184 protein-coding genes, 2 tRNA genes, 1 other RNA gene, 1 pseudogene, 1 riboswitch and 1 other annotated feature (1 of these 190 cut by a window edge) are annotated in these 194736 nt (G+C 61.8%); of the genes and pseudogenes, 110 read left to right on the top strand and 78 right to left on the bottom strand.

The window, feature by feature from the left end; translation table 11 throughout:
- Positions 1 to 1599, top strand: partial view of a vWA domain-containing protein gene (locus NA8A_RS24360; RefSeq protein ID WP_009450713.1) — the 3' portion only. The gene continues 801 nt to the left of window position 1, outside the view; the window shows 1599 of its 2400 coding nt (coding positions 802-2400); its start codon lies off the left edge, out of view; the stop codon is at positions 1597 to 1599.
- A 26-nt stretch (positions 1600 to 1625) separates the two neighbouring features.
- On the opposite strand, the gene NA8A_RS12725 is transcribed toward NA8A_RS24360, so the two are convergent.
- On the bottom strand, positions 1626 to 2855 hold the full coding sequence (locus NA8A_RS12725; protein ID WP_240532785.1) for a sugar transferase: 1230 nt from the start codon (positions 2853 to 2855) through the stop codon (positions 1626 to 1628).
- 441 nt (positions 2856 to 3296) lie between these two features.
- Between NA8A_RS12725 and NA8A_RS12730 the strand changes: the two genes are divergently transcribed.
- Positions 3297 to 4220, top strand: coding sequence for a DMT family transporter (locus NA8A_RS12730; protein ID WP_009450715.1), 924 nt, complete (start codon positions 3297 to 3299; stop codon positions 4218 to 4220).
- A 144-nt stretch (positions 4221 to 4364) separates the two neighbouring features.
- Here NA8A_RS12730 and serA read toward each other — a convergent pair whose 3' ends face one another.
- Positions 4365 to 5960, bottom strand: a complete 1596-nt coding sequence (serA, locus tag NA8A_RS12735; RefSeq protein WP_009450716.1) for a phosphoglycerate dehydrogenase — start codon at positions 5958 to 5960, stop codon at positions 4365 to 4367.
- 120 nt (positions 5961 to 6080) lie between these two features.
- Positions 6081 to 7256, bottom strand: a complete 1176-nt coding sequence (locus NA8A_RS12740; protein WP_009450717.1) for a phosphoserine transaminase — start codon at positions 7254 to 7256, stop codon at positions 6081 to 6083.
- A 237-nt stretch (positions 7257 to 7493) separates the two neighbouring features.
- On the opposite strand from NA8A_RS12740, the gene NA8A_RS12745 reads away from it, so the two are divergent.
- On the top strand, positions 7494 to 8792 hold the full coding sequence (locus NA8A_RS12745) for an adenylosuccinate synthase (RefSeq protein ID WP_009450718.1): 1299 nt from the start codon (positions 7494 to 7496) through the stop codon (positions 8790 to 8792).
- A 67-nt stretch (positions 8793 to 8859) separates the two neighbouring features.
- Positions 8860 to 10380, top strand: coding sequence for a hypothetical protein (locus NA8A_RS12750; RefSeq protein WP_009450719.1), 1521 nt, complete (start codon positions 8860 to 8862; stop codon positions 10378 to 10380).
- 215 nt (positions 10381 to 10595) lie between these two features.
- Here NA8A_RS12750 and rpoH read toward each other — a convergent pair whose 3' ends face one another.
- Positions 10596 to 11522 (bottom strand): RNA polymerase sigma factor RpoH, encoded by a 927-nt coding sequence (gene rpoH, locus NA8A_RS12755; RefSeq protein ID WP_009450720.1) that lies wholly within the window; start codon positions 11520 to 11522, stop codon positions 10596 to 10598.
- Positions 11523 to 11818: 296 nt separating this feature from the next.
- Entirely contained in the window at positions 11819 to 12868 is a 1050-nt protein-coding gene (locus tag NA8A_RS12760) for an RluA family pseudouridine synthase (protein ID WP_009450721.1), read from the bottom strand.
- A 26-nt stretch (positions 12869 to 12894) separates the two neighbouring features.
- Between NA8A_RS12760 and NA8A_RS12765 the strand changes: the two genes are divergently transcribed.
- Both NA8A_RS12765 and NA8A_RS12770 read left to right on the top strand, forming a co-directional pair.
- Positions 12895 to 13272: a hypothetical protein gene (locus tag NA8A_RS12765; RefSeq protein WP_009450722.1), complete on the top strand. Its 378-nt coding sequence runs from the start codon at positions 12895 to 12897 to the stop codon at positions 13270 to 13272.
- Positions 13273 to 13373: 101 nt separating this feature from the next.
- A tRNA-Glu gene (locus tag NA8A_RS12770) sits at positions 13374 to 13449 on the top strand.
- A gap of 111 nt (positions 13450 to 13560) precedes the next feature.
- Here NA8A_RS12770 and NA8A_RS12775 read toward each other — a convergent pair.
- Complete coding sequence (locus NA8A_RS12775; protein ID WP_009450723.1) at positions 13561 to 14748, bottom strand: cytochrome c3 family protein; 1188 nt, start codon at positions 14746 to 14748, stop codon at positions 13561 to 13563.
- Between the two features lie 114 nt (positions 14749 to 14862).
- Between NA8A_RS12775 and NA8A_RS12780 the strand changes: the two genes are divergently transcribed.
- From NA8A_RS12780 to NA8A_RS12855, 18 genes and pseudogenes are all read left to right on the top strand, one after another.
- Positions 14863 to 16137: a Na+-translocating NADH-quinone reductase subunit A gene (locus NA8A_RS12780; protein WP_009450724.1), complete on the top strand. Its 1275-nt coding sequence runs from the start codon at positions 14863 to 14865 to the stop codon at positions 16135 to 16137.
- A complete protein-coding gene (locus tag NA8A_RS12785) occupies positions 16137 to 16913 on the top strand; it encodes an RnfABCDGE type electron transport complex subunit D (protein WP_009450725.1) in 777 nt (258 codons plus the stop codon). Before NA8A_RS12780 ends, NA8A_RS12785 begins: the two co-directional genes overlap by 1 nt.
- Positions 16906 to 17703 carry an FMN-binding protein gene (locus NA8A_RS12790; protein WP_009450726.1) on the top strand — a complete coding sequence of 266 codons (798 nt, stop codon included), beginning with the start codon at positions 16906 to 16908 and terminating at the stop codon, positions 17701 to 17703. The genes NA8A_RS12785 and NA8A_RS12790 overlap by 8 nt, the downstream gene beginning before the upstream one ends.
- Positions 17704 to 17706: 3 nt before the next feature.
- Positions 17707 to 18372 carry an NADH:ubiquinone reductase (Na(+)-transporting) subunit D gene (locus tag NA8A_RS12795; RefSeq protein WP_009450727.1) on the top strand — a complete coding sequence of 222 codons (666 nt, stop codon included), beginning with the start codon at positions 17707 to 17709 and terminating at the stop codon, positions 18370 to 18372.
- A complete protein-coding gene (nqrE, locus tag NA8A_RS12800) occupies positions 18369 to 18980 on the top strand; it encodes an NADH:ubiquinone reductase (Na(+)-transporting) subunit E (RefSeq protein ID WP_009450728.1) in 612 nt (203 codons plus the stop codon). Before NA8A_RS12795 ends, nqrE begins: the two co-directional genes overlap by 4 nt.
- On the top strand, positions 18977 to 20206 hold the full coding sequence (gene nqrF, locus NA8A_RS12805) for an NADH:ubiquinone reductase (Na(+)-transporting) subunit F (RefSeq protein WP_009450729.1): 1230 nt from the start codon (positions 18977 to 18979) through the stop codon (positions 20204 to 20206). Before nqrE ends, nqrF begins: the two co-directional genes overlap by 4 nt.
- A 3-nt stretch (positions 20207 to 20209) precedes the next feature.
- A complete protein-coding gene (locus tag NA8A_RS12810) occupies positions 20210 to 21193 on the top strand; it encodes an FAD:protein FMN transferase (RefSeq protein ID WP_009450730.1) in 984 nt (327 codons plus the stop codon).
- Between the two features lie 34 nt (positions 21194 to 21227).
- Complete coding sequence (locus NA8A_RS25275; protein WP_009450731.1) at positions 21228 to 21404, top strand: hypothetical protein; 177 nt, start codon at positions 21228 to 21230, stop codon at positions 21402 to 21404.
- Positions 21401 to 21796 carry a CBS domain-containing protein gene (locus NA8A_RS12815; protein ID WP_009450732.1) on the top strand — a complete coding sequence of 132 codons (396 nt, stop codon included), beginning with the start codon at positions 21401 to 21403 and terminating at the stop codon, positions 21794 to 21796. Before NA8A_RS25275 ends, NA8A_RS12815 begins: the two co-directional genes overlap by 4 nt.
- Before the next feature lie 24 nt (positions 21797 to 21820).
- Positions 21821 to 22033, top strand: a pseudogene (locus tag NA8A_RS25710) (universal stress protein); the annotation flags it as partial.
- Positions 22034 to 22044: 11 nt separating this feature from the next.
- Positions 22045 to 22251, top strand: coding sequence for a universal stress protein (locus NA8A_RS25715; protein ID WP_086006166.1), 207 nt, complete (start codon positions 22045 to 22047; stop codon positions 22249 to 22251).
- A gap of 244 nt (positions 22252 to 22495) precedes the next feature.
- Positions 22496 to 23392, top strand: coding sequence for a branched-chain amino acid ABC transporter permease (locus NA8A_RS12825; protein WP_240532786.1), 897 nt, complete (start codon positions 22496 to 22498; stop codon positions 23390 to 23392).
- Between the two features lie 20 nt (positions 23393 to 23412).
- Positions 23413 to 24294 (top strand): branched-chain amino acid ABC transporter permease, encoded by an 882-nt coding sequence (locus tag NA8A_RS12830; RefSeq protein WP_009450735.1) that lies wholly within the window; start codon positions 23413 to 23415, stop codon positions 24292 to 24294.
- 4 nt (positions 24295 to 24298) lie between these two features.
- On the top strand, positions 24299 to 25006 hold the full coding sequence (locus NA8A_RS12835) for an ABC transporter ATP-binding protein (protein WP_009450736.1): 708 nt from the start codon (positions 24299 to 24301) through the stop codon (positions 25004 to 25006).
- Between the two features lie 2 nt (positions 25007 to 25008).
- Entirely contained in the window at positions 25009 to 25752 is a 744-nt protein-coding gene (locus NA8A_RS12840) for an ABC transporter ATP-binding protein (protein ID WP_009450737.1), read from the top strand.
- Positions 25753 to 25784: 32 nt separating this feature from the next.
- Positions 25785 to 27017 carry an amino acid ABC transporter substrate-binding protein gene (locus NA8A_RS12845; RefSeq protein ID WP_009450738.1) on the top strand — a complete coding sequence of 411 codons (1233 nt, stop codon included), beginning with the start codon at positions 25785 to 25787 and terminating at the stop codon, positions 27015 to 27017.
- A gap of 63 nt (positions 27018 to 27080) precedes the next feature.
- Positions 27081 to 28481, top strand: a complete 1401-nt coding sequence (locus tag NA8A_RS12850; RefSeq protein ID WP_009450739.1) for an amidase — start codon at positions 27081 to 27083, stop codon at positions 28479 to 28481.
- A 30-nt stretch (positions 28482 to 28511) separates the two neighbouring features.
- Entirely contained in the window at positions 28512 to 29957 is a 1446-nt protein-coding gene (locus tag NA8A_RS12855; RefSeq protein WP_009450740.1) for an N-acyl-D-amino-acid deacylase family protein, read from the top strand.
- A gap of 172 nt (positions 29958 to 30129) precedes the next feature.
- Here NA8A_RS12855 and NA8A_RS12860 read toward each other — a convergent pair whose 3' ends face one another.
- Positions 30130 to 31023 (bottom strand): LysR family transcriptional regulator, encoded by an 894-nt coding sequence (locus NA8A_RS12860; protein ID WP_009450741.1) that lies wholly within the window; start codon positions 31021 to 31023, stop codon positions 30130 to 30132.
- 290 nt (positions 31024 to 31313) lie between these two features.
- On the opposite strand from NA8A_RS12860, the gene NA8A_RS12865 reads away from it, so the two are divergent.
- From NA8A_RS12865 to phoB, 6 genes are all read left to right on the top strand, one after another.
- Positions 31314 to 32357 carry a substrate-binding domain-containing protein gene (locus tag NA8A_RS12865; protein ID WP_009450742.1) on the top strand — a complete coding sequence of 348 codons (1044 nt, stop codon included), beginning with the start codon at positions 31314 to 31316 and terminating at the stop codon, positions 32355 to 32357.
- A gap of 68 nt (positions 32358 to 32425) precedes the next feature.
- Positions 32426 to 33886: a phosphate ABC transporter permease subunit PstC gene (pstC, locus tag NA8A_RS12870; protein WP_009450743.1), complete on the top strand. Its 1461-nt coding sequence runs from the start codon at positions 32426 to 32428 to the stop codon at positions 33884 to 33886.
- Between the two features lie 14 nt (positions 33887 to 33900).
- The gene (pstA, locus tag NA8A_RS12875; protein ID WP_420864578.1) at positions 33901 to 35235 is read left to right on the top strand and encodes a phosphate ABC transporter permease PstA; all 1335 of its coding nucleotides are present in this window, start codon (positions 33901 to 33903) and stop codon (positions 35233 to 35235) included.
- Positions 35236 to 35249: 14 nt separating this feature from the next.
- The gene (gene pstB, locus NA8A_RS12880) at positions 35250 to 36065 is read left to right on the top strand and encodes a phosphate ABC transporter ATP-binding protein PstB (RefSeq protein ID WP_009450745.1); all 816 of its coding nucleotides are present in this window, start codon (positions 35250 to 35252) and stop codon (positions 36063 to 36065) included.
- 31 nt (positions 36066 to 36096) lie between these two features.
- The gene (phoU, locus tag NA8A_RS12885; protein WP_009450746.1) at positions 36097 to 36807 is read left to right on the top strand and encodes a phosphate signaling complex protein PhoU; all 711 of its coding nucleotides are present in this window, start codon (positions 36097 to 36099) and stop codon (positions 36805 to 36807) included.
- A gap of 196 nt (positions 36808 to 37003) precedes the next feature.
- The gene (gene phoB / locus NA8A_RS12890) at positions 37004 to 37690 is read left to right on the top strand and encodes a phosphate regulon transcriptional regulator PhoB (protein ID WP_177203388.1); all 687 of its coding nucleotides are present in this window, start codon (positions 37004 to 37006) and stop codon (positions 37688 to 37690) included.
- Positions 37691 to 37779: 89 nt separating this feature from the next.
- On the opposite strand, the gene NA8A_RS12895 is transcribed toward phoB, so the two are convergent.
- The 3 genes from NA8A_RS12895 to NA8A_RS12905 all read right to left on the bottom strand — a co-directional run bounded on the left by NA8A_RS12895 (position 37780) and on the right by NA8A_RS12905 (position 39280).
- Entirely contained in the window at positions 37780 to 38097 is a 318-nt protein-coding gene (locus tag NA8A_RS12895; RefSeq protein WP_009450748.1) for a hypothetical protein, read from the bottom strand.
- Positions 38098 to 38188: 91 nt separating this feature from the next.
- Positions 38189 to 38356: a DUF1328 domain-containing protein gene (locus NA8A_RS24690; protein ID WP_009450749.1), complete on the bottom strand. Its 168-nt coding sequence runs from the start codon at positions 38354 to 38356 to the stop codon at positions 38189 to 38191.
- A 129-nt stretch (positions 38357 to 38485) separates the two neighbouring features.
- Positions 38486 to 39280, bottom strand: coding sequence for a response regulator (locus NA8A_RS12905; protein ID WP_009450750.1), 795 nt, complete (start codon positions 39278 to 39280; stop codon positions 38486 to 38488).
- Between the two features lie 217 nt (positions 39281 to 39497).
- Between NA8A_RS12905 and NA8A_RS12910 the strand changes: the two genes are divergently transcribed.
- Together NA8A_RS12910 and NA8A_RS12915 are read left to right on the top strand one after the other, a co-directional pair.
- Positions 39498 to 39704, top strand: a complete 207-nt coding sequence (locus NA8A_RS12910) for a NepR family anti-sigma factor (RefSeq protein WP_009450751.1) — start codon at positions 39498 to 39500, stop codon at positions 39702 to 39704.
- Positions 39705 to 39709: 5 nt separating this feature from the next.
- Positions 39710 to 40261: a sigma-70 family RNA polymerase sigma factor gene (locus NA8A_RS12915; RefSeq protein ID WP_009450752.1), complete on the top strand. Its 552-nt coding sequence runs from the start codon at positions 39710 to 39712 to the stop codon at positions 40259 to 40261.
- A gap of 49 nt (positions 40262 to 40310) precedes the next feature.
- Here NA8A_RS12915 and NA8A_RS12920 read toward each other — a convergent pair whose 3' ends face one another.
- Positions 40311 to 40718: a response regulator gene (locus tag NA8A_RS12920; protein ID WP_009450753.1), complete on the bottom strand. Its 408-nt coding sequence runs from the start codon at positions 40716 to 40718 to the stop codon at positions 40311 to 40313.
- 147 nt (positions 40719 to 40865) lie between these two features.
- On the opposite strand from NA8A_RS12920, the gene NA8A_RS12925 reads away from it, so the two are divergent.
- The gene (locus NA8A_RS12925) at positions 40866 to 41615 is read left to right on the top strand and encodes a Crp/Fnr family transcriptional regulator (RefSeq protein ID WP_009450754.1); all 750 of its coding nucleotides are present in this window, start codon (positions 40866 to 40868) and stop codon (positions 41613 to 41615) included.
- On the opposite strand, the gene NA8A_RS12930 is transcribed toward NA8A_RS12925, so the two are convergent.
- Positions 41542 to 42723 carry an AI-2E family transporter gene (locus NA8A_RS12930; protein WP_009450755.1) on the bottom strand — a complete coding sequence of 394 codons (1182 nt, stop codon included), beginning with the start codon at positions 42721 to 42723 and terminating at the stop codon, positions 41542 to 41544. The two genes, NA8A_RS12925 and NA8A_RS12930, sit on opposite strands and share 74 nt — an antisense overlap.
- A gap of 131 nt (positions 42724 to 42854) precedes the next feature.
- Between NA8A_RS12930 and NA8A_RS12935 the strand changes: the two genes are divergently transcribed.
- From NA8A_RS12935 to NA8A_RS12955, 5 genes are all read left to right on the top strand, one after another.
- Complete coding sequence (locus tag NA8A_RS12935; RefSeq protein ID WP_009450756.1) at positions 42855 to 43181, top strand: ElaB/YgaM/YqjD family protein; 327 nt, start codon at positions 42855 to 42857, stop codon at positions 43179 to 43181.
- Positions 43182 to 43190: 9 nt separating this feature from the next.
- Positions 43191 to 43649, top strand: a complete 459-nt coding sequence (locus tag NA8A_RS12940) for a hypothetical protein (RefSeq protein WP_009450757.1) — start codon at positions 43191 to 43193, stop codon at positions 43647 to 43649.
- Positions 43650 to 43789: 140 nt separating this feature from the next.
- Positions 43790 to 43975, top strand: a complete 186-nt coding sequence (locus tag NA8A_RS12945; protein WP_009450759.1) for a hypothetical protein — start codon at positions 43790 to 43792, stop codon at positions 43973 to 43975.
- Between the two features lie 46 nt (positions 43976 to 44021).
- Positions 44022 to 44531, top strand: coding sequence for a Dps family protein (locus tag NA8A_RS12950; protein ID WP_009450760.1), 510 nt, complete (start codon positions 44022 to 44024; stop codon positions 44529 to 44531).
- Positions 44532 to 44704: 173 nt separating this feature from the next.
- On the top strand, positions 44705 to 45658 hold the full coding sequence (locus tag NA8A_RS12955; RefSeq protein WP_009450761.1) for an alpha/beta hydrolase: 954 nt from the start codon (positions 44705 to 44707) through the stop codon (positions 45656 to 45658).
- Positions 45659 to 45693: 35 nt separating this feature from the next.
- Here the strand turns inward: NA8A_RS12955 and NA8A_RS12960 are convergent, their stop codons facing one another.
- Positions 45694 to 46599 carry a diacylglycerol/lipid kinase family protein gene (locus NA8A_RS12960; protein WP_009450762.1) on the bottom strand — a complete coding sequence of 302 codons (906 nt, stop codon included), beginning with the start codon at positions 46597 to 46599 and terminating at the stop codon, positions 45694 to 45696.
- A 213-nt stretch (positions 46600 to 46812) separates the two neighbouring features.
- Between NA8A_RS12960 and NA8A_RS12965 the strand changes: the two genes are divergently transcribed.
- The 4 genes from NA8A_RS12965 (at position 46813) to NA8A_RS12980 (ending at position 49921) form a co-directional block, all read left to right on the top strand.
- Positions 46813 to 47877, top strand: coding sequence for a PRC-barrel domain-containing protein (locus NA8A_RS12965; RefSeq protein WP_009450763.1), 1065 nt, complete (start codon positions 46813 to 46815; stop codon positions 47875 to 47877).
- Between the two features lie 180 nt (positions 47878 to 48057).
- Entirely contained in the window at positions 48058 to 48990 is a 933-nt protein-coding gene (locus tag NA8A_RS12970; protein ID WP_009450764.1) for a VOC family protein, read from the top strand.
- Between the two features lie 5 nt (positions 48991 to 48995).
- Positions 48996 to 49628 carry an alpha/beta hydrolase gene (locus NA8A_RS12975; protein ID WP_009450765.1) on the top strand — a complete coding sequence of 211 codons (633 nt, stop codon included), beginning with the start codon at positions 48996 to 48998 and terminating at the stop codon, positions 49626 to 49628.
- On the top strand, positions 49625 to 49921 hold the full coding sequence (locus NA8A_RS12980; RefSeq protein ID WP_009450766.1) for a GNAT family N-acetyltransferase: 297 nt from the start codon (positions 49625 to 49627) through the stop codon (positions 49919 to 49921). The genes NA8A_RS12975 and NA8A_RS12980 overlap by 4 nt, the downstream gene beginning before the upstream one ends.
- Before the next feature lie 106 nt (positions 49922 to 50027).
- On the opposite strand, the gene NA8A_RS12985 is transcribed toward NA8A_RS12980, so the two are convergent.
- The 5 genes from NA8A_RS12985 to ectA form a co-directional block, all read right to left on the bottom strand.
- Complete coding sequence (locus NA8A_RS12985; protein ID WP_143087983.1) at positions 50028 to 51515, bottom strand: aspartate kinase; 1488 nt, start codon at positions 51513 to 51515, stop codon at positions 50028 to 50030.
- 68 nt (positions 51516 to 51583) lie between these two features.
- Positions 51584 to 52516 (bottom strand): ectoine hydroxylase, encoded by a 933-nt coding sequence (gene thpD / locus NA8A_RS12990; RefSeq protein WP_009450768.1) that lies wholly within the window; start codon positions 52514 to 52516, stop codon positions 51584 to 51586.
- 156 nt (positions 52517 to 52672) lie between these two features.
- Positions 52673 to 53065, bottom strand: coding sequence for an ectoine synthase (locus NA8A_RS12995; protein ID WP_009450769.1), 393 nt, complete (start codon positions 53063 to 53065; stop codon positions 52673 to 52675).
- Positions 53066 to 53070: 5 nt separating this feature from the next.
- Complete coding sequence (gene ectB, locus NA8A_RS13000; protein ID WP_009450770.1) at positions 53071 to 54360, bottom strand: diaminobutyrate--2-oxoglutarate transaminase; 1290 nt, start codon at positions 54358 to 54360, stop codon at positions 53071 to 53073.
- A gap of 27 nt (positions 54361 to 54387) precedes the next feature.
- Positions 54388 to 55005: a diaminobutyrate acetyltransferase gene (ectA, locus tag NA8A_RS13005; RefSeq protein WP_009450771.1), complete on the bottom strand. Its 618-nt coding sequence runs from the start codon at positions 55003 to 55005 to the stop codon at positions 54388 to 54390.
- A gap of 213 nt (positions 55006 to 55218) precedes the next feature.
- Here ectA and NA8A_RS13010 point away from each other — a divergent pair, with 213 nt between their 5' ends.
- On the top strand, positions 55219 to 55695 hold the full coding sequence (locus NA8A_RS13010) for a MarR family winged helix-turn-helix transcriptional regulator (RefSeq protein WP_009450772.1): 477 nt from the start codon (positions 55219 to 55221) through the stop codon (positions 55693 to 55695).
- Positions 55696 to 55700: 5 nt separating this feature from the next.
- Here the strand turns inward: NA8A_RS13010 and NA8A_RS13015 are convergent, their stop codons facing one another.
- The 8 genes from NA8A_RS13015 to NA8A_RS13050 form a co-directional block, all read right to left on the bottom strand.
- Entirely contained in the window at positions 55701 to 56630 is a 930-nt protein-coding gene (locus NA8A_RS13015) for a LysR family transcriptional regulator (protein WP_143087982.1), read from the bottom strand.
- An 80-nt stretch (positions 56631 to 56710) separates the two neighbouring features.
- Positions 56711 to 57979, bottom strand: a complete 1269-nt coding sequence (locus NA8A_RS13020; RefSeq protein WP_009450774.1) for an NAD(P)/FAD-dependent oxidoreductase — start codon at positions 57977 to 57979, stop codon at positions 56711 to 56713.
- A gap of 58 nt (positions 57980 to 58037) precedes the next feature.
- Positions 58038 to 58814, bottom strand: a complete 777-nt coding sequence (locus NA8A_RS13025; protein ID WP_009450775.1) for an ABC transporter ATP-binding protein — start codon at positions 58812 to 58814, stop codon at positions 58038 to 58040.
- Positions 58811 to 59530 carry an ABC transporter permease gene (locus NA8A_RS13030; protein ID WP_009450776.1) on the bottom strand — a complete coding sequence of 240 codons (720 nt, stop codon included), beginning with the start codon at positions 59528 to 59530 and terminating at the stop codon, positions 58811 to 58813. Before NA8A_RS13030 ends, NA8A_RS13025 begins: the two co-directional genes overlap by 4 nt.
- Entirely contained in the window at positions 59527 to 60240 is a 714-nt protein-coding gene (locus NA8A_RS13035; RefSeq protein WP_009450777.1) for an ABC transporter permease, read from the bottom strand. Before NA8A_RS13035 ends, NA8A_RS13030 begins: the two co-directional genes overlap by 4 nt.
- A gap of 57 nt (positions 60241 to 60297) precedes the next feature.
- The gene (locus tag NA8A_RS13040; RefSeq protein WP_009450778.1) at positions 60298 to 61089 is read right to left on the bottom strand and encodes a transporter substrate-binding domain-containing protein; all 792 of its coding nucleotides are present in this window, start codon (positions 61087 to 61089) and stop codon (positions 60298 to 60300) included.
- Between the two features lie 155 nt (positions 61090 to 61244).
- A tRNA-Arg gene (locus tag NA8A_RS13045) sits at positions 61245 to 61321 on the bottom strand.
- A 70-nt stretch (positions 61322 to 61391) separates the two neighbouring features.
- Positions 61392 to 62555, bottom strand: a complete 1164-nt coding sequence (locus tag NA8A_RS13050; RefSeq protein ID WP_009450779.1) for a M20 aminoacylase family protein — start codon at positions 62553 to 62555, stop codon at positions 61392 to 61394.
- Between the two features lie 450 nt (positions 62556 to 63005).
- Between NA8A_RS13050 and NA8A_RS13055 the strand changes: the two genes are divergently transcribed.
- Entirely contained in the window at positions 63006 to 64121 is a 1116-nt protein-coding gene (locus tag NA8A_RS13055) for a D-alanyl-D-alanine carboxypeptidase family protein (RefSeq protein ID WP_009450780.1), read from the top strand.
- A gap of 19 nt (positions 64122 to 64140) precedes the next feature.
- Complete coding sequence (locus NA8A_RS13060; RefSeq protein WP_009450781.1) at positions 64141 to 65235, top strand: CobW family GTP-binding protein; 1095 nt, start codon at positions 64141 to 64143, stop codon at positions 65233 to 65235.
- 179 nt (positions 65236 to 65414) lie between these two features.
- On the opposite strand, the gene NA8A_RS13065 is transcribed toward NA8A_RS13060, so the two are convergent.
- Together NA8A_RS13065 and NA8A_RS13070 are read right to left on the bottom strand one after the other, a co-directional pair.
- Positions 65415 to 65645 (bottom strand): sulfurtransferase TusA family protein, encoded by a 231-nt coding sequence (locus NA8A_RS13065; protein ID WP_009450782.1) that lies wholly within the window; start codon positions 65643 to 65645, stop codon positions 65415 to 65417.
- Positions 65645 to 66931: a L,D-transpeptidase family protein gene (locus NA8A_RS13070; RefSeq protein ID WP_009450783.1), complete on the bottom strand. Its 1287-nt coding sequence runs from the start codon at positions 66929 to 66931 to the stop codon at positions 65645 to 65647. The genes NA8A_RS13065 and NA8A_RS13070 overlap by 1 nt, the downstream gene beginning before the upstream one ends.
- Positions 66932 to 67405: 474 nt before the next feature.
- On the opposite strand from NA8A_RS13070, the gene NA8A_RS13075 reads away from it, so the two are divergent.
- From NA8A_RS13075 to NA8A_RS13085, 3 genes are all read left to right on the top strand, one after another.
- Complete coding sequence (locus NA8A_RS13075; protein WP_040672592.1) at positions 67406 to 68149, top strand: amino acid ABC transporter substrate-binding protein; 744 nt, start codon at positions 67406 to 67408, stop codon at positions 68147 to 68149.
- 158 nt (positions 68150 to 68307) lie between these two features.
- Entirely contained in the window at positions 68308 to 68982 is a 675-nt protein-coding gene (locus NA8A_RS13080) for an amino acid ABC transporter permease (RefSeq protein WP_009450785.1), read from the top strand.
- On the top strand, positions 68979 to 69710 hold the full coding sequence (locus NA8A_RS13085; RefSeq protein ID WP_009450786.1) for an amino acid ABC transporter ATP-binding protein: 732 nt from the start codon (positions 68979 to 68981) through the stop codon (positions 69708 to 69710). Before NA8A_RS13080 ends, NA8A_RS13085 begins: the two co-directional genes overlap by 4 nt.
- Before the next feature lie 136 nt (positions 69711 to 69846).
- On the opposite strand, the gene NA8A_RS13090 is transcribed toward NA8A_RS13085, so the two are convergent.
- From NA8A_RS13090 to NA8A_RS13100, 3 genes are all read right to left on the bottom strand, one after another.
- Positions 69847 to 70797: an acetyl-CoA carboxylase carboxyltransferase subunit alpha gene (locus NA8A_RS13090; RefSeq protein WP_009450787.1), complete on the bottom strand. Its 951-nt coding sequence runs from the start codon at positions 70795 to 70797 to the stop codon at positions 69847 to 69849.
- Between the two features lie 95 nt (positions 70798 to 70892).
- Positions 70893 to 71819 (bottom strand): site-specific tyrosine recombinase XerD, encoded by a 927-nt coding sequence (xerD, locus tag NA8A_RS13095; RefSeq protein ID WP_040672593.1) that lies wholly within the window; start codon positions 71817 to 71819, stop codon positions 70893 to 70895.
- 22 nt (positions 71820 to 71841) lie between these two features.
- On the bottom strand, positions 71842 to 71991 hold the full coding sequence (locus NA8A_RS13100; protein WP_009450789.1) for a hypothetical protein: 150 nt from the start codon (positions 71989 to 71991) through the stop codon (positions 71842 to 71844).
- A gap of 148 nt (positions 71992 to 72139) precedes the next feature.
- Here NA8A_RS13100 and NA8A_RS13105 point away from each other — a divergent pair, with 148 nt between their 5' ends.
- From NA8A_RS13105 to NA8A_RS13115, 3 genes are read left to right on the top strand one after another with little or no spacing between them, the layout of a single operon-like run.
- Entirely contained in the window at positions 72140 to 72763 is a 624-nt protein-coding gene (locus NA8A_RS13105; protein WP_009450791.1) for a shikimate kinase, read from the top strand.
- Positions 72760 to 73887 carry a 3-dehydroquinate synthase gene (gene aroB, locus NA8A_RS13110; RefSeq protein WP_009450792.1) on the top strand — a complete coding sequence of 376 codons (1128 nt, stop codon included), beginning with the start codon at positions 72760 to 72762 and terminating at the stop codon, positions 73885 to 73887. The genes NA8A_RS13105 and aroB overlap by 4 nt, the downstream gene beginning before the upstream one ends.
- On the top strand, positions 73884 to 75149 hold the full coding sequence (locus NA8A_RS13115; protein ID WP_009450793.1) for an HlyC/CorC family transporter: 1266 nt from the start codon (positions 73884 to 73886) through the stop codon (positions 75147 to 75149). Before aroB ends, NA8A_RS13115 begins: the two co-directional genes overlap by 4 nt.
- Before the next feature lie 45 nt (positions 75150 to 75194).
- Here the strand turns inward: NA8A_RS13115 and NA8A_RS13120 are convergent, their stop codons facing one another.
- Positions 75195 to 75476 (bottom strand): BolA family protein, encoded by a 282-nt coding sequence (locus NA8A_RS13120; protein WP_009450794.1) that lies wholly within the window; start codon positions 75474 to 75476, stop codon positions 75195 to 75197.
- Between the two features lie 146 nt (positions 75477 to 75622).
- Here NA8A_RS13120 and NA8A_RS13125 point away from each other — a divergent pair, with 146 nt between their 5' ends.
- From NA8A_RS13125 to NA8A_RS13145, 5 genes are all read left to right on the top strand, one after another.
- On the top strand, positions 75623 to 76240 hold the full coding sequence (locus NA8A_RS13125) for a J domain-containing protein (protein ID WP_009450795.1): 618 nt from the start codon (positions 75623 to 75625) through the stop codon (positions 76238 to 76240).
- A 76-nt stretch (positions 76241 to 76316) separates the two neighbouring features.
- Positions 76317 to 77303 (top strand): cobaltochelatase subunit CobS, encoded by a 987-nt coding sequence (gene cobS, locus NA8A_RS13130; protein WP_009450796.1) that lies wholly within the window; start codon positions 76317 to 76319, stop codon positions 77301 to 77303.
- A 73-nt stretch (positions 77304 to 77376) separates the two neighbouring features.
- Positions 77377 to 77724 (top strand): GFA family protein, encoded by a 348-nt coding sequence (locus NA8A_RS13135; RefSeq protein WP_009450797.1) that lies wholly within the window; start codon positions 77377 to 77379, stop codon positions 77722 to 77724.
- A complete protein-coding gene (gene cobT / locus NA8A_RS13140) occupies positions 77705 to 79639 on the top strand; it encodes a cobaltochelatase subunit CobT (RefSeq protein WP_009450798.1) in 1935 nt (644 codons plus the stop codon). The genes NA8A_RS13135 and cobT overlap by 20 nt, the downstream gene beginning before the upstream one ends.
- Positions 79640 to 79697: 58 nt before the next feature.
- Complete coding sequence (locus NA8A_RS13145; protein WP_040672596.1) at positions 79698 to 80717, top strand: esterase-like activity of phytase family protein; 1020 nt, start codon at positions 79698 to 79700, stop codon at positions 80715 to 80717.
- A gap of 43 nt (positions 80718 to 80760) precedes the next feature.
- Here the strand turns inward: NA8A_RS13145 and NA8A_RS13150 are convergent, their stop codons facing one another.
- A complete protein-coding gene (locus tag NA8A_RS13150) occupies positions 80761 to 82512 on the bottom strand; it encodes a hydantoinase B/oxoprolinase family protein (RefSeq protein WP_009450800.1) in 1752 nt (583 codons plus the stop codon).
- Positions 82509 to 84629, bottom strand: coding sequence for a hydantoinase/oxoprolinase family protein (locus tag NA8A_RS13155; protein ID WP_009450801.1), 2121 nt, complete (start codon positions 84627 to 84629; stop codon positions 82509 to 82511). The genes NA8A_RS13150 and NA8A_RS13155 overlap by 4 nt, the downstream gene beginning before the upstream one ends.
- A 197-nt stretch (positions 84630 to 84826) precedes the next feature.
- Between NA8A_RS13155 and NA8A_RS13160 the strand changes: the two genes are divergently transcribed.
- From NA8A_RS13160 to NA8A_RS13205, 10 genes are all read left to right on the top strand, one after another.
- The gene (locus NA8A_RS13160) at positions 84827 to 85654 is read left to right on the top strand and encodes a ferredoxin--NADP reductase (RefSeq protein WP_009450802.1); all 828 of its coding nucleotides are present in this window, start codon (positions 84827 to 84829) and stop codon (positions 85652 to 85654) included.
- 328 nt (positions 85655 to 85982) lie between these two features.
- The gene (locus NA8A_RS13165) at positions 85983 to 86315 is read left to right on the top strand and encodes an ArsR/SmtB family transcription factor (protein WP_009450803.1); all 333 of its coding nucleotides are present in this window, start codon (positions 85983 to 85985) and stop codon (positions 86313 to 86315) included.
- A gap of 12 nt (positions 86316 to 86327) precedes the next feature.
- Positions 86328 to 86843: an arsenate reductase ArsC gene (locus tag NA8A_RS13170; protein ID WP_009450804.1), complete on the top strand. Its 516-nt coding sequence runs from the start codon at positions 86328 to 86330 to the stop codon at positions 86841 to 86843.
- Between the two features lie 2 nt (positions 86844 to 86845).
- Positions 86846 to 87925 (top strand): ACR3 family arsenite efflux transporter, encoded by a 1080-nt coding sequence (gene arsB / locus NA8A_RS13175; RefSeq protein WP_009450805.1) that lies wholly within the window; start codon positions 86846 to 86848, stop codon positions 87923 to 87925.
- 11 nt (positions 87926 to 87936) lie between these two features.
- A complete protein-coding gene (gene arsC / locus NA8A_RS13180; protein WP_009450806.1) occupies positions 87937 to 88341 on the top strand; it encodes an arsenate reductase (glutaredoxin) in 405 nt (134 codons plus the stop codon).
- Positions 88342 to 88484: 143 nt separating this feature from the next.
- On the top strand, positions 88485 to 89879 hold the full coding sequence (locus NA8A_RS13185) for an MDR family MFS transporter (protein WP_143087981.1): 1395 nt from the start codon (positions 88485 to 88487) through the stop codon (positions 89877 to 89879).
- A 130-nt stretch (positions 89880 to 90009) separates the two neighbouring features.
- Positions 90010 to 91959 carry a DEAD/DEAH box helicase gene (locus NA8A_RS13190; RefSeq protein ID WP_009450808.1) on the top strand — a complete coding sequence of 650 codons (1950 nt, stop codon included), beginning with the start codon at positions 90010 to 90012 and terminating at the stop codon, positions 91957 to 91959.
- Positions 91960 to 92093: 134 nt separating this feature from the next.
- Positions 92094 to 92149, top strand: a sequence feature (sul1 is cis-regulatory element that is thought to sense ions involved in sulfur or methionine metabolism; They are found in Alphaproteobacteria).
- Between the two features lie 70 nt (positions 92150 to 92219).
- The gene (locus NA8A_RS13195; protein ID WP_009450809.1) at positions 92220 to 93704 is read left to right on the top strand and encodes a SulP family inorganic anion transporter; all 1485 of its coding nucleotides are present in this window, start codon (positions 92220 to 92222) and stop codon (positions 93702 to 93704) included.
- Positions 93704 to 94558, top strand: coding sequence for a universal stress protein (locus NA8A_RS13200; protein WP_202802948.1), 855 nt, complete (start codon positions 93704 to 93706; stop codon positions 94556 to 94558). The genes NA8A_RS13195 and NA8A_RS13200 overlap by 1 nt, the downstream gene beginning before the upstream one ends.
- Positions 94559 to 94648: 90 nt before the next feature.
- The gene (locus NA8A_RS13205; RefSeq protein ID WP_009450811.1) at positions 94649 to 95815 is read left to right on the top strand and encodes a diphosphate--fructose-6-phosphate 1-phosphotransferase; all 1167 of its coding nucleotides are present in this window, start codon (positions 94649 to 94651) and stop codon (positions 95813 to 95815) included.
- A 15-nt stretch (positions 95816 to 95830) separates the two neighbouring features.
- Here NA8A_RS13205 and NA8A_RS13210 read toward each other — a convergent pair whose 3' ends face one another.
- On the bottom strand, positions 95831 to 97390 hold the full coding sequence (locus NA8A_RS13210) for a serine hydrolase (protein ID WP_040672597.1): 1560 nt from the start codon (positions 97388 to 97390) through the stop codon (positions 95831 to 95833).
- Positions 97391 to 97480: 90 nt separating this feature from the next.
- The gene (locus NA8A_RS13215; RefSeq protein ID WP_009450813.1) at positions 97481 to 98362 is read right to left on the bottom strand and encodes a LysR family transcriptional regulator; all 882 of its coding nucleotides are present in this window, start codon (positions 98360 to 98362) and stop codon (positions 97481 to 97483) included.
- Positions 98363 to 98521: 159 nt separating this feature from the next.
- Between NA8A_RS13215 and NA8A_RS13220 the strand changes: the two genes are divergently transcribed.
- The 7 genes from NA8A_RS13220 (at position 98522) to NA8A_RS13250 (ending at position 106872) form a co-directional block, all read left to right on the top strand.
- Entirely contained in the window at positions 98522 to 100018 is a 1497-nt protein-coding gene (locus NA8A_RS13220; RefSeq protein WP_009450814.1) for a CoA-acylating methylmalonate-semialdehyde dehydrogenase, read from the top strand.
- A 371-nt stretch (positions 100019 to 100389) separates the two neighbouring features.
- Positions 100390 to 101319 carry an ABC transporter permease subunit gene (locus NA8A_RS13225; protein ID WP_009450815.1) on the top strand — a complete coding sequence of 310 codons (930 nt, stop codon included), beginning with the start codon at positions 100390 to 100392 and terminating at the stop codon, positions 101317 to 101319.
- Positions 101319 to 102758: a high-affinity branched-chain amino acid ABC transporter permease LivM gene (livM, locus tag NA8A_RS13230; RefSeq protein WP_009450816.1), complete on the top strand. Its 1440-nt coding sequence runs from the start codon at positions 101319 to 101321 to the stop codon at positions 102756 to 102758. The genes NA8A_RS13225 and livM overlap by 1 nt, the downstream gene beginning before the upstream one ends.
- The gene (locus NA8A_RS13235) at positions 102758 to 104527 is read left to right on the top strand and encodes an ATP-binding cassette domain-containing protein (RefSeq protein ID WP_009450817.1); all 1770 of its coding nucleotides are present in this window, start codon (positions 102758 to 102760) and stop codon (positions 104525 to 104527) included. Before livM ends, NA8A_RS13235 begins: the two co-directional genes overlap by 1 nt.
- Positions 104524 to 105258, top strand: a complete 735-nt coding sequence (locus NA8A_RS13240; RefSeq protein ID WP_040672566.1) for an ABC transporter ATP-binding protein — start codon at positions 104524 to 104526, stop codon at positions 105256 to 105258. Before NA8A_RS13235 ends, NA8A_RS13240 begins: the two co-directional genes overlap by 4 nt.
- Positions 105258 to 105614, top strand: coding sequence for a DUF6867 family protein (locus NA8A_RS13245; RefSeq protein WP_009450819.1), 357 nt, complete (start codon positions 105258 to 105260; stop codon positions 105612 to 105614). Before NA8A_RS13240 ends, NA8A_RS13245 begins: the two co-directional genes overlap by 1 nt.
- A gap of 157 nt (positions 105615 to 105771) precedes the next feature.
- Positions 105772 to 106872 carry a branched-chain amino acid ABC transporter substrate-binding protein gene (locus NA8A_RS13250; protein WP_040672599.1) on the top strand — a complete coding sequence of 367 codons (1101 nt, stop codon included), beginning with the start codon at positions 105772 to 105774 and terminating at the stop codon, positions 106870 to 106872.
- A gap of 67 nt (positions 106873 to 106939) precedes the next feature.
- Here the strand turns inward: NA8A_RS13250 and NA8A_RS13255 are convergent, their stop codons facing one another.
- Positions 106940 to 107371, bottom strand: a complete 432-nt coding sequence (locus tag NA8A_RS13255) for a glyoxalase superfamily protein (protein ID WP_240532787.1) — start codon at positions 107369 to 107371, stop codon at positions 106940 to 106942.
- Between the two features lie 4 nt (positions 107372 to 107375).
- On the bottom strand, positions 107376 to 108803 hold the full coding sequence (locus NA8A_RS13260) for an MATE family efflux transporter (RefSeq protein ID WP_009450822.1): 1428 nt from the start codon (positions 108801 to 108803) through the stop codon (positions 107376 to 107378).
- Positions 108804 to 109193: 390 nt separating this feature from the next.
- Here NA8A_RS13260 and pyc point away from each other — a divergent pair, with 390 nt between their 5' ends.
- Together pyc and NA8A_RS13270 are read left to right on the top strand one after the other, a co-directional pair.
- Positions 109194 to 112661, top strand: a complete 3468-nt coding sequence (pyc, locus tag NA8A_RS13265; protein ID WP_009450823.1) for a pyruvate carboxylase — start codon at positions 109194 to 109196, stop codon at positions 112659 to 112661.
- Between the two features lie 184 nt (positions 112662 to 112845).
- Positions 112846 to 114021 carry an MFS transporter gene (locus NA8A_RS13270; protein WP_040672568.1) on the top strand — a complete coding sequence of 392 codons (1176 nt, stop codon included), beginning with the start codon at positions 112846 to 112848 and terminating at the stop codon, positions 114019 to 114021.
- Positions 114022 to 114029: 8 nt separating this feature from the next.
- On the opposite strand, the gene NA8A_RS24695 is transcribed toward NA8A_RS13270, so the two are convergent.
- The 4 genes from NA8A_RS24695 to NA8A_RS13290 form a co-directional block, all read right to left on the bottom strand.
- Positions 114030 to 114188 (bottom strand): DUF3309 domain-containing protein, encoded by a 159-nt coding sequence (locus tag NA8A_RS24695; protein ID WP_009450825.1) that lies wholly within the window; start codon positions 114186 to 114188, stop codon positions 114030 to 114032.
- 154 nt (positions 114189 to 114342) lie between these two features.
- Positions 114343 to 117513 (bottom strand): efflux RND transporter permease subunit, encoded by a 3171-nt coding sequence (locus NA8A_RS13280; RefSeq protein ID WP_009450826.1) that lies wholly within the window; start codon positions 117511 to 117513, stop codon positions 114343 to 114345.
- Between the two features lie 124 nt (positions 117514 to 117637).
- Entirely contained in the window at positions 117638 to 118771 is a 1134-nt protein-coding gene (locus NA8A_RS13285; protein ID WP_009450827.1) for an efflux RND transporter periplasmic adaptor subunit, read from the bottom strand.
- Between the two features lie 216 nt (positions 118772 to 118987).
- On the bottom strand, positions 118988 to 119785 hold the full coding sequence (locus NA8A_RS13290) for a 3-hydroxybutyrate dehydrogenase (RefSeq protein WP_009450828.1): 798 nt from the start codon (positions 119783 to 119785) through the stop codon (positions 118988 to 118990).
- Between the two features lie 175 nt (positions 119786 to 119960).
- On the opposite strand from NA8A_RS13290, the gene ispG reads away from it, so the two are divergent.
- Positions 119961 to 121238 carry a flavodoxin-dependent (E)-4-hydroxy-3-methylbut-2-enyl-diphosphate synthase gene (gene ispG / locus NA8A_RS13295; RefSeq protein WP_009450829.1) on the top strand — a complete coding sequence of 426 codons (1278 nt, stop codon included), beginning with the start codon at positions 119961 to 119963 and terminating at the stop codon, positions 121236 to 121238.
- 59 nt (positions 121239 to 121297) lie between these two features.
- On the opposite strand, the gene NA8A_RS13300 is transcribed toward ispG, so the two are convergent.
- Positions 121298 to 122215: a polyprenyl synthetase family protein gene (locus NA8A_RS13300; RefSeq protein ID WP_009450830.1), complete on the bottom strand. Its 918-nt coding sequence runs from the start codon at positions 122213 to 122215 to the stop codon at positions 121298 to 121300.
- Positions 122216 to 122383: 168 nt separating this feature from the next.
- On the opposite strand from NA8A_RS13300, the gene mtgA reads away from it, so the two are divergent.
- Together mtgA and rpmF are read left to right on the top strand one after the other, a co-directional pair.
- Positions 122384 to 123109: a monofunctional biosynthetic peptidoglycan transglycosylase gene (gene mtgA / locus NA8A_RS13305; RefSeq protein ID WP_009450831.1), complete on the top strand. Its 726-nt coding sequence runs from the start codon at positions 122384 to 122386 to the stop codon at positions 123107 to 123109.
- A gap of 169 nt (positions 123110 to 123278) precedes the next feature.
- Positions 123279 to 123461 (top strand): 50S ribosomal protein L32, encoded by a 183-nt coding sequence (gene rpmF, locus NA8A_RS13310; protein ID WP_008596866.1) that lies wholly within the window; start codon positions 123279 to 123281, stop codon positions 123459 to 123461.
- 63 nt (positions 123462 to 123524) lie between these two features.
- Here rpmF and phaR read toward each other — a convergent pair whose 3' ends face one another.
- Complete coding sequence (phaR, locus tag NA8A_RS13315; protein WP_009450832.1) at positions 123525 to 124130, bottom strand: polyhydroxyalkanoate synthesis repressor PhaR; 606 nt, start codon at positions 124128 to 124130, stop codon at positions 123525 to 123527.
- 481 nt (positions 124131 to 124611) lie between these two features.
- Between phaR and NA8A_RS13320 the strand changes: the two genes are divergently transcribed.
- The 7 genes from NA8A_RS13320 (at position 124612) to NA8A_RS13350 (ending at position 133770) form a co-directional block, all read left to right on the top strand.
- Positions 124612 to 125796 (top strand): acetyl-CoA C-acetyltransferase, encoded by a 1185-nt coding sequence (locus tag NA8A_RS13320; protein WP_009450833.1) that lies wholly within the window; start codon positions 124612 to 124614, stop codon positions 125794 to 125796.
- A gap of 122 nt (positions 125797 to 125918) precedes the next feature.
- Entirely contained in the window at positions 125919 to 126638 is a 720-nt protein-coding gene (gene phbB / locus NA8A_RS13325) for an acetoacetyl-CoA reductase (protein WP_009450834.1), read from the top strand.
- A 715-nt stretch (positions 126639 to 127353) separates the two neighbouring features.
- Positions 127354 to 130362 carry a helicase-related protein gene (locus NA8A_RS13330; protein ID WP_009450835.1) on the top strand — a complete coding sequence of 1003 codons (3009 nt, stop codon included), beginning with the start codon at positions 127354 to 127356 and terminating at the stop codon, positions 130360 to 130362.
- A gap of 4 nt (positions 130363 to 130366) precedes the next feature.
- Entirely contained in the window at positions 130367 to 130762 is a 396-nt protein-coding gene (locus NA8A_RS13335; protein WP_009450836.1) for an RNA-binding S4 domain-containing protein, read from the top strand.
- Between the two features lie 264 nt (positions 130763 to 131026).
- Positions 131027 to 131365, top strand: coding sequence for a ferredoxin FdxA (gene fdxA / locus NA8A_RS13340; protein WP_009450837.1), 339 nt, complete (start codon positions 131027 to 131029; stop codon positions 131363 to 131365).
- Positions 131366 to 131902: 537 nt separating this feature from the next.
- On the top strand, positions 131903 to 132472 hold the full coding sequence (locus tag NA8A_RS13345; protein ID WP_009450838.1) for a CarD family transcriptional regulator: 570 nt from the start codon (positions 131903 to 131905) through the stop codon (positions 132470 to 132472).
- Positions 132473 to 132912: 440 nt separating this feature from the next.
- Complete coding sequence (locus NA8A_RS13350; protein ID WP_009450839.1) at positions 132913 to 133770, top strand: RNA polymerase factor sigma-32; 858 nt, start codon at positions 132913 to 132915, stop codon at positions 133768 to 133770.
- A 165-nt stretch (positions 133771 to 133935) separates the two neighbouring features.
- Here the strand turns inward: NA8A_RS13350 and NA8A_RS13355 are convergent, their stop codons facing one another.
- From NA8A_RS13355 to thiB, 4 genes are all read right to left on the bottom strand, one after another.
- Positions 133936 to 135417 (bottom strand): M48 family metalloprotease, encoded by a 1482-nt coding sequence (locus NA8A_RS13355; protein WP_009450840.1) that lies wholly within the window; start codon positions 135415 to 135417, stop codon positions 133936 to 133938.
- Between the two features lie 172 nt (positions 135418 to 135589).
- On the bottom strand, positions 135590 to 136342 hold the full coding sequence (thiQ, locus tag NA8A_RS13360) for a thiamine ABC transporter ATP-binding protein (protein ID WP_009450841.1): 753 nt from the start codon (positions 136340 to 136342) through the stop codon (positions 135590 to 135592).
- Positions 136339 to 137982: a thiamine/thiamine pyrophosphate ABC transporter permease gene (gene thiP / locus NA8A_RS13365; protein ID WP_009450842.1), complete on the bottom strand. Its 1644-nt coding sequence runs from the start codon at positions 137980 to 137982 to the stop codon at positions 136339 to 136341. The genes thiQ and thiP overlap by 4 nt, the downstream gene beginning before the upstream one ends.
- A complete protein-coding gene (thiB, locus tag NA8A_RS13370) occupies positions 137958 to 138980 on the bottom strand; it encodes a thiamine ABC transporter substrate binding subunit (protein WP_009450843.1) in 1023 nt (340 codons plus the stop codon). Before thiB ends, thiP begins: the two co-directional genes overlap by 25 nt.
- A gap of 36 nt (positions 138981 to 139016) precedes the next feature.
- Positions 139017 to 139127: riboswitch (TPP riboswitch) on the bottom strand.
- A gap of 126 nt (positions 139128 to 139253) precedes the next feature.
- Between thiB and NA8A_RS13375 the strand changes: the two genes are divergently transcribed.
- The 5 genes from NA8A_RS13375 to NA8A_RS25655 all read left to right on the top strand — a co-directional run bounded on the left by NA8A_RS13375 (position 139254) and on the right by NA8A_RS25655 (position 144239).
- On the top strand, positions 139254 to 139901 hold the full coding sequence (locus tag NA8A_RS13375; protein ID WP_040672603.1) for a thiamine diphosphokinase: 648 nt from the start codon (positions 139254 to 139256) through the stop codon (positions 139899 to 139901).
- Positions 139902 to 139904: 3 nt separating this feature from the next.
- On the top strand, positions 139905 to 141713 hold the full coding sequence (locus NA8A_RS13380; protein ID WP_009450845.1) for an ABC-F family ATP-binding cassette domain-containing protein: 1809 nt from the start codon (positions 139905 to 139907) through the stop codon (positions 141711 to 141713).
- A gap of 143 nt (positions 141714 to 141856) precedes the next feature.
- Positions 141857 to 142798 carry a tyrosine recombinase XerC gene (locus NA8A_RS13385; RefSeq protein ID WP_009450846.1) on the top strand — a complete coding sequence of 314 codons (942 nt, stop codon included), beginning with the start codon at positions 141857 to 141859 and terminating at the stop codon, positions 142796 to 142798.
- 70 nt (positions 142799 to 142868) lie between these two features.
- Positions 142869 to 143939, top strand: coding sequence for a TraB/GumN family protein (locus tag NA8A_RS13390; RefSeq protein WP_009450847.1), 1071 nt, complete (start codon positions 142869 to 142871; stop codon positions 143937 to 143939).
- A gap of 168 nt (positions 143940 to 144107) precedes the next feature.
- Positions 144108 to 144239: a hypothetical protein gene (locus NA8A_RS25655; RefSeq protein WP_276275402.1), complete on the top strand. Its 132-nt coding sequence runs from the start codon at positions 144108 to 144110 to the stop codon at positions 144237 to 144239.
- A gap of 25 nt (positions 144240 to 144264) precedes the next feature.
- Here NA8A_RS25655 and lpdA read toward each other — a convergent pair whose 3' ends face one another.
- The 9 genes from lpdA to NA8A_RS13435 form a co-directional block, all read right to left on the bottom strand.
- On the bottom strand, positions 144265 to 145671 hold the full coding sequence (lpdA, locus tag NA8A_RS13395) for a dihydrolipoyl dehydrogenase (RefSeq protein WP_009450848.1): 1407 nt from the start codon (positions 145669 to 145671) through the stop codon (positions 144265 to 144267).
- Positions 145672 to 145781: 110 nt separating this feature from the next.
- Positions 145782 to 146312, bottom strand: a complete 531-nt coding sequence (locus NA8A_RS13400) for a hypothetical protein (protein WP_240532788.1) — start codon at positions 146310 to 146312, stop codon at positions 145782 to 145784.
- Positions 146313 to 146386: 74 nt separating this feature from the next.
- Positions 146387 to 147919, bottom strand: a complete 1533-nt coding sequence (gene odhB / locus NA8A_RS13405) for a 2-oxoglutarate dehydrogenase complex dihydrolipoyllysine-residue succinyltransferase (protein ID WP_009450851.1) — start codon at positions 147917 to 147919, stop codon at positions 146387 to 146389.
- An 18-nt stretch (positions 147920 to 147937) separates the two neighbouring features.
- Positions 147938 to 150928: a 2-oxoglutarate dehydrogenase E1 component gene (locus NA8A_RS13410; protein WP_009450852.1), complete on the bottom strand. Its 2991-nt coding sequence runs from the start codon at positions 150926 to 150928 to the stop codon at positions 147938 to 147940.
- A 104-nt stretch (positions 150929 to 151032) separates the two neighbouring features.
- Positions 151033 to 151935, bottom strand: coding sequence for a succinate--CoA ligase subunit alpha (gene sucD / locus NA8A_RS13415; protein WP_009450853.1), 903 nt, complete (start codon positions 151933 to 151935; stop codon positions 151033 to 151035).
- Positions 151936 to 151941: 6 nt separating this feature from the next.
- Complete coding sequence (sucC, locus tag NA8A_RS13420; protein WP_009450854.1) at positions 151942 to 153138, bottom strand: ADP-forming succinate--CoA ligase subunit beta; 1197 nt, start codon at positions 153136 to 153138, stop codon at positions 151942 to 151944.
- Between the two features lie 14 nt (positions 153139 to 153152).
- Positions 153153 to 154118: a malate dehydrogenase gene (mdh, locus tag NA8A_RS13425; RefSeq protein WP_009450855.1), complete on the bottom strand. Its 966-nt coding sequence runs from the start codon at positions 154116 to 154118 to the stop codon at positions 153153 to 153155.
- A gap of 466 nt (positions 154119 to 154584) precedes the next feature.
- On the bottom strand, positions 154585 to 155790 hold the full coding sequence (gene zapE, locus NA8A_RS13430; protein ID WP_009450856.1) for a cell division protein ZapE: 1206 nt from the start codon (positions 155788 to 155790) through the stop codon (positions 154585 to 154587).
- 60 nt (positions 155791 to 155850) lie between these two features.
- The gene (locus NA8A_RS13435; protein ID WP_040672570.1) at positions 155851 to 156384 is read right to left on the bottom strand and encodes a protease inhibitor Inh/omp19 family protein; all 534 of its coding nucleotides are present in this window, start codon (positions 156382 to 156384) and stop codon (positions 155851 to 155853) included.
- 228 nt (positions 156385 to 156612) lie between these two features.
- On the opposite strand from NA8A_RS13435, the gene NA8A_RS24700 reads away from it, so the two are divergent.
- From NA8A_RS24700 to NA8A_RS13460, 5 genes are all read left to right on the top strand, one after another.
- Entirely contained in the window at positions 156613 to 156774 is a 162-nt protein-coding gene (locus NA8A_RS24700) for a DUF1328 family protein (RefSeq protein WP_009450858.1), read from the top strand.
- 256 nt (positions 156775 to 157030) lie between these two features.
- Positions 157031 to 157939, top strand: a complete 909-nt coding sequence (dapF, locus tag NA8A_RS13445; protein WP_009450859.1) for a diaminopimelate epimerase — start codon at positions 157031 to 157033, stop codon at positions 157937 to 157939.
- A 1-nt stretch (position 157940) separates the two neighbouring features.
- On the top strand, positions 157941 to 159233 hold the full coding sequence (mtaB, locus tag NA8A_RS13450; RefSeq protein ID WP_009450860.1) for a tRNA (N(6)-L-threonylcarbamoyladenosine(37)-C(2))-methylthiotransferase MtaB: 1293 nt from the start codon (positions 157941 to 157943) through the stop codon (positions 159231 to 159233).
- Positions 159234 to 159238: 5 nt separating this feature from the next.
- A complete protein-coding gene (gene ftsY / locus NA8A_RS24705) occupies positions 159239 to 161047 on the top strand; it encodes a signal recognition particle-docking protein FtsY (RefSeq protein ID WP_040672572.1) in 1809 nt (602 codons plus the stop codon).
- A gap of 42 nt (positions 161048 to 161089) precedes the next feature.
- Entirely contained in the window at positions 161090 to 161743 is a 654-nt protein-coding gene (locus NA8A_RS13460; protein ID WP_009450863.1) for a septation protein A, read from the top strand.
- 31 nt (positions 161744 to 161774) lie between these two features.
- Here the strand turns inward: NA8A_RS13460 and NA8A_RS13465 are convergent, their stop codons facing one another.
- From NA8A_RS13465 to tsaD, 8 genes are all read right to left on the bottom strand, one after another.
- Complete coding sequence (locus NA8A_RS13465) at positions 161775 to 163469, bottom strand: SulP family inorganic anion transporter (RefSeq protein WP_009450864.1); 1695 nt, start codon at positions 163467 to 163469, stop codon at positions 161775 to 161777.
- Positions 163470 to 163535: 66 nt separating this feature from the next.
- Positions 163536 to 163808, bottom strand: coding sequence for a helix-turn-helix domain-containing protein (locus tag NA8A_RS13470; RefSeq protein WP_009450865.1), 273 nt, complete (start codon positions 163806 to 163808; stop codon positions 163536 to 163538).
- A gap of 106 nt (positions 163809 to 163914) precedes the next feature.
- The gene (locus NA8A_RS13475) at positions 163915 to 164322 is read right to left on the bottom strand and encodes a DUF1761 domain-containing protein (protein ID WP_009450866.1); all 408 of its coding nucleotides are present in this window, start codon (positions 164320 to 164322) and stop codon (positions 163915 to 163917) included.
- A 52-nt stretch (positions 164323 to 164374) separates the two neighbouring features.
- Positions 164375 to 165085 carry a class I SAM-dependent methyltransferase gene (locus tag NA8A_RS13480; RefSeq protein WP_081581949.1) on the bottom strand — a complete coding sequence of 237 codons (711 nt, stop codon included), beginning with the start codon at positions 165083 to 165085 and terminating at the stop codon, positions 164375 to 164377.
- Positions 165040 to 165465 carry an EVE domain-containing protein gene (locus tag NA8A_RS13485; RefSeq protein ID WP_009450868.1) on the bottom strand — a complete coding sequence of 142 codons (426 nt, stop codon included), beginning with the start codon at positions 165463 to 165465 and terminating at the stop codon, positions 165040 to 165042. The genes NA8A_RS13480 and NA8A_RS13485 overlap by 46 nt, the downstream gene beginning before the upstream one ends.
- A complete protein-coding gene (locus tag NA8A_RS13490; protein WP_009450869.1) occupies positions 165465 to 165761 on the bottom strand; it encodes a YciI-like protein in 297 nt (98 codons plus the stop codon). Before NA8A_RS13490 ends, NA8A_RS13485 begins: the two co-directional genes overlap by 1 nt.
- A gap of 20 nt (positions 165762 to 165781) precedes the next feature.
- Positions 165782 to 166780, bottom strand: a complete 999-nt coding sequence (locus NA8A_RS13495) for an NAD(P)H-dependent glycerol-3-phosphate dehydrogenase (protein WP_009450870.1) — start codon at positions 166778 to 166780, stop codon at positions 165782 to 165784.
- On the bottom strand, positions 166777 to 167862 hold the full coding sequence (gene tsaD / locus NA8A_RS13500) for a tRNA (adenosine(37)-N6)-threonylcarbamoyltransferase complex transferase subunit TsaD (RefSeq protein ID WP_009450871.1): 1086 nt from the start codon (positions 167860 to 167862) through the stop codon (positions 166777 to 166779). The genes NA8A_RS13495 and tsaD overlap by 4 nt, the downstream gene beginning before the upstream one ends.
- A gap of 93 nt (positions 167863 to 167955) precedes the next feature.
- On the opposite strand from tsaD, the gene hemC reads away from it, so the two are divergent.
- The 6 genes from hemC to NA8A_RS13530 all read left to right on the top strand — a co-directional run bounded on the left by hemC (position 167956) and on the right by NA8A_RS13530 (position 174126).
- A complete protein-coding gene (hemC, locus tag NA8A_RS13505) occupies positions 167956 to 168885 on the top strand; it encodes a hydroxymethylbilane synthase (protein WP_009450872.1) in 930 nt (309 codons plus the stop codon).
- 3 nt (positions 168886 to 168888) lie between these two features.
- A complete protein-coding gene (locus NA8A_RS13510) occupies positions 168889 to 169599 on the top strand; it encodes a uroporphyrinogen-III synthase (RefSeq protein ID WP_009450873.1) in 711 nt (236 codons plus the stop codon).
- Between the two features lie 97 nt (positions 169600 to 169696).
- On the top strand, positions 169697 to 171160 hold the full coding sequence (locus tag NA8A_RS13515) for a tail protein (protein WP_009450874.1): 1464 nt from the start codon (positions 169697 to 169699) through the stop codon (positions 171158 to 171160).
- A gap of 5 nt (positions 171161 to 171165) precedes the next feature.
- Positions 171166 to 172794, top strand: coding sequence for a heme biosynthesis protein HemY (locus NA8A_RS13520; protein WP_009450875.1), 1629 nt, complete (start codon positions 171166 to 171168; stop codon positions 172792 to 172794).
- A 71-nt stretch (positions 172795 to 172865) separates the two neighbouring features.
- Complete coding sequence (locus tag NA8A_RS13525) at positions 172866 to 173330, top strand: tellurite resistance TerB family protein (protein WP_009450876.1); 465 nt, start codon at positions 172866 to 172868, stop codon at positions 173328 to 173330.
- A 10-nt stretch (positions 173331 to 173340) separates the two neighbouring features.
- Positions 173341 to 174126 (top strand): glutamine amidotransferase, encoded by a 786-nt coding sequence (locus NA8A_RS13530; RefSeq protein WP_009450877.1) that lies wholly within the window; start codon positions 173341 to 173343, stop codon positions 174124 to 174126.
- Between the two features lie 187 nt (positions 174127 to 174313).
- Here NA8A_RS13530 and NA8A_RS13535 read toward each other — a convergent pair whose 3' ends face one another.
- From NA8A_RS13535 to NA8A_RS13545, 3 genes are all read right to left on the bottom strand, one after another.
- On the bottom strand, positions 174314 to 175504 hold the full coding sequence (locus tag NA8A_RS13535; RefSeq protein ID WP_009450878.1) for a vWA domain-containing protein: 1191 nt from the start codon (positions 175502 to 175504) through the stop codon (positions 174314 to 174316).
- Positions 175505 to 175509: 5 nt separating this feature from the next.
- The gene (locus NA8A_RS13540) at positions 175510 to 175956 is read right to left on the bottom strand and encodes a GNAT family N-acetyltransferase (protein WP_009450879.1); all 447 of its coding nucleotides are present in this window, start codon (positions 175954 to 175956) and stop codon (positions 175510 to 175512) included.
- Positions 175957 to 176060: 104 nt separating this feature from the next.
- A complete protein-coding gene (locus NA8A_RS13545; RefSeq protein WP_009450880.1) occupies positions 176061 to 176897 on the bottom strand; it encodes an AAA family ATPase in 837 nt (278 codons plus the stop codon).
- Between the two features lie 223 nt (positions 176898 to 177120).
- Between NA8A_RS13545 and ssrS the strand changes: the two genes are divergently transcribed.
- The 4 genes from ssrS to NA8A_RS13560 all read left to right on the top strand — a co-directional run bounded on the left by ssrS (position 177121) and on the right by NA8A_RS13560 (position 179721).
- A non-coding RNA gene (gene ssrS / locus NA8A_RS24710) (6S RNA) lies at positions 177121 to 177276 on the top strand.
- A gap of 152 nt (positions 177277 to 177428) precedes the next feature.
- Positions 177429 to 178013, top strand: coding sequence for a 5-formyltetrahydrofolate cyclo-ligase (locus NA8A_RS13550; RefSeq protein ID WP_009450881.1), 585 nt, complete (start codon positions 177429 to 177431; stop codon positions 178011 to 178013).
- A gap of 8 nt (positions 178014 to 178021) precedes the next feature.
- Positions 178022 to 178846 (top strand): TIGR00282 family metallophosphoesterase, encoded by an 825-nt coding sequence (locus NA8A_RS13555; protein WP_009450882.1) that lies wholly within the window; start codon positions 178022 to 178024, stop codon positions 178844 to 178846.
- Positions 178847 to 178950: 104 nt separating this feature from the next.
- Entirely contained in the window at positions 178951 to 179721 is a 771-nt protein-coding gene (locus NA8A_RS13560; RefSeq protein ID WP_009450883.1) for a TerC family protein, read from the top strand.
- Positions 179722 to 179748: 27 nt separating this feature from the next.
- Here the strand turns inward: NA8A_RS13560 and NA8A_RS13565 are convergent, their stop codons facing one another.
- Positions 179749 to 180567, bottom strand: a complete 819-nt coding sequence (locus NA8A_RS13565; RefSeq protein ID WP_040672608.1) for an MBL fold metallo-hydrolase — start codon at positions 180565 to 180567, stop codon at positions 179749 to 179751.
- Positions 180568 to 180740: 173 nt separating this feature from the next.
- On the opposite strand from NA8A_RS13565, the gene NA8A_RS13570 reads away from it, so the two are divergent.
- On the top strand, positions 180741 to 181490 hold the full coding sequence (locus NA8A_RS13570) for a YebC/PmpR family DNA-binding transcriptional regulator (protein ID WP_009450885.1): 750 nt from the start codon (positions 180741 to 180743) through the stop codon (positions 181488 to 181490).
- Between the two features lie 59 nt (positions 181491 to 181549).
- On the top strand, positions 181550 to 181897 hold the full coding sequence (locus NA8A_RS13575; protein WP_009450886.1) for an Rdx family protein: 348 nt from the start codon (positions 181550 to 181552) through the stop codon (positions 181895 to 181897).
- 68 nt (positions 181898 to 181965) lie between these two features.
- Here the strand turns inward: NA8A_RS13575 and rpmE are convergent, their stop codons facing one another.
- A complete protein-coding gene (gene rpmE, locus NA8A_RS13580) occupies positions 181966 to 182187 on the bottom strand; it encodes a 50S ribosomal protein L31 (protein ID WP_009450887.1) in 222 nt (73 codons plus the stop codon).
- 209 nt (positions 182188 to 182396) lie between these two features.
- Here rpmE and NA8A_RS13585 point away from each other — a divergent pair, with 209 nt between their 5' ends.
- On the top strand, positions 182397 to 184214 hold the full coding sequence (locus tag NA8A_RS13585) for an ABC transporter transmembrane domain-containing protein (protein ID WP_009450888.1): 1818 nt from the start codon (positions 182397 to 182399) through the stop codon (positions 184212 to 184214).
- A gap of 39 nt (positions 184215 to 184253) precedes the next feature.
- Here the strand turns inward: NA8A_RS13585 and NA8A_RS13590 are convergent, their stop codons facing one another.
- The 8 genes from NA8A_RS13590 to NA8A_RS13625 form a co-directional block, all read right to left on the bottom strand.
- On the bottom strand, positions 184254 to 185738 hold the full coding sequence (locus tag NA8A_RS13590) for a carboxypeptidase M32 (protein WP_009450889.1): 1485 nt from the start codon (positions 185736 to 185738) through the stop codon (positions 184254 to 184256).
- Between the two features lie 69 nt (positions 185739 to 185807).
- Positions 185808 to 186839 carry a peptidoglycan -binding protein gene (locus NA8A_RS13595; RefSeq protein ID WP_009450890.1) on the bottom strand — a complete coding sequence of 344 codons (1032 nt, stop codon included), beginning with the start codon at positions 186837 to 186839 and terminating at the stop codon, positions 185808 to 185810.
- Between the two features lies 1 nt (position 186840).
- Positions 186841 to 187851 (bottom strand): MotA/TolQ/ExbB proton channel family protein, encoded by a 1011-nt coding sequence (locus NA8A_RS13600; RefSeq protein ID WP_009450891.1) that lies wholly within the window; start codon positions 187849 to 187851, stop codon positions 186841 to 186843.
- A 140-nt stretch (positions 187852 to 187991) separates the two neighbouring features.
- Positions 187992 to 188789 (bottom strand): glutamate racemase, encoded by a 798-nt coding sequence (locus tag NA8A_RS13605; RefSeq protein WP_009450892.1) that lies wholly within the window; start codon positions 188787 to 188789, stop codon positions 187992 to 187994.
- Positions 188790 to 188797: 8 nt separating this feature from the next.
- Positions 188798 to 189592 carry an inositol monophosphatase family protein gene (locus NA8A_RS13610; protein WP_009450893.1) on the bottom strand — a complete coding sequence of 265 codons (795 nt, stop codon included), beginning with the start codon at positions 189590 to 189592 and terminating at the stop codon, positions 188798 to 188800.
- A gap of 59 nt (positions 189593 to 189651) precedes the next feature.
- Positions 189652 to 190215 carry an elongation factor P gene (efp, locus tag NA8A_RS13615; protein WP_009450894.1) on the bottom strand — a complete coding sequence of 188 codons (564 nt, stop codon included), beginning with the start codon at positions 190213 to 190215 and terminating at the stop codon, positions 189652 to 189654.
- 112 nt (positions 190216 to 190327) lie between these two features.
- Positions 190328 to 191347, bottom strand: coding sequence for a tetratricopeptide repeat protein (locus NA8A_RS13620; RefSeq protein WP_009450895.1), 1020 nt, complete (start codon positions 191345 to 191347; stop codon positions 190328 to 190330).
- A gap of 2 nt (positions 191348 to 191349) precedes the next feature.
- Entirely contained in the window at positions 191350 to 192033 is a 684-nt protein-coding gene (locus NA8A_RS13625; protein ID WP_009450896.1) for a thiamine phosphate synthase, read from the bottom strand.
- A gap of 216 nt (positions 192034 to 192249) precedes the next feature.
- On the opposite strand from NA8A_RS13625, the gene NA8A_RS13630 reads away from it, so the two are divergent.
- Positions 192250 to 193023: a sulfite exporter TauE/SafE family protein gene (locus NA8A_RS13630; RefSeq protein WP_040672611.1), complete on the top strand. Its 774-nt coding sequence runs from the start codon at positions 192250 to 192252 to the stop codon at positions 193021 to 193023.
- 49 nt (positions 193024 to 193072) lie between these two features.
- Positions 193073 to 194716, top strand: a complete 1644-nt coding sequence (locus NA8A_RS13635; protein ID WP_009450898.1) for an acyl-CoA synthetase — start codon at positions 193073 to 193075, stop codon at positions 194714 to 194716.
- The last annotated feature ends 20 nt before the right edge of the window (positions 194717 to 194736 follow it).

The raw sequence follows: 194736 nt of genomic DNA on the forward strand, positions 1-194736 counted from the left end.
GCTAGCGGTGAGGAGCGCAAGCTCGGCCGGCTCGTCTTCGACGGCAGCCGCACGGCTCTTCCCGTGGAGCTTGAAGCGGGGCCGTGGCTCATCAGGGCGGAGGCAGGCGAGGCCGGACGGGGAGAAATCGAGCTGACGGTCGCAGCCAGCGACAGCCGCACGGTCTATGTGCCGTTCACTGGCGCATATCCCGAAATCTCGCTCTCGGACCGGGGGCCCTATACGGCGGATATGAGCATTGCGCTGCCCTATGAGGTTACGCGCGAGGGGCTGGCCAAGGGCGGGGCGGACTTTCTGATCTATCAGCTTGAGCCGGGCCAAAAGGACCTCGGCAAGGCCCTGACCTGGACCTATGTGGAGGGAACGCTGGGGCGCAAGCTCGCCGCATTGCAGCTCGTCGGCGGCCCCGGTCGTTATACGCTTGCCTTTGCGCGCTCCGGCGAAACGGATATCGCCAATGTGCAGGCGCGTTTCGACATTGAGGTTGAGGCGCGACCCGCGGTCTCGCTCGAAGCGCCGGCAGCAATCAACCCGGGGATGGCCATTCCGGTGTCGGCACGGGGCGCGCATTACTATCTCGACCGGATCGAGCTGCATCGGGACGGGCAGGCTGTCAGCTATGATCATTCGCGCACCTTGCAGGATCTCTATTGGCCTGACGGCAGCAATGCGCTGAAGGCTCCGGCGGAGGTAGGGCACTACGAGCTGGTCTATATCCGCAACGATGCTGCGGGCGGGGACGCGGAGATCGTGGCGCGGGTTCCGATAGAGGTGCGGGAGGGCGATCTCTACCGGGAGGAGCGGGAGCGTCCCACGAGCGGCGCTCATCAGAAAGCTGAGGCCGGCGGCGATGGCATGGGCCATGGTCCTGACGATTTTCTTGCTGCGGAAGATGTCGGCTTTCGTTGCGACAAGCGAACGGCCTGTCAGATCCGCGATGCCGAAACCGGGCTGAGCTTCGTGCTGCCGGCGGGCTGGTTTACGGATATTCCGGTTTTCGGCGGGCGCACGGCAGGGCAGGCGCAAGCGGGGGAGATGCTTCCGTTCCCATCGATCAGCTTTTTCAGTGCTGCGGAGGTGCCGGATACGATCGTCCTCAATCCTCATCAATGGCTTCGCATGAACGGTCCCTGTGAGCCGATCAATGTGGGCGAATTGTGCATGTTCGAGAGCGCCAATCCGGAAGCCTCCACTGCATTCGAGCTGCTCATCGCGACGCTGAGCTGGGACGGCACCCGGCCGGGCGTGGTTCAGGTTCCGCCAAGCGATGCTCCTCCGGAGACCTTGCAGCAATGCGGTACGCGCCAGGAATGCCCGTTCTTCGAAGCGGAGACAGGGCTTGGAGGGACATTGCCGCCAGGCTGGGCCGTCGATGTTTCGACGCTTGCGGTGGACGGCAGAAGCCGGGCGACCTGGTTCTCCTACAAGAGGGATGGCGTCGAGAAATACATGGCGCTGAATCAGGACGGAAACGATCCAGGCATCAATTGCGCCGCCACCGGGGCCGGTCGCCTGTGCGAGTTTTCAGAGACGATCACGCCGCGCGAGAAAAACACCCTTGTGGAGACGCTTTATCGCAAACCCGTCGGCGGGGGCTGAGGGGCCGGGTGGCGCGCGCTGGCAAATCAGCGCGCGCCTTTGCCGAAGATGACGGTGCTGATGGTCGACAATATGATCAAGATGTCGAGATCCACGGACAGATGCTTGATGTAGTAAAGGTCATAGGAAAGCTTGTCGATTTCCTGCTGGGTGGTTTCGGCGTAGCCCGAATTGACCTGTGCCCATCCGGTTATTCCGGGGACGACCAGCCAGCGATGGATGAATTTCGGCTCTGCCGCCTCGCTCGCCTGCGCCACATATTCCGCCACCGGCCGGGGACCGACAAGGCTCATTTCTCCGCGCCAGATGTTCAGAAGCTGGGGCAGTTCATCGAGCCTCAGACGGCGCAGGAAACCACAGCCGCGAATGATGCGGTCGTCGTTCTTGCGCGTCGAGCCACCCTGACGTCCCAGATGCATGGTTCTGAATTTCAGCATGTTGAACGGCTGTCCCGCATAGCCCCGGCGTGTCTGCACAAAAAGTGCGGGACCGCCATCGAGGGCCCGGATGTAGAGCCAGATCAGGATGCCGAGCGGCACCGTAAGCGGTGCGGTCAAAAGAACGGCGACAATGTCGAAAACCCGCTTGGCCTTGGAGTAGTAAATCTGGCTCGGGCTGTAGGCCAGGTGGGAGATGTCGAAGGCATCGACATCCACGCGGCCGCGACGCATCTCGAGGAAGCTGATCCAGGGCGTGATCTTCGCACCGACCATGTAGGCACGGGTGAGGAAGCCCGACCATTCGGGATTGTGGTGGGTCTCGCTGTCGATCAGGATGCGGTCATAGGGCGTGATGTCGGCATCCTTGTCGCGCAGAACCGCAACGCCGCCCAGAAGCGCGTTTGCGCGCTCGGCATCGGGAAAGTCGAGAATCGCGACGGAATCATGAAGCGATCGGCGCAGCCGCAGATTGGCGAAGACCATCGCGACCGTGATGATCGGATAGCAGGTGAGAAGTGCCGAATAGCTTATCGGAATCCGCGCGCCCGACAGCATGGCCACTGCGGCATTGAAGAAGACAAGCGTGACGAATACAGCCGTCGTGAAGGGATAATCCTGTCTCCTCAGCCCCAGCAATGCCAGGGCGATCGCGAAAGGCAAGGCCACCAGAACGGTGCAGACAATGGCGAGGTTGTCCCAGTCACTGCGCTCCGCGTTGAGAATGAAGGCCGTATAGATCAGCGACTGCAAGGCGCCCGCAGCGAGGATTTCAGGCAGCATCGGCTTCAGGTAGCGCAACCAGCGGTAGCGGCGCACGGAAGCCCCCTGGCCAAGAAGGTTCACAAGGTCGGGATGCGTTTGCGGCTGGGCTGGTTTATTCCCACGCTTCTTCCGCGCCGTCCTGTTGGAGCCTCCTTCGGTCTCAGGAATGTTGGATTTTTCAGGGGCGTGCTTCAATTCGATCGGGGCTCTAGACTTGCTGCCTACAGGGAATGCTTATAGGTTGTATTCTCATAAAATCACAACCCAATCCGCATATCTTCGTTAATTCCCCGTCCGCCGCTTACCGGTTTTACGGATTGCAAGGCCCCAACCTGCGCACCAACCCCCCGATGCGATTCGGAACGGTTCTAAAGTGTTGCCCTTATATTGATGAAAAGTGCAACTCATTTGGCATCAATTCTGACCTCTGGCATTTACGATTTGTGCCAAAGGTCCTATCGAGCTCACTCCGAATCCGGTTTTTTTGCGGGTCTTATGCATCGTAACGCCTATGTTCTCCTTTGCCTGACAACTCTGTTCTGGGGCGGCAACGTCGTCGCCGGAAGGCTTGCGGTCGGGCATGCCTCACCAATGATCCTGACCACTCTTCGCTGGGTGATCGGCGTGGTGATCCTTTACGCGTTTGCCTTGCCGCATCTGCGGCGTGACTGGCCCGAGATCAAACGCAATCTGCCGCTGCTCGCCGCGCTCGGTGCGTTTGGCTTCACCGGTTTCAATGCGGTTTTCTACAGTGCCGCGCAGTTCACCTCCGCCATCAATATCGCGATCGAGCAGGGCGCCATTCCAATGGTGATCTTCATCGCCAATTTTGTCCTGTTCCGCATGCAGGTAACGGGGCTCCAGATGGTAGGCTTCCTGCTTTCCCTGTTCGGTGTCGTTCTGGTTGCGAGCCATGGAGAGCCGGCGCGGCTTCTGGAACTCGACATGAATTTCGGCGATGCACTGATGCTTGGCGCGGTTCTGCTTTATGCCGGCTATACAGTGGGCCTGCGGCTCAAGCCGAACATTCACTGGCTCAGCCTGATGTTCGTATTGTCGCTGGCGGCCTTTTTCGCGTCATTACCGCTTCTTGCCTGGGAAGTGGGAACGGGTCGCTTCATCGCGCCCGACACGCAGGGGCTGATGGTGCTGTTCTACGCGGCCCTGTTTCCTTCGGTCCTGGCGCAGATTCTCTATATCCGGGGCAATGAGCTGATCGGGGGGAACCGCGCGGGGTTGTTCATCAACCTTGTGCCGATTTTCGGTACGCTTCTGTCGATCGCCATCCTTGGCGAGGCATTCTATCTTTACCACGGGGTGGCGCTTCTGCTGGTTCTTGGCGGCATCTGGATCGCGGAGCACAGCGGTCGCAGGCAGGCAGCACTTGCCGCCGGTGGCGGGGCCAATCCGGCTCCCTGACAGCACGTCACTCAAGCGATGGGGGGTGGTTTCGCCCGGCCAAGAGATACAGATAAACAAGGGATACAAATAAAAAAGCCGGCGCTTGCGCCGGCTTTTCTTGTTCGAAGATCGCTCTGTCTTTCCGTGCTCTCGCACAATACGTCAGACGGTAACGTCGAATTGCAGTGGCTTGGCCGAAAGGATTGCCTTGTTGGCGCGCAGTTCTTCAAGCACTTTCGCAGGGAACGGACCGTCGAGATAGAGCAGCGCGATGGCGTCGCCGCCGGGGCGGTTACGGCCGAGCTGGAAGTTTGCGATGTTGACTTCGTGCTTGGCGCAGATGCCGCCCAGAATGCCGATGATGCCCGGCACGTCGTAATTGGTGGTGTAGAGCATGTGCTCGCCCACCTCGGCGTCGAGATTGATGCCCTTGATCTGGATGAAGCGCGGCTTGCCATCGGAGAAGCAGGTGCCTGCGATGGTGCGCGTCTTCACCGAGGTCTTGACCGTCAGCTTGATGTAGCCGTCGAAAGCACCGGACTTGTCGCGCTTGACTTCCGAGAGGATGATGCCGCGTTCCTTGACCATGATCGGCGCCGAGACCATGTTGACGTCCGACACCTGCGGACGGATGAGACCGGCCAGGGCGGCGCTCGTCAGCGCGCGGCGGTTCATGTCGGCGGTGGAGCCGTCGAACAGAATCTCGACTTCCTCGATGGGCTCCTCGGTGACCTGGCCCACAAACGCACCGAGAACTTCGGCAAGCTTGATGAAGGGCTTCAGGCGCGGCGCTTCCTCGGCCGAGATCGAGGGCATGTTGATCGCGTTGGTGACCGCGCCCTTGACCAGGTAATCGGACATCTGCTCGGCGACCTGCAGGGCCACGTTCTCCTGAGCTTCGGTGGTGGATGCGCCCAGATGCGGGGTGCAGACCACATTCGGCATATCGAACAGGGCGTTCTCCGTGGCAGGCTCCACCTCGAACACGTCGATGCCGGCGCCGGCAACCTTGCCGGATTTGAGCGCCTCGACCAGATCAGCCTCGACCACCAGGCCGCCACGGGCGCAGTTGATGATGCGCACGCCGTCCTTCATCTTGGCGAAGGCGTCCTTGTTGACGATGCCGCGTGTCTTGTCGTTGAGCGGTGTGTGCAGGGTGATGAAGTCCGCACGGGCGAAGAGCTCGTCCAGCTCGACCTTTTCCACGCCGAGTTCCGCAGCGCGCTCGACCGACAGGAAGGGATCGAAGGCGACCACATGCATCTTCAGCCCGATGCCGCGCATGGCAACCACGGAGCCGATATTGCCGCAGCCGATGACACCAAGCGTCTTGCCGGTGATCTCTACGCCCATGAAGCGGTTCTTTTCCCACTTTCCGGCATGGGTCGAGGCGTTGGCTTCGGGAATCTGGCGGGCGACGGCAAACAGCATGGCAATGGCATGCTCGGCGGTGGTGATGGAGTTGCCGAAGGGCGTGTTCATCACGATGATACCGCGGCGCGAAGCAGCCGGAATGTCGACATTGTCGACGCCGATGCCGGCGCGGCCGATGACCTTGAGATTGGTGGCGGCCTCGATCAGCTTTTCGGTGACCTTGGTGGCCGAGCGAATGGCGAGACCGTCATACTGGCCGATGACGGAAAGGAGCTTTTCCTTGTCCTTGCCGAGGTCCGGCAGGTAGTCGACCTCGACGCCGCGATCCTTGAAGATCTGGACGGCGGTCGGCGAAAGTTTATCGGATACGAGTACGCGAGGCATAGCGGTTTCCTTCGATCGCAATATGCTTGGGGACGGCTTGCCCTGCCTCCTGTCTGATCCTTCGCCCCATCGGGAGAGAAGAAGAGGAAGCAGGGCTTGCGCCTATGCGGGTATGATTGCTCAGGCTGCGGCCTTGAGCGCTGCCTTCTGGGTTGCAAAAGCCCAATCGAGCCACGGCATCAGAGCTTCCAGATCGGAAGTCTCGACAGTGGCACCAGCCCAGATGCGCAATCCGGGAGGCGCATCGCGGTAGTGGCCGATATCCTGGGCAACACCCTCCTTGCCGAGCAGGGACACCATGCCCTTGGCGAAGGCAGCCTGGCCGGCGGCATCGAGCGCGGTCACTTCCGGATCGACGATGGACAGGCAAACGGAGGTGTTGGAGCGCGTCTCGGGCGCTTTGGCCAGATTGGCAAGCCAGCCGCTCTTTTCGACGAACGCGTCGATGGCAGCGAAATTGGCATCGGCGCGGGCAACGAGACCATCGAGACCGCCAATCGACTGGGCCCATTCCAGGGCGTCGATATAGTCTTCCACGCAGAGCATGGACGGGGTGTTGATCGTCTCGCCCTTGAAGATGCCTTCAATGAGCTTGCCGCCCTTGGTCATGCGGAAAATCTTCGGCAGCGGCCAGGCCGGTGCATAGCTTTCGAGGCGCTCAACCGCGCGCGGCGAAAGAATGATCATGCCGTGGCCGCCTTCGCCGCCAAGAACCTTCTGCCAGGAGAATGTGACGACGTCGAGCTTGTCGAAGGCCAGGCGCTGGGCGAAGGCCGCCGATGTGGCATCGCAGATGGTCAGGCCCTTGCGGTCGGCGGGGATGAAGTCGCCATTGGGGACGCGAACGCCCGATGTGGTGCCGTTCCAGGTAAAGACCACGTCGCGGTCGAAATCGATTGCGCTCAGATCGGGTAGTTCACCGTAGCCGGCCTCGAAACGGCGGACATCGGCGAGCTTGAGCTGCTTTGCCACGTCGGTGACCCAACCGGCGCCGAAGGATTCCCAGGCGACCATGTCGACACCGCGTTCGCCAAGCAGCGACCACATTGCCATTTCCATGGCACCGGTGTCGGAGGCGGGGACGATGCCGATCCGGTAATCGGCGGGCACCTGCAGTACTTCGCGGGTGAGGTCGATGGCCCGCGCAAGCTTTTCCTTGCCGATGGCGGCCCGGTGCGAACGACCGAGAGCGGCATCGGAAAGCGCATCGAGCGACCAGCCAGGACGCTTCGTGCAGGGACCAGAGGAGAATTGGGGATTGGCCGGGCGGTTTGCCGGCTTAGGTAGTGTGCTCATGATGTTCCTATCCTTGCAGATAGCACGCCTCTCGGTGGGGAGAGGTGGCCCACGGACGGCATTATGCTTTTGCGGGGCGCGCGTCAAGAGGCTCTGTACGGGTACGGAACCGTGTTTTCCGCGCGTGCGGCGCTGCACATGGTTCCCTAGACGCCCGTGAACCTCTATAGAGGCGTTTTGTTTTCATAAGTCAGTCTGGCGGTGGTTCGCCGGAGACGCGCCGGGAAGGAAGTTTTCATGGCTAACGTGGTGGTCGTCGGTTCGCAGTGGGGCGACGAAGGCAAGGGCAAGATCGTCGATTGGCTTTCCGAACGCGCCGATGTGGTGGCGCGTTTCCAGGGGGGCCATAATGCCGGCCATACGCTGGTTATCGACGGTGTCAGCTACAAGCTGTCGCTCCTGCCGTCCGGCGTCGTGCGCCCCGGCAAGCTGTCGGTCATCGGCAATGGCGTGGTGTTCGACCCGCATGCCTTCGTTGCAGAGCTCGACCGTCTGGCCCAGCAAGGCGTGACGGTAACGCCCGACCGCCTGAAAATAGCCGAAAACACAGCGCTTATTCTCTCCCTGCACAGGGAGCTTGACGGGTTCCGCGAAGACGCGGCGTCCAACTCGGGCACCAAAATCGGAACGACGCGGCGAGGTATTGGACCTGCCTATGAGGACAAGGTCGGCCGCCGCGCCATCAGGGTCATGGATTTGGCGAATATCGAAACGCTGCCAATGAAGGTGGACCGGCTCCTCACCCACCACAATGCGCTGCGTCGCGGCCTTGGCCATCCGGAAGTGACGCCGGACGCCATCGTGACGGAGCTGACCTCCGTCGCCGACAAGATCCTGCCCTATGTTGATCGCGTCTGGAAAATCCTCGAGGACGCGCGCCGTGCCGGCCAGCGCATCCTGTTCGAGGGCGCTCAGGGCACGATGCTCGATATCGATCACGGCACCTATCCCTTCGTGACCTCCTCCAACACCGTTGCGGGTCAGGCCGCCACGGGCGTTGGTCTCGGGCCAGGTTCCGTCGACTATGTGCTCGGCATCACCAAGGCCTATACGACACGTGTCGGCGAGGGGCCGTTCCCGACCGAGCAGGACAATGAGGTCGGCGAGTTCCTCGGCACGCGCGGCCATGAATTCGGCACCGTGACGGGCCGCAAGCGCCGTTGTGGCTGGTTCGATGCCGTTCTCGTACGTCAGGCCGTGGTGGCGAATGGAATGAACGGCATCGCGCTGACCAAGCTCGACGTGCTGGATGGGCTCGACGAGATCAAAATCTGCACCGGTTACAAGCTCGACGGCGAAATCATCGATTACCTCCCCGCAAGCCAGGGCGCGCAGGCCCGGCTCGAGCCTGTCTACGAGACGCTGGAAGGCTGGAAGGAAACGACCAAGGGCGCGCGCAGCTGGGCCGATCTGCCGGCGCAGGCGGTTAAATATGTGCGTCATGTCGAAGAGCTGATCGGGGCGCCTGTGGCGATCCTTTCGACCAGCCCTGAGCGCGAAGATGCGATACTTGTTACGGACCCGTTTCAAGATTAGTTTCGCGGGCTAACTATTTCAGCCGCCCGCCGGCGGCTGTGGTGTAAGAAGGTGGACAGGTAAAAGTATGGCGGATTTCTCTGCGGTTCTGAGGAAGACGATCGACGGGCTCAGGGACAACACGCCTGAAGCCCGCGAGAGGATCTATCAGAAGGCCCGGACGACGATCGAGGCGAAACTCGCCGCGATCAATCCGCCGCCTTCCGCTGCCGTCTTCGACCGCCAGCGCAAAAGCCTGGAAGATGCGATCGCTTCCGTGGAAGCGGATTTCGCTCCCATCATCAAAAGCCTGCCGCCCGAAGACGATTTCGACAGCATCTTTGCCGAACTCCATTCGGACCCGGTCAAGAAACCCGAGCCCGCTGCTCCCGCACCGACACCGGTAACGCCTCCCAAGCCGCCGGTAAAACCTGAAGCGACCGAGCCGGCCAAGCCATCCTCCAGCAAGCCGGAAGCAGACCTGCCGTCCTTTGACGAAGAGCAGGATACTTCTGGAGACGATGCGCAGACAGGCGGCGGCCAGGATCGCGAAGCGCGGAACGATGGCGGTGCAGTGCCGCCGCCGCGCGCCATCCGCCCGCGCCAGAAGAAATCGTCAAGCAAGGTGCCGGCTATTGCGGCCGGTGTTTTGCTGCTTGCCGCTGCGGCCGCGGCGGGTGGCTGGTATTATGTGAATATGCAGCCTTCCACACCGGGCAATGGCGGTACGGAAGTGGCCGGGCAGCCAGCCGAAACGACCGGGCAGGAGCAGGGTGGTGCGCCATCCGGCGATGCGGCTGCGAACAATAACGGAGCCGCGCAACCGGCTGCACCCGCACAGGAGCGCCCGCGCAAGTTCACGCAGCGCCTCACGCCCGATGGGCAGGAGGTGGATGAGGGACCTGCGGGTGGCGAACCCGGCCTTGGCGAAGGAACTTCTGTGGCGCAGGCCACCGCTCCGTCGAGCAACGATCCCGCGACCGCGCCGAACCCTGCGCCCAACGGCAATGTACAGTCTTCTGCGGCGAGTGCGGGCGGTGATCAGGCCGTGCCGGTGGGGCAGCGCGCGATCTTCTATGAAGAGCGCACCAACGCTTCGCAAGGCTCGGCCGACCCCGGCTCGGTGGTCTGGTCCGTCGTGCGGGAATCGCCGGGCAACGATCTGCCGCCCGAGCCGGTCATCCGCGCCGAGGCGACCGTGCCAGACAAGAATCTTCAGATGAAGCTCACCATCCGCCGCAATGCGGATCAGTCTCTGCCGGCGAGCCATATCGTGGAGATCATCTTCCTGACGCCCGAGAGTTTCGAGGGCGGCGGCATCGAGAATGTGCTGCGCGTGACGATGAAGCGTTCCGAACAGGATACGGGCAATCCGCTGCTTGGCATTCCGGCGAAGATTGCCGACGGTTTCTTCCTCGTCGCACTGAGCGACAGTAAGGCGGATGAGCAGGCCAATCTTCTGCTCATGCAGCGCCAGAGCTGGATCGATATCCCGGTGGTCTACAAGTCGGGAAGGCGAGCCCTTATCACCATCGAAAAGGGCATTCCCGGCGACAAGATATTCACCGACGTGCTCAATGCCTGGCAGAACGCGGCGGCCGGCGGATAACGGCAGCCCTGCTTCTCAGCCTCTCCCTGTATGCGGGGAGAAGGGGCCTCGACGTTTGCCCGTCGCCTTCTCCAGTGTCGCCAATATGAAGCTCGGAGATGGTGACAGGAACGACTGTATGGGGCTCGACTGACCGCAATAACTGAAAGCGCAATGAAAAAACGCCGGGGCATGCCCGGCGTTTTCTTGTTTCATCCTGCCGCGAAATGCTTGGCTCAGGCGCCCGTTGCCTGCTGACGCGCGGCTTCGGCCTGCTGACGGGCAGCCAGAGCCTGTTCGCGGGAAGCCGCCTGGACGGCTTCCTGAACCTTTTCGAAAGCGCGGACCTCGATCTGGCGCACGCGTTCGCGGCTGATATCGAATTCGCCCGACAGTTCCTCGAGCGTCAGCGGTTCGTCGGAGAGACGGCGGGCCTCGAAGATGCGCTTCTCGCGGTCGTTGAGAACGGACATGGCGTCGCCGAGCATGCGGCGGCGGTTTTCCAGTTCGTCCTGCTCGACAAGCATATCCTCCTGGCTCTCCGAATCGTCCACCAGCCAGTCCTGCCATTCGCCGGACTCGCCTTCCGTGGCGCGGATCGGAGCGTTCAAGGAAGCATCGCCCGAAAGGCGGCGGTTCATCGAAACCACCTCTTCCTCGCTCACATTGAGGCGCGTCGCGATTTCGGAGACCTGCTCGGGATTGAGGTCACCGTCGTCGAGCGCCTGAATCTTGCTCTTCACCTTGCGCAGGTTGAAGAAGAGGCGCTTCTGATTTGCAGTGGTGCCCATCTTCACGAGGCTCCACGAACGCAGGATATATTCCTGGATCGAGGCCTTGATCCACCACATGGCATAGGTGGCCAGGCGGAAGCCGCGATCCGGCTCGAATTTCTTCACGGCCTGCATCAGGCCTACATTGCCTTCGGAAATGACTTCGCCGATCGGCAGGCCATATCCGCGATAGCCCATGGCAATCTTGGCCACGAGGCGCAAATGGCTGGTTACAAGCTTATGGGCAGCCTGAGTGTCGTCACGCTCGGAATAACGCTTCGCGAGCATGTATTCCTCTTCGGGCTGGAGCATGGGGAAACGACGGATTTCCTCCAGGTAGCGGGTCAGTCCGCCTTCGCCCGAAGCGATGCTGGGTAATGTCTGGGCCATCAAGCACCCTCCTCAGAACGGTTCATCGTTTCGTGGAAACGCTGTCCCGCCCAATTTCCTTGTTTTCGCATTTATGCGGGTGTCAGATCATTTCATCTGACTGCAAAATGCTCTCGCCGGACCTTCGCCCTGATGGAAACGCCGCTCTTTTGGCGCTCGCTTCCTGCGGGGTCGGCACGGCCGAATTTCGACGCACCGCACCATATCCCATATGGGACTCATTTCCGACAGTTAAAGCTTCTTCAGAAAGTCAACAAATCGTCATCGGGTGATGAACGATATTACTGTACCGCTTATTACAAAATTTCGAATGCCTTTGTCAATGCCGTCATGTCGGCAGGGGGCGGGGCCTCGAAACGCATCAGTTCCCCGCTTGCCGGATGGCGGAAAGCAAGAAGGCGCGCATGCAGAGCCTGACGGCCGAATGCGGCAACGATCGGGCGGACTTCCTCCGGCAGGCGATTGATCTTGGTGCGGAAGGCACGGCCATATTCCTGGTCCCCGACCAGGGGGTGGCCGATATGGGCCAGATGCACGCGAATCTGATGTGTGCGCCCGGTTTCCAGCCGGCATTCGAGCAGTGCGGCAAATGCGCCGCCCCTGCCGTCGGAACCATAGCGCTTCTTCACCTGATAATGGGTCACCGCATGGCGCGCATCGCTGCGGCCGGCCGGTACGACGGCGCGCAGGGTGCGGCTCTGCGCGTGGCGGCCAAGGGCCGCGTCGATGCTGCCGGCCATTCGGTCTGGCGCACCCCAGACCAGCGCCTCATAGGCCCGTTCGAGATCGCCGCTGCGCCCGTGATCGGCAAAGGCCTCGGACAGGGCGCGATGGGCCCGGTCGGTCTTGGCGACGACCATCACGCCGCTCGTATCGCGGTCGAGCCGATGGACGATCCCAGGCCGCCGCACTCCGCCAATGCCTGAAAGCGTATCGCCGCAATGGTGCAGCAGCGCGTTGACCAGCGTTCCTGTCCAGTTTCCGGGGGCGGGATGCACCACCAGACCGGCAGGCTTGTTGACGACGACGAGGTCGGCATCCTCATAGAGGATGTCGAGGGGAATGGGTTCGGGAAGCGGTTCGGCGGGTTCGGCCTCCGGCATCTCCAGCCCATAGGTTTCGCCGGACGCGACCTTGTGCTTTGGTTCGGTGACGGGAGCATCGCCGCAGCTTACCGCGCCTGCGCGGATGAGGGTCTGTACACGGCTGCGCGAAACGGCCTCGCCGAGCATCGCGGAAAGCCATCTGTCGAGCCGTTCGCCGGCGGCGTCTTTATCGACGCGGAACTCTTTCCAGCCTTCCGCATCTTCCCATTGGCCGAGGTCTTCGTTATCAGGTTCGCGCATCAGGACTGCTTTCAAGACGGTGAGATATGGTAAGGCCAGAAGAACAGGAAGACGAACCGCAGGAGGCGCTTGACCCGGCTGCCGAGCGGGTGCGCCGCAAGCTGGTGCGCTTCATGGCCATCAACCTTGCCATTCTGTTCGCTGCGGTTATGGCCGTGGTGCTGGCCTTTGTCTACAAATCGCTGCGTTCGCAGCCCGCCCCGGCAGCGGAAGAAACGATGCTTCTTCCCGGCGATGCAAAGACGGCCACGCTCGATGTTCCGCAGGGCGCGAGGGTTCTTTCGTACTCCATCGACGGGATGCGTGTTTCGCTGCATGTTTCCCTGTCCGATGGAAAGCAGGAAATCCGCATCTACGACCTTCGCAACGGCCAGCTGGCCGCGCGCTATTTGATTGGCGACTGAGCGGCGGAAAGCGGCGTATATTATTTTCCGCCAATGGCGGGATTGATGAAATGGGCTGTTGCATTTGCGACGGAAGCTGACTATATCGCAGCTCTTGCCGCGCTCCCATCGTCTAGCGGTCTAGGACGCCGCCCTCTCACGGCGGAAACAGGGGTTCGATTCCCCTTGGGAGTGCCAGCATTCTTCCCTGACTCGATGAATTTTTGACCTGCCCTGTGCGGCTAAGGCCTGCTTCTACGTGCTCGCAAGCCGTCGATGACCCGCCGCGCGAGGCCCCAGGGAATGCGGTTAGCGGCGCAGCTTCAACATCGCCATGTCGATGTCGAGGGGCGCAGCCAGATCCTCGATGGAATCATAGAGCAGTTCCAGCGCGTAATGCGGGTTGTGGGCATAGATGCCCGGGTCTGCCGTAACAAGCTTCCAGTTGTAGGCGGCGCGCAGCAGCCGTGGGGTCCAGGCCTTGTAGGCGACGGGCTTTCCGTCGGTCAGGTCGGCCGCGCCATCGCCATTCGCATCGGCAAAAAAATAGGGATGGCGGTGACCGTCATAAACCATGGGGCTCGCTGCCACCTTGGCTGAATAGGAAATCAGCATATTCATCAGGCGCTGGGCATTCGCTTCGATGTCGGAGCGTATGCCTACGTTCAGATCGCCGCTGCCGTCATAGCTCTGGCGCGAAATGCGAATGTCGCGGGGATTGCCTGTCTCATGACAGGTGAGGCAGGTCTCGGTGGAAACTTCCAGACTGTGGGCATCGTGGCACGAGGTGCAACTGGCGACCGGGCGGGCATGAAAGAAGCGGTCTGAGTATTCCTTCCCGGGATAATGATAACCGGCGGCGCCATAGCCACCGAGCCAGCTTGCCGCAGCAGTCGCGTAGTGCGGATTGATGAAGCTCAACTCCGGGTCGGAGGTATCGGCCGGACGTTCGCCGATGGCATTGCTGACGGTAGCGCCCGCCGCGCGCCCTTGATGGCAGGTCATGCAGGCGGCCTCAACACCTGCAACCGGATGCATGATGCCGCTCGGCAGGCGGACTTCCTTGATCTCCGAGAGGCGTGGATTGTGGCAGGTGGCGCAGTCGACGACACCACCGGTCGGCACGGGTTTTTCGGGCACGCCGGGTGTGCTCCCGTCGAGGCCGTGGAATGAACGAAAGCCGGCGCCTGAATGGCACACGGCGCATACCGGTGGAATTTCGCCGGCATCGTTCCAATGGCTGAAGGAGGGCGAGCGGGCATCGGAATGGCCGGAGCGCATCCATGCCTCTATGGCCGCGAAGTTATCGACGGGGATGTTTTCCGGGTGAAAGGGGCCGCTATCGGGCATGACATATGGTCGCACAGGGCTGGTGCCGCCGCCCGTATCGCTTGCGGTATTCGGTTCCTGCGCCGTGCCGGGGGCCGTGTTCCCAAGAAGAAATGCCGAGGCCGCCAGGACAAAGGCAGCGGAGAATACTGTAATTGCTCTGTGCATGGCAGTTTTTCCGACGGCTGGATTTCCAAACTCTAGCTGATAACCATAATAGCCGGGTCACCGTTTCGGGCAAATGCGACATGAAGGTCGAAATGGCGACAGACCGGAGGAACGATGCTGGGCCAGGAATTTCGAGCGGGATTGAGCCTGCCGATCAAGACCCCGCCCCGGACCAAGGCGGGAATCATCGATCTCATCACCGAGGAAGCGGCCATAACGGCGGCGCCCGGTGAGGAACTGCGGGTCGAGATGGCAGTGTCGGAAGGCGCGCTTGTCGCACAGGGCGCGCCGCTCGCCAGGCTGCGCGGCCACCCGCAGATTGCATTCGTCGCTCCCATGGCCGGACGTGTCGCTTCAATCACGCTGCGGCCGGGGCATCGACTTGGCGAGATCGTGCTGTTCCGAGAGGCAGATGGCGGGCGGTTCCGTCACGACAGAGCGGCTGCCTCAAGCGGGCGGGACGAAGTGGCCGTGCGTGCCCTTATGCAACAGGCGGGACTGTGGAGTGCATTGCGCAGCAGGCCGTTCGGCCACATGCCGCGCGCCGATGAAAAGCCGGCGGCAATTTTCGTCATGGCGGTGGATACGCGTCCCCATGCACCCGATCCGAGCGAGGCGCTGAAAGGCAAGGAGGAGGCATTCGCGCGCGGGCTCGATGCGCTGACGGGGTTTACCGAAGGCCCGGTTTTCGTCTGTCAGTCACGGGGCGCGAATGTCCTGAGCGACGCTTCCAATGGCCGCTTGCGGATCGTGACGACAGGGGAGCGGCATCCGCAGGGGCTCGCCGGCTTTCAGATCCACGCGCATTTCCCGGCAGGGCTGAAGGCTCCCGTCTGGGATATCCATGCGGAGGAGGTTGCGGCTCTCGGCGCGCTTCTTGCAAGCGGACATCTGCCTGAGACGCGGCTGGTGAGCATTGCCGGAGCGGCGCTGAGCGAAAGCCGGCTCGTGCGCTGTCAGCCGGGGGCGGATTTGCGCGGATTGAGCTATGGCGCCGTGCGGCCCGGCAATCACATTCTGCTTTCGGGCTCGGCTCTTGATGGCCATGAGGCGCGTTGGCTTGCCCCGCGCGACAGACAGTCGACCGTATTGCCGCGCCATGGCCAGCGTCGGCGGGGGCATTGGTTCGGCGCGGCGTTGTCGCGTGCGGCGCGGCCCTTGCCGATCATCCCGACGGCGGCGCTCGAACAGGCCTTCGGCGCGGCGTTGCCGGCAGCGGCGATGACGCGCGCACTCGCTTCCGGCGATGACGAAACCGCCGTCAGGCTTGGCGCGCTTTCGCTTCTTGAAGAAGACCTGGCGCTTGCCGATTATGTGACTGCGGCGGAACCGCGTCTTTCCACGATGCTGCAAGGCATTCTTGCCCGCGTTGCGGCGGAGGAGGGGTAATGATCCGAGGCATCTGGGATCGCGAAACCGTGGCGTTGCTCCTTCTGGCCGCGATTATGCCCATGGCGCTGACCTTTCTCTGGTTCGGTGGAAGCGGAGCGATCGGCCGGCTTGCGCTTGCGCTCATTGTCGCAGGGCTATGGCACCTGATCTTCATGCTGGCGCGTGCGCAACCGCCTTCATTCGCCGGTGCCATCGCTGCCCTGGCCGTGGCGATGCTTGTGCCGGAAGAGCTTGGCATGCTGCAGCTTGCCCTGGGTATCAGCTTCGGTTCGGTGATGGCCGAACTTGTGTTTGGCGGCTGGGGGCGCAATGTGGTCAATCCGGCGACGGTGACGCTTGCGTTTCTTGGCTTCAGCTTTCCCGCTGCGCCCTGGCCGGAACTCGTCTTGCCCATAGCCTGGGCGGCCATACCGGCTGCGTTGATCGGCGTGGGTTTTGGGGTGATGTCAGGGCGTATCGTGGGCGGTGCGGTTCTTGCCGGAGTGTTTGCGCTTGCATTCGGCGTGGAGCCAGGGCCGGTTCTGCCGGCGGCGGGGGTGGTTCTTGTGCTGCTCGTCTGCGATCCGGTCGCCAGCGCGGCGACCGGCGGCGGGCGCTGGCTGAACGGCCTGCTTTATGGCGGCCTTGTCGTGCTTTTCATGCTTGCCTGGAAGACTGCCGCGCCCGTGCAGATTGCGGTGTCGGCGGCGCTGTTTTCCTCCCTTGCAGCACCGCTTCTCGATGAAGCCGCCATAGGCTTGTGGCTCGCGCGCCGAAGGAGACGTCATGGCTGACCTCAATCCGTTCACTGCATGGCGCCGGCTTCTGGCCCTGCCGAATGAAAGCCGGCTGAAGACTGTGGCGATGGCATTCCTCGTGTCAGCCATCTGCGCCGTGCTGGTCAGCGGTGCGACGGTGGTGCTGCGGCCTATCCAGGCGGCCAACCGTGCCGCGGAAGAGCAGGCTCGACTGGAAGCGCTGGTGGCAGGCATTCCCGGCATGGCCGATCTCCTGCAGCGTTCGGGCGGCTCGTTGAGCACGGTGGTCATGGACCTGGCGCGCGGTTCGGCGGCCCGCGAGGTCACGCCGGAAACACTTGAGACGGCACTGGCCGATCCGGCCAACTGGACAGCGCTTCAGGCGGGTCAGGACATTGCCGGGCTGGGGCAGCGCCCGAATTTCGCGCAGATCTACCTGCTTCGCGACGGAGACCGGATTTCGCTCGCGCTGCTGCCGATCAGCGGGGCGGGTTACAATGGCAGGATCGATGCGATCCTCGCCCTGCGGGGCGACATGAGAACCGTTGCGGGGCTCGCCGTAACGCGCCAGTCGGAAACACCGGGTCTGGGAGCGCGCATCGAAGAGCCGGCATGGCTTGCAAGCTTCGCCGGAAAGCAGGTGAGTGACGATACGGGAACAGTGCGCTTTTCGGTGGCGCGGGGCACGGCTTCCAGTGCCTATGAGGTGGATGGCATAACGGGCGCTACGCGCACCGGCAATGCGGTCACACAGATCGTGCGGTTCTGGCTCGGGCCGCAAGGCTACGGCCCGCTGATCGATGCGATCAGGCGCGGGGAGTTCTAGGCCATGACCGCGCCTTCGCCTCTCTGGTCCACGCTCACCGATCCACTGGTTCGCCAAAATCCGGTGATGCTGCAGATTCTCGGTATCTGCTCCGCACTCGCGGTGACGACATCGATGGCGACGGCGCTCACCATGGCGGCCTCGCTCACCGTGGTTCTGGTTCTTTCGGCGGGCATTATCAGCATCATCCGACGCCATATTCCCGATGCGATCCGGCTCATTGTCCAGATTGTCATCGTTGCCTCGCTGGTCATCGTAATCGACCAGATACTGCAGGCCTATCTTCACGATATCAGCCAGAAGCTCTCCGTGTTCGTAAGCCTTATCACGACGAATTGCCTCGTCCTTGGGCGGACGGAATCCTATGCGCGTCTCAACCCGCCTGTTCCTTCCATGGTCGATGCACTCGGCAACGGTCTTGGCTATTCGCTGGTCCTGGTGGTTCTGGGCTCGCTGCGCGAGTTGTTCGGCGCGGGCAAGCTGCTCGGCTGGCAGGTGCTGCCGCTGGCAGAACAGGGGGGGTGGTTCACGCCGATGAGCCTGATGCTTCTGGCTCCCAGCGCATTCTTCCTGCTCGGCGGTCTTGTCTGGGCATTGCGCTCCCTCCGGCCCGAGCAGGCTGAACCGGCGGAGTTCGTCCCGCCGGTGACGCGGGAGGCGGGCGAATGAACGATCTTGCCGGTCTTTTTCTGCGCGCCGCTTTCGTGGAGAACATGCCGCTCAGCCTGTTTCTCGGCCTGTGTACCTTTCTTGCCCTGTCGCGGCGCACGGAAACAGCCATCGGTCTCGGCGTGGCGATGATCGCGGTAATGGGCGTGACGGTGCCACTCAACCAGCTCATCTACAACGCGCTGCTCATGCCCGGCGCCTGGAGCTGGGCCGGCATGCCGGAGGTCGACCTTTCCTATCTTTCGCTGATCGCCTTTATCGGCGTGATTGCGGCGACGGTGCAATTGCTTGAAATGCTGCTCGATCGCTTCTTTCCGGCGATCCATGCGTCCTTCGGCGTCTTCCTGCCTCTTCTTACGGTGCAATGCGCGATCCTGGCGGGAAGCCTGTTCATGGTGGAAAGGCATTACACGCTGGCGCAGTCCTTCGTGTTCGGCCTCGGCGGGGGAACGGGCTTCGCCGTGGCGGTAATCATGCTCGCGGCGGTGCGCAGCCGGCTTGCCTATGCCGATCTCCCCGCAGGATTGCGGGGGCTGGGCATCGCCTTCGTCCTGACGGGCATGATGTCGCTCGGCTTTTCCTCCTTTGCGCAGATGGTGGCGCCATGAACGAGGTGGTTCTCGCCAGTCTTGTGGTGATGCTTCTCGTCGTCGGACTGACGGTAGGGCTTCTGGCGGCGCGGCGGCGGCTTGTTCCGCAGAGCGCCGTGACTGTCACAGTCAACGATACGACCCGCATCGAGGCATCGCGGGGCGACAAGCTGCTTGGGGTTTTGCATGGCGCGGGCATCGGCATTCCGGCTGCCTGCGGGGGTTCGGGCACATGCGGGCTGTGCCGTGTCACGGTGACGGGCGAGGGCGCGGGCGAACCGCAGGCAACCGAACGCGGCATCCTTTCGGCAGCCGAGCGGAGGGCGCATATGCGCCTTGCATGCCAGACCACGCTACGCGGTTCGTGCGCTGTGACGGTTCCGCAGGACGTGCTGGCGGCGGGTGGCGGTTTCACCTGCCGGGTCGTGTCGAACCGCATGATGGCGCCGCTGATCCGCGAGCTGGTGCTGGAATTGCCGGAGGGCCAGCCTTTCGATTTCAGGGCCGGCGGCTTCATGCAGCTCACCGCGCCGGCCTATAGTCTCGATTTCGGCAGGATCGACCTCGATGAGGGCTTCCGCGAAGCATGGCGCATTGCAGGCTGGGACCGCATGTCCGCAGTCTCTCATGCGCCCGTGACGCGTGCATATTCCATTGCCTGCCGCCCGGAGGACAGTGCCCGCGGGCAGGCGGTCTTCAACATCCGCCTTGCCGTGCCGCCGGTCGGTCGCGAGCTGGAGGTTCCGCCGGGCGCGGTGTCATCCTGGCTCTTTGCCCGCAAGCCTGGCGACATGATCGATGTCTCGGGGCCGTTCGGCGATTTCCATGTTCAGCCGACCGACCGCGAGATGGTCTTCATCGGTGGCGGTGTCGGCATGGCGCCACTCCGGGCGATGATCCACGAACAGATCGGCAAGGGAAGCGGGCGCAGGATGCGCTATTTCTACGGCGCTCGCTCTCTGGCCGATCTCTTCTATGTGGAGGAGTTCGAGGCCATTGCCGCTGCGCATGAGAATTTCATCTGGACGCCGGCGCTTTCCGACCCGGCTCCCGGCGATCGCTGGCGGGGTGCGACCGGGTTCATCCATGAAACGGTCCGCGATGCCCTGCGGGGGCATCCTGCGCCGGAGGATTGCGAATACTATTTGTGCGGACCGCCCGTCATGATCTCGGCTGTTCTGGCCACGCTCGAGCGGCTCGGTGTCGAACGGCAGTCCATCTTCAACGACGATTTCGGAGTCTGACCCATGAGCGCGTTCCAGATCCGGCCCAGCCGCCGCACCCTTCTCGTTATGACCGGTTCGCTGCTGGCGGCGCCAGCCATCGCCCGGTCGCAGACGCGCGCCGTCGAGGTGATGGAAGGCCGTGCCTTTGCAACCGGCTGGCGCCTGACACTGCCTGCGGGCGGGCGCGGCGAGGTTTTGCGCGCACCCATCGAGGCGTTGCTGGCGGAGGTGGATCGCCAGATGTCGCCATGGCGGGCCGATAGCGTCGTCAGCCGCTTCAATGCTGCGGGAGCAGGCGAGCATGCGGTACCAGCCGAAACGGCGGCCGTGACCGCTGCCGCGTTGCGCATCGCGCGTGATAGCGGCGGGCGGTTCGATCCTACGGTCGGTCCGCTCGTTGCCCGCTGGGGGTTCGGCCCCATCGAGGGGGACGGCGTGCCGGACTGGCATGGCCTTGCGGTCGGCGAGACCGATATTGGCAAGTCGCGGCCGGGCCTGACACTCGATCTCTGCGGGATCGCCAAGGGGCGGGCCCTGGACGGGATGGCTGAGATCGTGCGCGGGGCCGGCCATGATGATTTCCTGATCGATCTCGGGGGCGAGCTTGCCGCAGGCGGCCGGCATCCTTCCGGCCGGGACTGGCAGGTCGCGGTGGAGGATCCGCGCGGCGATGGTCTGGAACCGGCAGGCATGCTGCGGCTTGGCGGCATGGCGGTAGCGACCTCGGGTGGGCGGGCACAGAGCTATTCGCTGGACGGGCGCAGCTACAGCCATATCATCGACCCGGCAACGGGCGAGCCGGTGGCCGGGGCTCTGGCCTCCGTATCCGTTATCGGGCAAGCGGCCATGTGGGCCGATGGCTGGGCGACGGCGCTTGCAGCGGCAGGCCCGGTGGAAGGCCCCGCGCTGGCGCGTCGCGCGGGAATTTCCGCGCTCTTCCTCATCCGGGAGGATGCAGGCCTGCGGCACGAGGCGACCGGCACGTTCGACCGGCATCTGATTTGAGGCGATACGGGATTTAACGCGGAAAGGACGAGAGATGGAACTGGTTCTCGGCGTTGCAGTCTTCCTCCTGGCGGCGGTCGGGCTCGCCATCGGGCTCATTCTCGGTCGGGGTCCCATCGAGGGTTCTTGCGGAGGGCTTACCTGCATCAAGGGCGCTTCCTGTGCCGGTTGCCATAGTCGGGCAGGAAAGGAAGCGGAGGAAGCGCCATGAGCACGGATTTGACTGTCGCTGCGATCATGCAGACGGATTGTCCCGTTCTGGCGCGGGAAATGCCCATCAGGCGCGCGGTTGCTCTGCTTGTGGAGAGCGGCGTTGCGGCAGCATCGGTTACGGACGAGAGCGGGGCGCTGGTCGGTATCCTCACGCAGAAGGATTGTTTTCGCCCGGCACTGCATGCCAGCTATTATCAGGAATGGAAGGGAACCGTCGCCGATCACATGACGGCGGGTGCGGTGTCGCTGTCGACGTCGGACGATCTCATATCTGCGGCGCAGGCCTTTCTCGATCATCCGCACAGGGTGTTTCCGGTTCTCGATGAGGGGCGTCTTGTCGGAATGTTGCGCCGCGCGGATGTGCTTGCCGCGCTCCTGCGGGTGGGGTGAGCCGGATATCGCGACAGGAACGCTATGGGCATTTTGAAATGCATTCTCGTGGCCACTGATTTCTCCGAACGGTCCGACCGGGCCGTTCGCCGCGCCGTCCTGCTCGCACGGCAAACCGGGGCAGCGTTGTCGCTCGTGCATGTGGTGGATGACGATCAACCGCGCCAGATCGTCGAGAGCGAATTCGGCATGGCGTCCCAGCTTCTGGAGGAGCAAGCGAAAACGCTGGAAAGCGTGGACGGCGTTTCATGCCATGCGGAAGTGAGACTTGGGGATGCCTTTGCCGGCATTCTGGCTGCTGGTCAAGAGCAGCGGCCCACGAAGCCGGGGCGGGGCTTGTGGTGGTGGGAAGCTGCGGAAGGAATGGAATCGAGAAGATGGTTCTGGGCAGCGTGGCCGAAGAACTCTTGCGCGTCGCCGATGTGGATGTGCTTGTGATCCCGTCCGCCGCCTGACGATCCGGGCCATAGCACCGTCATGAAATCACAGCTTATGTTTTTTGGTTATAACTGCCCGTGAAATTGCGATAGGACAGTTAGCCGCCTGCGCTATAGGGTCGCTGAAAGCGTTCCCTATAGAGGTTCCCCAGTGACAGATGAAGTTAAGGAGGTGCGGGACGGTGAAGTTGTTCCGGCACCCGCTTCCCAAGGAAATATTGAAAAGTCGAATCATATCAGATCGTTGATATGGGGCGCGGTGGTGGCTGTCATCATCGCCGTCTTTTTGCCGGCTCCTCTTTTCGCCTCCAATCTCTCATTCCTGTTCTACATGATGCTGTGGCTCACCATGGCCATGTCGTTCAACTTCGTTGCGGGCATGGCCGGATATATGCCTTTTGGTTATGTGGCCTTCTATGGCGTCGGCGCCTATGCCATGGGCGTGCTTTACAAGACGTTCGGGATGCCCATTCCCATCGCGCTGGCAGGCTCTGCGGCAGCGGGCATACTGGTCGGCCTTCTGGTTGCGCCGACGCTGCGGCTGAAGGGGGTTTACTTCGGCATCGTCAGCCTGGCGCTCGCCATGGCGATGAAGCTTGTGATCTCGCTTATGCCGAGAGATATCACCGGTGGAAGCCTTGGGCTCATCCTGTCCTCGGCCAATGATCCTCTGGCGGCCTATTATGCCATGTTCCTCGTCATGATGGGCGCGCTTGCTGCCGGCACATGGCTTTCCATGTCGCGGCTGGGGACGGCGCTCCGGGCGATCCGGGACGACAGCGAGGCGGCGGAAGTGGTCGGCGTCAATGTGGTCGCCACGCGGCTCAAGGCGTGGATCATGGCCACCATGTTTCCCGCGCTCGTGGGCGGGGTCGAGGCTTGGTACACCAACGCGATCGACCTCGATTCCTCCTTCAACCTGCTGGTGACGGCCAAGAGCATTGTCTATGCGATGGCCGGCGGTCTCGGCTTCCTCGTGGGGCCGATTGTCGGCGCCAGCGCGCTCTACGGGATCGACCAGCTTATCTGGCGCAATTTCCCCACGCTCAACCTGCTCATTCTCGGCGTCGTCATCATCGCTTTGATGCTGCTTCTGCCACGCGGCATCGTGGGAGCCTTTGCGCAACGCTTCTCCCGCTTCCGGCGCTTCATTCCGTAGTCGTACAGGACTGAAACAAGATGAACGAACTTCTGCTTCAAGGCCTGGTCAACGGCATCGTCGTCGGGCTGATCTATGCGCTGATCGGCGTCAGCCTCAATGTGATCTTCGGCGTGTTGCGCGTCGTCAATTTCGCGCATGGCGAATTCATTGTGCTTGGCGCCTATGCGGCCTATTTCGCCCAGGCCTGGCTCGGCCTGTCGCCGCTTCTGGCGATGCCCCTGGTCTTCGTGATCTTCGGTGCGATGGGATATGGCCTCTATTTCGTGCTGGTGCAGCGCCTGTCCCGCTCCAACGATCCCGAGCATGCCTCGCTGCTGGTCATGTTCGGCCTTTCGCTGGTGCTTGGCGCGCTCATGCTCCTGGCTTTCGAGGCGGATGCGCGCTCGCTGAATTTCACGCTTGATCCGCCCTTCCTGATGTTCGGCAACATCATTCTGCCGACCACGAAGCTGCTCGGGCTGGTTGTCGCCATCCTGGTGACGGGGGCGCTCGCTTTCTTCCTTTACCGGACAATGCCCGGCAAGGCGCTGCGCGCCATCATCATGAACCGCGACGCGATCCAGATCGTGGGCGTGGATCTCAACAGGCTTTCAGCCCTCACCTTCGGGCTGGGCCTGGGGCTGGCAGGCATCACCGGCATCCTCGTATCGATGATCTTCCCGTCCTTCTCGCCGTTCATCGGCCAGGATTACACGCTGATCGGCTTCATCGTGATCGTACTTGGCGGTCTCGGTCATCCCATCGGTGCTGTGGCCGGCGGCATATTGTTCGGTCTCGCCGAACAGACCGCCATGGTCTTCTTCAGCGGAACGGTGGCAATGCTCCTTGGATTCGTTTTGCTGATCGCAGTCATTCTCCTTCGTCCCGCCGGTCTCTTCGGCGTGCAGAACTCGCGGTGACGCCATGTTGAAAGTCGACCAGCTCGTAAAGAAATTCGGTGGCATGACGGCCCTTGGCGGTGTCAGCCTTACACTTCCCGATCAGTCGATCCTTGGCCTTCTGGGCATGAACGGCTCCGGAAAGACCACGATGCTCAATTGCATCAACGGTCTTTATGAGGCGACTTCGGGGGAAATCACGCTCGATGGCGTCAGCCTCATCGGCAAGTCGCCGCATGCCGTGTTCTCCGAGGGCGTGGGGCGCACATTCCAGGTGCCACGTGTTTTTCACCAGATGTCTCTTCTGGAGAACCTTTCGGTCGCACTCCTCAACAAGGGGCTCTCCAACGCTGAAGTGGCCGAGATCAGCGCCCACTGGCTCAACAAGGTGGAGCTCTACCGACTGCGCCACAACTATGCGGAGGAGCTTTCAGGCGGACAGCAGAAGCTGCTGGAGCTTGCCCGCATCATGGTGGCCAATCCCAAGCTGGTATTGCTCGACGAACCCTTCGCCGGCGTCAATCCGGGTCTTGCCCTGCTGCTCATCCGGATCATTCGCGAGATGCCGAAGGAAGTCGGGTGCTCAGTCCTTCTCGTCAGCCACGATCTGACATCGGTCTATGAACTGTCCGACAACATCCTGGTCATGCATGAGGGCAAGGTGCTGGCCGAAGGCAGCGCCGAGGTCATCCAGAGCAATCCCGACGTCATCGAAGCCTATCTGGGAGCCTGATCATGGATGGCGTTGAACTCAGCATGAAGAACATCTCCGTTGCCTATAACGGTGACATCACGGTCCTCAAGGACGTGGCCCTGCGGGCACGCCCGGGGGAGGTGACGGGCATTATCGGCCCCAATGGAGCCGGCAAGTCCACCGTGCTCAAGACGATCTTCGGTCTTCTTTCGACCAAGGCCGGCACGATCAGCATGGGCGACCGCGACATTACCGGCCTCAAGGCATTCCAGAGGGCGTTGGAGGGCATCGCCTTCGTGCCGCAGAACCGCAGCGTCTTTGCCGGGCTTTCCGTCTACGACAATCTGCTTCTGGGCTGCTGGCCGTTCCGCAAGGACAAGGCGCGGATCGACCGGGCCATCGACGGCATTTTCGAGCGCTTTCCGATCCTGAAGGAAAAGCGGGCGACCCCTGCAGGCTCCATGAGCGGCGGGCAGCAGCGGTTTCTCGAAATCGCCCGCGCGCTGGTCACCGAGCCGAAGGTCATTCTTCTGGACGAGCCGACGGCGATGATCGCGCCGAAGATTTCAAAGGACATCTATGCCCTGACGCGCAGCCTTGCCGATCAGGGCGCGACCATCATCCTCGTCGACCAGAACGTGCGCCAGTGCGCCACGATCTCGGACCGGCTCTACATCCTGGAACTCGGCCGCAACAAGGCTGAAGGGACCAAGGAAGACTTCGCCACCGACGGCCAGCTCAAGGAGATGGTCGCCGAATGGATGAACTACAAGATCGACGTCTGAGACGTCACGGACCCAAGATCAAGAAAAGGGGAATGACCATGTGGACCATCACCAAACGAAACTTTCTGGCGGGCACGCTGCTTGCCTGCCTTGCCCTGCCGGGCGCCGCGCAGGCGCAGGAGAAAATCCGTATCGGCATGACGGTTTCGTCGTCCGGTAATTTCGCGCTTGCCTCGCAGTCCGGCGTGCGCGGCGTCGAAATCTGGGTGGACGAGATCAACGCCAAGGGCGGCCTCGACATCAAGGGCGAGAAGCGTCTCGTCGAGCTCGTCAAGCGTGATGACCGCTCTGACAAGCAGATGGTAGCGCGCGTTTATGAAGACCTGATCGCGAACGAGAATGTCGACCTGCTGATGGCGCCCTTCGGCTCCACGCTGACGGCTGCCGCAGCGACGGTGACCGAGCGTCTGGACAAGTTTCTGGTGATCTGGTCGGCGGCGTCCGATGCTCTTTATGACCAGGGCTTCAAGAACATCGTGTCGGCAACGCAGATGCCCGTGTCGCGCATGCCCTCGGCTGGTCTGGAAGCGGCGGCTGCCCTCGGCAACAAGAAGGTTGCCATCATCAATGTCGATGAGCCGTTTCCGGCGGGCCTTGCCGACGGCGCCGAGGCGATTGCCGAGAAGCTCGGTATGGAAGTGGTGCTGAAGGAAGACTATCCGAAAGGCACGAAGGATTTCAGCCTGCTGCTGCAGAAGGCCCGGGCGGCCGGAGCCGATGTGTTTTTCCCGACCAGCTATGAAGGCGACCTGATCTCCATGGTGCGCCAGATGCACCAGATGAACGTCAACTTCCCGATGACTTTCATGGTCTACGCATCGACACCCCAGTTCATCGATATCGGTGACGATGCCCAGTACATCTACAGCCACACCAATTTCCACCCCACGATCAACTGGGCTGTGAATGCCGGTCTCAACCGGGAAGGGTTCCTTGAGGCCTACAAACGCCTCTTCCCGAACGTTTCCTACGAGCCCGATTTCCAGACCGTTCTTGCCTATGGCGCCGCCGTCATCGCCGGCGAGATCATTCAGAATGCCGACAGTCTCGAAGCGGCTGACCTGAAGAAGGCGGCGATGGCGCTTTCCGACAAGCTGACGGTTCTGGCCGGTCCCTATGCGATCGACGAGACCGGCAAGCAGCTGAAAATGCCTTTCCCGGTGGTGCAGCTGCAGCCGGGCAAGGGGCTTGTCACCGTGTGGCCGAAAGAGGTCGCGGTGGCCGAGCCGATCTACCCCATCCCGGGTTGGGATAAACGCGACTAGCCATCCGTGCCCGGCCACGGAACCCAATGCCGGGGCCGGGCGCATTTTTTAGAAAAGAACATCATGGACCCCTCATTCGCATCCCTTGCGGAGCTTTCCCAGGCTCTGCGCGCAGGCGCTTTCACTTCAACCGATATCGTCCGACATTTTCTCGACCGCATCAACGCCATGAACGGCACCCTCGGCGCATTCGTCGGGGTGAATGCCGAAAGGGCGATGGAGATGGCGGAAGGACTCGACAAGCTGCGCGCATCCGGCGTCGTCTACGGCCCCCTGCACGGATTGCCGATTGCGGTGAAGGATCTGGTGGACTGGCAGGACGAACCCTGTTCCGTCGGAAGTGCCGCCTGGAAAGAACGCCGCTCGCAAAGCGATGCGACCGTGATGCGCAAGCTTCTTGCCGCAGGCATGATCCCCATCGGGCGTACGGCCATGGTGGAGTTCGCATTTGGCGGCTGGGGTACCAATCCGCTCTGCGGCACACCGCGCAACCCGTGGGACATGCAGGAGCATCGCATTCCCGGCGGGTCGTCCAGCGGGTCTGGAGTGGCCGTCGCGGCAGGTCTCGCGCCAGCAGCGATTGGCAGCGATACGGGTGGTTCTGTGCGTATTCCGGCTGCGCTGACCGGCATTGCCGGTCTCAAGCCGACCTATGGGCGCATCAGCCTGAAGGGCTGTTTCCCGCTTTCGGGAACGCTTGATTCCGTCGGTCCGATGACACGCACCGTAGAGGATGCTGCTCTTCTGTTCGAAGCCCTTGCGGGCCCCGATGCGGACGATCCGGCAACCCTGATCGCTCCTGAACTCGAAGCCGATGCCTGGCGCAGGCTGCATGTGGAAGGGATGCGCGTGGCGGTCATGCGCGAGGAAGATTTCCCGATAGCCATCGATCCGGATTGCCAGGCAGCCTATGACCGGACGAAGGCGTCTCTCGCCGATCTCGGCGCGCATCTCGTTCCCGTCGAACTGCCGTTTTCGTTCAACGAGCTCACGGAGCGCAACGGACGCATCATCGCGGCCGAATCCTATGCGATCCATCACGATTATATCCATGACGAGCGGCTGGCCATCGGGCCTTATGTGCGCCAGCGCATTCTGGGGGGCGCCAATATCAGCGCCAAGGATTATCTGGCGACGCTGGCGGATCATCGCCGCATGAAGAAGGTGTATGACGCGTTTATGCAGCCCTACGGGGCGCTGCTGACGCCGACGGTGCCCTTTCCCGCAGTGTCGCTTGCCGAGGTGGATGAACAGAGCTTCCCGCTCGCCGCCTACGGCAGGCCCGCCAACTATGTGGGCGGATGCGGCCTTGCCTTGCCGGCGGGCTTTACGGAGACGGGCCTGCCTCTTTCCGTACAGCTGATGGGAAGGGCGTTCGATGAAGCTTCCGTGATCGCTCTCGGTCACGCGCTTGAAAAGGCGCTTTCGGTTCCGGCAAGACGGCCTGGAACGATGGCTGCCTGACGACGAAAAATCCTGGGAGGAGTTCCGAAGATGCAGTCCGTTTGCGATACGCTTTTGGCCAATGCCCTGTTGTTCGACGGTCTTGGGGGCGAACCCTTCCAGGGCGGTCTCGCGATCCGCGAAGGCCGCATCGCGGCGGTGGGGGATATCTCGGGCTGGAGCGCGCCTGAGACGATCAATCTCGACGGGCTTTGCCTGGCGCCCGGCTTCATCGACGTGCACACCCATGACGATCTGGCTGTGCTCAACGACAGCGCCATGGAGCCCAAGGTGACGCAGGGTGTGACGACGGTGATCGTCGGCAATTGCGGCATCAGTCTCGCGCCGTATGAAAATCCCACGGAACTCGTGCCGCCGCTCGGACTGCTCGGTTCTGCGCAGGATTATCGTTTCGGGTCGTTCGAAGCTTACCGTGCGGCGGTGGATGCGGCCCATGTCGCGGTCAATGTGGCTGCGCTTGCCGGCCATGGCACATTGCGCGCCATGGTGATGAAAGACACCGACGCGCCGGCGGGGGAAGCGGAACTTGCGGCGATGCGCGCCCTGCTGGGCGAGGCGCTGGAAGCCGGAGTTCTGGGCCTTTCCACGGGGCTTGCCTATCCGGTTGCCCGGCATGCCCCGACGGCCGAGGTGGTTGGGCTGTCCCAGGAACTTGCGGCTCATCCCGGAGCTCTTTACGTCACGCATATGCGCGATGAGCGCGACAAGGTGGAAGAAGCCGTCTGGGAAACCATTTCCATCGGTCGCGAGGCGGGGGTACCTGTCGTCATCTCGCACCATAAGTGCATCGGGCGGCACAATTACGGACGCTCGGTGAAGACGCTCTCCATGATCGACAATGCGCTGCGCCATCAGGATATCGCCATGGACGTCTATCCTTACGAGGCAAGCTCTACCGTGCTTCTGCCCGAGCTGACGCGGCATGCGGATCGCATTCTCGTCATCGATTCAGGGGCGCACCCGGAATTCAACGGAATGGAACTTGCAAAAGTGGCCGAAGCGATGGATTGCGACCAGGCAGAAGCGGCCAGGCGGCTCGCGCCGGCGCGGGGCATTTATTTCCAGATGTCGCCCGAGGATATCAACCGTATCATGCGGCACCCGCGAACGATGATCGGCTCGGACGGCATCCCGGGGCCGATGGCGCATCCGCGCCTTTGGGGAACATTTCCGCGCGTGCTCGGACGGTATGTGCGCGAGGAGCGGGTTCTGCCGCTGAAGGAGGCCGTGCGAAAGATGACCTCGCTGCCGGCGCAGATTTTCGGGTTGGCGCGGCGCGGACGCCTTCAGGCCGGTTTCCACGCCGATCTCGTCGCCTTCAACGCGGAGACCGTTCTGGATCTCGCCGATTACGACACGCCTGACCGCCCTTCCGTCGGCATCGAGCATGTATTCGTCAACGGCAAGGCGGTTCTGGCGCATGGCGCCGTCACCGGCGCGCGTGGGGGCCGGTTCGTGGCGCGCGGCGAGGCCTGATCCTCCGTCTTCAATGGAGAGTGTTCCGGTTTGCAGCCGGGTGATCCTGCCTGGCGGCAGAATCCTCTAAAGTGTAAGGAGCGATCCTTCAGATTCGCTCCTTACACTTTAAGCTTTTGATCTTGTACATGTCATTATTCCGGAATCGGATCCCGCTTCCGGGAGACATGCGTTAGCCGCTGCTGTGCAGCTCCTGGCAGGCCGATTTCAGAATCTTGATGAACATGTCCTCGGCATTCGAGACCGGCCGGTTTTCCGATGTGAGCGCGGTGATCGTGAACTGAAGCTTTGGCACCAGCGGGCGCAGGCGGACGCCGCGCGTGAAGCGGGCGGAGAATTCGTCGACGATGGCGCAGCCGACACCCTGGCTCACACAGGCGGCGGCTACCGAATAGGTGTGCACCGAAATGCGCGGCTCGTAGGGCATGCCTTCCTGATCGAAGGCGTGGCGCAGAAAGGTGCCGACGGGAGATTCCTTTTCCAGGCCGACAAACGTTTTCATGTCGATGTCGCGCAAATGTATGGGCGATGGGTCGACCGGTTTGTCGGGATCATCGGTTTCAAGATAAGTCAGGTTCATCGTGCCGACGGTGGTGGAATTTATTCCAGGGGTCTCGACGATGGAGAAGGCGACCGCAAGATCGAGATCAAGCGCCCGCAAGCGTCGCAAGAGCATGTCGTAGTGGTGGGTGAATATCTCCACCTTGAAGCCTTCCCAATGTTTGGGCAGCTTGGAGACCACTTTCGGCGCAAGGCCAACGCCAAGGCTTGGCAGAAAACCTACCCGCAGGACATCATCCGGGTTGCGGCCGAGATTACGCGCGAGAGTGCGAAATCGCTCAAGCGCGGCCTGCACGTCGACGGCCTCGGAAAAAAGAAGATCCGCTTCGCGTGTGGGCACAAGGCGCTGTTTCACCCGATCGAAGAGTTTGAAGCCGAGCAGGGATTCCGCATGTTTCAGGGTGCGGCTGAGGGCGGGCTGCGAGACATTCAAGCGTTCGGCTGCCGCGTTGATCGATCCGGCGAGCCGGATCGCGTGGAATACTTCAATGTGACGAAGCTGCATTGCGCCGTTGATCGGTTGCGAGGGATAGATGCCTTGGTTCTGGTACCGTCGGTACCATACTAAACGTCTGTGCGGAGCAGTGGGCAAGAAGTTTGGTGGCAGATGGCCCGGAATCAGCGAAAGGACCCTTTTCCGGCTAAGTTTTTGGACGCGCGAGGAAGGTTATGGCGCAGCATAAGGCCGTAATTGACGTGACACGAAAGTGTCATCGAACTGTTACATAGAGTTGTTATCCCGCTCCCGACGTCGACAGGGCGTCTGACCGAATTCCGAACAGGGAGCAGTCTCCAATGAACAAATTCCTCCTTACCGCCTCGGCGGCCGCGATCGCCCTTGCCGGGTCGGTCGGCCTCGCGGAGGCGCGCGATCAGATACAGATCGCTGGATCGTCCACCGTTCTTCCCTATGCGTCGATCGTTGCCGAGGCCTTCGGCGAGAACACCGAGTTTCCGACCCCGGTTGTCGAATCCGGTGGCTCGGGTGCCGGCCGCAAGAAGCTCTGCGAAGGCGTGGGCGAAAATACCATCGACATCGCCAATTCGTCCTCGCGCATCAAGCAGTCGGACATCGATCTCTGCGCCCAGAACGGCGTCAAGGAAATCCAGGAAGTCCGTATCGGTTATGACGGCATCGTTTTTGCGTCTGACATCAACGGTCCCGAATATGCCTTCACACCTGCCGACTGGCACAACGCGCTTGCCGCGAAGGTGGTGAAGGACGGCCAGTTGGTCGCCAATCCCTACAAGAAGTGGAACGAGATTCGCGCCGACTTGCCGGACCAGGAAATCCTGGCCTTCATCCCAGGAACGAAGCATGGCACGCGTGAAGTGTTCGATGAGAAGGTGATCGTCGACGGCTGCGAGGAAAACGGCACCCTTGAGGCTCTGAAGGCCGCCAATGCCGGTGACGAGAAAGCCGCCGAAAAGGAATGCATGGCGCTTCGGACTGATGGTGTGTCGATCGACATCGACGGCGACTACACCGAGACGCTCGCCCGCGTTGACGCCAACAAGAACGGCATCGGCGTGTTCGGCCTGTCGTTCTACCAGAACAACACCGACAAGCTGCGCGTCGGCACCATGGGCGGCATCGTCCCGTCCGTCGAGACGATCGCTTCGGGCGAGTATCCGGTTTCCCGCCCGCTCTACTTCTATGTGAAGAATGCGCATCTCGACGTGATCCCGGGCCTGCAGGAATACATCGAGTTCTTCGTGTCCGACGAGATCGCCGGTCCTGACGGTCCGCTGGCCGCCTACGGCCTCGTCTCCGATCCTGAACTCGCCAAGACCCAGGAAAAGGTCAAGAACCGTGTCCCGATGGGCGCGCTGAACTGATCCTCGCATGATATGGAGACGGCGCCGACAGGCGCCGTCTCATTTTCGATCAGGGCGGATACAGGCTAATGACCCCAGGGATACTCGCAATCATCGTGCTGGTGCTCACCGTAGCCGGCTATTTCCTCGGCCGACAACGTGCGCTGGCTCTGGCCAAGCGGGAGGGCGTGCGCCTTCACTCCTTGCCCAGTCATTACGGACAAGCCGTTGCACTGTTCACCGCAGTCCCGGCCCTGCTTCTTATGGGCGCGTGGCTGTTTCTGCAGCCGCTTCTCCTCGAGAACCAGGTCAGCTCGCAGATACCGGACAGCGTGATCCCCGAGGGCGGCGCGCGAAGCCTGGTAATGGCCGATGTCCGCCGCATCGCAGACGGCATGGACCGTCTTGTCGGATCGGGGGGCCTCAACGAGGACGACCTCTCATCAATGCGCGCTGACTTCTCCAATATCCGCGGTCGTCTCGCGGAGGTTGGTGTCGCGCTCGGCTCCGATGTCGAACCAGCCGTCTTCGAAGCCGCCAAATCCTATCGCAGTATCGCTGGAACGAGTACGCTCCTGAGAAACATCGCGGTGATCGCCGTGGCTCTCGGCTTCGGCTTTCTGGCGTGGAGGCAGGTGCGGCCGGCAATGCGTGCCCGCAATGTCAGCGAAACATTCATTCGTTCCCTCCTGATCGGGTCATCGCTCGTCGCCATCCTGACGACGTTCGGCATCGTGACATCGCTCCTCTTCGAGACGATCCATTTCTTCCGACTGTATCCGGCTAGCGAGTTTTTCTTCTCGACGGTTTGGAATCCCCAGTTTCGCGGCGGTTCTGACCTGGGCGTCCTTCCGTTGCTCTGGGGCACATTCTACGTTTCTTTCGTCGCCCTTCTCCTGGCCGTGCCGATCGGCTTGATGATCGCAATCTATCTGGCCGAATATTCCGGCAAGGCGCTGCGCAGCTTCGCAAAACCGGCCATCGAGATTCTCGCCGGCATACCGACCATCGTCTACGGTCTTTTCGCCCTCATCACGGTCGGGCCTTTCCTGCGTGACTGGATCGCCCAGCCTCTTGGACTGGGAAGTTCGTCGTCATCCGTCCTTACCGCCGGGCTGGTCATGGGGATCATGCTGATTCCCTTCGTCTCCTCGCTGTCCGACGACGTCATTAACGCTGTGCCGCAGGCGATGCGCGACGGTTCCTACGGTCTTGGCGCCACGCAGTCCGAGACCATCAGGAAGGTCATCATGCCAGCCGCCCTCCCGGGCATCGTTGGTGCGATCCTGCTGGCGGCCAGCCGCGCCATCGGCGAGACCATGATCGTCGTCATGGGTGCAGGCGCGGCCGCGCGCCTCGGCCTCAACCCGCTGGAGGCGATGACCACGGTGACGGTGAAGATCGTCAGCCAGCTAACCGGCGACACCGAGTTCGCCAGTCCCGAGACACTGGTCGCCTTTGCGCTCGGCCTCACGCTTTTCGTTTTCACGCTGGGCCTCAATATCCTTGCCCTCTACATCGTGCGCAAATACCGGGAGCAGTATGAATGACCGACCTGACAGCAATGCCTGCCGTCGTCGATTCCCAGAGCCGCTCGCTTTTCAAGCGCGGCGAGCGTACGCGGCGGCGCCACGCGGCGGAGAAACGTTTCCGCATGATCGGCCTGGCGGCGGTCATCTTCGGCATCCTCGCACTGTTCGGTCTGCTCGGCTCAATTCTGAATAACGGCGCCTCGTCGTTCCGGCAGACCTACATCACGCTGGACATCCACCTCGACCCCGCCAAGCTTGACAAAACGGGTGATCGCGATCCCGAAGCGCTACGTAAGCTCACGACCTTCAGCTATCAGCCGCTCATCAAGATGGCACTGGACGCACTGGTCGAAGGGAAGGGCGTGAGTGTGGAGGGGCTCACAAGCAAGGATCTGGAGGGCATGATATCGAAGGAAGCGCCAGCGGAGCTGAGGCGCTTTGTGCTCGCTCATCCCTCGAGAATCGGTGAGACCGTCACGTTCGCGTTTCTCGCCGACGGACGTATCGATGGCTACTACAAGGGCCGGGTGACCATGGCGACGGCGGAACTCGACCGCAACGTCACCCCCGAACAATTGAGGCTGGCCGACAAGCTGAAGGATGCCGGCGTGCTGGCGACCCGGTTCAACTGGTCGTTTCTCACCGCGCCGGATGCCTCCGACACACGGCCGGAAGCCGCGGGCCTTGGCGTCGCCATTCTGGGCTCAGCCTACATGATGCTGATCGTCCTGGTCCTATCGCTGCCGATCGGCGTGGCCGCCTCGATCTATCTCGAAGAATTCGCGCCAAGGAACAGGCTTACGGATGTCATCGAGGTCAATATCGCGAATCTTGCCGCCGTGCCCTCGATCGTGTTCGGTATATTGGGGCTTGCGGTGTTCATCAACTATGCAGGGTTGCCGCAGTCCGCACCGATCGTCGGCGGCCTGGTTCTCACGCTGATGACGCTACCCACAATCATCATTGCGACCCGCGCGGCGCTGAAAGCCGTGCCACCATCCATCCGCGAGGCGGCACTGGGTGTGGGAGCATCGAAGATGCAGGCCATCTTCCATCACGTTTTACCGCTTGCCGCACCGGGTATCCTGACCGGAACGATCATCGGTCTCGCCCAAGCGCTCGGCGAAACCGCACCGCTGCTGCTCATCGGCATGGTGGCCTTCGTGCGCGAGTTTCCGGCAGCGCCGCCGGGCGGCTTCTTCGATCCTGCATCCGCCCTGCCGGTTCAAGTTTACAACTGGACCCAGCGCGGCGATCCGGCGTTCATCGAGCGGGCGTCCGGTGCGATTATTGTGCTGCTGGTCTTCCTCATCATAATGAATCTGGGTGCCATCTTCCTGCGTCGCCGCTTCGAGCGTCGTTGGTAACGGAGTAAAAGGACATGAACATGCTTACAGACGCTGCTGTTGAAGAAAAACTGCAATCCGCGTCGAAGCCAGGCGTCAGCAAGATGGTCGGAAAGGACGTGACTGTCCACTATGGCGAGAAGCAGGCTTTGTTCGGAGTCAATCTCGAGGTGCCGGAAAAACAGGTCATGGCGCTGATCGGCCCCTCGGGATGCGGCAAGTCGACCTTCCTGCGCTGCCTCAACCGAATGAACGACACGATCGACATCTGCCGTGTCGGTGGCTCGATCATGCTCGACGGCGAGGACATCTACGATCCGCGCATCGATGTAGTGGAACTGCGCGCGCGTGTTGGCATGGTCTTCCAGAAACCAAACCCGTTTCCGAAGTCGATCTATGAGAACATCGCCTATGGCCCGCGCATTCACGGTCTTGCCTCGAAGAAGTCGGAGTTCGACGAAGTGGTCGAAACCAGCCTGCAGAAGGCGGGCCTCTTCAACGAGGTGAAGGACCGCCTGCATGAGCCTGGCACCGGCCTTTCCGGCGGCCAGCAACAGCGCTTATGCATTGCGCGCGCCATTGCGGTTTCTCCGGAAGTCATCCTGATGGACGAGCCCTGCTCGGCGCTCGATCCCATTGCCACGGCAAAGGTGGAAGAGCTGATCGACGAACTGCGCGAAAACTACACCATCGTGATCGTCACGCACTCCATGCAGCAGGCGGCACGTGTGTCGCAGCGCACGGCCATGTTTCATCTCGGCAATCTCGTCGAGGAGGGGCCGACGGACAAGATGTTCACCAACCCGGACGACAAGCGCACCCAGGACTACATCACCGGTCGCTTCGGCTGACATGGAACCGCATTCTACGAGGAACATGACCATGGGCGAACATACCGTCAGCTCATTCGACGAGGAACTGGGCCATATAGACCGCCTCATCCGCGAGATGGGCGATCTGGCGGGCGCGATGACGCGGGCTTCCACCAATGCACTTCTGAGTTCGGATACCGCGCTTGCCCAGCGGGTGATCTCGGACGACACCATCATGGACGCCAAGCAGCGCGAGCTGGATGAGCGCGCGATCACGCTGATCGCCAAGCGCCAGCCGATGGCGCAGGACCTGCGCGGCGTGGTCGGCGCCATTCGGATGGCCGCGGACCTGGAGCGTATCGGCGATCTGGCGAAGAACATCGCCAAGCGCGTTGGTGCGGTCGGCCAGAGCGCGACGCCGCGCACGCTGGCGCATTCCATCGACAACATGGCCGGGCTGGTGCTCGACCAGGTAAATGCGGTGGTGGATTTCTATGTCCGACGCGAGGCGGAGCAGCTTGTGCCGCTGCGGGACGAGGATGAAAAGATCGATATCCAGTACACATCGATCTTCCGCGAACTCCTGACCTACATGATGGAGGATCCGCGCAACATCACGGCGTGCACGCATCTTCTCTTCTGCGCGAAGAATCTGGAGCGTATCGGCGATCACGTGACCAACATTGCCGAAAACGCCTATTATGTGATGACAGGTTCGCAGCTTCCGGTGCAGCGGCCGAAGCTCGACGAAACGCAGATGTCGGTCGAAGCCGATTCGTGACGGGGGACGGGATTGCCTCGGATCGCTTGCGCCGCATCCGCGCGCTGTCGGGCAGGTTCGCCCGGCCGCTTCATGCTTTAGAGTGGTTCATCGTTTTGTGGAAACGCTGAACCCTCAATCTCGTGCTTGTCCGCATTCATGCGGACGTCAGGCGATTCCTCCTGACTGCAAAATGTTCTAGGAGACCGGAACGATGATTGCCCCCAAAGTCATGGTCGTCGAGGATGACGAACCTCTTTGCGTTCTGCTGAAATACAATCTGGAGGCCGAGGGCTACCAGGTGGAGGTCATCTCGCGCGGTGACGAGGCGGAAGTGCGGCTACAGGAAAATGTGCCCGATCTCCTTGTGCTGGACTGGATGGTGCCTGCCGTTTCGGGCATTGAATTGTGCCGGCGGCTGCGCATGCGGCCGGAGACCGAGCGGTTGCCGGTCATCATGCTGACAGCGCGAGGCGAGGAAAGCGACCGCGTCCGCGGCCTTTCCACCGGCGCGGACGACTATCTCGTCAAGCCGTTCTCGACGCCGGAATTCGTCGCTCGCGTGCGCGCACTTCTGCGACGCGCCAAACCGGAAGTGTTGTCCACCGTGCTTTCGGTCGGCGATATCGTGCTCGATCGCGAGTCGCACCGGGTTTATCGGCGCAAGAATGAAATCAGGCTCGGGCCGACGGAATTCCGTCTCCTGGAATTCATGATGCAGCATCCCGGACGCGTTTTTTCGCGCAGCCAGCTTTTGGACAATGTCTGGGGTGAGACGATCTATATCGATGAACGCACCGTCGACGTGCATGTCGGGCGCTTGCGCAAGGCCGTCAATCAGGGGCGCCTGCCGGATGTGATCCGCACGATCCGCGGAGCGGGATACGCAATCCGCGAAGCCTGACGGCAAAATGCCAGAGCCGGTGCGGCACCGGCCCTGGCTGAGCTTGATGACTGGAATTCGATCATGCTGATCTTTGATCAACGACCGGATCAGTGGCGCGTTGTGCGATGATCCTGCTGCATGGCGACGTTATAGCTCGTTGCAGGCTCGATGGAGCCGACGAGCTTACCATCCTTGGTGATATCCCATTCGATGGTCGCGTCCTCATATTCGAGAGCGGGGTCTACATAGACGCATGTGGCCAGAACGCGGGGAGCCTGTCCGTCGAGCTCGCGCCTTGAGGCCGGCATCTCAGCCTGACATTCCTCAAACGTCTCGTAAATCGGCGTCGGCGCGGGAAGCTCCTGGCATTCGCCCAGGTCGCCCGAGCAACCGACAATCAATAGAAGTGCAGCAATGTGTTCCATGGCTTACTCCTTTCATTGTCTGGAAACGGCGGGCCATGGCCGCCGGTTCCGCGAATGCCGTGTTCCGGCCGTTTCGCCGGTTTGGTGATGCTTAGCTGCCGCGGCGCATCAGGCCTGCAATGAGGGAAATCGCCAGAAGCGCGAGGAAGATGAAGAATAAGATCTGGGCCATGCCGGCCGAAGCGCCAGCTATGCCGCCGAAACCAAGAGCGCCAGCGATCAGCGCTACAACAAGAAAAACTACAGCCCAATAAAGCATCGGAACTCTCCCGGTGGTTATCTATGCTTCAAAAACGCTTGTCCTTCGGCTTGGTTCCGGGAAAAACAATTTATTAATAAATAAAGCCGCCCGGAGGGCGGCTTTTCGTTTCGAAATATGTTTTGGATTTCAGGCGGCTGCCTTCGATTGCCGGTCGAAGAACAGAGCCTGACTGATAAGCGCCTTGACCATGTCCGGGTTGAAGGGCTTGGTCACCAGGAACGCTGGTTCCGGCCGTTCACCGGTGAGCAGACGCTCGGGAAACGCCGTGATGAAGATGACCGGAACGGAGGTGGATGCGAGAATTTCGTTCACGGCGTCCAGGCCGGAACTGCCGTCGGCTAGCTGGATATCGGCCAACACCATTTTCGGCTGGGTCTTTGCGAACATCGCCACCGCTTCCTTATGGGTGCGGGCGTTACCGACCACGCGGTGTCCGAGGCTCTCGACCATTTCCTCGATATCCATCGCGATGAGCGGTTCATCCTCGATGATAAGAATTTCCGTCGCCACCTGGCGGGAAATCTCTTCGCTCGCATCACGCAACATGGCGTTGAGTGCCGTTGTGTCGACACCGAGTATTTCAGCCGCTTCGTTGGGATGGAAACCCTCAACGGCAACGAGAAGGAACGCCTGGCGAGGGCGCGGGGCCAATGCCGAAAGATTGCTCAGTGCATGACGCTCCCAAGCGGAGGCCGGCGATTCATCGGGGACGCGGATATCCAGCGCCTCGAAGAGGGCGACATAGAGCTTGAAGAGCGCGATCTTGTCGGTTGGAGCGTCGGGAAAGATGCTGGTATCGGCGATCAACGCCTCGAGCACCGCCGCTACTCGCGCGTCGCCGCTTGTCTGCGAGCCGGAAACGGCCCTTGAAAACCGCCGCAGATAGGGAAGCTGCGGGGCAATGCGCGCTGACAGGTTCATGAGTATGTGATCTCCCTCAAAATATATGCAAATTCCAGTAAGCAGTCGCGTCAGTCGGCTTTTCAACGTGCGAGTCTGGAAAATGTTCCAAACCGGTGGAACAATTTCGTCTCATGGGCGTTTCGCTTCAAATCCAGGTGTGGCGTCGGGGCTTTGGGTAAGCTCCTTTCGGTGCGTCAGACGGGGCAAACAGGTAAGCAATGGACGAAAAACAGGCATGAAATACGAAAAGCCAGCCAGCCAGCGTACATCTGGCCACCGCGGAAGTGCGGACGATCCACTCGGGGTCAACTCGGAGATCGGCCGGAAACTCAAGCAATATTACGACGATCTGGTCTCCGAAGAAATTCCGGACAAGTTCGCCATGCTTCTCACTCAGCTTGAAGCAAGTGAACGTTCGCAGCAGGGCGAAGATAAGGACTGATTTTCATGAGTGTCTACTCGGGGTTCCGCGAAGATCTGCTCGGTACCGTGCCCAGCTTGCGGGCATTTGCGGTGTCGTTGGCGAAAAATGCGGATCGGGCCGACGATCTGGTGCAGGAAACGCTCGTCAAGGCGTGGGACAAACAGCAGAGCTTTCAGCCGGGAACGAACCTGAAGGCCTGGTTGTTCACGATCCTGCGCAACGAGTTCTATTCACAGATGCGCAAGCGCAAACGCGAGGTCGAAGACAGCGATGGCGCCATCACAGCGCGCCTTTCCGTGCACCCCGCGCAGGAAGGATCCGTTGACCTCAAGGATTTCCGCAAGGCGCTGGAGCAACTGCCGGAAGATCAGCGCGAGGCGATCATCCTGATCGGTGCTTCCGGATTTTCCTACGAGGAGGCTGCGGAAATCTGCGGCTGCGCGGTCGGAACCATCAAGAGCCGGGTAAGCCGTGCGCGCAACCGGTTGCAGGACATACTGGAGATTTCCGGCGAAAGCGATTTCGGACCGGATGCCATCTCCGCACAGATCACGAACACGGCGTTCGTCGCCTAAATTCAGCGATGCTGGATCAGAATCCGGGAAATATTTCAGGAGGAGCCCCTCAGTTTGGCGGGCTTTCTTCTTGTTCCAGTGCATCGGGGGCTGCGATTGCGGCCACCAATGCTTCGATCAGATCGCTTTCGCGATAGGGCTTCTCGACGACGCGAATGCCGGCGAAGGGCTCAAAAACCGTATGGTTGGCGGCATAGCCAGAGGCAAAGATGAAAGGAATACGGCGAGTTTGCAGAAGCTTTGCGAACTCGTCGGTCCATTGCTCGGAAATCTTAATATCGAGAATGGCGCTTGAAATCTTCCGTGCATCCAGAAGATCGGCCTGGAGGCTCTCGAAGGAATCGATCGTCACAACGTCGACGGCGCCGTGTTCGCGGCAGAGTTCCTCGACATTCATGGCGATCAGCGCTTCGTCTTCCACCAGAAGGACACAGGCACCGTTAAGAGGCTTTACCAAGGGGCGTCCTTTCTGAGCCAGCTAGTTATGCGATTCAATCTCACCCCGCGTGGTGTTTGTCATTAAAAAAAGACATGCCTCTGTGTTTTGGGAACCATTTGGTTTTTGGGCGCTTTTCCGTCCGCTGGAACAAAATGGGGGCACAGGATGACATCCGAGACAATCGAACTGCACAAAAGCCTTCCCTGCACGCAATGCCCGCTGCGAAGTGTGGAGAACTTCCGCGATTTCGAAGAGGACGAACTGACATTCGTAGGACGCTTCAAGAAGGGCGACCTTGCGGTGAAGAAGGGCGCTACCTTGCTCGTCGAGGGAGCGCATAACCCGCATCTCTACACGGTGCTTTCGGGATGGGGTTTTCGCTACAAGCTTTTGAGCGATGGCCGCAGGCAGATCGTGAACTATGTGATGCCGGGTGATCTGGTGGGGTTGCAGGGTAGCCTGACTGGCGAGATGCAGCACTCGGTCGAGGCGCTGTCCTCCATGGTGCTTTGCGTTTTCGAAAAGGCCGAACTTTTTTCTCTTTACGAGCGCTTTCCCGCGCTTGCCTATGACATCACGTGGATGGCATCTCGCGAGGAGTGCATGCTCGATGAGAATCTTTTGACCGTGGGACGGCGCACGGCGCTGGAAAAGGTTGCCTATCTTCTGGTGTTCCTGCTGGATCGCGGCAGGCGCAGCGGAATGACGCAGAAGCCCGTTCTGTCCATCACCCAGCAGCATGTTGCCGATACGCTCGGCATTTCGGTGGTGCATACCAACAAGACCATTGCCAAGCTGGCCAAGCGCAGGCTTCTTGAATGGGAAGACGGCGGTTGCCGGATCACAGATCCGGAGGCTTTGGCCGAACTGGCGGGCTGGAGCGCTGGGAAAGAGGCGAGGCGGCCTTTTCTATGATGGTGTGCTGGTGGATGTTGCGCTGGGGCAGGCGTTGCTGCCTGGCGGTCGCCAGAGGCTCGATGCCGGGGAGAATGTTCCCGGCGATGGCATAAACGGTCAGAAGCGCGGGGATGGCGATGAAGCCGCCGATCGGGCCCCACATCCATAGCCAGAACGCAATCGCCAGAAATACGATGAAGGGATTGAGGGTCATGCGCCGGCCGATCACCGTCGGCGTCACGAATTGCGCTTCGATGGCATTCAGGCCGAGATATACAACCATCGGCATGCAGCTTGCAGTGAGGGTGTCGAAGGTGGCAAGGCCCACCCCGAACAGGACGAGCGCCATCACCGCCGGGCCGATATAGATCACAAAATTCAAAAGGGCTGCCATGGCACCCCACAGAGGGGCGGAAGGCACTCCCAGAAGCCAGAGCGCGACGCTGACTGCAATGCCGAGACCCACATTGATGATGCTGATGGACAGCAGATAGTCGGAGACGGCGTTTTCGACATCACGAAAAATATGCGCCACACGCCAGCGCAGGCGGCGGTCGAAACACAGTTTCAGGATCGCGATACGTGTCTGATGACGCGTCGCGACGAAGAAGTAGAGGCTGGCGAAGAAGAGAAGAAGCTGTGCCAGAAGCGTTGGTGCAAGCACCGCCACATCCTGCATGGTCGAGCCATCCTCGACGGCCACGGTGACCTTCGACCCTCCGGTGACGGATCGAATTTGTTCCTGCAGTTCCTTCATCGTGTTGAGGGGCTGGCGCAGGCTTGAAAGCTGAAGTTGAAGCTCGCCCCAGATCTGCGGGAGCCTGTCGGCCCAGGCCGTCAACGGAGTGCCGATGGCGATCAGGAACGCACTCACCAGAACGATGAAGATCAGGACCACGATCACGGCGGAAAGCGAGGACGGCAGGCCACGGTTTTCAAGCCGGCTCGCAATAGGTCCGAGCATGAGCCCGATGAAGACGGCCAGCGTCAATGGCGAGAGCAGGAAGCGCGCATGATGCAGCGTCAGGATGAAGACCATCAACCCCATAAACAGCAAAGCCACCTGCGAGCCGGATGTCATCAATGTCTTCAGGTCAATGATGTGACCCGTGGATTTGCGACGCATGGGAAGTTTCCAGCTGTTGAGATCGCCCTTGGACCTAACAAGGCGTGAGGGCGCTTTTGGTTCCTTCCGAGGGAACCGTTGCTCGATTTCCGCGTTGCAAAAGAGAAGCGTAACACAGGGAGATTGCCGAAATGGCCACGAGTTCGCGAGCCCCGAAGAATGCAGACGTTACAAGCACCGACCTCGAAAAGGATATCGGCCAGCTTCGGGCCGACATGGCGCAGTTGGTGGAGCATCTGAAGAAGATGGGCGAGCAGTCGGGCAGTGCTGCCCGGAAGGCAGCCAATGAAGGCGTCGAGCAATTGCGTGTGCAAGGCGAAGCGGCCATGCGCTCTGTGCGCGATGGAGCCGAGGACCTTGAGCACCAGTTGGCCAGCACCGTTCGCGAACGGCCCATCACCTCGCTGGCTTTGGCTCTGGGAGCCGGATTCCTGATTGCTCTCGCCACCCGTCGATAAGGTGCCACCATGCTGGCAAGATTGCTTGCCTCGTTCGCAGCCGGAGAAATGTCCGGTGCGGTGAAGCGCCTGCGTATTTCAGCCGCGGCCTATATGGCTGCGGCGTTGCTGGCGCTTTTCGGCGCCGGCTTTCTTGTATTCGCCGCTTTCATTCTTGCGGCCGACAGATGGGGCGCGGTGAATGCAGCGCTCGGGTTTGGCATCGCGTTTCTCGCGGTGGCCGGGATCGTGCTTCTGGCGCTCAAGATATGGACCTCGGTTCAGTCACGCCGTGCGCGTCGCCGGCGGGTCTCCGATGCGGGGCTTCTGGCGGGTACTGCAGCCTTGACCTTGCTTCCCTCGCTTCTTGCCCGATCGGGCAAGATCGGCGGTATTGCGCTGCCGATCGTTGCGGCTGTCGGTTACGCCATTTATCGCGAGAACGCTCGGCACTCGGATGAGGATGAGGTGGGACCAGACGGCGCCTAGAGGCTTTCGCTCCGCCGATGCGAGAGTAGAAATGTCATCGGCGGCACGGCTTCTCACATTCGGTTTCAATATGGAACCCGAGGCAAAGGCTCCGCATTTTCGAAACAGTTGAAGAGTTTCGAGAAGAAGGAGCAATCACGATGCCTCAGAAGACGACACCGCAGGATGCGCGTCAGGGCAGGCGCGGATTCCCTGTTCTGCTTGTGCTGATGTTCGGGCTGCTTCTGGCTGCCGTCGCATGGTGGGGCGTCGAGGCCTACGGTCTGATGCTCGATCAGCAACAGGCGGTAGAGATGCCGGCCTCGCACGATACGCCCGCAGGCTGACGCGGAAAGACAATCGATATTTCATGCAAAGTCCAAGGAGAAAACCATGAGCAATGCAGCTGAAGTTCTTAAACCGAGGACCCATGCGGATTCCATGAACATCGGGTTGAGCGATGCGGACCGCAAAGAGATTTCAGCAGGTCTTTCGGAGATTCTGGTCGGGACCTACCGGCTTCTGATCAAGACCCATATCTACCACTGGAATGTGGTCGGTCCGCTGTTCCATTCGATCCATGTCCTGACGGAAGAACAGTACAATGCGCTGTTCGAGGCGACAGATATCATCGCGGAACGGATTCGCGCGCTCGGACATCATGCCCCGATTCTGGCGGGCAAGGGACTGGACACTTCGATCGAGTTGAAGGCTTCGGGGCGCTCAGCGCTTGAGATGGTGCGTGATCTCGTTGAGGATCACGAGGAAGCGGTGCGCAAGATGCGCGATATCGGCACTATGGCTGATGAAAAGGGTGATCTCGTCACGGCCGACATGCTGACGGCGCGCCTTACCTTTCATGAAAAAGCCCTCTGGATGCTGCGTGCACTGATCACGGATTGATGCGGCAGGTTCAACGGCCTGAAATACAGGGAGCGGATCGCCGGCTGGCGATCCGCTCCTTTTCTTGGGGAGATTGCTCTTGCGGCGTTATCAAGGGACGCTCTTTACGCAATTGCGTCCTTGCGGGTATTGCCTGTGCAGGTTGCATCATCCGAACAGCGAGCCACTTCCATATGAAGCGTATTCTCTTCCTTCTCGTTGTTGGCCTGCCTTGTGCGTTTGCATGTGAAGCAGGGGCCGAGACCGTCCACATTTCCGGCCCTGCCGGAAAGCTGGAGGCGGAGGCCGTTTCCGTGCCGGATGCACGGCATGTGCTGGTGATCGTCCCGGGATCCGGGCCGACCGACAGGAATGGAAATTCATCCCTGCCGGGTCTTGCCTCCAATGCCTATAGGTTTCTTGCCGAAGACCTCGCTGCGCGCGGCGTTGCCTCGTTGCGCATCGACAAGCGAGGTTTTTTCGGGAGTGCAGGTGCCTTGGCGGACGCCAACGATGTGACCATCGAGGCCTATGCGGAAGATGCCCGCCGCTGGGTCGACCGTGCCGCCGGGCTTGCGCCATGCGTTTGGATTGCGGGACATTCCGAGGGTGGGCTGGTCGCTCTCGTTGCCGCGCAGAAGCCTCCTGAAAGCCTTTGCGGGCTTATCCTGATTTCCACGTCGGGCCGGCCGACCGGCCAGCTTCTTATCGAGCAATTGCAGGCCAATCCGGCCAATGCGCCGTTGATGCCCGAAATCAAATCCGTCGTTGACGATCTTGAGGCAGGCCGCCCGCGCGATCCCGAAAGTTTGTCGCCGGTGCTCCAATCTTTCTTTTCCCGTGGGCTGCAACGCTACATGATCGACCTGTTTTCCTACGACCCGGCAATCATTGCCGATGCGTGGAGGGGACCCGTCCTTATCGTGCAGGGCGATGCTGATATGCAGGTGAAATTGCAGGATGCCGAACTCCTTGCGAAGTCCATGCCGCAGGCGCAGCGTGTGGATCTTGCGGGGGGAACCCATATGCTGAAGGAAGAGGTGCCCGGCAATCCCATGGCGACCTACTCTGATCCCTCATTGCCGCTTCATCCGCAGCTTGTTCCTGCCATCGTGAATTTCCTCGAGGCTGCCGACCGTTCGAGATGATGCCTTGGCCGAAGAGGCAGCCATGACATCGCCTGTCAGGGTTTTGCCGGAGCCAGAACGGCCAACGCGCCGGGATGGAGCTCGAAGGTCGTTTTCTGATCGAGGTCGCAAAGCTCTCCGTCCATGGCGCATTTGAACCGCTTGTTCGGCGATGTCAGATCGAGTGTCACGCGTGTGGCGCGGTGGATTTCCACCTGTGCATTCTTCTTCCAGCGCCCGATCCCCATGTTCAAAACCATGAGAATAAGGTCGCGGCGGCGCTTTGCCCTCGTGACATAAATGCCGAGTTCCCCGCCGTCTGGCTTTCCGGCAAAGGGCAGGCGCTGGCCTTCGGCGAAGAGGTTGTTGGTGACGGCAAGGCTCGAGGTGGTGGTCAGCATCTGCGCTTCGCCCATGTGAAGGCGCACCTTCAAGGATGGCGGGCGGATGAGCGTGGCGAAAGCCGCACGCACCGAGGCCATCATCTTTCCGATGCGCGAGCGAAACGTCATACGCTCGCGGATACGAATGAGCTTGGGGTGCATGCCGATGGAAAACTGATGCACGAAATAGCGCTCGTTGGCGCGGGCGATATCCACCTGTCGTATTCGGCCCGTCGCAAGCGAGGCAATCGCGTCTTGCAGTTCCAGCGGGATTTCAAGGCTGCGCGCGAACAGATTCATCGTGCCTGCGGGCAGAACGGCGAGGGCCTTATCGGTGTGGGCGACGAGGCTCGCCGCCAGCGATATCGTGCCATCGCCGCCGCCGGCCAGCAGTATCTCCGTTTTCCGATCGGCAGCGACTTCACGCATCAACGAGACCAAGTCGTCGCCACCGGTCAGTTTGACCTCGACGGTGTGGCCAGCGGCGCGAAAAACCCGTTCGATGTCGCGCGCAAGCGCCTCCACATCAAGGCTGCGCAAGGTTCCGCCGTTCCGGTTCAGTACCGCCACCACATGCATGAACGTTGTCCTCGCACCAATCCGTTGCAGTCCGCGCAAAAGAAGGGAGTGGCCAAAAGGTTCCCACTCATGGAGCATCTAATTCTCGGGAAATGTCGGAACCACTCGCGCCAAGACGCGTTCTATGGATGCAAACAGCCGCGCACCGACCTCCCTGGCAAGTTTGGTTCAGTGCGCGGCCTGTACAGAAACACTGCACATGGAGAGCTTATCATGATCCGCAACCTTTTGGCGACCACCGCGATCGCTACGCTTGTGGCCACCGGTGCGGTCGCGCAGACAAGCACCCCGCCCACAACCGGTGCTCCTGCCGCCGCTCCTGTCGAACAGCCCATGACCGTTCGGGCCGAAGGTCATCTCGCCTCCGAGCTTATCGGAAAGTCCGTCTATAACGGCACTGGCGATGACGCCCAGAACATCGGCAAGGTGACCGATCTTGTCCTTGACGATGCAGGCGATGTCAAAGCCATCGTCGTCGGCGTTGGCGGCTTCCTTGGTATTGGCCAGAAGGAAGTGGCGCTTGAGTACGATCTAGCCGAATGGGCCGAGAAGGACGGTGATCGCTGGCTGGTTATAGAAACCACGGCAGACGCGCTGAAGGCTCAGGAGGAATTCGACCGTTCGGCCTATCGCCCGATGCCTGCCGATGCCGATGTGAAGGAAACCAAGCCGGCGACAAAGGATGATCTGGCGAAGGCGCCGGTCGAGACTGACGATAGCGACGATAGCACTGCCATGGCCCCGGCTTCGGATGCCGGCAGCGGCACCAGCGGTGGCATGGCTGCGGCTCCGGCTCCGGAGGCGGACAGCGCTTCTGACGCAGGCCAGACCACTGCCGAGGCAGACAAGACCGACAAGCCGGCCGGCGAGATGTCCGCTCAGGCTCCCGCCAGCGATGAGGCCATGACCGACGACACCAAGACCTCGGCCATCGACAGCTCGGAGCTGGAAAAGATGCCTGTCGAGCAGATCCGCACCGAGGACCTGACCGGCACGGCCGTCTACGGCGCCAATGAGGAGCGTATCGGCGAGATCGGCGACATCATCCTGTCGCAGGACGGTAAGGTGGATGCTGTGCTGGTCGATGTCGGTGGCTTCCTGGGTCTCGGCGAGAAGGAAGTGGCCATTGGTATGGACAATCTTGCCTTCATGACCGACGGCAACGGTTCGCTTTATCTCTACACCGACTTCTCCAAGGAAGCGCTGGAGAGCCAGCCGGCCTATGACGAAGGCACCTATGCCGAGAAGCGCGACGAAATGCGGATGCAGGTTCAGTAACGCGCGTACCGCATCGTCGCCAAGAAGCCCCGTATCCCCCGATGCGGGGCTTCTTATTGTCTACAAAAGCTGAACAATGCGTATTGCCCGTCCACCCTGTCATTACCGGGCAAACCGTCCCATCTTCCGTGCTAAGTTCCAATCGTCCTTGCGGACGCTGCTACGAGAAAGGGGCGCGACATGCTCACTCAGATCGAAGGCATTCATCACATCACCTCGCTGGCGCGGGACGCCCAGGCAACGGACCGTTTCGTCACTGAGACGCTGGGTCTCAGGCGGGTCAAGAAGACCGTGAATTTCGACGCGCCGGATGTTTATCATCTCTATTATGCAAACGGCACGGGCGAGCCTGGAACGGTGCTTACCTATTTTCCGTTTGCGCATATCGGCGCTGGACGGCGTGGTTCCGGCGAAGTGGGGACGACCGTTTTTTCGGTGCCTCAAGGCGCGCTTGGCTTCTGGGAAAAGCGTTTCCGGGCTCTGGGCGTTGTTGGGCTTTCCCACGAGGTTCGTTTCGGCGAGGACCGGCTTCTGTTTTCTGGAGCGGATGGTGACGGGTTTGCCCTGGTCGAGACGACCGGCGATCAGCGTGCGCCCTGGGCTGGAGCGGATATCGACGCGGAGGTCGCCTTGCGGGGCTTTCACTCCGCATCGCTGGTGCTTGCCGACAGGGGCGGCACGCAGGCGCTTCTCGAACTGATGGGCTACAGGCCCGAAGGCGAGGAAGGCCGGGTGCTGCGCATGGTGCGCGAAGGCGCCAATGGCGCTGGCATCATCGATCTTGAAACGCAGCCGGATGCTCCGGTTGCCCGGCAGGGCGCCGGGTCGGTCCACCATATCGCATTTGCCGTGGCGGACGATGCCGCGCAGCTGACCGTGCGCAAGGTACTCGTGGACAATGGTTTCCAGATCACGCCGGTGATCGACCGGGATTATTTCCACTCGGTCTATTTCCGTGCGCCGGGCGGTGTTCTTTTCGAGATCGCGACCAATCAGCCGGGATTTGCCCGAGATGAGGACCCGGAGCATCTGGGTGAAGCTTTGAAACTGCCGCGGCAGCATGCGTCTTTGCGCGAGACGCTGGAACGCAGCCTGCCGAAGATCGGAGATTGAGGATCATGGCAAACGATGCCTATGCCTATCACCTTAATTCGGCGGGTCCGGGCAAGCCGCTGCTGGTCCTTTTCCATGGGACGGGCGGTAATGAAGAGCAGCTCCTTTCCCTCGGCGCGAAACTCGCGCCGGGGGCGGGTCTCCTGGCGCCGCGAGGCGATGTCAGCGAGCATGGAGCGGCGCGTTTCTTCCGCCGGACGGGCGAGGGCGTCTACGACATGGTGGATCTCAACCGTGCGACGGGCAAGATGCGGGCCTTCATCGCGGCGCATGTGGAGAGGGAACAGCCGAGCGCGGTCATCGGTCTTGGCTATTCCAATGGAGCGAACATTCTGGCTTCGGTTATCTTTTCGGCGCCGGCATTGTTTGACGCGGCAGTGTTGATGCACCCGCTCATTCCGTTTCGTCCCGTCTGGGGCGGGGCCACCGTCGATACGAAACTGCTTGTCACGGCGGGCCGTCACGATCCCATCTGTCCGCAACCCCTGACCAGCCGGCTGCTCAGCTATCTGGAGGATGCGGGTGCGGACCTGCGGGCGGAATGGCATGACGGCGGACATGAGCTGCGGCCGAATGAAATCAACGCGGCGGCGGATTTTCTGGCGCCGCTTCTCGATAACGGAAAGGACAATTCATGAGCGACACCAAAGCCATCACTATCGAAGACAACGGCAGCAAGGGGCGCTATGTCTATCGCGCCGACGGTCATGAAGCGGAGATGACCTTCTCGCGCGTCGGCACAAGCCAGATCATCATCGATCATACGGGCGTTCCCGATGCCTTTCGAGGACAGGGCGTTGGTGTGGCGCTGGTCACGAGGGCCGTCGAGGATGCGCGTGCGAGCGGAATAAAGATCCGGCCCTTATGCCCTTTCGCAGCGGCACAGTTCCGCCGGCATCCTGAATGGCACGATGTTCTGGTAGACCGCTGATCGAAGGATGATGTTTTGGCCGCCGCCAGTGTCCCGCTCCCCCAAACCGGAAGTCGGGACACTGGCGGCGGTCATCTCCCCCTGGAAATGCGCTGCAAGGCTGCTGTCAAGCTGCCTCGCGCAATTCCTCCTGCGCCTTCTCGATGAAGGCCCTGTGAAGCGCCTTGACCGCTTTCTGGCGATCTTCGCTGTGGACGAGAAACTGAACATCGACACCGCGTCCTGTCTCCTGGGCGGAGATCGGAACGATGCCCTGTTCGTCAAGGGCCTTCAGGCCGCGGAGCATCACGTTGAGGCCGGTCAGGTCGCGACCGATCACCGACACCATGCCGGCACGGCGGGTGGTGATGCGGGCGGCGGGATAGCGCGCAGCAAGGTCGCGCTCCACACGACGCACAGTCTTCAGCGTCGATTCCAGATGATGCACGATGGTGTTGGCGTTGGACGTCTTGGAAACGATGCGCACCCGGTGGCGGGTCAAGACATCGAGGATTGCGGCGTCGTAGCCCTTCACGCCCACCATGTCCTGCTCGAACAGTTCGAGCGTGGTGACCGGCAGGCCGGTGACCATCTCGACACCCGGTTGAGAAGCGGGTTCGGCATCGATGAGCGTGCCAGGGTCTTCCGGCTCGAAGGCGTTTGCGACACGGAGCGGCACGCCGGCCTGGCGCAGCTTCTTGGCTGCCTTGGGATGGATCGCTTCCATGCCCATGTTGGATAGCTGGTCGGCGACATCGTAGTTGGTGCGGCCGATCTTGCGCACATTCTCGGTCCCAACCTGGCGCGGGTCCGCACTGGAAAGGTGGAATTCCTTGTGAATGATCGCCTCGCGCGCGCCGGTCAGCGCGGCGATCGTGGCGAAGGTCACTTCGGAATAGCCGCGATCGAATTCACGCATCAATCCTTCCCTGCACTGGGAATAGCCCGTGACGATCGGAAGTTCGCGTTCGAGGTCGATTTCGCCGAACGCGCGCTCAATGCGTTCGTTGAGTGTCGGCTGGGTCTCATCGCGCCAGCCGGTCAGGTCGACGAAGCGGGCATTCACCCCATGCCGGCGCATCAGAAGCGCAAGGTTGCTCGCCGAATGCGCTTCACCCAGTGCGGAGAGCAGTTCGCGGATGGTCTGCATATGCTCGCCGAGCTGGAAATGACCGTAGGAGCACAGGCGTTGCAGGTCGATAAGGCATCCGCGCGCGCCTTCGATGCGTTCGCGCACGAAGTCGTCGGCCGCGTGGCGGTCGCCCGCATCGTCGAACATATCGTGGTTTATTGTGCGCATGGCGCGGTTGACGCCGCTCAGGGCCTCGAGCCAACCATGTTCGTTGTCCGCCTGAGCAAATAGAGCATAGACACCCGGCTCTCCGGATTTCTTGTGTTCCAGAAGCTTGTCGGTAATGCCGCCAAAGGCCGAAACCACGAAGACGCGCTCATAGAGCTCGGCTTCTGCGCGTTTGCCGATCAGGATCGTGTCGATCAGCTCGCGGGCGCGGCTCATGGACGTGCCACCGATCTTCTCGACCGTGTGATGACCCCGCTTTTGCTGTTCGCTTCTGCCGTCGGTGCTGGAGGTCTTCAGGGGTTCTTGTTCAGTCATGCTCATCTGTCTTTGCGCCTGCTCTTGTGGCCGGCCGCGCAGGCGCGGCCAGCCGGTGTAACGCCGTCTCAGGCAAGCTCGCCGGTGGCGATCTCTATCGCTTTCGGTTCGCTGCGATCGGCAAGGAAATCGGGCCGTGCCTTGCGCGCGCCGAAGGGAGCTTCCAGCCGGTTGGACAGGGCGTTGAACACAAAGAACGCATTCGAACGTGCAAATGGTGTGATGTTGCCGTTCGAGCCGTGCATCGTGTTGCAATCGAAAAAGACCAGCGTGCCGGCCTTGCCGGTTGCCGGCGTGATGCCGTGCGTGGCCGCTAGCTTCGTCAACGCCTCATGGGAAGGGACGCCCACTTCCTGCTTCTTGAGCGAGGATTTGTGGTTGTCGTCGGGCGTTTCGCCCGCACAGGCGATGAAATGCTTGTGGGAGCCCGGCATCAGCATCAACGGGCCGTTGAGGGCGTCGTTGTCGGTCAGGAGCAAGGATGCAGAGACTGCACGCATACGCGGCATGCCGTCTTCCGCGTGCCAGGTCTCGAAATCCGAATGCCAGTAAAACTCCTTGCCGGTGAAGCCCGGCTTGTAGTTCAGGCGGGACTGGTGGACGTAGACGTCGTCTCCGAGCAGGAAGCTGGCAATGCCGGCGACGCGGCGGTCGCGCGCGAGGCGATTGAACAGCGAACTCTGTTCCGGCAGCTTGAAGATGGTGCGGACTTCATCGGAACCCGGCTCGGTGACGACGCTTCCTTCCATCAGATCGCGTTCGCCGCCGCGCAGGGAGGACGATTCTGCCTTGAGCGCCTCAACTTCTTCCTCGGAAAAGACATCCTTGAGGATGAGGAAGCCGTCACGGTCGAACTGATCTGCCTGCTGCGCGGTCAGGGGCGCATCGGGGCGCCATTGGCTCCATACGGCCTTGTCCTGGCGCGGCAACCAGCGTTCTTCCGGCAGCCTGCTTGGATAGGGATCCTGACTTCGGTCACGCTCCTTTGACATCGCTGTCATGGTTCGTTCTCCTTGTTCTAAGGGTAAAGGCCGGGTCCGGAGACCCGCGCCGGGATGCATTGGATCGGCTCATCGCTTTATCGCTGTTGTTCCGATCTCTGTTTTCCGCATTCATTGATGCGGAGGTCAGGTGACTTCACCTGACTGCTGGATGCTCTAGGCATCCTCGAGCGCATAAGAGCCATCGGCGCGGTGCACTTCATTGCCGGTAACGGGCGGGTTGAAGGTGCAGGCCATGATCATGGGTTTGCCGGCATCGGAGCGCAGGATGTGCTTGTCGTGCTTATCGAGCGCATACATGATGCCGGGCCTGATTTCATGGACTTCGCCGGTGGCGCAATCCTCGATGGAGCCGGTGCCATCGACGCAATAGACGCACTCCAGATGGTTCTTGTAGTGCATGTGCAGCTCGGCACCGGCATGGATGGTGGTGATATGGAACGAAAAACCCATATCATCGGATTTCAGCAACAGGCGCACGCTGTCCCAGCCTTCGGAAAAGACGTGGCGCTCGGTGTTTTTGGCGTCGTTCAGGTCTCGTACGATCATGTTTCCTACTCCGCTGCGATCTTTCCGCTCTGATTCAGCTCGGCCACGGCTGCTTCCAGAATGTCGAGGCCACGGGCAAAGGTCTGCTGCTCGATGGTCAGCGGGCAGAGAACCTTGACCACCTCGTCATGGGCGCCCGAGGTTTCGATGATCAGCCCGTCGCGAAACGCGCGCTTGCAAATCTCCGAAGCTGTTTCGCCCGAGCCGACATCAACGCCCATCATCATGCCGCGACCCTTGACCCTGCTGCCGGGCAGGAGCGCGGCGATCTTGTTCAGGCGCTTTTCCAGATAGGCGCTGCGCTCTGCGACCTCGCTGCGAAACGCATCGTCGGCCCAGAATTTTTCCAGTGCCACGCGCGCCGTGACGAAGGCGTGGTTGTTGCCGCGGAAGGTGCCGTTGTGCTCGGCCGGGCCAAACTGGTCGTATTCCGGCTTGACCAGAACCGTCGCGAAAGGAAGGCCGAAGCCGGAAAGCGATTTGGCCATGGTGATCAGGTCGGGCGTGATCCCCATCTCCTCGAAGGAGAAGAAGCCGCCGGTGCGGCCGCAACCGGCCTGGATATCATCGATGATGAGCAGGGCTCCGTGCGCGCGGGCGATCTCGGCCACGCGGCGGACCCATTCGCGGGAAGCCGCGTTCAGGCCGCCTTCGCCCTGCACCGTTTCCAGGATAATGGCCGCTGGCTTCTCCACGCCGCTGGACGGCTCGGCAAGCATACGGTTCAGAAGGTCGGCGGTGTCGATGTCGCCGCCCATGGAGTTATGGTAGGGCACGTGCGTCACGTGATCGAGCGGGACGCCGGCACCGCCGCGATGATAGCCATTGCCGGTGGCAGCGAGCGCACCGAGCGTCACGCCGTGAAAGCCGTTGGTGAAGGCGATGACCTTCTGGCGGCCCGTGACCTTGCGGGCGATCTTAAGGGCAGCCTCGACGGCGTTGGCTCCGGTCGGACCGGTGAACAGCACACGATGATCCATGCCCCGCGGACGCAGGATCAGGCGCTCGAAGGCTTCCAGGAAGCCAGCCTTCGCATCCGTGTGCAGGTCGAGCCCGTGGGTGATGCCATCACGGGAAATGTGCTCCATCAGCGCGGCCTTCATGTCAGGATCGTTGTGGCCGTAATTGAGCGTCGAGCAGCCGGCGAGAAAGTCGATATATTCCTTGCCTGACGCATCGGTGAGCGTTGCACCTTCGGCCTTGGTGAAGACGGTCGGGAAGCTGCGGCAATAGCTGCGCGCTTCGGACTCGCGTCGTGCAAAAATCTGTTTGTCGTCCGTCGTAACGGTCGTCATGGTTCTTCCTTCAGGTTGTTGCGGTCTTCAGGTTCGGGTCGTGTCAGGCGTGGCTGCCGCCGCTGGGCGTGCCGTCTCGCGCGAAGCGCGCCAGGCATCGCCCGTCTCCGCTTGTGCCGTATCGGCGAAATCGATGGTAACCATGTGCTCTGTCTCGTGCTTGCCATCGAAATGCGCATCGCTGCGGAAATGGGGCTCGTGAGACAGCGCACCGCCGCGTGAGCGCGCGAACGAGGAAAACAGTCCCCAGCTCGCCTTGTTGTCGGCTGTGATCGTCGTCTTCAGGCGCGCGACATTCGCGCAGGCATCGCGCTCCAGAAGTTCGGCGAGAAGCTTCTTGCCAAGGCCCGTGCCCTGAGCGTCGCGATGGACGGCAACCTGCCAGACGAAGAGGGTGTCCGGCTCATCGGGCACGAGATAGGCGGAAATCCAACCGATCAAAGCACCATCTTCAGTGCGTTCCGCCGCGACGCAGGTGTCGCTGAAATGATCGCACTGAAGCAGATTGCAGTAGAGGGAGTTTTCGTCGAGCGGTTTGCATGCGCCGATCAGGCGCCACACCTGTGCGCCGTCTTGCGCGCTCGGCGGACGCAGGACGAAATCATGCGTCTGCTCGCGCGCGAGCTTTATGTCATTGGTGGCCATTGGTCTCCTCGATTAGCGCGTCGAATATTATGATGATCGAATGATATTTCAACCTCTAAAGGGCTATGCGGTTCCAAATCTCTCATAAGCCATTGAATTACAATGGAGTTGTTATGCCATTTTATTCGCTAATCAAAATATCTATCCTCTGATATGGCTGGAGGATTAGGCGGCTTGGTTTGCTGCCTTTGTCACGAAGCGGAGATCGGCGGGATGGAAGACCGCACTCAGACGAGCCTGATCGCGTTGCGGCGTATCTTGCGGGCGACAGAGTTGAACGCGCGCACACTGGCGCGCGCGACAGGGCTCACGACCCCGCAGCTCATCGTTCTGGAAATCGTGGCGGCGGCGGGACGCGCTACCCCGAAGGATATTTCAGGCAAGGCAGGCGTCGGCCAGGCAACCGCGACAGCGCTGGTAGACAAACTGGAGGCGCGAGGTCTGGTGACACGCACGCGCAGTGACCTCGACAAGCGGGTGGTGTGGGTCGCGCCGACCGAAGAGGGGCGTGAGCTCTTGAAAACCGCGCCGGACCCGCTTCAGAAAACCTTCTCGGCGCAGTTCGAGAAACTGCCGGACTGGGAGCAGGCGATGATCGTGGCCGCGCTCGAGCGGGTAGGGGCGATGCTCAATGCCGGTGCGCTCGATGCCGCGCCGCTGCTGGATGTGGGGGCAGTGGACCGGAAGTAGGTCCGTCAATCCTCAAGCGCTGTTTCCAGTGTGGCCTCGACCACCTCGACGAAGCTGATTTCTTCCAGGGTCAAGCGGTTGTGTGGGCTTGTGATCAGGTAGTTGTTCACGACCGGCAAGTGCTCATAGGGCGGCAGGGGCCACAGGCGGCCAGCATTCACATAAAGCGTGCCCATTGAAACGTTGAGCGGGCCGAATCCAATGCCGGCTTCGATCAGGCGCAACACCTCCTCGTCGCTTGCGGAGCTGGCGATGCGATTGTCGCGGAAGCGGTTGCCGAGGCCAATGCGGGCGACCGCATCCAGGCCGGCTTCCAGATGGTCGCTTTCGTATGAGATGTAGTTGTGCTCGTCGAGATCATCGAGCGTCAGATTCTCACGGCCAAACAAGGGGTGACGCCTGCCGCAATAGAACCCCATATTGCCGCTGCTGAGATGGTGGCAGGACAGGCCCGATTGCGGCTTGTTGAGGATGCAGAAGCCAATGGTGGCCCTGCCATGGCGCACATTGTCGATGATGATACCGGAGGGGGCGGATTCGATCTCCAGCTTCACCTGCGGCTGGCGCTCATGAAAGACTTCCAATGCGTTGTTCAGCACGGGGCAATCGAGATGATTGGCGATCTGGATGCGCACCATGCCGTTGAGCCGCGAGGCATCGCCGGCGAGATCCGAAATGCGTTCGACCCCGCGCAACACCCTGAGCGCTTCTTCATGAAATAGCCTGCCATAGTCGGTCAGTTCGAACGTACCGCGTGTGCGATGGATCAGGCGATGGCCGAGCGAGGTTTCGAGCCGGTTGAGCGCGTTGGAAACACTGGGCTGCGTGCGCAGAAGACGTTGCGAGGCAGCGGTTATACCGCCGGCCTCGAGAATGACCTGGAAAATGAAGATCAGGTTCCAGTCAAATTCCCGCAAAAACCGCTCATTGCGCATGAAGAAGCCTCTTTCGTTGGCATCGGCCGGTTCCAAGGTGCCGGCTGACGTCCTACTGAAAGACGCTTGTCGGCAAAACGTCAACGCACGGTGTTCAGTTGCGGGGTCTTGCCGAAGCGCTCCATGGCGAACGGCGCGGGATCGGCAAAAGGGGCTTCTCCCGTCATCATCTCTGCCAGAAGCCGTCCCGTGACCGGCCCAAGGGTCAGGCCGTGATGCGCATGGCCGAACGCCACCCACAGCCCCTCATGCAAAGGCGCCCGGCCGATAACCGGTTTCATGTCCGGCATGGCCGAGCGCAATCCGAGCCATGGGGTGTCTTCCACGGGCTGGCCGAGGGGGAAAAGCTCTCGCGCCCTGCGTTCCACGCGCTGGAGCTGGATTCTGTTGGGCGGGGCATCCGGTGCGTCGAGCTCGACGCCGGTCGTAAGGCGGATGCCCTGTTCCATCGGCGCCAATACATATCCCACTTCCTCATCGAGGATCGCATGGGAGAGGCCGGCATTTCCTTCAGGGCGAAAATGCATGTGATACCCACGCTTGATGCCGAGCGGGACGCGGTATCCCAAGGGTTCGAGCAAACGAACGGAATGGGGCCCGAGGGCGATTACCAGACGAGCGGCTTCGTGGATCCCGCTATCCGTGCTTACCTGCCATCCCGTCCGTGTCTTGCGGATGCCGGCGATGGCGCCGCGCAGAAACGACCCCCCCTTTTTTTCAAAGAGATCGGCATAGCCCTTCGTAAGGGCGCCCGGATCGCTGACAGTATAGGGGTCGGTCCAGTGGATCGCGCCTACGGCTCGTTCTGTCAGAGCAGGTTCGGCAGCTGAAAGCGCTGTGCGGTCGAGCACCTTCCAGGAAAGATCGAATTCGGCGAGCGCGGATGCTCGGGCTTCGGCCGCTTCCTGCGCGGCTATGGAGCGAAATACCTCGATCCAGCCATTCCTGCGGATGAGGTGCTCAAGGCCGGCCTCAGCGATAAGCCGGTCATGTTCGCCGAGACACGCCTCGATGAGAGGTAGGATTTCATGGGCGCTGCGCATCAGCCGGTCATGGCGGGAGGCATGCCAGTAGCGCAGCACCCAGCCGGCCACGCGTGGCAGGTGCCAGGGGGCATAGCGCACGGCCGCCGAGCGGTTGGATGCATAGGCAAGCAATGTGGGAAGGTGGCGCGGAATGGCGTAGGGGATGACGCTCGCCCGCTCGATCAATCCCGCATTCCCATAGCTCGCTTCCTCGCCGGGTTCGTTGCGATCGATCAGCGCGACGGACTGGCCGCGCTCGCGCAGATGCAAGGCAACGCAGACGCCGACAATGCCGGCTCCAAGGACGAGCGTTTCAGTGGTCATTTCATTCTCTTCGCATGTTGGCGGCGCCGTTCCGCACCCGGATCGATGCGGGGCGGCTTTATTTCGTACGAGCCAGGAAAGCGCGGAAGCGCTCCGACTTTTGCTCGTGGAACAGATCGGACGACGCGCCCTCCTCCTCGACCCGGCCGTGATGCATGAAGACGGTGCGGTTCGAGACATCACGGGCAAATCCCATTTCATGGGTGACCACGATCATCGTGCGCCCTTCCTCCGCAAGCTGCCGAATGAGCGCGAGAACTTCACCGACCAGTTCCGGGTCGAGGGCGGAGGTAGGCTCGTCGAAAAGCATCACGTCCGGTTCCATGGCCAGGGCGCGGGCGATGGCGGTCCGTTGTTGCTGGCCACCTGAAAGCTGGGCGGGATAATGATCGAAACGGCCTTCCAGCCCCACGCGGGCAAGGAGCGCTTCGGCGCGATCGCGCACGGTTGCCCGCTCTTGCCCCAGAACCCGCAACGGGCCTTCCATGACGTTCTGCAGAACGGTCATGTGTGACCACAGATTGAACTGCTGGAACACCATGCCGAGGTGCCGGCGCACCGTTTTCATCTGGCGGGGGTCGACGCGTCCGTCGCGGATGTCGACAACCTGATCGTGGACTTCCAGATGCCCGCGGTCGGGGATTTCGAGCATGTTGATACAGCGCAGGAACGTGCTCTTGCCCGAGCCGCTCGAACCGAGGATCGCGATCACATCGCCCTGGCTGGCGCTCAGGGAAACGTCTTTCAAAACCTCTACGGAGCCGAAGGTCTTGGCGATGTTGCGTGCTACGAGGACAGGCCGGTCCTCATTCCGGGGGGAGAGGGATAGCGTCATGGCTGGCCTCCGGTGGTGACGGGATTAGAGGTCGGAACGGGGCGCCTGAACTGAGGCGCGCTCCACCATTCGAGAAGGCGCCACAGGCGCACGACCGCGAAGGAAATGACGAGGTAGAGAATGGCGGCCTGAAGATAGATGCCGAAGTCGAAGGTGCGCGCGAAAATGAGGCGCGCCTGTCCCATCAGGTCGAGCAGCGTCACCACGGAGGCTATGGCCGATCCCTTGATCATGAGGATCAATTCATTGCCGAGCGCGGGCATCGCGATGCGATAGGCATGAGGGCAGATGATCCGCCGTAATTGCAGGCCGAAGGACATGGAGATGGCCTTGGCGGCCTCGACCTCGCCTGCCGGTACGGCGCGAATGCCCCCGCGCAGGATTTCGGCCTGATAGGCGGCTGTGTTGAGCGTGAAGGTCAGCAGCGCGCAGAAATAGGGTTCGCGCAGAAAGGTCCACAGCCCGAGCGCCTGAAGCTGCGGACGAAACTGGCCGGCGCCGTAGTAAACGAGGAAGAGCTGCGCCAGCATCGGCGTTCCGCGCAGAAACGAAATCAGCACGCGGACGATACCGCTGGCGAGCTTGTTGCCATAGATGCGCAGAAGCGCGAGCGGCAGTGCCAGCAGCGCGCCGATGAAGAAGGCGCCGATTGCCAGTTGCAGGGTGAGGCCCGCGCCTTTCAGAAGTAAAGGCCAGTTTTCGAGGGTGAAGGTCATTTCACGAACCTCACGCCGCGATTGCTGCGATGTTCGAGCCAGCCGAGAACGGTTTCGGAAAGTATGCAGAGGCCCCAGTAGAGCACGCAGACCGCGCCATAGATCAGGAAGGGCTGTTTGGAGACGTTGGAAGCCACGAAGCCCTGGCGCATCACGTCGTTCAGGGCGATCACCGAGACAAGGGCCGTGTCCTTGATCAGGTTGATCCAGAGATTGCCGAGCCCGGGCAGAGCAAGCCGCATGAGCTGCGGAAACTTGATGCGATGAAACACCTGCCAGTCGGACATGCCGATGGCGAATGCGGCTTCGATCTGGCCGGGTGGCAAGGCCATGAAGGCACCGCGAAAAACCTCGGCCGCATAAGCGCCGAAGACAAGGGCCAGGGCAACCGCGCCAGTGAGGAACGGTGACAGATCGACGGCCACATGGTCATGGGCAAGGGCGCTCAACACCGTGTTGAGGAACATGCCGAGCCCATTGTATAGGATGAACAATGTCAGCAGTTCGGGCAGGCCGCGAAAGACGGTCACATATGCCGCAGCCAGTCCGCGCGCCATGCGCGAAGGCGACAGCGCCAGGCTTGCAAAGCAGAGGCCAAGCACGAGGCCGAAGGGCAATGTCGTGAGGGCGAGCGAAACCGTTATCCAGAGGCCGGACAACAGTTCGTCTCCCCAACCCGTGGCGGACGGGGCGAGAATGGAAATATCCATGGAAGGGGTCTCCTGGTCTCCGGGCTCGCGGCAGCCGCGGCCCGGAGGCTCCGGGCATCATTTGAGAGTGTAGATGTCCAGGGAGAAGTATTTGTCGTTGATCTTCTTGTAGGTGCCATCGGCGACGATGGCATCAAGCGCGCCATTGAGGCGGGCAAGAAGCTCGGTATCTTCCTTGCGCACCGCCATGCCGACGCCTTCGCCGACATATTGCGGGTCCGTGATGGGCTTGCCGACCAGTTCGCAGCAGGCACCGTCATCCGTCTTTTCGGTCCATTCGAGCATAGGTATGAGATCGCCCACCTGGATATCGAGACGGCCGTTGACGAGGTCGAGATTGACTTCATCCTGGGTGCGGTACTGCCGGATATCGGCCGTACCGTGGACAGCCTCGGCATATTGCGACTGGGTGGCGCCCGCCTGGACGCCAAGCGTCTTTCCGTCGAGATCGGGCTTGTCGATAATGGATGCATCGCTGCCCTTTGGCATTACATAGGTCATCGCCGAGCGGTAGTAGGGCTTGGTGAAGGCGACCTTCTCCTTGCGGGCTTCGGTGATGAACATGGAGGCGACGATGACATCGTATTTGCTGGCGAGAAGACCGGGGATGATCCCGTCCCAATCCTGTGCCACCATCGAGCATTCGGCCTTGAGGTGGGCGCAGATGGCTTCCGCGATTTCGACATCGAAACCGAACAGTTTTCCGGACGCGTCCACACCGTTGAAGGGCGGATAGGCGCCTTCGGTTGCTATGCGCAGTTTCAGGGGCTCTTCAGCGTGCGCTGGAATGGCTGTGGCAATCCCGGCGGCTGCAAGGGCCGCAATGGCGGCAATCATCTTCAACGACATTCGTCCTCCCGCAAATCCGTTTGTAGATGGCATAAGCTTACGCGGGAGGCGCCAAGTCGCCTCATTTATATATCGGATTGGATATATAATTCTGGTGAATGCATCTTGAGATGCGAAAGCCATTTGCCGCGGCATCAAATCGCACGTTTGAGAAATGGCGATCCCGACAGGATTCGAACCTGTGACCCTCAGATTAGGAATCTGATGCTCTATCCTGCTGAGCTACGGGACCGCTTGGCTCTTCTCATAGCGTCACGAGGCCGTTTCGCCAAGGCGAAATCCATGGCCTTCCCGGCGCTTCGTCAGGCGGCAAGGGCCGTTTCGGCGAGCCGGACCCAGTAGCTCACGCCGTAGGGAATGGCCTCGTCGCTGAAATCATAGCCCGTGTTGTGGAGGGCAGGCGTATCGCCGTTGCCAAGGAAGATCAGCGCGCCAGGGCGTGCTTCCAGCATGTAGGAGAAATCCTCGCCACCCATGGTCGGGGTCACATTAGCATCCACATTCTTGTCGCCTGCGACCTCGCCCGCTACCGCTCCGGCAAAGGCTGCTTCCTCCGGCCGGTTGAAAGTTACGGGATAGTTGGGGTCGTAATGTACTTCCACCGTAGCGCCGTGGGCTGCGGCCACGCCCTCGCAGATCACGCGCATGCGCTTTTCCGCTTCGGCGGCCACTTCCTTGCGCAGGGAACGGACCGTGCCGGCAAGGGCCACCTGGTCGGGGATGACGTTGTAGGCGTCGCCGGCGTTGAACTTGGTGACGGAGACGACCACGGAATCGAGGGGATGCACATTGCGCGAGGCGATGGATTGAAGGCCGAGCACGATCTGGCTGGCCGCAACGATGGGATCGACCACCATATGCGGCATGGCCGCGTGGCCGCTGCGGCCCTTCACCACGATGTCGAATTCGGCCGTCGCGGCCATGATCGGGCCGGGGCAGATGGCAAACTGGCCAACGGGAATACCCGGCATGTTGTGCATGCCGAAGACGCGCTCGATCCCGAAGCGCTCCATCATGCCGTCCTTGACCATCTCGTTGCCGCCGCCGCCGCCTTCTTCCGCGGGCTGGAAGATGAGGGCCACCGATCCCCTGAAATTGCGTGTCTCAGCCAGATATTTCGCCGCGCCCAGGAGCATGGCCGTGTGGCCGTCATGGCCGCAGGCATGCATCCTGCCCGGCACTGTCGAAGCCCAGGGCTTGCCGCTCACCTCGTTGAGAGGAAGCGCATCCATATCGGCACGCAGGCCAATCGCCGGGCCATTGCCGAGCGTTCCGCGAATCACGCCGACCACGCCGGTGCGGCCAATGCCCGTCACGACCTCGTCGCAGCCGAATTCCCGCAGTTTCTGCTCGACGAAACCGGCCGTGCGGTGCACGTCGAACTGCAGTTCCGGATTGCGGTGCAGATCACGCCGCCAGGCGGTGATTTCTTCCTGGAGTTCGGCGGCGCGGTTCAGGATAGGCATAAGTGGCTTCCTTCAAAATTTTGCCCGGTTTGGATGGATAAAGGCCGGGTGACTGTGGCCTTCGCTGGCACCCGCTTCGGGAAAACCAGCACGGTCCAGGCGGCCGTTGGCGGCGCTGCGGCGGTGTCTGTCGGAGTTTCCGATGCAAAGTCCCTGTGAAGGGTGTATGCATCATTGCAGGGAACCCGCTTAAACCGCAAGGGTGCTCGTTGCCTTGGCCGCCTATATGTTTAGTCGGTGTGCGGGGAGCCCCTGGCGGGCTTTGCCAATCGGTGCCGTTATGCGTTAAATGGCGGCCAGCCGGCAAGGTGAGAGAGCCCTAAGCGGGGTTTTCAGGGCTTCGATTTCGGGGCGGGTGTTCTTGCGTGGCACCTGGGTATCCCCAGCGGGATGTCCCGACGGAAACAATTTGCCCGATGCTTCGGGCGGCAACGATATTTGGATGAGCTCATGTCTTCGATGAAATGCAGTGCTGCGTTTCTTGCGGTCCTGTTCCTCGGCCTGGTGACGGCCATATTGCCGGCAAAGGCGGGAGCGTCGATCGTCATCGATGTGGGGTCCGGAAAGGTGTTGTCGCATGAAAATGCGTTTCAGCGCTGGTATCCGGCTTCGCTGACCAAGCTCATGACGGCCTATGTGGCTTTTCGGACCGTCAAGGCAGGCGAGATGCGCTTCGATTCGCCTGTGCGGATTTCTGCAAATGCCGCCAAGGAGCCGCCGAGCAAGATGGGTTATCCGGTGGGCTCCGTGCTCACGCTCGACAATGCGCTCAAGATCATCATGGTGAAATCGGCGAACGATATCGCCACATCCATCGGCGAAAGCATCGCCGGCTCGGAGCGGGCTTTTGCCGCGCGCATGAACCAGACCGCGCGGCAGATCGGAATGACGGGATCGCATTTCGTCAATGCGCATGGTCTTTATTCCACCGAGCAATATACCACGGCGCATGATCTGGCAGTGCTCGTGCGCGCCATTCGCACGGAGTTTCCCGAGCACGCGCATTATTTCTCGCTCGAGGCCATTCAGGCGGGCGACAAGATCATGCCGAATTACAATTGGCTGATCGGCCGCTTTCAGGGGGCGGACGGCATGAAGACAGGCTACATCTGCTCGTCCGGTTTCAATCTCGCTTCGACGGCCACGCGAAACGGGCGAACGCTGGCGGCGATCGTTCTGGGCGCGCCCTCGCAGGTCAAGCGCGGTGAGAAGGCCGCTGAACTTCTGACGCAGGGGTTCAAGGCGCCTGGCTTCGGTGCGCCGACGCTCGCTTCCCTCACCCCTTACGGTCAGAATCGCAATGTCGCAATCGACCTGCGTCCGCAGATCTGTTCGAAGGAAGCGGTTGCCGAGCGTGTGGAGGAGCGCGATGACGAAGGGCGGCTGATGGTGAATTCGCCTTATATCCGCCCCATGGATCATGACCCCCGCCCCGTTCTCATTACGCTTGGCGGAGCCACCGGGCCTGAATCCAAGGCGCCGCGTTTTGCCAATGTGCCGATCCCCACGCCGCGTCCAGACTATAATCCGGGCGGTGCAGCGATGATCACCGGGCAAGGCGGCTAGATCCGACATGAATGGGGCGATGCGCATTCCACTGACCTTGGTGACCGGTTTCCTTGGGGCCGGAAAGACGACGCTCATCAATCGCCTGCTACGCGATCCGGCCCTTTCCGATACGGCGGTGATCGTCAACGAGTTTGGCGAAGTGGGCATCGATCATCTTCTGGTCGAGGAGGCATCCGACGGCGTCATCGAGCTTTCGGACGGCTGCCTGTGCTGCACGGTTCGCGGAGCCCTGGTGGATACGCTCGTCGATCTTGCCGCGCGCGTTGCCGATGGGCGGGCCGCGCGCCTGAAGCGGGTCGTCATCGAAACGACGGGGCTCGCCGACCCGGTGCCGGTTCTGCAGGCGCTTGCCGCCCATGCGCAGCTTGCGGAAGCCTTTTCCATTGATGGTGTCGTGACCGTCGTCGATACGCTGCACGGCGACGGGACGCTCGACGAGTATGAGGAAGCGCGGCGGCAGGTGGCCGTCGCCGACCGCCTGGTCCTCACCAAAGCGGATCAGGCACAGCCCGAGGCGCTGGCGCAGCTGGAGGCAAGGCTTGGTGAATTTGCTCCGGGTGCGGAGCTTGTGGATGCGGGCAAGGCCTCAGCCACGATGCTTATCGATTGCAGTGCACTTGATGCGGGCAGGCGTGCGGCGAGGGTCGCGCATGCGTCGCAGCATGATCATTGCCACGATCACCCCCATCATCATGGTGACGGCTGCGATCACGTCCACCGTCACCATCACGGTGCGCCGTTCGATACGGTGTTTCTCAGTGGAGAAGCGCCAATGCCGCTGGCGGTGCTGGAGGGCTTCCTCGATCTGCTGCGCAGCCAGTGCGGAAACCATATCCTGCGTCTGAAAGGGCTTGTGGAGACTGCCGAAACGCCGGAACGGCCGCTTGTCGTGCAGGGTGTGCGGCAAATCCTCGGCGCGCCGCGCTATCTGGAGCGCTGGCCCGATGGGACGCGTGGTGTGCGGCTGGTGGTGATCGGAACGAGCCTCGACGCTGAATATGTGCGCGGCATCTTCTCGGCCTTTACAGGCCAGGCGCGCATCGACACGCCGGATCGGGCCGCGCTGCAGGAGAACCCGCTGGCGATTGCCGGATATTCGACTGGCTTCTAGAGCATTTTGCAGTCAGGTGGAATCACCTGACGTCTGCATAAATGCGGAAAAACAAAGAGGTAGATCGGTTCAGGGTTTCCGTGGTGAAACCGTGAGCCAATGTAGAGCGCCCGGTTTCCCATTTGTGCATATTTCGGGCGTTTTTACCCGATTGCAGAACGGCTGAATCGGCCAGCCCTTTATGCGCCTCGCTCGACGAGAAAACGATGGCCTTCGCTCATCGACTCCGTGGAGACGAGCCGGTGGCCGCTCTCGTTGCAGAACGCGGGAATATCGATCACGGCCAGCGGGTCGGTGGTTTCCAGCCAGAGCTGTTCGCCGACCGTCATCCCGGCAAGACGCTTGCGGGCCTTGAGCACGGGAAGTGGGCAATTCAGCCCCCGCAGATCATAGATTTCCGGAGGGGTCATCAGCCGCCGAACAGGTTGCGCAGACGCCTCGTCACAGCGCTTGTGCGCGATTCCGCCGGCTTGGGCTGCGCTGCCGGAGCTTCCGCGACGGCCGCCGGTGTTTCGGAAGCGCTTGGATTGGGCGTGGGTACGGGCACGGAGCCGGTCGACATGGGAGCATCAGCCGGTGCGGAAGAAGCCGCAGCTTCCTGCCGATCCGGCGTTACCGCCTGCATGGCATTCTGGAGCCCGTTCGGCTGACCATCTGTGGTGTAGGCCGTGGTCGTTGCGGGTGCCGCGGGTGCCACTGTCGGCTTCGGGGCCGTGGCAATGGCCGTCGGCGTAGGATTGAGGCTCGGGGGTTCGCGGGAAACGCGTTCGCCACGGGCCCGGCGCTTGCTCCAGTCCGCGACCAGAAGCGCTTCCTTGTGGCCGGCGATGGAGGGCGCGGGCGTGCTCTTCGCGCGTGCGCCGAGCGCAGCCGAGAAAGCCCGGTCATATTGGGTCTGATATTGCTGATAGGCCATCATCAGCGAGTCCGGCTGACTCATCTGCGGGCAGGCGCCGGTGGGCGAGAAGCTCTGCCCCTCGGGTGCCTCGCGGTTGAACACATAGCGCTTCTCGCAGACATCCACCTTCGGCGGCAGCTTGGTCAGCTCGAAGTAATCGTAACCTTCCTTCAGCATTTTCCAGAAGGCGTAGTTCGGGTCGGTGCGGTAGCGGGCCATGTTTTCCGCCGTCATGCGGAAGGGGAAGGCCTGAATCTGGAAGTCGCGCTGGCCGCCTTTGAAGGCGTCGCGAGCGAAGGCATAAATCTCGGCCACCTGTTCGTCGGTCATCGAATAGCATCCAGCCGAAGAGCACGCGCCATGCACCATCAGATGTTGGCCGGTGCGCCCGTTGGCGCGGTCATAGGCATTCGGGAAGCCGATGTTGAAGGACAGGTAATATTGCGATTTCGGGTTCATCTGCCCCGGTCGCACCGTATAGAAGCCCTCGGGCGCCTGGCGATCGCCTTCGGTGAATTTCGGCCCCAGCTTGCCTGACCATTTGCAGATGTCGTAGCTGGCGATCACGTCGTAGCGGCCATTCTGCTTGGCCTTCCAGATCTCCAGCTTCCCTTCTTCCTTGAAGATGCGCATCATGACAGGGGATGTCTTGCTCATCCCCTTGGCCTTCATCGACTGCACGATGCGCTCGGGCAATTGCCGCTCTGCCTTGGGGGAAATGTCCTCAAGGGTCTCGTTGCAGCCGGCAAGCGCCAGCGCGGCAGACAGGAAGAGTGCGTATTTGCCCAGTCGTTTCATCGAGTGCTGCGTGTCCCGCCTTGGTGGCGCTTTCATCTGCGAATCCTAAGATGGCAGTTCGCTTATAGAAAATGAAGTATGAAGCCTCATACTTTCAATTTCATTACCCGCGCTGTTAGGGCCTAGGCCCATCTTGCGACCCAAGCCGCGCATTTTGTGCTTCTTTGTGGCGATTTGACGGCTTCTATGCGGCTCGCGCAGGGAACACAATCCCCCGTTCCTGCCACATGTTTGCGCATCTCCCGCTCACGACGGTTTTCGCCAGCCTGCGGGGAGCGCACGTTGGTTAGGGGTAGATTTCACGGTGAGATGAATATTTGAAATGAAATTCCAATGGCCCGGGATAATCGGAAGCCGGTTTCTTCACCGATGTCCTCAAAAGGCGTTTGATGAAAAATAATGCTGAAAGGGCGCCTTGCAGGGCGCCCTTTCAGTGCTTCATACGCAAGCGCCAAGGGCGCAACGGAGACTACAATGCACAAGTTGACGCTGGCCGCGGTGTTGCTGGCCACCACGATTTCAGGAGCCCATGCCGATACGATCCGGGTCGGTATGTCCGGCGGCTATTTCCCCTTCACCTTCGTCAAGCAGGACAAGCTGCAGGGCTTCGAGGTGGATTTCATGAATGCAGTCGCGGAAGAAACCGGCGACGAAGTTCAATTCGTGACGATGGGTTTTTCCGGCCTTGTCGGCGCGCTGGATGCTAAGCGCATCGACACCATTGCCAATCAGATCACCATCACACCGGAACGTGAGGCGAAGTTCGCCTTCTCGCAGCCCTATGTGATCGACGGTGCCCAGGTGACGGTGAAAAAGGGCAATGAAAGCGAAATCACAGGGCCCGAGAGCCTTAAAGGGCGGACGGTGGCCGTTAATCTCGGCTCGAATTTCGAGCAGCTCCTGCGCGAACTTCCCTATGCGAGTGAAATTGAAATCAAGACCTATGAGAGCAATCTTGCGCAGGATACCGCGCTTGGCCGGGTGGATGCCTTCGTCATGGATCGCGTGAGTGCTGCCCAGCTCATCAAGGAATCGCCGTTGCCGCTGGCGCTTGCGGGCGAGCCATTCTCCGAAATCCGCAATGCGCTTCCCTTCCGCAATGACGAGGAAGGCAAGGCACTGCGCGATCGCGTCGATGCGGCAATCGGCAAGCTCAAGGAAAACGGCAAGCTTTCGGAAATCTCCGAAAAGTGGTTCGGCACCGATATCACCAAGTGAGGGGGTGGCGGAAGCCGGAAACCCGGCACTGCCGCTCGCCTTACGGCGCCACAGCACCTGATGCCCCGCGAAGCCTTCTCCCGTTCCGGGAGAGGGCTTTCGATTTATCGTGGTAGTCTCGACCTTTATGCATTTTCACAACGAAAGAAGCAGGACCCGTGAGACCGCTTGATCTGGACTATATGCTCGGGCTTCTTCCCGTGCTCCTCAAATATGTCCCCCTGACGCTTGCAATGGCGTCGGTGGCGATGGTCCTCGCACTGGCTCTGGCCTCGCTGATGGCCATCGTCCGCGTGTTGCGCGTGCCGGGGCTAGACCAGCTTACGAAGGTTTTCATCAGCTTTTTCCGCGGTACGCCGCTATTGGTGCAGCTCTTCCTGTTCTATTACGGGCTGCCGCAGATATTCTCTTTCCTGACGGCCATCGATGGCGTGACGGCAGCGGTGATGGGGCTCACGCTGCATTTTGCGGCCTATATGGCCGAGAGCATCCGCGCGGCCATCATCGGGGTCGACCGCTCGCAATGGGAGGCCTCGCTGTCGGTGGGCATGACCACGGCACAGATGATGCGGCGGATCATTCTGCCGCAGGCCGCCCGGATCGCAGCGCCCACGCTGGTTAACTATTTCGTCGACATCATAAAGAGCACTTCGCTGGCCTTTACGCTCGGTGTCACGGAACTGATGGGTGCAGCCCAGAAGGAAGCGGCGGGCAGCTTCCTTTATTTCGAGGCTTTCATCATGGTTGCGATCATCTATTGGGTGATCGTGGAGCTTCTCACCATGGTGCAGCGGCAGCTCGAGGTACGGCTCGGAAAGGCGCATGCGCGATGATCTCGGTAAAGGGACTGACCAAGCGGTTTGGAGAGAACACCGTGCTCGACGGCATCGACCTCGATATTGCAACCGGTGAGCGGGTGGCGGTCATTGGACCGTCGGGTACAGGAAAATCGACGCTGTTGCGTTCGCTGAACTTTCTTGAAAAGCCCGATGCGGGGATCATCACCGTCGGCGATGTGACGGTCGACGCTTCCACGGCCAGCGCGTCGGAGCAGCGGGCGGTGCGGCGGCGCACTTCGTTCGTGTTCCAGAACTATGCGCTGTTCGCCAACAAGACGGCGCGCGACAACATAGCCGAAGGGCTGATCACGGTGCGTGGCTGGTCCCGGGCGCAGGCGCAGGCGCGCGCCGAGGAAATTCTGGCCACGATCGGTCTTGCGGAAAAAGCGGAGAGCTATCCGGCCGCCTTGTCCGGCGGACAGCAGCAGCGCGTTGGCATCGGCCGGGCCATGGCCGCGGATGCCGAGATCATGCTCATCGACGAGCCGACCTCCGCGCTCGATCCCGAGTGGGTCGACGAGGTGCTGCAGCTTCTCAAGCGGGTGGCGGATGCAAGGCAGACCATGCTTATCGTCACCCATGAGATGCAGTTTGCCCGCGACATTGCCGACCGGGTCCTGTTCATGGATGGCGGCCGCATTGTCGAGCAGGGGGCGCCGGAGGTGATTTTCACCGAGCCGAAGGATCCGCGTACGCGGGCGTTTCTCAGAAAGGTACTTTAGGGCGCCCGGCGCAGACCAGGGTACGGAGTGTACCCTAGAGAGCTTCATCGTTTCATGGAAACCCTGAGCCGCTCTCTCTCTTTGTTTTTCCGCATTTATGCAGATGTCAGGCGATTCCACCTGACTGCAAAATGCTCTAAAGGCTTCGGCCGATGGCCAGGAACTTCTCCCGACGGTGCTCGCGATAGTCGACATTGGCGGCTGCGAGGTCGGCGAAGCCTTTCTCGATCTGGGCGCCGGTGGCCTCGATGACCGCTTCGGTCCCGCGATGGGCGCCGCCGATGGGTTCCGAAATGATGCCGTCGATGACTTTCAGGGCCATCAGATCCTGCGCCGTGATCTTCATGTTGGTGGCGGCATCCTTGGCGCGGGCGGCGTCGCGCCACAGAATGGAGGCCGCACCTTCCGGCGAGATCACCGAATAGATCGAATGCTCCAGCATGTAGACAAGGTTTGCGGTTGCGATGGCGATGGCGCCGCCGGAGCCGCCCTCGCCGATGATCACGGCGATGTTGGGAACCTTGAGACTCAGGCTTTTCGACGTGGAGCGGGCGATGGCTTCGGCCTGGCCGCGCTCTTCGGCGCCAATGCCGGGATAGGCGCCTGCCGTGTCCACCAGGCTGATGACGGGAATGCCGAAACGGTCCGCCATGTCCATCACGCGCACCGCCTTGCGGTATCCTTCCGGGCGGGCCATGCCGAAATTGTGCTTCAGGCGGCTTTGGGTGTTGCTGCCCTTCTCCTGCCCGAGAATGGCAACCGATTCCCCCTTGAAGCGCGCAAAGCCGGCAACCACAGCTTCGTCCTCGCCGAAGGCGCGGTCGCCGGCAAGCGGTGTGAAGTCGGTGAACAGGCCTCGCACATAGTCAAGGCAATGCGGCCGGTCGGGGTGGCGGGCCACCAGCGCTTTCTGCGCGGGCACCAGTGAACGATAGATATCGACAAGCGCATCCTTGGAACGCTTTTCGAGGCGTGCGATCTCGTCTGCGACATCGACGGCCTCACCGGCCTCGGCGAGCTTCTTCAGTTCGAGAATCTGGCCTTCGAGATCGGCAATCGGCTTTTCAAAATCGAGATAATTGTACATTCACTCGCCAAATCGGGCTCGGGAAACCCAGAAGTTTCCCCTCGTTGAACATGGCCTGCCGCCAAGAATTGAGGCTCCAAATAACGATGATGGAGCTAATCGGCAAGCGGATGGTGCTTCTGAACCAGCTCAGTGAGGCGTTTTTCGAGCACATGCGTGTAGATTTGCGTGGTCGAAATGTCCGAATGCCCCAGGAGTTCCTGCACGGCGCGCAGGTCTGCGCCATTCTGCAGAAGGTGACTGGCAAAGGCATGGCGCAGCACATGCGGCGAGATTTTCGCGGCCGCAATACCGGCGCGCGCGGCGACCGATTTCAACTCTCGGGCAAAAACCTGGCGCGGCAGATGGCCGCTTTGCGAACTCGCTGGAAAAAGCCACGGGCTGTCGACCATGGCCGGCTGCGTTGCGCGCTCCTTCAGCCAGACCTGCATGGCCTCGCGAGCCTTGGAGGAGAGTGGCACGATACGTTCCTTGCCGCCCTTGCCGCGCACGGCAAAGAAGCGCTCGTCGCGCAAGGCGACCGTGACGGGCAGGCCAACCAGTTCCGAAACGCGCAGGCCAGAGGCGTAGAGCACTTCCAGCAACGCGTGAAGGCGAAGGGCGGCCAGGCGTTCCGGGCCATCAGCCGGGGCCTCGCGCGCTTCCGCAGCCGCACGGTCGAGCAGCCGGCCGGTTTCCTCTTCGCTCAAGGTTTTTGGCAGGGGGCGTCCCCGCTTCGGGCTGTCGAGAACGCCCGTGGGATCGTCGGAACGCAGGCCTTCGGCATAGAGGAAATGGTAGAACTGGCGCAGAGCCGAAAGCTTGCGTGTCTGTGTGGTGGCGGCGAAGCCCTGCGCGGCAAGGCCGGCGAGGAAGCCGCGCAGGTTTTCGGACCCCGCATCGGTCAGGGCAATGCCTTCCCCTGCAAGATGGGTCGCCGCATCCTCCAGATCGCGCCTGTAGGATGAAAGCGTGTTGTCGCTCGCACCGCGCTCTGCGGCCATCATTTCCAGAAAGGCTTCAATGCGCGCGGCGCTGCCGATCCTTGCGTTCATAGCGGGATGCTTACTGTGGCGGGTTCAGTTTCTCTGGGGGGATACGCACGCTGATCTCGCCGGTTTGCGGTTGAACGAAGGTCGCCAGGGCCACCATTGCCCCATAAACCAACCCCGCCAGCACAGCGATGATGACCACAAGCCGAAAAAGTGTCGGCATACGTCCGTCCCGAATTCCTGTTTCCCAGTCCCCACTCCGTTATGGGATGCCGGTCCTTTCAATGCAAGGGTAAGTGCTGATAACTGTCTGGCGAGCTTGACGGATTGCGGCTTTTGTGTCGAAACCGGCAGACGAGGGGCCCGCGATAATGACAGTGACAGAAACTCCTGCTTCCACAAAATTTGCCGGCATCGCGCAGAAGCTCGGCAATCGCTCCATCGTCTTCGTCGGCCTCATGGGGGCCGGCAAAACCGTGATCGGGCGCAAGGTCGCCGAAATGCTGGGGCTTGCCTTCATCGACAGCGATCATGAGATCGAAACGGTGTCGCGCATGACTGTGGCCGATCTCTTTTCGTCTTACGGAGAGGCGGAGTTCCGCTCGCTCGAACGCCGGGTCATTGCGCGGCTTCTCAAATCCGGGCCACGCGTGGTGTCGACCGGTGGCGGCGCCTTCGTCAACGCGCAGACGCGCCGGGCTGTCGCGCGCCGCGGAATCTCGATCTGGCTGAAGGCCGATCTGCCCACATTGATGGAGCGTGTGGGACGCAAGTCGACGCGGCCCCTTCTGAACAACCAGGACCCGGAGAGCGTGATGCGCCGGCTCATGGACGAGCGCTATCCTCTTTATGCGGAGGCCGATATCGTCGTGCATTCGCGCAACGAGCCGAAGGATGTGATCGCCGGAGAAGTCGTGGATGCGCTGGCGCAATACCTCGAAAACGATGCCCACGCACCGCGCGAAGGCACGCGAGGCAATGGAGATGCAAAATGAACGATAGCGCCATGGCGCCGGTCAAGGTCGAGGTTTCTCTGGGTGCACGCTCCTATGATATCCTGATCGGGGCAGGTCTCGTGCGGCGGGCAGGCGCGGAGATCGCCCGTCGGCTGCCGGGCATTCGCGCGGCTGTCGTCACGGATGCAAATGTGGCCGCGCGCCATCTCGAACCGCTGCGCGAGAGCCTTGCCGCGGCGGGCATCGAGGCTGCCGCGATCGTCGTTGCGCCGGGTGAAAAGTCCAAGAGTTTCGCGACGCTTGAGGACGTCGTGTCCGGCGTGCTTGCCGAGCGGCTTGAGCGCGGAGACGCGGTTATCGCGCTCGGCGGCGGTGTTGTTGGCGATCTGGCGGGGTTTGTTTCCGGCATCGTGCGGCGCGGCATGCGCTTCGTGCAGGTGCCAACATCTCTGCTGGCGCAGGTGGATTCCTCCGTCGGTGGGAAGACGGGCATCAACACCTCTCACGGCAAGAACCTCGTCGGTGTCTTTCACCAGCCCAGGCTCGTTCTTGCGGATACGGATACACTCGACACATTGCCGGCGCGCGAGTTCCGCGCGGGCTATGCCGAGGTTGCCAAATACGGGCTGATCGACCGGCCGGACTTCTTCGCGTGGCTTGAAAAAAACTGGCAGGCCGTTTTTGCCGGCGGGCCCGAACGGGTGGAGGCCATCGCCCAATCCTGCCGCGCCAAGGCCGATGTGGTGGCACGCGACGAGCATGAGAAGGGCGACCGCGCACTTCTCAATCTGGGGCACACTTTCGGTCATGCGCTTGAAGGCGCGACCGGATATGACAGCGCGCGCCTGGTTCATGGAGAAGGTGTGGCCATCGGCATGGCCTTGGCGCATCGCTTTTCCGCGCGGCTCAATCTGGCGAGCCCCGACGACGCGGATCGGGTCGAGGCCCATCTCAAGGCGGTGGGCCTGTCCACACGGCTTTCGGATGTTCCGGGCGGGCTCCCTGGAGCTGAGGAACTTTTGAACTATATTGCGCAGGACAAGAAAGTTTCCCGCGGTGCGCTGACCTTCGTGCTTACGCGGGGCATCGGCCAGTCATTCGTCGCCAACGATGTTCCGGCCAGCCAAGTTCTTTCCTTTCTTGAGGAGAATCTTACCCCATGACCGCAGAGATGTGGATCACAGGTGGCATCATTCTGGGCCTGATCGTGCTCTCCTTCCTGTTTTCGGGGACGGAGACGGGCATGACGGCCGTTTCACGCGCCCGCCTTCATACGATGGAGGCGAATGGCGATCCGCGGGCCGGGCTCGTCACCAGGCTCATCGCGCGGCGCGACCGTCTCGTGGGGGCGCTGCTGATCGGCAACAACCTGGTCAATATCCTGGCCTCTGCGCTGACGACGAGCCTGTTTCTGCGGCTCTTCGGCGATGCGGGCGTGCTTTACGCCACGGCCATGATGACGGTGCTTCTGGTTATCTTTTCGGAAATCCTGCCCAAGTCATGGGCGCTTGCCCGGCCCGAGCAGTTCGCCCTGTCGGTGGCGCCCTTCGCACGGCTGGCGACCCTTTTGTTCGGCTTCCTCTCCTCGCTCGCCAATTCCGTGGTGCGGCTCCTGCTTTCGGTATTCGGCATCAATCTGTCGAGCGGCCAGTCGATGCTTTCGGCGCATGAGGAACTGCGTGGCACGGTGGAGGTTCTGCACCGTGAAGGTGCCGTGGTGAAGCAGGATCGCGACCGCGTGGGCGGTCTGCTCGACCTGCACGAGCTGGAAGTGTCCGATGTGATGATCCACCGCACGAACATGCGTTCGGTGAATGCGGACGATCCGCCTGAAACGGTGGTGAAGGAAATTCTGCGGAGCCCCTATACGCGCATTCCGATCTGGCGCGGCTCCACGGAAAATATCGTCGGTGTCGTGCACGCCAAGGATCTGCTCAGGGCACTGGGCGACGTGGAAAACGACTACTCCAAGGTGGACATCGGCAAGGTGGCCTCGAAGCCCTGGTTCGTGCCCGACACCACCACATTGCAGGACCAGCTGAATGCCTTCCTTCGCCGCAAGGCGCATATCGCCATCGTCGTCGACGAGTATGGCGAAGTTGAAGGGCTGGTGACGCTGGAGGACATCATCGAGGAAATCGTCGGCGACATCGCCGACGAACATGATGTCGAGGTCCAGGGCGTTAAGCAGGAGGCCGATGGCTCCATCGTCGTGGAGGGCTCTGTGCCGATCCGCGATCTCAACCGTGCGCTGGACTGGGATCTGCCGGACGAGGAGGCGACGACGATCGCCGGCCTCGTCATCCATGAAACGCAGACCATCCCCGAGGAAAAGCAGGCCTTCACCTTCTTCGGAAAGCGTTTCATCGTCATGAAACGCGACAAGAACCGCATCACACGGTTGAGAATCCGGCCGCTTTCGTGAAATCCTCCGGCGGGGCCATGATGGCGGCCCCGGCCGGTGCGGGCGTTACCAGCGGGTCGGTTCGCCTGGAGCTGCAGGTTCCACTGCCAGTGCGTGCACGCTGTCCTTCAGTTCGTCGGCCAGGAGATCGTTGACCGCGCGATGGCGCTGCAGGCGGCTCATTCCAGAGAAGGCGTTGGCGACGATGCGTACGCGGAAATGTGTCTCGCCGGTGCCGTCGAAATGTTCCTGATGACCGGCATGCAGGTGGCTCTCGTTGATGACGGCCAGGCGTTCGGGCGAAAATGCTGCCTTGAGCTTGGTTTCCATGGCGGACTGGATGGACATTCGGGCTTCCTCATACCATATGGGGACGGTTCCCCATTTCCGTGCGATTCAAATCGCTCGATTTGAACGATGACGAAAAGTCAATTCTTGTATAGCAGCGTCAAGCCGCCATACTTCTTTCCTGATTTGGTGTCACGCGATCCGTTATGAAACCCTACTCGAAATATTTCGAGAAAATCCGCATCCGCCCCGACCGGGCAGCCGATGCAAAGCCCGATGTGCCGCGCTGTCAATGGGATGGCTGCGAAGCACCGGGCGTGCATCGCGCCCCTGTCGGCCGGCATAAGGAAGGCGAGTATTTTCGCTTCTGCGTCGATCACGCGCGCGAATACAATAAGAATTACAATTATTTCTCCGGCCTCAGCGATGGCGAGGTGGCGCGTTATCAACGGGAAGCGCTGACAGGGCACCGCCCCACCTGGAAATTCGCCGGAGGTGAATCGGCCCGTGCCGCGCCCGATTTTTCGCAGGCGCGCTCGGGCAGAGCCGGCTATCACAACCGCGTGGGCGATCCGTTCAACCTGTTCGGGGGACGGCGCGAGGCGGCGCAGCCCCGCCAGCGCAGGCTGCGCCCGCTTGAGGCCAAGGCGCTCGAAACGCTGGGCCTGGGTGCACAAGCGACTGGCGAAGAAATCAAGGCGCGCTATAAAAGCCTGGTGAAACGTCACCATCCGGACGCCAATGGCGGTGACCGGGGCTCCGAAGATCGGCTGAGAAACGTGCTTGAAGCTTACAGGCTGTTGAAGCAGGCCGGTTTCTGTTAAAGCCCTTTTTTGATGAGACGCACCACGTAATATAGTTCAAGCGATGCAGGCAGGAAGCCTGGCCGCTGGAGGCATGATGAACAAGATCGACCGCGATATCGCCAACCTGCCGGACACGACCGTTTCGGTGAAAGAGACCTTCGGCTTCGAGTCCGATCTGGTCGTGCCCGCCTATTCGGTGGCGGACGCCCACGTGCCGGATATCGACCCGGACTATCTTTTCGACAAGCCGACCACGCTCGCCATTCTCGCCGGTTTTGCGCATAATCGCCGCGTCATGGTCTCGGGATATCACGGCACCGGCAAATCGACGCATATCGAGCAGGTCGCCGCCCGCCTCAACTGGCCCTGCGTGCGTATCAATCTCGACAGCCATGTGAGCCGTATCGATCTCGTCGGCAAGGATGCGATCGTGCTGAAGGAAGGCAAGCAGATCACGGAATTCCGCGACGGAATCCTGCCCTGGGCCTATCAGCACAACATCGCTCTGGTCTTCGACGAATATGATGCAGGTCGCCCAGACGTGATGTTCGTGATCCAGCGCGTTCTGGAAGCCTCCGGCCGCCTGACCCTGCTCGACCAGAGCCGCGTCATCCGCCCGCATCCCGCCTTCCGCCTGTTCGCGACCGCCAACACGGTCGGCCTCGGCGATACGACCGGCCTCTATCATGGCACGCAGCAGATCAACCAGGCGCAGATGGACCGCTGGTCCATCGTCACGACGCTCAATTATCTGCCGCATGATGACGAAGTCGCCATCGTGCTTGCCAAGAACAAGCACTTCCAGAACGAGAAGGGTCGCGAGACCGTTTCGCGCATGGTGCGGGTTGCCGATCTCACACGCTCTGCCTTCATGAACGGCGATCTTTCCACTGTGATGAGCCCGCGTACGGTCATCACCTGGGCGGAGAATGCCGAGATTTTCGGCGATGTGGGTTTCGCCTTCCGGCTGACCTTCCTCAACAAGTGCGACGAGCTGGAGCGTGCCGTTGTGGCCGAGTTCTATCAGCGCGCCTTTGGCGAGGAACTGCCGGAATCCTCGGCAAATGTCGCTTTGAGCTAGCAAACCCGATTGCCGGGCCGCGTGTCCGGCATTTCTCGAATGCGGTGAACACAGGAAATGCGGGAGACGATCCATGCGTTATGAAGGTGGGTGCCATTGCGGGGCGGTGCGTTACAATGTCGAGGTCGATCTCGCCAATCCGATCACCTGCAATTGCTCCTATTGTCAGAAGCGGGGCAGCATTCTCGCATTCACCCCGGCGGAGAATTTCATGCTCGAACAGGGTGAGGACAGCCTGACGGAGTATCGCTTCAATACGAAGACGATCGCGCATCTGTTCTGCTCGGCCTGCGGCATGGAATCCTTTGCCCGTGGCGTCATGCCGGAGGGCACCAAGATGGCGGCGATCAATGTACGCTGCCTGGATGGCGTCGATCCCGCCACGATGACACCGCACCATTATGACGGGCGCGCCCGCTGAGCCGCCCGGAGAAGACGCAGGGACGACCGTGACCCAATCCAACCGCAAGCCAGGGCAGCCCGCCGATGCGCCGCTCGATCCGTTCAAGCGCGCCGTCGGTGTCTGTATGCGTGCGGTCGCCGGCGATAACGAGTTCGACGTCGCCTTTTCCAAGGACAAACCGGCCCTCACGGGTTCCAGGGCGCGTCTGCCGGATCTCCCGAAGAAGCCAAGCGCGGAGTTGCTTCAGGTAACGCGTGGGCTCGGGGATTCGATGGCGTTGCGCCATGCCCGCCACGATACCAACCTGCATCGCCGCCTTGCGCCGGAGGGCAAGGACGCGCGCGCTATCTTCGACGCGGTGGAGCAGGCTCGCGTGGAAGCCATCGGCACCAATGCGATGCGTGGCATGGGCGACAATCTCGCCGCCATGCTTGAGGACAAGTATTCCCGCTCCAACATGGCCGAGGTTTCCGACAAGGCGGATGCGCCACTCGAGGAAGCGATTGCGCTGATGGTGCGCGAGAAGCTGACCGGGCGTCCCGTGCCGCCAAGCGGCGAAAAACTCGTGAACCTGTGGCGCGGCTGGATCGAGGAAAAGGCTGGCGCCAATATCGATGCGCTGGCCGGCCAGATCGACAATCAGGACGCATTTGCCCGTTCCGTGCGCGATCTCCTGACTTCCATCGACCTTGGCGAGGAACTGGCCGAGGAAGAGCAGAGCGAGGAGAGCGAGGACGATAGCGATGCTCCCGAGGCGCAGGAGCAGGCCGAGGAGAGCGAGCAGGAAGAGACCAGCGGCGAGGAAGCCGAGGGCGAGGAATCCGGCGGCGAGAGCGAGGATACCGAGACCGGCGAAAGTGAGGCCGGGGACACGACCGCCGAGGATGTCAGCGAGGACGACGATCTCGATTCCGAAACGCCCGGCGAGGCGCGCCGGCCCGACAATCCGTTCGATCTCGCCGCACGGGAAATGGACTACAAGGTCTACACCACCGATTTCGACGAGGAGGTGGGCGCCGAGGATTTATGCGACGAGGAAGAGCTCGACCGGCTGCGCGCTTTTCTCGACAAGCAGCTTGCCAATCTTTCCGGCGTGGTCGGGCGGCTTGCCAACCGGCTGCAGCGCCGCCTGATGGCGCAGCAGAACCGCTCCTGGGATTTCGATCTGGAAGAAGGTGTTCTCGACACGGCGCGGCTGACCCGTCTCGTCATCGACCCGATGCAGCCGCTTTCCTTCAAGCGTGAGCGCGACACGAATTTCCGCGACACGGTGGTGACGCTGGTGCTCGACAATTCGGGCTCCATGCGCGGCCGGCCGATCACGGTTGCGGCGACCTGCGCCGACATTCTGGCGCGCACGCTGGAACGTTGCGGTGTGCGCGTGGAAATCCTGGGCTTTACCACCCGAGCGTGGAAGGGCGGGCAGGCGCGCGAGAAATGGCTGAAGGACGGCAAACCCGCCAATCCGGGCCGGCTCAACGATCTTCGCCACATCGTCTACAAGAGCGCCGATGCGCCCTGGCGCCGGGCGCGCCGCAATCTCGGTCTGATGATGCGCGAGGGGCTCCTGAAGGAGAATATCGACGGCGAGGCGCTTCTGTGGGCGCATCACCGGCTGGTCTCCCGACCGGAGCAGCGCAAGATCATGATGATGATTTCGGATGGTGCACCGGTCGACGATTCCACCCTATCGGTCAATCCGGGCAATTATCTCGAGCGGCATCTGCGCGGCGTCATCGAGCTGATCGAAACACGCTCGCCGGTGGAGCTTCTGGCCATCGGCATCGGCCACGATGTGACGCGCTATTACCGCCGCGCCGTGACCATCGTCGACGCGGAGGAATTGGCCGGCGCCATGACCGAACAGCTTGCTTCGCTCTTTGAGGAAGAGGGCGCGCGCCGGGGTGGCAGCGCGATGCGACGTGCCGGCTGATCGGCGCGTTTCCGGGGCCGATCTATCCAGCAGGTTCGAGCGCCTCTGGCGTGGTGGGATGAAGCGCTCGTCATGGCGCTTCCTCGCGGCCATGGCGCTTTTCACCCTTGCAGCCTTGTTGCCGTTGGCTTCCGCCCGGGCGGAGGAAGCCGCCATCCCGATGGTGGTCAATGCGACCAGAATCGACCGTTTCAAGGTCGGCTCCGACGAGACCCGATTTGGACCTTTGGAGTTTGTCGGCGGTCTTTCGCTGACCTCGCAGGCCAGTCATTTCGGCGCCTTTTCGTCGTTTCGCTTTTCTTCTCCAGGCGCAGACTTCGTCGGTGTAGCGGATACCGGCTTCTGGTTTTTCGGCCGGGTGCAGCGGGATGGGGAGGGGCACCCCACGGGCTTCTCCGATTTCAGCATGCAGTCTATGGTGGATGAAAACGGCTCGACAGCCCGTGACAAGTGGACCACAGATGCTGAGGGCATAGCCCTGCGGGATGGGCAGGCTATCGTCAGTTTCGAGCGCGTGCAGCGCATTGCGCAGTTCCGTGTTGCCCGCGATGCGATGGGCGCGGCAGCGCGCGACATCGACTTTCTTGTGCCGCGCCGGGAGTTGCGCAGCAATCGCGGCTTCGAGACGGTCGCCTTTGCGCCGCAAGACAGCCGGCTTGGCGGTGCGCTGGTGGTGGTGACCGAACGCAGCCTCGATCCAGACGGCAATTGCTTTGCCGCCATCGTGGAAGGGCCGCACAAGGGCATTTTTTCCGTGGCGCGGCACGATGGGTTCGACGTTACCGACGGTGCCTTTCTCGCAAATGGCGATCTGCTGCTTCTGGAGCGGCGCTTCACCATGGCCGACGGGGTGGGGATGCGGTTACGCCGCATCCGGGGTGAGACGATCGCGCCCGGCGGGCTGGCAGACGGCCCTGTGCTTCTCACCGCCGATATGGCCTATCAGATCGACAATATGGAGGGCCTCGATGTCTGGACGCGCCAGGATGGCGCAACCATCGTCTCCATCATTTCGGACGACAATCACTCCATCCTTCAGCGCAATCTCTACCTGGAGTTCCGGCTGATCGAAGATTGAGTTTGCCGAACCACGAGGGCGCCAGGCACACGCTGCCGGCAGATCAACCGCGCCGCGCAGCCCGTGTCGCCGCCTCGTCCACCGCAGAGCTGTCAGCGCTCAACACCACGCCGAAAAGCAGTCTGGCCTCATCCGGGGTGTAATAGCCGAGCGCCACATCCCGGAGCACATCGCCTGCCAGGCGCTCCAGCGGATCGCCATAACCGCCGCCGCCCGGCGTGCCGACGCATACACGGTCGCCGGCTTTCAGCGGGATGTCCTGTTCCTTGGAAAGATGCGGGGGCACATGGGCGGAGCCATCGCGCCAGACCGTCACCTCGTTCACGCCGCCATCTCCGCCGCCGAGCACGCCCTGCGGGCCGGTGCGGCCGTGGTCCATGACGAAGGAGGCGCGTGCCTCGCCGCGCAGCAGCTCGACCTCATAGGACAGGCCGAAGCCGCCGCGATGGCGACCGGCACCGCCCGACCCCTCGCGCAGCGCATAGCGCCGGTAGAGAACGGGAAAGGCCTGTTCCATCACCTCGACCGGCGGCGATTTGGAAATGCCGATGGTCGAACAGCCATTGGTCAGTCCGTCATGATCTGCATTGCCGCCATAGCCGCCGCCTGAGATCTGGTACATGACGAAGTCGCGCCCGCGTGCAGGGTCGTGGCCGCCGAGCGCGAAATTGCCGCTGGAGCCTGCGGGCGCTGCCGTCACCTTCTCGGGTAGCGCATTGACCATTGCCGCGAAGACGGCTTCGGCGATGCGCTGCGAGACCTCCGCCGCGCAGCCGGAAACGGGGCGTGGATAGCGCGCGTCCAGGAAGGTGCCTTCCGGACGCTTCACGATAAGCGGCTCGAACGCACCGGCACTGAGCGGCACTTCCGGGAAGATGTGACGCATCGCCAGATAAATGGAGGAAAGCGTGGTGGCGAGCACGCTGTTCATCGGCCCGGCGCAGGGCGGGCTCGACCCTTCGAAGTCGAAGGTCAGCGTGTTGCCCTTTTTTTCGACGGCAAGCGCGATGGTGAGGGGGGCATCCACCACGCCGTCCGAATCCACATAGGCGTTCCCGCGATAGGTGCCGTCGGGTATCGGCGCGATAAGGGTGCGCATCTGGGTGGATGCGCGCTCGCGCAACTCATCGATGGCGCTGCGTACCGTATCGTCGCCATAGCGATCGAGCACCTGGGCAAGACGCTCCGCCCCCACTTCCAGGGCAGCGCCCTGCGCGCGTATGTCGCCGATGCGCTGGTCGGCAACACGGATGTTGGAGCAGATGATGGCGTAGATTTCCGGGTCGAGCACGCCCTTCTTGAAGAGTTTCACCGGCGGCAGGCGCAGCCCTTCCTGTTCGACGGCGGTGGCGGAAGCGGAGAAGCCTCCGGGAACCGCACCGCCGATATCGGGCCAGTGGCCGGTGTTCGAGAGCCAGCAGAAAATCTTGCCGTCGCGCCAGACAGGCATGGCGAAGCGCACATCCATGAGATGCGTGCCACCCAGATAGGGGTCGTTGACGATATAGATGTCACCCGGCTCCGGGGCCGCCGTCAGGCCCTCGGCGATGCGTTCGATAAGGGTGCGGGTGGAGTATTGCATGACGCCGACAAAGACGGGCAGTCCGCCTGAGCCTTGCGCGATGAGGGCGCCATCCTCGGCCGAATAAATGCCATCCGAGCGATCATTCGCCTCGGCAATGACGGGGGAGAAAGCGGCGCGCGAGAAGGTCAGGTCCATTTCGTCGCAGACCTGCTGCAGCGATGCCTGGATGACGGACAGGGTGATGGCGTCGAGGCTGGGGTGAGTGGTCACTGTCCTGCCTCCACAGTGATGATGATGTTTCCGTCCCTGTCGGAAACCGCGCGGTCGCCGGGTTCGATCACCGTGGTCGTATCGAGCTGTTCGAGGATCGCAGGTCCTTCGATGACCACGTCGAGCGGCAGCTTCTCGCGGACATAGACGGGGGTGTCGTGCCATTCCCCTGAAAACCAGACACGGCGGGTCTCGCTGAGCGCTTCGCCGAGTGTCGCCTTGCGGCCGGCCGGGTCTATGAGGCTGGCGAGGTCGATGCCGGCGCGCACGCCGATCACCGAAGTGTTGAGGTTGACGAGATTGGCGCGGATCTCCGGCAGGCGCACCTTGAAGCGGGCGAAATAGGCTTCCTCGAAAAGCTGCTGCAACGTTTCGCGGTTCACGTCCGGCCCGGGCAGTGGAACGTTGAGCAGATGGGTCTGGCCGACGAACTGCATGTCGGCGGTGTGGATGCATTCGATCCGCTCGGGTTGCACGACCTCCTTGGCGATCAGCGCTTCGCCCTCGGCGCGTTGCTCTGCCAGAACTGCCCGCAGAAGGTCGAGATCGAGGCTTGCGACAGGCCGGTTGAGCGTGCGCACGAAGTCGTGGCGCAGGTCCGCCACCACACAGCCCAGTGCATTGGTGATGCCCGGCCGTGCCGGCACCATGACGCGTGGAATGCCGAGTTCGCGGGCAAGGGCTGCGGCATGCAGCGGGCCCGCGCCGCCGAAGGCGAAGAGCGCGAAGTCACGCGGATCGTGACCCTTGCCGAGGGACACCATGCGGATCGCACCGGCCATCCTGATGTTGGCGAGCCGCAGGACGGCGCCGGCTGCCTCGATGCCGGAAAGGCCTATGGGCGCTCCGAGCCTTTCTGCGAAGATGGCCTCCACATCTGCCACGGAGACAGGGCTTTCGACGGACAGCAGCTTGCCGGGGTTCAGGCGCCCCAGCAACAGGTTCGCGTCGGAAATCGTCGGCTCGGTGCCGCCGCGCCCATAGCAGATGGGACCGGGCTTGGCGCCGGCGCTTTGCGGACCGACCTCCAGCAGGCCGGCATCATTCAGCCGCGCGATGGAGCCGCCCCCAGCGCCGACCGTATGCACATCCACCATCGGCACATGGATCGGCATGGCATATTCCACCTCGATCTCGTTGGAAACGGCGGGCCGTGCGCCACGCACCAGTGCCACGTCCGTGGAGGTGCCGCCCATGTCGTAGGTGATGAGGTTCTCGATCCCGGCGCTGCGCCCGGTGAAGGCAGCAGCCATGACGCCGGAGGCGGGGCCGGACATGACGGTCTTGGCTGCCTCGCGTGCGACATGGGCAGCCGAAATCATGCCGCCATTGCCGTTCATGACCAGAAAATCGCGGGAATAGCCGAGGTCCTTCAGCTCCGCTGCGAGTCGCGCGACATAACGCTCGAGGATCGGTTGAACCGAGGCGTTTACGGCCGCGGTAACGCCTCGTTCGAACTCGCGGGCTTCCGACAGGAGCGCGTGGCCGGTGGTGATATAGCTGTTCGGCCAGAGTTCAGCTGCGATTTCGGCGGCCCTGCGCTCATGTGCCGGGTTCGCATAGGAATGCAGGAAATGGATGACCAGCGAAACGCACCCCGCCTCGCGCAACGTGCCTATCGCGCGGCGGAGCGCATCCTCGTCAAGCGGGATCAACACGTTGCCGGCAGCATCCATGCGCTCGGGGACTTCCAGGCGCAGGTTGCGAGGAATGACGGGGCTGAACGTCCCGGTCATGCCATAGGCGTTGGGCCTGGTGCGGCGGCCGAGCTCGATGACGTCGCGGAAGCCGGCGGTGGTGATCATACCGGTCGTGGCAAGCTGGCGTTCCAGGACGGCGTTGGTGGTTGTTGTGGTGCCGTGGACGATGAGGCCGATATTCGCAGCCGGGACGCCTGTCGCGCGGATCGCATTCACGACGCCATAGGCCTGATTTTCCAGGGTGGTTGGCGTCTTGGCGATTTTGACGCGGGCAGGCCCTGCCTGCGCACCGTCTGCCGCGTCCGTTTCGATCAGGATGAGGTCGGTGAATGTGCCGCCGACATCGATCCCCACGACCGCGCTTGGGACCCCATTTGGGGCAGCAACGCCCGAATTGATGCCATTTTTCTCATCCATGGGCGAAATCCGGAATGCGAAACCTTTTTTGATCCAGCATCATGAAATAGGTCTCGAAGCTTGTTAAGCTTGGTGCTAAATTCATTTGTATACCAATAATTCCGGCAAGCAAGAGCGAGCATCGCTGCCGGTACCCCGGTTTGCAAACGGATCAGAAACAGGCATAGAGATTTCCGACTGAACGAGGAAACTTATCCATGGACAGCGCTGTGCTCCGCGAAATTCCCGAAGAGAAGACGCCAGAATTCCCGATTCCCGCCGGATGTCACGCCGAGCGTGTGGTTTCGGTGAAGCATTATACGGATCGCCTGTTCTCCTTCCGCATCACACGTCCGCAGAGTTTCCGCTTCCGTTCCGGTGAGTTCGTGATGATCGGTTTGCCGAATGCGGCGAAGCCGGTTTTCCGTGCCTATTCGATTGCGAGCCCTGCCTGGGATGACGAGATCGAATTCTATTCGATCAAGGTGCCGGACGGTCCGTTGACGCAGCACCTTCAGAAGATCCAGCCGGGCGATACGGTGCTTCTCAGGCAGAAGTCCACCGGGACGCTTGTCAATGACGCGCTGACGCCGGCGAAGAACCTCTACATGATCTCCACGGGCACCGGCATTGCGCCCTTCGCAAGCCTTATCCGCGAGCCGGAAACCTATGACAAGTTCGAGCGCATCATCCTGACCCATACCTGCCGGGATGTGGCTGAGCTGGAATATGGCAATGAACTCGTTGCGGCGTTGAAGGACGATCCGTTGATCGGGGAACTGGTCGAGGGGCGGCTCGTTCATTTCACCTCCACCACGCGGGAAACCTCGCCGGTGATGGGGCGCATCACCGCGTTGATCGAGAATGGCGAGCTGTTCAAGGCGCTGGGCACCGAGCCTTTCAATCGCGAGAACGACCGTGTGATGATCTGCGGCTCGATGGAGATGCTGAAGGACGTCAAGGCGCTGGTCGAGAAGGCCGGCCTGAAGGAAGGCTCCAATGCCGAGCCTGCCGATTTCGTCGTCGAGCGCGCATTCGTGGGCTGACGTCGCCTCGGTCGCGGGCGTTTATTGCCCGTGCCATGAAGCCGGATGCGCGGTTTGCGGTTCCGGCATGAATCCTCGGGGAAGGCCCGAGGATGACGAAGAGTCGAATGACGGTCGATCAATGCGGCCTCGTTCCTCATCCGTCTTGTAGTTTGCGTCAACTCTTCGTCTGCCCTCGTTTGCAGGTTTGTCCAGTTGCCGCGCGCGCCCGCGCTTGAGCCTGACCGGTCGATGTTTCCATCCCGAAATCATCTCTGAGGTCTTGACCCGCCATGGCGGTCATGCGATACGCAAATCCAATATATCTATAAATCTGGATATTTGGATAATGAACAAGGTGGAAGCCATTGGCGCGCTTGCCGCTCTCGGGCAGGAAACCAGACTTGATGTGTTTCGCCTGCTCGTTCAGGCCGGGCCAGCCGGTCTTCCGGCCGGCGATATCGCGGCGAAGCTGGGCGTCGTTCAAAACACCGCATCGGCTCATCTCAAGGTGTTGTCCCAGTCGAGCCTGATCCGTGCCGAGCGCGAGGGACGGACTATCCGCTACACAGCGGACATGGCCGGTTTCCGCGATCTCCTTGCCTATCTGATGGAGGATTGCTGCAACGGCAATCCCGATCTCTGCCGCCCCGTCATCGAAGCGGTGACGTGCAATTGCTAGGAGTGTGCCGCCTTGCGTGACCGACCGTTTAACGTTCTCTTCCTGTGCACCGGCAACTCTGCCCGCTCGATCCTCGCCGAGGCGATTCTGAACCGTGCCGGTGCCGGGCGCTTCGTCGCTTATTCCGCGGGTTCGCGTCCCAGGGGAGCGGTGCATCCCCATGCGCTCGACCTGCTCGCGCGCATGAACCATGACACGGCCTTTGCGCGGTCGAAGGATTGGGCGGAGTTTGCCGTGCCCGGGGCTCCGGAGATGGATTTCGTCTTCACGCTCTGCGACAGTGCCGCCCAGGAGCCTTGCCCGGTGTGGCCGGGCCAGCCGATGACGGCGCATTGGGGCCTGCCGGATCCTGCCGAAGCCATAGGAACAGAGGCGGAAAGGCGTCTGGCCTTCGCCGATGCCTACCGCATGCTCAACAATCGAATTTCCGTTTTCACGGCGCTTCCGCTCGCCACGCTCGACCGGCTTGCACTGCAACGCCGTCTCAACGAAATCGGCGGTGCGACAGAAACACCAGAACAGGCATAGACATGACAGACAATGCAATTTCGTGCGCCGAACGGCCGGCAGGCGGGATCGGCTTCTTCGAGCGTTACCTGTCCATCTGGGTGGCGCTTTGTATCGTGGCGGGTATTGCGCTTGGCAATCTGTTTCCCGGCTTGTTCAGCTTTCTCGCGGGCCTTGAATACGCTTCGGTCAATCTCGTCGTCGCGGTGCTCATCTGGGCGATGGTGTTCCCGATGATGGTGAATGTGGATTTTGCGAGCCTCAGCCATATCGGCGACCGTCCCAAGGGACTGGTGCTGACACTGGTCGTCAACTGGCTCATCAAGCCTTTCACCATGGCGGCGCTTGGCGTGCTGTTCTTTCAGTATGTGTTCGCGCCATGGATCGAGCCTGTGGACGCGCAGCAATATATCGCGGGGCTTATCCTGCTCGGGGCCGCGCCCTGCACCGCGATGGTCTTCGTCTGGAGCCAACTCACGCGTGGCGACGCCACATATACGCTTGTGCAGGTCTCGCTCAACGACGTGGTGATGATCTTTGCGTTCGCGCCCATTGTCGCGCTGCTGTTGGGCGTCACCGATATTGCCGTACCCTGGGAGACCTTGCTTCTGGCAACCGGGCTCTATGTGGTGATACCGCTCGTAGCAGGCGTTCTTACGCGGAAATGGCTGACTGCGCGGGCAAACGGCGCAGAAGCGGAGGCGGCGGTTACCCGCTTCACGTCGTCCCTGAAACCCGTTTCCGTCATCGGACTTCTGGTCACCGTCGTGCTCCTGTTCGGTTTCCAGGGACATGTGATCGTGGCGCGACCGGTTCTCATCGTCCTGATCGCGGTGCCCCTTCTCCTCCAGTCCTACGGCATATTCTTCCTCACCTATTTCGCGGCACGCATCTGGAAAGTGCCGTTTAATGTCGCCGCGCCCTGCGCGCTGATCGGTACTTCGAACTTCTTTGAACTGGCGGTTGCGGTTGCCATCAGCCTCTTCGGCTTGAATTCCGGCGCCGCTCTTGCGACGGTGGTCGGCGTTCTGGTGGAGGTGCCGGTGATGCTGTCGCTGGTGGCCTTCGCAAACCGTACCCGGGACTGGTTTCCCCAAAGCTGAGTGAGAGACGAATGAGCGCAACCATCTATCACAATCCCAAATGCGGCACGTCGCGCAATGCACTGGCCATGCTGCGGGAAGCCGGTGAGGACCCCGAGGTCATCGAATATCTGAAAACGCCGCCGAGCCGGGAGAAACTGGTTTCGCTGATCGGGGCGATGGGCATCACGCCACGCGATCTCCTGCGCCAGAAGGGCACGCCCTATGACGAGCTCGGTCTGGGCGAGGACAAGTGGAGTGACGACCAGCTCATCGATTTCATGCTCCAGCATCCGATCCTGATCAACCGGCCGGTCGTGGAAACCGATCTTGGCGTTCGTCTGTGCCGGCCGTCCGAAGTGGTTCTGGAAATCCTGCCCGAGGGGGCTGTGAAATCCTTCACCAAGGAAGACGGGGAAGTGGTGAAGAAGGGCTAGATCGGTTCACCGTTTCACGGAAACCCTGAACCGATCTATTTTTTGTTTTCCGCATTTATGCAGACTGCAAAATGCTCTTGGTTCCCGGCATCACCGGCGGCGGGCGTTGACTTGTCGGGCCAGGCACGCGAGGGTGCCGGCCCGTGAACACAAGCAGCCAAATGCCTCCGCCGGCCATTCCTCTGCGGATATGGAAGATCGCCGCCGTCACGGGCGCCGGTGCCTTCATGGCCATGCTGGATTCCACCGTGGCCAATCTGGCGCTGGAAACCATCCGCCGCGATTTTTCCGCCTCTCTCCCGCTTATCCAGTGGATTGCCACGGGCTATCTGGTCGCGCTTGCGATTTCTCTTCCTGCCGCAGCCTGGCTCGGCAAGCGCCACGGCTACGGCAGGTTGTGGGCAGGCAGTCTTGCCGGGTTTGTGGTGGCGTCGGCCCTGTGCGCCCTGGCGCCCGGTCCGTTGACGCTGATCGCTGCGCGGTTCCTGCAAGGCCTCGCGGGCGGTTTGATGGTGCCAGCCGGGCAAGCGGTGATCGGTGCTGCGGCCGGGCCCAAGCAACTCGGGCGGATCATGGGCGCCCTTGGCCTCGTCGTGGCGCTGGGCCCGGCGATAGGCCCGGCAATCGGCGGCCTGGTGCTCGGCCATGCCTCCTGGCGCTGGCTGTTCTGGATCAATGTCCCGATCGGGATTGCGGCCCTCGCCTTGGCGCGCGGGCTTGTACCCGGTGGCGCGCGGGACGGGGCGCGGCCTTTCGATCTGAAGGGCATGCTGCTTCTCGGCATGGGCCTGCCACTTCTGCTTTACGGCGCGCTGGAGATGGGCGCGGACGGGATCAGGACACGCTATTTCTTCTCCATCGCCGCTGGTGCTCTGCTGGTTGCGTCATTCGTCGCGGTCGCCTTGCGGACACGCCAGCCACTGATCGATCTCACATTGTTGCGAAGGCCGGTTTTTTCCGCTGCCACGGCGACTACGGGCCTGACCGGCGCCAATATGTATGGCGGGCTTCTGCTTATCCCGCTTTACCTTCAGATCGTGGCGGGGCGCAGCACGGCAGAAACAGGCTTCCTGCTTCTTGCCATGGGGATTGGCAGCGCACTGACATTGCCCGTCGGAGGCATCCTCACCGACCGGTTCGGCGCGGGAAGGGTGAGTTTTGCCGGCGGTCTGCTGCTTCTTGCTGGCACATTGCCCTTTCTGCTTCCCGGTGTGCTCAACGACAGGATGCTCGTTCCCGTTCTTGTTCTGAGAGGCATCGGTATGGCGCTTGGTCAGATGCCTGCAATGACGGCGGCCTATGCCAGTGTGCGGAAGGAAGAGATGGGAGATGCCACGACGCTGGTAAACATCGTGCAACGCGTGGGAGGCGCGGTAGGCGCGGCGGGCATCGTCATTCTGCTCGCCCAGATGGCGGGAGAGGCAGCCTATGCCGCCGCGTTTCTGGCACTGGCAATCGGCGCGGCGCTGGTCCTGTTGCTCGCCCTTCTTCTCATGCGCTTCGGCGATGCGGAAAAGCGGGAAGCTTCGGCTGCCTGAAAAATCGCTTCTCTTCTGTACATTTGCGCCTCGCCCGCGTAGGTACGGCGCAAAGCGTCGGCGAAAACACTGCGCCGCGCGCCCATGACCATGACAGACGGGCGCGACCACCGTTTCCGAAAGAAGAGAAATGACTGAATACGAAGGCATTGTTCCGGCGCTCGGCCGGGCGTTGGCAAAGCGTGGCTACACGGAACTCACCCCGGTCCAGAAGGCGGTGCTCGAGATGGAGCCCGCAGGTGCCGATGCGCTCGTTTCCGCGCAGACGGGATCGGGCAAGACGGTCGCCTTCGGCATCGCGCTGGCGCCGAGCCTGCTCGACGGAAAGGAGCAATTCGGCCCCGCTGCAGCGCCGCTCGGCCTTGCTGTCGCACCGACCCGCGAGCTGGCGCTCCAGGTGAAGCGCGAGCTCGAATGGCTTTATGCCGAAACGGGCGCGGTGGTGGTTTCCTGTGTCGGGGGCATGGACATGCGCACCGAACGCCGTGCGTTGGAACGCGGCGCGCATATTGTCGTGGGAACGCCGGGCCGGCTCTGTGACCATATCCGCCGCCATGCGCTCGACGTTTCGGATCTCAGGGCCGTGGTGCTGGACGAGGCCGATGAGATGCTCGATCTCGGCTTCCGCGAGGATCTCGAATTCATCCTCGACGCAGCACCCGCCGAGCGGCGCACGCTGATGTTTTCGGCAACGGTGTCGCGGACCATCGCGAACCTTGCCAAAAGCTACCAGAAAGATGCCATTCGCATCACCACGGCGGCCGAGCAGAAGCAGCATGGCGACATCGAGTATCGCGGCTTCCTCGTTCCTCCGCAGGAGCGCGAGAACGCCATCATCAATGTGCTACGCTTCTATGAAGCCAAGAACGCGCTGGTGTTCTGCAACACGCGCGCCATGGTCAACCATGTGACGGCGCGCTTCAACAATCGCGGCTTCTCCGTGGTCGCTCTTTCGGGCGAACTCAGCCAGAATGAGCGCACCCATGCGCTGCAGGCCATGCGCGACGGGCGCGCACGGGTCTGCGTGGCGACGGATGTCGCCGCGCGCGGTATCGACCTACCCAATCTCGAACTGGTGATCCATGCGGATCTGCCGACCAATGCGGAGACGCTCCTGCACCGTTCGGGCCGTACGGGCCGGGCCGGACGCAAGGGTGTCAGCGCGCTCATCATGCCGGTGAGCGGCCGCCGCCGCGCCGAGCGCCTGTTGCGCGACGCCAAGGTGCAGCTCGAATGGGACAACCCGCCTTCCGCCGAGGCGGTTCTTCAGCGCGACGACGAACGTCTTCTCGCCGATCCGAACCTCACCGAATCCGTGCATGAGGATGAGGCCGATTTCGTGCGCCGCCTTCTTGCCGAACACGGGGCGGAGCAGGTTGCGGCGGCTTTCGTGCGTACCTATCGCGGCAAGCTTTCTGCGCCCGAGGACCTCTCCGAAGTGCGTATCTTCGACAAGAGTGTCGACAAGGGGCGGGAGGGGCGCGAAAGCCGGGACGGCGGTGCGCGCGACGAGGGCAAGCCGCGCCGGCAGGATTTCGAGCGCAGCGTCTGGTTCTCCCTTTCGGTGGGGCGCAAGCAGAATGCGGAGCCGCGCTGGCTCATTCCCATGCTCTGCCGTGCGGGCGAACTCACCAAACGTGAGATAGGGGCCATCCGCATGCAGCAGGATGAGACCTTCGTGGAGCTCGACGCGGACAGCCTGGAACGCTTCCTCGAAGTGCTGGGACCGCAGGCGACGCTGGAGCGCAACATCCGTGTCGTGCAGCTCGATGGGGTGCCGGACATGTCTGCGCGCCCATCCTTCAGGGATGGGGGTGGCAAAGGCTTCCGCAACGAGGAGCGGCCATTCGACAAGCGCAAGCCCAAGCCGCACCGCAAGAGTGGAAAACCCTTTGGTGAGGGCAAGCCGCAGGGAGACAAGCCCTATGCGGACAAACCCTATGCGGACAAGGGCGGCAAGAAGAAAAAGGATTGGAAGGAGCGCAAGGACGCGCCCACCGGTTTCGGCAAGGCGAAATCCGCAAAGCCTGCGGGAAAACCCGCCGGCGCAAAGAAGAAGCCGCGCGGCAAACACGATTGAACCCAGGGAGCCTCCGCCCCCTTCTCCCCGCATGCGGGGGAAGGAGGCCTCGACATTGGCGCGCCGCCTCCGGTTGCCGGTTGCGGGCGATGTTGCATTGCGGCAGGCAATCGGGTTAAAGGACCGCCATCCGCTCTGGACCCGGTGAAACTCCGGGTGGCTCTGCCGGCCGCCGATCCGCCGGCTCACTCCATGTGTGTCGTTCCAAAAAGTGCGCAGCGTTCGGATTTGCGCGCGGCGGCCACGTATCCGGATATTTCATGTTCTCGCTTACCCATTATCGCCAGCAGTGGTTCGGCAATGTGCGCGCCGATCTATTGTCGGGCCTCGTGGTGGCCCTGGCGCTCATTCCAGAGGCCATCGCCTTTTCCATCATCGCGGGGGTCGATCCGAAGGTCGGTCTCTATGCGTCCTTCTCCATCGCCGTCGTAACCGCAATCGCGGGCGGGCGGCCCGGCATGATCTCGGCCGCGACGGCGGCCACAGCCGTGCTCATGGTCACGCTGGTGAATGAGCACGGGCTCGATTATCTGCTGGCCGCCACCGTGCTTGCCGGCCTCCTGCAGATCGGTGCGGGGTTGTTGCGGCTCGGCAGGCTCATGCGGTTCGTGTCGCGCTCGGTGATGACCGGTTTCGTCAACGCGCTGGCAATCCTCATCTTCATGGCACAATTGCCCGAGTTGATCGGCGTGCCCAACCTCACCTATGTGATGGTCGCGGCAGGGCTTGCCATCATCTATCTTTTCCCGCGTGTGACAAAGGCCGTTCCTTCGCCGCTTATCTGCATCATCGTGCTGACGGCGATCTCCATCGCCTTCGGGCTCGATGTGCGCACGGTGGGCGATATGGGCGAATTGCCATCCACCTTTCCCACCTTCCTTTTGCCTGACGTTCCGCTCAATTTCGAAACACTGCGCATCATCCTTCCCTATTCGGCAGCGGTGGCGGCTGTCGGCCTGCTCGAATCCCTCATGACGGCATCGCTGGTCGATGAACTGACCGACACGCGCAGCGACAAGAACCAGGAATGTATCGGCCAGGGCCTGGCCAATGCTGCGACCGGCTTCATAGGCGGCATGGCCGGCTGTGCGATGATCGGCCAATCCATGATCAACGTGAAATCCGGCGGGCGGGGGCGGCTTTCATGCTTTGTTGCGGGCGTTTTCCTGCTCATCATGATCGTGCTTCTGGGCGACTGGGTGCGCCAGATTCCGATGCCGGCGCTGGTAGCGATCATGATCATGGTGTCGATCGGCACCTTCTCCTGGTCGTCGATCCGCAATCTGCGCAGCCATCCGCTGTCTTCCTCCATCGTCATGCTGGCGACGGTGGCCTGCGTGGTTTTCACCCACAATCTGGCCATCGGCGTTCTGGTGGGCGTGCTTTTGTCGGGCATCTTCTTCGCCGGCAAGATCGCGCAAATCTTCCGCGTCACCTCGACGCTTTCCGAAGATGGCCGTCAGCGCACCTACCGGGTGGAAGGACAGGTCTTCTTCGCCTCGGTGGAAGATTTCAATGCAGCCTTCGACTTCAGGGAGGTGCTGGAGAAGGTCGTCATCGACGTTTCGCGGGCGCATATCTGGGACATTTCCAGTGTTGGCGCGCTCGACATGATCGTGCTCAAATTCCGCCGTGACGGGGCGGAAGTGGAAATCGTCGGCATGAACGAGGCGAGCGAAACCATCGTCGACAAGCTCGGCATTCACGACAAGCCCGGTGCGCTTGAAAAACTGATGGGGCATTGATCATGACAATTGCAGCGTTCATCGATGGCTCCGTCTATGCACAAAGCGTGTGCGAGCACGCGGCATGGATTGCAGGGCGACTTAACACCGGTGTCGAACTCGTGCATGTGCTGGGCCGGCGCGAGACGGCGAGCGCGCCGTCCGACCTGTCGGGCAACATCGCGCTTGGTGCCCGCAGTGCACTTCTGAAAGAGCTTTCCGAACTCGACGAGCAGCGAGCAAGGCTTGCGCAGAAGCGGGGTCGGGCCATTCTGGAGGACGGCGAAGCGGTGGTTCGGGCTGCCGGCATCGACGCTGTGGCCAGCCGGTTGCGCAATGGCGATCTCGTGGAGACGATGGCCGAAGTGGAGGCGGAAGCCGAGCTGATCGTCATCGGCAAGCGGGGCGAGGCGGCAGATTTCGCACGGTTGCATCTGGGGTCCAATCTGGAGCGCGCAGTGCGTTCCAGCAACAAGCCGGTCTTCGTGGCATCGCGCGCCTTTCTGCCGGTGGAGAGGGTGCTGGTCGCCTATGATGGCGGACACAGCAGCATGAAGGCGGTGGATGCGATGGCGCGCTCGCCGCTCTTCGCCGGCCTTGAGGTCACGCTTCTGACCGTGGGCGCGAAAACGGATGAAGCCGTGAGGCGTCTGGACGATGCCAGGGCGGTGCTTGCCGCCGGTGGCATCGAAGCCGAGACGAAGGTTGTTCCCGGGCAAGCCGAGACGGCAATCGCCGACCGGGTGGAAACGGAACGGTATGAGCTGCTCGTCATGGGCGCCTATGGCCATTCGCGCATTCGCAGCCTCATCATCGGCTCCACCACGACCGAGATGCTGCGCTCCTGCAAGATACCTGTGATGTTGTTCCGTTAGGGCTTCGGCATTTGTGCCGCGACAGGTGATTTTACCTGACCGCAAAATGCTCTAGGACTAGGCGAGGCCCGTCAACGGAGGATCGCCGACATGACCGTGACCATCGTCATCGCGCAGGGAGGCGGGCCAACGGCCGTCATCAACCAGACGGTCGCAGGTGCCGCGCTCGAAACGATGAAGCGCTATCCGGGCGCGCGCGTCCTTGGGGCGCTGCATGGTGTGCGCGGCATACGGGAAGGGCGCTTCGTCACGCTTTCCGATCTGTCGGAACAGGAATTGCTGCGAATTGCCGCGACGCCCAGCGCGGCCCTCGGTTCCACGCGCGACAAGCCGGACGAGGCCTATTGCGAGGCGATTATGCGAGGACTGCGCGGGGCCGGTGCGGACGCCTTCATCAACATCGGGGGAAACGACACGTCCGGCACGCAGGCGATCCTGCGCGACGCGAGCGGTGGAGGCATCACCTTCCTGCATGCGCCCAAGACCATCGACAACGATCTCATGGAAAACGATCACACGCCGGGCTTCATATCGGCGGCGGAGATGGTGGCGGGCGCGTTCCTCAGCATCGATCTCGATTTTCGCGCCTTGCCGGGCATCTATGTGGGCATCGTCATGGGGCGTCATGCGGGGTTCTTGACGGCGTCAGCTGCGGCGTGGTCGCTGGACGAGGAAGGCGGGCCGCATCTGATCTATGTGCCCGAGCGGGCCTTTTCGCGCGAACGCTTCGTCGAGGACGTCAAATCGGTCTTTCATCAATATGGGCGCTGCATCGTCGCCATGTCCGAAGGGGTGACTGATGCCGAAGGCCGCTCCCTGGTGGAGACGCTGGTGCCGCGCGAAATGCAGGAGCGCGACGCGCACGGCAATCTGAAGCTTTCAGGCAGCGATCTTGGGCAGGCCATCGAGCGCATTCTGGCGGAGGACCTGCCGGGCAGGCGCGCCCGCGTGGATACGTTCGGCTATCTGCCACGCGGCAATATCGCGACCATCAATGATACCGATGCGCGCGAGGCCTATGCCGCGGGCGCCTTCGCCGTTGCCTCCCTGGAACAGGGACATGGTTCGGTGGCCCTGCAATTCGACGGAGAGCGGACGGTCTGCAAGCTCGTCGAGCTCGATGCAGTGGCGGGCAAGACACGCGAAATGCCCGATCGTTTCATGCATGTTCACGAAAGTCGTATCTCGCAGGAGGGGCTGGCCTATTTCAACCGCCTCCTGCCGCGCCGCTACGATCCGGCCAAGCCCTTCGTGTGAAGCCCGCCGGCGCGGTTATCGGCGTGTGAAGTCGCCGTTCCCGCTTTCATTGAAGTACTCCACGCTCACTCGTTCGGGTTTGCCGCCTTCGCCGATCTGGAAAAACACGGAGGAGATGGAGCCTTCCGGTGCGTTCTCGTTCTGCGGACGGAAGACGAATTCATCACCTGTCCAGTGCTCCAGGCTGAAGCTGGCCCCACTGTCCTTCAGTTGCATGACGAGGCTCTCGCCCGACGGCTTCACCGTCAGGTCGCCGAAATAGGCATTGGCGTAGGTCCCGGAATAGTCGGCAAGTGGCCGGGGCGGTGTGGTGGCGTCAGGGGCTTCCTCGCCCGCATGTTTGCCGACGGGCTGGAATGCCGGCTTCATCAGTTCGCCGTACATGGGAAGCCAGTCGCGGCGTATTTTGCCATATTGCACCATGTCCATGAAGCTCATGCCGACCGCTTCGGCAGCACCGATGGGCTGGGCATTCGTCAGGACCGCGATGCCGATATCGGCAGAGGGCAGCAGTACGTAATTGGTGCCCGCGCCGAGAAGGAAGCCGCCGGAATGGCTGATCATGACGCGCCCGGCTGGTGAGACACCCACTCCAAAACCATACCCATAAAAGCCCGCGCGGGCGTCTGGGGCATAGGGGCGAGAAGAGACGGCCTGCGGGCTCAATGCGGGAAGAAGTGCTTCGGCGGCCACGATGCGTTTGCCTTCGTATTCGCCCATGCCGAGCACCATCTGCATCCACCGGGCCATGTCGGCCGCGCTGGAGCTGACGCCGCCTGCCGGAGTCTGCGCATCGGGTTTGCGCTGGAACACCGAATCCCAGGCGTCGCCAATGCGCACATGCGGATAGGCCCGGTTTTCCCGCGCCATGAAATCGGAAAAGCGCGATGAGGTGCTTTCCATGCCGAGCGGCTTGTAGAGCACCTCTGCGCTGAGGCTGTCCCAGTCGGTGCCTGCAGCTTCGGCAACCGCCTGCGCGGCAGCGGTGAGGCCGAAATTGGTATAGGCGTAGTGGGTGCGAAACGCGCTGAGCGGTTCCTGCGAAAGGCGTTCAAGAATCTGCTGGCGGGAAAAGCCCAGGTCTTCCAGATCGTCACCGGCATGGTCGGGCAGGCCGGAGCGATGGGCGTAGAGATCGCCGACGGTGAGCAGGGCCGTCACCTGCGGGCTGGCGAGCTTGAACCAGGGCAGCAGCTCCGTCATCGGCGTGTCCCAGTGGACCACGCCTTCGCCCACCTCATGGGCAACGACGGTCGCGCCAATGGATTTCGACAGGGAGGCGAGCTGGAACACCGTGTCGGCATCCACCTTTTCGGGCGCGCCGGCCTTGCGCACGCCATAGCCCTTCAGGAAGAGGACCTTGTCCTTGCTGACGACCGCGACGGCAAGGCCGGGAATTCCCGTTCTCTCCATGATGCCGGCGACAATGGCATCCACTTCGCCGACAGCTCTTTCGATCTGCCCGTCAGGGATCGCGATGCCGGCCGTTTGCGGCGGGGGAGGAAGGTCCTCGGCTTGGGCGGAAATGGTCAGAATGCCAAGGACAGCGGTCAGGCAAAACAGGCGGCGTGGCACGGCGGTGTCTCCGTTCGTCGTTTCGTCCGGTGTGTTCTCGGACAAACATACTAACGAAAGAAGAACTTCCGGCGAAAGAAGAACTTCCGGCTAAACAAATAACTGCCGTTCCTTTTCCACAAGCTCACCGATGAAGGCGGCGGCGGCCTGGACGCGACGCGTCGGGCGCATGGATTCGTGATAGACGATCCAGTAGGCGCGGCGGATGGGCTTAGCCCAGGCGATGGGAACGAGATCGTCATGGGGGCGAGCGATGAAGGTATGCAGGATGCCGATACCGGTGCCGGCACGCACCGCCTCCACCTGGCCCATGGCGGAGGATACGGCAAAATCGGCGCGCCAGTTCTCCCAGATCTCCGTGCCGTAATCGAGGGTGGGGCTGAAAACCAGATCGGGGACGTAGCCGACCAGCTTGTGCTCGTTGAGCGCGGCGGGGCCGGAAGGCAAGCCGCGTTCGGCTGCATAGGCCTTCGAGGCGTAGAGGCTGAGGGTGTAATCCACCAGCTTGGCAGCCACCAGGCGGCCTTCCGTGGGGCGGTCCACCGTTATGGCGATATCGGCCTCCCGGCGAGACAGGGAAAAGGAACGCGGTACGGGAACGAGCTGGACTGAGAGACCGGGATGCCGCGCCGTCATCGCGCCGAGGCGAGGGGCGAGAAAGGTCACGCCGAAACCGTCGGGTGCGCCGATCCGGATGGTTCCCGTGATCTCCTCGCTTTCGCCGGCGATTTCGGCGCGGGCGGCAATCATGTCCGCTTCCATGCGTTCGGCGGTGGCCAGCAATTGCTCGCCCGCCGCCGTCAGCTCCGTGCCGGTGGTGAGCCGGTGAAACAGCTTCGCTCCCACAGCCTCTTCAAGGGCTGCTACCCGGCGCGATACGGTTGCATGGTTGAGCTCCAGTCGTCGCGCCGCGCCGAGGATCTGCCCCGCCCGCGCTACAGCCAGAAAGATGCGCACGTCGTCCCAATTCATGCCTACCGCCTCCGGTTGAGCAATTTTCGCACTCACTATTTTATGATGACTTTAATTTTTGCACAACGGTTGCTTTTTGCCTCGCGTTGCCAAGAGGGGCAGGAAGCGTGACAATACACTGGATTTCAGTCCCAAAAAGTCTAGTCAGGGAGACGCCTCATGGAGGAATACGGTCATTTTATCGGCGGCAAGCACGTCGCCGGCAAGAGCGGACGCGACCAGGATGTGATGCAGCCGATGGACGGCACGGTCCGCGCAAAAGTGGCGCTGGCAAGTGCTGCCGAAATGCGCGCTGCCGTGGAGAATGCCAAGGCCGCGCAGCCTGCATGGGCTGCCACGAACCCGCAGCGCCGCGTACGCGTCCTGATGAAGTTCCTGGAGCTGGTGCACAAGGAATACGATGCGCTTGCCGAACTGCTTGCCCGCGAGCATGGCAAGACCGTTCCGGACGCCAAAGGCGACATTCAGCGCGGCCTGGAAGTGGTCGAGGTCTGCATCGGTGCGCCGCACATGATGAAGGGCGAGTTCACCGAGGGCGCCGGCCCAGGCATTGATGTCTACTCGATGCGCCAGCCGCTCGGCGTCGTTGCCGGCATCACGCCGTTCAACTTCCCGGCCATGATCCCGCTGTGGAAGATCGCTCCGGCGATCGCCTGCGGCAATGCTTTCATCCTGAAGCCTTCCGAGCGCGATCCGGGCGTGCCGATGCGCATCGCCGAGCTGTTCCTCGAAGCGGGGCTGCCGGCAGGTATCCTGAACGTCGTCAATGGCGACAAGGAAGCCGTCGATGCCATTCTGGACGATCCGGATATCAAGGCGGTGGGTTTCGTCGGTTCCACGCCGATTGCCCAGTATATCTACAGCCGCGCCACGGCGACGGGCAAGCGCGCCCAGTGCTTCGGCGGCGCCAAGAACCACCTCATCATCATGCCCGATGCGGACATGGACCAGACGGTGGATGCGCTGATCGGTGCGGGCTACGGATCTGCCGGCGAACGTTGCATGGCTGTTTCGGTTGCTGTACCGGTGGGCAAGGAGACGGCGGACCGCCTCGTCGAGAAGCTCATCCCGCGCGTGGAAAGCCTCAAGGTCGGTCCTTCCACCGACGGTTCGGCTGATTTCGGTCCGCTGGTGACCGCTCAGGCTCTGGAGCGTGTGAAAGGCTATGTGGATCTGGGTGTCGAGGAAGGCGCGAAGCTGCTCGTCGACGGCCGCAATTTCAAGATGCAGGGCTATGAAGACGGCTACTATATGGGTGGCTGCCTGTTCGACAACGTGACCCGTGACATGCGCATCTACAAGGAAGAGATCTTCGGCCCGGTTCTCTCAGTCGTGCGTGCAGAGACCTACGAAGAGGCGCTCGCATTGCCCAACGATCATGAATATGGCAATGGCGTTGCCATCTTCACTCGGGACGGTGACGCGGCGCGGGACTTCGCGGCGCGTGTGAATGTCGGCATGGTCGGCGTCAACGTGCCGATCCCGGTGCCGATCGCGTATTATACTTTCGGAGGATGGAAGGGGTCCGCTTTCGGCGATCTCAACCAGCATGGCCCGGATGCATTCCGCTTCTATACCAAGACGAAGACGGTGACCTCGCGCTGGCCGTCGGGTGTGAAGGACGGGGCAGAATTCGTCATTCCGACCATGAAATAACCGGCTTTCAAGCCTATTTCCAAGCTTGCAAAAGCGCCCGTATCCGGTCTGGATGCGGGCGCTTTTCTTTTATAACTAAAGCGCTTTTTCCTGCGATTGTTTCGAAGAAAATTGCAATATAATTGCACAATTATGCAAATTTTCGCCGTAAAATAACGAAAATTCCTGAAAAATAGACCTTCATTGCGATGACAATGCAACTCTGGAGTGCTAGCCTCCAGTCAGTAGAATAAACGAGGGCGCAAGGCCTGTTGTGCGGAGCCGGTCGCGGGAAATTTGGCGTTGCAATCGAGCGCCAATTCTCTACGACTAGAAGGGGAACAATAAGAAATGCGTCCATGTGGCGACATTTCAGGGGAGTTGCATATCAAATGGAATATTTCGTCCAGCAGCTTATCAACGGGCTGACGCTGGGTTCCATCTACGGGCTGATCGCCATCGGCTATACGATGGTCTACGGCATCATCGGAATGATCAACTTCGCCCATGGCGACATCTTCATGATCGGTTCTTTCATCGCGCTGGCGGTGTTTCTGATCCTGACGACGGTCCTGGGCTTCACATTCCTGCCCGTGGTCCTGCTCATCGTCCTGATCATATCGATGTTCTTCACGGCGGCCTGGGGCTGGACCGTGGAGCGCCTGGCCTACCGGCCCCTGCGCGGCTCATTCCGTCTGGCGCCGCTCATCACTGCAATCGGCATGTCGATCGTGCTGCAAAACTTTGTCCAGATCACGCAGGGCGCGCGCGTCAAGCCGCTGCCGCCGCAGATTCAGGGCGGCGTCACGCTGATGGAAGGCTCCACGGAAGCCGGCACCATCGTCGTTCAGATGTCCTACATGCAGATGATCATCATCCTGAGCACCATCGTGCTGATGGTCGGCTTCACCATGCTGATCTCGCGTACGCCGCTCGGCCGGGCACAGCGCGCCTGCGAACAGGACCGCAAAATGGCGGCGCTGCTCGGCATCAATGTCGACCGTACCATCTCGCTGACCTTCGTCATGGGGGCGGCGCTTGCCTCGGTGGCTGGTCTGATGTTCCTGCTGCTTTACGGTGTGATCGACTTCTACATCGGCTTTCTGGCAGGCGTTAAGGCCTTTACCGCGGCCGTTCTGGGCGGCATCGGTTCTCTGCCGGGCGCCATGCTCGGCGGGCTGTTGATCGGCCTGATCGAAGTGTTCTGGTCCGGATACTTCTCCGTGGAATACAAGGACGTTGCGGCCTTCTCGATCCTGGCCATCGTGCTCATATTCCTGCCCTCCGGCCTGCTTGGCCAACCGGAAGTGGAGAAGGTCTGATGGCTGCCTCTAACACCAACGCACCCACCTCCGACGTGACGCCCGTTGGGGCCCAGGCCGAAGCGGAGGCTCATCGTCTGCCGCCAGCGCCTGCCAACAATCCGCACTCTCTTGCCGCCTCGGTCAGAGACGCGGCGATCGCGGCCTTCCTGGCCGGCGTGCTGGGATTCTTCTTCATCGGCGTGCGCACCGACATCGCGCCGGGCGGTCTCGATCTCAGAATGCGCTGGGGCGCGTGGATCGTTTCGATCCTCGTCGTCTTCGCCGGCCGCCTTCTGCTCAATATCTTCGTCTGGAAGACCGACAAGCCGATTACGCGGCGGGTGAAGACCGGCAGCGGCGGCATGTCCGAGACGGTGAGCAAGACGCTGAAATATGCGCTCCTGGCCTTCGCTCTCATCCTGCCTTTTTTCTTCACCACCTTCTTCCCCGGCAAGGACCGGCAATTCATCGACCTCGCTATCCTGATCATGACCTACATCATGCTGGGTTGGGGCCTGAACATCGTTGTGGGGCTCGCGGGCCTGCTCGATCTCGGCTACGTCGCCTTCTATGCGGTGGGAGCCTATTCGTTCGCGCTTCTTGCCCAGTATCTGGATTTCGGCTTCTGGCTGGCGCTGCCGCTGGCGGGCCTGCTTGCCGCGACCTGGGGCATGATCCTCGGTTTTCCGGTGCTGCGCCTGCGCGGTGATTATCTCGCCATCGTGACGCTTGCCTTCGGTGAGATCATCCGTGTGGTGCTGTTGAACTGGTATGAGTTCACGAAAGGACCGGATGGCATTTCGGGCATTCCCAAGCCGACATTCTTCGGTCTCGAACTGAAGCGGGGCGAGGGCGGGTTCGCCGATTTCTTCGGCATCGCCTATGATCCCATCCATCGCTTCATCTTTCTCTATTACATCATCCTTGCCCTTGCGCTGATCACCAATCTGGTGACGATGCGCCTGCGCCGCCTGCCTATCGGGCGTGCCTGGGAGGCTCTGCGCGAGGATGAGATCGCCTGCCGCTCGCTCGGCATCAACACGCGCAACACCAAGCTCACGGCCTTTGCCATCGGCGCGATGTTCGGCGGGTTCGCCGGCTCGTTCTTCGCCACGCGGCAGGGGTTCATCTCGCCCGAGAGCTTCACCTTCCTGGAGTCGGCGATCATCCTGGCTATCGTGGTTCTGGGCGGTCTTGGCTCGCAGATCGGCGTTGTGATCGCCTCCGTCGTCATGATCGGCGGCATCGAGCTTCTGCGTAATCTCGGCTTCCTCCAGCAGGTGTTCGGTTCCGGCTTCGATCCGGTGCAATACCGCATGCTCATTTTCGGCCTCGCCATGGTTCTCATCATGGTTTGGAAGCCGCGCGGCCTGGTTTCGACGCGTGAGCCTTCCGCCGTCTACAAGGAGAAGAAGCGTATTGGCGCCGATATGGTGGCTCAGGGTGAGGGACACTGATGAACGCCGAAACAACCATGAAAACCATCGATCAAACGGCGCCGAACTGGGAGCGCGATCCCGTTCTCAGCGTCCAGCATCTCACCATGCGCTTTGGCGGCCTCGTGGCTGTCGGGGACCTCTCCTTTGAGGTGGGGCGCGGCGACATCACGGCCCTGATCGGGCCGAACGGCGCCGGCAAGACGACCGTCTTCAACTGCGTGACCGGTTTCTACAAACCGACCGAGGGGCGTGTCGTCATGCGCCATGGTCCGGGCCGGCAAGATGAAGCCGTGGACGAGGTGACAGCCAGCGGGCTGCGCTGGAAGTCCTCGGACAAGGGCGCGGTGTTCCTGCTTGAGCGCATGCCCGATCATGAAATATCGCATAAGGCCAAGGTGGCCCGCACCTTCCAGAACATTCGCCTTTTCGGCGGTATGACGGTGCTCGAAAACCTTCTGGTGGCGCAGCACAATCCGCTGATGGTGGCTTCCGGCTTTTCCATAGGCGGCATTCTCGGGCTTCCGAGCTATCGCAACGCACAGAAAGAGGCCATCGACAAGGCCATCTACTGGCTGGAGCGCACCAATCTGGTGGAACGCGCCGACGACCCGGCCGCAGACCTGCCTTACGGCGACCAGCGCCGGCTGGAAATTGCCCGCGCCATGTGCATCGGGCCGCAGCTTCTGTGTCTCGACGAGCCTGCCGCTGGTCTCAATCCACGCGAGTCGGCGGAGCTCAACGGGCTCCTGAAATACATCCGTGACGAGCACAATGTTTCCGTGCTTCTGATCGAACACGACATGGGTGTGGTGATGGAGATTTCCGACCATGTCGTGGTTCTCGACTACGGGGTGAAAATTTCCGACGGTTCGGCGGATTTCGTGAAGTCGGATCCCAAGGTTATTGCCGCTTATCTCGGCGTTGACGAGGAATCCGAGATCGACATGCCGGAAGTCCTCGAAGACGTGGAGAAAGTGGTCGAAGAAGCCGATACGACCAAGGCCGGGAAGTCTTCCGCTTCCAGCAGGAAGCCTGCGGCCAAAGCCGGCTCGGGCAAGGCCTCCGGAAAGACACCGGCGGCGAAGAAGACAAGTTCTCGCGGAGCGAAAGTGCCGGCGGCATCAAAAGCTGAGCCGGTGCCGCAAGGGCTGCTCGATACAGGCACGGCAAAGGCCAAACCGGCCGCCCGCAAGCCGGCATCCAGGGTGAGTGCGGCCAAGCCGACGGGAACTTCGGCAACCGCGACAACGGTGAAGCCCGCTGCCGCGAGCAAGGCCACTAAAAGTACGGCTGCTCAGATAAAAGCCGAGAAGCCCGCAAAGAGCGCTTCCGGAACCGCGCGGGCCAAACCGGCCGCCAAGGCAAAGGTGGCTGCGCCGGCTGCGAGCGAAATCAAGATTGCCGATGCCGGAAATTATCCCGGCCAGCAACCGCACGGCACGAAGAAGCCACGGGCGGGCGGGGCCAACAACCTGACGCGCGTCAAGGGTATCGGGCCGGCCAACGAGAAGAAGCTCAACGCTCTCGGCATCTGGCATTTCGACCAGATTGCCGCCTGGAAGAAGGCGGAGATCGAATGGGTCGGGGCCTATCTTTCCTTCCCGGGTCGTATCGACCGGGAGGAATGGGTGAAACAGGCGAAGGTCCTGGCAAAGGGTGGAGAGACCGAGTTCTCCAAGCGCGTGGATAGGGGCGATGTGCCCACCAGTGTTCCAGGCAAGCGCGGGGCGCAGCCCAAACCTTCGACCGGATCCAGGAAAGCCACCGGTAAGGGAGGCAAGGCATGAGCGGCGCGGCTGAACTATTGCTCGCCGTACGCGGCGTCGAAACCTATTACGGCAATATCGTTGCCCTGCGGGGCGTCGACATGGATGTGCATCGGGGTGAGATCGTCACGCTGATCGGTGCCAATGGCGCTGGCAAGTCAACGCTGATGATGACCATTTGCGGTGATCCCCGCGCCCGCAAGGGGCGGATCGTCTACGACGGAATGGACATCACCCAGATGCCGACGCATGAGATCGTGAGCCACGGCATCGCTCAGTCGCCAGAAGGCCGCCGTATTTTCCCGCGCATGACGGTGATGGAAAATCTGCAGATGGGCGCGGCGCTTGTCGATCCCGATCATTTCGACAAGGATATCGAAAAGGTCTTCAAGCTGTTTCCGCGCCTTAAGGAGCGCATCGCCCAGCGTGGTGGTACGCTTTCAGGCGGTGAGCAGCAGATGCTGGCAATCGCGCGTGCGCTGATGAGCCGGCCGAAACTCCTGCTGCTTGACGAGCCTTCGCTTGGGCTTGCACCGCTTATCGTCAAACAGATTTTCGATGCCATTCGCGAACTGAACGAGAAAGAGGGGCTGACCGTGTTCCTCGTCGAACAGAACGCCTTTCACGCCCTGAAACTTGCTCACCGGGGCTATGTCATGGTCAACGGCGTCATCACCATGAGCGGCACCGGCGCTGAACTCCTCAAGAAGGAGGAAGTGCGGGCGGCCTACCTCGAAGGCGGGAGGCACTGATGGAACATCAGAACACGCTCATCTGGGAAGTCACCTTCTGGGAGTTTTTCTTCGTCACGCTGCTCCTGGCGGGGGCGGCGGCATTTCTGACCGGACGGGCCATGGCCCGAACCTGGCAGGGCGACAAGCAGCTCGCCCTCTACATCGTGCTTCTGGCTGCGGCCACGCGTTTCATCCATTTCTCGCTGTTCAGCGGCACGCTGCTTTCGCTGCACTACTATATCGTCGATCTGATCGCGCTTCTGATTATCGCCTTCGTGGGAAAGCGCATGACACGAGCCGGTCAGATGTCGACGCAATATAGTTTTGAATATAACCGGAGCGGCCCTCTAGGCTGGCAGCGGAAAGGCAAATGAGATTCATGATTAACCGGTGTGAAGCCTTTATTTCTCTTTGGAATTGAGCTTTCATGCCAGTTAGGCGGGCCCAAGAGCCCGCATGGGCCAAACCGGAAAACCGAACACCATTTCCGGAGAGCCAAGGGAACTTCTGGTGTTTTTTGAGGGAGAAGTCATGAAAAAGGCACTTATGGCTGGCGCAGCACTCAGCCTGATGATGACCGGTTCCGCATGGGCGGACATCACGATTGCCGTTGCCGGTCCCATGACGGGCCAGTATGCGTCTTTCGGTGAGCAGATGAAGGCCGGCGCCGAGCAGGCCGTCGCCGACATCAACGAGGCCGGTGGCGTGAACGGCGAAATGCTGAAGCTGGAAGTGGGCGATGATGCCTGCGATCCCAAGCAGGCCGTTGCGGTTGCCAACCAGTTCGCCGGTTCGGGCGTCGTCTTCGTGGCGGGCCATTTCTGTTCGGGGTCCTCTATCCCGGCTTCCGCCGTCTATGCCGAGGAAGGCATCATCCAGATATCGCCGGCCTCGACCAATCCGGCCTTCACCGACGATCGTCCGGGTCCGGGCATCTTCCGCGTTTGCGGCCGCGATGACCAGCAGGGCGATGTGGCAGGCAAGTTCCTTGTCGAGAAATTCCCCGACAAGAAGGTCGCCTTCATCCACGACAAGACCGCCTACGGCAAGGGTCTCGCCGATGCGACCATGGCTGCCTATGAGGCTGCGGGCGGCAAGCCGGCCATGTATGAAGCCTATACCGCAGGCGAAAAGGACTACAGCGCGCTCGTCTCCAAGCTGAAGCAGGAAGGCGTCGGCGTTCTCTATGTGGGCGGTTATCACACGGAAGCCGGCCTCATGGCCCGCCAGATGCGTGAGCAAGGCATGGATACGGTGCTCGTCTCGGGTGACGCCCTCGTCACCGACGAGTATTGGGCCATCACCGGCGATGCCGGTCAGGGCACGCTGATGACCTTCTCGCCCGATCCGCGCAAGAACGAGATCGCCAAGCCGGTGGTCGACAAGCTTCTTGCTGCCGGTAAGACGGCCGAAGGCTATGCGCTCTACACCTATGCCGCCATCCAGGCTTGGAAAACCGCTGTCGAGACCGCAAAGACCACCGATTACGATCCGGTGGTGAAGGCGCTCGACGATGGCGAGTTCGACACCGTGCTTGGCAAGCTCTCCTTCGACGACAAGGGTGATGTGACGCTGCCCGGCTATGTCTTCTACGAGTGGAAAGACGGCAAGTACGACTATCTCGAGCAGTAGTCGCTCGCGATCGTCTCTTTGGACGGCCCGGCGTTTTCGCCGGGCCGTTTGCTTTTGAGGGGTGCCTTCAGAGTGCTTCGACGATGAGGTGAGGGAAGCCGTCCGAGGTCTTCTCCTTCGATCTGCCCGCAGGGCCGATCACGCCCGTCACCCGTTTGCGCAGGTTCGAGAAATCCTCGGAGCGTACGACGTCAATGGGCTTGTCCAGTTCGAGCGTCAGGCGAAACCAGCCTGATTGCAGCGCTTCGACGGCGATGATCTCCGCCAAGAACGGGTGGGACAGATAAGCCCCGCGCACCCGGTTCCCTGGCTTCCAATCTACGGCTTGGCGGTCGCTGATGGCCGCGCGAAATGTGTTCCAGTCGCGAAAGCCATGCTGGTGGGCAACAAGTTCCAGCGATTGCCCATGACTGATGCATGTGCCCTGTTCCTGGAGCTTGAGCCTGAGACGTTTTGCCAGCGCCTTTGCGGCCTCGTTCGAAGGCAATGTTTTATCCACGCATTCAACTCCCGTCCCATGCATCCGCTGTGGCTGCGCCTTGAACCGCAGACGGTGCGGTGAAGACGCCCCATCCCAGCTTGCGGTGTCGCGCTGTGTGCCTCAGAACGATGGCGGTCAGCCCCAGTAGCAGCATCTCGGCGGCGGGGCCGGCCATCCATATTCCCGGTTCCGCAAAGGCAAGCGGCAGGATGAAGGTGAGCGGAATGGCAAAAAGATAGGGTTTGGACAAACCCAGAATTGCCGCCCGTCCAGCATCGCCTATCGCCTGAAAATAGGTGGCCACCATCAACAATGGTCCGGTGGCGAAAAACATTGCGACCATTACCGGCATGATGCGCCCGACTTCGCTTGCGACCTCTAAGTCATCGACGAAAAGGCGCCCGATCGGATTGGCGTAACTCATCAGGACGATCTCGACCGTTGCACAATAGAGAAAGGCGATTGCCACGCCCAGCCGCAGGCTGTCGTCTGACCGGCGCCACAGCCCTGCACCATAGTTGTTTCCCGTGATCGACTGCTGGGCCTGGCTCAGGCCCATGAGCGGCAGGAAGACGAAGGTCATGATGCGCGTGATGACGCCGTAGGCCGAAACCGTCGCTTCGTAGGTCTGGCTCCCGACAATCTGAAGGGCGGTAATGATGGTTGCAGACCCCAGGGCGATCCCGAGCAGATTCAGGCTTTGGGGAGCGCCCAGCGCAAGGATGCGCGGCCACCAAGCCGTCAGGCGGTGGTGCAGCAATGCGGATGGCCGTAGTCTTGTCTGACCGACAAGCCGGAAAGCGAGGATGATCGCCAAGGCAAGAAACTGCGCCATGACGGTGCCGTATGCCGATCCGGCAACCCCCATATGCAGAAGCACAATCAGCACGAAGTTGAAACCGATATTGGCGAGCGAGACGAGCAGGCTCATCGCAGCCATCAGGCCGACCCGGCCCTCATTGCGAAGGGCGTCGGAGTTGATCGCGAGAACGAAAAGAACGGGCGACAGGAAAATGACGATGCCGAGATAGGATCTGCCCATTTCTGACAAGGGTATGGACCCATCGGCAAGCAACAGCACCAGCCGTTCGCCGAAAGACAGGAAAAGGACGATGAGACAGGCGCTGATGGCGAGTGCCAGCCCATGCGCGCCTGAAAACACCGCTTGCGCTTCGGAAAAGCGCCTGGCGCCCAGATCGCGGGCCAGAAGGCTGGACATGCCGCTTGCCACCAGGGAGGCAAGCGCGACGATCAGCATATAGAGCGGAAACATCAATGTGACGGCGCCCAGCGCGTCGGGACCGACGTAAACGCCCAGAAAAACGGCATCGACGACTGCAAGCAGTCCGTTCATGCTCATCACGAAGACGATGGGCAAGGCGGTTCTGGCGTAAACGGCGCCAAGCGAACCATGCGTGAATGGATTTGCGGCTTCGATGTGCGACGACATCTTGCGCTCCTCGCTTCTTGCATTCCGTGGCGGAGGATGATGGGGCTCGCATTGCCACCTGCACGGGATGCGTGAAGGGGAGGGCTTGTCGTCGAAGCAGGACTTCACCGTGACCATACGGTCCGCGAGCGGCAGGTGCCTGAAACCAGGCGGGTTCGATATACGGATGATACAGCGCCGTCAACCGGGTGGATGCGGTGCAGCAAAGCATTGTGCTGCGCCGCTTCAGGAGCGAGGACCCCGGAGGTCTTTGGTTTACCCCAACGTCAACGGCGTTTGCACTGCAGCACGGAGCGCGCTAATCATGGCGCGTCGTTTTGGCGCGGGCCTGTCGGGAGCGTGCCATGGCGGCATCCCATCGCATCCAGCCCTCTTCCCGGAGTTTTGCCAGTGCAAATCAAGAAGATCCTTGTCGCCAATCGTTCTGAAATCGCTATCCGCGTGTTCCGCGCGGCCAATGAGCTGGGCATTCGAACGGTGGCGATCTGGGCGGAAGAGGACAAATATTCGCTCCATCGGTTCAAAGCGGACGAATCTTATCAGGTGGGCCGCGGGCCGCATCTTGAGCGCGATCTCGGCCCGATCGAGAGCTATCTCTCGATCGAGGAGGTGATCCGCGTTGCCAAGCTCTCCGGCGCCGATGCTATTCATCCGGGCTACGGCCTGTTGTCCGAGAGTCCGGAATTTGCCGAAGCCTGCGCGCAAAATGGCATCACCTTCATTGGCCCCAAGCCCGAGACCATGCGCAGGCTCGGGAACAAGGTCGCTGCGCGCAATCTTGCCGTCGAGGTCGGGGTGCCGGTCGTGCCTGCGACGGAACCTTTGCCTGACGATATGGCGAAGGTCGCCGAGATGGCGGAGGCCGTCGGCTTCCCGGTCATGCTCAAGGCTTCATGGGGCGGCGGCGGGCGCGGCATGCGCGTCATCCGCAGCGCAAAGGATCTTGCCGGCGAGGTGACGGAAGCCAAACGTGAGGCAAAGGCTGCCTTCGGCAAGGACGAGGTCTATCTGGAGAAGCTGGTCGAGCGGGCCCGCCATGTGGAAGTGCAGGTGCTGGGCGATACGCATGGCAACGCCGTGCACCTGTTCGAGCGTGATTGCTCCATCCAGCGGCGCAACCAGAAAGTGGTCGAGCGCGCACCAGCCCCTTATCTGGATGATGCCAAGCGTGCCGAGCTTTGCGGTTATGCGCTGAAGATCGCTGAGGCGACGAACTATATCGGTGCGGGAACCGTCGAATTCCTGATGGACGCCGATACGGGCGCTTTCTACTTCATCGAGGTCAACCCGCGCATCCAGGTCGAGCACACGGTTACCGAGGAGGTGACCGGCGTCGACATCGTGAAGGCGCAGATTCATATCCTCGAGGGCGAGAAGATCGGTGACGGGGCCTCTGGCGTTCCCGCCCAGGCCGATATTCGGCTCAATGGCGCCGCGCTTCAATGCCGTATCACCACAGAAGACCCGGAACAGAATTTCATTCCGGACTACGGCCGCATCACCGCCTATCGCGGCGCCACGGGCTTTGGCATCCGCCTCGATGGCGGCACGGCCTATTCAGGCGCGGTGATCACCCGTTTCTACGACCCGCTGCTCGAAAAGGTGACGGCCTGGGCGCCGACAGCAGAAGAGGCCATCGCACGGATGGATCGCGCTTTACGCGAATTCCGTATTCGCGGCGTGGCGACGAACCTCACCTTCCTTGAGGCGATCATCAGCCATCCCAAATTCCGCAATGCGTCCTATACGACGCGCTTTATCGACGAGACACCGGAACTCTTCACGCAGGTGAAGCGGCGCGACCGGGCAACGAAGCTGCTCAACTATCTTGCGGATGTGACCGTGAACGGGCATCCCGAGGCACGCGGTCGCGCCAAGCCGAATGCAGAAGCGGCAGCCCCGCGTGTGCCTTATCTTGAAGCGCCTATCCCCGATGGCACGAAGCAGAGGCTCGACGCGCTCGGTCCGGAGGGCTTCGCCAAATGGATGCGCGCCGAAAAGCGCACACTCATCACTGACACGACCATGCGCGACGGTCATCAGTCGCTTCTGGCGACCCGCATGCGAACCTTCGACATGGCACGCATTGCCGGCGTCTATGCGCGTGCCCTGCCGGAATTGCTGTCGCTCGAATGCTGGGGCGGTGCGACATTCGACGTCTCCATGCGCTTTCTCACGGAAGATCCGTGGGAACGCCTTTCCGTTATTCGCGAAGGGGCGCCGAACCTGCTGTTGCAGATGCTTCTGCGCGGGGCCAATGGCGTCGGCTACACCAATTATCCCGATAATGTGGTGCAGCATTTCGTCAAGCAGGCTGCCGCCGGCGGCATAGACCTCTTCCGCGTGTTCGACTGCCTGAACTGGGTGGAGAACATGCGTGTGGCCATGGACGCGGTCGGTGCCGAAGGCAAGCTGTGCGAAGCGGTCATGTGCTATACGGGCGATATTCTCGATCCGGATCGCGCCAAGTATGACCTGAAATATTATGTGGGCCTCGCCAAGGAACTGGAGGCGGCAGGGGCGCATATCATCGCCATCAAGGATATGGCAGGGCTTCTGAAGCCGGCGGCGGCAAGGGCGCTCTTCAAGGCGCTGCGGGAAGCCACCGATCTGCCGCTTCATTTCCACACGCATGACACGTCAGGCATTTCTGCGGCCACGGTTCTGGCTGCGGTGGAGAGCGGCGTGGATGCCGTGGATGCGGCGATGGATGCCCTTTCGGGCAACACCTCGCAGCCCTGCCTTGGCTCCATCGTCGAGGCGCTGAAGGGCGATGAGCGCGACACCGGCCTCGACCGCGAGTGGGTGCGTCGCATCTCCTTCTACTGGGAAGCCGTGCGCAACCAGTATGCCGCCTTCGAGAGCGATTTGAAGGGACCCGCTTCCGAGGTTTACCTGCACGAGATGCCGGGTGGCCAGTTCACCAATTTGAAGGAGCAAGCGCGTTCGCTTGGCCTGGAAACGCGCTGGCACGAGGTGGCGCGCGCCTATCACGACGTGAACATGATGTTCGGCGACATCGTGAAGGTCACGCCTTCGTCCAAGGTGGTCGGCGATATGGCGCTGATGATGGTCTCGCAGGACCTCACGGTTGCAGACGTGGAGAACCCGGAGAAGGATATCGCTTTCCCGGAATCCGTCGTCTCCATGTTGCGGGGCGATCTGGGGCAGCCGCCTGCCGGCTGGCCCACAGGCTTGCAGAAGAAGGCGCTGAAGGGCGCAAAGCCCATCACCGTACGCCCCGGCTCGCTTCTGGAAGCTGCCGACCTTGGCAAGGATCGGTCAGGGCTCGAGGAGAAGCTCGGCCGCAAGGTCAGCGAGTTCGAGTTCTCCGCATGGCTGATGTACCCGAAAGTGTTCACCGATTTCGCGACGGCTTCGGAAAATTACGGTCCGGTCAGCGTTTTGCCGACGCCGGTCTATTTCTACGGAATGGAGCCCGAGGATGAGATTTTCGTCGAGATCGAGCGCGGCAAGACACTGGTGATCCGCTGCCTTGCCGTGGGCGAGGTCGACGAAAAGGGCATGGTGACGGTGTTCTTCGAACTCAACGGCCAGCCCCGCCGCGTCAAGGTGCCGGACCGGGCGCATGGTGCTTCGGCCACAGCCGCCCGACGCAAGGCGGAGCCGGGCAATGAAGCGCATGTGGGGGCTCCCATGCCGGGGGTGGTTTCCACGCTCGGCGTTGCTCCGGGGCAGAGCGTGCAGGCGGGCGATGTGCTGCTTTCCATCGAAGCCATGAAAATGGAGACCGCGCTTCATGCAGAACGCGACGGGATCATTGCCGAAGTTTTGGTGAAGGCCGGAGACCAGATCGACGCGAAAGACCTGCTCGTGGTGTTCGAAAACGGCGAATAGATTGTCAGGCTTTGGGGCGGCTGCAGTGCCGCCCCGTGGTCAAAGCCTGCGATCCTGAAGTTGTGGCTTGCTGCCTGAGCTACAATCATAGGTTATTCTGGGGCATTGACGCATCTATCTAAATCGATTTAGAAATCGAAAGGCCGGCTGGCGACAGCCGGTTTTGCTGCGTTTGGAGCCAGTTATGTCAATGCAGGGTGCGGCCGCGGGCCGGTGGGCTGTGGCGGCCTGCTTTTTTGTGAACGGGTTTCTGGTGGGAAGCTGGGCTCCCCAGATTCCGCTGGTCGCAAGCCGCTTCGGCCTGAGCGAGACGGCGATCGGGCTTCTGATCCTCGTTTTCGGTATCGGCGCGGTGCTGGCCATGCCGGCATGCGGTTATCTGATCTCGCGGCTCGGATCGCGTCCCGTACTCAGGGTGGCGTCCATCCTGTGCGCGCTTTCCTTCGCGGGGCTCGCCATCGCTGCTGAAGTCTGGCAGCTGGCCATCGCGCTTGCGCTGTTCGGCATGGTCCTCGGGGCGATGGATGTTTCCATGAACGCCAATGCGGTTGCCGTGGAGCGTGGCCTCCAGCGTGCGATCATGTCATCCTCGCACGGCTTCTGGAGCCTTGGAGGATTTGCCGGAGCCGGCATCGGTGGCCTGCTTATCGAACAGGTGGGATATGCACTGCATGCCGGTCTCGTCGTGGGGTTCTGTCTGGCACTGGTGCTTCTGGCGCTTCCGTTTCTGATTGCCGAGGAAAGGGCGATCGGCGGGCATGGTGCCGAAGGGGCAAGGCGGGGGTTGCCGCGCAATCCGCTTGTCTATCTGACCGGGGTGATTGCCTTGTTCTGCATGTTGCCGGAAGGCGCGGTGCTGGACTGGGCGGCGCTCTACCTGAAACAGGAGATGGGCGCGGGCATTGCGGAAGCAAGCCTGGCCTATACGGCGTTTTCGGGCACAATGGCGATCATGCGCTTTGCCGGCGATGGCCTGCGCAATCGACTGGGGGCGGTGAAGACGCTGCGTTATTCTGGCATGATTGCGACGCTTGGCATGTTGGGGGCGGGGCTTGCCCCAACGCCGCTGATTGCAACGTTCGCCTTTGCTTTTGCCGGGCTCGGGATTGCCAATATGGTCCCGATCATTTTTTCAGCAGCTGGAAATCAGCCCGGGCTTTCACCCGGCGCGGGCATGAGCGTTGTCACCACAATCGGCTATTCGGGAATACTCGTTGCGCCGTCGCTGGTGGGTTTCGTCGCGGAACGAACGGGCTTTTCGCTCATCTTCATCGCCTTCTCGGGAATGCTGGCGGTGGTGCTTCTGATGGCCAGACTTGTCCGCTCAGCCGACGGGATCAGGGTTGAGACCGCCGGCTGAACGCTGGCTCATATCCGGCCCATCAGCATCAGGATCAGCACGATCACAAGGATCAGGCCGAGAATTCCCGACGGACCATATCCCCAACTGCGCGAATGCGGCCATGCCGGAACTGCGCCGAGCAGGATGAGGATCAGAATGATAATCAGAATAGTACCAAGCGACATGGTCTTTTCCTCGCTGGGTTGAAACGGCAAGAGTTCAACGCCGCGAAGCTAAAGGGGTTCCCGTCGCCTGTGATTTGTTCGTGTTTCGATTGCGATTGTGTGGCTATCCGCGAAACCGGCGCCGGGCAGGAAGCCAGGCGCCGGGTCGTCTGTCTTACTCCGCGGCCTTCGGGAAGGCACCGGTCGCAGGCGCATTATTCTCTTTAGCCTGCCCGGCTGCCTCATCCTTCTGTTTGCGGCGGAAGAGGCGGGACAGGAGCCCCCTGCGCTTCTGACCGGCGGGCAGCGTCTCGCGGGTAAACACCATCAGGGCGGATGGTGTCACGATGAGCGTCAGCACCGTGGCGAAGGACAGGCCATAGACGATGGCGCCCGACAGCGAGACCCACCACTGAGTGGAAGGCGCGCCAATTGTCACCTCATGATCGAAGAGCTCCAGGCCGAGGCCGAACGCGATGGGCAAAACACCGAGCACGGCGGAAATTGCCGTCAGCATGACCGGGCGGGCGCGTTCGCGGCAGGTCTGCAGAATGGCTTCCTTCTTCTTCCAGCCCTCGTGCCGCAATCGATCATAGGTGTCGATCAGGACGATGTTGTTGTTCACCACCACGCCCGCCAGTGCGATGACCCCGATGCCGGACATCACGATACCGAAGGGTTGCCCGGTGATGAGCAGTCCGAGGAACACGCCGATGGTAGCCATCACCACGGTCATCAGCACGAGGAATACGCTCGTGAACTTGTTGAACTGGGCCAGAAGCACGATGAAGATCAGGAAGATCGCCGCGCCGAAAGCCTTCGACAGGAAGGCGCTCGCCTCCTCGCTTTCCTCATTGGAGCCCGCGAGTTTCCAACGGGTGGCGCCAAGGTCTGTTTCACCGAGCGTGCGGGAGACATCCGCCTGCACGTTTGCGACCTGATAACCGCTGGCCACATTGGCCGAAACCACGATGGTCCGCTGACCATCGATGCGGTTCAGAATGCCGGTCGAACGTTCGGGCTCACGCGTGACGAAGTTGGAAATGGGGACGGGCCCCTGCGCGGTCTGGACGCGCAACTGGTCCATCGTGGCGAGCGTTCGCCGGTCTTCGGGCAGTCGCAGGCGGATGTCCACCGCATCGTCGACGCCGGCTGGCCGGTATTCCGACAGCTTCAGCCCATTGGTGACGAGCTGCACGACCGTTCCCACGGCAACCGGGCTGATGCCGTATTGCGCAGCCTTCGCGCGATCCACATTGATCGCCCAGTCGATGCCGGGTGGCGGCAGGCCGTCCGAAACGTCGATCACGCCGGGAATGTCGCGGATCATGCGGGCCACGTTTGCGGCCTGATCGTTCAGATTGGTCGGATCGGCGGCCGAGAGGCGAATCTGGATCGGCTGGCCGGTGGGGGGGCCAGCGTCAGGCACGCGTACCTCGATCTCGACACCGGGCGTATCCTGAAGGGCAACGCGCAGATCGTTCAGAATCTCGCTCGCGGGCGCGCGTTCGCGCCAATCGACGAATTCATACTGGATGACGCCGATCACATCCTCATCGATGTCCTGTCCGCCGCCGCGGGTCTTGCCGACGCGGGTATAGACGGATTCGATGCCGGGCCAGTTGAGAAGCTTTTCCTCCGCGGGGAGCACCAGGCGGTCCATTTCGTCCAAGGAAAGGTTGCCGCGGGCATGGACATACATCAGGCCGTATTCGGGCTCGACATTGGGAAAGAACTCAACGCCGGCGCCATATTGCGAATAGGTGTACATCACGCCGCCGAGCAGGCCGACCGTGAGAAGCAGGACGGTCTTGGGGAAGCGCACGGCCTGCTTGACGAGGCCCATATACCACCCGTCGGGCTTTTCCTCTTCTTCCACATGCGCCTTGGCGAACAGGGCGCCGAGCGTGGGCGTGAAGATCAGCGCGTAAACCATCGAGGCACTGAGCGTGACAATCAGCGTGATCGGAAGATATTTCATGAACTCGCCGACGATGCCCGGCCAGAACAAGAGTGGCGAGAAGGCGGCGACGCGGGTCATGGTGGCCGCGATCACCGGTCCGGCCATGCGTTTTGCAGCAAGCTCGAAGGCCTGCGCCTTGTCCATGCCTTCGGTCATTCGCCGCTCGGCGAACTCGGTCACGATGATCGCATCGTCGACGAGCATGCCGACCGCCAGAATGAGACTGAACAGCACCACCATGTTGACGGTGAAGCCGCCCAGGGAAAGCGCATAGATGCCCATCAGGAAGGAAGCCGGAACGGCAAGGCCGATCAGCAGCGAGGCACGCCCCGACAAGGTGTAGAGCACGACGATGAAGACCAGGATCACGGCGATCAGAACGTGGTTCTGAAGATCGCTCAGCATGTCGCGGATCATCACCGACTTGTCCTGGCTGTAGGACACGGCGATCGTGCCGCCGGTTCCTTCCTCGAAGGTCTTGGCGGCCGTCTTCACGGCGTCCACCGTCTCCACGAGATTGGCCCCCACACGCTTCTTCACCTCGATGGCGATGGCCTTCTTGCCGTTGAGCCGGGTCACGGTCTCGGCGTCCTTGAAGGTCGAGCGGATCGCCGCGAGGTCTCTCGCGCGCACGACCGCATTCGAACTCGAAACGACGGGAAGGTTTGCCACATCCTCGACCGTCTCGATCAGCGAGGGCACCTTGACCGCGTAGCGGCCTTCCTGCCCTTCGATGGAGCCGGCGGCGACGAGGCTGTTCGATGCGCCAACGCCATTGATGAGCTGATCGAGCTGGAGGCCATAGGAGGAAAGCTTCATCGGGTCGATGACGACTTCGACGAGCTCGTCGCGAGAACCCTGCAGAGTGCCCTCGAGCACGCCCGGAATTTCCTCGATGCGGTCGCGCAGCTCGCGCGCGGCGGTGGATAACACGCGTTCAGGGACATTGCCGGCCAGAGTTACCACGAGGATCGGGAATTCCGAGATATTGACCTCGTGCACGGTCGGCTCGTCTGCGCCTTGCGGCAGTTCGCGCCGCGCATCGGCCACCTTGGCGCGCACGTCCTCGATGGCGTTGGAGAAGTCGTAACCGGCCTGGAATTCGACCAGCACATAACCGCCGCCCTGATAGGCGGAGGAGCGCATCTCCTTGACGCCTTCGAGGCTCTTTAGTCGTGTTTCGACGGGGCGCAGAAGGAGCCTTTCGGAATCCTCCGGCGAAATGCCCTGGTAGGTAAGGCTCACATAGATGATCGGAATCGGAACATCAGGCTCAGCCTCCTTCGGAATGCTGACATAAGCCAAGGCGCCCGCGATCACGAAGAACAGCAGGATCGAGAGAGTCAGCCGGGCATTGTGGATGGCGATACGGACGATATCCATAAGGATTCCAATCGTGTGTCACTCATCGCGCAGGGTCGGTCCAGATCACTCGGAAACCATTTCCCGTGCGGGATTGCATCGGTCGAACCGGACAAGCCCCTCGCTGGCGAGGGGACGCTGCCGGTCAGTTCATTTCCGAGGCGAGCATACCCGCCAGTTCACGGATCATCTTTTCATCGGCCTGCTGCGGTTTGACCACGTCTCCCTCAGTCACGAGGTCCTGACCGGAGACAATGATCTGCGCATCGGCCGGAATGCCGGCGAGATAAAGGGCGCGCGGCGTGTCGTCGATGAGATCGATCGGATAGAAAACAACCTTCTTATCGCTATCGACGGCGCGCACGCCCAGTTCGCCATCCTCGCTCAGCGTCACCACGGAACGAGGCAGGGCAACGGCTTCCAGCGGCTCGGCGCGGATGTCGATTTCGGCTGTCATACCCGCAGGAATAGCGCCGTCGGCGTTGGGGATCGCGACTTCGATGCGGAATGTCCGCGTCGTCTCGGAAGCTTCCCGGCTGACAAAGCGCACCTTGCCGGAAACGGTCTTTCCACTCACCAGACGCACATCGGCCTCATCGCCCGTATTGACCGTGCCGAGATCGGTTTCGCTCACTTCGCCGACCGCGATCATCGGATCGAGCTTGAGAAGCGTTGCGACTTCGGCGCCCTGCATGATGGCGGCGCCGAGCTCCACATCCACCTTGTCGATGACGCCGTCGAAAGGCGCACGCACCGTGATGCGGGCCAGTTCGGCTTCGGCAAGCTCAAGTTGTGAACGCGCCGTCGCGAGGGCGGAGCGTGCGCTGTCGAGCTGGAGGCGTGCAAGATTGCCCGTTTTCGTGAGGCGGTTGGCGGCTTCCGTTTCGGCTTCGCGCTGCGCCAGGACCTGACGGGCGGTCTCGACGGCGGCTTCCTTGCCTTCCGATTCCAGACGCAGGATCAGGTCGCCGGCCTTCACATGCTGCCCCTTTGTGACGGGCAGATCGTCGATGATGCCGCCCGAACGGGCGGCCAACGCCGTGCGCTTGTCGGCCGATGTGAGCCCGGAAACGCGGATCGTGCGGGAATGATCGATGCGCGGAGGCTTGGCGACGATAACCACCTGGGCCTCGGTTCGCCCGTTTTCCGGGCGCTCGGCAATGGTTTGGGCTTCCTCGTTGGCACTGCCGACGGAAGCGAATTCACCGGTCGCAATCCATGCGGCCGTGACGACGAGAACTGCGACTGCGGCAATCTTGTGAAACCGTAATTTCGGCATGTTGTTTTCCAGTTCGACGAGGCGGCCTGACGAGCAAGGATCGCTGCGATATGGGAACGCGACGGACCGACTTCAATTCACGCAGGCTGGCTCCGGATGGGCTAGCCGCAAAACACCCAACCATATCGCAGCGTTAAGCTGCAAAAAAGTTAAGCGGCCAACGCTCCTGACATCAACCGCAACGCGAGATACCGGAACGTAAAGCGGGGTGCTCTTTTACTGCGCTGTCCAGCCGCCGTCCACCGGCAAGGCTGCTCCGGTGATCTGGGCGGCGTGATCGGAGCATAAAAACACGACCAGGCCGCCGATTTCTTCCACCGTAACGAATTCACGGCTCGGTTGGCGTGCAAGCATGACCTCGCGCACCACTGTTTCGCGATCCATGTGGTGCACCTTCATCTGGTCGGGAATCTGCGCTTCCACCAATGGTGTCAGAACATAACCCGGACAGATGGCGTTGCAGGTGATCTTCTCTTCGGCCAGTTCAAGGGCGACGGTCTTGGTGAGACCCAGAACGCCGTGTTTTGCCGACACATAGGCGGACTTGAAAGGAGATGCGCGCAGACCGTGGGCGGAGGCAATGTTAACGATGCGTCCGTGGCCGGCGCGTTTCATATGCGGGATGGCGGCGGCAATGGTGTGGAAGGAGGAGGACAGATTGATCGCGATAATGGCGTTCCATTTGTCGATGGGGAACTCCTCGACCGGGGCAACATGCTGGATGCCGGCATTATTGACGAGTATGTCCACCGTGCCGAACCGCTGCGCTGCCTGTTCCACCAGGGCGCGGCACGCCGCCGCATCCGACATGTCCGCCTGGATATAGGCCCCCTCGACGCCGTGCCTGTCGGCGACATCACGAACGAGCGCGTGGTCGCTGTCGGTGTCGGAAAAGGAGTTGAGAACGATGTTGCAGCCGCTGGCGGCCAGGGCCTCGGCGATTCCAAGTCCTATGCCGGAGGTGGAGCCGGTCACGATTGCAGTTCTGCGGGCCGGGTTCGATGCTTTGCTCATGTGGCTACCTGCGTCGCTTGGCGCTATATTGCGACGCAGCAAAGCCGCGCCACGAGATTGAGTCAAGCGGGAGCGGCCAGAGTGTGCGCCGACGAATCGACATCGTCGCCATTGACATTCGAGCCGCGCTCGGCCACGTCAGGGCCCGACACGGTTGAAATCGGGATGCTCCCCCATGACCGGAACATTCACGGCCAGCAAGACATTGACGGGCTATTTCTCATCGCCTTTTCCGCGCCGCGACGCTGTCGGGGTTGCCGTCGGCAACGTAATCGTCGGCGGTGATGCACCTGTTGTCGTGCAGTCGATGACCAATACCGATACGGCCGATGTCGACCGGACGGTGGCGCAGGTGGCGGCGTTGCACCGGGCCGGCTCCGAGCTCGTGCGCATCACGGTGGACCGCGACGAGGCGGCTGCCGCCGTGCCGAAAATCCGCGAGCGGCTGGAGCGCGTCGGCATCTTCGTGCCGTTGATCGGCGATTTTCACTACATTGGCCACAAGTTGCTTGCTGACCACCCCGCCTGCGCGGAGGCGCTCGCCAAATACCGCATCAATCCGGGCAATGTCGGTTTCAAGGACAAGAAGGACAGGCAGTTCGCCGCCATCATCGAAACGGCGATCAAATATGACAAGCCGGTCCGGATCGGCGTCAATTGGGGATCGCTCGATCAGGAACTGCTGACGAGCCTGATGGACGACAACCAGTCCAGAGGTTTTCCGATGACCGCCGAAGAAGTGACGCGCGAAGCGATCGTGCAGTCGGCGCTGATCTCGGCCGAACTTGCCGAAGAGATCGGCCTTGGGCGTGACCGCATCATCCTGTCTGCCAAGGTCAGCCAGGTGCAGGACCTGATCGCGGTCTATACCGAATTGGCGCGCCGTTCCAACCATTCGCTGCATCTTGGCCTCACCGAGGCCGGCATGGGCACGAAGGGCATTGTCGCCTCGTCGGCTGCGATGGGTATTCTCCTGCAACAGGGGATCGGCGACACGATCCGGATTTCGCTGACGCCCGAGCCCGGCGGCGACCGCACGCGCGAAGTACAGGTGGCGCAGGAATTGTTGCAGACCATGGGTTTTCGCCAGTTTCTGCCGGTGGTGGCGGCGTGCCCGGGATGCGGGCGCACGACCTCGACCGTGTTCCAGGAGCTTGCACAGAAGATCGAGGGCGATCTGCGCAAGAACATGCCGGTCTGGCGCAAGAAATATCCCGGCGTCGAGGCGCTGAAGGTCGCTGTCATGGGCTGCATCGTCAACGGACCGGGCGAATCGAAGCATGCCGATATCGGCATTTCCCTTCCCGGAACCGGTGAGACGCCGGCAGCTCCCGTCTTTATTGACGGCCGGAAGGCGGCGACGCTGCGTGGTACGGGTATCGCCGAGGAGTTCGAGAAGATGGTGGGCGACTATATCGAGCAGCGCTTCGGCTCTGCGCGCGCCGGCGACTGAGGTTTTGGCTTCACCAGCCAGCCGTTGCGCCGGGATATCTCTGCGGACAAAACCTGTTGTCAGTTCTGCCGTTCGGCGACGAAGAGCGCGGCTTGGCGCAGTCCTTCGGCTTCCTCGCCATAAGGCGCGAGAATATCGCGGGCCTGTGCGACCAGTCCGCGGAGTTGTGCCCGTGTCCAATCGATACCGTGAAGGCTGGCCAGCGTCGCCTTGCCGGCGGCGGCATCCTTGCCTGTGGCCTTGCCCATGGCTTCGCTGCTGGCTGTCAGATCAAGCAGATCGTCGGCGAGCTGGAAGGCGAGCCCGATTGCGGCGCCGAATTCGCCCAGTCTTTCACGATCCGCATCGTTTCCGCTGCCGATGATTGCGCCTGCTTCGCACGCATAGCGGATCAGTGCCCCCGTCTTCATGGCCTGAAGACGCAATATTTCTTCTTCGGCGAGCGTCTCGCCTTCGGCTGCCAGATCCAGTGCCTGCCCGCCGGCCATGCCGCCGATGCCCGCTGCACGGGCGAGGCGCAGGGTGAGGGCAAGGCGTTTTTCCGCGGAAAGCAGGGTGGCGTCGTCAGCGATGATGTCGAAGGCATAGGTGAGGAGGCTGTCGCCGGCCAGAATGGCGGTGGCCTCGTCGAAGGCGCGGTGAACGGTCGGCTGGCCGCGCCGAAGGTCGTCGTCGTCCATGGCCGGCAGGTCGTCATGAACCAGCGAGTAGCAGTGCACGCATTCAAGCGCCGCCGCCACGCGCAGCGCGGCCTCACCCTGCGCGTCGAACAAGGAGGCCGTTTCCAGGACCAGGAACGGGCGCAGCCGCTTCCCCCCGTTGAGCACGCCATGCCGCATGGCGTCGAGCAGGCGTTGCGGGCGTGCAACCTCGCCTTCAAGCGGGCGCGTATCCAGCAGACGGCGCAGCGTGTCCTCGACCATCTCGGCGCTGACGGCGAGCTTGATCTCGAAAGGGGGCGTTGTTGTCTCGTTCATGGGCGGAGCGATAGCGCAAAGGCGCTGTGGGTCAAGTCCCGTTTGTGTCGCGCTCAGGCAATAGCTGGCATTGCGCCGCCGTCCATGGGAGGTTATGCGGAAAGCCCAAGCTGGCTTCAACCGGGGAAAAGGGTGAGCGGACCAACGGTCGAACCCGAAAGAAGGACGATGGCGCGAGGCAGGAGCCGAAACGGTCGTGGCAGAACGACGCGCGGGCGGCTCGGCTGGCTCTTGCGGCGTGTCGTGGTCGTGCTTGCGCTGCTTGCCTTCATTCCGGCGGCGTTGACGCTGCTGTACCGCGTGCCTGTCGTGCATCCGATATCGACCCTCATGGTGAAGGATCTCGCCACTTTTGCCGGCTATGACAGGAAATGGACGTCGCTTGAGGATATGGGGACCCTGATCCAGTATTCGGTGATGATGTCGGAAGACGGGCAGTTCTGCAGCCATGGCGGGGTGGATTGGGGGGCTCTCAACACGGTCATCAACGACGCTCTTTCCGGTGAAGCGGCGCGAGGGGCCTCGACAATCCCTATGCAGACGGCCAAGAACCTTTTCCTGTGGCAGGGGCGCTCCTTCATCCGCAAGGGGTTGGAACTGCCGCTGGCGCTTTATATCGATGTGATCCTGCCGAAGCACCGCATCATGGAAATCTATCTCAACATTGCCGAGTGGGGCCCAAATATCTACGGCGCGGAAGCTGCCGCACAACACTATTTCGGGCGTTCGGCCAAGAACCTGACGCGCAGGCAGGCCGCACTTCTGGCCGTCACCCTGCCCAATCCGCATGCCCGCAACCCGGCCAAACCCTCCGGCGGGCTCAACCGGCTTGCCGCCAATATCGAGCGGCGGGCACAGCGTGCCGGCGGTTATGTGGGCTGCCTGAAGCGGTGAGATAGCGGCTGCGACGCGAAAAAAAGCGGTACCCCACTGGCCAAAAGCCGTTTGGGCGTGTATAGGCACGCCGACTTCCAATTCCCGGACGAAATGCTGGGCCCTGGATCGAAGGGCCGCAACGGCCTTTTGTCGATTTAGCGGATGACCGATTTAGCGGAGCAGGACAATGGCTGTACCAAAAAGGAAAACCTCGCCGTCGAAGCGCGGCATGCGTCGCTCGGCTGACGCGATCAAGGCCCCGACCTATGTCGAGGACAAGAATTCGGGCGAACTGCGCCGTCCGCACCATGTCGATCTGAAGACCGGCATGTATCGCGGCCGCCAGGTTCTGGAGCCCAAGGACGCATAAGCGTTCTGCTTCGAGTATGAAAAAAAGACCGGCCACTGGCCGGTCTTTTTGTTTTTGCGGATATCAGCCGTCGCCCATGGAATCGATCTTGCGCTGCATGGCCGCGATCTGGTCGCGTAACTCCCTGAGGTCGTCGGAACGACCGCCTTCGGATGGTGTTTCGCTCTCGCGGGCAGGCGAGGCGGCAGGCGCTGTAGGAGAGAACATGCGCATGGCATTTTGAAACATTTCAATGTTTCGACGCGTCTGTTCCTCCACCATCTTCATCTGGGCGGACATGCCCATCATGTCCATGGACGGTGTTCCAAAAGCCTTGCTCATCTGCTCGCGCAGACGCTCCTGCTCCTTGGAGAAGGCGAGCATGGATTGCTCCAGAAAGCTCGGCACAACCATCTGCATCTGGTCGCCGTAGAAGGAGATCAACTGGCGCAGGAAAGAGACGGGCAGCATGTTCTGGCCGTTGCGGTCATTCTCCAGCTCGAAGATGATCTGCGTCAGAACCGAGTGGGTGATGTCTTCGCCGGACTTGGCGTCCTGCACGACGAAATCCTCGTCACGCTTGACCATCTCGGCCAGATCTTCCAGCGTCACATAGGTGCTGGTGCCCGTGTTGTAGAGGCGGCGGTTGGCATATTTCTTGATGACGATCGGGTCGTCCTTGGCTGGCATTACTGACCTCCCCGTAGCACGGTTTCCTGGGACGTTGGCCGGGCTTTCAACATCGGACCGGCTTGCCCCACTACTCTGTTCTCTCCGTCATGAGACGGCAGCCGGACCAGCGGGCCCGGCCTGCTATGCTGGCACATCGGGTCTGGCCTCTGCCGCGCCGCGATGCTGGATTTCAAGGACTGGGAGCACTCTCCCGAAATGGCCGATCTGCAATGACCATTCCGTTGGAGGCCCCCGCCACGAAAGGCATGAGAAACCATTTCGTGGCCGCCAGCTGTCAGGATATGCCCAAAATCAGGGCGATTGAAAGCGCTTTGTGCGCCGGCGAAGAGTAGGTGCCCCTCTTTACGGCACATGCTGATGCCGCAGTGCACACATCCGTTTGACTTGTGCCTGGGAAGCCGCGACAAATGGAGAAAAGCGGGGCCTGTCGCAAGGCCTCCATAAATGCATGCATATGACTGTCTCAAGGGAGCTTTCCATGTCCACTGCCGATGCCATCGTGATTGCCAGCGCCGCCCGCACGCCGGTCGGTTCCTTCAACGGTTCCTTCGCCAACGTGCCAGCGCATGATCTCGGCACGACCGTCATCCGCGAAGTGCTGCAGCGCTCGGGTGTTGCGCCGGAAGAGGTCGATGAGGTCATTCTTGGCCAGGTGCTGACTGCCGGGCAGGGGCAGAATCCGGCACGCCAGGCTTCCATTGCCGCCGGGCTTCCCAAGGAGACCACGGCATGGGGGCTGAACCAGGTCTGTGGCTCGGGACTGCGCACTATCGCCATCGGCATGCAGCAGATCGCCACCGGGGATGCAGATATCATCATCGCCGGGGGGCAGGAATCGATGTCGCTTTCGCCCCATTGCGCGCATCTGCGCAGCGGGGTGAAGATGGGCGATTATTCGCTGATCGACACCATGATACGGGATGGTCTGTGGGACGCCTTCAACGGCTATCATATGGGCATCACCGCCGAGAACGTTGCCAAGGAATTCCAGATCACGCGTGAGCAGCAAGACGAATTCGCGCTTGCCTCGCAAAACAAGGCGGAAGCCGCGCAGAAGGCTGGCCGCTTCAAGGACGAAATCATTCCGGTGACGATCAAGTCGCGCAAAGGCGATGTTGTCGTCTCGGATGATGAGTATATCCGTTACGGCGCAACGCTCGAGGGGATGCAGAAGCTGCGCCCGGCTTTCGACAAGGAAGGCAGCGTGACGGCGGGCAATGCTTCGGGTCTCAACGATGGCGCGGCAGCCGTTCTTTTGATGCGCGAGAGCGAGGCCGCGCGCCGCGGCCTTCAGCCGCTCGCGCGCGTCGCTTCCTGGGCAACTGCCGGCGTCGACCCGGCTGTCATGGGAACTGGCCCCATCCCTGCTTCGCGCCGTGCGCTGGAGAAGGCAGGCTGGAAGGCTGAGGACCTGGATCTCGTGGAAGCCAATGAGGCATTCGCGGCACAGGCCTGCGCGGTGAACAAGGGCATGGGCTGGAATACGGATATCGTGAACGTCAATGGCGGCGCCATTGCCATCGGGCATCCGATCGGTGCTTCGGGCGCCCGCATTTTCAACACACTGGTCTACGAAATGCGTCGCCGCGGCGCGCGCAAGGGTCTGGCCACGCTTTGCATCGGTGGCGGGATGGGCGTCGCCATGTGCGTGGAAGCGCTGTAGGATTTTAGCCGGCGTGCGGTGGATTCGCCGTCTGCGCGCCGGCTTGTCGAAACGGCTCAGGCAAAACTAGAGCGGTGCGGCGGGGAACATTGCGGCGAACACATATCAGGGAGGCGATCCTCATGAGAACGGCACTGGTTACGGGCGGTACGCGCGGCATTGGCGCTGCGATTGCAAAGGCGTTGCAGGATGCGGGCTACAAGGTAGCAGCCAATTATGCCGGCAATGACGAAGCGGCAGCGCGCTTCAGCGAGGAAACGGGTATCAAATCCTATAAATGGTCCGTGGCCGATTACGACCAATGCGCCAAGGGCGTGGAGGCAGTGGAAGCTGATTTCGGCCCTGTCGACGTGCTGGTCAACAATGCCGGTATCACGCGCGACGTGATGTTTCACAAGATGACGCCTGAGGATTGGCAGGCGGTGATCAACGTCAACCTCAACGGCATCTTCAACATGACGCATCAGGTGTTTGCGGGAATGCGCGAGCGCAAATTTGGCCGCATCGTGAGCATCTCCTCCATCAACGGCCAAAAGGGACAGATGGGGCAAACCAACTATTCGGCGGCGAAGGCGGGCGAGATCGGTTTTACCAAGGCTCTGGCCCAGGAGGCCGCCCGCTTCGGCGTGACGGTCAATGCGATCTGCCCCGGCTATATCGCCACCGATATGGTGATGGCGGTGCCTGAAGCCGTGCGTGAGAAGATCGTCGCGCAGATTCCCGTGGGTCGATTGGGTGAGGCCCCGGAAATCGCCCGCTCTGTTCTGTTCCTTGCCTCGGACGAGGCGGGCTTCATCACCGGCTCCACACTCACAGTGAATGGCGGCCAGTACATCGTCTGATCGCTTAAAAACGGATTCGATTCAAAAAGCCCCCGCCGGTTCATGCCGGCGGGGGCTTTTGTGGAAAGAGGTTCGGGTGCTTCTGCAAAAAGAATGTGTATCAGGATGATACATAAGTCTTAATGAAGTTCCGGATGGCGGTTCCGAACCCTGTGGACAAGATGTGCCTCGTCTGTTTGTGTCCTGTGGAAACCACAAGATGTAGGTGGAAACGAAACGGGAACATCTGCCCGTCACTGATTCGTCGCCGATTCGTTCCGCCTTTGATCGAAGTGTTAATCCTCGAAAGCACGCAATGCCGCACGAAGTTTACAATTCGTTGGGATTTCCTAACGAATTCTTAAGCTTAAACGCAGCGCTGGAACGGCTGCCGTGGCCGGACTTCCAAAAGTTAACGCAGCTAAGGGATTTATGTCTTGAAGCAAGTCGCGGCGATTCAGCATTTCGGTATGGGTCGGTTCCAATTGCCTATATGTTGTGGTGAACGAATGGGGAACTTGCAAAAGTCAGTGATTCGTCGCTGATTCGTTCCAGACTCGTTCCAAACCTTAACGTGGAACGGATTTCACCGCGGAGATCCACGAGAAAACGGGTGGCTTCGCTTTGCTGGGCAGGGGATATCTGCAGGGCGAAACTGGCACCTTGGAATAACCATGCAAAGCGTGGTACCGAAGAAACTCATTTTGTTGCTGAGGAAGACGGCTTCCCGGGCCTTATGATTCTCCAGATAAATACAAACAGGCCGCAGGCGCTGTCCGGTCGAGATGTGACGGCAATCCTCGGGCCCACCAATACGGGCAAGACGCATCTTGCCATCGAACGCATGGTCGCTCATCACACGGGCGTCATCGGCCTGCCGTTGCGCCTTCTGGCGCGCGAGGTTTATGCACGTGTGGCCGCCAAGGTCGGCGAGGCGAATGTCGCTCTCATCACGGGCGAGGAGAAAATCACGCCGCCCGGCGCGCGATACTCGGTCTGTACAGTCGAGGCGATGCCTCGCGAGACGGATGCCGCATTCGTTGCCATCGACGAGGTGCAGCTTGCGGCGGATCTCGAGCGCGGGCACATCTTCACCGATCGTATCCTGCATTTGCGGGGGCGGCAGGAGACCCTGCTTCTGGGAGCCGGCACCATGCGCGGCATTCTCGAGAAGCTTCTGCCTGGCCTTTCGGTCATCACCCGGCCGCGCATGTCGGTCTTGACCTATGCCGGATCGCGCAAGATCACGCGGCTCCCGCGCCGCTCGGCCATCGTGGCTTTCTCATCCGACGAGGTCTATGCCATCGGCGAACTGATCCGCCGTCAGCGCGGCGGCGTGGCCGTCGTTCTGGGCGCGCTCAGTCCGAGAACGCGAAATGCGCAGGTTGCGCTCTACCAGTCGGGCGATGTGGACTATCTGGTGGCCACGGACGCCATCGGGATGGGGCTCAATCTGGATGTCGACCATGTCGCCTTTGCCCAGAACCGCAAGTTCGACGGGTTCCAGTATCGCGATCTCAACGCGGCGGAACTCGGGCAGATTGCGGGCCGTGCGGGCAGGCACCTGCGCGACGGCACCTTTGGGGTGACGGGGCAGGTCGACCCTTTCCCGGACGATCTGGTGCAGCGGATCGAGGCGCATCAGTTCGAGCCGGCAAAGGTTCTGCAGTGGCGTACCGCGAATTTCGACTTCGCAAGCGTCGATGCGTTGAAGGCCTCGCTGGATACGCCGCCGCCGGTCGAGGGGCTGACGCGGGCCCTGCCTGCGGCCGACGCCCGGGTGCTCGACTATCTGTCGCGGGAAGATGAGGTCCTGAAACTGGCGCATGGCCGGGAGCGTGTTGCGCTTCTGTGGGATGCATGCGCCCTGCCGGACTATCGAAAGATAGCACCCGCCCAACATGCCGAGCTTGTGAGCGCGGTGTTCAGCGACCTGGCGCGTTTAGGCCACGTTGATGAAGATTATATGGCAGATCAGGTGCAGCGGGCCTCTTCCACTGAGGGTGATATCGACGCATTGTCGCAGCGGATCGCGCAAATCCGCACCTGGACCTTCGTTTCACACCGGCCGGGGTGGCTGGCCAATCCGACACACTGGCAAGAAAAAACACGCGAGATTGAGGACAGTCTGTCCGATGCGTTGCATGAGCGATTGACGAAACGCTTCGTGGACCGCAGGACTTCCGTGCTCATGAAGCGTCTGAGAGAGAATGCAATGCCGGAAGCAGAAGTCAGTCCCGTTGGCGAAGTGCTGGTCGAGGGACATCATGTTGGGGAAATGCAGGGGTTCCGCTTCACCGCCGACCGTTCGGCGGAGGGAGAGGATGCACGCGCGGTGAAGACTGCTGCGCAGAAGGCCCTGGCTGTCGAGTTCGAGGCGCGCGCGGATCGTTTCGCTGCATGCGCGAATGGCGACTTGGCGTTGGATTCCGACGGTTTCGTGCGTTGGCTTGGACAGCCGGTGGCGACGCTGGTTGCCGGCGAAGAGGCGCTCAAGCCCCGCGCGGTGCTTCTGGCGGACGAGCAGCTTACCGGCGCGTCGCGTGACAAGGTTGCCGCCCGCGTCGAGCGTTTCGTGTCCTTCCAGATCGAATCGCTCTTGAAACCGCTGATCGATCTCAGAGATTCGGAAAGCCTTTCCGGCATGGCGCGCGGCATCGCGTTCCAGCTCGCGGAGAATTTCGGCCTGCTCAATCGCCGCAATGTTGCCGAGGATGTGCGGGCGCTCGATCAGGATGCGCGCGCTGCGCTGCGCCGTCTGGGCGTGCGCTTCGGCGCGTATCATATCTTTGTGCCGGCGCTCATCAAACCGGCACCGGCAGGGCTCATGACGCTTCTTTGGGCGCTGAAGAACGATGCCAAGGACAAGCCAGGCTTTGGCGATGTGGTGGCTGCGCTTTCTGCCGGCCGTACCTCAATCGTTTCGGAACCCAGTTTCGAGCGCGCCTTCTATGGTCTGGCGGGTTATCGCAATCTGGGACGCCGCGCGGTGCGCGTCGATATTCTGGAGCGGCTTGCCGATCTCATTCGTCCGGCGCTGGCCTGGAAGCCGGGCACCGGCTCGCGGCCGGATGGCGGCTATGATGGCGGGGCCTTCGTGGTGACGCCCGCCATGATGTCGATCCTTGGGGCGACAGCCGACGATATGGAAGCGATTCTAAAGGGGCTCGGTTACCGTGGGGAGCCGAAGCCTGCCGAGGAGGTCGCTGCGCATCTGAAGTCTCTGGAAGATGCTGCGCAGACCCCAGCCGCGCCGCAGGCGGCTTCCACCGAAGCGACCGAGGTTTCGGCCGATGCAGGCGAGGCTGTTTCGGAAGCGTCGCCTGAGCAGGAGGCCGAAAAGCCGGCAGAGGCTGTCGAGAGCGCGCCGGTTTCGAGCGAGGCTGCTGTGGTGGAAGCGCCGGCTGCCGACACCGAGGTGGCTTCGGCTGGAGAGGCCGCGCCTGAGGAGGAGCCGAAGCCGGTTCTTCTGTGGCGCCAGGGGCGCTTTGACGGACCGCGCAAGCGTCAGGGCCAGAGGCCGACGGGCAAGGGTGGCGAGCGTCATGGCCGGCCTGGCGGTGGGCGCGAACAGCGGGACGGCGGTGCTCCGCATCGCGGCAAGCCGCGTGTGCGCGACGGCGACAAGCACGGCGCCAAGCACAAGGGCGCGCCGCAGCGTCAGCGCGAGGAGCGTCCGGTTCGCATCGATCCGGATTCGCCTTTCGCGAAGCTGGCCGCACTCAAGGAACAGCTGAAGAAGTAGGTTCATGCCGCCAGCAGAAGCAGCCACCGAGCGCCAGCGCATCGACAAGTGGCTGTTTTTTGCGCGTGTCGTGAAGTCGCGCTCGCTTGCCGCCAAACTCGCGCAGGCGGGCGGCGTGCGGGTTAACCGCAACAAGATCGAGCAGGCTGCCTATGCGGTGAAGCCGGGGGATGTGCTGACCATCACCCTTGAGCGTCGTGTTCTCGTCTATCGCGTGCTGGCGCCGGGCACGCGCCGGGGACCTGCCGAGGAAGCGCGTCTCTTATACGAAGATCTTTCGCCAATGCCGTCGGCGACGGGGCCAGGCGCGGAAACGGCTGTCGCGGCGCGAGACCCCGGAACCGGGCGCCCGACGAAGAGAGACCGTCGCCTGCTCGACCGCTGGCGAGATGGGCAATAGATCTGCACCGTCTCGCAAGGGGCGGTGTTTTGTGCCTCGCTGCAAAATTCCCGGCCAGTCGAGGCTGGCGATTGCTGTCTTCAAGCCTGCTGGAGCGTTTGGAGAATTTCGGCCCTGCCAATATCGACTGGGCCACGATTGACCGGGCTTTGAAAAGTCATTCCCCCTGCGACGATTGCGGCGCAACAACGGGCCTTGCAACGGCCTTGCAAAGGGGTTACCTCACCACTCGACATTCGTGAATGCTGTCAGCCGAGAGCGCCAATGACCTATATCGTCACCGACAATTGCATCAAGTGCAAGTATATGGACTGTATAGAAGTCTGTCCGGTGGACTGTTTCTATGAAGGCGACAACATGCTCGTCATTCATCCCGACGAGTGCATCGATTGCGGCGTTTGCGAACCCGAATGTCCGGCAGAAGCCATCAAGCCCGATACTGAGCCGGGCCTAGACCAGTGGTTGCAGATCAATGCCGAATATGCGGAAAAATGGCCGAACATCACGGCCAAGAAAGAGCCGCCGGCCGATGCGAAGGAATTCGACGGGGTCGAAGGCAAGTATGAAAAATACTTCTCGCCGGAGCCGGGCGAGGGCGACTAGCCTGCCCATGTGACCGCCGGATCGGCTTCGTGCCATTTCCGGAATATGGTTCCCGTAATTCGGGAACCTCGGGCAAGAACAAGAACCGGCATGAATGGATGTCGCGCAGCAGTGTTTTGCCGCGACAACTGTGCGCATGCGGCAAATTGTTGATTCTTTCAGCTTTTTGTGATAGGTTCAATTTATCATGCCGGTGACAAAACGTCTTTTTATGGCGCGCACACGAACTCATCACTGAAAGTGGGGCTCAATTCCGGACCAGAACATTCTGGGTCAGGTTGTTTTGGTTTGAGTATCGGGCCTTCGGTGCAGGCGCGATTTTAATCTCTCCGGAGTTGCACTTTCCTTGTGCCCGACAGGCCGGTTGGCGACCGGGTCGTTGGTCTTGCCTTTGGCGATGCTGCGATCCCTTTACAGCGCTGTGCGTTCTCTTGAGTGCACAAAGGCAGCTGTAAGTTATTGAATTTGCGCATCGCGCTTTCCGAAAGCCAGCTCCGGTTTTCGGGGCGGTGGGCTAAGAACAGGAGTGTTAGGCGGATGACCACCCAGCAGAAGAAATCGGCGCAGCGCCAGGGATTCAAGACTGGCGAGTTTATTGTGTATCCGGCGCATGGCGTCGGGCAAATCGTCACAATCGAAGAGCAGGAAGTCGCCGGTCACAAGCTGGAATTGTTCGTCATCGATTTCCAGAAGGACAAGATGCGCCTCAAGGTGCCGGTTGCAAAGGCAACCTCTATCGGCATGCGCAAGCTTTCCGAGACGGATTATGTCGACCGCGCCCTCAAGGTCGTTCAGGGCCGTGCCCGCGTGAAGCGCACCATGTGGTCGCGCCGCGCGCAGGAATATGATGCGAAGATCAATTCGGGCGATCTCATTTCCATCTCCGAGGTGGTGCGCGACCTGTACCGTGCCGACAACCAGCCGGAGCAGTCCTATTCGGAGCGTCAGCTTTATGAAGCAGCGCTCGACCGTATGGCGCGCGAGATCGCTGCCGTGAACCGGATGTCGGAGACCGAGGCGGTTCGCCTCATCGAGGTCAACCTCAACAAGGGTCCGCGCCGCGGCAAGGCCGATAATGAGGAAGCCGAGAAGGAAGAGGCTGCATAAGCCAACCCTCCTAAACTGCTTTTGCGAAACCCGGTCTTTCGAGGCCGGGTTTTTTGTTTGGCTAAAGCGCGACGCGATCTTTCAGGTTCGCCCCTTACGCTTTAAGTCCTTGATCTTACCCATCTCTTCATCCCGGAACCAGCTCCCACTTCCGGGAGACATGCGTAGGTTGCTGGAATGTGCGCCTGGTCGCGCTGGAACTTTTTCTCATTTCGTCACGTTACTTCAGGTGATGTCCGCAAAGGCCGGCCATTTTCATGACCGGTTCGCAGGACATCCGTCATTTGACGCCCTTGCGTGATCCGTTCGGGTGTCAGGGGCGTTCTTACAGATGAGCCGCGCAATCGAGCCGCGCACTGGCGCGCCGATGCGCACTGCCTGGAAAGCGTCACCACTCGCAGTGACTGCGGGCTGGCGCAGCGAACGCGGAGAACGGCACCATGCAGGACCTGGCAGAACGGAAACTCGTTCGGGCGGCCATGAAGGCGCCCTACCTCAATGCGGAAAAAGAGCAGGAACTGGCGGAGCGCTGGTGCGAGAAGCATGACCAGCAGGCACTCCACGAGATTACCATCGCGCATATGAGGCTGGTGATCGCCATGGCTTCGCGCTTCCGCAATTTCGGGCTGCCGGTCGGTGATCTTATCCAGGAGGGTCATATCGGGCTTCTCGAGGCTGCTGCCCGCTTTGATCCCGCCCGAAGCGTTCGCTTTTCCACCTACGCGGCGTGGTGGATCCGGGCTTCCATGCAGGATTATGTCTTGCGCAACTGGTCGATCGTGCGAGGCGGAACGAGCTCCGCCCAGAAGGCTCTTTTCTTCAACTACCGCCGCCTGCGGGCGAAATTACAGAAGAGTACGGGTACGGCGAGCGAAATTCACCGCGAAGCGGCCCAGATACTGGGTGTCTCCGTGGCCGATGTCGCGTTGATGGATGCCCGGCTGTCCGGCTCTGACATATCGTTGAACGCACCCGTGCATGAGGAGGGCGACAACAGCACCGAACGCATGAATTTCCTGCCTTCGGATGAGGCGCCGATTGATGAGACCGTGGAACACAAGATCGATGCGGAGCGCCATTCCATCTGGCTGGCCGATGCGCTCGGTGTGCTCGACGGTCGAGAATTGCAGATCATTCGAGAACGCCGCCTGAGCGAAGACGGGGCGACGCTGGAGGCGCTCGGCAACGAGTTGGGTATTTCCAAGGAACGTGTGCGGCAGATCGAGAACCGCGCGCTGGAAAAACTGCGCACAGCGCTTTCCAATGCGCATCCGGGGCTTGTTGTTTCTCCGGCTTGAACCGGCAGTTCTTCAGTGGCTCGGCGGAAATCCAATGAGCATGCCGAGCGTGTCGAACCACGGCGCAGCGCTCGTGCGTATGTCCTTATCCTGGAACAAATTCCCATTCCCGGGAAACATGCGTTCAATGGAGCATGACCGACGCCACCAGCGCGGTGGATTTCCTCATTCGTCGGTGATGATCTTGACTTTCGTTCCCACCGACGGCGTTCCGCCGGGGCCGAGCGCGTTCAGAAGGCGGAAAAGTTCTACCTTGCGATCAACGCCTTTCATACGGGCGGCAAGGGACCCGAGGGTTTCGCCCGGTTGCACCGTGATGACGCGAATGCGCAAGGGCTTGAGGGCCGCGCGTTCAGTCGACGAGAGAATGCGGAAAGTCTGGCCCACATCGCCCGCAACTGCATCGAGTTCCGTGCTGGTGGCCGGAGCTGCCGTCAGAAGGCGGTAAACCTGCCCTCCGGAGCGGATGACGGTAACGTCGAACTTCCAGTTGTCGGCCGCCGCGCGCGCTTTGGCTGCCGGGCGGCCATTGAGTGTGAATTCACGGATCGAGCCTGGTTCGAGACCAGCCACCCAGCCGCTGGTCAGATATTGCGTCAGCGGTGTGCTTTCGGGGACGGTCGCGCCGTCGAAGCGGATCGCTATGTCGCCCGGACCGACAGCCGTCACGGCCTTGGCCGAATTGTCGATGATGAAGCCATCCGGCACACGAAAAGCCACCCCAAGGCCGGGATGCAGGAAGTCGCGCCCGCGAACGAAGCCTTCTTCGGGGGAGTCCCCGTAGATCATCCCGTCGATACCTGCGAGGAAGGAATCCCGGTCGCGATTGCCGCTGCCGGGCTGTTCCATTTCACGCGCATGGCGCTGAGCAAGCTCGATGCGGCGCGGGGCGTTCGGGTGGCTGGCGAGGAAGTCGAGGCTCGCATCCGTCGCACCGCTCACGCTGCGAAAACCCTGATAGGAATCCATGGCCTGCAGGAAACGCGCTGCCGCAAACGCGTCATAGCCCGAATTCGCCACGGTCTTGATGCCGATGCGGTCTGCTTCCAGCTCCTGGTTGCGGGAGAACTGGGCAAGCCGCAGCTTGCCGCGCACCAGGGCGGACTGCGTCTCGGCATCCTGGCCAAGCACTTCCGTCACCACCTTGTTGGCGAGCTTTTCCTCGGCTTCCTTGCGCTGGCGCTCGATGCCGTGATTGGCAGTCACATGCGCCATCTCATGGGCAAGCACGGCGGCGAGTTCAGCGGAATCATTGGCAAGGGCCAGAAGGCCGCGGGTGACGTAGAGATAGCCGCCGGGCAGCGCGAAAGCGTTGACGTTCGGCGAATTCAGAATGGTGATGCGATAAGCGGGCGCGGTGTTCTGGTCCTCGAAGGTCAGGGAGCCGACCACTTTTGCGACCATCCGTTCCAGCTTCGGATCGGAATATTCGCCACCATAGGTTTGCAGGATACGCGGATGCTGCTGACCCGCCTGACGGGCAAGCCGGTTGCCGCGCGAAACCGAGTCCACGGTGACCGGGTTGGACGACGGCATGAACGCGCCAGTGCTGGCGTCGATCATCTGACAGCCGGAAAGGCTCGTGGCGAAGACAAGGGCAAGGGCCGCGCCGAACGAGTGGCGGCGCGCAACGGACACGGATTTCATTTTGGCGAGCGCTCGCGTGGACAGGACGCGTCCTTCCGGGTTCTTGTTGCCAGTTCTACGGTCACGGCAATGCGGTGACGGCGCATTGGGTTCCCCATCGCACATCTTATCCTATTCGGCGCTGCAAAAAGAACATGCAGGGAAAAAGAGGAATCAATTTGTCCGCACGATATTATCTCTTTTCGCGCCTTCCACCTATGTATCGATTGAAGGCTTCGGAACCGTTACCGGCGAGAAATTCAGATGCCGGGCCGAAACCCGCGACCGTTCCAGCCTCGATGAACACCATCGTCCGGCACAGGCGTTCCGCGTCGCGCGGATCGTGGGTCGCCATCAGGGTGGTCATGGCCTGCTCTTCATGAAGGGCCGCGATCAGATCCAGCATCTCGTCGCGCAAAGCAGGACCGAGCGAGGCAAAAGGCTCATCAAGAAGTAAAACGGGTTGCTTGCGGATCAGGACACGGGCAAGCGCAACACGTTGGCGTTCGCCGCCCGAAAGCGCCTGCGGCAGGCGGGTTTCCTTGCCGGCAAGGCCGGTGCGCCGCAGGGCCTTGCTGACGGCCTCACGGTCTTCCTCCGTCAGCCGCAATGAAGTTGAGCGGCCCAGGCCGACATTCTGGGCAACGGTGAGATGGGAAAAGAGATTGTTTTCCTGAAAAACCATGGAAACCGGTCTGCGGTGAGGCGCAAGGCTGGCAACATCCGCGCCGCCGATCCGGATATGCCCCGAAGCAGGTGTTTCGAAGCCCGCGATGAGGCTCAGAAGCGTCGATTTGCCCGATCCGCTCGGTCCCATCACGGCAACGATGTCGGATGCGGCGAGGGTGAGGTTGAAATTCATGGCCGTTCCGCCCGGATAGGCGAAGCGCACATTCTCCAGGCCGATCCCGGCGCCGTCGGCAGGATTGTTCTTGGCGGTGCTCATTCGGTCTCCTTGCCCAGCCGGTCGGCCAGAAACATCAGCGCCAGACACAACAGGCCGAGGAAAAGGGCAAGCCCTGCCGCGTCCTCGGTGCGATAGGACCCCATGCGCTGCAGGAGCAGGTAAGGCAGGGTCTGCACCTGGTCGCTGCCGAACAGGGCAATGACGCCAAGATCGCCGAAGGACAGCGCCATGGCGAAAGCGAGCGCGGTTGCCGCTGGTCTGCGCAGGGCAGGCCAGTCGACAAGGCGAAAACGGTTCCAGCCGGATATGCCTAGGGCAAGGCACAATCTTTCATGACGGGCGCTTGCGGCATCATAGGCCGGGCGGATCGAGCGGATGGCGAAAGGCATTGCCATGACCGCGTTGACTGTGACGACCATGACCGGCGCAAAGGAAAAAACATCGCCGACATGGCGCAACAGGATGAACCATCCCGCCCCAATCACCAGGGGCGGGACGATGAGCACCATCGCAGCGCCGCTGTCGGTTGCCCGTTCCAGAAAGCCCGGCGACAGAGCGCCGCGCTGCATTTCGAGCGCGCGTCTTGCCGCAACCAGCGCGAGAGAGAGCAGGAGGCACAGCGCTGCCGACAATGCTGCGAAAACGAGGCTTGTCATGGCCGCTTCGCGCACCGCTTCCTCAGCCACCAGGCGGCCGAGTTCGGCCTGTAGCCCGGCAATAACGGTTGCCGCCATCGGGCCTGCGACGAACAGGAATGAGGCGAGGATCAGGGCGGTGTTGAATATGGTTTCACTCATCGAGCGCCAGACCATGCGACGCGGGGCAACAGGCAGGTTCGCATCGCCTGTCAGAGACGCGCCGAGCCTTGTCAGGGCGACGACGATGGAGCCTGCCAGAAGCACCTGGACGAGCGTGAGGGCAAGGGCGCGAGCAGGATCGAAATCGAAGCGCAGTGCCTGGTAGATCGCGACTTCCAGCGTTGTCGCGCGCGGGCCGCCACCCAGAAGCAGGACGATGGTGAAGGAGGTGACGCATAGCATGAACACGAGGCCGGCAATGCCGGGCAGGGCGGCGCGCATTGCCGGCCATTCCAGAAACCGGAACGAGGCGCGGGCGCCCATGCCCAGTTGCGCGGCAAGCCGCCACTGATCGGCGGGAATGCTTTCGAGTGCGTTGAGGAACAGCCGGGCGGCAAGCGGCAGGTTGAAGAAGACATGGGCAACCAGAATGCCCGAAAGGCCGTAGATGCCGGGCCAGCGCTCGCCCGACAGGGCCGTAAAAACGGGCGCGAAGAAACCAGCCCTGCCATAGAGCGCCAGGACGCCGAGGGCGGCAACGATGGCCGGCAGGGCAAGCGGCACGGCAAAGAGCCTTAAAAGGAAAGCGCGGCCGGGAAAGGCAGGATGACGGGCCAGCGCACGGGCAAGCAAGACCGCCGGCAGGACCGAGAGCAGCGTTGACAGAAGCGCCTGCCACAGCGTGAAGCGGGCAATGCGCAGCAGATAATCGTCGAAGGCTTCGAGCGCACCGCCGCTGCTGCCGGTGGCCTCGATGGCCAGTCCGGCAAAGGCGCCCCCAACCAGAAGCGCGACAAGAAAAAGCGCAATCCGGCCGAAGGCGATCCGGCGGTCGGCGACAATCATCGAAGAGCGGCTCAGCGGCTCATCACCGAAAGCCATTCATCGACCCATGCCTTTCGGTTTTCGGCAACCTCTTCAGGCGAGAACTCAAGCGTTTTTGCGGGCTTCACAAGCGTGTCGAAAACGGGATCGAGCGGCTTGGATGTCTTGCCCACGGGGAACATCCAGTTGGTTTCGGGGATCGCGTCCTGAAAGCCGGGGCCGGTCATGAAGGCAAGGAATTTCTCGGCAATCGGGTTTTCTGCGCCCTTGATCGTGCGGGCGGCGACTTCGACCTGAAGGTAATGACCTTCCTCGAAGGCCGCGGCCTTGTAGCGCTCGCTCTTCTCGGCGATCTCGTGATAGGCGGGCGAAGTGGTGTAGGACAGAACCATCGGCACTTCGCCGCTGGTAAAGAGGCCATAGGATTCGCTCCAGCCCGGCGTCACGGTCAGCACCTTGCCCTTCAGTTTTGCCCAGGCATCGGCCGCTTCCTCGCCATAGACGGCTTTCATCCAGAGCAGCAGGCCGAGGCCCGGCGTCGAGGTGCGGGGATCCTGTATGGCGATTTTCAGGTCGCTTTCCGTTTCGACCAGATCCTTCAGGCTGGCCGGCGGCGTGTCGAGAGCCTGGGTGTCATAGACGAAGGCGAAATAGCCATAGTCATAGGGGACGAAAACATCGTCCTGAAAGCCGCCCGGCACCTCCACCGGGCCGGGACCTCCCCCGTGCTTCGCGAAAAGGCCTGTCTCGCGGGCCTCGTGGATCAGGTTGTTGTCGAGGCCGAGAACGATGTCGGCCTTGGTGGATTTGCCTTCAAGCTTTACGCGGTTGAGAAGCGCCACGCCGTCGGCCACCGAGACGAACTCCAGGTCGCAGCTGCATTCCGCCTCGAACGCCTTTTCCACCTGGGGGCCTGGGCCCCATTCGGACGTGAAGCTGTCATAGGTGTAAACGGTGAGTTTGTCCTGCGCCATTGCGGGGACAAGCTGCGCCAATGTGCCGAGAGACAGGGCGCCGAGCGTGGCGATGGTGGAAAGCAGCGTGGTCGAGCGCATCAGGCGCCTCCTCTCAGGTTTCGGGGAATGAGGCGCCGGGGTAAAGCGTCTAATCCCTCCGCCGGTGCAAACCGGATCAGGTTCAGCGGGTTGGCCGGGTTTCCCAGGCCTCTCAGCCGGCATGTGCCAGCACCCCGTTAGAGCGCCCGGAAGATAGGGCGCGCCCGGAATGCACGCAAGGGGAGACTTGGATGGCAAGACGCTGGCCCGGCTCCCGGAGAAAGACAGCGATCGGCGTTGGCGATGGCGCGGGGCCATGATAATGGCCACGCCATGAGCCGTTTTACACTTCTCCTTGGGGGCGATCTCGTTCGCACGCGGGCACTCGATGCCGCGATTGCGCAGACGCGCGTCATCGCGGTCGATTCCGGCATGATGCATGCATCTGCCCTTGGGCTGGAGCCCGAGCTCTGGGTGGGCGATTTCGATTCCGTGGACGATGCTCTCCTGACCAGCCATGACCGTGTTCCGCGCCGGGTCTATCCGCCCGAGAAGGACAAGACGGATGGCGAGCTGGCCATTGCCATCGCCGTGGAAGCGGGGGCTTCCAGCCTGTTGCTCGCCGGTGCCTTCGGCGGCGAGCGGCCGGACCATATGTTCCTGCATTTCACGCAGGCGCTTGCCCTGTGCAATGAGGGGCTCGACGTGACGCTGACCAGCGGTACGCAGGAAGGCATTCCGCTGTCGCTCGGGCGGCGGCATGTCTTCGAGTACCCGCAGGGCATGATGTTCTCCATCCTCGCCTTTTCCGAACTCTCCGGGCTGACAGTTGAGAATGCGAAGTGGCCGCTCGACGCGGTGGAGGTGCCTTTCGGTTCCTCGCTCACGCTTTCCAATGTCGTGGACGGCCAGCTTGCCGTCACACTCGAACGGGGTCGTGCGCTGCTCGTCGCGCATCTGCCGGCCGACAAGGATCACTGATACATGGCGCCTCCGCTTCTGAAACTCGATGGTATCCGGCTGACCTTCGGCGGTACGCCGCTGCTTGACGGTACTGGCCTCATGGTGGGGCCGGGCGAGCGCGTGGCGCTGGTCGGACGCAACGGCTCCGGCAAGTCGACCTTGTTGAAGATTGCCGCAGGTCTTGTGGAGCCGCAGGATGGCGAGGTGTTTCGCCAGCCGACCGCGACTGTGCGCTATCTGCCGCAGGCACCGGACTGGCAGGGTTTTTCGACCGTACGGGCCTATGTGGAGGCGGGCCTCGGGCCAGCCGACGACATCAACCGCGTGGCGCTGGTGATTGACCGTCTGGGACTGACCGGTGAGGAAGATCCCGCAACGCTTTCAGGTGGCGAGGCACGCCGGGCCGCACTTGCCCGTGTGCTCGCGCCGGAGCCCGATCTTCTTCTGCTCGACGAGCCGACAAACCACCTCGACCTTGCCACCATCGAGTGGCTCGAAGACGAGCTGCAGCGCTCGACCTCCGCTCTGGTGACGATTTCGCACGACCGGCGATTTCTTGAAAAGGTGAGCCGTTCAACCGTTTGGCTCGACCGGGGCGTGACGCGGCGTATCGACAAGGGCTTTGCCCATTTCGAGGACTGGCGCGACAAGCTTCTTGAGGAAGAAGAGCGTGATCATCAGAAGCTCGGACGGCAGATCGCCCGCGAGGAGCACTGGCTGCGCTATGGCGTGACCGCGCGCCGCAAGCGCAATGTGCGCCGGCTGGGCGAACTCCACGCGCTGCGAGAGCGCCACAGCACCCACCGCCGGGCGGAAGGCGTCGCCACCATGACGGCCAGCGATGCGGCGGAATCCGGCAAGCTGGTGATCGAGGCCAAGGGGCTTGTCAAAAGCTATGACGGGCTGACCGTGGTCCGTGATTTTTCCACACGCATTCTGCGGGGTGATCGGGTGGGCCTCGTCGGGCCGAACGGGGCCGGCAAGACAACGCTCATCAACCTGTTGACGGGCATGCTGGAGCCGGATGCGGGCACGGTGCGGCTCGGCGCCAATCTGGAAATCGCCATGCTCGACCAGAAGCGGGCGCTCGATCCGCAGGAAACGCTGGCGCATTTCCTGACCGATGGGCGTGGCGACAGTGTGGTGGTCAATGGCGAGGAGCGCCATGTCGTCTCCTATATGAAGGACTTCCTGTTCAAGCCGGAGCAGGCGCGCACGCCAATCCGCGAGCTCTCGGGCGGCGAGCGGGCCCGGCTCGTTCTGGCCCGCCTCCTGGCCAGACCGGCCAATCTTCTGGTGCTGGACGAGCCGACCAACGATCTCGACATGGAGACGCTCGACCTTCTGCAGGAACTGGTCGAAGGCTTTCCCGGAACGGTTCTGCTTGTCAGCCATGATCGCGATTTTCTCGACCGGACCGTGACGAGCACCATCGCGCCGGCTGGCGATGGACGCTGGATCGAATATGCGGGCGGCTATTCCGATATGATGGCGCAGCGCAAGGGCGAGGAACTTGAGCGCCGCAAGACGCGTACGGCGAGCGAAAACGCCAAGCCGAAATCCGCTGAGCCGGCGCAGAAGGCGGGATCGAAAAAGCTGTCCTACAAGCAGAAATTCGCTCTTGAGACCTTACCGCAGAAGATCGAGGCGCTGACCGGCGAGATCGAGACGCTGGAAGCAAAACTCTCCGACCCGGCACTTTATGCGCGGGATGTGACGGCGTTTGATCGTTTCACCAAGGAGCTCGACGAGAAGCGCATCCTGCGCGAACGCAGCGAAGAGGAATGGCTCGAACTCGAAATGCTGCGCGAGGAGATCGAGGGGGGATAGCGTTTTATGGTTGGCGCTCCCGGTTGTGGTTGATCCCGTTGCAGTGAGGTGTTCTACGCCGTTTTGCGGCCATTGGCCGGGCGTTCACCGGATGCTAACGACACGGGGCGACACTCGCGGGCAGAACGAACGGATGCCCGCCCATGCCAGAAGCCTTTCTCGTCACCGCCCGCCCGGATTTGCAGCGTGCCCGCGTTGAATGGCTGGATGCGCTGGGCGGCGAGCGGCGCTTGTCTGCCCTGACCGTCGAAGCTTATGAGCGGGACACGCGGCAATTTCTCCAATTCCTGACTGGTCATTGCGGCGGTGCGCCGGGCGTTGCGGATATCCGCGAGCTTCGCCCTGCCGATCTGCGCGCTTTCCTTGCCTCCAGACGCGCCAGCGGGGCTGGGGCGCGGACGCTGGGTCGCGGGCTTGCCGGTGTGCGCTCTTTCCTGCGCTTTCTGGAGCGAAGGGGACTGGTCAATGCTGCCGCAGCTTCCGCGCTCAAGGCGCCGCGCGCCCCGCGCGGCCTGCCCAAGCCTCTGACGGCGGTCGATGCCCGTAAGGTGGTTTCCGGCAGCGCGCAGCTCGCCGAAGAACCTTGGATCGCCGCCCGCAATGCGGCCGTTCTGACGCTGCTATACGGCTCTGGCCTGCGCATCGCCGAGGCGCTGGCGCTGACAGGCGCAGATTTTGCCGGCATCGAGCAGGCGGCGCTGCGCGTAACCGGAAAGGGCGGCAAGACGCGGCTCGTGCCGGTGCTGCCCGTCACGTGTGAAGCGGTGAAGGAATATCGCCGGCTCTGCCCTTATCATCTTGGCACGGACGGCCCGCTTTTCCGCGGGGCACGGGGCGGTGCCCTGCAACCTGCAATCATCCAGCGTGAGATGAAGCGCATGCGCTCCGCCCTGAACCTGCCGGAAACGGCGACCCCGCATGCGCTGCGCCATTCGTTTGCCACACATCTTCTGGCGCGGGGTGGTGACTTGCGGGCCATTCAGGAGCTTCTGGGGCATGCTAGCCTTTCCACAACACAGGTCTATACTGGGGTCGATACGGCGCGGCTGATGGAAATTTATGACGCGGCACATCCCCGCGCCTGATGCTGCGACAGATTGCAATTCGAGGGGTGCGATTAACGGTTTCACCGCTTTTGCCCGATAGAATTGAACCATGAATATGCAAACGCCCGTCTCCCATATCGATCGCCTGGCCGACGCCCTGTTCCGGGCCGCTGCCGCGCTGCCATTGCTGCTTCTTCTTGCGCTTGCGGTGGGGCTTGTCCTTGCCCGACCGGCGCGTGCGGACGAGATCGTCTGTACGGGACAGAATCTGATGGAAGAACTCGCCGCGCGCGATCCGGCGTTGCTTGAGAAGGTGCGGCGCGAAGCGGATGCGACACCCAACGGACGAGGGTTGCTCTGGAAGGTCGAGAAGGAGGGGGCTGCCCCTTCCTATCTTTTCGGGACGATGCATATGGCCGACCCGAGGGTTACCATACTGCCGGAAGCCGCCAAAACGGCGTTGGAAGGCGCGCATAGCGTGGTCATCGAGACCACCGACGTGCTCGATGAGCGCGCGATGGCCGGCGCTCTTCTGCAGAACCCCGAACTTTCCATGTTCGTGGGCAAGGAAAGCCTTGGCGACTATCTCAGCGAGGAGGAGCGTCAGCTCGTCGATGAGGCCCTGTCGAAGATGGGCATCTCCTTCACCAGCATCCAGAAAATGAAACCCTGGATGCTGATTTCGCTCATCGCTCTTCCGCAGTGCGAATTGGAGCGTAAGGCGGCGGGCATGGCCATACTCGACCTCAAGCTCGCGCGTGAAGCGACCGCGGATGGCAAGGAGTTGCTCGGCCTGGAAACCGCCGTCGAACAGTTTTCCGCGATGGCGAGCCTGCCCATGTCGCTGCACACGCGGGGGCTGGTGCAGACGGTCAAGCTTGGTAATCACATCGAGGATGTGATGGAAACCATGATCGACCTTTATGCGCAGGGTGAGACCGGCATGTTCTGGCCGCTCATCCGCGTGGTGCTGCCGGGCGGGGAAAAGGATGCGGAGGATTATGCGGCGTTCGACCAGGCGCTGGTGCGGGCCCGGAACGGTGTGATGGCCGAGCGCGCGCGACCGATCCTCGACAAGGGCGATGCGTTCATCGCGGTCGGCGCTTTGCATCTGCCCGGCGATGAAGGGCTGATCGAGCTTCTGCGCAGGGCGGGTTATACGGTGACCCGCGCGGATTGACGGATTGGCTTCATCCTCATCTCTTTGCAAGCAGGAAGACGATGAGGGCGGCTCCATTCGAAGCCTTGCCGGCTAATTGAACTGTGCTATTCTTTCAAACGGGGTCGCCGGAGGGCGGCCCTTTTGCGTTCAGGGGTGAGGCGGGCGCAAGACGTTTGAGGAGATGGCATGAGCGAGGACGACGAAAAGCGGGAACCGGAGAAGGACACCGCATTTTCCGGTGGAACCAAGGGCTTTGTCATCGGAGCCCTTGGCGCGGCCATCGTTATTCTGATCGTTATGGCGCTCCGGGGGACGTGAACGCCCCCAGATCATTCCGTGGCGATCACATGTGGATCGGTTTGGAGAAGGTCGCCAGCGCCGCTTCCTTGACGGCTTCCGACATGGTCGGGTGCGCATGGCAGGTGCGGGCTAGATCTTCCGACGATCCGCCGAATTCCATCAGGACTGCGGCCTCGTGGATCATTTCGCCGGCCCCGAAGCCGAGGATGTGGACGCCCAGAACGCGGTCGGTCTTCTTGTCGGCGAGGATTTTCACGAAGCCGTCGGTCTTGAGCATGGCACGGGCACGGCCATTGGCGGAGAAGGGGAACTTGCCGACCGAATATTCGATACCGGCCTTCTTGAGTTCTTCCTCCGTCTTGCCTACGGAGGCCACTTCCGGGCTCGTGTAGACGACGCCGGGGATAACGTCGTAATTCACATGGCCCGCCTGGCCGGCCAGCATCTCGGCAACGGCCACGCCTTCTTCCTCGGCCTTGTGGGCGAGCATCGGGCCGGCGATCACGTCACCGATGGCATAGATGCCTTCCACATTGGTGCGGAAGTGGCTGTCGGTCTTCACGCGGCCGCGCTCATCAAGGGCGATGCCCACCTCCTCAAGGCCAAGCCCCTCAGTGTAGGGTTTGCGGCCCGTGGCGACCAGAACGACATCGGCCTCGAGTGTTTCTGCGTTGCCGCCCTTCGCAGACTCGAAGGTGACCTTGGCGCCCTTGCCGGCCTTGGACACATCGGTAACCTTGGCACCGAGCTTGAAGTCGAAACCCTGCTTGGCGAGCATGCGCTGGAACTGCTTGGCAATCTCGCCGTCCATGCCGCCGAGAATGGAATCGAGATATTCGACCACCGTGACCTTGGCGCCGAGGCGTGCCCAAACGGAGCCGAGCTCAAGGCCAATCACGCCGCCGCCGACCACAACCAGATGTTCCGGCACCTTGGAAAGTTCCAGCGCGCCGGTGGAGGAGACGACGACCTTCTCGTCGAATTTCACCTCGACGCCGGGAATGCCGGCAACGGCGGAGCCGGTGGCGATCACAATGTTCTTCGTCTCGACCGTCTCGACCTTGCCATCCTCGGATTTCACCGAAACCTTGCCCTTGCCGGCAACACTGCCGGAGCCGCGGAAGATGTCGATCTTGTTCTTCTTCATCAGGAAGTCGAGACCCTTGGTGTTCTGCTCGACAGTCTTGACGCGATGCTCCATCATCTTCTTCAGATTGAGCTTCGGCTTGCCGACTTCGACACCGAGTTCCGGCAGGGAGTGTTCCGCCTCGGCGAACATTTCGGTGGCATGCAGCAGTGCCTTGGAGGGAATGCAGCCGACGTTGACGCAGGTGCCGCCATGGGTCGGCAGCTTCTCCACCACCGCCGTCTTGAGGCCGAGCTGGGCGGCCTTGATGGCGCAGACATAGCCGCCCGGGCCGGTTCCGATCACGACGACATCATAGGACATTTCTTTGCCTTTCCTGCATTTGCGCGGCGGGCAAGGAGCCCTCGCGAAGGTCTATGCGCACCGTTTGCGGTGCTTGTTGAAACATGGCCGGCGTCCGGCCGTTCGGTTCATTATTCCTGGCATCCGCTCAGCGCGTAGACATCCCACCGGGGCAGGGTTGTCTTGCCGTCATTCAAGGGACCGCTGTCGAGGGCACGCGCCAGGTCTGGAAACAGAAGCCTTTCTGCCGCGGCCTCGCCACTTAGGGGGATGAGGCCGATCGTGCCTTCCTTGTCGAGTGCGTAGACGACACCCTGCCAATGGGTGCAGGCGGCGATTTCCTCGCCGGTCTGGTCGCCCTCGGGGCAATTCAGCATCAGCGAGCCATAGGCGCGCGCCGGCTCGTCCGACCACATGACCATGCCATCGAGCATCAGACCCTCGCGGGTAATGAGGCGAAAGCTGTTGGCGACGATGGCGGCTTCGGTTTCCGGTCGAAAGTCTATCGAGGTATCGCCGTCCACCTCGCTGTAGACGGCGAGTTCCTGCGGGCAGGCAGCAAGCGCCTGACCTGAAAGGCCGGCGGTGGCGAGAACAGAGAAGAATGCCGTCGCCAACCGCATGGCGGATGTCTTCCGGCAGAGCTCCAACGGCGTCTTCATTCCTGCATCCCGAGCGTGTCGAAGGGCGAGGATGAAGGCAGGCGCCGTTGTGAGCCGACCGGAAATCATTTCGCTTAGAGATCGAGAACCAGACGCTCGGGATCCTCAAGCACATCCTTGATGCGCACGAGGAAGGTCACGGCCTCCTTGCCGTCGACGATGCGGTGATCGTAGGACAGGGCAAGATACATCATCGGGCGGATGACGATCTGGCCGCCGACGACCATCGGACGCTCCTGGATCTTGTGCATGCCCAGGATGCCCGACTGAGGTGCATTCAGGATCGGGGTCGACATCAGCGAACCGTAGACGCCACCATTCGAGATGGTGAAGGTACCGCCCTGCATGTCGGCCATGGAAAGCTTGCCGTCGCGCGCGGCGAGGCCCAGCCTGCCGATTTCCTTTTCGATCTCTGCAATGCCCATGCGGTCCGCATCTCGCACCACCGGCACGACCAGTCCGCGGTCGGTGCCGACCGCGACGCCGATGTGGCAGAAGTTCTTGTAGATCAGGTCGGTGCCGTCGATCTCGGCGTTGACGGCCGGAATCTCCTTGAGCGCGTAGCACACGGCCTTGGTGAAGAAGCCCATGAAACCGAGCTTCACGCCATGCTTCTTCTCGAAGAGGTCTTTGTACTTCTTGCGCAGTTCCATAACCGCCGTCATGTCCACCTCATTGAAGGTGGTCAGCATGGCCGCGGTCGCCTGGGCGTCCTTGAGGCGGCGGGCGATGGTCTGGCGCAGGCGCGTCATCTTCACGCGTTCCTCGCGCGCCTCATCCTCGACGGGGGAGGCGGGGCGGGCAACCTTCGGGGTCTCTGCGGGCTGGCTTGGGGCGCCGCGCTCGAGCGCTGCGAGCACATCGCCCTTCAGCACCTGACCTTCCTTGCCGGAACCGGCAACGTCGGAAGCCTTGAGGCCCTGTTCGGTCATCAGCTTCTGTGCGGATGGCGCAGGCGGACGACCGCTTTCGGCGGGCTTGGCGGGGGCGGGCGAAGCAGCGGCCGGCTTTTCAGCAGCCGGAGCGGCGGCACCGGCGGATGCGCCCTGCTCGATGCGCAGGAGCAGCGAGCCGACGGCAACCTCGTCACCGGAGGAAACCATGAGCTCACGGATCACGCCGTCGACGGGCGACATGACTTCCTGTGCCGCCTTGTCTGTCTCCAGTTCGAGCAGCGCTTCATCGGTCTTCACCGCGTCGCCGACCTTCTTGTAGATCTCGCCGACCTGTGCCTCGGTGACGGATTCACCCGCCGATGGGACGTTCACCTCGACGATCTGTCCGCCGCCAGCCATCTTTGTCTCCTGGTTCTCTTTGGCGCCGGGCTTTCCGCTTCCGGCCTTGTCAGTCTCAGTTTTCGGTTTGGCTCCGCCTGCGGCAATCATGCCGAGAAGCGCGCCGACTTCAACGGTTTCGCCCTCCTGGGCGGCGATTTCCTCAAGCGTGCCGGCGGCAGGCGCCGGCACTTCGATGGAAACCTTGTCGGTTTCAAGCTCAACGAGCGGTTCGTCGGTGGCGATTGCATCGCCCACCTTCTTCATCCAGCGCGCAATGGTTGCTTCGGCAACGGATTCCCCAAGCGTGGGAACGCGAATTTCGGTCGCCATTTGCTTTCTCCGTCGCTTCTACTGGTTGCCCAGCGCGTCTTCGAGGAACGCTTCGAGCTGCGCCATGTGCTTCGACATCAGGCCGGTGGCGGGCGATGCCGCGGCCGGACGGCCAGTGTAGCGCACGCGGGTGTTCTTGGCACCGATGTGTTGCAGCACCCATTCAAGATAGGGGTCGATGAAGGACCATGCGCCCATGTTCTTGGGTTCTTCCTGGCACCACACCATCTCCGCATTCTTGAAACGCGACAGCTCCGTGATCAGCGCCTTGGCCGGGAACGGATAAAGTTGTTCGACGCGCAGCAGGTAGACATCGTCGATGCCGCGCTTCTCGCGCTCCTCGTAAAGATCGTAATAGACCTTGCCCGAGCACATGACGACGCGGCGGATCTTGGAATCCTTCACCAGCTTGATCGGCTGGTCCTTCAGATATTCCGCATCGTCCCACAGCAGGCGGTGGAAGGCGCTTTCGCCCGCCAGTTCGCTCAGCGTCGACACGCAGCGCTTGTGGCGCAGGAGCGACTTCGGCGTCATCAGGATCAGCGGCTTGCGGAAGTCGCGCTTCAACTGACGGCGCAGAATATGGAAGTAGTTGGCGGGCGTGGTGCAGTTCGCCACCTGCATGTTGTCCTCGGCGCACATCTGGAGCCAGCGTTCCAGGCGAGCCGAAGAGTGCTCCGGGCCCTGGCCCTCATAGCCATGGGGCAGAAGGCAGACGAGGCCGGACATGCGCAGCCATTTGCGTTCGCCCGAGGAAATGAACTGGTCGAACACGACCTGTGCACCGTTGGCGAAGTCGCCGAACTGGGCTTCCCAGAGGGTGAGCGCGCGCGGCTCGGCCAGCGAGAACCCGTATTCGAAACCGAGCACGGCTTCTTCGGAGAGCATCGAGTTGATGACCTCGTAATAGGCCTGTTGCGGTCCCAGATTGTTGAGCGGGATATAGCGGTTTTCGTCGCGCTGGTCGTAGAGCACGGAATGGCGCTGCGAGAAGGTGCCGCGCTCCGAATCCTGACCGGAAAGACGCACAGGGTTTCCATCGAGCAGTATCGAACCGTAGGCGAGCGCCTCGGCGGTCGCCCAGTCGATGCCCTCGCCCGAATCGATCATCTTCTGGCGGTTGCCCATGAAGCGCTGGATCGTCTTGTGCGCCTCGAAATCCTCCGGGACCTCGGTGAGCTTCTTGCCGATCTCCTTCAGCGACTTGAGCGGCACGGCGGTCTTGCCGCGGCGCTGCTCGTCCTCGTCGTCGGCCTTCTTGAGACCCGACCACACACCGTCCAGCCAGTCGGCCTTGTTCGGCTTGTAGGCCTGGCCCGCCTCGAACTCGGTCTCCAGATGCTGGCGCCAGTCGCTACGCATCTTGTCGATGTCGGCCTCGGTGACCACGTTTTCCGCCAGCATCTTGCGGGCATAGATCGCACCGGTGGTCTCATGCGCGCGGATCTTGCGGTACATGATCGGCTGGGTGAATGACGGCTCGTCGCCCTCGTTATGGCCGTAACGGCGGTAGCAGAACATGTCGATGACCACCGGCTTGTGGAAGGTCATGCGGAACTCGGTCGCCACCTTGGCCGCGTAGACCACCGCTTCGGGATCGTCGCCGTTCACGTGGAAGATCGGCGCTTCGATCATCTTTGCCACATCGGAAGGATAGGGCGATGAGCGTGAGAGGCGCGGATTGGTAGTGAAACCGATCTGGTTGTTGATGATGAAATGCACGGTGCCGGCAACGCGGTGTCCACGCAGGCCCGACAGACCGAAGCATTCCGCCACGACGCCCTGGCCCGCGAAGGCGGCGTCGCCGTGGATCAGAAGCGGCATGACGCGGGCGCGCTCTTCCTGCGGCACCACTTCCTCGCGCTTGCGCCCGAAAACCTGGTCCTGCTTGGCGCGGGCCTTGCCCATGACGACCGGGTTGACGATTTCGAGATGCGAGGGGTTTGCGGTCAGCGACAGGTGAACCTTGTTGCTGTCGAATTCGCGGTCGGAGGAGGCACCGAGATGGTACTTCACGTCGCCGGACCCTTCCACATCGTCGGGAGCGAAGGAACCGCCCTTGAACTCGTGGAAGATCGCCCGGTGCGGCTTCGCCATGACCTGGGAGAGAACGTTGAGGCGGCCGCGGTGGGCCATGCCGAGCACGATCTCCTTGAGGCCCATCTGGCCGCCACGCTTGATGATCTGTTCCAGCGCGGGGATCAGCGCCTCGCCACCGTCGAGACCGAAGCGCTTCGTGCCCTTGTACTTGACGTCGATGAACTGCTCGAAGCCCTCGGCCTCGACCAGCTTCTGCAGGATGGCGCGCTTGCCGTTTATGGTGAAATCGACGCCCTTGTCCGGCCCTTCGATACGCTCCTGAATCCATGCCTTCTCCGCGGGGTTGGAGATGTGCATGAACTCGACGCCGAGCGTCGAGCAGTAGGTGCGCTTCAGGATATCGAGCATTTCGCGGATGGTCGCGGTCTCGAGGCCCAGCACATGGTCGATGAAGATCGGGCGGTCGTAGTCGGCCTCGGTGAAACCGTAGGCGGCCGGCGACAGCTCATTATAGTCCTCGAGCGGCTTGGCGATGCCGAGCGGATCGAGATTGGCATGCAGATGGCCGCGCATGCGGTAAGCGCGGATCATCATGATGGCGCGGACGGAATCGCGGGTCGCCTGCAACACCTGGTCGGCGGAAAGCTCCGCCCCGGCTTTGGCAGCCTTGTCCTTGATCTTGCCGTCGAAATGCTTTTCCAGCTTGCCCCAGTCGCCATCGAGCGCGGAAACAAGCTCTCCGTTGGCAGTTTCGGGCCAGCCCTTCTTCTTCCAGGAGGCGCCGGCGGCATTCTTCTTCACGTCGGACGTATCGTCCTTCAGCGCGCTGAAGAAATCCTGCCAGTCCTCGCTGACGGAGGCAGGGTTGTCCTTGTAGCTGGCATAAAGCTCCTCGATATAGGCGGCGTTGCCGCCGTAGAGGAACGAGGTGAGTGACATTTCGTCGTTGGCCTGATCTTGCCGTGCCATCGTGATTCCCGGATTTCGGTCCGGCTCCTTGTCGCCGGCGTTATCGGCCGGCCAGTCGCGTTATGCCGGCTGCCGTCCCCGCGGCAAGCCGGCTCTCAACCAGTTCAGCCCTTGATCGCCTCGACAAGCGTCTGGCCCAGGCGCGCCGGCGACGGCGACACCTTGATGCCAGCCGCTTCCATGGCGGCGATCTTGTCTTCAGCGCCACCCTTGCCGCCGGAGATCACGGCGCCGGCATGGCCCATGGTGCGTCCGGGAGGGGCGGTGCGGCCCGCGATGAAACCGGCCATCGGTTTCTTGCGGCCCTTCTTGGCCTCGTCGCGCAGGAACTGGGCTGCTTCTTCCTCAGCCGATCCGCCGATCTCGCCGATCATGATGATCGACTGGGTCTCGTCGTCCGCGAGGAACATCTCCAGCACGTCGATGAACTCGGTGCCCTTGACCGGGTCGCCGCCGATGCCCACGGCCGTGGTCTGGCCGAGGCCTGCATTGGTGGTCTGGAACACAGCTTCATAGGTAAGCGTGCCGGAGCGCGAAACAACACCCACGGAGCCCTTCTTGAAGATGTTGCCCGGCATGATGCCGATCTTGCACTCGTTGGGCGTGAGGACGCCCGGGCAGTTCGGGCCGATAAGGCGCGACTTCGACTTGTCGAGCTTCGCCTTCACATGGACCATGTCCATCACCGGAATGCCTTCCGTGATGCAGACGATGAGCGGAATCTCGGCCTCGATGGCTTCGATGATGGCCGCTGCCGCGCCTGCCGGGGGCACGTAGATGACCGAAGCGTCGGCGCCGGTCTTCTCCTTGCCTTCGGCAACGGATGCAAAGATCGGCAGTTCCTGGCCGCCCGAACCTGTCCACTTGGTGCCACCCTTCTTGGGGTGGATGCCGCCGACCATCTGCGTGCCGTGATAGGCGAGCGCCTGTTCGGTGTGGAAAGTTCCGGTCTTGCCGGTCAGGCCCTGAACGAGAACCTTGGTGTCTTTGTTGACGAGAATGGACATCTTGGCTCAGTTTCCCTTAACGGCTGCAACGATCTTCTTGGCGGCGTCGTCGAGATCATCGGCGGCGATCACGTTGAGACCGCTTTCGTTGATGATCTTCTTGCCAAGGTCGACATTGGTGCCTTCGAGGCGGACAACCAGCGGAACCTTGAGGCCCACTTCCTTGACGGCGGCGACAACGCCTTCGGCGATGACGTCGCAGCGCATGATGCCGCCGAAGATGTTGACCAGGATGCCCTTCACGGCCGGATCGGCGGTGATGATCTTGAAGGCGGCCGTCACCTTCTCCTTGGAAGCGCCACCACCAACGTCGAGGAAGTTGGCGGGCTCGGCTCCGTAGAGTTTGATGATGTCCATCGTGGCCATCGCAAGGCCGGCGCCGTTGACCATGCAGCCGATATTGCCGTCCAGCGCCACATAGGCGAGGTCGTATTTGGAGGCTTCGATTTCCTTTTCGTCTTCCTCAGTCGTGTCGCGCAGGGCGACCACGTCCTCGTGACGGAACAGCGCGTTGCCGTCGAAGGAGACCTTGGCGTCGAGAACGCGCAGGCGGCCGTTCTCCATGACGATCAGCGGGTTCACTTCGAGAAGGCTCATGTCCTTCTCGGTGAAGGCCTTGTAGAGGATCGGGAACAACGTCTCGCCGTCCTTCGCCGCCTGGCCGTCGAGCTTCAGCGCCTCGTTGAGCTTCTTCACGTCAGCGGCCGTGACGCCCGCCTCGGGATCGATGGCCAGCGTGAAAATCTTCTCCGGGGTTTCCTCGGCCACAGCCTCGATGTCCATGCCACCTTCGGTCGAGACGACGAAGGCGGGACGGCCGACGGTGCGGTCGATGAGGATGGAGAGATACAGTTCGCGGTCGATATCCGCGCCGTCCTCGATGTAAAGGCGGTTCACCTGCTTGCCGGCAGGGCCGGTCTGCTTGGTGACGAGGGTGTTGCCCAGCATCTCGTTGGTGTGAGCGACGACTTCCTCGACGCTCTTTGCCAGACGCACGCCGCCCTTGGCGTCAGGGCCGAGTTCCTTGAACTTGCCCTTGCCGCGACCGCCGGCATGAATCTGGCTCTTCACCACATAGAGCGGTCCGGGGAGCTTCTTGGCGGCAGCCTCGGCCTCGCCCTTCTGGAAAACCGGCACGCCATCGGCAACGGGAGCGCCGTAGCCCTTCAAAAGCTGCTTGGCCTGATACTCGTGAATGTTCATGGGTAGGCCTACTCCTACTTCTTCAGATTGGGAGCGATGTTGGCGCAGGCCTCGCACAGGCCGGCAACGGCCTCGACGGACTTGTCGAACATCTTCTGCTCGTTCTTGTTCAGATCGATCTCGATGACGCGCTCGACGCCGCCGGCGCCGATGACGGTCGGAACACCGACATACATGTTCTTGACGCCATACTGGCCGGAAAGGTGGGCCGCGCAGGGCAGGACGCGCTTCTTGTCCTTCAGGTAGCTCTCGGCCATGGCGATCGCCGAGGAGGCCGGGGCGTAATAGGCGGAGCCGGTCTTCAGGAGGCCGACGATTTCCGCGCCGCCATCACGGGTGCGCTGGAGGATCTCTTCGATACGCTCCTTGGTGGCCCAGCCCATCTTCACCAGATCCGGGATCGGAATGCCGGCGACGGTGGAATAGCGGGTGAGGGGAACCATGGAATCGCCATGGCCGCCCAGAACGAAGGCCGTCACGTCCTCGACGGAAACCTTGAACTCTTCCGACAGGAAGTAACGGAAGCGCGCGGAGTCGAGCACGCCGGCCATGCCGACCACATGGGTCTTGGGCAGGCCCGAGAACTTCTGCAGCGCCCAGACCATGGCGTCGAGCGGGTTGGTGATGCAGATGACGAAGGCGTTGGGGGCATATTTCTTGATGCCTGCGCCGACCTGTTCCATGACCTTGAGGTTAATGCCCAGAAGGTCGTCGCGGCTCATGCCCGGCTTGCGGGCAACGCCGGCGGTGACGATGCAGACGTCAGCGCCTTCGATGGCGGAATAGTCGTTGGCGCCCGACATCCTGGCGTCGAAGCCCTCGACGGGTGCGGACTCTGCGATATCCAGCGCCTTGCCCTGGGGGATGCCTTCGGCGATGTCGAATAGAACGACGTCGCCCAGTTCCTTCAAGCCCGCCAGATGGGCGAGCGTGCCACCGATCATGCCGGAGCCGATGAGAGCGATCTTATGGCGTGCCATTTGGTAAGGTTTCCCCCTTGTGTCGAAAGGATAGGTGAGATGTGTGAAGAGAATTTGCGCGCGTTGCGAGGTGCCCGTGCTTTGTCACGTCGATACACTTCAGGCCCATATTACATCGAGACCATCCGGTCTCACACCTGGCATTTTCGGCCCGGCTCATGTCCGCATGGCTCTGTCAATCAGCCGTCCTGCAATACGCAAACTGGCAGATAAATTCAACCGATTCTTGCGGGGCTAAAGATTTCAATCGTTTAATTGCAGTCTGGCTTACGTAAACGTAAGAATTGACTCTTTCTCACGATTGATTTTAGCGCGTCCGGCATCGGATATGAAGCCTTTTAGAGCATTTCGGGTTCCAGCAGGGGGGGCACGCGTGAGAGAGGAAGATCGTTATCCCGGACAGCCATCAGTTCCCTGTCCTTATGAAGAGAAGGTCCAGCGGGAAGAAGATGCGAGCCCCTGCGGGTCAGGGGTGCGCGGCAGCTGAGGATGATGAAGCGCCGGCGCCGCGGCCCTGGGCATCCGCCACGGTCTGGAGCCAATCCTTGCTCTGCATTTCGATCAGGCGGGAGACCGTTCTGTCGAACTCGAAAGCTTCGGTACCATTCGGTGCGGAGTACAGACCGGTGGGAGGCGTTTCCGCGGACAGGATCAGCCGGGCGTGTTGATCGTAAAGCGTATCGACCAGCAGGATGAAGCGCTTTGCCTCATTGCGACGGGCAAGGTTCATGGCTGGAACGTGGTCTATGAAGATCGTGTCGAATTCTGCGGCAATCGCGAGATAATCGCGGGCGCCGAGCGGCTTTTCGCACAGATCGGCAAAGTCGAAGCGGGCGGCGCGACCGGCGGCGCGGGGTATCGTCACCTTGCGGCCCTTCACGGTCAGCAGCCGTTCGCTGACGGCCTCGCCATCGGCGATGGCGACCCAGGCTTCGTCCATCTGGCGTCCGGCGGCTTCGTCGTCGGGTGTCATGTAAACCGGGATGCTGTCGAGCTTCTGCATCCGGTAATCGGTGTCGATGTCGAGTTCGAGAATGCGCGTGTTCTGCTTCAGAATGGCGATGAACGGAAGAAAGAGGCCGCGGTTCAATCCATCGCGATACAGATTGTCGGGTGCCACATTCGAGGTTGCAATCAATACGACACCGCGCTCGAACAGAGCAGAGAAGAGACGCGAGAGGATCATCGCGTCGGCGATGTCGGTTACGGTGAATTCGTCGAAGCAGAGCACCCATGACTCGGCAGCAAGAGCTGTTGCCACGGGTGGGATGGGATCGCTTTCGGTGGTGCGGCCTGCCTTCAGCGCGTCGCGATGCCGGCCAATGCGGTCGTGCACATCGGCCATGAAGTCGTTGAAATGGGCGCGCCGCTTGTGCTCGACCGGGACCAGCTCGAAAAACAGGTCCATGAGCATGGTCTTGCCACGCCCCACGCCGCCCCAGACATAGAGGCCGCGCACGCTTTCCCGCGCCTTGTTGCGGCGGGCGAAAAGCCAGCCGAGCGCACTCGACTTGCGGGCAAGCCGCTTGTCGCAGATTTCGCCGACAAGCCGGTCCAGCGCGGTTGCGACCTGGAGCTGGGCCGCATCGCGCGCTATGGCCCCGGTCGTCACCAGATGCTCATAACGCTGCACAACGGAAGGATGGGTTACGAGGCCGTCGCGCAGCGTCATGTCGGACTTTCAATGGCCCTCTCGGCCGAAGCTTGGGTTTCTGTTGCCTGCCGGTGCCGGTCAGCGCGTCAGGGAGATGGGCTGGCCGCTTGTGGTCTGACCGTCGAAACGTTCGCCGCCAGAAGAATACAGGCGGGCCAGCACGCCGCCGTTGGCATCGTAGAATGCGAGCTGCTTGCCTTCGACATTCCAGGATTTCACACCGTCCATGGGGGCGGGACAGCGCAGGGGGCCTGCACGATAACCGGCGCCGAACTTGGTCTGCGGCGTTGCGACCCGGCAGGACTGGCCGGAAACATTGACGTTCCATACGCCGGCGACACTGCCGGTCGACACGTCTGGCGCATTGGCTGCCGCATTCGGGTCGAGTGCAGCTACCTGCGTGTCCTGCTGCGGGGCTTCAGGGAATTCCGAAGCATTGGTAGCGGCGGAGGGCGGCGGCAACTGGTTTGACGTTACGGTTCCGGATGGTGCAGCGGCAAGTGGCGCAGGAGCGCGGTTGCTGCCTGCCGGTGAAAACCGTTCGCTCGTGCAGCCTGCCAGAGCAAGCGCTGCGAGCGACACTGCCATTAATGCGGATTTGCTGTGCGGCATGAATTGTCTCCGTTACAGCGCCCTATGCACTGCCTGACCCTATCGTTCCAGGGAAAACGCCAATTGTGGCGTAGTTTTGCGATTATAACAGCCCAACCTTGGTTAAGAACCGGTTTCCCGATCGACAATGGGAAGGTGTTTCCATTCGGCAACAGTTATTTTCTGGAACCAGCGACGCATTGCAACGTTTGTCCTTGCGAAGCGGCATATGCCGCAAAGGAGGGCATTATGCTGAAATGGATTCTCATTCTTCTCATCGTTGCCGCCGTCGCCGGTCTTCTGGGCATGAACAGCCTGGCAGGCGCCGCCATGACGGGCGCCAAGCTGCTCATCGCCGTGGTGCTGATCCTGTTCCTGCTTGCGGTGCTTGGAATTGTCGTGATCGCCTAGATCGGTTCACCGTTTCATGGAAAGGCTTCTCCGCTCCAGGCTTCTCCGCTCCATCTCCTTGTTTGTGCGGACGTCAGGTGATCCCACCTGACTGCACAATGCTCTGGATGCGTTCGCGCCCGTCTTCGGAAGGTCGGACAAATCGGCCTGATCGCAAAAAGTGTATCGGCAGACGCGGCTACAAAAGGCCGATTGTCTGGTAATTTGATGCAGCATCAGCCATATAGGCGCCAGACCCTTTGGTATTGGATCCTACATGGCTGAGCTGGCTGCATTCGCGAAGATGAACGGCCTCGGCAACGAGATCATCGTTGCCGATATGCGCGGGCGCGCCGACCGGGTGACACCGGAAGCAGCGCGTGCACTCAATGCAAGTCCCGCCACGCGCTTCGACCAGATCATGGCGATCCACGACCCGCGTGTGCCGGGGACGGATAATTTCATCGAAATCATCAATTCCGACGGCAGCCAGGCGCAGGCTTGCGGCAATGGAACACGCTGTGTGGTCCAGGCGCTTTCGGCGGAGACCGGCAAGAAGGCCTTCACCTTCCAGACCGTGGCCGGCATTCTGAACGCGCAAGAGCATGAGAACGGCCTCATCTCCGTCGACATGGGGCGTCCGCGCTTCGGTTGGCAGGATATCCCGCTTGCCGAGGAATTTGCCGATACGCGCAAGATCGAATTGCAGGTCGGGCCCATCGACGATCCGGTGCTGCACTCGCCCTCGGTTGCCTCAATGGGCAACCCGCATGCGATTTTCTGGGTCGACCGGGATGTCTACAGCTACGATCTGGAACGTTTCGGACCGCTTCTGGAAAACCATCCAATCTTTCCCGAGCGCGCCAATATCTCGATTGCCGAGGTGACGGCGGACGATGCCTTGACGTTGCGCACCTGGGAGCGCGGCGCGGGGCTCACCCGTGCCTGTGGTTCGGCGGCCTGTGCCGCCGCCGTTTCTGCTGCCCGAACGGGGCGGACGGGGCGCCGCGTGACGGTCAGCGTGCCGGGCGGTCCGCTCGAAATCCTGTGGCGGGAAGACGATCACGTCATCATGACGGGACCTGCCGAATGGGAATTCGCGGGACATTTCAACCCTGCCACCGGCTCCTGGGAACGGGAGACCAGTGGACGCGATGGCGAGCACAAGACGGGGGGAGCCGCCTGACATGAAGGTGGATGTGCTCACCTTCGGTTGCCGGCTCAACGCCTATGAGTCCGAGGTCATTCGGCTCGAGGCCGAGAAGGCCGGTTTGAGCGCGCTCGAAGGCGGGGCCGTCGTGGTCAACACATGCGCCGTTACCGCTGAGGCCGTAAGGCAGGCGCGCCAGGCGATACGCAAGGCGCGGCGCGAAAATCCGGATGCCCGCATCATCGTGACCGGTTGCGCGGCCCAGACGGAGCCTGGAACCTTCGGTGAAATGAACGAGGTGGATCTGGTCCTTGGCAATGAGGAAAAGCTCTCCGCCCATAACTACCGCACCCTGCCCGATTTTGGCGTGAACCAGTTCGAGAAGGTGCGGGTCAACGACATCATGGAGGTGCGCGAAACCGCCTCCCATATGGTCGAATCCATCGAGGGACGCGCCCGCGCCTTCGTGCAGGTGCAAAATGGCTGCGATCATCGCTGCACCTTCTGCATCATTCCCTATGGAAGGGGCAATTCTCGGTCCGTTCCCATGGGGGCCGTGGTCGACCAGGTGCGCCAGCTCGTCGAGAGCGGTTATGGCGAGGTGGTGCTGACGGGGGTCGATCTCACGAGTTTCGGGACGGACCTGCCAGGCGGACCCCGTCTTGGCCGCCTTGTGCGCACGGTGTTGCGCGAGGTGCCCGAACTGCGGCGGTTGCGGTTGTCTTCCATCGATTCCATTGAGGCCGATGAGGATCTGATGCGCGCGCTGGCCGAGGAGGAGCGACTGATGCCGCATCTCCACCTCTCCCTGCAGCACGGCGACGACATGATCCTGAAACGCATGAAGCGCCGTCATCTGCGCGCCGATGCCATCGATTTTTGCGAGCGTGTGCGGGTGTTGCGCCCCGATGCGGTGTTCGGCGCCGATATCATTGCCGGTTTCCCCACCGAGACCGATGCGATGTTCGAGAACTCGCTGAAGATCGTCGAGGAGTGCGGGCTGACACATCTCCACGTATTTCCCTTCAGCCCGCGCGAAGGCACGCCGGCAGCGCGCATGCCCCAGGTGGGGCGCGCGGCGGTGAAAGAACGGGCCGGGCGGTTGCGCGCGACGGGCGATATGGCTTACCGGCGGCATCTGGCCGGCCTCGCGGGCACGCGCCAGCGTGTTTTGATCGAGGGTTCGGGGCTTGGCCGCACGGAAGGTTTCGCGCTGGCTCGCTTCGAGGGGGAGAGGCCGGGAGGTCTGGGAGACATTGTCGAGGTCCGCGTGACGGGCCATGACGGAAAGCGGCTCATCGCTGTGGCGATCGGGCAGGAAGCGGCGTAGCAGGCATGGCATTCGGATTTATCAAGAAGGTCTTTTCGTTCGGCAAGAAGCAGGTCGAGGAAAAAAGCGGGGATGAGACGGCCGAGACGCAAGCCGTAACCATCGCCACTGAAGATGCCGCAGATGCCGCCGCGCGACAGGCCGCCGAAAGTGCTGTGCCGGCAGCAGCCGAGCCCTTGACGCCTGAAGAACCTGCCCGCGAAATCGTTCCAGAGCCAGAGCCAGAGCCAGAGCCAGAGCCAGAGCCAGAGCCAGAGCCAGAGCCAGAGCCAGAGCCAGAGCCAGAGCCAGAGCCAGAGCCAGAGCCAGAGCCAGAGCCAGAGCCAGAGCCAGAGCCAGAGCCAGAGCCAGAGCCAGAGCCAGAGCCAGAGCCAGAGCCAGAGCCAGAGCCAGAGCCAGAGCCAGAGCCAGAGCCAGAGCCAGAGCCAGAGCCAGAGCCAGAGCCAGAGCCAGAGCCAGAGCCAGAGCCAGAGCCAGAGCCAGAGCCAGAGCCAGAGCCAGAGCCAGAGCCAGAGCCAGAGCCAGAGCCAGAGCCAGAGCCAGAGCCAGAGCCAGAGCCAGAGGCCGAACAAGCCGACGCGACACTCACACCCCTTTCTCCCCGCTCGCGGGGAGAAGGTGAGGACGGGGCCCCACGCGCGGCAAGCGATGCTGCCCCTGCGGCGAGTGACGCCGCGACGGCGGAGCCTGTGCCCGCGCCTGTCGAGTCCGCCGCTGATCCCTCTGCCGGCACCCTCTCACCGCAAGCGGGGAGAAGGGATGAAGCGGAGATGCCGGCTCCAGAGCCGGAGACGGTCGAAGAACCACCCGCACCTTCCGCGCCCGGCAAGGTCACCGTTTCCAAGGCCGTGGAGCGCGAGCACGAGGTTGTTCCGGAGCCGGTGGTGGCAGAGCCCAAAAAGCCCTGGTTCCAGCGGTTGCGTGAGGGGTTGTCGCGGTCCTCGCGGGAACTGCGCGATTCCATTGCCGGCATCTTCACAAAGCGGAAGCTGGACGAAGACACGCTTCAGGATCTCGAAGACGTGCTCCTGCGTGCCGACCTTGGCCTGGAAACCGCAATGCGCGTTACCGATGCGCTGGCTTCGGGCCGCTACGGCAAGGATATTTCCGGCGATGAAGTGCAGGCGGTGATGGCCGAGGAGATCGAGAAGGTTCTGGCGCCGGTCGCCAAGCCCCTCGAGCTCGACCTGTCGCACAAGCCGCATGTGATCCTCGTCGTCGGCGTCAACGGGACGGGCAAGACCACGACCATCGGCAAGCTCGCCGCCAAGCTGACAGAGGGCGGGCTTTCGGTGACGCTTGGTGCGGGGGATACGTTCCGTGCGGCGGCGATCGAGCAGTTGAAGATCTGGGGCGAGCGCACTGGCTCGCCGGTGGTCTCCTCCAAGCTCGGCGCGGATGCGGCGGGGCTCGCCTACGATGCCTATGAGAAGGCGAAGGAGGCGGGATCGGATGTGGTGATCATCGATACGGCAGGCCGCCTTCAGAACAAGGCGGAGCTGATGGCCGAACTCGAGAAGATCGTTCGCGTGCTCGGCAAGCAGGATCCCGAAGCGCCGCACACAGTGTTGCAGACGGTCGATGCCACCACCGGCCAGAATGCGCTCAACCAGGTGGAAATCTTCCGCAACGTGGCGGGCGTCAACGGGCTGGTGATGACGAAGCTCGATGGAACGGCGCGTGGCGGCATCCTCGTGGCGATTGCCGCCAAGCACAAATTGCCGGTCTATTTCATTGGCGTTGGTGAAGGGGTGGACGACCTGGAGCCCTTCTCCGCTGGCGACTTCGCCAAGGCAATCGCGGGGTTGGCCTGAGCGAATGGGCGTCCCTTTCACTGAATCCAAGGAGTTTCGCCCATGAGCGATCTATTCGAGCGCGATCCCTCGGATCCGAAGCGCAAGGAGCTGAACCCGCTGTTGAAGCTGGCCCTTGAGCTTGGCCCGCTTCTGGTCTTCTTCTTCGTCAACGCGCGAGGAGATTGGCTGGCGGAGCGTTTTCCGGCCCTGACGATGCTCGGTGGGCCGATCTTTATGGCCACCGGCCTGTTCATGGTGGCAACCGTCGTGGCGCTGGTCGCCTCCTGGTTTCTCACCCGCAGTCTGCCGATTATGCCGCTGGTATCGGGCGTGGTGGTGCTCGTCTTCGGCGCGCTGACGCTTTATCTGCACAACGAGACTTTCATCAAGATGAAGCCGACCATCGTCAACATGCTGTTCGGCGGGGTGCTGCTCGGCGGGCTGGTCTTCGGCAAGTCGCTGCTTGGCTATGTCTTCGATTCCGCGTTCAAGCTCGATGCGGAAGGATGGCGTAAGCTCACGCTGCGCTGGGGGCTGTTTTTCCTGTTTCTCGCCGTGGTCAACGAGGTGGTGTGGCGGATGTTCTCCACTGACACCTGGGTCGCCTTCAAGGTGTGGGGCATCATGCCCATCACCATTCTTTTCACGATGAGCCAGATGCCGCTGATCATGCGGCACTCGCTGGAGGAAAAGGAAGGTGGAGCGCGCAAATAAGCGCTCCGTATTGCCGGTTTTGTATGCGTTCTCAGCTTGCCTGGCTCTGCCTGCGGGCTGCGGCCACAGCGTCTTTCAATGCTCCGTAGAAGCGAAGATGGGGAGGCCGCAGGCCGTGGGTGCGCAGGAGTTTGCGAATCTGCGGATTGGCGCCGACGAGGTAGACGCTCGCTTCCGCCTGACGCGCCTTGCGCGCAAAGCCTTCGATGGTGGCGGCGGCGGTGGAATCCAGCATCAGTACGGATGAAATGTCGATGACATAGGCGCGCGGCTTGCCGCCGATCCGGTCGAGGGCTGCGCCGACCGCTGCGGCAGCGCCGAAGAAGAACGCGCCTGAAATCCGGTAGACCACGACGGTATCGTCGGTTGCGATGTCTGGCGCATAAGGCTCCTCTCCATTGTCGGGTCGGTCGGTGATCGAGGCGATGCCGTGTTCGACGCGCACCGCCTCCGACATGCGATGCAGGAAGAGCAGAGCGCCGAGGCCGAAGCCGACGAGAATGCCTTCGGTCAGATCGCGGAAGACGACCAGCAGGAATGTGATCAGAAGCACCACTGCATCGCCTCTCGAAGAGCGCAGAAGGGCAGCGAACTGATGCTTCTCGGCCATGTTCCAGGCGACTACCGCCAGAATGCCGGCAAGGGCAGCGAGCGGGATGAAGCGCGCCAGCGGTGCGGCAACCAGCATGAAAGCCAGCAGGAACAGCGAATGCAGCATGCCGGAGACCGGGCCGCGCGCGCCGGCGCGGACATTGGCTGCCGTGCGGGCGATGGTGCCGGTCACGCAGATGCCCCCGAACAGCGCCGAACCGATATTGGCGACGCCCTGAGCGACAAGTTCGCAATTGGACCGGTGGCGGCGTCCTGTCATGGAATCGGCGACGACGGCTGAAAGCAGGCTTTCTATACCACCAAGGAGCGTGAAGGAGAGCGCCGCCGGAAGGACAGCGATGATCTTGTCGAGGGAAAGGTCCGGCAGATGCGGAGCGGGAAGCATTTGCGGGATGCCGCCGAAGCGCGTGCCGATGGTTTCCACCGGCAGGTCAAACAGCCAGGCGGCAAGGGTTGCGCAGATCACCGCGATCAGGAAGCCCGGCCAACCTGGCCGAATGCGGCGCAGGCCGACGATGATGGCGATGGAACCGGCGGCTACCAGAAGGGCTGCGAGGTTGAAGCTGGGGGCAGCCTCGGCGAGCGCCTTGAGCTTGGGGATGAACGGGCCGGGTTCACCGCCCGCGAGTGTCAGCCCGAACAGGTCCTTCAGCTGGCTTGCCAGAATGATGACGGCAATGCCCGAGGTGAAGCCGACGGTCACGGGGTAGGGCACATATTTGATGAAAGTGCCAAGCCGAAGAAAGCCCACCGCGAGCAGAAAGAAGCCCGAAAGGAAGGTGGCGAGCAACAGGCCTTCGACACCATGCACCTGCACCGTGGCAAAGACCAGGACGATGAAGGCACCCGCCGGCCCGCCGATCTGGAACCGGCTGCCGCCAAGCAGGGAAACGAGAAAACCGCCGACAATGGCGGTATAGAGCCCGCGTTCGGGCGGGACGCCGGAAGCGATCGCGATGGCCATGGAAAGCGGCAGCGCGATGATCGCCACCGTCAGGCCTGAAATCAGGTCGGCCTTGAAGGCATCGAAGCCGTACCCCTCGCGGAGCACGGTGACGAGTTTCGGGGTGAAAAGCGCGCTGAAGGCGGAATTCTGTTTTGTGCGGGCGGACATCGCCACTTTCCTCATGCCGTCGGCAGCGGGGCCGTCGGCATCAGGCTGGCGGTCGCCGTTGCATGTTCAGACGGATCTGGGTTTCAGAGCGGCCGCTTCCCTGAAGCGTACGCCACGGCCCGTGCCGATGCTCGGCGCATTGTCGCCGATGAGCTCGATGCCGGCTTCGCCCAGCGCCTCGACCACCTTGGAAAGCGTGTCCACCACGCCGCGCACATTGCCCTCGCTCGCCTCCATGCGCTGGATGGTGGGGAGCGATACCCCGGCGAGTTCAGCCAGTTGCTTCTGGTCAATCCCCAGAAGGGCGCGGGCGGCGCGCATTTGTGCTGCGGTGATCATTGGCGCTCCGTCAGAATGTCCATATACAATAACTCATTATTGATGTCTAGAACATCATTGATGAGGTTTTGGATATGATTCATGGGAGCTTTCGGAGCAGCGTTTGTCATACACCGAGCCATCCGATCACGCCGCCCATGATGAGCGCGACGCCCAGCCAGTGGCCAGCGTCGATCAATGTCAGCGTCCAGCCGAAGCCCTGATAGCGCTGGTTCGTGGCGATGGTGGTCGCGATGAACCCGAACCAGATGAATGCGCCGGAAATGATGCCGTTGAGCGGAGTGACCTGACCCACGCCAAGATGGCCGATCACGCCTGCCAGAACCCATGCCATGATGAGTTCGGCAATAAAGCCGGTAATGAAGGGGGTGAGCGGGGTTTTGCCCTGCTGCGGTTCTATGCGGGCGGCGTTCATCCACGGCTTGCCGAATAGGCCGTAGTAGAGCGCGCCGAAGAGAAAGGCGGCGACGGCTGCGAGAGGAATCGCAACATAGTTGAGGCCGGCGAAATCCATGGTTTTTCTCCAGGTGAGGGCGCGCGGATTGAATCGCGGCGCGCGGTGCAGGTCAAGAAAATTGCCAGACGGTGGTGCGTTTGATCTCGGCATCTTCCAATGCGCGGGTGACCGGCACTGAATAGACCGCGCATTCGCGAAGCCGTGTTTTCGGCAGATAGCTGCGACCGGGGTCGCCAACGAGGATGAGCGTTCCGTTGGCGGCAAGCACCTCAAACCAAGGAACAAGCGCCCCGGTCATCTCACGGTCGTAGAAAACATCCCCCGCCAGCACGACGTCCCATTCGCCGGTTTGCCCGACAAGGTTCTTGTCCGTGACATCGAACGTCACCGCGTTGGCCGCCATGTTGAGCCGGCAGGCGGGTTCTGCGAAAGGGTCTATGTCTGCGGCGAGAATGCTTCCGGCACCTGCCTTGGCAGCCGCGATCGCGACGAGGCCCGAGCCGCTTGCAAAATCGAGAACGGCTTTGCCGCTCACGGTCTCCGGATGGTCCAGAATATAACGGGCAAGCCCCTGTCCGCCGGCCCAGGCGAAGGCCCAGAACGGCGGCGGCAAGCCAATGCCGGCCAGCTCCTCCTCGGTGCGATGCCACAGATCGTGCGCCTCGTCGGCGAGGTGGAGCACGATCTCGGGAACATGAGGCGGATGCGAAAGCGCGGTGTTGGCGCGGATGAAACCTTCCGCGCCGTCGGCTGTGAGGCGCTTCACGGGGCCTTTCACGGGGCTTTGTCGAGCCCGCCCATGCGGCAGATTTCCAGCCATTCCGCCTTGCTGACGGGCTGGACGGAAAGGCGCGAATTGTTGACCAGGATCATCTCCTCAAGCTTGGGATTGGCTTTGATGTCGGCCAGCGTCACGGCTTTCGGCATGTCCTTCACGGCCCGGATGTCCACGCATTCCCAGCGCGGATCGTCGGTGGTGGAATCGGGGTGGGCGAGCCCGCAGACCTCGACGATGCCGACCACGCTCGTCTCCTTCACCGAATGGTAGAAGAAGCCGAGATCGCCGACTTTCATCGCGCGCATGTTGTTGCGTGCCTGATAGTTGCGCACGCCGTCCCATTCCTGGCCCTTGTCGCCCTTCTTCTTCTGCATCTCCCATGACCAGCTGGAAGGTTCGGACTTGAACAACCAATAGGCCATCATGCGTTCTCCGGATTGTTGAAGACCCAGTTCCAAGGCTGAATTTCGACGGATTCGAAAAGGCCGGCAAGGGCGTAAGGGTCGCCCGCCGCGATCAATTCGGCACCGGCCTTGTCGGTCGCTTCCACCGCCACCAGGCTGCCGCAGGGCTTGCCGGCGTCATCGAGGAAGGGGCCGGCGAATTTGAGCGTTCCGGCCGCGTTGAGGCCGTTCAGGTAGTCCACATGGGCCGGGCGCGTATTCATACGGGTGTCCAGATGGCCCGGCTTGTCCTTGCAGATGATGGCGAAAATCATGGCTCTCCCTTTTCGCAGTCTCAGTTTTCGCTTTTCAACGGCCGTGCAAGCAGGGCCTGCATAGCCTTTTCCACGGTGATGCGGCCGGCCAGAAGCTCGGTGACGCTTTCGATGATCGGAGCTTCCAACCCGCGTTCGCGCACTATGCGCGCGGCGATGCCGGCCGTGTGTGCGCCTTCGGCGAGCGGCCGGCCATCGAGGCTTTCGCCGCGCCCCAGCGCCACGCCATAGGCGAAGTTGCGCGATTGCTCGGAGCCGCAAGTAAGAATGAGATCGCCAAGGCCCGAAAGGCCCATCAGGGTTTCAGGCCGTGCGCCGAAGGCAGCGCCGACCCGTCGCAGTTCCACGAAGCCGCGGGTGATGAGGGCGGCACCGGCGCTGGCGCCCAGCCCTGCGCCGCTTGTAGCACCGGCTGCGATGGCGAGCACGTTCTTCAGAGCCCCGCCGATCTCCACGCCCCTCAGGTCGTCGGTCGAGTAGCAGCGCAGGTGGGGCGCCGACAGGCGTTCGGCAAGCCTTGCGGCCAGTTCCACATCTTCCGCCGCCACGGTGACGGCGGTGGGTAGGCCGCGCGCGAGATCGGCGGCGAAGCTCGGGCCGGAGAGTGCGGCTACCGGATTTCCGGGGAGGATTTCCGCAGCGATTTCCGACATGAGGCGACCGGTCTCGCGTTCGATGCCCTTGGCGCACAGAACGACGGGTACACTTTTCAGAATATGCGGCTTTGCCGCTTTCAGAACGGCCCGTAAGCTCTGGGCGGGCGTGACGGCCAGAATGCAGTCAGCATCCTGAAGCGCTTCCTCCATACTGGTGGTTGCGGCCAGCCGGGGGGCGAGTTCGATGCCAGGCAGATAGCGGCTGTTGCGCCGGTCGGTGTTGATCTCATCGACCAGTGCCGGATCGCGGGCCCAGAGCCTTGCCGTATGGCCTGCTGAAAGCATGGTCGCGCCAAGGGCCGTGCCCCAGGCGCCGGCTCCGAGCACGCTTATCGTCCAGGAAGGAGTGCGGGAAGAGGTCATGCCTTGGCTCCTCTCTTGCCCGCGCCGAAGAGCGGAGCGGAACTTGAATCGAGCGGCCAGCGTGGGCGAGGGGCGAAGGAAAGAGCATCGTCTTCCGCCAGACCGGCCTTGAGCCGCTCCATGCCGGCCCATGCGATCATTGCAGCGTTGTCGCCGCACAGTTTGATCGGTGGAGCGACGAGGCGGAAGCCATGCTCGCGGCAAAGCTCCTCCAGTGCGGCGCGGATCGCCTGGTTTGCGGCGACGCCGCCGGCCACGACAAGCGCGGGAGTGTCAAGGTCCGGATGTTCGGAGCGAAACCGTTCGAGGCTTCGCACCACGCGGTCGGACAGGGTTTCGGTCACGGCGCGCTGGAAAGATGCGCAAATGTCTGCGACGTCCTGATCCGAAAGAGGGCTGAGCTCGGTTGCGGCGCGGCGCACGGCGGTTTTCAGGCCGGAGAAGGAAAAATCAGGTCGTGCCTCGCCCTTGAGCGGCCGGGGAAAACTGAAACGGCGCGGATTTCCGGTCGAAGCCGCTTTCTCGACGCTCGGGCCGCCGGGATAGGGCAGGCCGAGCAGCTTTGCGGTCTTGTCGAAAGCTTCGCCTAGCGCGTCGTCTATCGTTGAAGCCCAACGCGCGTAGCGGTCTACGCCCGCTACATGGACGATCTGTGTGTGACCGCCGGAAACCAGAAGCAGGAGATAGGGAAATTCCAGCCCGTCCGTCAGCCGTGCAGTCAGTGCATGGCCTTCCAGATGGTTGATCGGGATGAGCGGTTTGCCGGCGGCGGCGGCGAGCGCTTTTGCGGTGGTCAGTCCGACGATCAGCCCGCCGATCAGGCCCGGCCCCGCCGTGGCAGCCACTGCGTCGACGGTATCGAGTGTCACGCCCGCTTCCGCAAGGGCGGCTTCGATCACGCCATCGAGGGCTTCCACATGGGCGCGCGCGGCGATTTCAGGCACCACGCCACCGAAAGCCGCGTGTTCCTCGATCTGGCTCAGAACGACATTCGACAGAATCTTGGCCGCGTCGCCTGCGTCCTCGATCACCGCAGCCGCCGTCTCGTCGCAACTCGTCTCGATGCCAAGGATGCGCGTCATTCAGCCTTACCCACTCATGTTGCCGTCGCGACCAATCCCCGTTAGGGGAGAGGAGCATCCGGTTCGGATGCGGGTTAGCACGGACGAGACGGCATGCAAACGGATATGGTGAAGATCGGGACGCGCGGCAGCGCGCTGGCCATGGCTCAGGCGGCGGAAGTGCGCGCCAGGCTGATGGCCGCCCACGGCCTGCCGGAGGAGAAGTTCGAGATCGTCGTCATCTCCACTGCCGGCGACCGCATCCTCGACCGGCCTTTGGCGCAAGTGGGCGGTAAAGGCCTCTTTACCAAGGAGATCGAGGAGGCGCTGCTCGACGGGCGTATCGATCTGGCGGTGCATTCCTCAAAGGACATGCCGACCGTTCTGCCGGACGGGCTGGAAATCTCCGCGTTCCTCGAGCGCGAGGATGTGCGCGATGTGTTTATCGGGCGCAGCGTGGCAAGTCTCGAACATCTTGCCCATGGCGCCAAGCTTGGCACCTCCTCGCTGCGCCGGCAGGCGCTGGTGCTGCGATTGAGGCCGGACCTGGAGGTCGGCATGTTCCGCGGCAATGTCCAGACCCGATTGCGCAAGCTTGAGGAAGGGGTTGCGGAGGGCACGCTGCTTGCCCTTGCCGGCCTCAAGCGGCTCGGAATGGAGCACGTGGCGAGTGAGGTGATGGATCCCGCCCGTTTCCCCCCGGCCCTGGGGCAGGGGGCGATCTGTATCGAAAGCCGCATCGGGGATGCCCGCATCGGGCCGATGGTCGCCGCGATCCACCACGCGCCGACCGGGGCTGAGCTTGCCTGTGAGCGTGCCTTTCTCGGCACGCTCGATGGCTCGTGCCGCACTCCTATTGCCGGGCTTGCCCGGGTGGAGGGGGATGCTCTGCGTTTCCATGGCATGGTTCTGACGCCGGACGGCCGCGAAGTGCATGAGATTTCCGACGAAGGAAAGGCAATCGATGCCGCGCGCATCGGTGCTTCGCTGGGCGCCGCGATCCGGGAGAAGGCTGGAACACGCTTCTTCGAGAGCTGGACGTGACCCATGCGGGTGCTCGTCACGCGGCCTGAACCGGGCGCTGCCGAAACGAAGGCACGGCTGATCGAGCGCGGTTTCGAGCCCTTGATTTTGCCGCTGACGAAAACCGTGCCGTTGCAGCCCGACATCGCGAAGACGTTGGTGGATGTTGTTGCCGTCACGAGCCCCAACGCCATCCGTCATGCTCCTGGCTCCATCCTCGATGCGCTGAAGGACAAGCCGGTTTATGCCGTGGGCATAAGAACGGGGCGCGAGGCGCGGTCTGCCGGTCTTGATGTGGTGAACGAGGATGCGGGCGATGCGGAAGGTCTCACCCGGCGGATCGATGCCGATTTTGCAGCGCCATGCCATGTCACCGTGCTGTGCGGGCGGGTTCGCCGTGACGTGCTTGAGATGCGCTTGAAGGCAGCGGGACATCTCCCCCGGCTGATCGAGATTTACGACACGCTGCCGCTGGAACCTTCTGCTATGGAAATCGAGAAGGTTCTGGGTGAAGCGCCCGTCGATGCGGTGCTGCTTCACTCGGCGAATGGTGCAGTGCAATTCTGCCGGCTGATGCGGGACCCTTTCACCCGAACGAAACTTTTGGGTGCGACATTTTATTGCCTGTCGCAGCGCATCGCCGATGCCTTGCAGCCAATCGCGCCGAAAAGAACCGAAATTGCGGCTTCTCCGAGTGAAGAGAGCCTTCTTTCGCTGCTTGCGCCGAAAGGCTGAGAGCGCCAGCCCCTGTTTTCACCACATGTTGGTGTGATAGGACTTCATATGCGCCGCACACGGCGCCGGATTTGTCTTTTGCCAGCGGAGTTGCCTGATGGTCAAAACGCCGAGAACGCGCCATTCCAAAACCCAGCGGGAGCCGGTGACGATCGATCTCGATCCGGATCAGGTCAGGCGCGAGACGGCGGATGGAGGCGCGGCGGCGAAAGAGCCTGTGCAGACAGCAAAGCCCGATGCAGATGCGAGTGGAAAGACCGAAACGATGCAGCCGTCCAGCTCTGTGACCCCGGAAAGGGAAAAGGTTTCGGGTGCGGCTGCCGGAAAACCGGGCGAATTCGGGCGGCCGTCTTCCGGATCCGGGATTCCGGGGAACGACAAGCCGAAACAGGAAAAAGCGGAAGAGCCGAAATCGCAATCCGCGAAGCCTGCTACAGCGGCAAAGCCCACGGGGCGAGGCGCCGGCGGCATGTTCGGGGCGGGCGTTGCCGGTGGCGTGATTGCGCTCGCTCTTGCGGCGGGCCTGCAATGGTCGGGCCTTCTGCCCGGCCTCAGACCCGAGCCGAAGACGGCCGATCCGGCCATCGAAACGTTGCGTCAGCAGCTTGCTGCGCTGGAAACGAAGCTCAACGATCAGCAGGAGGCCCTCCAGGCCACGAACGGGGAGGACGTGAGTGCTGCCCTGACGCAGGCGACAGACCTCGCCAATTCGCTGGATGGACGCATTTCCGCGCTGAGTACCGAGCTTTCCACGCTCCAGCAGTCGGTCTCTTCCGGCGGGGCCGGCGAAGGGCCGGGCCTTGAGGCGCTTTCTGCACGCGTTGCCAAGATCGAGGAAGCGGGCTCCTCCAGTTCTGACGCGGGCGCTGTGAATGCGGCCGTCGAGCCGGTTTCCCGGCAGGTCGCGGAATTGCAGGTGGAATTGGGCAAGGTGTCTTCGAATGCCGATCAGGCCGCGAAGTCGGCCTCCGACAACGCGGCGGCGCTCGCCAATTTCGGCAATGAGCTTGCAACCTTGAAGGACCGTGTCGAGGAAGGCGGCAGCGCCTCGAAGCTGGCTGCAATCATGGCAGCGACGGCGTTGAAATCCGCCGTTGATCGCGGGTCATCCTTCTCCGGCGAACTCGATGCCTTTGCTGCTGTTGCGCCTGAAGGCGAGGCGGGTGCGCTGGAGGCGCTGCGCCCCTTTGCTGCAACCGGTCTTCCGAGCCGCGCCAGCCTGGCGGTCGAGGCCCCGCAGGTGGCGAGCAGCATCGTGCAGGCGACCAATCGTTCGGCGGCCAGCGATGGCGGCATGATCGACAGCCTTATGGCCAGTGCCCGCTCGCTCGTGGTGGTGCGTCCGGTGGGCAGTGTGGAAGGCAGCGAGCCGCCGGCTATTGCCGCCCGCATGGAGGCGGCGGTGATTGCCAATGACTACCGCAAGGCGCTGGCCGAATATGCGACCCTGCCGGAGGCGGGCAAGGCGGCTGCAGCCGATTTCGCCCGTAAGCTGGAAGCCCGGCAGGCCGCCGATGAGGCGCTCGACAGGGCGCTCTCCAATGCGCTCAAGGGGGCATAGCGCAGATGTTCCGCATTCTCTTCTATCTCGTTGTCATTTTCCTGCTTGGGCTGGGCTTTGCCTGGCTGGCCGATAGGCCTGGGCAGCTCGATCTCGTTTTCGCTGGCAATCGTTACGAGGTCTCGCTGATGACGGCGGCAGTGGCCGTTGTTGCCCTGGTGGCGGCGATCATGGTGTTGTGGTGGCTCGTTCGCAGCATCTGGACGAGCCCCTATACGGTGGCCCGCTATTTTCGGGTGCGCAGGCGTGACCGGGGTTATCAGGCGCTTTCCACGGGCATGATCGCGGCGGGTGCGGGGGATGGTGGGCTTGCGCGGCGTATGAGCCAGCAGGCAGCCAAGCTCATTTCCTCCGATCAGGAGCCGCTGATCCATCTTCTCGACGCTCAGGCCGCTCTGCTCGATGGGGATCGCAACGCGGCCCGCGAGAAGTTCACCGCCATGCTCGACGATCCGGAGATGCGCCTGCTCGGTCTGCGCGGGCTCTATCTCGAGGCCGAGCGCATGGGCGAACGTGAGGCCGCGCGGCATTATGCCGAGCGCGCTGCAGAAGCCGCCCCGCAGCTCGAATGGGCAGCGACGGCGGCACTCGAAGGCAAGACCGCGGAGGGAGACTGGGACGGCGCGATGAAGCTGCTCGACGGGCGCAAGCCGTCCGGAACGACGGCGAAGGAGGTGGCGTCCCGCCGTCGCGCCGTGCTGCTTACGGCCAAGGCCAACGATATTCTGGACAGCGATCCGCAAGCCGCGCGCATGGCAGGGCTTGAAGCCCACAAGCTGCGGCCCGATTTCGTGCCGGCCGCAGTCGTGGCGGGCCGGGCACTGTTCCGTCTCAATGAGCTGCGCAAGGGTTCCAAGGTGCTGGAGAGCGTCTGGAAGAAGGAGCCGCATCCCGAGGTCGCGGATGTCTATATCCATGCGCGGCCCGGCGATTCCGTACAGGACAGGCTGACGCGCGCCAAGCGTCTGGAATCGCTGAAGCAGAACAATGCGGAATCCTCCCTCATCGTCGGGCGCGCGGCGCTTGATGCCGGCGAGTTCAAACTGGCGCGTGAAGCCTGCGAGACTGCCGCGCGGCTGGGGCCGCGCGAAGCGGTCTATCTGCTCATGGCCGACATCGAGGAGGCCGAGACCGGCGATCAGGGGCGCGTGAGACAGTGGCTTGCCAAGGCGCTGCGTGCGCCGCGCGATCCCGCATGGGTGGCGGATGGCTTCGTTTCGGAGCGCTGGGCGCCCATTTCACCGGTTACTGGCAAGCTCGATGCGTTCGAATGGCGCACGCCCATTGAGCGTCTGGCGCAGGTGATCGAGGGCGAGGAGGATTTCACGCCGCCCGCCATTCCCGCGCCCGAGCCGGAAGCCCCCCAGAAGAACGACGACGCCATGGCCAAGGAGCCGGTCGTGATCGAAGCGGAAGCCGAGCAGCCGCCGATGCCGGATAAGCCAGAGACAGAGGAGAGCGTTTCGCCGAAACCTGCTGAAGCTGTCGCAACCGTCAGCAAGCCGGTTCCGGCAAACGCCAATTCTGTCGAAGAAGAGGAAGCCCCTGTCGCACCGCCTTCTCCCGACGACCCGGGTGTGGAACCGGATAAGGAAACGAATGGCTCGACGCAGAGCGGCTTCCGCCTATTTTAAAGAGGAAGACAGCGGCGATTCGCCTTCGGGCGGGTTGCTGCCACGGTTCAAACACCGGCATTGCAAGGCTTATGTTCGACAGTATTCTCTCCTTTCTGAAAGATCTTCCCGGCGGGGCTCGCGAAAAGCGGATTTCGCCCGAGGACGATCCGCGTGTGGCTGCGGCTGCCCTTCTCTTCACCGTGCTCGATGCGGACGGCATTCGCGACGACGCGGAGATGAAGCGGTTGCGGGAAATCCTGTCGGAAACATACGATGTGAGCGGAGCGGAGCTCGAACAACTGATGCAGGCCGGGGAAAAGGCCGAGCAGGAAGCCGTCGATCTTTACGCATTCACCAGTGTTCTCAAGCGGCATCTCGACGCCGATGCCCGCAAAGCGTTTATCGGTCTCATGTGGGGGATCGTCTTTGCGGATGGCGAAATGCACGAACTTGAGGATAATCTCGTTTGGCGCGTAGCCGAACTGATCGGGGTCGACAGCCGCGATCGGGTGCTGCTTCGCCAGGAAATCCAGGAAAAATCCAGCCGGAACTAGCCAGCAAACCATGCAAACCGGACCCAGTCGCAAGATTCTCATCGTTCTGCACCAGGAGACGTCGAGCGCGGGGAGGGTCGGGCAGGTCTTGCAATCCAGCGGCTTCTCGCTTGACGTGCGGCGGCCACCGCTTGGCCAGACGCTTCCCGACACGCTGGAAGATTATGCCGGTGCGGTCGTGTTCGGCGGGCCGATGAGCGCTAACGATCACGAAGATTACGTGCGCCGCGAGACCGATTGGCTTGAGGTTCCTCTCCGCGAAAACAAGCCGTTTCTGGGGATTTGCCTTGGTGCGCAAATGCTGGTGAAGCATCTGGGCGGGCAGGTCAAAGGCCATGATGGGGGGCTGGTGGAAATCGGCTGGTACCCGTTACGGGCAACCGAGGAGGGGCGGCGGCTTCTGCACTGGCCGGAGATGGTCTATCAGTTTCACCGCGAGGGGTTTTCGCTGCCACGGGACACCACCCTGCTTGCCACTGCGGAGACTTATCCCAATCAGGCCTTCCGATATGGAGAAAACGCGTGGGGCGTGCAGTTCCATGGCGAGCTGACACGCGCGATGATGCAGCGATGGGTGGTGCGCGGCGCGCAGCGCTTTGTCATGCCAGGCGCCCAGCCCGGACGCGATCATCTGGGCGGCAGGCTCGTCTGGGACCAGCATTTGAAGCAATGGCTGATCGATTTTCTCCAGTTGATCTTCGGCGGAGAGCATTCCGGGCATATCCGCGCCGGCGACGAAGCCCGTGGCCAGCATCCTGCCGGGCGCCGGATGGTCGGGCGGCGCGGGGTGGCGTAGACGCGGTCGTTTATGCTTCGCCTTTCGGCAAGCTCAGGATGTTCACGGTGAGGGAGGCTGAGAGCTTCAAACCCGGAACCACGCACAGCGCTATTGCGGTGAGACCCAGGACATAACCGAAATGGTTACGCCTCCATGTTCTGTGTGCTTTAGCCGCAATCCCGCGCTTGCGGGAGCCGCGTCCTGCTCAATGCCTGCGTGAAAGCTCCCGCGTGGCGGTTTCCAGGCCGGACAGAGTGAGCGGGTACATGCGGTTTGTGAAAATCTCCCGCAGCATCTGGATGGAGTGGGTGTAGCCCCAGTGCTTCTCCGGCACTGGATTCAGCCAGATCGTGTTCGGCCATTGCGCGAGCACGCGGTCGAGCCAGACATGCCCTGCCTCCTTGTTCCAGTGCTCCACCGAGCCGCCGGGATAGGCGATCTCGTAAGGGCTCATCGAGGCGTCGCCGACAAAGATCACCTTGTAATCGGGCCCGTATTTGTGAAGCACATCAAGCGTCGGGGTCACTTCGGAATAGCGTCGGCGATTGTCCTTCCACACGCCTTCATAGAGGCAGTTGTGGAAGTAGAAATATTCCATGTGCTTGAACTCTGCGCGCGCGGCCGAAAAGAGCTCCTCCACGATGCGGATATGGTCGTCCATGGAGCCGCCCACGTCGAAGAACATCAGGAGCTTCACGGCGTTGCGGCGTTCGGGACGGGTGCGCACATCCAGATAGCCGTGCTCGGCAGTCGCCTGCACCGTGCCGGGCAGGTCGAATTCTTCCTCCGCGCCCTCGCGCACCCAGCGGCGCAGGCGCTTCAGCGCTACCTTGATGTTGCGAGTGCCGAGTTCGACCGTGTCGTCGAAGTTCCTGAATTCGCGCTTATCCCAGACTTTCACCGCGCGGCGGTGGCGCGATTCATGCTGGCCGATGCGTACGCCTTCGGGATTGTAGCCATAGGCGCCGAAGGGGGAGGTGCCCCCTGTTCCGATCCATTTGCTGCCGCCTTGGTGCCGGCCCTTCTGCTCCTCGAGCCGCTTCTTCAGCGTTTCCATCAGCTTCTCGAAGCCGCCCAGGGCCTCCACGAGTTTCTTTTCCTCATCTGTGAGATGTTTTTCCGCCAGCTTGCGCAGCCACTCCTCGGGTATCGGGCGCTCCTCCACGCCCTCCGGCCCTGTGACCGCCTCGACGCCTTTGAAGACATGGCCGAACACGCGGTCGAACCGGTCGATATGCCGTTCGTCCTTCACCAGTGCCGTGCGGGCGAGATAATAGAAGCCTTCCACATCATAGGTGACGAGGCCCTTCTCCATGCCCTCAAGCAGCGACAGATATTCGCGCAGCGAGACCGGCACGCGCGCTGCCTTGAGTTCCAGGAAGAAGGGGATGAACATCGTCCTCAGTTCCGCTGGTATTTGATGAACGGGGTCAGTTTGGCAATGCGGTCATAGAGTTTGCGGGCGGTCTCGTTGAAGTCCTGCGTCATCCAGTAGACATTGGCGGCGCCTGTTTCATCGGCCTTTTTGTAGACCGCCTCGATCAACGCCCGGCCTATGCCCTTGCCGCGGATTTCCGGGTCGGCGTAGAGATCTTGCAAGTAGCAATTGTTGCCGATGGCCCAGCATGTGCGGTGGAACATGTAATGCACCAGACCGACCGCCTTGCCGTCGACCTCGGCAATCAGCCCGTTCGGCTCGTATTCGCCCGTATCGTGAAGCCGCTTCCAGGTGCTGGCGTAGACTTCCTCGGGCACGCTCGTCTTGTAGAACTCCAGATAGGAGGTCCAAAGGCGACGCCATTCCTTTTCGTCTGATCTGGCGAGCGGGCGGATCGTGATGTCGGTCATTGTCTTTCCCCTGCTGAGAGTAGCTCCACTCTTTTCGCGGAGGAACCGCCCGGCAAGGGCCAGCGGCCTTCAGGCTTTGCGCCTGAATATGCCGATTGGGGGGATCACTGCCGACGCGTCATGAAGGCGAGCTTCTCGAACAGGTGCACGTCCTGTTCGTTCTTCAGCAATGCGCCGTGGAGCCGGGGAAGGGCGTTTTTCGCGTCTGTGCGCAGGTCCTCCGGCTGCACGTCATCGGCGACGAGCAGCCTTATCCAGTCCAGTGCCTCCGAGGTCGAAGGCTTCTTCTTCAGGCCCGCCATTTCGCGGATCTCGTAGAACTGGGCAAGCGCTTGCGAAACGAGCTTCTGCTTGATGCCGGGATAATGAACCTCGACGATGCGGGTCAGCGTTTCAGCATCGGGAAAGCGGATATAATGGAAGAAGCAGCGGCGCAGGAAGGCGTCGGGCAACTCCTTCTCGTTGTTGGAGGTGATGATGACGATGGGCCGGTTGACGGCGCGTATCGTCTCGCCCGTCTCGTAGACGAAGAATTCCATCTTATCGAGTTCCTGGAGGAGATCGTTGGGAAACTCGATATCGGCCTTGTCGATCTCGTCGATCAGGAGAACGCACTTGCGCTCTGCGGCGAATGCCTCCCAGAGCTTGCCGCGCTTTATGTAGTTTGCGATGTCGTTGAAGCGCTCGTCGCCCAACTGGCTGTCGCGCAGGCGCGATACGGCGTCATATTCGTAAAGCCCCTGCTGCGCGCGCGTGGTGGACTTGACGTGCCATTCGATCAGGTCGAGGCCGAGGCTTGCCGCCACCTGTCGGGCGAGCTCCGTCTTGCCGGTGCCGGGCTCCCCCTTGACCAGGAGAGGGCGCTCCAGCGCAATTGCCGCGTTGACGGCCACCATCAGATCCTTGTCGGCCACATAATCCGCCGTGCCTTCAAAACGCATGCTTTTGTCCCAGGAGTTTGTTCAAGTCGAAACGTTATAGATCGGCTTTTCATTTGATGGAAACGCCGCCCCGCTCAATCTTCTTGTTCTTCGGTGTTGATGCACGTGCCAGATGGAGCCGCCCGCGCGCAAAATGCCTCAGCGAAATTATGGGGTGAAAATTGCGAGTGCAAGCGCATCGTTCCACTGGCGCAGATGCGCGGCGGGCCTTATATTGGGTTCCAGCGATCTGCGCTTCCCGACAGGAAAACTTATCCCCGGGGCCTTATTGATCCTTAAGGGAGCTGTTCCTGACCCGGCCCGTGGGCTTGGTCACACGGCGCCCACCTACATTGTAGGTTCCCGGGATCAACATTCCATCGGTCGCCGTGGATCGCGACCTTCCTCTTTTTGCCCATGTGGCTCTATCTTCTTGATTTTCTGCATTCAGATGGGCGCATGGAGTTCCCAGCTGGCTGCTATATGCTCTAGTCTGGCGGGCATGCAGTCACATCTCGCACTCCCACGTTCTGCCTTTGCTGATAGCTTGCCATGACATCCTCCCGCGATCTCAAGAAAGAACTCCGCCGGCAGGCGCTGGCCAGGCGCGATGCGCTGGATGTGGCGTGGCGGGCGCAGGTGGCATTTTCGCTTGTCGACTGGGCCTCCAGGCTCGATCTGCCGCCCGACGCGGTGGTGGCGGGCTTCTGGCCAATGCGTTCTGAAATGGATGTGCGGCCGCTGATGGAAGCGCTTGCCGAACGCGGTGCGCGGCTCTGTCTGCCGGCGATCCTCGACAAGACCACCATCGTCTTCCGGGCATTCATGCGCGACGCGCAACTCGTCGACATGGGCTTCGGCACGCAAGGGCCCGGCTCGGCGGCTGCCGTGCTTGAGCCCGACCTGATGCTCGTGCCGCTCGCGGCCTTCGACGGGCGGGGACACCGGATCGGCTATGGCGCCGGGTATTATGATCGGGCCATAGCGCGGCTTGCCGAGCGTGGCCGCAAGCCGCGGCTGATCGGCATTGCCTTCGATTGCCAGGAGGTGGAGCGCGTGCCCGATGAGGATCATGACGTGGCAATTGCTGAAATCCTGACCGAAAGCGGCTTGCGCCGCCTCGCTTCAGCTTTATAGAAGAGCCCATGCGATTTCTGTTTCTTGGCGACATGGTGGGGCGGTCCGGCAGGACGGCGGTCTGGGACAAGCTTCCGGGACTGATTTCCGACTTCAGGCTCGATTTCGTGGTGGTGAATGGCGAGAACGCGGCAGGCGGTTTCGGCATTACCGAGGAGATTTTCCGCAACACGCTCGATGCGGGCGCGGATGTGGTGACCACGGGCAATCACGTCTGGGACCAGCGCGAGGCGCTGACTTTTGCGCCGCGCGAGGAGCGTTTCCTGCGGCCTGCGAATTTTCCCAAGGGTACGCCCGGCCGGGGCTCGGGCGTCTATATCGCGCGTAACGGGGCGCGTGTGCTCGTTTCCAACATCATGGGCCGGGTCTTCATGCATCCCGAGCTCGACGATCCCTTCGCCTGTGGGGAGGATGTGCTTGCGGCCTGTCCGCTGGGCGAGCAGGCGGATGCGGTGATCATCGATTTTCACGCCGAGGCGACCTCGGAGAAGATGTGCTTCGGCCATTTCGTCGACGGACGCGCAAGCGTTGTCGTAGGCACGCATACCCACCAGCCGACCGCCGACCATCAGATTCTCGATGGCGGGACGGGTTATCTTTCCGACGCAGGCATGTGCGGCGATTACAATTCCTCGCTCGGCATGGACAAGGATGAACCGTTGAACCGTTTTACCGCTAAGGTGCCCAAGGGGCGCTTCGAAGCGGCAAACGGACCGGCGACCATCTGTGGACTTGCTGTCGAGATTTCCGACCGTACCGGTCTTGCCGAAAAGATTGCGCCGTTGCGGCTCGGGCCGCGTCTTGAGGAAACCGTTCCCGCCTTCTGGCGTTGACGGGGCGGGACCTCGTTCCTACTTCTGCTGGAATTAGCCGCTTCGCGGGCCTCCGTCCGGGCCGGCCCGGACGGTGCTGAAGATTTTCCATCGAGGGGGCTCCAATGGAATGGCTTGCCGGATATTTCGACTTCGTTTCCAGCCCGGAGGCCTGGGTTGCCCTGGCCACACTCGTGGTGCTGGAGATCGTGCTCGGCATCGACAATCTGATCTTCATTTCCATCCTGACGAACAAGCTGCCGCCTGAAAATCAGGCCTCGGCGCGACGCATAGGCATCGGGGCTGCGCTCATTCTGCGACTGGCGCTTCTGGCCACCATCTCCTTCATCGTTCAGCTCACGGCGCCGGTCTTCACCCTTTTCGGCCACGGCTTCTCCTGGCGCGACCTGATCCTGATCGCCGGCGGCCTGTTCCTCGTCTGGAAGGCCACGAAGGAAATCCATCATTCGGTCGATCCCGTGGACGGCAAGGAAAACATGATGGGCAAGGTGACGATGACGGTGGGCGCCGCCATCGTTCAGATATTGATGCTCGATCTCGTTTTTTCCATCGATTCCATCATCACCGCCGTTGGCATGACCGACGAGATCGCCATCATGTTTATCGCTGTCATCAGTGCGGTGACCGTGATGCTGATCGCCGCCGAGCCGCTGTCACGCTTCATCGCGGCCAATCCCACCGTGGTCATGCTGGCGCTCGCCTTCCTTCTGATGATCGGCATGACGCTGATTGCCGACGGAATGGGCTTCCACGTGCCGAAGGGCTATATCTATGCGGCCATGGGCTTTTCCGCCCTTGTGGAAGGCCTGAACATGCTGGCGCGACGCAAGCGGGCCCATGACAGGGAGCTTGCCGCCGGAAAGACGCTGGAATAGAGCGGCTTCATCCCGCGCGCATGCGGTTCAGACGCCCCGCAGCACCACGATGGTAGGGCGGCGGGGCAGCGTATCGATCGAGATCGATATGGCGGCTGTGTCGCGGAAATCCAGATCGAAAGCCGCGCCCATGCGGCTCGTGAACTCGCTGAGCGGCGTCGCATGGCGATGCATGGGCAGGATGATCGATGAGGACAGCCGGCGGGCGATTTCGCTCATGCCGTCGAGGGAAAGGGTTAGCCCGCCATCAATAGGCACCATCAGCACATCCAGGCGGCCTATCGCTGCGTAGTGAGCGTCTTCCAGCCGGTGGTGCAGATGTCCCAGATGGCCGATGCACAGTCCTGCGACCTCGAAGATGAAGATGGAATTGGCGTTGGGCTCCACAAGGCCGTAGCGGTTGATATCAGTCGTGACATTACGGATGTAGACATCGTCCACCATCAATGAATGGCTGGCAGGCTCGCCATTTTCGCCCCAGCCGTGCAGGACATGCTCGATGGCCGGGTCGGGGTTCATGGAATAATGGGTGGAATGGGCCTTGTTCATGGTGACGACGCCCGGCAGCGGGTCGTTCCCGTAAGCGCCGGAATAATCCGTGGCGATGGTGACGCCGGCAGGCGTGCGGATCACATAGGTGGAATGGCCCGCATAGGTGATCGTAACGGGGTCGCCCCGTCCAGCAACGGGCGTGGCGAAAGAGGCGTAGATCACGTGGGGAAGGGCCTGCGCGACGGCAAGGCACGTGCTCGGTCGTTGCCGGGCCTGGTCCGACACTTGCGCTACGGCAAGCGGGATGGCGATGATGGACCATAACAGAATGGCGGTCATGCGGAGTCCGTTCATGCGGGCATTCATGGCAGGCATCTCCCGTGATGTTGGTCGCGGCTTCAGGTCTCGCATTCTGCCGCTTCGGCTTCCTTGCAGCGCGATGGTGCGCGGTTCTGGACGTTTGCGGCCAATTTCACTATAAGGCGCCACAATTCCGATGTTTTCAAAAGACCGTGAGAAGGAGCCCCATGGCCGGTCATTCCCAATTCAAGAACATCATGCACCGCAAGGGCCGGCAGGATGCCGTCCGCTCGAAGATGTTTTCCAAGCTGGCGCGTGAAATCACCGTTGCCGCCAAGGCCGGCCTGCCTGATCCCGCGATGAACCCGCGCCTGCGTCTGGCGATCCAGAACGCCAAGGCCCAGTCCATGCCGAAGGACAATATCGAGCGCGCCATCAAGAAGGCCGCCGGCGGCGATTCCGAAAACTACGAGGAAGTGCGCTACGAAGGCTATGGCCCCGGTGGCGTGGCGGTCATCGTTGAGGCGCTGACCGACAACCGCAACCGCTCTGCCTCCAACATTCGCGCGGCCTTCACCAAGGCTGGCGGATCGCTTGGCGAGACGGGCTCCGTTTCCTTCATGTTCGACCGGGTGGGCGAGATCGTCTATCCGGTGAGCGTCGGCGATGCCGACAAGGTGATGGAAGCTGCTATCGAGGCAGGCGCTGAAGATGTTCAGTCCGATGAGAACGGCCATGTCATCATCTGCGGCTTCGAGGATATCGGCGAGGTGACGTCGGCGCTGGAAACGGCGCTCGGCGAGGCGGAATCGGTGAAGGCGATCTGGCGTCCGCAGACCGGCACGCCGGTGGACGAGGAGCGCGCGCAGTCGATCCTCAAGCTGGTCGCCACGCTTGAAGATGATGACGATGTGCAGAACGTCTATGCCAATTTCGAGGTGGACGACGCCACGCTCGCCAAGCTCAGCGCGGCCTGAGCGTGGTGAGCGAACTGAAGCATTTTGCAGTCAGGTGGAAACACCTGACGTCCGCATAAATGCGGAAAAATGACAAGATAGAGCATCCTTTGTGCGTCCGAGAGGACGCACGGCGCTCCAGCGTTGCGATCACCTATTGCACGCAATGCCAGTGGCTCCTGCGGTCCGCGTGGCTCGCGCAGGAGCTCCTGTCCACCTTTTCGACAGAGCTGGACGAAGTGGCGCTGAAGCCCGGCACGGGCGGTATTTTCGAGATCACCTGCAACGGCGTTCTGATCTGGGAGCGCAAGCGTGATGGCGGCTTCCCCGATGCCAAGACGCTGAAACAGCTCGTTCGCGATCAGATCGATCCCGAACGGGACCTTGGCCATATCGACAGGACAGAAACAAAAAACCCGCCGGAATAGGCGGGTTTTTTGTTTGATCTTTTCCGAGGCCGGACACGGTCGGCAAGACCGCCCGGAGCGTATCGAGCTTAGATGCCCAGGCCCTGGTAACGCTGCTTGAACTTGGAGACGCGGCCGCCGCGGTCAACCAGCGACTGCTGGCCGCCGGTCCACGCCGGATGCGAGGACGGGTCGATGTCGAGCTGCAGCGTGTCGCCTTCCTTGCCCCAGGTGGAGCGGGTCTCGTACTCGGTGCCGTCGGTCATGACGACTTTGATCATGTGATAGTCGGGATGAATTTCGGCTTTCATCGGTCTGTCCTGAACTTGGTTGGCGGGTTTCAATTCATCCGCTCTTGCGGCAATTGCACCCATCTTCAAAACTTGAAGCCGCGGCCAAGGAAGGCTACGGCTTCGCAGAGGTTGGCGAGCCTATACATCAGGCGTTTCGCCAAGACAAGGCTTGAGCGGTGCACAATTTGTCCATCGCGGCATTGCGACGACTGAAGGGGATGGGGCGGATGGCGCGCACCGACACGGATACGGGGGCAGGTGGCACGGCAGGCAAGAGGCGCTCCCTGCAGCCGTTGAGGCGCCTGTTCCCCTATATCGGGCGTTATCCGGGCCTGATGGCGGGTGCCGTATTCTTCCTCATCCTTGCAGCGCTTGCCACGCTCACACTGCCGCTCGCCGTGCGTCGCATGATCGACCATGGTTTCTCTGAACAGGATTCCATCTTCATCGCCAATTATTTTTCCATGCTGGTGGTGGTGGCCGCAGTGCTCGCACTGGCTTCGGCAGGGCGGTATTTCTTCGTCATCACGCTCGGCGAACGGGTGGTGGCGGATTTGCGGCGCGACGTGTTCGATCATGTCACCCGGCTTTCGCCAGGCTTCTTCGACAGCGTTCAGTCGGGCGAGATCGTTTCGCGGCTCTCGGCGGATGCGACGCAGGTCAAATCGGCGGTCGGTGCGACGGCATCCGTGGCACTTCGCAATCTCATCATGGGGCTCGGTGCCGTCGGGATGATGGTTGTCACCAGTCCGCGCCTCTCTCTATTGGTGGTGCTTGCCATTCCGGTGATCGTGTTTCCGCTTGTCGCCTTCGGTCGCTCGGTGCGCCGCCGTTCGCGCTTCGCGCAGGATACGCTTGCCACGGCGACCGCCTATGCCAGCGAACAGATTGGCGCGGTGCGCACGTTGCAGGCCTTCACGGGTGAGAAAGCCGTGCGCGGCAAGTTTTCAAACGCCATCGAGACGGCCTTCGCGGCGGCACGGTCCTCGATCTTCGCGCGTTCGCTCCTCACTTTCTTCGCGATCTTCATGACGTTCTCGTCGGTTGTCGCGGTTCTGTGGTTCGGCTCACGCGATGTGCTTTCGGGCGCCATGACGCCCGGAACGCTCGGCCAGTTCCTGCTTTACTCCGTTCTCGCGGCCGGGGCACTCGGCGCCCTCTCCGAGGTTTGGGGTGAGCTGTCGCAGGCCGCAGGCGCTGCGGAGCGCATGAGCGAGCTTCTGGCGGAAGACCCGGCCATCGTTGCGCCTGCAAATCCCGTTGCCCTGCCGCAGCCGCCGCGCGGCGCGGTTTCCTTCGAGGATGTTTCCTTCGCCTACCCGACACGGCGCGACCGTTCGGCCCTGCATGGGTTGTCCTTTGCAGTGGAGCCGGGGGAGACAATCGCCATTGTCGGCCCCTCGGGGGCGGGCAAGAGCACCATCTTCTCGCTGCTCCTGCGGTATTACGATGTCGATGGCGGGCACGTCCTGCTGGACGGCGTCGATGTGCGTTCGGCCGATCCGCAGGCGCTTCGCTCGCGCATGGCAATCGTGCCGCAGGATGTGACGATCTTTGCCGCAAGTGCTGCCGAGAACATCGCCTTCGGGCGGCCGGAGGCCTCGCGTGCAGAGATCGAGGCGGCGGCGAAGGCGGCGCTTGCCCATGATTTCATTTGCGAGCTTTCTGAGGGGTATGACACGCCGGTCGGCGAGCGTGGTGTCACGCTCTCGGGTGGTCAGAGGCAGCGTGTGGCGATTGCGCGCGCCATTTTGCGCGATGCGCCGATCCTGCTTCTGGACGAGGCCACGTCGGCACTCGATTCCCAAAGCGAAACGCTGGTGCAAAAGGCGCTTGAGCATCTGATGAAAGGCCGCACGACGCTGGTCATCGCGCATCGGCTGGCGACCGTACTCAAGGCCGACCGCATCCTCGTTCTCGATGAAGGGCGCATCGTGGAAGCGGGTACCCATGTAGAACTCGTGGCGAGAGGTGGTGTTTATGCCAAGCTCGCCAGCCTGCAGTTCGAAGCCGGAGCCAATGCTTTCGGGGACGCGGCGGAATAGCTCTTCGTTTCGGGCTTCCCGCCTTCGCTGTAATCGCAGCTATGCGCCGTAGCGTGCTTCCAGGTGGCGAAGGAAATGAGCCGCGTTGAGCGGTTCGCCCGTCGCCCGCTCAATGAGTTCCGGCGTGGACCAGCGCGATCCCTGCGACCAGATGCGGTCGCGCCGCCAGGCGTTGACCGCTTCGAAATCGCCGGCAGCGATCTGCGCATTCACGTCGGGCATGTCCTTTTCGATGGCCGCCCATTGCTGGGCCGCGATCATGGCGCCGAGCGTGTAGGAGGGGAAATAGCCGAACGCGGCAGAGGGCCAGTGAACATCCTGCATCGGGCCGTCTTGCGGTGTGTCGATGGTTGAAAGACCGAGATAGGCGCGCATTCTGGCGTCCCACGCCTCCGGCAGGTCGCGGGCTTCCAGTGTGCCGGAAATCAACTCCTGCTCCAGCTCGAACCGCAGAATGACGTGAAGCGGATAGGTCACCTCATCCGCGTCGACGCGGATCAGTCCGGGCTCGACATGGTGGACATGGGCGAGAATCTCGTCTTGCGACCATTTTTCACCGAGATGGTTTTCGACCACCGGCAAGGCCCATTCCCAGAACGCGGGGTTGCGGCCGATCTGCTTTTCAACGAACAGGCTCTGGCTTTCATGGATCGCCATGCCGCGCGCCTTGCCCAGGGGCCAGTGCGCCCAGCGAGCGGGCAGGTTCTGCTCATAAAGGGCATGGCCCGTTTCGTGCAGAATGCCCATCAGCGAGGACAGGAACTCTCCGGTCTTGTAGCGGGTGGTGATGCGGACATCCGTCGGGACACCGCCGCAGAAAGGATGGTGCGAGACGGAAAGACTGCCGCGCGTCAGGTCGAAGCCGACGGCTGCCATCATGGAGAGCCCCAGCTCGCGCTGACGCTCGACGGGATAGGAGCCGGAAAGGGCGCGGAGCGGCTGCCGCTCCAGCCGCCGCGCCTGCGCTTCCAACGCACGCGGCACGAAATCGACGAGGAAGTTCTTCAGTTCACCGAACACCGGTGTGATTTCGGCTGCCCGATTGCCGGGGTCGTATTGCTCCATGAGGGCGTCATAGGGGGCAAGATCGAGTGCCTCGGCGCGCATGTGGGCTTCTTCGCGGGCAAGGTCGATCACACCTTCCAGCGCCGGCAGGAAGCCAGCCCAGTCGCCGCGTTCGCGCATCTCGCGCCACAGCTGTTCGGAGCGCATGCGCGTGCGTGTCTGCCGCTCCACGAAGTCGGACGGAAGGCAGGTCAGGTTGGTGTAGTGGCGGCGGAATTCCGCGACGGCGGCCTTTTCCTCCGCGTTCAGATCTTCCGCTTCGGCGGCTGCGATCCAGTCGCCGATCTCCGGCGCGGTCGACTGGCGGTGCGCCATGCCGGCAAGCGTGGACATGGCTTCAGCCCGCGCCTCACCGCCACCGGGCGCCATGTGGGTGGCCTCGTCGGCGCCGAGAATGGCAAGCGCGTGGTCGAAGGCTTGCAGCCTGCGGCAGAGTTCATCGAGCTTCTGGAAGGACATGCGGAAACCTCGCTTGATACGGAACAGCCGGGGCAAGGGAACCGCCCGGCCGTGCAGAAGGACGTCAGCTCAGCGTTCGGTGAGCTTGAGCTCGATGCGGCGGTTGCGGGCGCGGGCTTCCGGCGTCTCGGCCGTATCGAGCGGCTGGTACTCGCCGAACCCGGCGGCAACAAGGCGATTGGCCGGAACGCCGTTCTGGATCAGGAACTTCACCACAGCCGTCGCACGCGCGGTGGAGAGCTCCCAGTTGTCGCGGAAGCGTCCGGTGCCGGAAAGCGGCACGTTGTCCGTGTGGCCGTCCACGCGCAGCACCCAGTTGATTTCCGGGGGGATTTCCTTCTGCAGTTCGAGGATGGCCTCGGCGAGTTTCTTCATCTCGGCCTCGCCATTCGGATTGATCTCGGTCGCGCCCGAGGAGAAGAGCACTTCAGACTGGAAGACGAAACGGTCGCCGACGATGCGGATGTTCTCGCGGTCGGACAGAATTTCGCGCAGCCGTCCGAAGAAGTCCGAGCGGTATCGGTTCAGCTCCTGAACGCGCTGGGCAAGAGCGACATTCAGGCGGCGACCCAAATCCGCGATCTTGGTGTTGGATTCGCGGTCGCGCTTCTCGGATGCCTCAAGTGCCGCCTCCAACGCACCGATCTGCTTGCGGAGCGCTGAAATCTGCTGGTTCAGGAGTTCGACCTGTGACAGTGCGCGCTGGCTGATCTGGCGCTCGCTGTCCAGCGCGCCGCTCAATTCGCCGATGCGCACGGCGGCTTCCTCGCTCTGGCCGCTGCCGCTGTCGAGAAGCTGCTGCAGGCGTGATTTTTCCGCTTCGGCATCGGCAAGGGAGGCGCGGAGGCTGGCGAGAGCGTCCTCCGCATCCTGTGAATTCGCCTGCTCAAGCGCCAGAAGCTGCGTCAGCTCGTTGATCTGTGCGTTCAACCGGTCGAGCACGGCATCCTTGCCGCTGATTTCCTGGCTCAGGAAATACTGCGCAAGCACGAAGACCGAGAGCAGAAACATGATGGCGAGCAGAAGCGTCGCCAAGGCGTCCACGAAGCCCGGCCAGTAATCGACGCGACGGTCGCTGCGGCGTCCTCGGGCGAGCGCCACGTCAGCTGTCCCGCCGTTTCAGGGAGGTCGCTATCTTCTCCAGTGTGGTGCGCAGGGCCTTTTGCTCCTCGGCCTGGGATTCCACCCAGTCGCGCATCATCTGCTGTTCCTGGCGCATGTTCTTCACCAGTCCGGAAATGCCTTCGGCAAGATTGGCCATGGAGGCCGCAAGGCGCGGGTTGGTGGCGCCGCCCTCCTGCACCGTTCGCAGCTTTTCGGCCAGGGCCTGCAACTGCTCGGATGTGTTGCCGCGGCCCTCGGCGAGGTCGGAACCCAAGTCTGTGACGGAGGAAAGCCAGTTTTCAAGTTCGGTATAGAAGCGGTTCTGGGCGCGGCCTGCCTGCAGGTCGAGGAAACCCAGGATCAGCGAGCCCGAGAGGCCGAACAGCGAAGACGAAAACGCCGTTCCCATACCGTCGAGCGGCGCGGACAATCCGCTTTTCAGCGCGCCCAGAACATCGTTGGCGTTGCCGGAGGCCGGGTCGAGGGACTGGATCGTGTCGCCGATGGAGCCGATGGTCTGCAACAGACCCCAGAAGGTGCCAAGCAGGCCGAGAAAGACCAGAAGACCGATCAGGTAGCGCGAGATGTCGCGGCTTTCGTCGAGGCGGGTGGCGATCGAATCGAGGATCGAGCGCATGGAGCTGGTGGAAAGGGCGACCGATGAAGAGCGGCTGAGCAGCGCCTTCATCGGAGCGAGCAGCACCGGGTCCGAGGCATCCCCGCCGGCGCGGAAGGAATTGACCCAGCGCACTTCCTTGAAAAGGCGGATCACCTGCTGAAAGGCCAGTAATATGCCGATCAGGAGCACGCCCAGGATGAGCCCGTTCAGGCCGGGGTTCGTCTGGAAGGCCGACGAAACCTGGCGGAACAGGATCGCGGCGACAAAACCGGCTATCGCCAGGAAGATCAGCATCGAGTACAGGAAAACCTGTGGGCTGGACAATGTGTGGGGATCGTAATCGATCCCTCCGGAAAGTCCGTCATCCTCCCGCGATTTCAGCAAGGCCATCCGCTCCTCAAGTCCTTTGCGACGCTGAATCAACCATGATTCCGATAGCGCAGACTGTAATCGCAAATATGACGAAATTGAAAGTGACCGCACGCATGTGCTTAGCCGAGCATAAGCAATGGCCGTCCCCGGCGCTCGTCTCAGGCGAGGGGAGCGACGCTTTCGAGCGGAATGTCGACGCCGATCAGCGCCAGCATGTGCTGGAAGGTGGCGAGGTCGTAATCCGGGCTCTCGGTGGCGAGCCCGAGAATATAGCCGTTGCCCGGCTTTCCATCGCCGATGCCGGCGACGATCGCCTCCGCGGGATCGAGAAACATGCAGTTCGGGCGTGCCTTCTCGAAAAATGGGCGCAGCCAGGGAAGATGCGTGCTCGACAGCGTCAGGACATCGATGTCCGGATACCGGGCGAAGATGTCGCCGGTGAAGGCGTTGACTGCTTCCTGTGTGGTGACGGGATCAAACAGAAAAGAACCGTCTTCCACCAGGGCGACCATCGAGGATGCGTTGAAGGTCGCCACGCGTTGCGGGTTATCGGTGTGTCTTGCGATGAATGGCGGCAGCATCTCGCTTTCGATGAGCGAGCGCACGCCCATGATGCCCACCGATCCGCTTTGCGACGCTTCCAGTGCTTCGGCCAGCGGCGGGAAGACATCGAAAATCGGTACCGGGCTGAAGGGTTTCAACGCATCGAAGACCATGATCGAGGGAGCGTTCGAAGCGATGACGATTGCGCAGGGATCGTAGCCGGAGAGAAAATCGATCGTTGCGCGCATGGTGGCCAGCATGCGCTCCCGGCCCATCGCGCCGTAGGGAAAGCTCGCCCGATCGGCGAAATAGAGAATGTCCTGCCTGGGCAGGCGCTTCCTGATCTCGGTGACAATGGCGTAGCTGCCGATACCGGCATCGAAAACCGCTATGGGCCGGTGCAGAGACGTCAAACCGGTTCTCAGCGGGCCGGTTGGGCGAGCGTCTTCACGAGCGCGCGGTGGATCAGCTCATTGCCGGCGACAATCTTGCCCGTATCGAACATGGCCTGACCACCTTCCTTGTCGGAGACGAAACCGCCTGCTTCGCGCACCATGAGGATGCCGGCGGCAATATCCCAGGGAGAAAGCGAATCTTCCCAGAAGCCGTCCATGCGCCCGGCTGCGACATACGCCAGATCGAGGGCCGCCGAACCCAGGCGGCGAATGCCCGCGGTTTCTGCCATAACGTTGCGCAGATCGAGCAGGGATACGCCGTGATGGCCACGGCCAAGATGGGGGATGCCGGTGCCGATCACGCAATCTGATAGCTTGGTGCGGGCCGCGACGCGCAGGCGGCGGTCGTTCAGGAAGGCGCCGCCGCCGCGCTCGGCGGTGTAGAGCTCATCCATGGCCGGATTGTAAATGACGCCTGCCACGATCTGCCCCTGGCGTTCCAGCGCGATCGAGATCGAGAAGATCGGAATGCCATGCAGGAAGTTGGTGGTGCCGTCCAGAGGATCGATGATCCAGCGATGCTGGGGATCGTCGCCCTTGATGGTACCGCCTTCCTCCATCAGGAAGGAATAGCCGGGGCGCGCACGCGACAACTCGGCGTGAATGATCTCCTCGGCCTTGCGGTCGGCCTGGCTGACATAGTCGCCGGGGCCTTTAAGGGAGACCTGCAGGTTCTGCACTTCGCCGAAATCGCGGGCAAGCGAGCGGCCCGCCTTCATCGCGGCCTGAACCATGACATTGATGATTGCCGAACGGGCCATGTGATTTCAGCCTTCGTCTTTATGCTTGCCTGCGGAAATTCGGTTGGTTGCGCCGGGGCTTATTCGCCGCGGCGCAGATACGTGATTTCGTTCGTGTCGACCACGATCCGTTCGCCCGACTGAATGAAGGGCGGAACCATAACGCGCACGCCGTTTTCCATCACGGCGGGCTTGTAGGAAGAGGCTGCCGTCTGGCCCTTCACGACCGGGTCGGCTTCCACCACCTGAAGGGTCACCTGATCCGGCAGGGAGATGCCGATCGGCTTTTCCTCATAGAGCTCCACAGTGACGGTCATGCCGTCCTGAAGGAAGGCGGCGCGGTCGCCGACGAAATCCTTCTGCAGCTCAAGCTGCTCGTAGGTTTCAGAATCCATGAACACCAGGGCTTCTTCCTGCTCGTAGAGGAACGTGAAGTCCTTCTGTTCGAGACGAACCTTCTCGACCGTCTCGGCGGCGCGGAACCGCTCATTGAGCTTGGTGCCGTCGATCAGGTTCTTCAGTTCGACCTGGTTGTAGGCGCCGCCCTTGCCGGGCTTCACCGCGTTGGTCTTGACCGCAACCCAGAGGCCGCCATTGTGTTCGATGACGTTGCCGGGGCGGATTTCGTTGCCATTGATTTTCATGATGAGACGTCCTGCGGGTCCTTGGCGCGTCGAAGCGCGCAATTTGGCGCTTCCAAGACCATAAAACGCCTGCCAAGGCAAGCCGGTGGGCCAAAGATGAACCTCGAAAAGGTCAGCGCAACCGATTGGCGCGCTGTATCGCTTCCTTCATTTCCTCCGGGGTGAGGCCGGCAAGGAAGTCCTCCATCTGGGGGTCGATGAGGCCTGCGCGGCGTGCGGAGATATACCAGGCGGCAGCCTCCTGCACATCGCCTTCCGTGCCGATGCCCGCGCGATAAAGTTTCGCCAACCGGTTCTGGGCAGCGATATTGCCGCCTTCGGCGGCGCGCTTGAGCCAGGCGAAACCCTCTTGCGGGTTGCGCTCGCCGCCGCGACCCTCGACCATCCATGTGCCCAGATCGAGCTGTGCGGTATCGAAGCCCTGCCGGGCGGCCAGAAGCAGCCAGCGGCGCGCTTCCTTGCCGTCGATCTCGCGCCCGCCGAAACCGTTCGCATAGACCTGCGACATGGCATATTGCGCGTCGGCCAGGCCGGCATCGGCGGCGCTCTGGTAGTAAGCGACAGCGCGCTTCTCGTTCTCGAAGCCAGGATGCTTGTCGAGGATCATCTGCGCCACGTTGAACTGGGCCAGCCGGTTGCCATTGTCTGCTGCGACCTGCATCAGCTCATAAGCACGATTGGTATCCTTGGGCACGAAATTGCCGTCGAGCAACATCAGCGCGTATTGGAACTGGGCTTCGGGCACGCCCTGTTCTGCCGCCTTGGCGTACCATTCGGCAGCTTTCTTCGCATTGCGCGGCATGCCGAGGCCCCGCGCATAGATTTCGGCGATCAGCGTCTGGGCCGCCGCATCGCCACTCTCGGCGCGCGGGAGAGCGAGATTATGGGCCGTGATGTAGTAACCGCGCTGAAATGCGCCATAGGCAGCATCCGGCAAGGTTCCGAAGCGGCTGGGGTCGACCCGGTCGATGGTGGGGCTGCTCAAGGGACGGTCGCCCGGCGGTTCAAGACGGTCCATGCGCTGGGGTGGGGCAGATTCTTCCGCCGCATCGGGTGCTGCCGCGTAAGTGTTTCCCAGTCCCGCAAACAGGGATGCGGCGATCAGGCATACCGCTGTCTTGCGTCCAGACATTCCTAGGCTCCTTCGAAGTGCGACGCCGCCCTGTCGAGAAGGGCATTGGCTTCGGCAACGGCACGGGCCGGGTCCGTCTCGTCGGAGAAGACGGCTGAACCCAGAGCCACGAAATCGGCCCCGGTGCGCGCCACGGCCTCCACCGAGGAAAGCTCGTTGCCGCCGAGCACGATGCAGGGCACCTGCACCATCTCGGACCACCACGTGGCGAGGGTGAGATTGCGCGGGTGCGGCTCGGGCTTGTTGTCATAACCGAAGCGGCCAAAGAACACGTAGTCGGGCTGAACCTCGCCGCGTTCGAGCGCATCGTCGCGCGTCTTGATGCTGCCTGTGCCGATCATCATGCGGTCCTGGTATTTCTCGGCTGTCTCAGCAAGGCTTTCCAGGGAGCCTTCGACATGAATGCCATCAGCCTTTGCGCGGGTGGCGATGCGGGCCGGGCCGGCGATCATCACGGCCACGCCATGTGCCTGCGCAATGGGCGTCAGCCGCTCGGCACGCGCCTGGAAGCTTACCTCGTCCTGCCCATAGTCGGGAATGATGAGAGAGGCGACATCTCCTGCGGCCAGCGCCGCCTCGACATGGCTGTCGTCATTGGCGGCAAGCTCAGGGGGTGGGGCGATCAATACGAGGCGGCAGCGGTTCTGCATGGTCTCAAACTCCTGCTTGCCCAGCGAACGGGCCATCCGAAGACGCCCGCTGGTGGGCCGGCCCCGTTCTGGCCGGTCATTTTGGTTGGAATGGGGCATAGACGAACCACGGGGCGTGGGACAAGGAGAATCGCCCGAACACGAAAAACGGATGACGCTCCCCCCCCCCCCCGGAGCCCGCCGATATTGGCGCCAGCTCTTCCCTGTCCTGAATGGATGCTCTATGCCTTTGCGACCAGCCAGCCGATATTCATGACAGAGCTTCTTTCAAACCCAGCATTCTATATGGCCGCCATTCCGGCAGTGCTTCTCGTCGGCTTGTCGAAAGGCGGTTTCGGCGGCGCCATGGCGCTGCTTGGCGTCCCGCTGATGACGCTGGCGGTGCCGCCGGTGCAGGCCGCTGCGATCCTTTTGCCGATTCTCATCGTGATGGACATGGTTTCGTTGTGGGCCTGGCGCGGCTTCTATGACCGGCGAACGCTTGCCATTCTTCTGCCGGGCGCGGTGATCGGCATAGCCATTGGCTGGGCCACGGCCACCGTCGTCACCGAGGGGCATGTGCGCATTCTCGTCGGCCTCGTGGCGCTGGCGTTCTTCCTGCGCTGGTTGTTCGAAAAGCTCGGAGGGCGCGAGCGCACGGCGCGTCACAGTGTGCCGCGCGGGCTGTTCTGGGGTTCGACTGCGGGCTTCACCAGCTTCGTCGCGCATGCGGGCGGTCCTCCCTACCAGGTCTATGCGCTGCCGCTTCGGCAAGACCCGAAGATCTACACGGGCACCAGCGTTGTGTTCTTCGCCGTGGTCAATCTGGTGAAGCTCGTTCCCTATTTCGCGCTCGGTCAGTTCGACCGCACCAATCTCATGGCTTCGGCCATGCTGGTGCCTGTCGCCATGCTGGCGACGCTTCTGGGGGTCTGGGGTGTCAAGCGTATGCGCCCCGAGCTCTTCTACCCGTTCATGTATGTCATGGTGCTCATCGTTTCCCTGAAGCTGATCCATGACGGCGCCTCAGACCTTATGGGGTGGTGACGGGTCGGGGGCCGTGTGCTTAATAGGCGCAAATTGCGGGAGGTTTTTCGTGTCCGAAAATATTTATGAACGGGATCTCGACAAGAATCCCGCGAACTATCAGGCCCTGACGCCGCTGGTGCTTCTTGAGCGTGCGGCCAAGGTGTTTCCTGAACGCATCGCGATCATCCACGGTGAGGCCAGCGTAAACTACGCCACGTTCTGGGAACGCTCGATCAAGCTTGCCTCCGCCCTTTCCGCGCACGGTATCGGCAAGGGCGATACCGTGACCGTGATGCTGTCGAATACGCCTCCCATGCTGGAAGCCCACCATGGTGTTCCGATGACCAAGGGTGTCCTGCATTCGCTCAACACGCGCCTTGATGCGCCGATCATCGCTTTCCAGCTCGACCATGCGGAAAGCAAGGTCGTGATCGTCGACCGCGAATTCTCCAGTGTGATGAAGGAAGCGCTCGAGCTTGCAAGCGTCAAACCGCTCGTAATCGATTACGACGATCCCGAATATGCGCAGGACGCGCCGCATCCCAAGGGCGAACGTATCGGAAGCATCGATTACGAGGCGTTTGTCTCCTCCGGCGATGCAGGGTTTGCATGGTCGCTCCCCGATGACGAATGGGATGCCATCGCGCTCAATTATACGTCGGGCACGACGGGCAATCCGAAGGGTGTGGTCTATCACCATCGCGGTGCGGCGCTGATGGCCTATGCGAACACGGTGCATGCCGCGCTTGGATCGGGGGCCGTCTATCTGTGGACCTTGCCCATGTTCCACTGCAATGGCTGGTGCTTTCCCTGGACGCTCGCGCTGACCGGGGGAACACATGTGTGCCTGCGCTGGGTGCGCGCGAAGGCGATGTACGATGCTATCGCCGATCATGGCGTCACGCATCTGTGCGGTGCGCCGATCGTCATGTCGACGCTTCTGAATGCTCCCGATGACCAGAAGCGCGGTTTTACACAGACGGTGACCTTCAATACCGCTGCCGCGCCGCCGCCGGAAACGGTTCTGTCGGGTATGGCGAGGGCCGGCTTCGTGGTCACGCATCTTTATGGGCTGACGGAAACCTACGGTCCTGCAGTCGTCAACGAATGGAAGGCGGAGTGGGATGAACTGGACGATGCCGGCCGCGCTTCCCGCAAGGCGCGCCAGGGTGTGCGCTATGCAGCGCTCGACGACCTTACGGTGATGGACCCGGAGACGATGGTGGAAACGCCGCGCGACGGCGAGACCATCGGCGAGGTCATGTTCCGCGGCAACATCGTGATGAAGGGTTACCTCAAGAACAAGGTCGCCACGGGTGAGGCCTTTGCCGGCGGATGGTTTCATTCGGGCGATCTCGGGGTGATGCACCCCGACGGCTATATTCAGCTCAAGGACCGCTCCAAGGACATCATCATCTCGGGGGGCGAGAACATCTCCTCCATTGAGGTAGAGGATGCCCTCTACAAGCATCCGGCCGTTGCCGCATGCGGAGTGGTGGCCAAGAGCGATGAGAGATGGGGCGAAACGCCCATCGCGTTTGTGGAACTGAAGGAAGGAAGGCAGGCAACGGAAGAGGAGATCATCGCCCATTGCCGTTCGTTGCTTGCTCATTTCAAGTGCCCGAAGAGCGTGATTTTCTCCGAAATCCCAAGGACGTCGACAGGCAAGATCCAGAAGTTCCGGCTGCGTGATCTGGTGAAGTCGCTTTAGGGTCGAAACCCAATCAAACT

The organism is Nitratireductor indicus C115, assembly GCF_000300515.1.
Classification (GTDB): domain Bacteria; phylum Pseudomonadota; class Alphaproteobacteria; order Rhizobiales; family Rhizobiaceae; genus Nitratireductor; species Nitratireductor indicus.

Excerpts from the sequence above, each read along its gene's own strand:
- NA8A_RS12730 (WP_009450715.1), top strand. The coding sequence starts at position 3,297 with ATGCATCGTAACGCCTATGTTCTCCTTTGCCTGACAACTCTGTTCTGG.
- serA (WP_009450716.1), bottom strand. The coding sequence starts at position 5,960 with ATGCCTCGCGTACTCGTATCCGATAAACTTTCGCCGACCGCCGTCCAG.
- NA8A_RS12740 (WP_009450717.1), bottom strand. The coding sequence starts at position 7,256 with ATGAGCACACTACCTAAGCCGGCAAACCGCCCGGCCAATCCCCAATTC.
- NA8A_RS12745 (WP_009450718.1), top strand. The coding sequence starts at position 7,494 with ATGGCTAACGTGGTGGTCGTCGGTTCGCAGTGGGGCGACGAAGGCAAG.
- NA8A_RS12750 (WP_009450719.1), top strand. The coding sequence starts at position 8,860 with ATGGCGGATTTCTCTGCGGTTCTGAGGAAGACGATCGACGGGCTCAGG.
- rpoH (WP_009450720.1), bottom strand. The coding sequence starts at position 11,522 with ATGGCCCAGACATTACCCAGCATCGCTTCGGGCGAAGGCGGACTGACC.
- NA8A_RS12760 (WP_009450721.1), bottom strand. The coding sequence starts at position 12,868 with ATGCGCGAACCTGATAACGAAGACCTCGGCCAATGGGAAGATGCGGAA.
- NA8A_RS12765 (WP_009450722.1), top strand. The coding sequence starts at position 12,895 with ATGGTAAGGCCAGAAGAACAGGAAGACGAACCGCAGGAGGCGCTTGAC.
- NA8A_RS12775 (WP_009450723.1), bottom strand. The coding sequence starts at position 14,748 with ATGCACAGAGCAATTACAGTATTCTCCGCTGCCTTTGTCCTGGCGGCC.
- NA8A_RS12780 (WP_009450724.1), top strand. The coding sequence starts at position 14,863 with ATGCTGGGCCAGGAATTTCGAGCGGGATTGAGCCTGCCGATCAAGACC.
- NA8A_RS12785 (WP_009450725.1), top strand. The coding sequence starts at position 16,137 with ATGATCCGAGGCATCTGGGATCGCGAAACCGTGGCGTTGCTCCTTCTG.
- NA8A_RS12790 (WP_009450726.1), top strand. The coding sequence starts at position 16,906 with ATGGCTGACCTCAATCCGTTCACTGCATGGCGCCGGCTTCTGGCCCTG.
- NA8A_RS12795 (WP_009450727.1), top strand. The coding sequence starts at position 17,707 with ATGACCGCGCCTTCGCCTCTCTGGTCCACGCTCACCGATCCACTGGTT.
- nqrE (WP_009450728.1), top strand. The coding sequence starts at position 18,369 with ATGAACGATCTTGCCGGTCTTTTTCTGCGCGCCGCTTTCGTGGAGAAC.
- nqrF (WP_009450729.1), top strand. The coding sequence starts at position 18,977 with ATGAACGAGGTGGTTCTCGCCAGTCTTGTGGTGATGCTTCTCGTCGTC.
- NA8A_RS12810 (WP_009450730.1), top strand. The coding sequence starts at position 20,210 with ATGAGCGCGTTCCAGATCCGGCCCAGCCGCCGCACCCTTCTCGTTATG.
- NA8A_RS25275 (WP_009450731.1), top strand. The coding sequence starts at position 21,228 with ATGGAACTGGTTCTCGGCGTTGCAGTCTTCCTCCTGGCGGCGGTCGGG.
- NA8A_RS12815 (WP_009450732.1), top strand. The coding sequence starts at position 21,401 with ATGAGCACGGATTTGACTGTCGCTGCGATCATGCAGACGGATTGTCCC.
- NA8A_RS25715 (WP_086006166.1), top strand. The coding sequence starts at position 22,045 with ATGCCATGCGGAAGTGAGACTTGGGGATGCCTTTGCCGGCATTCTGGC.
- NA8A_RS12830 (WP_009450735.1), top strand. The coding sequence starts at position 23,413 with ATGAACGAACTTCTGCTTCAAGGCCTGGTCAACGGCATCGTCGTCGGG.
- NA8A_RS12835 (WP_009450736.1), top strand. The coding sequence starts at position 24,299 with ATGTTGAAAGTCGACCAGCTCGTAAAGAAATTCGGTGGCATGACGGCC.
- NA8A_RS12840 (WP_009450737.1), top strand. The coding sequence starts at position 25,009 with ATGGATGGCGTTGAACTCAGCATGAAGAACATCTCCGTTGCCTATAAC.
- NA8A_RS12845 (WP_009450738.1), top strand. The coding sequence starts at position 25,785 with ATGACCATGTGGACCATCACCAAACGAAACTTTCTGGCGGGCACGCTG.
- NA8A_RS12850 (WP_009450739.1), top strand. The coding sequence starts at position 27,081 with ATGGACCCCTCATTCGCATCCCTTGCGGAGCTTTCCCAGGCTCTGCGC.
- NA8A_RS12855 (WP_009450740.1), top strand. The coding sequence starts at position 28,512 with ATGCAGTCCGTTTGCGATACGCTTTTGGCCAATGCCCTGTTGTTCGAC.
- NA8A_RS12860 (WP_009450741.1), bottom strand. The coding sequence starts at position 31,023 with ATGCAGCTTCGTCACATTGAAGTATTCCACGCGATCCGGCTCGCCGGA.
- NA8A_RS12865 (WP_009450742.1), top strand. The coding sequence starts at position 31,314 with ATGAACAAATTCCTCCTTACCGCCTCGGCGGCCGCGATCGCCCTTGCC.
- pstC (WP_009450743.1), top strand. The coding sequence starts at position 32,426 with ATGACCCCAGGGATACTCGCAATCATCGTGCTGGTGCTCACCGTAGCC.
- pstA (WP_420864578.1), top strand. The coding sequence starts at position 33,901 with ATGCCTGCCGTCGTCGATTCCCAGAGCCGCTCGCTTTTCAAGCGCGGC.
- pstB (WP_009450745.1), top strand. The coding sequence starts at position 35,250 with ATGAACATGCTTACAGACGCTGCTGTTGAAGAAAAACTGCAATCCGCG.
- phoU (WP_009450746.1), top strand. The coding sequence starts at position 36,097 with ATGGGCGAACATACCGTCAGCTCATTCGACGAGGAACTGGGCCATATA.
- NA8A_RS12895 (WP_009450748.1), bottom strand. The coding sequence starts at position 38,097 with ATGGAACACATTGCTGCACTTCTATTGATTGTCGGTTGCTCGGGCGAC.
- NA8A_RS24690 (WP_009450749.1), bottom strand. The coding sequence starts at position 38,356 with ATGCTTTATTGGGCTGTAGTTTTTCTTGTTGTAGCGCTGATCGCTGGC.
- NA8A_RS12905 (WP_009450750.1), bottom strand. The coding sequence starts at position 39,280 with ATGAACCTGTCAGCGCGCATTGCCCCGCAGCTTCCCTATCTGCGGCGG.
- NA8A_RS12910 (WP_009450751.1), top strand. The coding sequence starts at position 39,498 with ATGAAATACGAAAAGCCAGCCAGCCAGCGTACATCTGGCCACCGCGGA.
- NA8A_RS12915 (WP_009450752.1), top strand. The coding sequence starts at position 39,710 with ATGAGTGTCTACTCGGGGTTCCGCGAAGATCTGCTCGGTACCGTGCCC.
- NA8A_RS12925 (WP_009450754.1), top strand. The coding sequence starts at position 40,866 with ATGACATCCGAGACAATCGAACTGCACAAAAGCCTTCCCTGCACGCAA.
- NA8A_RS12930 (WP_009450755.1), bottom strand. The coding sequence starts at position 42,723 with ATGCGTCGCAAATCCACGGGTCACATCATTGACCTGAAGACATTGATG.
- NA8A_RS12935 (WP_009450756.1), top strand. The coding sequence starts at position 42,855 with ATGGCCACGAGTTCGCGAGCCCCGAAGAATGCAGACGTTACAAGCACC.
- NA8A_RS12940 (WP_009450757.1), top strand. The coding sequence starts at position 43,191 with ATGCTGGCAAGATTGCTTGCCTCGTTCGCAGCCGGAGAAATGTCCGGT.
- NA8A_RS12945 (WP_009450759.1), top strand. The coding sequence starts at position 43,790 with ATGCCTCAGAAGACGACACCGCAGGATGCGCGTCAGGGCAGGCGCGGA.
- NA8A_RS12950 (WP_009450760.1), top strand. The coding sequence starts at position 44,022 with ATGAGCAATGCAGCTGAAGTTCTTAAACCGAGGACCCATGCGGATTCC.
- NA8A_RS12955 (WP_009450761.1), top strand. The coding sequence starts at position 44,705 with ATGAAGCGTATTCTCTTCCTTCTCGTTGTTGGCCTGCCTTGTGCGTTT.
- NA8A_RS12960 (WP_009450762.1), bottom strand. The coding sequence starts at position 46,599 with ATGCATGTGGTGGCGGTACTGAACCGGAACGGCGGAACCTTGCGCAGC.
- NA8A_RS12965 (WP_009450763.1), top strand. The coding sequence starts at position 46,813 with ATGATCCGCAACCTTTTGGCGACCACCGCGATCGCTACGCTTGTGGCC.
- NA8A_RS12970 (WP_009450764.1), top strand. The coding sequence starts at position 48,058 with ATGCTCACTCAGATCGAAGGCATTCATCACATCACCTCGCTGGCGCGG.
- NA8A_RS12975 (WP_009450765.1), top strand. The coding sequence starts at position 48,996 with ATGGCAAACGATGCCTATGCCTATCACCTTAATTCGGCGGGTCCGGGC.
- NA8A_RS12980 (WP_009450766.1), top strand. The coding sequence starts at position 49,625 with ATGAGCGACACCAAAGCCATCACTATCGAAGACAACGGCAGCAAGGGG.
- NA8A_RS12985 (WP_143087983.1), bottom strand. The coding sequence starts at position 51,515 with ATGACTGAACAAGAACCCCTGAAGACCTCCAGCACCGACGGCAGAAGC.
- thpD (WP_009450768.1), bottom strand. The coding sequence starts at position 52,516 with ATGACAGCGATGTCAAAGGAGCGTGACCGAAGTCAGGATCCCTATCCA.
- NA8A_RS12995 (WP_009450769.1), bottom strand. The coding sequence starts at position 53,065 with ATGATCGTACGAGACCTGAACGACGCCAAAAACACCGAGCGCCACGTC.
- ectB (WP_009450770.1), bottom strand. The coding sequence starts at position 54,360 with ATGACGACCGTTACGACGGACGACAAACAGATTTTTGCACGACGCGAG.
- ectA (WP_009450771.1), bottom strand. The coding sequence starts at position 55,005 with ATGGCCACCAATGACATAAAGCTCGCGCGCGAGCAGACGCATGATTTC.
- NA8A_RS13010 (WP_009450772.1), top strand. The coding sequence starts at position 55,219 with ATGGAAGACCGCACTCAGACGAGCCTGATCGCGTTGCGGCGTATCTTG.
- NA8A_RS13015 (WP_143087982.1), bottom strand. The coding sequence starts at position 56,630 with ATGCGCAATGAGCGGTTTTTGCGGGAATTTGACTGGAACCTGATCTTC.
- NA8A_RS13020 (WP_009450774.1), bottom strand. The coding sequence starts at position 57,979 with ATGACCACTGAAACGCTCGTCCTTGGAGCCGGCATTGTCGGCGTCTGC.
- NA8A_RS13025 (WP_009450775.1), bottom strand. The coding sequence starts at position 58,814 with ATGACGCTATCCCTCTCCCCCCGGAATGAGGACCGGCCTGTCCTCGTA.
- NA8A_RS13030 (WP_009450776.1), bottom strand. The coding sequence starts at position 59,530 with ATGACCTTCACCCTCGAAAACTGGCCTTTACTTCTGAAAGGCGCGGGC.
- NA8A_RS13035 (WP_009450777.1), bottom strand. The coding sequence starts at position 60,240 with ATGGATATTTCCATTCTCGCCCCGTCCGCCACGGGTTGGGGAGACGAA.
- NA8A_RS13040 (WP_009450778.1), bottom strand. The coding sequence starts at position 61,089 with ATGTCGTTGAAGATGATTGCCGCCATTGCGGCCCTTGCAGCCGCCGGG.
- NA8A_RS13050 (WP_009450779.1), bottom strand. The coding sequence starts at position 62,555 with ATGCCTATCCTGAACCGCGCCGCCGAACTCCAGGAAGAAATCACCGCC.
- NA8A_RS13055 (WP_009450780.1), top strand. The coding sequence starts at position 63,006 with ATGTCTTCGATGAAATGCAGTGCTGCGTTTCTTGCGGTCCTGTTCCTC.
- NA8A_RS13060 (WP_009450781.1), top strand. The coding sequence starts at position 64,141 with ATGCGCATTCCACTGACCTTGGTGACCGGTTTCCTTGGGGCCGGAAAG.
- NA8A_RS13065 (WP_009450782.1), bottom strand. The coding sequence starts at position 65,645 with ATGACCCCTCCGGAAATCTATGATCTGCGGGGGCTGAATTGCCCACTT.
- NA8A_RS13070 (WP_009450783.1), bottom strand. The coding sequence starts at position 66,931 with ATGAAACGACTGGGCAAATACGCACTCTTCCTGTCTGCCGCGCTGGCG.
- NA8A_RS13075 (WP_040672592.1), top strand. The coding sequence starts at position 67,406 with ATGCACAAGTTGACGCTGGCCGCGGTGTTGCTGGCCACCACGATTTCA.
- NA8A_RS13085 (WP_009450786.1), top strand. The coding sequence starts at position 68,979 with ATGATCTCGGTAAAGGGACTGACCAAGCGGTTTGGAGAGAACACCGTG.
- NA8A_RS13090 (WP_009450787.1), bottom strand. The coding sequence starts at position 70,797 with ATGTACAATTATCTCGATTTTGAAAAGCCGATTGCCGATCTCGAAGGC.
- NA8A_RS13100 (WP_009450789.1), bottom strand. The coding sequence starts at position 71,991 with ATGCCGACACTTTTTCGGCTTGTGGTCATCATCGCTGTGCTGGCGGGG.
- NA8A_RS13105 (WP_009450791.1), top strand. The coding sequence starts at position 72,140 with ATGACAGTGACAGAAACTCCTGCTTCCACAAAATTTGCCGGCATCGCG.
- aroB (WP_009450792.1), top strand. The coding sequence starts at position 72,760 with ATGAACGATAGCGCCATGGCGCCGGTCAAGGTCGAGGTTTCTCTGGGT.
- NA8A_RS13115 (WP_009450793.1), top strand. The coding sequence starts at position 73,884 with ATGACCGCAGAGATGTGGATCACAGGTGGCATCATTCTGGGCCTGATC.
- NA8A_RS13120 (WP_009450794.1), bottom strand. The coding sequence starts at position 75,476 with ATGTCCATCCAGTCCGCCATGGAAACCAAGCTCAAGGCAGCATTTTCG.
- NA8A_RS13125 (WP_009450795.1), top strand. The coding sequence starts at position 75,623 with ATGAAACCCTACTCGAAATATTTCGAGAAAATCCGCATCCGCCCCGAC.
- cobS (WP_009450796.1), top strand. The coding sequence starts at position 76,317 with ATGAACAAGATCGACCGCGATATCGCCAACCTGCCGGACACGACCGTT.
- NA8A_RS13135 (WP_009450797.1), top strand. The coding sequence starts at position 77,377 with ATGCGTTATGAAGGTGGGTGCCATTGCGGGGCGGTGCGTTACAATGTC.
- cobT (WP_009450798.1), top strand. The coding sequence starts at position 77,705 with ATGACGGGCGCGCCCGCTGAGCCGCCCGGAGAAGACGCAGGGACGACC.
- NA8A_RS13145 (WP_040672596.1), top strand. The coding sequence starts at position 79,698 with ATGAAGCGCTCGTCATGGCGCTTCCTCGCGGCCATGGCGCTTTTCACC.
- NA8A_RS13155 (WP_009450801.1), bottom strand. The coding sequence starts at position 84,629 with ATGGATGAGAAAAATGGCATCAATTCGGGCGTTGCTGCCCCAAATGGG.
- NA8A_RS13160 (WP_009450802.1), top strand. The coding sequence starts at position 84,827 with ATGGACAGCGCTGTGCTCCGCGAAATTCCCGAAGAGAAGACGCCAGAA.
- NA8A_RS13165 (WP_009450803.1), top strand. The coding sequence starts at position 85,983 with ATGAACAAGGTGGAAGCCATTGGCGCGCTTGCCGCTCTCGGGCAGGAA.
- arsB (WP_009450805.1), top strand. The coding sequence starts at position 86,846 with ATGACAGACAATGCAATTTCGTGCGCCGAACGGCCGGCAGGCGGGATC.
- arsC (WP_009450806.1), top strand. The coding sequence starts at position 87,937 with ATGAGCGCAACCATCTATCACAATCCCAAATGCGGCACGTCGCGCAAT.
- NA8A_RS13190 (WP_009450808.1), top strand. The coding sequence starts at position 90,010 with ATGACTGAATACGAAGGCATTGTTCCGGCGCTCGGCCGGGCGTTGGCA.
- NA8A_RS13195 (WP_009450809.1), top strand. The coding sequence starts at position 92,220 with ATGTTCTCGCTTACCCATTATCGCCAGCAGTGGTTCGGCAATGTGCGC.
- NA8A_RS13205 (WP_009450811.1), top strand. The coding sequence starts at position 94,649 with ATGACCGTGACCATCGTCATCGCGCAGGGAGGCGGGCCAACGGCCGTC.
- NA8A_RS13215 (WP_009450813.1), bottom strand. The coding sequence starts at position 98,362 with ATGAATTGGGACGACGTGCGCATCTTTCTGGCTGTAGCGCGGGCGGGG.
- NA8A_RS13220 (WP_009450814.1), top strand. The coding sequence starts at position 98,522 with ATGGAGGAATACGGTCATTTTATCGGCGGCAAGCACGTCGCCGGCAAG.
- NA8A_RS13225 (WP_009450815.1), top strand. The coding sequence starts at position 100,390 with ATGGAATATTTCGTCCAGCAGCTTATCAACGGGCTGACGCTGGGTTCC.
- livM (WP_009450816.1), top strand. The coding sequence starts at position 101,319 with ATGGCTGCCTCTAACACCAACGCACCCACCTCCGACGTGACGCCCGTT.
- NA8A_RS13235 (WP_009450817.1), top strand. The coding sequence starts at position 102,758 with ATGAACGCCGAAACAACCATGAAAACCATCGATCAAACGGCGCCGAAC.
- NA8A_RS13240 (WP_040672566.1), top strand. The coding sequence starts at position 104,524 with ATGAGCGGCGCGGCTGAACTATTGCTCGCCGTACGCGGCGTCGAAACC.
- NA8A_RS13245 (WP_009450819.1), top strand. The coding sequence starts at position 105,258 with ATGGAACATCAGAACACGCTCATCTGGGAAGTCACCTTCTGGGAGTTT.
- NA8A_RS13250 (WP_040672599.1), top strand. The coding sequence starts at position 105,772 with ATGAAAAAGGCACTTATGGCTGGCGCAGCACTCAGCCTGATGATGACC.
- NA8A_RS13260 (WP_009450822.1), bottom strand. The coding sequence starts at position 108,803 with ATGTCGTCGCACATCGAAGCCGCAAATCCATTCACGCATGGTTCGCTT.
- NA8A_RS13270 (WP_040672568.1), top strand. The coding sequence starts at position 112,846 with ATGTCAATGCAGGGTGCGGCCGCGGGCCGGTGGGCTGTGGCGGCCTGC.
- NA8A_RS24695 (WP_009450825.1), bottom strand. The coding sequence starts at position 114,188 with ATGTCGCTTGGTACTATTCTGATTATCATTCTGATCCTCATCCTGCTC.
- NA8A_RS13280 (WP_009450826.1), bottom strand. The coding sequence starts at position 117,513 with ATGGATATCGTCCGTATCGCCATCCACAATGCCCGGCTGACTCTCTCG.
- NA8A_RS13285 (WP_009450827.1), bottom strand. The coding sequence starts at position 118,771 with ATGCCGAAATTACGGTTTCACAAGATTGCCGCAGTCGCAGTTCTCGTC.
- NA8A_RS13290 (WP_009450828.1), bottom strand. The coding sequence starts at position 119,785 with ATGAGCAAAGCATCGAACCCGGCCCGCAGAACTGCAATCGTGACCGGC.
- ispG (WP_009450829.1), top strand. The coding sequence starts at position 119,961 with ATGACCGGAACATTCACGGCCAGCAAGACATTGACGGGCTATTTCTCA.
- NA8A_RS13300 (WP_009450830.1), bottom strand. The coding sequence starts at position 122,215 with ATGAACGAGACAACAACGCCCCCTTTCGAGATCAAGCTCGCCGTCAGC.
- mtgA (WP_009450831.1), top strand. The coding sequence starts at position 122,384 with ATGGCGCGAGGCAGGAGCCGAAACGGTCGTGGCAGAACGACGCGCGGG.
- rpmF (WP_008596866.1), top strand. The coding sequence starts at position 123,279 with ATGGCTGTACCAAAAAGGAAAACCTCGCCGTCGAAGCGCGGCATGCGT.
- phaR (WP_009450832.1), bottom strand. The coding sequence starts at position 124,130 with ATGCCAGCCAAGGACGACCCGATCGTCATCAAGAAATATGCCAACCGC.
- NA8A_RS13320 (WP_009450833.1), top strand. The coding sequence starts at position 124,612 with ATGTCCACTGCCGATGCCATCGTGATTGCCAGCGCCGCCCGCACGCCG.
- phbB (WP_009450834.1), top strand. The coding sequence starts at position 125,919 with ATGAGAACGGCACTGGTTACGGGCGGTACGCGCGGCATTGGCGCTGCG.
- NA8A_RS13330 (WP_009450835.1), top strand. The coding sequence starts at position 127,354 with ATGATTCTCCAGATAAATACAAACAGGCCGCAGGCGCTGTCCGGTCGA.
- NA8A_RS13335 (WP_009450836.1), top strand. The coding sequence starts at position 130,367 with ATGCCGCCAGCAGAAGCAGCCACCGAGCGCCAGCGCATCGACAAGTGG.
- fdxA (WP_009450837.1), top strand. The coding sequence starts at position 131,027 with ATGACCTATATCGTCACCGACAATTGCATCAAGTGCAAGTATATGGAC.
- NA8A_RS13345 (WP_009450838.1), top strand. The coding sequence starts at position 131,903 with ATGACCACCCAGCAGAAGAAATCGGCGCAGCGCCAGGGATTCAAGACT.
- NA8A_RS13350 (WP_009450839.1), top strand. The coding sequence starts at position 132,913 with ATGCAGGACCTGGCAGAACGGAAACTCGTTCGGGCGGCCATGAAGGCG.
- NA8A_RS13355 (WP_009450840.1), bottom strand. The coding sequence starts at position 135,417 with ATGAAATCCGTGTCCGTTGCGCGCCGCCACTCGTTCGGCGCGGCCCTT.
- thiQ (WP_009450841.1), bottom strand. The coding sequence starts at position 136,342 with ATGAGCACCGCCAAGAACAATCCTGCCGACGGCGCCGGGATCGGCCTG.
- thiP (WP_009450842.1), bottom strand. The coding sequence starts at position 137,982 with ATGGCTTTCGGTGATGAGCCGCTGAGCCGCTCTTCGATGATTGTCGCC.
- thiB (WP_009450843.1), bottom strand. The coding sequence starts at position 138,980 with ATGCGCTCGACCACGCTGCTTTCCACCATCGCCACGCTCGGCGCCCTG.
- NA8A_RS13375 (WP_040672603.1), top strand. The coding sequence starts at position 139,254 with ATGAGCCGTTTTACACTTCTCCTTGGGGGCGATCTCGTTCGCACGCGG.
- NA8A_RS13380 (WP_009450845.1), top strand. The coding sequence starts at position 139,905 with ATGGCGCCTCCGCTTCTGAAACTCGATGGTATCCGGCTGACCTTCGGC.
- NA8A_RS13385 (WP_009450846.1), top strand. The coding sequence starts at position 141,857 with ATGCCAGAAGCCTTTCTCGTCACCGCCCGCCCGGATTTGCAGCGTGCC.
- NA8A_RS13390 (WP_009450847.1), top strand. The coding sequence starts at position 142,869 with ATGAATATGCAAACGCCCGTCTCCCATATCGATCGCCTGGCCGACGCC.
- NA8A_RS25655 (WP_276275402.1), top strand. The coding sequence starts at position 144,108 with ATGAGCGAGGACGACGAAAAGCGGGAACCGGAGAAGGACACCGCATTT.
- lpdA (WP_009450848.1), bottom strand. The coding sequence starts at position 145,671 with ATGTCCTATGATGTCGTCGTGATCGGAACCGGCCCGGGCGGCTATGTC.
- NA8A_RS13400 (WP_240532788.1), bottom strand. The coding sequence starts at position 146,312 with ATGAAGACGCCGTTGGAGCTCTGCCGGAAGACATCCGCCATGCGGTTG.
- odhB (WP_009450851.1), bottom strand. The coding sequence starts at position 147,919 with ATGGCGACCGAAATTCGCGTTCCCACGCTTGGGGAATCCGTTGCCGAA.
- NA8A_RS13410 (WP_009450852.1), bottom strand. The coding sequence starts at position 150,928 with ATGGCACGGCAAGATCAGGCCAACGACGAAATGTCACTCACCTCGTTC.
- sucD (WP_009450853.1), bottom strand. The coding sequence starts at position 151,935 with ATGTCCATTCTCGTCAACAAAGACACCAAGGTTCTCGTTCAGGGCCTG.
- sucC (WP_009450854.1), bottom strand. The coding sequence starts at position 153,138 with ATGAACATTCACGAGTATCAGGCCAAGCAGCTTTTGAAGGGCTACGGC.
- mdh (WP_009450855.1), bottom strand. The coding sequence starts at position 154,118 with ATGGCACGCCATAAGATCGCTCTCATCGGCTCCGGCATGATCGGTGGC.
- zapE (WP_009450856.1), bottom strand. The coding sequence starts at position 155,790 with ATGACGCTGCGCGACGGCCTCGTAACCCATCCTTCCGTTGTGCAGCGT.
- NA8A_RS13435 (WP_040672570.1), bottom strand. The coding sequence starts at position 156,384 with ATGCCGCACAGCAAATCCGCATTAATGGCAGTGTCGCTCGCAGCGCTT.
- NA8A_RS24700 (WP_009450858.1), top strand. The coding sequence starts at position 156,613 with ATGCTGAAATGGATTCTCATTCTTCTCATCGTTGCCGCCGTCGCCGGT.
- dapF (WP_009450859.1), top strand. The coding sequence starts at position 157,031 with ATGGCTGAGCTGGCTGCATTCGCGAAGATGAACGGCCTCGGCAACGAG.
- mtaB (WP_009450860.1), top strand. The coding sequence starts at position 157,941 with ATGAAGGTGGATGTGCTCACCTTCGGTTGCCGGCTCAACGCCTATGAG.
- ftsY (WP_040672572.1), top strand. The coding sequence starts at position 159,239 with ATGGCATTCGGATTTATCAAGAAGGTCTTTTCGTTCGGCAAGAAGCAG.
- NA8A_RS13460 (WP_009450863.1), top strand. The coding sequence starts at position 161,090 with ATGAGCGATCTATTCGAGCGCGATCCCTCGGATCCGAAGCGCAAGGAG.
- NA8A_RS13465 (WP_009450864.1), bottom strand. The coding sequence starts at position 163,469 with ATGTCCGCCCGCACAAAACAGAATTCCGCCTTCAGCGCGCTTTTCACC.
- NA8A_RS13470 (WP_009450865.1), bottom strand. The coding sequence starts at position 163,808 with ATGATCACCGCAGCACAAATGCGCGCCGCCCGCGCCCTTCTGGGGATT.
- NA8A_RS13475 (WP_009450866.1), bottom strand. The coding sequence starts at position 164,322 with ATGGATTTCGCCGGCCTCAACTATGTTGCGATTCCTCTCGCAGCCGTC.
- NA8A_RS13480 (WP_081581949.1), bottom strand. The coding sequence starts at position 165,085 with ATGGCTGGAAATCTGCCGCATGGGCGGGCTCGACAAAGCCCCGTGAAA.
- NA8A_RS13485 (WP_009450868.1), bottom strand. The coding sequence starts at position 165,465 with ATGGCCTATTGGTTGTTCAAGTCCGAACCTTCCAGCTGGTCATGGGAG.
- NA8A_RS13490 (WP_009450869.1), bottom strand. The coding sequence starts at position 165,761 with ATGATTTTCGCCATCATCTGCAAGGACAAGCCGGGCCATCTGGACACC.
- NA8A_RS13495 (WP_009450870.1), bottom strand. The coding sequence starts at position 166,780 with ATGACCTCTTCCCGCACTCCTTCCTGGACGATAAGCGTGCTCGGAGCC.
- tsaD (WP_009450871.1), bottom strand. The coding sequence starts at position 167,862 with ATGACGCGCATCCTTGGCATCGAGACGAGTTGCGACGAGACGGCGGCT.
- hemC (WP_009450872.1), top strand. The coding sequence starts at position 167,956 with ATGCAAACGGATATGGTGAAGATCGGGACGCGCGGCAGCGCGCTGGCC.
- NA8A_RS13510 (WP_009450873.1), top strand. The coding sequence starts at position 168,889 with ATGCGGGTGCTCGTCACGCGGCCTGAACCGGGCGCTGCCGAAACGAAG.
- NA8A_RS13515 (WP_009450874.1), top strand. The coding sequence starts at position 169,697 with ATGGTCAAAACGCCGAGAACGCGCCATTCCAAAACCCAGCGGGAGCCG.
- NA8A_RS13520 (WP_009450875.1), top strand. The coding sequence starts at position 171,166 with ATGTTCCGCATTCTCTTCTATCTCGTTGTCATTTTCCTGCTTGGGCTG.
- NA8A_RS13525 (WP_009450876.1), top strand. The coding sequence starts at position 172,866 with ATGTTCGACAGTATTCTCTCCTTTCTGAAAGATCTTCCCGGCGGGGCT.
- NA8A_RS13530 (WP_009450877.1), top strand. The coding sequence starts at position 173,341 with ATGCAAACCGGACCCAGTCGCAAGATTCTCATCGTTCTGCACCAGGAG.
- NA8A_RS13535 (WP_009450878.1), bottom strand. The coding sequence starts at position 175,504 with ATGTTCATCCCCTTCTTCCTGGAACTCAAGGCAGCGCGCGTGCCGGTC.
- NA8A_RS13540 (WP_009450879.1), bottom strand. The coding sequence starts at position 175,956 with ATGACCGACATCACGATCCGCCCGCTCGCCAGATCAGACGAAAAGGAA.
- NA8A_RS13545 (WP_009450880.1), bottom strand. The coding sequence starts at position 176,897 with ATGCGTTTTGAAGGCACGGCGGATTATGTGGCCGACAAGGATCTGATG.
- NA8A_RS13550 (WP_009450881.1), top strand. The coding sequence starts at position 177,429 with ATGACATCCTCCCGCGATCTCAAGAAAGAACTCCGCCGGCAGGCGCTG.
- NA8A_RS13555 (WP_009450882.1), top strand. The coding sequence starts at position 178,022 with ATGCGATTTCTGTTTCTTGGCGACATGGTGGGGCGGTCCGGCAGGACG.
- NA8A_RS13560 (WP_009450883.1), top strand. The coding sequence starts at position 178,951 with ATGGAATGGCTTGCCGGATATTTCGACTTCGTTTCCAGCCCGGAGGCC.
- NA8A_RS13565 (WP_040672608.1), bottom strand. The coding sequence starts at position 180,567 with ATGAACGGACTCCGCATGACCGCCATTCTGTTATGGTCCATCATCGCC.
- NA8A_RS13570 (WP_009450885.1), top strand. The coding sequence starts at position 180,741 with ATGGCCGGTCATTCCCAATTCAAGAACATCATGCACCGCAAGGGCCGG.
- NA8A_RS13575 (WP_009450886.1), top strand. The coding sequence starts at position 181,550 with ATGCGGAAAAATGACAAGATAGAGCATCCTTTGTGCGTCCGAGAGGAC.
- rpmE (WP_009450887.1), bottom strand. The coding sequence starts at position 182,187 with ATGAAAGCCGAAATTCATCCCGACTATCACATGATCAAAGTCGTCATG.
- NA8A_RS13585 (WP_009450888.1), top strand. The coding sequence starts at position 182,397 with ATGGCGCGCACCGACACGGATACGGGGGCAGGTGGCACGGCAGGCAAG.
- NA8A_RS13590 (WP_009450889.1), bottom strand. The coding sequence starts at position 185,738 with ATGTCCTTCCAGAAGCTCGATGAACTCTGCCGCAGGCTGCAAGCCTTC.
- NA8A_RS13600 (WP_009450891.1), bottom strand. The coding sequence starts at position 187,851 with ATGGCCTTGCTGAAATCGCGGGAGGATGACGGACTTTCCGGAGGGATC.
- NA8A_RS13610 (WP_009450893.1), bottom strand. The coding sequence starts at position 189,592 with ATGGCCCGTTCGGCAATCATCAATGTCATGGTTCAGGCCGCGATGAAG.
- efp (WP_009450894.1), bottom strand. The coding sequence starts at position 190,215 with ATGAAAATCAATGGCAACGAAATCCGCCCCGGCAACGTCATCGAACAC.
- NA8A_RS13620 (WP_009450895.1), bottom strand. The coding sequence starts at position 191,347 with ATGTCTGGACGCAAGACAGCGGTATGCCTGATCGCCGCATCCCTGTTT.
- NA8A_RS13625 (WP_009450896.1), bottom strand. The coding sequence starts at position 192,033 with ATGGCCCGTTCGCTGGGCAAGCAGGAGTTTGAGACCATGCAGAACCGC.
- NA8A_RS13630 (WP_040672611.1), top strand. The coding sequence starts at position 192,250 with ATGACAGAGCTTCTTTCAAACCCAGCATTCTATATGGCCGCCATTCCG.